This window comes from Prevotella melaninogenica ATCC 25845 (assembly GCF_000144405.1).
Taxonomy (GTDB): Bacteria; Bacteroidota; Bacteroidia; order Bacteroidales; family Bacteroidaceae; genus Prevotella; species Prevotella melaninogenica.
Window position 1 is genome coordinate 1,020,172 of the sequence record NC_014371.1, and the last position, 230,686, is coordinate 1,250,857.

General features: G+C 41.2%; 162 protein-coding genes, 3 tRNA genes and 2 pseudogenes (1 of these 167 cut by a window edge). 86 read left to right on the forward strand and 81 right to left on the reverse strand.

The window, feature by feature from the left end:
• A protein-coding gene (locus HMPREF0659_RS10955) for a zinc ribbon domain-containing protein (RefSeq protein ID WP_013265255.1) crosses the window boundary here: on the forward strand, nucleotides 1-108 show its 3' portion. The gene continues 1,278 nt to the left of window position 1, outside the view; only the last 108 of its 1,386 coding nucleotides appear in the window; its start codon lies off the left edge, out of view; the stop codon is at nucleotides 106-108.
• A 398-nt stretch (nucleotides 109-506) separates the two neighbouring features.
• On the opposite strand, the gene HMPREF0659_RS10960 is transcribed toward HMPREF0659_RS10955, so the two are convergent.
• The 5 genes from HMPREF0659_RS10960 to HMPREF0659_RS10980 form a co-directional block, all read right to left on the reverse strand.
• The gene (locus HMPREF0659_RS10960; RefSeq protein ID WP_004359358.1) at nucleotides 507-890 is read right to left on the reverse strand and encodes a hypothetical protein; all 384 of its coding nucleotides are present in this window, start codon (nucleotides 888-890) and stop codon (nucleotides 507-509) included.
• A gap of 41 nt (nucleotides 891-931) precedes the next feature.
• A complete protein-coding gene (locus HMPREF0659_RS10965; RefSeq protein ID WP_013265208.1) occupies nucleotides 932-1,414 on the reverse strand; it encodes a hypothetical protein in 483 nt (160 codons plus the stop codon).
• A gap of 390 nt (nucleotides 1,415-1,804) precedes the next feature.
• Nucleotides 1,805-2,320: a MarR family winged helix-turn-helix transcriptional regulator gene (locus HMPREF0659_RS10970; protein WP_013265445.1), complete on the reverse strand. Its 516-nt coding sequence runs from the start codon at nucleotides 2,318-2,320 to the stop codon at nucleotides 1,805-1,807.
• A 252-nt stretch (nucleotides 2,321-2,572) separates the two neighbouring features.
• The gene (locus HMPREF0659_RS10975) at nucleotides 2,573-3,037 is read right to left on the reverse strand and encodes a MaoC family dehydratase (RefSeq protein WP_004359353.1); all 465 of its coding nucleotides are present in this window, start codon (nucleotides 3,035-3,037) and stop codon (nucleotides 2,573-2,575) included.
• Between the two features lie 166 nt (nucleotides 3,038-3,203).
• On the reverse strand, nucleotides 3,204-4,553 hold the full coding sequence (locus HMPREF0659_RS10980; RefSeq protein WP_013265204.1) for a hypothetical protein: 1,350 nt from the start codon (nucleotides 4,551-4,553) through the stop codon (nucleotides 3,204-3,206).
• Nucleotides 4,554-4,887: 334 nt separating this feature from the next.
• Here HMPREF0659_RS10980 and HMPREF0659_RS10985 point away from each other — a divergent pair, with 334 nt between their 5' ends.
• The 3 genes from HMPREF0659_RS10985 to HMPREF0659_RS10995 all read left to right on the forward strand — a co-directional run bounded on the left by HMPREF0659_RS10985 (nucleotide 4,888) and on the right by HMPREF0659_RS10995 (nucleotide 10,862).
• Nucleotides 4,888-5,448 carry a TFIIB-type zinc ribbon-containing protein gene (locus tag HMPREF0659_RS10985; RefSeq protein ID WP_013265505.1) on the forward strand — a complete coding sequence of 187 codons (561 nt, stop codon included), beginning with the start codon at nucleotides 4,888-4,890 and terminating at the stop codon, nucleotides 5,446-5,448.
• A 613-nt stretch (nucleotides 5,449-6,061) separates the two neighbouring features.
• Entirely contained in the window at nucleotides 6,062-9,091 is a 3,030-nt protein-coding gene (locus tag HMPREF0659_RS10990; RefSeq protein WP_013265389.1) for a SusC/RagA family TonB-linked outer membrane protein, read from the forward strand.
• Between the two features lie 16 nt (nucleotides 9,092-9,107).
• Nucleotides 9,108-10,862 carry a RagB/SusD family nutrient uptake outer membrane protein gene (locus HMPREF0659_RS10995; protein ID WP_013265361.1) on the forward strand — a complete coding sequence of 585 codons (1,755 nt, stop codon included), beginning with the start codon at nucleotides 9,108-9,110 and terminating at the stop codon, nucleotides 10,860-10,862.
• A gap of 812 nt (nucleotides 10,863-11,674) precedes the next feature.
• Here the strand turns inward: HMPREF0659_RS10995 and HMPREF0659_RS11000 are convergent.
• A complete protein-coding gene (locus HMPREF0659_RS11000; protein ID WP_004359338.1) occupies nucleotides 11,675-12,043 on the reverse strand; it encodes a winged helix-turn-helix transcriptional regulator in 369 nt (122 codons plus the stop codon).
• A 229-nt stretch (nucleotides 12,044-12,272) separates the two neighbouring features.
• On the opposite strand from HMPREF0659_RS11000, the gene HMPREF0659_RS11005 reads away from it, so the two are divergent.
• Together HMPREF0659_RS11005 and HMPREF0659_RS12545 are read left to right on the forward strand one after the other, a co-directional pair.
• Nucleotides 12,273-12,725, forward strand: a complete 453-nt coding sequence (locus tag HMPREF0659_RS11005; RefSeq protein ID WP_013265230.1) for a cupin domain-containing protein — start codon at nucleotides 12,273-12,275, stop codon at nucleotides 12,723-12,725.
• On the forward strand, nucleotides 12,719-13,024 hold the full coding sequence (locus HMPREF0659_RS12545) for a winged helix-turn-helix transcriptional regulator (protein WP_081439558.1): 306 nt from the start codon (nucleotides 12,719-12,721) through the stop codon (nucleotides 13,022-13,024). Before HMPREF0659_RS11005 ends, HMPREF0659_RS12545 begins: the two co-directional genes overlap by 7 nt.
• Before the next feature lie 43 nt (nucleotides 13,025-13,067).
• Here HMPREF0659_RS12545 and HMPREF0659_RS12985 read toward each other — a convergent pair whose 3' ends face one another.
• From HMPREF0659_RS12985 to HMPREF0659_RS11035, 7 genes and pseudogenes are all read right to left on the reverse strand, one after another.
• Nucleotides 13,068-13,193, reverse strand: coding sequence for a hypothetical protein (locus tag HMPREF0659_RS12985; RefSeq protein ID WP_257885589.1), 126 nt, complete (start codon nucleotides 13,191-13,193; stop codon nucleotides 13,068-13,070).
• 294 nt (nucleotides 13,194-13,487) lie between these two features.
• A complete protein-coding gene (locus HMPREF0659_RS11010; protein ID WP_013265658.1) occupies nucleotides 13,488-17,519 on the reverse strand; it encodes a glycoside hydrolase family 2 TIM barrel-domain containing protein in 4,032 nt (1,343 codons plus the stop codon).
• A gap of 716 nt (nucleotides 17,520-18,235) precedes the next feature.
• Nucleotides 18,236-18,781, reverse strand: a complete 546-nt coding sequence (locus tag HMPREF0659_RS11015; protein ID WP_013265569.1) for a YiiX/YebB-like N1pC/P60 family cysteine hydrolase — start codon at nucleotides 18,779-18,781, stop codon at nucleotides 18,236-18,238.
• 481 nt (nucleotides 18,782-19,262) lie between these two features.
• Nucleotides 19,263-19,688 (reverse strand): CHAP domain-containing protein, encoded by a 426-nt coding sequence (locus HMPREF0659_RS11020; protein WP_013265316.1) that lies wholly within the window; start codon nucleotides 19,686-19,688, stop codon nucleotides 19,263-19,265.
• A 258-nt stretch (nucleotides 19,689-19,946) separates the two neighbouring features.
• Complete coding sequence (gene nrdG, locus HMPREF0659_RS11025; RefSeq protein WP_044046113.1) at nucleotides 19,947-20,432, reverse strand: anaerobic ribonucleoside-triphosphate reductase activating protein; 486 nt, start codon at nucleotides 20,430-20,432, stop codon at nucleotides 19,947-19,949.
• Nucleotides 20,433-21,479: 1,047 nt separating this feature from the next.
• A complete protein-coding gene (locus HMPREF0659_RS11030) occupies nucleotides 21,480-22,811 on the reverse strand; it encodes a DNA recombination protein RmuC (protein WP_013265076.1) in 1,332 nt (443 codons plus the stop codon).
• A gap of 265 nt (nucleotides 22,812-23,076) precedes the next feature.
• A pseudogene (locus HMPREF0659_RS11035) lies at nucleotides 23,077-23,313 on the reverse strand (hypothetical protein); the annotation flags it as partial.
• An 833-nt stretch (nucleotides 23,314-24,146) separates the two neighbouring features.
• Here HMPREF0659_RS11035 and HMPREF0659_RS11045 point away from each other — a divergent pair.
• From HMPREF0659_RS11045 to HMPREF0659_RS11095, 11 genes are all read left to right on the forward strand, one after another.
• A complete protein-coding gene (locus HMPREF0659_RS11045) occupies nucleotides 24,147-25,211 on the forward strand; it encodes a LacI family DNA-binding transcriptional regulator (protein ID WP_013265225.1) in 1,065 nt (354 codons plus the stop codon).
• A 478-nt stretch (nucleotides 25,212-25,689) separates the two neighbouring features.
• Complete coding sequence (locus tag HMPREF0659_RS11050; RefSeq protein ID WP_013265309.1) at nucleotides 25,690-26,973, forward strand: Na+/H+ antiporter NhaC family protein; 1,284 nt, start codon at nucleotides 25,690-25,692, stop codon at nucleotides 26,971-26,973.
• Between the two features lie 126 nt (nucleotides 26,974-27,099).
• Nucleotides 27,100-27,915 carry a hypothetical protein gene (locus HMPREF0659_RS11055; RefSeq protein WP_044046209.1) on the forward strand — a complete coding sequence of 272 codons (816 nt, stop codon included), beginning with the start codon at nucleotides 27,100-27,102 and terminating at the stop codon, nucleotides 27,913-27,915.
• A gap of 472 nt (nucleotides 27,916-28,387) precedes the next feature.
• Nucleotides 28,388-31,003 carry a hypothetical protein gene (locus tag HMPREF0659_RS11060; RefSeq protein WP_013265719.1) on the forward strand — a complete coding sequence of 872 codons (2,616 nt, stop codon included), beginning with the start codon at nucleotides 28,388-28,390 and terminating at the stop codon, nucleotides 31,001-31,003.
• 22 nt (nucleotides 31,004-31,025) lie between these two features.
• A complete protein-coding gene (locus HMPREF0659_RS11065) occupies nucleotides 31,026-33,233 on the forward strand; it encodes an amidohydrolase family protein (protein ID WP_044046115.1) in 2,208 nt (735 codons plus the stop codon).
• Between the two features lie 477 nt (nucleotides 33,234-33,710).
• Nucleotides 33,711-35,321 carry a beta-N-acetylhexosaminidase gene (locus HMPREF0659_RS11070; RefSeq protein WP_013265747.1) on the forward strand — a complete coding sequence of 537 codons (1,611 nt, stop codon included), beginning with the start codon at nucleotides 33,711-33,713 and terminating at the stop codon, nucleotides 35,319-35,321.
• A gap of 301 nt (nucleotides 35,322-35,622) precedes the next feature.
• On the forward strand, nucleotides 35,623-36,759 hold the full coding sequence (locus tag HMPREF0659_RS11075) for an IS66 family transposase (protein WP_013265780.1): 1,137 nt from the start codon (nucleotides 35,623-35,625) through the stop codon (nucleotides 36,757-36,759).
• Between the two features lie 449 nt (nucleotides 36,760-37,208).
• Complete coding sequence (locus HMPREF0659_RS11080) at nucleotides 37,209-38,150, forward strand: HAD-IA family hydrolase (RefSeq protein WP_013265486.1); 942 nt, start codon at nucleotides 37,209-37,211, stop codon at nucleotides 38,148-38,150.
• Nucleotides 38,151-38,252: 102 nt separating this feature from the next.
• Nucleotides 38,253-38,325: transfer RNA gene (locus HMPREF0659_RS11085), tRNA-Met, on the forward strand.
• Nucleotides 38,326-38,703: 378 nt separating this feature from the next.
• Nucleotides 38,704-39,048 (forward strand): ISAon1 family transposase N-terminal region protein, encoded by a 345-nt coding sequence (locus HMPREF0659_RS11090; protein ID WP_013265111.1) that lies wholly within the window; start codon nucleotides 38,704-38,706, stop codon nucleotides 39,046-39,048.
• A 1-nt stretch (nucleotide 39,049) separates the two neighbouring features.
• Nucleotides 39,050-40,033 (forward strand): ISAon1 family transposase, encoded by a 984-nt coding sequence (locus tag HMPREF0659_RS11095; protein ID WP_458692618.1) that lies wholly within the window; start codon nucleotides 39,050-39,052, stop codon nucleotides 40,031-40,033.
• Nucleotides 40,034-40,518: 485 nt separating this feature from the next.
• Here HMPREF0659_RS11095 and HMPREF0659_RS11100 read toward each other — a convergent pair whose 3' ends face one another.
• Complete coding sequence (locus HMPREF0659_RS11100; RefSeq protein ID WP_013265515.1) at nucleotides 40,519-42,249, reverse strand: GH25 family lysozyme; 1,731 nt, start codon at nucleotides 42,247-42,249, stop codon at nucleotides 40,519-40,521.
• A gap of 62 nt (nucleotides 42,250-42,311) precedes the next feature.
• On the opposite strand from HMPREF0659_RS11100, the gene HMPREF0659_RS11105 reads away from it, so the two are divergent.
• From HMPREF0659_RS11105 to HMPREF0659_RS11115, 3 genes are all read left to right on the forward strand, one after another.
• Nucleotides 42,312-42,692 (forward strand): hypothetical protein, encoded by a 381-nt coding sequence (locus HMPREF0659_RS11105; RefSeq protein ID WP_044046116.1) that lies wholly within the window; start codon nucleotides 42,312-42,314, stop codon nucleotides 42,690-42,692.
• 158 nt (nucleotides 42,693-42,850) lie between these two features.
• Nucleotides 42,851-44,899, forward strand: a complete 2,049-nt coding sequence (locus HMPREF0659_RS11110; RefSeq protein ID WP_013265726.1) for a TonB-dependent receptor plug domain-containing protein — start codon at nucleotides 42,851-42,853, stop codon at nucleotides 44,897-44,899.
• Between the two features lie 94 nt (nucleotides 44,900-44,993).
• Nucleotides 44,994-45,323: a heavy-metal-associated domain-containing protein gene (locus HMPREF0659_RS11115; RefSeq protein WP_004359287.1), complete on the forward strand. Its 330-nt coding sequence runs from the start codon at nucleotides 44,994-44,996 to the stop codon at nucleotides 45,321-45,323.
• A gap of 629 nt (nucleotides 45,324-45,952) precedes the next feature.
• On the opposite strand, the gene HMPREF0659_RS11120 is transcribed toward HMPREF0659_RS11115, so the two are convergent.
• The 5 genes from HMPREF0659_RS11120 to HMPREF0659_RS11140 form a co-directional block, all read right to left on the reverse strand.
• A complete protein-coding gene (locus HMPREF0659_RS11120) occupies nucleotides 45,953-46,954 on the reverse strand; it encodes an NADP-dependent oxidoreductase (protein ID WP_013265509.1) in 1,002 nt (333 codons plus the stop codon).
• Nucleotides 46,955-46,963: 9 nt separating this feature from the next.
• Nucleotides 46,964-47,797: an alpha/beta fold hydrolase gene (locus HMPREF0659_RS11125; RefSeq protein WP_013265617.1), complete on the reverse strand. Its 834-nt coding sequence runs from the start codon at nucleotides 47,795-47,797 to the stop codon at nucleotides 46,964-46,966.
• 6 nt (nucleotides 47,798-47,803) lie between these two features.
• Entirely contained in the window at nucleotides 47,804-48,160 is a 357-nt protein-coding gene (locus HMPREF0659_RS11130; protein ID WP_044046210.1) for a winged helix-turn-helix transcriptional regulator, read from the reverse strand.
• A 259-nt stretch (nucleotides 48,161-48,419) separates the two neighbouring features.
• Nucleotides 48,420-49,247, reverse strand: coding sequence for a CPBP family intramembrane glutamic endopeptidase (locus HMPREF0659_RS11135; RefSeq protein WP_013265293.1), 828 nt, complete (start codon nucleotides 49,245-49,247; stop codon nucleotides 48,420-48,422).
• 11 nt (nucleotides 49,248-49,258) lie between these two features.
• Nucleotides 49,259-50,230 carry a bifunctional riboflavin kinase/FAD synthetase gene (locus tag HMPREF0659_RS11140; RefSeq protein WP_013265403.1) on the reverse strand — a complete coding sequence of 324 codons (972 nt, stop codon included), beginning with the start codon at nucleotides 50,228-50,230 and terminating at the stop codon, nucleotides 49,259-49,261.
• A gap of 251 nt (nucleotides 50,231-50,481) precedes the next feature.
• Here HMPREF0659_RS11140 and HMPREF0659_RS11145 point away from each other — a divergent pair.
• The 21 genes from HMPREF0659_RS11145 to HMPREF0659_RS11245 all read left to right on the forward strand — a co-directional run bounded on the left by HMPREF0659_RS11145 (nucleotide 50,482) and on the right by HMPREF0659_RS11245 (nucleotide 70,137).
• Nucleotides 50,482-50,555, forward strand: a tRNA-Ile gene (locus HMPREF0659_RS11145).
• Nucleotides 50,556-50,795: 240 nt separating this feature from the next.
• Nucleotides 50,796-52,064 (forward strand): phage integrase SAM-like domain-containing protein, encoded by a 1,269-nt coding sequence (locus tag HMPREF0659_RS11150; protein ID WP_013265058.1) that lies wholly within the window; start codon nucleotides 50,796-50,798, stop codon nucleotides 52,062-52,064.
• A 130-nt stretch (nucleotides 52,065-52,194) separates the two neighbouring features.
• The gene (locus HMPREF0659_RS11155) at nucleotides 52,195-53,070 is read left to right on the forward strand and encodes a hypothetical protein (RefSeq protein WP_013265168.1); all 876 of its coding nucleotides are present in this window, start codon (nucleotides 52,195-52,197) and stop codon (nucleotides 53,068-53,070) included.
• Nucleotides 53,071-53,267: 197 nt separating this feature from the next.
• The gene (locus HMPREF0659_RS11160) at nucleotides 53,268-53,831 is read left to right on the forward strand and encodes a hypothetical protein (RefSeq protein ID WP_013265116.1); all 564 of its coding nucleotides are present in this window, start codon (nucleotides 53,268-53,270) and stop codon (nucleotides 53,829-53,831) included.
• Nucleotides 53,832-53,881: 50 nt separating this feature from the next.
• Nucleotides 53,882-55,690 carry a hypothetical protein gene (locus HMPREF0659_RS11165; protein ID WP_013265592.1) on the forward strand — a complete coding sequence of 603 codons (1,809 nt, stop codon included), beginning with the start codon at nucleotides 53,882-53,884 and terminating at the stop codon, nucleotides 55,688-55,690.
• 762 nt (nucleotides 55,691-56,452) lie between these two features.
• Nucleotides 56,453-57,475, forward strand: coding sequence for a DUF3871 family protein (locus HMPREF0659_RS11170; protein WP_044046117.1), 1,023 nt, complete (start codon nucleotides 56,453-56,455; stop codon nucleotides 57,473-57,475).
• Between the two features lie 80 nt (nucleotides 57,476-57,555).
• Entirely contained in the window at nucleotides 57,556-57,828 is a 273-nt protein-coding gene (locus tag HMPREF0659_RS11175; protein WP_044046118.1) for a hypothetical protein, read from the forward strand.
• 26 nt (nucleotides 57,829-57,854) lie between these two features.
• On the forward strand, nucleotides 57,855-58,304 hold the full coding sequence (locus HMPREF0659_RS11180) for a JAB domain-containing protein (protein WP_013265835.1): 450 nt from the start codon (nucleotides 57,855-57,857) through the stop codon (nucleotides 58,302-58,304).
• Complete coding sequence (locus tag HMPREF0659_RS11185) at nucleotides 58,304-58,507, forward strand: hypothetical protein (protein WP_013265489.1); 204 nt, start codon at nucleotides 58,304-58,306, stop codon at nucleotides 58,505-58,507. The genes HMPREF0659_RS11180 and HMPREF0659_RS11185 overlap by 1 nt, the downstream gene beginning before the upstream one ends.
• Nucleotides 58,508-58,620: 113 nt before the next feature.
• Nucleotides 58,621-59,208, forward strand: coding sequence for a tyrosine-type recombinase/integrase (locus tag HMPREF0659_RS11190; RefSeq protein WP_013265900.1), 588 nt, complete (start codon nucleotides 58,621-58,623; stop codon nucleotides 59,206-59,208).
• Between the two features lie 482 nt (nucleotides 59,209-59,690).
• Nucleotides 59,691-59,897 (forward strand): hypothetical protein, encoded by a 207-nt coding sequence (locus HMPREF0659_RS11195; RefSeq protein ID WP_013265808.1) that lies wholly within the window; start codon nucleotides 59,691-59,693, stop codon nucleotides 59,895-59,897.
• Between the two features lie 22 nt (nucleotides 59,898-59,919).
• Nucleotides 59,920-60,939, forward strand: coding sequence for a penicillin-binding transpeptidase domain-containing protein (locus tag HMPREF0659_RS11200; RefSeq protein ID WP_044046212.1), 1,020 nt, complete (start codon nucleotides 59,920-59,922; stop codon nucleotides 60,937-60,939).
• Nucleotides 60,940-60,943: 4 nt separating this feature from the next.
• Nucleotides 60,944-61,819 (forward strand): hypothetical protein, encoded by an 876-nt coding sequence (locus HMPREF0659_RS11205; protein ID WP_044046119.1) that lies wholly within the window; start codon nucleotides 60,944-60,946, stop codon nucleotides 61,817-61,819.
• Nucleotides 61,820-61,836: 17 nt separating this feature from the next.
• Complete coding sequence (locus HMPREF0659_RS11210; RefSeq protein ID WP_013265304.1) at nucleotides 61,837-62,652, forward strand: WG repeat-containing protein; 816 nt, start codon at nucleotides 61,837-61,839, stop codon at nucleotides 62,650-62,652.
• 414 nt (nucleotides 62,653-63,066) lie between these two features.
• Entirely contained in the window at nucleotides 63,067-65,136 is a 2,070-nt protein-coding gene (locus tag HMPREF0659_RS11215; RefSeq protein WP_013265158.1) for an ATP-binding protein, read from the forward strand.
• 474 nt (nucleotides 65,137-65,610) lie between these two features.
• Nucleotides 65,611-65,796: a hypothetical protein gene (locus HMPREF0659_RS12670; protein WP_044081105.1), complete on the forward strand. Its 186-nt coding sequence runs from the start codon at nucleotides 65,611-65,613 to the stop codon at nucleotides 65,794-65,796.
• A complete protein-coding gene (locus tag HMPREF0659_RS11220) occupies nucleotides 65,753-66,373 on the forward strand; it encodes a hypothetical protein (protein WP_044046120.1) in 621 nt (206 codons plus the stop codon). Before HMPREF0659_RS12670 ends, HMPREF0659_RS11220 begins: the two co-directional genes overlap by 44 nt.
• 280 nt (nucleotides 66,374-66,653) lie before the next feature.
• A complete protein-coding gene (locus tag HMPREF0659_RS12825; protein WP_013265791.1) occupies nucleotides 66,654-67,304 on the forward strand; it encodes an HNH endonuclease in 651 nt (216 codons plus the stop codon).
• A gap of 550 nt (nucleotides 67,305-67,854) precedes the next feature.
• Nucleotides 67,855-69,078, forward strand: coding sequence for a site-specific integrase (locus HMPREF0659_RS11235; protein ID WP_013265599.1), 1,224 nt, complete (start codon nucleotides 67,855-67,857; stop codon nucleotides 69,076-69,078).
• Between the two features lie 35 nt (nucleotides 69,079-69,113).
• Complete coding sequence (locus HMPREF0659_RS11240) at nucleotides 69,114-69,578, forward strand: DUF1896 domain-containing protein (protein ID WP_013265565.1); 465 nt, start codon at nucleotides 69,114-69,116, stop codon at nucleotides 69,576-69,578.
• A 139-nt stretch (nucleotides 69,579-69,717) separates the two neighbouring features.
• Complete coding sequence (locus tag HMPREF0659_RS11245) at nucleotides 69,718-70,137, forward strand: hypothetical protein (RefSeq protein ID WP_226893213.1); 420 nt, start codon at nucleotides 69,718-69,720, stop codon at nucleotides 70,135-70,137.
• 65 nt (nucleotides 70,138-70,202) lie between these two features.
• On the opposite strand, the gene HMPREF0659_RS11250 is transcribed toward HMPREF0659_RS11245, so the two are convergent.
• Nucleotides 70,203-72,266: a hypothetical protein gene (locus HMPREF0659_RS11250; RefSeq protein WP_013265194.1), complete on the reverse strand. Its 2,064-nt coding sequence runs from the start codon at nucleotides 72,264-72,266 to the stop codon at nucleotides 70,203-70,205.
• A 517-nt stretch (nucleotides 72,267-72,783) separates the two neighbouring features.
• Here HMPREF0659_RS11250 and HMPREF0659_RS11255 point away from each other — a divergent pair.
• The 5 genes from HMPREF0659_RS11255 to HMPREF0659_RS11275 are packed head-to-tail and all read left to right on the forward strand — an operon-like array spanning nucleotide 72,784 to nucleotide 75,439.
• A complete protein-coding gene (locus HMPREF0659_RS11255) occupies nucleotides 72,784-73,215 on the forward strand; it encodes a hypothetical protein (RefSeq protein WP_013265057.1) in 432 nt (143 codons plus the stop codon).
• A 5-nt stretch (nucleotides 73,216-73,220) separates the two neighbouring features.
• Nucleotides 73,221-73,640 carry a PcfK-like family protein gene (locus HMPREF0659_RS11260; protein WP_006256421.1) on the forward strand — a complete coding sequence of 140 codons (420 nt, stop codon included), beginning with the start codon at nucleotides 73,221-73,223 and terminating at the stop codon, nucleotides 73,638-73,640.
• Between the two features lie 4 nt (nucleotides 73,641-73,644).
• The gene (locus HMPREF0659_RS11265) at nucleotides 73,645-74,919 is read left to right on the forward strand and encodes a PcfJ domain-containing protein (protein WP_044046215.1); all 1,275 of its coding nucleotides are present in this window, start codon (nucleotides 73,645-73,647) and stop codon (nucleotides 74,917-74,919) included.
• A 27-nt stretch (nucleotides 74,920-74,946) separates the two neighbouring features.
• Nucleotides 74,947-75,201 (forward strand): hypothetical protein, encoded by a 255-nt coding sequence (locus HMPREF0659_RS11270; RefSeq protein ID WP_013265154.1) that lies wholly within the window; start codon nucleotides 74,947-74,949, stop codon nucleotides 75,199-75,201.
• A gap of 4 nt (nucleotides 75,202-75,205) precedes the next feature.
• Nucleotides 75,206-75,439, forward strand: coding sequence for a hypothetical protein (locus HMPREF0659_RS11275; protein ID WP_044046122.1), 234 nt, complete (start codon nucleotides 75,206-75,208; stop codon nucleotides 75,437-75,439).
• Between the two features lie 443 nt (nucleotides 75,440-75,882).
• Here HMPREF0659_RS11275 and HMPREF0659_RS11280 read toward each other — a convergent pair whose 3' ends face one another.
• From HMPREF0659_RS11280 to HMPREF0659_RS11295, 4 genes are all read right to left on the reverse strand, one after another.
• Nucleotides 75,883-77,412 (reverse strand): hypothetical protein, encoded by a 1,530-nt coding sequence (locus HMPREF0659_RS11280; protein ID WP_226893214.1) that lies wholly within the window; start codon nucleotides 77,410-77,412, stop codon nucleotides 75,883-75,885.
• 306 nt (nucleotides 77,413-77,718) lie between these two features.
• Nucleotides 77,719-78,225: a glycoside hydrolase family protein gene (locus HMPREF0659_RS11285; RefSeq protein WP_013265764.1), complete on the reverse strand. Its 507-nt coding sequence runs from the start codon at nucleotides 78,223-78,225 to the stop codon at nucleotides 77,719-77,721.
• Nucleotides 78,226-78,236: 11 nt separating this feature from the next.
• On the reverse strand, nucleotides 78,237-78,695 hold the full coding sequence (locus HMPREF0659_RS11290; protein WP_013265100.1) for a DUF3872 domain-containing protein: 459 nt from the start codon (nucleotides 78,693-78,695) through the stop codon (nucleotides 78,237-78,239).
• Nucleotides 78,696-78,707: 12 nt separating this feature from the next.
• Nucleotides 78,708-79,298: a conjugal transfer protein TraO gene (locus HMPREF0659_RS11295; RefSeq protein WP_013265219.1), complete on the reverse strand. Its 591-nt coding sequence runs from the start codon at nucleotides 79,296-79,298 to the stop codon at nucleotides 78,708-78,710.
• Nucleotides 79,299-79,452: 154 nt separating this feature from the next.
• Between HMPREF0659_RS11295 and HMPREF0659_RS11300 the strand changes: the two genes are divergently transcribed.
• Nucleotides 79,453-79,713, forward strand: coding sequence for a DUF4372 domain-containing protein (locus HMPREF0659_RS11300; protein ID WP_013265306.1), 261 nt, complete (start codon nucleotides 79,453-79,455; stop codon nucleotides 79,711-79,713).
• A gap of 346 nt (nucleotides 79,714-80,059) precedes the next feature.
• Here HMPREF0659_RS11300 and HMPREF0659_RS11305 read toward each other — a convergent pair whose 3' ends face one another.
• The 4 genes from HMPREF0659_RS11305 to HMPREF0659_RS11320 all read right to left on the reverse strand — a co-directional run bounded on the left by HMPREF0659_RS11305 (nucleotide 80,060) and on the right by HMPREF0659_RS11320 (nucleotide 88,480).
• The gene (locus tag HMPREF0659_RS11305; RefSeq protein WP_013265451.1) at nucleotides 80,060-82,954 is read right to left on the reverse strand and encodes a TOTE conflict system archaeo-eukaryotic primase domain-containing protein; all 2,895 of its coding nucleotides are present in this window, start codon (nucleotides 82,952-82,954) and stop codon (nucleotides 80,060-80,062) included.
• A gap of 600 nt (nucleotides 82,955-83,554) precedes the next feature.
• On the reverse strand, nucleotides 83,555-84,199 hold the full coding sequence (locus HMPREF0659_RS11310) for a hypothetical protein (RefSeq protein ID WP_013265861.1): 645 nt from the start codon (nucleotides 84,197-84,199) through the stop codon (nucleotides 83,555-83,557).
• Complete coding sequence (locus tag HMPREF0659_RS11315; RefSeq protein WP_004360606.1) at nucleotides 84,189-84,914, reverse strand: DUF5932 domain-containing protein; 726 nt, start codon at nucleotides 84,912-84,914, stop codon at nucleotides 84,189-84,191. The genes HMPREF0659_RS11310 and HMPREF0659_RS11315 overlap by 11 nt, the downstream gene beginning before the upstream one ends.
• A gap of 26 nt (nucleotides 84,915-84,940) precedes the next feature.
• Nucleotides 84,941-88,480 carry a sensor histidine kinase gene (locus tag HMPREF0659_RS11320; protein ID WP_044046123.1) on the reverse strand — a complete coding sequence of 1,180 codons (3,540 nt, stop codon included), beginning with the start codon at nucleotides 88,478-88,480 and terminating at the stop codon, nucleotides 84,941-84,943.
• A gap of 843 nt (nucleotides 88,481-89,323) precedes the next feature.
• On the opposite strand from HMPREF0659_RS11320, the gene HMPREF0659_RS11325 reads away from it, so the two are divergent.
• From HMPREF0659_RS11325 to HMPREF0659_RS11345, 5 genes are all read left to right on the forward strand, one after another.
• Nucleotides 89,324-91,747: a TonB-dependent receptor gene (locus HMPREF0659_RS11325; RefSeq protein ID WP_174254488.1), complete on the forward strand. Its 2,424-nt coding sequence runs from the start codon at nucleotides 89,324-89,326 to the stop codon at nucleotides 91,745-91,747.
• 16 nt (nucleotides 91,748-91,763) lie between these two features.
• Nucleotides 91,764-93,221 carry a hypothetical protein gene (locus tag HMPREF0659_RS11330; RefSeq protein WP_013265562.1) on the forward strand — a complete coding sequence of 486 codons (1,458 nt, stop codon included), beginning with the start codon at nucleotides 91,764-91,766 and terminating at the stop codon, nucleotides 93,219-93,221.
• A 15-nt stretch (nucleotides 93,222-93,236) separates the two neighbouring features.
• Nucleotides 93,237-94,643 carry a hypothetical protein gene (locus tag HMPREF0659_RS11335; RefSeq protein WP_013265107.1) on the forward strand — a complete coding sequence of 469 codons (1,407 nt, stop codon included), beginning with the start codon at nucleotides 93,237-93,239 and terminating at the stop codon, nucleotides 94,641-94,643.
• Between the two features lie 132 nt (nucleotides 94,644-94,775).
• Entirely contained in the window at nucleotides 94,776-95,855 is a 1,080-nt protein-coding gene (locus HMPREF0659_RS11340) for a DUF4876 domain-containing protein (RefSeq protein ID WP_044046125.1), read from the forward strand.
• A gap of 840 nt (nucleotides 95,856-96,695) precedes the next feature.
• Entirely contained in the window at nucleotides 96,696-97,292 is a 597-nt protein-coding gene (locus HMPREF0659_RS11345) for a hypothetical protein (RefSeq protein WP_013265105.1), read from the forward strand.
• A 140-nt stretch (nucleotides 97,293-97,432) separates the two neighbouring features.
• Here the strand turns inward: HMPREF0659_RS11345 and HMPREF0659_RS11350 are convergent, their stop codons facing one another.
• The 10 genes from HMPREF0659_RS11350 to HMPREF0659_RS11390 all read right to left on the reverse strand — a co-directional run bounded on the left by HMPREF0659_RS11350 (nucleotide 97,433) and on the right by HMPREF0659_RS11390 (nucleotide 109,156).
• Nucleotides 97,433-98,677 (reverse strand): hypothetical protein, encoded by a 1,245-nt coding sequence (locus tag HMPREF0659_RS11350; RefSeq protein WP_226893215.1) that lies wholly within the window; start codon nucleotides 98,675-98,677, stop codon nucleotides 97,433-97,435.
• 98 nt (nucleotides 98,678-98,775) lie between these two features.
• Nucleotides 98,776-98,916: a hypothetical protein gene (locus HMPREF0659_RS12675; protein WP_155812158.1), complete on the reverse strand. Its 141-nt coding sequence runs from the start codon at nucleotides 98,914-98,916 to the stop codon at nucleotides 98,776-98,778.
• A 339-nt stretch (nucleotides 98,917-99,255) separates the two neighbouring features.
• Entirely contained in the window at nucleotides 99,256-100,524 is a 1,269-nt protein-coding gene (locus tag HMPREF0659_RS11355; RefSeq protein ID WP_013265240.1) for a leucine-rich repeat domain-containing protein, read from the reverse strand.
• 290 nt (nucleotides 100,525-100,814) lie between these two features.
• Complete coding sequence (locus HMPREF0659_RS11360; protein ID WP_013265353.1) at nucleotides 100,815-101,945, reverse strand: leucine-rich repeat domain-containing protein; 1,131 nt, start codon at nucleotides 101,943-101,945, stop codon at nucleotides 100,815-100,817.
• A 216-nt stretch (nucleotides 101,946-102,161) separates the two neighbouring features.
• Nucleotides 102,162-103,217, reverse strand: a complete 1,056-nt coding sequence (locus HMPREF0659_RS11365) for a nucleotidyl transferase AbiEii/AbiGii toxin family protein (protein ID WP_013265512.1) — start codon at nucleotides 103,215-103,217, stop codon at nucleotides 102,162-102,164.
• Nucleotides 103,198-103,809 carry a DUF6088 family protein gene (locus HMPREF0659_RS11370; RefSeq protein ID WP_013265232.1) on the reverse strand — a complete coding sequence of 204 codons (612 nt, stop codon included), beginning with the start codon at nucleotides 103,807-103,809 and terminating at the stop codon, nucleotides 103,198-103,200. Before HMPREF0659_RS11370 ends, HMPREF0659_RS11365 begins: the two co-directional genes overlap by 20 nt.
• 376 nt (nucleotides 103,810-104,185) lie before the next feature.
• A complete protein-coding gene (locus HMPREF0659_RS11375) occupies nucleotides 104,186-105,478 on the reverse strand; it encodes a bifunctional folylpolyglutamate synthase/dihydrofolate synthase (RefSeq protein WP_013265178.1) in 1,293 nt (430 codons plus the stop codon).
• 242 nt (nucleotides 105,479-105,720) lie between these two features.
• A complete protein-coding gene (dnaJ, locus tag HMPREF0659_RS11380; protein WP_013265883.1) occupies nucleotides 105,721-106,884 on the reverse strand; it encodes a molecular chaperone DnaJ in 1,164 nt (387 codons plus the stop codon).
• A 14-nt stretch (nucleotides 106,885-106,898) separates the two neighbouring features.
• Nucleotides 106,899-107,477: a nucleotide exchange factor GrpE gene (locus HMPREF0659_RS11385; RefSeq protein WP_013265787.1), complete on the reverse strand. Its 579-nt coding sequence runs from the start codon at nucleotides 107,475-107,477 to the stop codon at nucleotides 106,899-106,901.
• Between the two features lie 62 nt (nucleotides 107,478-107,539).
• Complete coding sequence (locus tag HMPREF0659_RS11390) at nucleotides 107,540-109,156, reverse strand: ABC-F family ATP-binding cassette domain-containing protein (RefSeq protein ID WP_013265699.1); 1,617 nt, start codon at nucleotides 109,154-109,156, stop codon at nucleotides 107,540-107,542.
• Between the two features lie 1,066 nt (nucleotides 109,157-110,222).
• Between HMPREF0659_RS11390 and HMPREF0659_RS11395 the strand changes: the two genes are divergently transcribed.
• The 4 genes from HMPREF0659_RS11395 (at nucleotide 110,223) to HMPREF0659_RS11410 (ending at nucleotide 115,121) form a co-directional block, all read left to right on the forward strand.
• A complete protein-coding gene (locus HMPREF0659_RS11395; protein WP_052299148.1) occupies nucleotides 110,223-110,447 on the forward strand; it encodes a hypothetical protein in 225 nt (74 codons plus the stop codon).
• A gap of 53 nt (nucleotides 110,448-110,500) precedes the next feature.
• Nucleotides 110,501-112,045, forward strand: a complete 1,545-nt coding sequence (locus HMPREF0659_RS11400; protein ID WP_013265809.1) for a hypothetical protein — start codon at nucleotides 110,501-110,503, stop codon at nucleotides 112,043-112,045.
• 1,008 nt (nucleotides 112,046-113,053) lie between these two features.
• Nucleotides 113,054-113,302 (forward strand): hypothetical protein, encoded by a 249-nt coding sequence (locus HMPREF0659_RS12820; protein WP_174254489.1) that lies wholly within the window; start codon nucleotides 113,054-113,056, stop codon nucleotides 113,300-113,302.
• Between the two features lie 37 nt (nucleotides 113,303-113,339).
• Nucleotides 113,340-115,121: a fimbrillin family protein gene (locus tag HMPREF0659_RS11410; protein WP_013265130.1), complete on the forward strand. Its 1,782-nt coding sequence runs from the start codon at nucleotides 113,340-113,342 to the stop codon at nucleotides 115,119-115,121.
• Nucleotides 115,122-116,600: 1,479 nt separating this feature from the next.
• On the opposite strand, the gene HMPREF0659_RS11415 is transcribed toward HMPREF0659_RS11410, so the two are convergent.
• From HMPREF0659_RS11415 to HMPREF0659_RS11425, 3 genes are all read right to left on the reverse strand, one after another.
• Entirely contained in the window at nucleotides 116,601-117,821 is a 1,221-nt protein-coding gene (locus tag HMPREF0659_RS11415) for an MFS transporter (RefSeq protein WP_013265297.1), read from the reverse strand.
• 351 nt (nucleotides 117,822-118,172) lie between these two features.
• Complete coding sequence (locus HMPREF0659_RS11420; protein WP_081439560.1) at nucleotides 118,173-121,991, reverse strand: glycoside hydrolase family 2 TIM barrel-domain containing protein; 3,819 nt, start codon at nucleotides 121,989-121,991, stop codon at nucleotides 118,173-118,175.
• Between the two features lie 82 nt (nucleotides 121,992-122,073).
• Entirely contained in the window at nucleotides 122,074-125,565 is a 3,492-nt protein-coding gene (locus HMPREF0659_RS11425; protein ID WP_013265712.1) for a glycosyl hydrolase family 95 catalytic domain-containing protein, read from the reverse strand.
• An 861-nt stretch (nucleotides 125,566-126,426) separates the two neighbouring features.
• Here HMPREF0659_RS11425 and HMPREF0659_RS11430 point away from each other — a divergent pair.
• Nucleotides 126,427-126,825, forward strand: coding sequence for a hypothetical protein (locus HMPREF0659_RS11430; protein WP_013265677.1), 399 nt, complete (start codon nucleotides 126,427-126,429; stop codon nucleotides 126,823-126,825).
• A gap of 418 nt (nucleotides 126,826-127,243) precedes the next feature.
• Here the strand turns inward: HMPREF0659_RS11430 and HMPREF0659_RS11435 are convergent, their stop codons facing one another.
• From HMPREF0659_RS11435 to HMPREF0659_RS11445, 3 genes are all read right to left on the reverse strand, one after another.
• A complete protein-coding gene (locus tag HMPREF0659_RS11435) occupies nucleotides 127,244-128,944 on the reverse strand; it encodes a glycoside hydrolase family 10 protein (RefSeq protein WP_013265534.1) in 1,701 nt (566 codons plus the stop codon).
• A gap of 942 nt (nucleotides 128,945-129,886) precedes the next feature.
• Nucleotides 129,887-130,318, reverse strand: coding sequence for an NUDIX domain-containing protein (locus tag HMPREF0659_RS11440; RefSeq protein WP_013265399.1), 432 nt, complete (start codon nucleotides 130,316-130,318; stop codon nucleotides 129,887-129,889).
• Nucleotides 130,319-130,334: 16 nt separating this feature from the next.
• Nucleotides 130,335-130,547 carry a DUF3791 domain-containing protein gene (locus tag HMPREF0659_RS11445; RefSeq protein WP_036924016.1) on the reverse strand — a complete coding sequence of 71 codons (213 nt, stop codon included), beginning with the start codon at nucleotides 130,545-130,547 and terminating at the stop codon, nucleotides 130,335-130,337.
• Between the two features lie 179 nt (nucleotides 130,548-130,726).
• Here HMPREF0659_RS11445 and HMPREF0659_RS11450 point away from each other — a divergent pair, with 179 nt between their 5' ends.
• The 5 genes from HMPREF0659_RS11450 to HMPREF0659_RS11470 all read left to right on the forward strand — a co-directional run bounded on the left by HMPREF0659_RS11450 (nucleotide 130,727) and on the right by HMPREF0659_RS11470 (nucleotide 138,611).
• Nucleotides 130,727-131,539 (forward strand): GSCFA domain-containing protein, encoded by an 813-nt coding sequence (locus tag HMPREF0659_RS11450; RefSeq protein WP_044046127.1) that lies wholly within the window; start codon nucleotides 130,727-130,729, stop codon nucleotides 131,537-131,539.
• Nucleotides 131,540-131,550: 11 nt separating this feature from the next.
• The gene (locus tag HMPREF0659_RS11455; protein WP_013265396.1) at nucleotides 131,551-131,982 is read left to right on the forward strand and encodes a Fur family transcriptional regulator; all 432 of its coding nucleotides are present in this window, start codon (nucleotides 131,551-131,553) and stop codon (nucleotides 131,980-131,982) included.
• 83 nt (nucleotides 131,983-132,065) lie between these two features.
• Nucleotides 132,066-134,546, forward strand: a complete 2,481-nt coding sequence (locus tag HMPREF0659_RS11460; RefSeq protein WP_013265819.1) for a bifunctional UDP-N-acetylmuramoyl-tripeptide:D-alanyl-D-alanine ligase/alanine racemase — start codon at nucleotides 132,066-132,068, stop codon at nucleotides 134,544-134,546.
• 988 nt (nucleotides 134,547-135,534) lie between these two features.
• Nucleotides 135,535-135,720: a hypothetical protein gene (locus HMPREF0659_RS11465; RefSeq protein WP_044046128.1), complete on the forward strand. Its 186-nt coding sequence runs from the start codon at nucleotides 135,535-135,537 to the stop codon at nucleotides 135,718-135,720.
• Nucleotides 135,721-135,749: 29 nt separating this feature from the next.
• Nucleotides 135,750-138,611 (forward strand): hypothetical protein, encoded by a 2,862-nt coding sequence (locus HMPREF0659_RS11470; protein WP_013265870.1) that lies wholly within the window; start codon nucleotides 135,750-135,752, stop codon nucleotides 138,609-138,611.
• A 688-nt stretch (nucleotides 138,612-139,299) separates the two neighbouring features.
• Here HMPREF0659_RS11470 and HMPREF0659_RS11475 read toward each other — a convergent pair.
• Nucleotides 139,300-140,283, reverse strand: coding sequence for a glycosyltransferase family 2 protein (locus HMPREF0659_RS11475; RefSeq protein ID WP_013265315.1), 984 nt, complete (start codon nucleotides 140,281-140,283; stop codon nucleotides 139,300-139,302).
• The gene (locus HMPREF0659_RS11480; protein WP_013265609.1) at nucleotides 140,270-141,775 is read right to left on the reverse strand and encodes an oligosaccharide flippase family protein; all 1,506 of its coding nucleotides are present in this window, start codon (nucleotides 141,773-141,775) and stop codon (nucleotides 140,270-140,272) included. The genes HMPREF0659_RS11475 and HMPREF0659_RS11480 overlap by 14 nt, the downstream gene beginning before the upstream one ends.
• A gap of 57 nt (nucleotides 141,776-141,832) precedes the next feature.
• On the opposite strand from HMPREF0659_RS11480, the gene HMPREF0659_RS11485 reads away from it, so the two are divergent.
• From HMPREF0659_RS11485 to HMPREF0659_RS11495, 3 genes are all read left to right on the forward strand, one after another.
• Nucleotides 141,833-142,729, forward strand: a complete 897-nt coding sequence (locus HMPREF0659_RS11485) for a glycosyltransferase family 2 protein (RefSeq protein ID WP_044046129.1) — start codon at nucleotides 141,833-141,835, stop codon at nucleotides 142,727-142,729.
• Nucleotides 142,678-143,661, forward strand: a complete 984-nt coding sequence (locus HMPREF0659_RS11490; protein ID WP_081439561.1) for a glycosyltransferase family 2 protein — start codon at nucleotides 142,678-142,680, stop codon at nucleotides 143,659-143,661. Before HMPREF0659_RS11485 ends, HMPREF0659_RS11490 begins: the two co-directional genes overlap by 52 nt.
• Before the next feature lie 253 nt (nucleotides 143,662-143,914).
• On the forward strand, nucleotides 143,915-145,027 hold the full coding sequence (locus HMPREF0659_RS11495; RefSeq protein WP_013265630.1) for a glycosyltransferase family protein: 1,113 nt from the start codon (nucleotides 143,915-143,917) through the stop codon (nucleotides 145,025-145,027).
• 221 nt (nucleotides 145,028-145,248) lie between these two features.
• Here HMPREF0659_RS11495 and HMPREF0659_RS11500 read toward each other — a convergent pair whose 3' ends face one another.
• From HMPREF0659_RS11500 to HMPREF0659_RS11580, 17 genes are all read right to left on the reverse strand, one after another.
• Entirely contained in the window at nucleotides 145,249-146,769 is a 1,521-nt protein-coding gene (locus tag HMPREF0659_RS11500; RefSeq protein WP_013265093.1) for a glycoside hydrolase family 10 protein, read from the reverse strand.
• A 314-nt stretch (nucleotides 146,770-147,083) separates the two neighbouring features.
• Nucleotides 147,084-147,506, reverse strand: a complete 423-nt coding sequence (locus tag HMPREF0659_RS11505) for a hypothetical protein (RefSeq protein ID WP_044046130.1) — start codon at nucleotides 147,504-147,506, stop codon at nucleotides 147,084-147,086.
• A 19-nt stretch (nucleotides 147,507-147,525) separates the two neighbouring features.
• On the reverse strand, nucleotides 147,526-147,918 hold the full coding sequence (locus tag HMPREF0659_RS11510; RefSeq protein ID WP_044046131.1) for a hypothetical protein: 393 nt from the start codon (nucleotides 147,916-147,918) through the stop codon (nucleotides 147,526-147,528).
• A gap of 67 nt (nucleotides 147,919-147,985) precedes the next feature.
• A complete protein-coding gene (locus HMPREF0659_RS11515) occupies nucleotides 147,986-148,534 on the reverse strand; it encodes an RNA polymerase sigma factor (protein WP_013265884.1) in 549 nt (182 codons plus the stop codon).
• 45 nt (nucleotides 148,535-148,579) lie between these two features.
• On the reverse strand, nucleotides 148,580-148,891 hold the full coding sequence (locus HMPREF0659_RS11520) for a T9SS type A sorting domain-containing protein (RefSeq protein ID WP_004360559.1): 312 nt from the start codon (nucleotides 148,889-148,891) through the stop codon (nucleotides 148,580-148,582).
• Between the two features lie 618 nt (nucleotides 148,892-149,509).
• Nucleotides 149,510-150,025, reverse strand: a complete 516-nt coding sequence (locus HMPREF0659_RS11525; protein WP_013265785.1) for a HutD family protein — start codon at nucleotides 150,023-150,025, stop codon at nucleotides 149,510-149,512.
• 269 nt (nucleotides 150,026-150,294) lie between these two features.
• The gene (locus HMPREF0659_RS11530; RefSeq protein ID WP_013265813.1) at nucleotides 150,295-154,068 is read right to left on the reverse strand and encodes an endo-beta-N-acetylglucosaminidase; all 3,774 of its coding nucleotides are present in this window, start codon (nucleotides 154,066-154,068) and stop codon (nucleotides 150,295-150,297) included.
• Nucleotides 154,069-154,268: 200 nt separating this feature from the next.
• Nucleotides 154,269-158,006 carry an endo-beta-N-acetylglucosaminidase gene (locus tag HMPREF0659_RS11535; protein ID WP_013265651.1) on the reverse strand — a complete coding sequence of 1,246 codons (3,738 nt, stop codon included), beginning with the start codon at nucleotides 158,004-158,006 and terminating at the stop codon, nucleotides 154,269-154,271.
• 427 nt (nucleotides 158,007-158,433) lie between these two features.
• A complete protein-coding gene (locus HMPREF0659_RS11540; RefSeq protein WP_013265496.1) occupies nucleotides 158,434-161,463 on the reverse strand; it encodes a GEVED domain-containing protein in 3,030 nt (1,009 codons plus the stop codon).
• A gap of 99 nt (nucleotides 161,464-161,562) precedes the next feature.
• The gene (locus HMPREF0659_RS11545; RefSeq protein ID WP_013265363.1) at nucleotides 161,563-163,395 is read right to left on the reverse strand and encodes a SusD/RagB family nutrient-binding outer membrane lipoprotein; all 1,833 of its coding nucleotides are present in this window, start codon (nucleotides 163,393-163,395) and stop codon (nucleotides 161,563-161,565) included.
• Nucleotides 163,396-163,551: 156 nt separating this feature from the next.
• Nucleotides 163,552-166,929 carry a SusC/RagA family TonB-linked outer membrane protein gene (locus tag HMPREF0659_RS11550; RefSeq protein ID WP_013265220.1) on the reverse strand — a complete coding sequence of 1,126 codons (3,378 nt, stop codon included), beginning with the start codon at nucleotides 166,927-166,929 and terminating at the stop codon, nucleotides 163,552-163,554.
• 1,024 nt (nucleotides 166,930-167,953) lie between these two features.
• Nucleotides 167,954-168,820, reverse strand: coding sequence for a Fic family protein (locus HMPREF0659_RS11555; RefSeq protein WP_226893216.1), 867 nt, complete (start codon nucleotides 168,818-168,820; stop codon nucleotides 167,954-167,956).
• 874 nt (nucleotides 168,821-169,694) lie between these two features.
• Complete coding sequence (locus tag HMPREF0659_RS11560) at nucleotides 169,695-170,702, reverse strand: discoidin domain-containing protein (RefSeq protein WP_044046218.1); 1,008 nt, start codon at nucleotides 170,700-170,702, stop codon at nucleotides 169,695-169,697.
• A 19-nt stretch (nucleotides 170,703-170,721) separates the two neighbouring features.
• Nucleotides 170,722-171,882: a BT_3987 domain-containing protein gene (locus HMPREF0659_RS11565; protein WP_013265067.1), complete on the reverse strand. Its 1,161-nt coding sequence runs from the start codon at nucleotides 171,880-171,882 to the stop codon at nucleotides 170,722-170,724.
• A gap of 16 nt (nucleotides 171,883-171,898) precedes the next feature.
• The gene (locus tag HMPREF0659_RS11570) at nucleotides 171,899-172,990 is read right to left on the reverse strand and encodes a glycoside hydrolase family 18 (protein ID WP_013265696.1); all 1,092 of its coding nucleotides are present in this window, start codon (nucleotides 172,988-172,990) and stop codon (nucleotides 171,899-171,901) included.
• Nucleotides 172,991-173,025: 35 nt separating this feature from the next.
• A complete protein-coding gene (locus HMPREF0659_RS11575) occupies nucleotides 173,026-174,576 on the reverse strand; it encodes a RagB/SusD family nutrient uptake outer membrane protein (RefSeq protein ID WP_013265852.1) in 1,551 nt (516 codons plus the stop codon).
• Nucleotides 174,577-174,607: 31 nt separating this feature from the next.
• Complete coding sequence (locus HMPREF0659_RS11580) at nucleotides 174,608-177,709, reverse strand: SusC/RagA family TonB-linked outer membrane protein (protein WP_013265755.1); 3,102 nt, start codon at nucleotides 177,707-177,709, stop codon at nucleotides 174,608-174,610.
• A gap of 666 nt (nucleotides 177,710-178,375) precedes the next feature.
• Between HMPREF0659_RS11580 and HMPREF0659_RS11585 the strand changes: the two genes are divergently transcribed.
• From HMPREF0659_RS11585 to HMPREF0659_RS11615, 5 genes are all read left to right on the forward strand, one after another.
• On the forward strand, nucleotides 178,376-178,576 hold the full coding sequence (locus tag HMPREF0659_RS11585; RefSeq protein ID WP_044046132.1) for a hypothetical protein: 201 nt from the start codon (nucleotides 178,376-178,378) through the stop codon (nucleotides 178,574-178,576).
• 106 nt (nucleotides 178,577-178,682) lie between these two features.
• Nucleotides 178,683-180,587: a hypothetical protein gene (locus tag HMPREF0659_RS11590; RefSeq protein WP_013265122.1), complete on the forward strand. Its 1,905-nt coding sequence runs from the start codon at nucleotides 178,683-178,685 to the stop codon at nucleotides 180,585-180,587.
• A gap of 641 nt (nucleotides 180,588-181,228) precedes the next feature.
• Nucleotides 181,229-181,423 (forward strand): hypothetical protein, encoded by a 195-nt coding sequence (locus HMPREF0659_RS11600; RefSeq protein WP_044046134.1) that lies wholly within the window; start codon nucleotides 181,229-181,231, stop codon nucleotides 181,421-181,423.
• A 123-nt stretch (nucleotides 181,424-181,546) separates the two neighbouring features.
• Nucleotides 181,547-183,376, forward strand: a complete 1,830-nt coding sequence (locus HMPREF0659_RS11605; protein ID WP_044046135.1) for a hypothetical protein — start codon at nucleotides 181,547-181,549, stop codon at nucleotides 183,374-183,376.
• 772 nt (nucleotides 183,377-184,148) lie between these two features.
• The gene (locus HMPREF0659_RS11615; RefSeq protein ID WP_044046136.1) at nucleotides 184,149-184,622 is read left to right on the forward strand and encodes a hypothetical protein; all 474 of its coding nucleotides are present in this window, start codon (nucleotides 184,149-184,151) and stop codon (nucleotides 184,620-184,622) included.
• A 73-nt stretch (nucleotides 184,623-184,695) separates the two neighbouring features.
• On the opposite strand, the gene HMPREF0659_RS11620 is transcribed toward HMPREF0659_RS11615, so the two are convergent.
• A complete protein-coding gene (locus HMPREF0659_RS11620; protein WP_013265846.1) occupies nucleotides 184,696-188,094 on the reverse strand; it encodes a glycosyltransferase in 3,399 nt (1,132 codons plus the stop codon).
• A gap of 2,395 nt (nucleotides 188,095-190,489) precedes the next feature.
• Between HMPREF0659_RS11620 and HMPREF0659_RS11625 the strand changes: the two genes are divergently transcribed.
• Both HMPREF0659_RS11625 and HMPREF0659_RS11630 read left to right on the forward strand, forming a co-directional pair.
• Nucleotides 190,490-191,758, forward strand: a complete 1,269-nt coding sequence (locus HMPREF0659_RS11625) for an AAA family ATPase (RefSeq protein ID WP_013265121.1) — start codon at nucleotides 190,490-190,492, stop codon at nucleotides 191,756-191,758.
• Nucleotides 191,759-191,913: 155 nt separating this feature from the next.
• Nucleotides 191,914-192,438, forward strand: a complete 525-nt coding sequence (locus tag HMPREF0659_RS11630; RefSeq protein ID WP_226893217.1) for a hypothetical protein — start codon at nucleotides 191,914-191,916, stop codon at nucleotides 192,436-192,438.
• 391 nt (nucleotides 192,439-192,829) lie between these two features.
• Here HMPREF0659_RS11630 and HMPREF0659_RS11635 read toward each other — a convergent pair.
• The 4 genes from HMPREF0659_RS11635 to HMPREF0659_RS11650 all read right to left on the reverse strand — a co-directional run bounded on the left by HMPREF0659_RS11635 (nucleotide 192,830) and on the right by HMPREF0659_RS11650 (nucleotide 196,356).
• Nucleotides 192,830-192,903 (reverse strand) — tRNA-Arg (locus HMPREF0659_RS11635).
• An 89-nt stretch (nucleotides 192,904-192,992) separates the two neighbouring features.
• The gene (locus HMPREF0659_RS11640) at nucleotides 192,993-193,652 is read right to left on the reverse strand and encodes a trimeric intracellular cation channel family protein (RefSeq protein WP_013265862.1); all 660 of its coding nucleotides are present in this window, start codon (nucleotides 193,650-193,652) and stop codon (nucleotides 192,993-192,995) included.
• Between the two features lie 388 nt (nucleotides 193,653-194,040).
• Complete coding sequence (locus HMPREF0659_RS11645) at nucleotides 194,041-194,991, reverse strand: D-2-hydroxyacid dehydrogenase (RefSeq protein WP_013265525.1); 951 nt, start codon at nucleotides 194,989-194,991, stop codon at nucleotides 194,041-194,043.
• Between the two features lie 147 nt (nucleotides 194,992-195,138).
• On the reverse strand, nucleotides 195,139-196,356 hold the full coding sequence (locus HMPREF0659_RS11650; RefSeq protein WP_013265354.1) for a replication-associated recombination protein A: 1,218 nt from the start codon (nucleotides 196,354-196,356) through the stop codon (nucleotides 195,139-195,141).
• 351 nt (nucleotides 196,357-196,707) lie between these two features.
• On the opposite strand from HMPREF0659_RS11650, the gene HMPREF0659_RS11655 reads away from it, so the two are divergent.
• Nucleotides 196,708-197,451: a hypothetical protein gene (locus tag HMPREF0659_RS11655; protein ID WP_013265374.1), complete on the forward strand. Its 744-nt coding sequence runs from the start codon at nucleotides 196,708-196,710 to the stop codon at nucleotides 197,449-197,451.
• Nucleotides 197,452-197,503: 52 nt separating this feature from the next.
• Nucleotides 197,504-198,193 carry a hypothetical protein gene (locus HMPREF0659_RS11660; protein WP_013265038.1) on the forward strand — a complete coding sequence of 230 codons (690 nt, stop codon included), beginning with the start codon at nucleotides 197,504-197,506 and terminating at the stop codon, nucleotides 198,191-198,193.
• A 448-nt stretch (nucleotides 198,194-198,641) separates the two neighbouring features.
• Here HMPREF0659_RS11660 and HMPREF0659_RS11665 read toward each other — a convergent pair whose 3' ends face one another.
• From HMPREF0659_RS11665 to HMPREF0659_RS11675, 3 genes are read right to left on the reverse strand one after another with little or no spacing between them, the layout of a single operon-like run.
• Complete coding sequence (locus HMPREF0659_RS11665; RefSeq protein WP_013265707.1) at nucleotides 198,642-200,186, reverse strand: sulfatase family protein; 1,545 nt, start codon at nucleotides 200,184-200,186, stop codon at nucleotides 198,642-198,644.
• A gap of 24 nt (nucleotides 200,187-200,210) precedes the next feature.
• On the reverse strand, nucleotides 200,211-202,019 hold the full coding sequence (locus tag HMPREF0659_RS11670) for a RagB/SusD family nutrient uptake outer membrane protein (RefSeq protein ID WP_013265547.1): 1,809 nt from the start codon (nucleotides 202,017-202,019) through the stop codon (nucleotides 200,211-200,213).
• A 20-nt stretch (nucleotides 202,020-202,039) separates the two neighbouring features.
• On the reverse strand, nucleotides 202,040-205,336 hold the full coding sequence (locus HMPREF0659_RS11675; protein ID WP_044046138.1) for a SusC/RagA family TonB-linked outer membrane protein: 3,297 nt from the start codon (nucleotides 205,334-205,336) through the stop codon (nucleotides 202,040-202,042).
• A gap of 894 nt (nucleotides 205,337-206,230) precedes the next feature.
• Between HMPREF0659_RS11675 and HMPREF0659_RS11680 the strand changes: the two genes are divergently transcribed.
• Genes HMPREF0659_RS11680 through HMPREF0659_RS11690 form a run of 3 tightly spaced genes read left to right on the forward strand, consistent with a single transcriptional unit; the run spans nucleotide 206,231 to nucleotide 207,741 of the window.
• The gene (locus HMPREF0659_RS11680; RefSeq protein WP_013265815.1) at nucleotides 206,231-206,440 is read left to right on the forward strand and encodes a helix-turn-helix transcriptional regulator; all 210 of its coding nucleotides are present in this window, start codon (nucleotides 206,231-206,233) and stop codon (nucleotides 206,438-206,440) included.
• A 21-nt stretch (nucleotides 206,441-206,461) separates the two neighbouring features.
• Complete coding sequence (locus HMPREF0659_RS11685) at nucleotides 206,462-206,797, forward strand: HipA N-terminal domain-containing protein (protein ID WP_013265247.1); 336 nt, start codon at nucleotides 206,462-206,464, stop codon at nucleotides 206,795-206,797.
• Nucleotides 206,794-207,741 (forward strand): HipA domain-containing protein, encoded by a 948-nt coding sequence (locus tag HMPREF0659_RS11690; RefSeq protein WP_013265195.1) that lies wholly within the window; start codon nucleotides 206,794-206,796, stop codon nucleotides 207,739-207,741. The genes HMPREF0659_RS11685 and HMPREF0659_RS11690 overlap by 4 nt, the downstream gene beginning before the upstream one ends.
• Before the next feature lie 171 nt (nucleotides 207,742-207,912).
• Here the strand turns inward: HMPREF0659_RS11690 and HMPREF0659_RS11695 are convergent, their stop codons facing one another.
• The 5 genes from HMPREF0659_RS11695 to HMPREF0659_RS11720 form a co-directional block, all read right to left on the reverse strand.
• Nucleotides 207,913-208,581: a hypothetical protein gene (locus HMPREF0659_RS11695; RefSeq protein ID WP_146160288.1), complete on the reverse strand. Its 669-nt coding sequence runs from the start codon at nucleotides 208,579-208,581 to the stop codon at nucleotides 207,913-207,915.
• Nucleotides 208,582-208,848: 267 nt separating this feature from the next.
• Complete coding sequence (locus tag HMPREF0659_RS11700) at nucleotides 208,849-209,478, reverse strand: hypothetical protein (RefSeq protein ID WP_013265492.1); 630 nt, start codon at nucleotides 209,476-209,478, stop codon at nucleotides 208,849-208,851.
• A 275-nt stretch (nucleotides 209,479-209,753) separates the two neighbouring features.
• The gene (locus HMPREF0659_RS11705; RefSeq protein ID WP_004359131.1) at nucleotides 209,754-210,416 is read right to left on the reverse strand and encodes a ParA family protein; all 663 of its coding nucleotides are present in this window, start codon (nucleotides 210,414-210,416) and stop codon (nucleotides 209,754-209,756) included.
• Between the two features lie 578 nt (nucleotides 210,417-210,994).
• The gene (locus HMPREF0659_RS11710) at nucleotides 210,995-211,684 is read right to left on the reverse strand and encodes a hypothetical protein (RefSeq protein WP_044046140.1); all 690 of its coding nucleotides are present in this window, start codon (nucleotides 211,682-211,684) and stop codon (nucleotides 210,995-210,997) included.
• 1,981 nt (nucleotides 211,685-213,665) lie between these two features.
• Nucleotides 213,666-213,875 (reverse strand): hypothetical protein, encoded by a 210-nt coding sequence (locus tag HMPREF0659_RS11720; protein WP_044046219.1) that lies wholly within the window; start codon nucleotides 213,873-213,875, stop codon nucleotides 213,666-213,668.
• A 147-nt stretch (nucleotides 213,876-214,022) separates the two neighbouring features.
• Here HMPREF0659_RS11720 and HMPREF0659_RS11725 point away from each other — a divergent pair, with 147 nt between their 5' ends.
• On the forward strand, nucleotides 214,023-215,306 hold the full coding sequence (locus HMPREF0659_RS11725; RefSeq protein ID WP_013265675.1) for a hypothetical protein: 1,284 nt from the start codon (nucleotides 214,023-214,025) through the stop codon (nucleotides 215,304-215,306).
• On the opposite strand, the pseudogene HMPREF0659_RS12955 reads toward HMPREF0659_RS11725, so the two are convergent.
• The 4 genes and pseudogenes from HMPREF0659_RS12955 to HMPREF0659_RS11740 form a co-directional block, all read right to left on the reverse strand.
• A pseudogene (locus HMPREF0659_RS12955) lies at nucleotides 215,248-215,475 on the reverse strand (hypothetical protein). The gene HMPREF0659_RS11725 and the pseudogene HMPREF0659_RS12955 overlap by 59 nt on opposite strands.
• A 75-nt stretch (nucleotides 215,476-215,550) precedes the next feature.
• A complete protein-coding gene (locus HMPREF0659_RS11730) occupies nucleotides 215,551-216,054 on the reverse strand; it encodes a hypothetical protein (RefSeq protein WP_226893218.1) in 504 nt (167 codons plus the stop codon).
• Nucleotides 216,055-216,094: 40 nt separating this feature from the next.
• Nucleotides 216,095-217,210 (reverse strand): HigA family addiction module antitoxin, encoded by a 1,116-nt coding sequence (locus HMPREF0659_RS11735; RefSeq protein ID WP_013265401.1) that lies wholly within the window; start codon nucleotides 217,208-217,210, stop codon nucleotides 216,095-216,097.
• The gene (locus HMPREF0659_RS11740) at nucleotides 217,203-217,523 is read right to left on the reverse strand and encodes a type II toxin-antitoxin system RelE/ParE family toxin (protein WP_013265102.1); all 321 of its coding nucleotides are present in this window, start codon (nucleotides 217,521-217,523) and stop codon (nucleotides 217,203-217,205) included. The genes HMPREF0659_RS11735 and HMPREF0659_RS11740 overlap by 8 nt, the downstream gene beginning before the upstream one ends.
• Nucleotides 217,524-218,186: 663 nt before the next feature.
• Between HMPREF0659_RS11740 and HMPREF0659_RS11745 the strand changes: the two genes are divergently transcribed.
• The 7 genes from HMPREF0659_RS11745 (at nucleotide 218,187) to HMPREF0659_RS11775 (ending at nucleotide 228,457) form a co-directional block, all read left to right on the forward strand.
• Nucleotides 218,187-218,405 (forward strand): helix-turn-helix domain-containing protein, encoded by a 219-nt coding sequence (locus HMPREF0659_RS11745; protein WP_044046142.1) that lies wholly within the window; start codon nucleotides 218,187-218,189, stop codon nucleotides 218,403-218,405.
• A gap of 40 nt (nucleotides 218,406-218,445) precedes the next feature.
• Nucleotides 218,446-221,289, forward strand: coding sequence for a type I restriction endonuclease subunit R, EcoR124 family (locus HMPREF0659_RS11750; RefSeq protein WP_013265245.1), 2,844 nt, complete (start codon nucleotides 218,446-218,448; stop codon nucleotides 221,287-221,289).
• Between the two features lie 11 nt (nucleotides 221,290-221,300).
• Nucleotides 221,301-221,951 carry a hypothetical protein gene (locus HMPREF0659_RS11755; RefSeq protein WP_013265294.1) on the forward strand — a complete coding sequence of 217 codons (651 nt, stop codon included), beginning with the start codon at nucleotides 221,301-221,303 and terminating at the stop codon, nucleotides 221,949-221,951.
• 1 nt (nucleotide 221,952) lies between these two features.
• Nucleotides 221,953-223,509, forward strand: a complete 1,557-nt coding sequence (locus HMPREF0659_RS11760) for a type I restriction-modification system subunit M (protein WP_013265710.1) — start codon at nucleotides 221,953-221,955, stop codon at nucleotides 223,507-223,509.
• An 18-nt stretch (nucleotides 223,510-223,527) separates the two neighbouring features.
• Nucleotides 223,528-225,636 (forward strand): DUF262 domain-containing protein, encoded by a 2,109-nt coding sequence (locus HMPREF0659_RS11765; protein WP_013265383.1) that lies wholly within the window; start codon nucleotides 223,528-223,530, stop codon nucleotides 225,634-225,636.
• Between the two features lie 6 nt (nucleotides 225,637-225,642).
• Nucleotides 225,643-227,088, forward strand: coding sequence for an RNA-binding domain-containing protein (locus HMPREF0659_RS11770; RefSeq protein ID WP_009012795.1), 1,446 nt, complete (start codon nucleotides 225,643-225,645; stop codon nucleotides 227,086-227,088).
• 145 nt (nucleotides 227,089-227,233) lie between these two features.
• Nucleotides 227,234-228,457, forward strand: a complete 1,224-nt coding sequence (locus HMPREF0659_RS11775; RefSeq protein ID WP_013265227.1) for a restriction endonuclease subunit S — start codon at nucleotides 227,234-227,236, stop codon at nucleotides 228,455-228,457.
• Here HMPREF0659_RS11775 and HMPREF0659_RS11780 read toward each other — a convergent pair.
• Complete coding sequence (locus HMPREF0659_RS11780; RefSeq protein WP_052299150.1) at nucleotides 228,450-229,490, reverse strand: restriction endonuclease subunit S; 1,041 nt, start codon at nucleotides 229,488-229,490, stop codon at nucleotides 228,450-228,452. The two genes, HMPREF0659_RS11775 and HMPREF0659_RS11780, sit on opposite strands and share 8 nt — an antisense overlap.
• 224 nt (nucleotides 229,491-229,714) lie before the next feature.
• On the opposite strand from HMPREF0659_RS11780, the gene HMPREF0659_RS11785 reads away from it, so the two are divergent.
• Complete coding sequence (locus HMPREF0659_RS11785; protein ID WP_013265327.1) at nucleotides 229,715-230,641, forward strand: tyrosine-type recombinase/integrase; 927 nt, start codon at nucleotides 229,715-229,717, stop codon at nucleotides 230,639-230,641.
• Nucleotides 230,642-230,686: the final 45 nt, after the last annotated feature.

The window sequence follows — 230,686 nt, forward strand, 5'->3', positions numbered from 1 at the left end:
AAGATACCAGCTACTTTGGATATCGATCGCAAGGGTGGTAAGTCTAAACGTAGTTATGTTATCTCTGCGACAATCAAGAACGGCAGAATAACCCATATTAATTGGTAATAGGTTTACCCTTTTAAGGTAAATAAGATTAGCACTTAAACAAGTTTTGTTTTATTGTCGAACGAACTAATTGTCTTTATATTAGCGTTGTAGCGAATTACTTCAAGACAGAAAGACTGACAAAATACCGACAATAAAACAAGACTATTCAAAAACAATATACTTCATATTGGGGCTAATAGTTGGTAAAATAAAACTTGCTGTCACTCCTGTCAGCCATTTTAGGCTCATAAGTACCAACATTTCATTCATTTACGCGAAATGTTAAAAGTGACAGCAACTTATTTTTAAAAATACCAAGTATATATAACTTGATATTCTATGTAAGATGTTATATATGTCAGCTGCCCTTTTCACAAACCATCAACACCCAACATTTAACACCCAACACCCCCACATTAATTCTCAATCTGATCAATCGTAGGCTTTTTAATCTCAGGCACAGGAGCCTTTACAACTGGTTCAGTCTGACCTTCTGGAACATTAGGAACGATGACAGGGTTCTCTGGATCTGCTGTCTCTTCCGACTCAGAAGATTCTTTCTTTGGAGCTTCTGTCTTCTTCTCCTCCTTCACCTCTTCATCTTTCTCCTCTTCCTTTGTCAATACAGGAATCTTCGGACCATTATCAATACCGATAACTTCACCCGACATATCCACTTCGTACTTACGAGGAGGAGCCATCTCACGTGTTTCCATGAGAACAGCAAGTACTATAGCACCCACCACAAGCACAATAGCACAGATGGATACGGGTACCTTATAGGTTGGTTTCTTCTTCATTATCTTCGTTTTCTATCCTTTTATCTTATTGTCTTTTTCGCTTACTCGGTAATCTGCACACAGTAAGGAAGTGGCTGCTGGAGGGTCAGAAAGCTAATTGTTGGCTGATTATCCTTCGTACAAATCAGCGTAGTCTTGTCTCCCTTCACAGCATTACCCATGTCATATCCCATCGCTTTCACCTGTGCCTGCAAGCCCGCAAAGGCAGTACGGTTAAAGACATAGACATAAACCGTCTTACCATTTTGTGCCAAGAGTACCATACTGGAGTTACCACGTCCCATGGCAGTTGGCAGGAAGTCGCTGGTTAGGTTCATATTCTTCACCCAGTTATAGTCCTTTCCAAACTCGTCCGATGAGACTCCTTTATAGCTGTAGCCTTGCTTCTCAAGCACTTGTTTACCCACTTGTAGTGTCTTTGCTTGAAAGATTTTAATCGCATCAGCCATCGAAACAATATCTTTTTGCGCACGTGCTCCCATTGCAAAGAGTAGCACAGTCAATAATAGTAGTATTTTCTTCATTCTTCTTCTTTCATTTATTTCGTGTCATCATCTGCCTTTATCATTTTAAAACAATGATATTATGACACGTTACAAAATTATGAAAAATATGGAGAATGAGCAAGAAAAGGAGAAAATTTACTTTAAACTATTTTATCCTTTGACCATTGAACTTTGAATTTTTTGATATGTACAAACCTCTATTTCACTTTTACCGACTACGAATTTCGCGAATGTTTTTCATCCTTTGAACTATTAACTTTGATATTTGAGATTTAAACTTTGAGCGTTATTAAGTAATCATAATTATGAATTCTGAATTATGCATTATGAATTAACAAAGGTGTACCCTAATAGTCATCCTATTATTGATACACCTTCATTATTTTATGTGATAAAGTTTATATGCAATTACTTTCTTTTTCTTTTAGAAGCTAAGCGCTCTTCACGCATCTTAGCCATTGCCTCCTCCTTCTCCTTAGAGCGTTGTCCTGAGAGACGAGCAATAAGACGATCAAGATCAGCAGCTATTTCCTTGAACTGAACAATCTCTTCTTCGCTCTCAAACAACTTTCCTACCATGCACGATGGGATATCCTTCGCCTTCTCTTGCAATTGCATTCCATGCTCAGTAAGCGAAACATAGGTTTCTCTTCCATCCTTTTCACCCTTGACACGGTTAACCAATCCAAGTTGAGCCATACGCTGAACAAGTGGAGTCATTGTGTTTGAGTCAAGATAAAGTCGGTGTGCAAGTTCCATCACCTTTTGATTGTCTTCTTCCCAAAGAGCCATTAGTACAAGATATTGAGGATAGGTAATACCTAAATCCTCAAGTAATGGATAATAAGTTTGAGTAACAAGGCGGCTTGCTGTGTACAATCTGAAGCAGAGTTGGTTCTGCAGTTTTAGTTGGTCGTATACCATTCTTTTTTCCTTAAATGTTTTGATAACTTCAAACTCCTGAAGTAAACTTTAATATATATTGTTACCTGAAATAATCTATTCGCACTGCAAAGGTACAACAATTTATATTTATCGTTAATGATATAAGCCGATTTTTAACATTAATTGTATAGCTAAAGTCGTACTTTGATAACATAAAACAACAATAAGCGGACATAAACAATACAAATCGTTTATGCCCGCTTATGCGTATTTATAAGAGTTTATCTCTACTTATTCAAAGTAATAAAGGAAGGTTGCAACACCCTCAAGTGCTGGCTTGCGCTCGCCCTCAATCTCAATCTGGAACTTGATACCAGCCTTGCAGATACCACGGATATTCTCAATACTATCGAGTGTGGCAACAAGACGAATGCGTGAGTTCACGAGGACTGGACGACCAAAGCGCATCTTATCCATACCGTAGTTGACCATCATCTTAAGGTTGTTCACCTCAATAATCTCCTGCCACATGTGTGGGAGCAGTGAAAGTGTAAGATAGCCATGTGCGATAGTACTCTTGAACTGGCTTTCTACAGCTGCACGCTCTGTGTCAACATGAATCCACTGATGGTCGAGGGTAGCATCAGCAAAGAGGTTAATTCTCTCTTGGTCAACGAGTAACCACTCGCTCTCACCAAGCTTCTCACCCAGTCGGGCAGCAAGCTCATCGTAATTGTTTACTGTTAATTTTGCCATAGTTTTTGTTTCATGTAATTTCTACATTACTGCGCATGATAGTCTTTCTTTATCCTCCCTACCCTCCTTATATATTATAAGGTGTGAAAGGATATACTACCTTTTGTCGTACAAAAATACAAAAAACATTTCAATTGCCCAAATCGACTTATGCTGCTGACCCTCTTTATGGTGCCAATAGATGCACATGCAAGGTTTTTTCCTTACCCGCTACAGACACCTCATTGACATAAACAAGCTTATACTTGATATCAAGGAAGTTGCCAGTTTTCTGCGCACTTATCACCTCGATACGTGGATCTAAGAGATAGATATCCAAATATTTCGCTAAGCCACTACCAGGAATCCATGCGGTAAGGTTAGAATTTCCATTATCACCTTGCACCTCATTTGCATACAAGTCAATGTTCTCGCCATCCCGCATTAATGACATCTGAACTTTCTTAAACCATACTCGTGGGTCAAATGCCTTCACTGCTGCAGAATAGTCACCATCAGCCTTGCTTCTAAAATACTTACCAAAGAACTTTCCTACGTCTGTACTGTTGGTAATAAGAAGTTCTTTATCAAGCGCAGAAAGTGGTTTAAAACCTGTAAGTTCCATATTGAAATTAGCCAACTCTGTGTCGTGACCATCCTTAGCAACAAGTTGGATAGAGAGAGTCATCGAGTTTGAACCATCGTTCTTCTGCTTACCTGTAGGGTAAGTCACAAACTTATCTCTATCATAATTAAGTAAAGAGGTATGAAGTAAATCTGTATGCTCATACACGCCACGCATATATAACTTGCTAACCTCCTCTGTATTGACGCTAATTTGGTTGCGATAATACTCGTTCTTATTCATCTCAACACCGAGCGAACTGTTCTTTCTATCCTTATAAGTAATCGTAAACGCTACCTGACCAGACGTACTGCTACCAACGAAACGCACATCGCTAACCGTTGTATTTGCCCAGTCAGCTGGTGTAAAGGTGTAATGCTTGCTGCCACCAACGCCTGAAGAAGACAGATTAATAAACTTCTGTAAATACGCTGCAGTGAACTTACTATTATCCTTCAGACGATAAAGTGTATCGAAATCAAAGTCTTTCAGATAGTTAACGTCTGTTTTCCATGCAGCAACAGCACGTGACACCATCTCATAATCATTCGGTTTCTGTGCAAAACCAACATATTCAACGTCCTTAGTAAAGGTTTTACCACCGCTATTACCTATTACCCTCAACGTAAATGTACCCTTCTCTTCATCGCTATTCAGCACATCTATAGCCGTAACATTCAACGCCTTACCATTGACAGTTCTATTTCCTAAACTTGCCTTTGCCGTTTCCAATGCTTGATAAACATTCTGTTGCTTATCAAGATTGAGGAACTTCACAATATCGTCATTCGTTACTTCTGCCGCATTTTGCTCAGTAGATGGGTTTGGTTGTACTGGATCCGACGAACTTCCTTCACCTCCACAAGCAGCACAGAGTAATACTATAGATACCGCAAGAATTATTTTTCTCATTGTTTTTATCCTGTTTTTTAATAATCATTGCACTTCACACCCTCACTTCTTACCATTCTAACAAAGCAGTGTAAAGCTATTGAATCTTTGCAACTCACAATGATTCAGATGCAAAGATACTTAAAAAACTCAAAAAATCAGTATCGGCATAAGACTTTATCATTAATCCATAGACAAAACATCTCACACATGATGCCAATGAAAATATCGGACGAATAATCTGAATTATAACACTCTGACAAGCCCCCCATTCGAACAATTGTAAATGATAAAATCTGAATTAACATAGTTTTCTGCTCACATTTCAACATTTTTTTATAATTTTGCCACCATCATGAGATATACTGTCAAATGCAATAACTGCGGTCGCGACTTTGTAGCTGAGACTGAGCAATATGGGACAATGAAATATCGTTGCCCTTATTGTGGTAATGTGTTGAACTGTAGGTTTGATGCCCCTAAGTCTTTCCGCACACGTGCTCGTTCCGTTATTCCATTGGCTGACGCCTCACCTATTGAGGTAAAGAAAGCCAAGGATCTTCCTACAGTCTCAACCCATCTCGTTAGTTCGCCTTCAAAAGAGAAGCTTGCTGAGATGAGAAGTAAGCTGATGGAGGCTTCTCAGCGTGCCCTTCACGTATCTAAGCAAGCCGGTGAGACCTTGAAGAATGCGACAGAAAGTACCAGTGAGTTTGTAAACAAATCGTCTTCTTGGCTTCGTCGTTTTCAAGAGAAATACACAGATGGCGACCTTTGGATATTCTTTGGCTTCAGTTTTATCTTCCTCCTTTCGGTCTTTGTAGGACTTTTCGTTTGTGCAGAGGTAGTGAAACTCTTATCAGAGGGACACTCATGGCTGTTTAAAAACTATATTGAAATAAGAAATTCTATCTAATATTTGCATTTCTTACATCCTCTTATCTTCTGTTTTTGAGTAACAGGTGTTTAGAAATATCCTTACATTTCGAGGGTGCTTTTAGTCCTTATCTTAGCTAAAAAAGGGCTTAAAAGAAGACTGCTATAAGCAACAGATAATCAAATAGTTATAAAGTCGTATCCTAAAAGGTGCTTTCTAAGGGTTCAAAAGGGCGTTAGTTAGCGTCTTAAAGGGCATCTTTAGCAAGCCTAAAGGGCGTCTTTTCAAAGCCAATTAAGCATCTATTGATTTTTGATTAGTGACTTTTTTATTACAACTAATCAAATACTATCATTCTTTCCCTTACTTTCTTGCCTACTTATCAATGTGTTTTTTCGCGTGTGTTTTCGAAAGCAACCTACCCTTTCCGTACTGCTTTTTATATAAGGTAAACACTGCAAAACATGCACTAATATGTGTCCAAGATACAAGTTGGAAATAAAAACGCACGTAATATTATGTTAAAGAAGATAAAACATGCTTGAATTAAAAAAAATACTATAATTTTGCACATATCTAAGCAATCGACAACCTAAGTGCCATATCTAATGTCACAAGACCTAAACAAAATATAAATAAAAACCTTTTAAGCATGAAAGCTATGAGAAAATCTAACCTTGGAAGGTCGCTGCTACTGGTAGTGCCCCTTGTGTGTTGTCCTTATACTGCACATAAGGCATACGCCACCCAGACAGTAACCATACAGGCGCAGGCCTCTGTTATCAAAGGAAAAGTTATCGATTCACGTACAGGCGAACCGGTCATAAGTGCCAGTGTCACCGTAAGTGGTACGAAGAAAATCGCTCTTACCAACATTGATGGTGAGTTCTCTATCGACGCAAAGGCTGGTGAGGAGCTGGTGATTACGTCCTTAGGCTATGAGAAAACGACGGTGCGAGCTGAAAACAACATGACCGTAAGCATGGTTTCTTCATCTACGATGCTTAGCGAAACAGTGGTTGTGGGCTATAGCACGCAGAAACGAAACAGTCTGACAGGTTCGTTGCAGAGTATTGATAGTAAAGAACTTACTAACATTACGACGGCTAATGTCACCAATATGTTGACAGGTAAGGTGCCTGGAATGAACGTTATGCCGGGTTCTGGTAAGCCGGGTTCGTTCGGTGCCATCATCGTTCGTGGTAAGTCTACTATCAACGGTAGTACTGCTCCACTGTGGGTTATCGATGGAGTAATCGTCGGGAAAGACCCAGGTGACATCAATCCTAACGACATCGAGACACTCACCGTACTCAAAGATGCAGCCTCAACAGCTATCTATGGTTCGCAGGGTGCCAATGGTGTTATCGTTGTAACAACTAAGGGAGCAAAGTCTGGTAAGACTTCTATTACCTTCTCTGCCAAGATGGGCGTTTCAACTCTGAACAATGGTAAAGTGAAGATGATGGATGGAGCCGAGCTATACGACTATTATAAGTCGTTTACTAATGCTGCTGAGATTGCTTTCCCACGCTGGAATGATAAGCTCCGTGATAGTAATTTCGACTGGTGGAAGTTGGCTACACACACTGGAAACGTTCAGAATTACGACCTTACTATTAACAGTGGTGGTGAGAAGTTGAGTGCTGTCTTCACTGGTGGTGTCTATAAAGAGGATGGTGCTGTGCGTGGATACGACTTCACTCGATACAATACGATGATGAAGCTGAACTTCAAACCTTATTCTTGGATTGCTATCCGTCCATCCTTTAATGGTAGCAAGGGGGTGATTGACGACCGTCAACGCTCTACCTATTCTATGTATTCTATGCTACCATGGGATAGCCCTTACGATGAAACCGGCAAGATTGTTGGCAATAGATCATCATCATGGGTGAATAGCAACTCTACCAATTACCTTTACGAATTGCAGTATAATTGGAGCAAGTACGATTCTTATGCCTTTAATGGCAACTTCGACTTTGACATCTATCTCACTGATTGGCTGACGTTCTCTTCTGTGAATAGCTATCGTTGGAGTACCCACCTTGATAAGAGTTACGCTGATCCTCGTACATCAGGTGCAGAGGGTAAGGGTCGTGTGAGTGAAAGCACGAGCACGAACACACGTCGTTATACGAACCAACTGCTGAAAGCAACACGTAGTTTCGGTGATTATCATGGCTTCTTAATGCTTGGTTATGAGTTTAATGATGGTGAATATCGCTATCATAGTAGTGACGGAACTGGCTTAGTTCCGGGCTTTGCTCAACTTGATATTACCTCAACTCCTGAGGCTGTGGGAGGTAATAAATTCGAGTGGGCAGTGCAGTCTTTCTTCGCAAACCTCAATGCTGATTATGCCAATAAGTACTTGCTTCAACTCTCACTGAGAACTGACGGTGCAAGTAACTTTGGTTCTGATGCTGCTTATGGTACGTTCTTCTCAGTCAGTGGTGGCTGGGTTGCTACGGCTGAGAAGTGGTTTAAGGTACCTTGTATTGACTATTTGAAGGTGCGTGCATCGTTTGGTTCAGTAGGAAGTCGCCCTAACAGCCTCTATCCTCAATACGGACTTTACAGCTTACGTGCAAGCTATAACGAGGTTCCTGGTGCTGTAATCGCTCAGCTTGCCAATAAGAAACTGACTTGGGAGAAGAGCTATACCACTGGCGTAGGTATCGACTTGAATATGTTTAAACGTCTGCGTATGACCTTCGACTTCTATAGCAAGCGTACAAGCAACCTACTATTTGCAGTGCCTATATCTGGTGTTATCGGTGTGACAAGCATCTGGCAGAACATTGGTGAGCTTACCAACACAGGCTTTGAGACTACTATTTCGGCTGATATCATCAAGAGTAAGGACCTCACTTGGACAGTTGATGCCAACCTTTCTACCAACTCAAACAAGATTAAGAAGTTGTATAGCGGTAGAGACCAGATTATTGAAGGTGATGGTATTGCTGGTTCAACCAACACGTTGTTACGTCCGGGTCTGAGCGCAGATACTTATTATTTGCGTGAATGGGCAGGTGTTGACCCAGAGAACGGTGCACCACAATGGTACACAACGGATGCGAATGGCAATCGTGTTATTACCCATAGCTATGCCAAGGCAGACCAAGTAGCCCTCGACAAGCGTGCCACTCCAAGTGTATTCGGTAGCTTCTCTACCACACTTACCTATAAGAACTTTGACTTCAACGCTGTCTTCGGTTACTCAATGGGTGCTTACATCTATAACTACTCACGACAGGAGTATGACTCAGATGGTGCTTATACCGATCGTAACCAGTTCAGTTTGCAGAAAGGTTGGAAGAGATGGGCACAGAAGGGAGACGTGGCAACACACCCAGTTGCTGCCTATAACAACCCTTCAAACTCTAACAAGGCGTCAACTCGCTACTTAGAGAGCTCTGACTTCTTGAAGCTTCGCTCAATTACTTTGGGTTACAACTTCAGCCTTAAGAGTGATATCGTGAAGGCATTGCGCGTTTATATCAGTGGTGAAAACCTCTTCTGCATCACCAATTATTCTGGTGTAGACCCAGAATTGCCTGCTGCTGATGGTGGTCGCAATGCTTCTGGCGAACGCTCAACAGCCCTTTCAATCTCAACAGGCGCTGGTGTTTATCCTTCTGTTCGTAAGTTTATGCTCGGCGTTAACGTCACATTCTAAATAAAGAATCTGCCCTATGAAAAAAGTATATGTGCTGCTCTTAGCAGCTATTGCAATGGTATCGTGTAGCGTAGAGCGTCATCCTGAATACATGATGGATGATGATACCATGACTAAAAACATTGATGAGAGTTTTCCATCGCTACTGAATGGATGCTATGGATTCCTAAAAACGTGGTCGGACCCTATGTATCGCTGTGGCGAATACGCAGGAGATAACATCATGATTCGTGGTACTTCCACCGATGCTTTCTATGAGTTTATCTCTTATTCGCGCACTCCTAATAACTACCGATTGCAGAATTTCTGGGATTATAGCTATAAAGTGGTTGCGCAGGCATCTAATATTATCAAGGATATTCCTGAAGGTAAGAGTACGGTTACCGATACACAGTTGGGAGAATGCTACTATCTGCGTGGCATGATTTACTTCTATCTCTGTCGTGCATACGGTAGACCATACGCGCAAAACCCTGATACAAACCTCGGTATGCCTATCGTTAACGGTACACCTGACGACCCAGTACACGCTGTATTGCCAAATCGCTCTACTGTGAAAGAGACCTACGAACAGGCAATTAAGGACTTGGAGAAGGCGGCTTCACTGATGACAGAAGACCTGCACAGCGAAGAACGTTGTATCTTTGCTTCTAAAGAGGCTGCTTGGGCTATGTTGAGTAGAATCTATCTCTATATGAGTGGAACTTACGAAACACCTAACACTGCCTACGCTCAGAAGAGCGTTGAGTACGCAACAAAGGTGATTGACTCTGGTAAGTTTAGTCTGTTGAGCCGTAAGGACTATGGCGTTAGCAACACCCTTGAACCAGAAAACAATCCAGAAAACATCTTCGTGGTGAAAAGAGTAGACTCTGAGTTCCCTGGTTGGGATTATTATTACACCATCGGCGGTATGTATTCAAATATCGGTGGTATGGGTTGGGGCGAAATGTATGCGTCTGGTAAATACCTTGACTTGCTGAACGAGACTGGACAGAACGACTGGTTTAATAAGAAGTACACCGATATCCGTGCACAATTCATTGAACCACAGTATGTAAAAGACAAGACAGACAAGTATGTTCCTGTCTTCCGTTTCATCAAGAATGTCTATGATGCCAAGGGTAATCAGGTGAATTTCAACTACGTACAGTTGCGTTATACTCGTCAGCCAGACAATAGTTTGACTTGCGATACCACTGGAACGGGACACACTACCCCACTTGTTCTCACCCCAATCGACCCTGCACAGCGTCTTTACTCGATTAATTATCAGGGACATACCTATCGTGGTGTACTTGACTATCAGATGAAGCTCAACCGCGTTTATCCTATGTTCTATGTTGTGAAGTGCTCTCGTCAGGGTGGCAAGGAGAATCAGTTGTATTCGCCTATCATCTCTCGTCTCGACGAAATGTATCTCAATCGTGCTGAAGCAAATGTGAAGTTGGGTAATATCGCCAGTGCAATGGCTGACGTGAACACAATCCGTGAGCGTGCTATCGTAGGTGGAAGCTATACGAGTGCCCAGTTTACTGCTGCCACAGCAAAGACGTTGGTGGATAAAGAACGTCAGTTAGAGTTGGCGTTTGAGGCAGAGCGCAGCTACGATGTGTTCCGCAATGGCGACACCCTTACACGTCGTTTCCCTGGTCCTCATCAGCCAATGGTTGACATTCCAGCAACCGACTACCGTGTGATTTACTTCATTCCACAGTCGGCTATCAATGCCTATAAGGGCAATCTGGAACAAAATCCAAGTAGTAACTAACACACTTTAGAGACTGACAACTGATGTGTAGCGTGGCTGAAAAGTGTTTTCTCAGCCCATACACATCCTGTTGTCCTCTCTTTTCATCAGCCTAATAATAGGGAGGGCTATATCGTTAGCCTTCAACAAAACTCTTGTAACGTTATATTTAAAACTCCAATCGGTTATTAGAGCCTAAACATATTTTATTTTATTATCGAGTAGATTGTTTGGCTTTGGAACGCAGGCGTAGTGGACTACGTCAAGTTACAAAGACAAACAAGATGCTGATAAGAAAATGAAAGATGTTAGGAAACAATACCATAATATGAAACAACCATATTGTGGTCTAATGATTGATTGGGGTTTAAGGCTTGGTTAGCATGCTAACTAAGCCTTATTCATTTTTCTTTTTGAGTCCTATTCTATACCTTCTTATCGGTTTATTAGTTACTTTCAGGTACTACAAATGGTTACTACATGAATTCTATAGCTACGGTAAACTTTATTAATTCATATCCTATAAGAAACCCATAGTTCTGAATTTTATTTACATTTACCATTGATTTATTTACCAAAAACAGCCGAAAAAACGCTTTCCTTACAGCCTTTGTAACTCATTCGTTATAAAAGAGTTACAAAACTGCTTTTCAAAAGGTGCTTAATTGGACTTCAAAAGGGCGTTAGTAAGGGGCTTAAAGAGCACCTTTTGCAAGCCAAAAAGGCGTTAATTCGAATAAAATTAAGCCTTAATAAAAATCGAGTAGACGAAAAATACTTACAAAAAGGGTTGCTAACAGTCGAACTATTAACCTCCAAGACCTCTAAAAAGCCTACTTTAAAAGATACTGTTTTCTCGACTCTATAATATCTTCCATGTTCTCACTCGCCCATGAAAGGAGGTTGTCGATAAGCGGTAGTAGACTTTTCCCTTTCTCCGTAAGCGAATATTCAACGCGGGGAGGTATCTCTGGAAAGACTTCCCGATGAATAAGTCCATCACCCTCCAACATCTTCAGCGTTGCAGTCAGCATCTTTTGAGAAATATCGGGTATATTACGTTGCAGTTCCTTAAAGCGTTGGCAATCGTTGTTCTCCAACGTGAAAAGCACCAACATCGACCACTTGTCCCCTACTCTTGACAGTACATTTCTTATAGGACAGTTAGGATAGAGGGCATCTCTGACTTCGTTTCTATTCATACTTCTAAACTCTTTAAGTCATATTACTGCACAAAAGTAACTATTATAAGCTAAGGCTCGCATCTTTTAGTGTTAAACTATGTAAAACAAATACCCTTTAAATGCTTTATTATCAGCATTACTTACCTCAAGGTAACTGGCTGACATTTGCGTGCCTACTTGCAGAATAGACTAAAAGTCAATACCTTTGCATCATCAAAACAAACAAAACAATAAAACAAAAAGAATTATGAAAACAGTTGAAACGATCAAGAATGGTAAGAACTTCACAGCAGTAAACGTAGGTAAGCTCAGCAATATCAAGGACTATGTGCTCCCACTTGGAGAGATAGAGATTCCGGGTAAGGTATTCGCTGGTCAGGCATTGCAAGCAACAGGTAGCGAAATTTCATTCCAGACTCTTGTACCTGGTCAGGACAGTGGTTTCCTTCATACACACAAGACACACGAGGAACTTTACTTTATCCTCAAAGGTGAAGGTGAGTATCAGGTTGATGGCGAGGTCTTCCCTGTTACTGAAGGTAGTATTATTCGCGTTGCTCCAGAAGGTAAGCGTGCGCTGAAGAATACTGGTAATGACGAGATGTTAATGCTCTGCATCCAGTATAAGGCAAACAGCTTTGCTGAGAATGATACACCTGCTGGCGATGGTGTGATACTGAATGAAGAACTGAAATGGTAATTGACCCACTATTCCCTACGTGTCCGATACGTAATATCCTCTCACGGATATGCGTAGCGGACACGCTTTGCCTTATCCAAACGCTCGGTAAGAAAGGCAGAGCAACTTACGAAGAGTTAAGGCATGACCTGCCCGACTCTCCCCTATCCACCTCGCTAAATATACTAAAAGAAGATCGGATTATTGTTGAAAGCGACAAACAATACGTCCTTTCAAACATGGGGAAAGAACTCTTTCCACTCGTCTCAACGCTCATCGCTTGGTGTGAGAGGAATGTTTCCCCATCTCTAAGGCAATAGTTCAAAGAAGGTGTAACATTGTATTTAGTCACATTTCAGACTTCTACAAAACGAAAAGGAGTGAAAGAAAATATCGTTTCTTCCACTCCTTTCCTGTTATGACCTTAATCATTCCATTATATCTCAAATCCATCAATCGTTTGAGCAATGCATCACGTCTTATCTCCATTCTATTCTATATTTTTGCACCTATCCGCATTTTTATCGACTACAAATGTAATCAATTATTGAGATAAAAGCAAATCTATTTTAAGATAATTCTAACGTATGAAAGGTAGAATCTGCTTTGTGTTACATACATAAATAAAAGACTTCATGCACTATATAGCTGAAATAGAACGACGAGTGGATGCAAATATGATTCGAACGGATTATAGACAGTTAGCAAGAACGCAAAAAAGATAGGGAACGACAAATTGTGATTCCCTATCTTTTTATTTATCAAATGACTATTATAAGCCCTTTACTTCTCTAACACTTTAAACTCAGCACCTGTTGCGAAGTCCTGACCAGACTGCTCACTGAGGGCTGTCAGACGGACGAAGCGAGCCTTAACTGGTGTAGTGAGGAGGATAGTCTTTTCCTTTCTGTTGTTCTCAAACTCACCTTCAGCAACAGCCTTACCCCATGTCTTGCCGTCGTTGCTTACCTGAATGCTGTACTTCTTGATGTTACCATTGTTACTGTCCTGACGTGGGAGGTAGGTGAAACCCTTGATAGTCTTCATACCACCACAATCGAAGTCAACCCAGTGTGGGTAGTTAGCCACAGTAACAGAGTACATTGTGTGCCAGTAGCTGCTTGGATTTCCATCAGTAAGGTGGCTTGCGTCACCCTCACCACTCTCCTGACTTGAAGCGAAGACTACTGACAATGGGATGCTCTCAATGCGTGAGAAGGTCTGAGAAGCTACAAGCCAATCATTCTCCTTTGTCCAAGCTGAAATCGTACCACCATTGCGCAAGCTAATAGGACCAGTGTACTTCACTGCCTTCTTGCTGTCGTTAACACGATAGTAGATATCGCCCTTCGCACCATTTGCATTGATCGTCACATTGCCCTCACCGTCACGTACGATGGTAAGTGGTGTAGCACCATTCAGACTTACATTCGCATTGCTAACGAGGTCGTTGGTCTTAACAGAGTTCATAGGACGAATCATGTAACCGAAGGTGTGTGGCGTTGCCATGACACGATCGCGCAGTAACGGACCACCCTGTCCACAGCTGTTACCACCAAGGCCAGTGATAGCCATGTCAAGATGCAAATAAGTATATTCGCTCTGAGGTAATTCGTGTGGATGGTTAGCCATTGCAATGGTGTTATCCGACCAAGGAAGTGCTGAGAAACTCATCTTATCCTTAGCCACGAAGATAGCACCATAGAGGGCATCGCCGCCATCATTGCCTGTAAGAGAGAGCCAACGAGTATCCTGATGGTTACCGGTATCCTGTGGTTTAGGGAAGGCAACGAACTCATCCTCAACATTCTGCTGCTCATAGATACCAATCATCTGACCCGTCTTACGGTCTGGATAGTTGTCAACTGTACCACGACCATAGTAATTCAACAAGCTGAGTGCCTTTGGAACACGTACGGTATAACCCAACTTTGCGAGTGTCAGATTAGGCTTATTGCTTGTAATTGCGCTCTCGCTCTCGATGCTACCGTCAGGGAAGATAGTGTAAACCACCTGTGTATTAAAGCGGAAGTCGTCCTTACCGAATGGCTTTTCCTTGTATTCGATGAGCTTCTTCCAGTTGGCATTACCACCCTCAAGGCGATAACCATAAGGTGCCTGTGACTCAACATTGAACACAACAGAAACAGAACCGTCAGCATTTGCGTGGGTTGTATAGTTAGTACACTTATGCTGCAGGTTGTTCAAACCATTTGCATACCATCCTTCGTAAGCCCAGTTGTCATTGTTAACCCATGCACGGAAAGCGTTCAACTCTGGTCCACAACCGTCTGCAATGATAGTCTTACCATCGTACTGAAGGTTATAAATCGTACCCTTTGCGAGGTCGAATGTCGTTGTGAAGGTTTTGCCAGAGAAGACAATCTTATTGTCCTTTACGGCTGACATATTCACCTTACCTGCTGCAGCGATAGCTGGACGAGCCGCTGCTACCTGTACAGGCAACTGCTCTTCAGCCTGAACATATCCTGCCTTTGCCCATGGCATGTCATGCTTGAGGCGATAGGTAATGTGGAGGAGGTACTCCTTATTTGGGTCAAGACCCTCGTTGAGTCCTGCGATTGTAATGCTCTTATGACTTCTTGCTGGTACACTACCAAGCTCAAGGTCGCCCTTCTTAACGGTTACACCATCAGCGGTCAGGCTATAAGACATTGCATAACCACTAAGATCATCAGAGTAGTAGTTCTTATTGAATACATCCAAAGTAGCTGTCTTAGCGTCCTTCCAGCTTGTTCCAATATACTGATACACCTTCTTCACCTCATAATACTGTGGCTTTGGTGTCTCATCACCGAAGATAATACCATTCATAACAAACTGTCCATCGTTAGGCGTATCACCGAAGTCACCACCATAAGCGAGGTAACGCTTGCCCTCCTTTGTGTAGTTGTACATACTCTGGTCAATCCAATCCCAGATAGCACCACCCATAAAGAAGTTCGTAGACTCCATTGCCTCCCAATAGTCAACGAGGTTACCTACAGCGTTACCCATTGAATGGGCATACTCTGAGATATGGAAAGGATACTTGATACCCATCTTACCCTTCACCGCATCGCGGGTCCAAGCAATACTTGGATACTGGTTAGAACCCATGTCCACGATGTCGTTGTTGCGCTCATACTGCACTGGTCTTGAAGCATCGTAAGCCTTCAGAGAGTCGTAGGCTACAACGAAGTTATGACCAGGTCCTGCCTCATTACCCAAACTCCAGATAACGATTGAAGGCTGATTAACAAGCTGGTGAGTCATTGCCATTACACGATCAACGTGTGCTGCTTGGAACTCTGGCACATGTGAAAGCGATGCCTTGCCATAGAAGTACTCATGGCTCTCAATGTTTGCCTCGCTCTCTAAGTAGATACCATATTTATTGCAGAGATAATAGAAGTAAGGGTCGTTAGGATAATGAGAGGTACGTATGTGGTTGATATTCGCACGCTTCATCAGTATAATCTCATGTTCCATCTGCTCACGAGAGATAACCTTACCCGTCAATGGGTTGGTATCGTGGCGGTTCACACCCTTGAGTTTCACTGGTTTACCATTGATATAGTAATATCTTCCAGCCAAACCGAACTCGTCCTGACTTGCTGGTGTATCCTTAATCTCAACAGTACGGAAACCAGTTTGGAAACTTATCGTTTCAACAACTTTCTTTCCCTGCATCAACTCACCAACGAGAACATAGACATTAGGCTCTTCTGCTGTCCATGCTACCGCATTGTTCACGGTAAGTGTCTGACGAACGTCAGCCTGTCCCTTACTGTTACAAACGGTCTTTGCCTTTGCATCCTCGAAGGTTGCCACCAACTCGTTATCATCAGCAAAGAGTCTATTCTTATAGATGCTCCAACGCAGATGTAAGTCTTTCGCATTCTTTGTAGTGAGGTTCTGCAGTGTTGTGTTAAGGTTTACAGTCCCCTTGCCGTCTGTATAGGAAGGGATAGCCTTCACATCAGCAATATGTACCTTCGGAGTAGCTGTTACGCTGACATTACGGAAGATACCTGGCAAGCGGAACATATCCTGTGCCTCGAGGAAACTACCGTCAGACGAACGATAAACCTCTACTGCCACCTCATTCTTTCCCTTAGTGATATAAGGGGTAATATCGAATTGTGCCGTATTGCGTGAGTTCTTTGAGAAGCCTACATAACGACCGTTGATCCACAAATAGAAGAATGAGTCTACACCATCAAAGTTGAGATAGACTTCCTTACCGTCCCAAGTAGTTGGAATATCAAAGCTTCTTCTGAACGAACCTACCTCATTACGATATTCGTAAGTGGTGTAGTTCTTTGGCGGTTCACGCATAACACCCTTCTTCCAGTCGCCTGGTTCGATGTTATATTTGAAGATAACCCACTGATTTACATAGATAGGCACACCATACTTCAGTGTTCCATCTTTCTGAATACCTGCCATATTCCAGCTTACTGGCACCTGCAGACGGTCCCACTTGCTGTCATCATAACCCTTTGCGAAGAAGTCTTTTGGACGTTCATCGGGGTTCTTTGAGAAGTGGAAACTCCATTCTCCGTTGAGAGAAAGGTAATCCTTAGCAAACTCTGGCAATACTTTTCTTGCCTCGTCAACCGAAGAGAAAGAAGAGAATAGCGCACGAGCTGGCAGTTTGTTATAACCCAGTGCACCGGGTGACTGCCATTCATTGCCAGTTGGTGCTGTAGCCTGACCGAAGAGATAGCCTCCAGTAGGATAGTCATCAGCCTGTATAGGCGCAGCTGTTAATAACGATAATAATAAACCGATTAAAAATTGTTTATGCATAATAGTTAGGTGTTATATTCTGTCTTATCTGTCTCTGACTGCCTCTTTCAAGGTTTCTCCAAAGACGCTATGAGGTTGTTACTCAGCATGCAGACCTCACTTCTTTTATCAATGTAGGCAAAGTTAATAAAAAAAAACAAATAAGCAATGAGAAAGGGAGGATATTACGTAAATAATACACTCTTGGGGGAAGTGGACAAGTGAACGGGTAGACGAGTAAACGAGTTGATTGTAAAGAAAGACAGGGTAACAAGGGGACAAGTGGACAAGTGAACGAGTGGACAGGTGAACAAGTTAATTGTGGAGGAAGACAAAGTAACAAGGGAACAGGTGGACAAGTTAGACGAGTAGACAAGGGAAAAAGATGATAGTGGAGGAATACAAAGTAACAGGGGAACAGGGGTAAGTACTTATAATATATGGGGTGAGAAGGGCTTGAAAAAAGCAAGAGACTAATACACTTCTTACAAGAAGAGTTTAGTTTTTATTTGCTGTCACTTTTAACACTTCAAGTAATCACACTGTAAACTAACAAGTTAGACGAGTTTTTCGAGTGATAGGAGTGACAGCAAAGTTTGTTTTATAGAAATGTATTAAGAAAACAAAGCGACATGAGGGGTAACAAGTTAGACGAGTGAACGAGCCGACAAGTTAACAGGTTGCTTGTGGAGAGTACAAGGCAACATGAGAACTCGGTTTCCGTTATGCAGCTAAATCTATAACAAGTCACAAGGAGCAACGACTTTCTGATTTGGGTCCATACCACGTCTTTTCATTAGTTTACCAAGTCCGAAGATATGATAAGACTTGATAGGCTTGGGCGTAGCAAGTTGAATACCAAACTGATCCTTATAGATATCATATATAAGTTCTGAACAATAATACTTATCATTATTAAACTTAAAGGCTAAATCATAACGCTTACCAAGGTATTTAGCGTACTTAATTTTGACAGGTTTGTTCAGTACTCGTCTTCTCTTATACCTTCCCATCTTACCCCTATCAATCCATTTTTTTAGTGGAGTGAGCTTGACAACATTAGAAGCTTCAAGCACATAGGGTTTTCCTTCCTTCTCTACAATCACACCACAATGTGACCACGGAGAATTAGTTGCTAATTGAATAAAAGGCGACTGACGACTTTGCGATACTTGAAAGATTAAGTCTCCCTCCTTAAAATCATTCGTCAATCTTGGAGTTCGCTGCGCATACAATGCAATAGCAACCAATAGTAACATGATTATTGTCTTAAACTTTTTCATTATTATTCTGTTATTCCTTGACTTACAAGGACTCTAAAAATACATTTCCCGTTACTTAGGAGTAGCCGTAAAGCGATTGCAAAGGTAATGATTCTAATGCAGAATGTCAAGCGGAGCAGACTTTTTTGTTGCCAACAACTCATTCTCAAGACATCTCTACCCTAACCACCAAGAACTCTACTCCCAAAGGACTATGAGTACTAATGGAAAGCAACTACCTAAATCCACATCGCTATGAACAACGAGGAAAACGATGTATCTTAATCCTTGTTTTAATGTAAAAAGTTCTAAGAGTTACTACTTTTGAGCACGATACAATCATCAATCAGTCCTTATCCTTATTCTAATGGAGGATACGCTCGGAGCTCATGATTGAGTTCTTATAAATTTAATTTATTCTGGAGTACTCATATTTACTGCATATATAATAATATACCATATTGCATAATATAGTAATATAAAAAATAACCATTTAAGATATTTACAAGCTTTTCTCATATCTAAATATTTTATATTTCGTAAATCTATAACCAGACGCAGGAAACATTGATTTCTGTTTGAAATCAGAAACCCATTGTTCACCATTCCATATTGCTATATGCCCAAAGATATGGTTTTTAATAGCAGGAAATACTATTATATCACCTTTCTTATAATTTTTAGTATCTATTACTTTAAAACCATATTTCGGTAATACTTTAGAATAATAGTAAGCTGGATAAATTCCTATTGGACATCCTCCTGCTTGCATAGCCCGCATAACAAACCATGCACAACAAGTATGTGATTTACTTAATGCATTATTTGTGACATATACAGCTGTCTTTTCTGGATTATAACTAAAATTTCTACTCCAAATAACAAGAACGGATATCAGAATTATTACTATTGATAAAATCTTTTTCATTATTTAATTGAATCTAATTTACCGACTCTGGAAACATCTCAATCTCTTCGTCTTAATCCTTGTTTTAATGGAAGATACACTCAGAGAAAGCAAGACATACGAATCCTTTGTATAAGCAGGATTGGTATTTATAAGACCAATAACACCTTCTCTTGTTAACCGAAATTAACTGCTTTCTAAGCGAGTGCAAAGGTAGTATTTTTTAAGCAAGATGTCAAGGAACGCAGGCTTAAATCTTATTAGCCAAAGGTAACTTTTTTATAGGTTATTGCCTGTCTGATGTTTCCAAAAGCGAGAAGTGATATCCTCAAAACTTCCATCTGTACAGCGGCGGTACATTCGTTGATTGGTACGTGGGGAATCAAGTCCACCCAAATGGCGGAGGTAGGGTCCCACTTTGATATAGTCGAAATGCTGTTGATCGATAAGCGGAGAGATTGCTGTGCGCCCAGTGTACCAACCAACCTTCAAACCGTGGTGACATTCTTGGACATATTTCGCAAGCAGGTCAACAGCCGCTGGGTCGCCATCGCCCCCCATAAACCCCACACAGGTAATGGTGTCTTTCGCACCATGAATCAGCGCAGACAGTGCTTCAGCCGTCAATTCATCTCCCCTATTTACCCACAAGAACTGACTATGACAGCCCGGACAGCGACACGGACATCCCGAAATATTAATGGCAAGCGTCACCTCATCGGGAAACTCCTGAAAGACGATATCTGTATTGATATAACGAAGCATTACTATCTGATTCTTTTTGCTAAACATGCTTATGTTCAAGTGATTATCTTCACCCACGCAACACCGTGTCACCTCCTTTAATGTGAACGATTTTCTACTCTACAAAGATATAAAGAAAGTATTAAACAAAGCAGACTTTATGTGGAATTATTGATAAAATTTATAAGCTTTGTCGCTGTCATTCTTTATACCATCGCACTTTTGTAATATTACTTTTAGTTCCGTCCGCTCTATCTCTGTGTACCCATCTATTCTTAGCAGAATACATATTCTACACAAATAAAAGATAAATATGCTCTTTGAATAGTATAGATTTTACCAATTTCTATTCCAAACAATCCAAAATAACTATCTATTTTGTAATAAAAAACTCAACACTTGAAAATCAACACATGCTCTTTTAGGTTCGTAAAGACGCCCTTTTGGCTTGCAAAAGGTGCCCTTTAAGACCCTTACTAACGCCCTTTTGGAATCCAATTAAGCACCTTTTGAAACACTGTTTCGTAACTTCTTTATAGCGAGAGGGTTACAAAAGTAGAAAAGAAGACCTTTCTTTAGCCTTTTTTCGGTATAAAAGCACAAGATAATGTAAAGGAAATTCAGAAACGACAAAACGTCCTCAGCAATCTGAAAGCAGATTGTTGAGGACGTTTTATATGATTTTAGGAAACTATTTATAGCTCGGTTTCTACTTATTACAGATTCATCCAAAATATGGAGTGATAAACTAAAGACCTTACATAATAAGGCACACAGAGCTAAAGAGCGGACGGAGTTAAACACAATATCATGGAGGTGCCAGCGGCACAAAGAGCAACGGAGGTGTAGCGTACAGATTCTTGATTGCTTTTGGGGCTAATGAGTTGTGAATAAAATCTATAATAAAACTGGCAAATAACCTCCTTAGCTCCATGCACCGACGGTGCCTCTGTGGCTTCTATCGTTTTTTAATAATCCTCCGTTTTCTCCTTTTCTCTGTGTGACATTACGTCAATACTCTAAGCTTATGAGATAAACCTTATCACTCCAAATTATCGAAGGCTCTTATTACAGGCTCTCTGGAATCTGTTTCTTCGGACTGATACCTAATGTTTTTAATCCTTCTAATCGGCGAACGATGTTACCCTTACCCTCGTTTAGTTGACCCTTCGCCCTGTTGAAGTCTTGCTGTAGGCGGTCGATGTCGACACCTAACTTCACGAAAGTCTCTGCAAAGGTGACGAACTTATCGAAGAGTTCGTTTGATTGGTGGAGGATTTCCTCTACATTCTTTGTCATACGGAAGTTCTGCCACATCGTATGTGTCAACTGCAAAGCCATGAGAAGATTGCTTGGACTCAGTATGATAATATGCTTACGATAAGCGTATTGCAAGATAGATGGGTCGGTCTTCAAAGCAGCAGAATAGCCACTTTCGTAAGGAACGAACATCAGTACAAAGCCAATACAGCCCGGTACAAGTTTCTCGTAATTCTTAGCCGACAATTCGTCGACATGCTTCTTGATAGAGGAAACATGTTCCTTCAAATAGCGTTCACGCTCCGTTGCATCTTCTTCTCTGATTGCTGCCTGATAAGCCGTCAGTGAAACCTTAGCATCTATCACGGCACGTTCTTCGTTCGGGAAGACTATCACGGCATCTGGTCGGAAGTTATTACCGTCCTTGTCTTTGTAGTTCTCTTGCAGAAAATACTGTTGCCCCTGAATAAGACCGCAGTCTTCCAACGTCTTATCGAGAATCATCTCACCCCAATCGCCCTGCATCTTAGAGTCGCCTTTAAGGGCTTGTGTAAGCGAAGCAGCATCATTACCAATACGTTCCGTCTGTTCACGCAGTTCCTTCACCGCCCGTTCTTGATCCTCACGCATCGCCTTGATGGTCAGTTCCTGCTCCGCATGAAGACGTTTCATCGCCTCCTCGAAGGTCGTTTTAATCTCTGTTTTGTTGGCTGTATTCTCCTTACTGTTGTTTGTAACAGTCTGATTAAAAGCCTCTAAACGCTCTTTTAGTGGTGAGAGGAGAGCGTCCAAACGTTCTTTATCAGCCGTATTCATCTTCTCCCGACTCTCATCCAACATTTGAGCAGCCATATTGCGCACCTCCTCCTGCAGGAGTCGGTTCTTCGCTTCAGCCTGCTTCTGGAGTTCGTCGCGTAGCTGTTCGCCATGCTTTCGCTCTGCCTCAAGCTGCTGCAAAGCATTCTCTTTCACCACCGCAATACGTTCGTCAACATTCTTTCGTTCTGTTTCAAGTTGACTACGGAGGACAGCTAATTGCTCACCAGCATTCTTCTGTTCCTGTGTTGATTTGTTCTTCATCCAGAGGAGCATGATGCTTGCACCGATGATGATGCCGAGAAGTAGATAAATTATTGCCATACTTGTTCTTTTTCATTTGTTTTCTCCTCATATAAAGCCATGAATGAATCGACTTTATAGAGCCTCAGTAGCGCCTCAACAGACATGAATAGCACAGGCTTCTATCATGAGGACTTTGCCACATCGTAAAAGTCACCTTATTTATTATTGGATAAAAGCGTCCGAAACGATACGATTAGCATGACAAAAATACAAATAAAATCAGAGAAAATCGCCCCTTTTAAAAGAATATTTTTTCAGTACACTCAGACTAAATATTGCAAGGAACAGGGTGGTTCAGCTCATCATACTCATACGTATGCGAACTCCTTCCTCCTAACTTCGCCTTGTTGAGTTTCGTAAGCGACGTTGGGTTGGCAGCATTCGTAATACCGAGGATATTATCCACAGCATCATAACGATACCTATTTCCCATCACAGTCTGACCATCCGCTGTAAGGTTCATCACCTGCAGACGTTCACGCTGCTTGTCGTAGGTATAGGTAGTCTCCGTGCCATTACCGTACGGACAGTCTTTGTCACCTCACCCTGCCTACCATAGTAATACACTTCCCCACCCGAAGTAATTCACCTTTTCATGGTCTTATAATGCAACCATTTTCGTCATAAGCTATACTCCTACTATGTTGCATATCCTTCTGGTTGGACTTTATAGAATCTAAGAAACCTGTCTTTTTGTTAAAGTAAAAGACTTTCCTCTTTAGAGATAACTTTTGATTTCTAAACGAACTTCGTGTACAAACTTGCTGCAGACTATTGTCTGGCATAAAATATTAGAATCAACTCTAATCACAATCTGGTCAGTATTTCTATAGTACTCAAATTGATGGATGCTATCAGCATATACACACTTAAAATCGGGTCTTCAGCAATTTGGAGTGATACCTTTTGAGATTAGAAATTTAAAGATAGGTCACACAGAGCAAAGGAGAACACAGAGGTTTTATATAGTTGCAATCGTTAGGCACAGAGGCACAGTTGGTGCGTGGAGGAACAGAGGATATCTGTGAGTTTTATTAATGCTTTGGTCTACTTCATTACAAAGCAGTGGTTTGCAAGATTAGTTAAAACGTTTATTACCAAAGCTATCAGCAACACGTACACTACGGCTCTGTCGCTCTTTGTGCCTTCGGCACCTCCGTGAGATTGTCTGCTTTCACCTCCGTGTTCTCCCCCTTTCTGTGTGCCTTTTATAAGCAGTAGGCTTACTTTATCACTCCATATTTCGGAAGAACCAGAACTTTTACTTAAAAATTCTAACGTTGTGCTTTCGCACATTCCAACAATTATTAGTAAATTTGCAGCGCAAAAATATTATATTCACTTCCCATATTTATGGCAGAAAAGATAAGAATCAAAGACATTGCAGAACGTGCAGGTGTAAGTGTTGGAACAGTTGATAGAGTATTGCATAAACGCCCGAATGTATCGGAATCCGCACTGAAACGAGTGGAAAAGGTGCTGAAGGAGATGAATTATCAGCCGAATGTCTACGCAAGTGCATTGGCTTATAACAAGAGTTACACGTTCTATTGTTTGATTCCAAAGCACAGCAGTGAGGCTTACTGGGAAGAGATTGAGATTGGTGCCATGAAGGCGGTAGAGGCACGTAGAGACTTTTATATCGACTTGGAAATCATGTATTACAGTCGATTGGACCCTCACTCTTTTATCGAGACCTACCAGAAATGCCTTAGGCAGAATCCGGATGGCGTTATCCTTGTCCCTACGACATTAGAGGTGACACGCCAGTTCACTGATGAACTGCACGATCGCAACATCCCTTTCATTCTGCTCGACTCTTATATGCCATCGCTGCAACCGCTGTCATTCTACGGACAGGACTCTATCCAGAGTGGTCGTTTTGCTGCTCGAATGCTGATGCTCATTGCTCAAAAGGAGGAAAGCATCATGCTTATGAAGCAGACGAAGGACGGAAAGATGGCAAGTCGTCAGCAAGAGAATCGCGAGGTGGGCTTCCGTCATTATATGGAAGAGAACTTCCCTAATATTAAGATCTTGGAGGTAAACCTCCCATTAGACGAGGAGCGAAAGCGTTATGATCATATCTTAGAAAAGTTCTTCAGCGAGCATCCAGAAGTACACCATTGTATTACACTGAACTCAAAGGCGCATATCGTGGGTAAATTCCTGCTGAAGACGCATCGCCATAACGTTCAGATTATGGGCTATGACGTGGTGCATAAGAATGCTGACTGCCTGCGAGAGGGTAGCATATCGTTCCTCATCGCACAGCATGCCTACCAACAAGGCTACTTCAGTGTTGACTCCCTCTTCCGTGCTATCGTGCTGAAAAAGAAGGTTGAACCAGTCAACTACATGCCTATCGACTTGCTTATGCGAGAGAATATAGACTTCTATCATAGGTCGTGGGGGTAAAATAAAAAGCCCCACCCCGACCCTCCCCGAAGGGGGAGGGAGACAAATTTGCTAAGGGTTAGGTGGTGAAGGAGCCCAGCTCAGTCCTCTTTCGAAGGGGTAGGGAGGCAAGAATGCTATAAACAAGATGAAAGAAAGGTAGTAAAAGGGGGATGAAATTAAATAAAAGAAGGCATTGATAAAAAGGGTGATGATGCTTAACACATGACGTGCGGAGGGCTAACACATAATGTGCGAAGGCTTAGCACAAGATGTGCGGAGGGTTAAAATAAGATATGGTAAGGGTGAAAAGGGGATGAATCATAGGTTAATAGAAATCATCAACACCTAACATTCAACAGCTAACAATTAACACCCAACATTCATCATTTATCATTCAACATCTGCACAATTCATCAACACCTAACATTTAACACCCACCACCCATCCTCCCTCACAAATCATCACCACCCATCACACAACACCAAACACCCAACAAATGACAGAAAACAAAAAAGGACTCCTCGCGTTGAGTCCGTTACTTGTGTTCATCGTACTATATCTGGTCACTTCAATCATATCGGGTGACTTCTATAAGGTACCGATTACCGTGGCTTTCATGGCTTCGAGTATCTTTGCTATTGCCATATCAGGAGGCTATCCACTCGCAAAACGAATTGAGATATACAGCAAGGGAGCCAGCACAGACAACATGATGATGATGCTGTGGATATTCGTACTTGCTGGAGCATTCGCCAACTCGGCTAAGGACATGGGCAGTATTGACGCTACGGTCAACCTAACCCTCTCTGTCCTACCAGATAACATGCTGCTGCCAGGACTCTTCCTCGCTGCTTGCTTCATCTCTATGAGTATCGGAACGAGCGTTGGAACTATCGTTGCACTCACCCCTATCGCAGCAGGTATTGCCACTTCTACGGGGAGTTCGCTTCCTTTTGTCGTTGCAATCGTCGTCGGTGGTTCGTTCTTTGGCGACAATCTTTCGTTCATTAGCGATACAACTGTTGTGGCAACAAGAACACAGGAGTGTAAGATGGCAGATAAGTTTAGAGTAAACTTCTTCATCGTTGCCCCTGCAGCAGTCTTGATTCTGCTTGTTTATATCTTCTTGGGAAGAGACATACATACGACAGGACAAGTCGCTAACGTTGACATCTACAGGGTCATACCTTACATGGCAGTACTGGTTTGTGCACTCTTTGGTATGAATGTGATGGCCGTATTGACCATTGGAATTGTCCTCACAGGTGCTATCGGTATCATTGATGGCAGCTACGACGTCTATGGTTGGTTTGGAAGTATGGGCGCAGGAATCAAAGGAATGGGCGAACTGATTATCATCACGATGATGGCAGGTGGTATGTTAGAGATTATCCGTGAGAATGGTGGTATCGACTATCTCATCAAGATGATCACCCGACACGTCAACAGTAAGCGCGGAGCAGAGCTAACAATAGCTTTCCTCGTAAGTTTGGTGGATATCTGTACAGCCAATAATACGGTAGCAATCCTTACCGTGGGCGGTATTGCGAAGCAGATAGGCGACCGCTATGGCGTAGATAAACGTAAGGCAGCCAGCATCCTCGACACCTTCTCATGCTGTGCGCAGGGTTTGATTCCTTACGGTGCACAGATATTAATGGCAGCAGGTTTGGCAAAGATAAACCCTGTGAGCATTGTCCCATTCTTGTATTATCCAATGTTATTGGGCATCACAGCCTTCCTTTCTATTCTCTTCCATTATCCCCGTCGTTATTCATAACATATCATCATCACCCAACATTCAACACCCATCACTCACCATTCACCACTCCATTAAACATATCATCAACACCCAACACTCATCACCTAACACCCAATCACCATGCAACCAATAGAATCATCTGGAATGGACATCATTCAACGCAACTTCTTTCGAATCCTTTGTTCGGGCGCATTCGGCACACAGTCGAACCTCGAACCGATGTCGCCTTTCAAATGGCGAAGACTCATACAGATGGTTGAAGCACAACAAGTGATGCCTATCTTTATCAATGGTATCGCAAGACATGCTATGGATGAAGGACTCAACCTGCCAGAGAGTATCATCACTGACATCAAAGCAAAGCAGGAAGAACGCAAGACTTTAACTGCAAGAATACCCAAGACGGTCAGACTTAGCAATGCGTTACTGAACCGAAGACTCAAGAATCTTATCTATAACGAACTGCATAGTATCGACACTTCGATTGAGGCGATTGATATGTTAAAGTTGATTGTCAACAACTCTGAGACAATGTTTACACGTGGTATGAACTTAGGTGGTATCATTACGATGGGCGAATACCTAAGAACTCGGGGTAATAAGGTAGACTTCGTGAAACTCGAGAACTGGCTGAACACCCTGCAGTTGAGTGCTATGGCAGAGCTACAGGGTAATGTTCTCATCTCCGTCTTTGGCTTTGAAGAAGACGAAATCCCCTTTGTTAGCAAGAGTGATCCTAATGCTTACCGCCTCACATTACGCAGTATTTCAGACTTAGCGAAGGACACTGCGCACGAATGGCACTTCAAACAAAACGCCGTAGGATTTGTACAAAACAACAGTTCCGTACTTCGTCGCAACGTCCGTCGCAGTCTCCGCTACGTCAGGTATGCACCCATTGAGACAACCAGCAACTTCTTTAGCAACTTCGTCAGAAGCCTTTCTGAGATTGAAGAGTAAGCTTACGTCTTTACATTGTTAGCCTTAATTCTAAGCTCTCTTGTACCCTCGTATAGCTGTAAAACTTATTACAAAAAAGAATTGATGTATTTACAGAGTTTATGCTTATAATATAACAAATGAAGGGTTGCCTGAATTGTCTAATAAGCTACAGTTTAGTAACTTCTTTTTTACTGCGTTATGCAATAAAAAAGGGACTGATTCTTTTGGAAAGAGAGTACCATTTTGTGAAAAAATAATTTTCTTTTATAATATTTTGATATAACAAGTTATTTTTATACATTTGCAAAATATTAAACATTGATAAAGAGAATTATTTCTCTTATCATACATTTGAAGGAAAGCATCATAAACTCTGTGATAATAATCTATGAGGTTAAAGATTTACTTTCCTATAAACTTAAGTTTACTGAGTATCTAACACTTTCACGTTAAATCTAAGTTTGAAATATAATTTTAATCTAAATAATTCATGTGTAATAATCAAAATCCAAAGGAAAGCCAAATAACTATTTGCCTTGAAGATAGCAAGTATGCTCATGGCTTAAAGCAAGAAGAGAGTATTCATTCTCACAACTTCAATCGTGTTATACAGTTAATAAAGAATCAAGTAAAGAAGTTAAATACTGAAAAATCTCCTTATAATGTTGAACATCAATACAATACTATCTCCATCTTTGGAGGAAGAGGTACTGGTAAAACAACTTTTATTCTTAGTCTTTTACAAAGCATAGAAGAAGAATACAAAAACGATGCTGAAATTCTAAAGATTATTGATCCTACTCAAATGGAAGAGAAGGAACATGTATTCTTAGTTATTTTGTCATTGATTGATACGGAAGTACGAAGAAAAATTGAAAGTCATAGAAAAGACAATAATGCAAGTTGTTGCTGCTTTGAAAAGGAATGGAGAAATAAGTTAAGTTCTTTAGCTAAAGGTTTGCCTACACTTGAGGGACTAAATAAGAAGCAATACGAAAATTGGGACGATGATTTGTACATTGTCGAGCGTGGATTAAATAATGTAAAGTCCGCATACGATTTGGAAAGTAATTTTCATGAATTGGTAGACATTGCTTTAGATATTCTTGGTAAAAAGTTTTTTGTTTTAGCTTTTGATGATATTGATGTCAACATGTCAAAAGGATGGTCTGTTCTTGAAACGATACGTAAATATCTTACTACACCTAAGTTTGTTATTTTTCTTAGTGGAAATCTTACGCTCTATTCATATAATGTCCGTTTACACCAATGGAATCAACTTAAAGAATTAAAAACATTTGAGGAACATGACTACAAAAGCCAAGTAAATCAGTTAGAAGGACAGTACCTTTTAAAGGTGCTTAAACCAGAGAATAGAATCCAATTGAGAACATTACTCGACTACAAGCACATATATCAAACATCATATATGATAAAGGAGGAAGCCAAAGAAATAGTAGAAGTATATTCTACTATCCTAAATAACTTTGGTATTCATAAGAACTCAACTCAACAGTTATTTATCGATTATTTATTAGGTCTATCTATTCGTAGTCAGATAAGCATACTTTCAGATTATAATGAGCCTGATATTATGAGTCAGATTAATGCATATGTCTCACGTATGATGGTAGCTGATATTGATGTAGACCTTGCTATTAAAAATCCTATTTTTACAATCATATCGATTGTAGAATATTTGAAAAAATCAAATGGTTTTCCACATTCCTATTTGCTTATTCCTAACACTATCAATCATGATATGAATGGGGTCCTTATGGGGTTGACTACTATATTTGCTAACCAAGTTAAACAAAGTCCATGGATTATATTCGATTATATGCTTAGAGTAGGCTACACCAGAAATCTCAACTTGCAATTAAGTCCAACAGCCTTTGATCAAATATTATCCTATACTGGTATCACGCAAGATATGTCAATAAAGAATATAGTGCTTTTAATGACTGCAGTAGGAAAGGCAAACAATCTAAAGTTACCAGAATTGATACTATTAGAAGGACTTGCCCTAAAGGCGAAAAAAAACAAAAAGGAAAAAAAGAATGCAATTGATATCATTCTCAAAGGTGATAATATTAGTATGACACCAAAGGTATTAGCTTTGTTACCATTATTTTCTTTGGGAAAAGGACAACATCAAAAAACAGAATTGTATTATTCCGTACTTCCATTGTTGTCGACAATATGTATGATTATTCGTTTGGGAAAAGATGCATCATCTATCAAGGGCCTGCTTAGTGATTTAAGTTTGCATCGTACTTATCCTATGCCATCAGAGGGACAAATTATATCTGATACTGCTGAAGAGAATATTTCTTCAAATGAAGAGTTATCAGAAAAACTTGATATAAATATTGAGGACGAATCTGTAAAGAGATTGGTAAAAGCATTAATTGCTTGGAGGGAATCCTTTATCCATGATAATGAAAATAGTCCAATTCCTCCTTATCTGTTAGGTCGTATTATGACTCGTTTTACTTCTGCTTTGATAAATGTACCTAATAAGGAGAATTTAGCAGAACTATTCCAACAGCATTTGATTGTTTTCTTAAACTCTGTTTTGATAGAGGAAGCTAAAGAAATATTTGGTAACAATTTAAATATCAACAATAATAATCCAGTAGGCTCTCCACAGTTATTCTATGATAACTTAGGAAAAGTAACAAGTAAAAACGAAGATGGGAAATCCTATTTTGATTCACTTAGTCTTGTACGTTGCTTATTATCTTGCCCTCTAATTAGTTTTTTCTTTAGTACAAAAGTTTCTTTAGAAATTAATAAACATGTCAACGACATTATTATTAACGACATGAATTTATTCAACACCTTGAGTAAGGCTAATTTTGAAACAAAAGAGAATGACGTAAATGGTAAAATTGATATCACAAAAAAAAATATAAAAGAATCCCTGAAACGTATTATAGATGAAAAAGGAGTGGAATTCTTTAGAACAAATATTTATGACATAGAAGATAATAGAAAAGCTTATAAGGTGTTAAAGAATTTACCTTTCGTGAACAGTATTGCTCAAGACTGTGCAAGGAGATTAAATAACCGATTTAAAAGAAAGTACATAGACAAACAATAAGGTGATTATATCCATCTGAAACATGAAAAGTAACTCACACATATCATACTTATTAACCGATCATATTTCCCGATCCTCTTACCAGGAAGGGGAAGATGTTACATTGGACGATATTGAACGCAGGCTTATGATAATAGCGCGGGAACACAACTATGTAATCCCGCACCATTATCTAAGACTTGTATCTGAAAGTTCGTTTAGAGGAATAACAAAAGTAAGTCAAGTTTTTACGCAAGGATTAATCCAACTTGCAAATGATTTCTTAGAAAGGAGAAACAATCGTATATATGTTAGAATAGAGAAGTTTAATGCTTGGCAAGAACAAATAGCATATATTCCTCCTATGCTATTGATATCTGCTTACATTTTCAATAATGTCATTTCTTCCATTACTGACATTACGTCGGACTCTTTTTATAATCAGTATATTGCACCCAACTTGGGAAACACGAGTTTGATACCTCCATACATATCTCAATTAGAAGAATTGAAGAAAGAAAATAATGGATTTAATGACCTTCATATTCATCTAAATGGTACGATGGAGACTGATTCTGTTTGGCTTGATATTTTGCACTACCCAGAAAGAGTCATTCACAATATGGAAGAAAGTGCAAAAGGTAATAAACTTGCAAAAGAACAATATGAGCAGTTTGATAATTGGACAAGACCTGATAAACTGAAACGTTTAATAATGCAAGCTATCAAACTTAGAGATTTTCTTTTCTCTGAGATCTGTAAAGTTGTACCTGTTATTGAATCATTTACAAGACAGGCTGAGAGTAGTCTTTATATCTCAGTACTACATTATCTGTCTATGTACCCTGACAATAAAGAAGTAGCCAGTTCTTTTCACCATTATTTACTCATACTTGGTCTTGTAAATCAAATGTTGGTGCAGCAACCCCAATGCTTTGGATTTGAGCAGTTCCAACAATACACATCAAATGGATTAAGAGAGTATAGCGAACAAGAGTATGAACAGCGTTTCCTTCAATTGGCTGGAAATCAGCTTGACAATATTAGAATTATTGAGGGACGATTCTCACCTAAGGATATACAAGACAAAAATGATCAATTAATTGATAAAATTCGAAGAGGCTGGTTACTTCTAAATAATAGGCAAGATTGCAATAAGTCAGATATAAAGCTCATTGCACATTTTATAAAGAGGGCAGATAAACAAAAAAAAGATATTCGATTTAAAGAACTAAGACTTAAGAATAAAAAGATATGTGAGGCACTAATCTCATTGCGTAATAGTGGCAGTAAAAATGGGAAGGCGATAGTCGGAATAGATGCAGCTGCAAGCGAGTTTGATACACCCCCAGAAGTGTTTGCTCCAGTTTTCAAGAAGTTACGCAAAAAAGGATTCCAGCATTTTACATATCATGCGGGTGAAGATTTTTATCATCTGCTTGGTGGATTAAGAGCTATATATGAGGCTATAATCTTTTTAGATTTGCAAAGAGGTGATCGAATAGGACATGCGACAGCAGCTGGCGTTGCCCCAGAGACATGGGCACACAATGTAGGGTGTGAAGTTGTTGTTCCAATAGGTGCATATATGGATGATCTTCTTTTTGTGTATAATTTAATTAGCAATAATGAATGTAAGGCTTTAGATTCATTAATGCCACGGTTATATATGCGTATAACGGAACTATCAAGAGAAATCTATCCTAATGATGATTTTCAAGTTTATGATCTTATATATGCGTGGAAGAGAAGGCAAGAAGATATATTAGAATTGGTAGATAGTGGGGAACTAAATAATATTAAGGCCTTGAAGAGATATCATCAAAAAGAGTATGTTGAGAAATACAAAAAGGAGATAAAGGTAAAGATCTTCGAGATTCTTGATGAGAAAGCTCTGAGAGAAGTACAATTAGCTGTCTTGAAGATAATGCACCATAAAGAAATAGCCATTGAAACTCTCCCGACGAGTAATATCTTCATAGGTTATCATAATAGCTTTAACTCTTATCATCTTGTAAATTGGATTAGATGGGAGAAGGAAGGGAAACCAATTCCTCCAATAGTTTTAGGTACAGATGATGCTGGGATATTTGCTACAAACATTTATAATGAATATTGCCACATATATACCCTGTTAGTCTACGAGTATGATTTCTGTATAAATGAAGCTTTTGAGATAATAAGGAAGATAAATCGAGATGCGAATTATTATATTTTCAATAATGATAGTCTGAATGCTGCGAATAAATAAGAATACCGAATATAGTATGGATTCTGAAAAAAGGTGATGTTATTTAAAACATGGTCCTTTCGAAATTTAGATGGATAAAGGCTCTCTAACAAGTGAGAAAATACAGCAAATCTTACATAAATAGTTTTGTTTTGATTTGCTGTCACTTTTAACATTTCATGTAAACTCTTTGTAAACCAATGAGTTAAATTTGTTGTTTAGATGACAGGAATGACAGTAAAATTATTTTCAAAGGTTGTCTTGTTCGGAAGTATAGATTGTAGGAGCGTTCTATTACTTGAGAGAAACTCTTTATGATTTTACTTTTATAAATTAATTTTGAAAGGAAGATAAACGAACTGTATAAATGAGGATAAGTAGTTTTTCTACACTTTTCACCCTCATTAAGCATTTAATCAGATATTTTTTGTATCTTTGTCCATGGATAGTTGAAATCCAGAATATAAAAACCTAAATACAAAAATCATATTAATCGAGATGAAGAAAATCTTACTTTCAGTGGCATTGATGATGGCTACATTCTCACTTCATGCCACAGATGCGAACTATCAAGTAGTTCCTCTCCCACAGAGTATTACTGCTGAGAAGGGTACACCATTCGTTTTGGATGCTAACACCGTTATTAATGTTGCAAGCAACGATGAGGCTATGCGCCGTAATGGTGAATTCTTGAAGCAATATATCCAAGAGGCAACTGGTATTGCGCTCAATGGTATGAACAAGAAAGGAAGTACTATTACCTTGAAACTCAATGCAAAGGTTGAGAATGAGGAGGGTTATGTTATCACCGTAAAGGGTAAGAATATTATCGTTGAGGGTAAGACTCCACGTGGTGTATTCTATGGTGTACAGACCCTTCGCAAGTCATTACCATTGGAGAAGGCAGAGAACGTAACCTTCCCAGCAGCTCGTATCGTTGACTATCCACGCTTCGGCTATCGTGGTACGATGCTCGATTGCGCTCGTCACTATTTCAAGATGAGTTTCATCAAGGAGTTTATCGATATGTTGGCACTTCACAATGTCAACACCTTCCACTGGCATCTCACTGAGGATCAGGGCTGGCGTGCACAGATTGACCGCTATCCAAAGCTCACTGAGGTTGGTTCAAAGCGTGCGCAGACAGTTATTGGTCGTATGACAGGACTCTTTGATGAGACCCCATACGGTGGTTATTATACAAAGGATGAGATGCGTGAAGTTGTGAAGTATGCAGCTGATCGTTATATCACTGTTATTCCAGAGATTGATATGCCAGGCCACATGCTCGGCGCATTGGCAGCTTACCCAGAGCTTGGTTGTACTGGTGGTCCTTACAAAGTGGCTGAGCAATGGGGCGTATTCCCAGACATTCTCTGTGCTGGTAACCCTAAGACCTACGAGTTTGTGAACAATGTTCTCGATGAGATTGTTGATATCTTCCCATCAAAATATATCCACATCGGTGGTGATGAGGCTCCACGTGATCGTTGGAAGACCTGTCCACGCTGTCAGGCTGAAATCAAACGTCTCGGCTTGAAGGGCTCTAACGGCTTCCCTGCAGAGGCTCAGTTGCAGGCTTACTTCATGAATCAGGCTGCTAAGCACTTGGCTGAAAAAGGTCGTAACATCATCGGTTGGGACGAGATTCTTGAGGGTGATGTAGACAAGGGTACAACTGTCATGAGCTGGCGTGGTGTGAATGGTGGTATCGAGGCGGCTAAGCGTGGCCTGGATGCCATCATGACTCCAGTAAACTATTACTATCTCGACTACTATCAGAGAAAGGATAACACGATGACCCTCATCGGTGGTTTCCTCCCAGTTGAGACAACTTACGGCTACAACCCAGTGCCAGACGACGCTGCACCTGAGTTGAAGAAACACGTTAAGGGTGTACAGGCAAACCTCTGGACTGAGTATGTTATCGGTCGCGACCTCGCTTTCTTCCAGCTCCTCCCACGTGTTGCTGCTATGGCAGAGACTGGTTGGACAGAGAACGATAAGAAGGACTTCGCTTCTTTCAAGGCACGTGAAACCCGCCTGAACGAGCTTTACAAGCACTTCGGTTGGAAGACTTGCCAGGACCTCTACAAGGAGAAGAAGTAACATCAAAGCGTATTAGCACCGTCTAATACAAGCTAAAATATATTCGGCTGATAAGGTGTGAGGGTTATCCTCGCAGCTTATCAGCTGTTTTTTTATCAGTAGAAGGACTTATAGAGAAATAAAAGTAAGAGAAAAAAGGCTTGTAACTATTCAGCGGTATCGATCAGTCTGTATTCTCTCCTCTAAAATCTTCGTATAAAGGCCATAAAGATGCTTATTTTTCTTGCGTATTTCAGATTTTCTTTGTACCTTTATACTTATGAAAGAGTGAGTTACGGACATATCAAAAGTATTACAAGGCATGACGGAAGAGATGCGATTATTGCGTAGAACTGTCAATCAGCAGTATGCCGAGATTATCAAATTGAACCGTAACATAAATGCTCTGAACCTTGAAATTCGCAAGAAAGATACGGAACTTATAAACTTACGGGAACGCTTGGCTAAGTATGAAAATCCTGACAAAAATTCTAATAACAGTAGCACTCCGCCAAGCAAGGAGCGTATAAAGGATGAGGTTATCAGAAGAACAAGAAGCCTCCGTAAGCCAAGTGGTAAGAATCTGGAAGGACAAAAGGGGCATGATGGGCATAAGTTGTCTTGCTCTTCCATACCTGACGAGATAATCGATGAGGCACCCAACTATTGCACTCGTTGCGGAGAATCTTTATCAGATGCAGGACGTGTGATTGATTATGTGACGCAGGTTATTTCCATTCCAGAATTGAAGCCCGTAATAAAGGAAATCCGACACTATGTGATGGTATGCAAGAACTGTGGTGAACGTATTCGGGCGGCACCACGACGGCGGTCAAACAACGTGGTATATGATTCAAGCGTAAAGACCTTAGTGGTTTATCTGAGTGTCGTGCAATTTCTTCCTTACGGTCGCATAGCAAGTTTTTTGCGTGAGGTATTTGGACTCACTCCAAGCGAAGGCTCACTGGTGAACTGGGCAAATGAAGCAAATGAGGCAAAGAAAAATGCGCAACCTGTGATTGATAAGATTAAAGAATATATTAAGGCATCAGCTGTTGTTGGTTTCGATGAGAGCGGCTTGTACTGTAACAAAAGACTCGACTGGGAATGGATTGCACAGACTGTTTATTACACATTGCTTTTCCGTACTGGTGGAAGAGGATCGAAGGTGTTAACAGACAAATTTGGCGATAGCTTGGAACAAATGACTGTCGTTACCGACCGCCATAGCGCATACTTTGTACTCCATTTTCTCAATCATCAGGTATGCCTTGCTCACTTACTCCGCGAACTGCAATATCTCTCAGAGTTGAACACTGAGCAAGAGTGGTCTGGAAAAGTAACCAATCTGTTCCGTGAAGCCATTCACGAGCGGAACACTAATCCGAACGACGTTATAGACAAGGTGACCCCGACGTTTAGACAATCTGCGCAAACAGAATATAGAGAGGCTTGGTAAAAAGTTTATGGTTCTTTTGAAATATGGAGTGATAAACTAAAAGTCTTATATAATAGGCACACGGAGTCACGGAGGGGACGGAGGTAAACGCAATGTCACGGAGGTGCCGACGGTACAAAGAGCGACGGAGGTGTAGGGTATAGTAGGGTGATAACTCTTTTGGGGTAAACACTTTGTATATAAATAGCTAATAGAATTGGCAAACAAGCTCTGCCGCTCCATGCACCAATGGTGCCTCCGTGACTTTTATTGCTTGGGCTTAATAATCCCCCGTCCTCTTCTTTTCTCCGTGTAACATTTCGTCAGAAACCTAACCTTAAGTGGCAAACCTTATCACTCCAAAATACTGAAGAACCAAAGTTCTTTTTATTATTTAATTGTGTACAGAATGACGGATAATAGGAAGTTTTTAACTAAATTTGCGTTCTGAAATAAGGCTACGTGCAGTTATGTCTATTAAAAGTTATCTCCAAAAATTGTCTTTTCGCACAGGTGTTATCGTACTCCTGATGTGTATTCCCTTTTATATTCTTTCATTCGTTCAAGTGTTTTTCCCAGTATCAACGGCAACGAAAGGCATACTGTTTACTGTCTTTTTCGGACTGGCAAAGAGCTTTCAATATGGCGGCATCGCTATCCTTGGAAAGGAAGGCTACAAACGCGTGAAGGGCTATCTTAAGCGAAAGAAACAGCTGAAAGATGAGACTATGAAGAGTGATAGCAACAGAACGCCTCGCTACTGCCCTGACCTTTTCTCCAATCCAGAGATACTTTCTGGTATTCGTCTCATCATCTTCGACTTCGATGGAACGCTTGGCGATTCTCAAAAGCTCATTACCGACACGATGCTTGCAACGATAGAACGTCTGAATTTACCGATGAGAAGTCGTGAAGAATGCGCCCGAACGATTGGTTTACCATTGAAGGAATATTTCTCATCAATCATCCCAATGACGGATGAACAGGCTGAGGAGTGTGCCGAAGTGTATAGCGAAATATTCAATGTGAAGAACGTTCCCGGTGTTGTAAAAGCCTTTCCGGGTGTTGTTGAAACGTTGGAAAGACTTTCTTCGCAAGGCATTCTGATGTCTATTGCAAGTAGTCGTAGCCATAGAACGCTTGCAAAACTGATGGACGAATTAGACCTCTCGAAGTATATCACTTATCTGATTGCTGCCGACGATGTTGTCGAGAAGAAACCAGCAGCTGAATCAGTACTTAAGACTTTGCGTCATTTCAACATCGAAGCACACGAAACCCTCGTCGTTGGTGATACCGAATTCGACATTCTCATGGGCAGAAATGCAGGTACACACACCTGCGGAGTTACCTACGGTAATGGTAGCAAAGAGAGTTTAGAAGCCGCAAAAGCAGAGTGGATAGTTTGTTAAATAATGTATAATTCCTTGGTAGTTTCGTAATAAACCACTACCTTTGCACTCGCAATTCAGGAATGCACCTCGGTTCATAGATGAATTGTTCTTAATTAATATCGCGGGTTGGAGCAGTTGGTAGCTCGCCAGGCTCATAACCTGGAGGTCGCATGTTCGAGTCCTGCACCCGCAACTTCAAAGCTTAGAAATACTTAGTAATAAGTTTTCTAAGCTTTTTTCATGTCCACCAAAAACTAATATTAATTCACAATTCAGAATTCACAATTCATAATTATGATTACCATTATAATTCAAAATTCATAATCCATAATTCATAATTATGATTACTACTATCATTCAAAATTCAAAATTCAGAATTCAAAATTCAGAATTATGATTACCATTGTAGGAAAAATATTCAACTGGAAAAATCAAGGGTTAAAGCACAAATCAAAAAGTTCAATGTTCAAATCTCAAAGTTCAAAGGATAAAAAGGGGTCAGTCCTAAAACCCAGTTGCAAGCCTATACTCTTAAGCACATAATTTCATAAGTATTTATTACCTTTGCATCATGAAGAATCACCAATTATTACGTTGCATCTTTCCAGATGTACTTGCTGACTACTTTGATGTTGTCGATATTCAAGAGAGTGTTTCGCAGATTGACTTTTGGCTTGACGAGCGTAACTTTATGGAAAAGTCAGATCATAAGTTAGGCACTGTAAGCAGTTATGGTTTTACCAGCGAGCGTGTTATTCAGGACTTCCCCCTTCGTGGCAAAGCAGTTTACCGCCATGTTCGTCGTCGCAAGTGGCGTGACAGTTCCAACGGAGAGATATTTACTTATTCATATGATGATTTGACGGCTGAGGGTAGTAGACTATCTCCCGAGTTCGTTTCTTTTTTAAAAGAATAGAATTGAGTCCACTGCAGAGAGCATCGCAAGCATTGGTTCGCACTATGGCGTAAATGGCAAGCTGTTATCCACACAGTACAAGGAACATTTCAGTGATTACCGTAGCTGGGATCAGTTGGATCATGCTCAAGACTGGCTATTGTTTGAAGATAACATAGGAGAGAGTCTAAGTATTGATGAGACCTGTCTAAGCTGTGGCGAGGTTTATACTTTTCTGACCAACAAGGCAGGAAAGGGCAGAGAAGGGACTTTGGTAGCTGTGGTTAAAGGGACCAAGGCAGAGGACGTCATCCAGATTCTCAAGAAGATAAACCTTTCTAAACGAAAGACTGTCAAGGAGATAACACTCGACTTATCATCTTCTATGATGCGCATAGCCCGTGCTGTTTTTCCCAAAGCACTTATTACCAATGATAGATTTCATGTGCAGAAACTATATTATGATGCTCTGGATGACATGCGTATCGCTTACCGATGGATGGCAAGAGATAAAGAGAATGAGGAGATAAAAGAAGCTAAATGTAAGGGTAAGGAATATATACCATTTAGATACAGCAATGGTGACACGCGTAAGCAGTTGCTTGCCAGAGCAAAGTTCATATTGACCAAGCACAAGACCAAGTGGACTGAAACACAGAAAGGTAGGGCAGAAATCATCTTTGAACATTATCCGACACTGAAAAAGGCATATGATTTGGCTATGAAACTTACCGATATTTATAACATCAAGAGCATCAAGGATGCTGCAAGGCTGAAGTTGGCAAAATGGTTTAATGAAGTTGAAGAGTTGGGAGTGGACAATTTCTACACAGTGATTGACACGTTTGAAAATCATTATCAAACCATACTCAATTTCTTTGTAAACAGAGCTACGAATGCAAATGCCGAGTCATTCAATGCTAAGGTTAAGGCATTCAGGGCGCAGTTCAGAGGAGTCACAGATATTCCTTTCTTTTTATATAGGCTTATGAAATTGTGTGCTTAAGAGTATAGGCTTGCAACTGGGTTTTAGGACTGACCCATAAAAAGTTCAAAGTATTCAACGCTCCTTGGTGGTGTGTGAGATTTAAATAACGCACATTCAATTAGTAAACACGAATGCTCTCGGTTAGAAATATATTTACAAAACACATATGAAAAGGGCTGGGGACTGAGCTGAAAACAAGAAAATTTACCACATTTGTAAGTCTTTTGTAATCAATTAGTTGCGGAAGTGTCTTCCAAAAGGTACCTAATAAGACTTCAAAAGGGCGTTAGTAAGGGGCTTAAAGGGCATCTTTTGCAAGCTAAAAGGGCGTTAATTGGAAGCCAATTAAGCCTTAATAAAAATCGAAGGAGGGAAAAATATTGACAAAACGAGGAGTAAACGGGTGGGGGAATACTCACCTTAAAGCCCTCTATCAATCCATAGGGACAGTTTTTCATTACCTCATGTTTTATCTTGTGTGTTCAGTCTTCAACTCTCCAATATTAGAAGCAATGGCGTTTAAGGAACTCCTCATACTGGTTGCGATAGCCATTGAAAACATTGATATCAACATCGCCATGGATGCCACGCACCTTACCATCAGGACTTAACTGCCAGTAAGCTAACTTGAAGTTGGGCTTATATTCGCCATAACGGGCTATCCATATGTGATAGTTATCGCCCAAATCGGGTGCCAATGGCATGTAACGGTTAGCAAACGACTGACTGATATAGAGTATCGGGCGATGACCCGTATGTTTAAATACCATAGACATCCATATCCTCACTTGTTTGAACAGCACTTCAGCACCTCCCATAGCATGAATTTGCGCATCAGTAGGCTCTACGTCGAGCACGGGGGGTAGGTCGCCTTTCCGGAATCGAGCTTTCTTTAAGAAGAAGTTAGCCTGCATATAGCCCGAAGACAAGGTTGAGAAGAAATGATAAGAGCCCACTCTAATCCCCTGCTGACGGGCTGCCAAGTAATCAGAATAGTAATAGCTGTTGAGTAAAGTTCGCCCTTCAGTTGCCTTAACATAGGCGAATGAGACTGGATAGTCAACTATGCCTTTCACCTTCTTATTGCTTAATGTACCAAGATGAGTGATTCTTAACTTGCTCCAAGCTATGCTGTAACGCTGCTCCCCCTTCTCATGTTGATGTTTAGAAAGGTCTATGCCATAGATACGATCAGCGTTGTAAGTGAGGCGTTCGCCCTTAAATACGTTGTTCTTCCACTCCCCTACCTTCAGAAAGTCATGTGGCGCAACATTGATACCAAAGCCATTTCGCTTGCCATCCTGCCAATGCCCATCATAAAAACTACCATCATTACCATAATACTGACCATATCCCTCAGCCTTTCCTCCTCGTTGCTCGCCAACGTAATAACCCGCAGAATCAATCAAAGCTCCTGCTGGAAAGCCAAGAACAGGATGCGAGTAAGCCTTGAAGTGACGCAAACTCTCTTGCATTCCTCGCTCTCTGCCGAAGCGTGAAGAGATCCTCCAAGGAGTCATACAATCAGATGTCTGCAAGCAAAGAGCCCATCGGTTTGATTCATCATTCAAGCGATTACAAACCATTATCTCGCCGGGCTTATACCATACACGTGCTGTGTATTGACTCAATTGACGGATTCGAAGACGTGCAGTAGGTTTTATATCTTGCAAAACGTGTATAATCCTTTGCAATGAATCTATCTGATGAACCACCGCTGTATGATAATCGGCAATCTTGTTATAACCATAGTCTTGCACACTATGAACACGCAAATAATAGGCAGTTTCATTGCGCTTGGACTGTAAACCCACTAACTTTATATCCATCTTCATCAATGCGTACATCAATACCTGACGCAACTTCTGATCCTTCAGATTGATAATTGTGGAAGGATAATGACGCCTTATCACAGCTATACGCCCAAAGCAAGAAGGCAAAATGGGGAGTTTATTCACCCAATAGCCCTCTGTTACGGACATACGTGAGCGTATAGAGTCACCTGGCAGACTACCATCTACAAAGGTGGAGTCGGTATAATTGGAGAAATAAGCTGCTGGTTTACCATCAACGTCCAACTGATAATAAGACTTTTCAGTAACATCTACGGCACATCTTTGTATATGTCTTCTTGTCAACGAGAGGTTACGCCTGGCAATAGATGACAATAAGAGGGCTACGAGAATAATACTTACACTCTCGTAAAAACTCCTGTTAAAGAACGAACGAAACATCTAAATAACCTTTAAAATATTTGCAAAGTTACAAATAATTATCTAACTTTGCGGCCAAGTTTATGAGAAAAACGACAGACATATTACTATCCCTTCTATTGTCAACGATGATAGTATGGATTGGTTCGGGCATCATGACAGTGGTGTGCGCACATACTGGCAATGTGTCTGTTGCTAAGATGGAGGATAAAGGTCATTGCAATGATAACGGTGTAAAAAATTGCATGAAGATTGAGGTAAAAAGCTTGTCGCCCACAGACATGGCGCACAATGACTTTTACCAGATTCAACCAATACAGCTTTCTCTTCTCCCACAATTCGTAAGTGATTGTCAATTATTGCCTTTGCCTGTTTTGACAAAGGCCCCAGAGAGGATATTGTCGTTGCTCTGGCATAGTCCGCCACGCCAATATCTCCGATTACTTACGACACTTATCATTTGATTTTTGGTTGTTTTCTGTTCCTCATGAAATGGGCAACAGAAGGTTTATCGTACCTGTTACACAAGTGTGTTCGGGTAAAAAAGCGTATCAGTATGTTTCCCATTCTGATACCAACACAGGCTTTATAAATTTTAAATAACAACTGGATATCAAACGAAATGAATAAAATTATATATTTAGCAGGACTGACCTTGCTGTCTGTCCTACCTGCTACCGCACAGGAAGCTGCTGTCGACACGACCGCAACCATGAAAGATCAGACATTGGATAACGTGACCGTTACAACGCGAAGAGCCTCTGTGCACTCATTAGCTGGAGCCATCAACGGTAAAGACATCCTACGTGACGAACTCTTCAAGGCAGCTTGCTGTAACCTTGGTGAGAGCTTTGTCAACAATGCTTCAGTAGATGTAAACTACTCGGATGCGACAACAGGAGCCAAACAAATCAAACTCCTTGGTCTTAGTGGTACGTATGTTCAGATGCTGACCGAGAACCTTCCAAACTTTCGTGGTGCTGCCCTCCCTTACGGTTTGGGCTATGTTCCAGGCAGTTGGATGAAGAGTATGCAGGTGAGTAAGGGTAATACATCTGTCAAGAATGGCTACGAAGCGATGACAGGTCAGATTAATGTAGAATACGTTAAACCTGAAGATCCAACAGGTATGAGCGTCAACCTCTATGGCAATACGGTGGGAAGATTCGAGGCAAATGCGGATGGTAACATTCATATCAATGGTAACAAGAACCTCAGTACGGAAATCCTTGCCCACTATGAGAACAACTGGCTACATCATGATGGCAACGGAGACGGATTCCAAGATGCCCCAAAGGTGAGACAATATAACCTGCAGAACCGTTGGTTTTGGAAGAAGGGCGATTATATCTTACATGCTGGTTTGTCGCTGTTGAAGGAAGATCGCGTGAGTGGTCAGACTCCTCATGCTGCTGCAACGAATCCTTATCGCATTGATATCGGCACCGACCGCTACGAGGCTTATATGAAACATGCCTTTGTTCTCAATAAGGAACACGCCACAAACATCGCTTTGATGGGTAATGTTTCTATGCACAAGCAGCAGGCGCAATATGGTATTAAGCAGTATGATGTCAACGAAAAGAATGCTTATGCATCACTTATGTTTGAGACAAACTTCACCGATGAGCACAATCTCTCTGCTGGTTTGAGTCTCAACCATGATTACTTGCATCAGACGCTGACACTCCCAGCAACGGCTGTACCTTCTGATTACGGTAATATCTACCCGCTCACACGTGGTATTGAGAGCGAAACAACACCGGGCGCATACGTTCAGTACACCTATAACTTGCATAGTCGCTTCATCGCTATGGCAGGATTGCGCGTCGACCATAGCAATGTTTACGGTACGTTCTTCACTCCTCGCTTCCACTTGAAATGGGTGCCAGCTGACTTCCTGACCCTTCGCCTCTCTGCAGGTAAGGGCTATCGCAGTCCGCACGCTTTGGCAGAGAACAATTACCTCATGGCTTCGGGTCGCCGACTCATCATCGATAAGCTTGATCAAGAGGCTGCATGGAACTATGGTGCGAGTCTTAATTTCAACATTCCAATAGGAAATAAGATGCTGAAAATCAATACTGATTACTATTACACGCACTTCCTTTCACAGATGTTGATTGACTATGACAGTAATCCACAGGAGCTACATATCACCAATCTCAATGGAAAGAGCTTCTCGCACACCTTCCAAATCGATGCTTCCTACCCTCTTTTCAAGGGCTTTGAACTGACGGCAGCCTACCGATACAACCTCGTGAAGGCGACGTATGGAGGAAAACTGATGTGGAAACCACTACAGAGTCGTTACAAAGGACTCTTAACGCTCAGCTATAAAACACCTTTAGGAGTTTGGCAGTTTGATGCTACTGCAGCCTTGAACGGAGGTGGTAGAATGCCAGAATCTTACACCTTAGCATCGGGCGAACGCTCATGGGCGGGCAGCTATAAAGCCTATGGACAGCTTAGCGGGCAGGTGACACGCTACTTCCGCCACTTCTCGCTTTACATAGGTGGGGAAAACCTTACCAATTATAAGCAGAAGAACCCAATCATTGGTTATCAAAATCCATGGGCTAACAGCTTCGAACCAACAATGGTCTATGGTCCTGTAGAGGGTGCAATGGCATATGTTGGTATCCGTCTGAACCTCGGTAAACGACAGTAAACATACATTTTTCACAATAGAATAACATAAACGACAACACAGAGAGACGTCTTGAAACACGCTTTCGGACGTCTCCCTCAAACAAAGAACAATTATGAAAAAAGCTATTTTCACAATGCTGATGCTCATGGTAGCCATGATTGCAACAGCCAAAGACATTAAGACAGTTATCTTCACAACTACTCCACAGATGCACTGTGCTAACTGTGAGGCGAAAGTAAAGAACAATCTCCGCTTTGCAAAGGGTGTGAAGGAGATTAAGACAAGTGTAGAAGAACAGAAAGTTTATGTAACCTACGATGCCCAGAAGACCAATGAGGAGAAGCTTCAGAAGGCTTTTGAGAAGTTCGGTTATAAGGCAGAAAAGACGACAAAGGAGGCTAAAATCCCTGTTCATGAGAACGAGGAGTGCGAGAATATGTAAGGGGCTGAACATGCAAATACTAAATTGTGATTCTCTGAACCCTATTATATAAATAGGAGAAAGGGGCAAACTTCAGCTGAGTAGTCTATCGCTACAGCATTCGAAGTTTGCCCCTTCGCTATTAATTTCTATCTGAAGAAATAATGACTGCTTCGTACTTTTGTAATAATAAAATCACAACTGTTTTTTATTCTACCCTCTTTTGCCTCTGAATTAACGCCCAATTAACGTGCAAAAGATGCCCTTTAAGCCTCTCACTAACGCCCTTTTGAACCCTTACTAAGCACCTTTTCAAATCGACCTTCACAACTACCTGACAGCAAACTACTTACAACAACACTTAAAACGTATATATTTTGCCCTTTTTCTCGCCTTATCGCCGAGAAGATTGTAATAATATTTCAAAGCTCAAAGTTCGATTTTTCAAACTTAAAGTTGCTGCACATTCTCTCATAGAGTTCACTGATAAACAGAAAAAAACAGCCCCGATTTGCTTGTATTGGAGACAAGGTAACATAAGAATGTGGTTTAGAGTAGAGCACAAGTTCCCAAGTTACTTGAAGCAATAAACCACACACCACGATAGTAATCATGATTCTGACCTACTGATGAGAACTCTGTTCGAATAATTATGAATTACAGATAATAACCTTCCCTTGTGAGCGATGATTAGCAACATCGCTCAGAGCCTCTTCTGCTTGTTCTAACGTATAGACATTACCTATCTCTGGGCGTATCTGACGAGCTTCAAGAATAGCTGTTGCGTTGCGTAACTGTGCGCCATCAGCGGTCACGAAGATGAAATGATAATGCTGATTTCGTTTGCTTGCCAACTTCTCATTCTTCATACCAACCAACTTAAACAGCCATTGCTTCCAGAGCGGCAAACCGAACGACTTAGCGAAACTGCCATTAGGCATACCTTTCAAAGAGACAAGCGTTGCACCTTCTCGAAGAACTGAGAAAAGTCTCGGTAGCTCTTTATCACCAAGCGAATCGATTGCACCATCAATATCCTTCAACTCTTTGGTGTAATCTTCTGTTTTGTAATCAAAATATTGGCTCACACCAAGTTCCATCGTGCGCTCTTTGGCTTTTGCACCACCACTGGTAATAACCTTCAATCCACGTGCTGCTGCCAAAGGGATAGCCATAGCACCGAAGCTACCAGAGCCACCAGAAATAAACAAACTATTCCCTGACTTTAACTTGAGAATGTCAAGCGCCTGCTCAGCTGTCAGTGCGGTCAATGGTACAGCAGCAGCCTCTATATCTGAAAGGTAATCTGGTGTTTTGGCAACTGCCGCAGCATCTACTGCAACATACTCAGCAAAGGCACCGATACGATTGATAGGAAGTCTACCGAACACACGATCGCCAACCTGAAAGTCCTTTACCGACGCTCCAACCTGCTCTACCACACCAGACATCTCATTTCCAATGGTCAATGGGAAGTGGTAAGGTACAACCATCTTCACATCTCCATGTGCAATGAGCAACTCTAATGGGTTGACAGCAGCAGCCTTTACCTTTACTAACAAGTCGTTATCGCCCACCTTTGGCATTTCTATATCACGTAAGGCAACCTTAACATCACCTTTCTTATATCCGTCTATCTGTATTGCTTTCATATCTTTATACTATTTAAAAAACTCTATTGCTTCTGGAACAAACACCTCATGGTATTGGAAAACACCTCCATGACCTGCATCTGGATAAATCGTCAGATGAGCATTGGGCAGTCTTTCTGCTAAGTCATACGAATTAGGCGTAGGGACCATTCTGTCATTATCACCATTGACAACCCATACAGGAATCTTGATTTTCGACAAATCGTCTTTCTCTCGGCTGCCCCATACGTCAATGGCTCTTAGCTGTCTTTGGAAAGAAGAAAGCTTTATCTTGTCATCTTTGTCCTCTGTACGTGCAATGCGCTTCAGAAAGTTATTCGCTGCTTTCTTGCCTTGCTCAATCATAGGGAAGAAGAGATAATACTTAGGGTCACGACCAGTGAGGAAAGCCCTGAACATATCCCAATACGTAATCTTCGCTACATTCTTTATGCCTACACCACCAGCGCCGCCTGTTCCTGCAAGAATAGCCTTCGTGGTTAAGGCTGGCGCACGAAGCAAAACCTGCTGTGCAACAAACCCACCCAATGAAAATCCAAGAAGACGAATGTCTTTAAGACCATAAGCCTCAGCAAAATCAATCACGTCGTCTGCCATTTCCTCAATCGTAAGACGTGACTTGCCAGTAGACTTACCAACGCCGACATAATCAATTCCAATGACATTGAAATGTTCTGCCAACCCATCCATTATTGCTGGGTCGAAATTATCTAATGTTGCTGCAAGGTGATTGAGACAAAGAAGTGGAGGATTTTTCACATCACCTAACTGTCTGTAGGCTACTTGCTCTGTCTTTACTTTTAATATTTGAGTCGTAGTGTTTGAATAACTTGTATTTACCATACCTATTTAATCTTTTACCATTTTATCCATATTCTTAGTTCCCCAGTCAAATAAAGCATCAAGCGGACCAAGAAACGAACGTCCTAATTCGGTTAGACCATACTCTACTCTCGGTGGAACTTCTGGATACACCTTGCGGTTTACCAGTTTGTTCTTCTCCAGATTCTTCAATGTTTGAGAGAGCATCTTCTGTGAACAGTCGAGCATATACGAATGAATCTCTGAATAACGCATCTTTTCCTTACCCGCTTTACCGAGTATATAGAGGGCTAACATTGACCATTTATCACCAATGCGAGTAATCACTTGACGAATTGGACAAGCCGAATATCGTGAATCAATCTCTTTACTAATCGTCTTCATACCTGTAAAGTTACACATTTCCAACGAATAGTTGCATACTTACCATTAGAAAGTTACTTAAAAACATTTAACCCTTATCGCTCATTAGAGCCTAAACAGATTTTTGTTTTATTATCGAACAGATTGACTGCCTTTGTAACGCAAGCGTAGCGGGCTACGTTAACTTACAAAGAAAGAAAAGATGACAACAAGAAAATAAAAGATGTTAGGAAGCAACATATAAATAAGAATTATGTTGTTTCCTAACAGATTATGTGTGTTAATTATTTCCTTTCTCTATTCTTACCCACAACTGGAACAGTGCTGGAACAAAGATACAGAGTGAGAAGAACAGACCTCCGTACATCATGCGGTCGTTGCCATGGAAGAAGTCGATGAGTTTTCCATCGTTCATCTGTGGCATGAGGTTGAACATTAGATAAGCCACCGTATTGTTCACCCAATGAAATACGAAACCTGGCAGAATACTCCCCGTTTTTGAATAGAGCCAACCCAATAGCAAACCAATCAAGAAAGCGTGTAAGCCCTGTGCTAAATTGAAATGAATAATACCGAAGATGAGGGCTGAAACGACAATGGCTATCCATCGTTTGCGTTCGCCTAACACGTTTTGCAGTACGCGCTGAATTGCACCTCGGAAGACTATCTCTTCGGCTATTGGCACCATTAAGCCCAAGGCAACATAGCCCCAAGACACCTTCATGATACTTTCAAACATCTCTTCTGTGCCCGCTGGCATCGTTAGATTAATCTTCTCGGCAAGGAATTGCAGCGGGAGTATCGAACCTAAAGCTATGAGAGCCGACCACATGAGGACAGCCCAAGGACGCGTCTTCAAATAGTTACCTGATACAGGTGCCCACTTTGTAGCGATGAAAAGAATTAAAGTTGCAAGACTACTGATGACTGCCGTTATGGCAAGAGTCTCACCATTTTTAGTCAGATAATCCCCATCAGCAGCCTCTGTCCCTCCAAGTAGGCTTACAAGCTCCTTACCTCCTTTGAAAGAAAGACTTTGTATCAAGATGAAAAGTGAAACAAATAAGATGACATAGAGCGTTGCGCTCAAAACGTTTTTATTGTTCATTTCTGCGAATCTTAGGGTGTATTAATAATATTCTCTTGTATGTGATAAGTCTCATCAAACAATCGATTGATTTGCTCTTTGTCTTGCTTCAGCTGTTGTGCCAAGGCTTCTAAAGAGTCAAACTTATGCTCGTCTCTTATCTTACTAATGAAACTTACAAGGAGTTCCTGTCCATAGAGATTTCCTGTGAAATTAAAGAGATTGACCTCTATCGAGGTGGTTGTGCCATTGAAAGTAGGCCGATGCCCAATGTTCATCATCCCTCGCTTCCATTCGACAGAATCCTTCAAGCGCACCATGACCGCATAGACACCACTTGCAGGGAGCAGCTGTTGGCAACCATTCACATCGAGATTGGCTGTAGGGAAACCCATCTTGCGCCCATTCTGATAGCCACTCACGATGCGACTCTCTATCGTATAAGGATAGCCTAAAAGGCGGTTGGCTGCCTCAATATTACCCGCGCGGAGGTCGTTTCTGATGACAGAAGAACTCACTTTCTCATCATTTGGCAGGAAGGCATCTGCACGAATGACCTCAATACCCATCTCCTTACCATACTGAACATAGTCTTCAAAAGTTTCAGAGCGGTTATGTCCGAATCGGTTGTCGTAGCCAATGATGAGTTTCTTTACATTCAGCTGTTTGCACAACACCTCTTGCATGAAGTCATGAGCTGAGAGCGCAGCCAACGAAGCATCGAAATGCAGTACGAAACTATTGTCAATATGTGTCTTTGAGAGCAGTAATAGCTTCTCATCGAGTGTTGACAGCAGTTCTGGTTGGTAGTCAGCCTGCAGCACCTGACGCGGATGTCGGTCGAAGGTGATGACTGCCGATGCCATTCCAGACCGTTCAGCCTCGTCAATGACACGACTAATCAGGAACTGATGTCCACGATGCACCCCATCAAAGAACCCTATGGTTGCAACCTGTTCTACTAATTCATGCGCCTCATCTCGCTTAATATATATTGTATTCAATCCTCTTGTCTTATAGTTCGTTTACTTCCTTGTAAAGGTATTTTTATTTCCCTGCAAGCGGTGTTAAGCTCTCTGCAAAGATAGTCTCACCTTGTTACGAAGCCATTTTTACTTTCTTGCAAAGGTACTCCAAATCACCCATAAACCCATGTTTGGGTAAACAAAATGTGTTAAAACATTAAATTTCCTTATCGTCCTTTCTCCTTTTTCCATTTATTTCATTATCTTTGCAGCCGAATTCACGAAATTCAGGACTTGTAGCTCAGTTGGTTAGAGCAACAGACTCATAATCTGGAGGTCCCTGGTTCAAGCCCAGGCTGGTCCACAAAGGGAAAAGAAGAGCTTTACACTATGCTGTAAGGCTCTTTTTTGTTGGTAATCAAGTAGTTTCATCAGTAGGTTATGATGGCTATAACGGTTCATTTGTTGTAAAATCCCTCTATCTTCTCCTTAGTTTAGAACGTACATATCACGCTATTTTGAGCAAAATTTCAGCTAATTTATCCACTTGTTGACCTCCTGTTGACCCGAGGTTGACCCGAGGTTGACCTCAAAACGAGAGATTATGCTGACAATTAAAGCAGAAATTCAGAGAGACAAGTTAAGGCAAGATGGTAGTTACAATGTCCGCATCAGATTTACGAAAGATCGTAAGGTAAAACGTATTTCCACAAGTCTGTTTGCAACAAAAGCCGATTTAACTGACAGGTTTACTATCAAGGAAGATTCTCTTATCAAACAGGAAGCGGACATACTTATCCTGCATTACCGTAAGATGTTTAACGAAATGCACTTGGAGACAGAGGCGCTTGATGTAAACGAGATTGTAGCCCGACTGACCAGCAGGGAGGAAAGCGATAAGCCTGTAGATTTTATCCAGTTCGCTAAGGGATGGATTGCCAATTCCACGTTAAAGGGAGCAGTCAACTACACCTCCGCACTTAACAGCCTCATCCGTTTCAACAAAAGTGATAAGCTGTACACACATCAAATTACAAGTGAATTCCTGCAAGAGTTTATGGCATTCTTACTCAATGAAAGCAAAGAACGAGCGGAACAATTGAAGAAGAAAGGCAAGCGTGTTCCCTCCACTCGCAGTACCTCCCTTTACTTAATGAGCATTCGTAGATTGTTTAAGGAGGCTGTAAAGCAATACAACAAGCCAGACCAAGGGCTAATCCGTATCAGGAACACCCCATTTGTTTATTTCCAAATCCCCAAACAGGAAGCAACACGAAAAAGAGCTATCACAGCAGAATTAATCCGTAAGATAGAGCAGTTACCGTATCAGACAGTTTATAAAGGCATACATCACACCAACCGCTTCAATCTCGCAAAGGATTGTTTTATCCTCTCATTTTGCATGATAGGAATAAATTCTGTGGATTTATTTAACGCAACCGAATATGATGGCAATACGATTACTTACTATCGTACTAAGACGAGAGACAGGAGAATGGATAAAGCTAAGATGATAGTAACAGTTCCTAAGATGTTGCATCCTTTGTTTGAGAAGTACAAGGATACAACAGGCAAACGGATATTCAATTTCTACCAGAATTATGTCAATGAGAAAGCCTTTAACAAAGCCATCAACAAGGGATTGAAAGAGATTGGTAGTATTCTTAAAATTGAGGATTTAGAATATTATGCTGCACGCCATTCTTGGGCTACCATTGCCCTTAACAAGGTCGGAGTAAGCAAATACGTGGTACACGAAGCCCTCAATCATATTGACGAATCTATGCGAGTAACCGACATTTATATTGAACGTGACTTCTCGAATGAGAATAAGGCAAATGCAAAAGTCGTAAAATATGTGTTTGGGAAATAATGTGACAGAATATAACGAAAAAAAGTTTTATACCCCTTGTTTAGAAAATGTCACCCAAAGAAAACTCCATCGGCTCTAATGCAGGTGGAGTCTTTTTATTACCTTTGCAGGGTATCAAAAGATAAAGGATATGACATTTGAGATTAATAAAACAGAATATATTGCTGTTATAGCTGGAATGGACTGTTTACCACGTATCAATGAGGACGAAATTATAGATCCCTCATATATCGAACTGGCTCAAAAGGCAGCGACAGATCATTTTGCTAATAGATTTTCCAAGTTATTCAAGGATAATCAAGAAAAGTACGAATTATTCCTTGGAAATAATCATATTCAAAAGCAACTATCGAAATGGCAACTTGACCCTATCAAATTCTGGTATCTACATTTGTTTATCATCGATTATGCAACAGATGCCTTTAGAAGTGTCACCATATTTGAGGAACTAAGCACAAAGCAGTATATTGAAAAACTTATCAAATCCTTAGAAAAAACAGATATAGAGAATTTCTGTCTCGATATAAGGATTAATAAAGAGAAGTTGTCAACTCGAAATCCTTGGGTAGGTGAAGCCTTACTTTCTGCTCTAAAACAAGATTTCCCATTTGACTGGGTAAATAATAATACGTTTGTTTCTAAAGATATCAAAGAGGATATAGAACGCTACACAACTGCAAGAATGAAATTTTCCACAGAATTATACAGCCACTTCTTTGATCAATATCTTCACAAATCACAACGAGGTAGAAAGTCCTTTATAGGTAAATTCCTTTACTTGGCTGATTTGACAAGGGATGAACGTTATTGGTATGGATGTAAACCAACATTAGAGAAAGTCTGTAAGAAATACGAAATTGCCCAATATCAAAAGATTATGGTTGAGGGAGTAGAACATATTGCCATACCATTTGATGTGGGAAAGGATTTATCAGACCACATAAAGAAATGTACCATGATTCCCCAAGTACGCCATTCTTTCTACTTTTCTCCAGTTGACGAGTAAGTAACTATCATCCATTATTTTAGGTTTTAGGGAATTTTCCATTGTAAAAAGTTCCCTAAAACCCTCAAGCCTTTTTTACTTTCTTTCTCCTTAATTTCCCCTTACCTTTGCATCGCAATCACGAGACAAGCGCGCTGTCTAAGTGATTGTGAGGTAACAGGTTCACCTCTGATGTAAGAACCTTAAAGACAAAGAAGATGAATAACAAAACTTTAGACCTAAGAATAGATAACGCAGAGACATCTGCAAGTACAGGAACTCAAAACAACAAAAGCATGAATAAAGGAACATTCACATTACCGACTTTACAGAAAGCACAAAACCAGTATGACAACATTGGAGCTTACAACCAACTGCAAGCAATGATGAAAGCAGGACAGAAATTATCTGTCAAGTTCTATACAGGGAAGGGCAACAAGCCATGTGCTTGGATTGAGAGTAAGCAAGTGACAGGATTTAGGTACGAAGTCAAAGACACAAGTTTTAAAGGTTTGATGAACTACCTCATATCAGGTGAGGTTGCTGATTTTGACACTTCACCTATGGAAGCTCAACCTTTGAAAGAGGAAACCAATTATGCCCTCTTAGTGCTGAAGTTGATGCTGGAAGAACACTGGGGTATCCAGTTCACACCTCTTTTTAGAGAAAGATCTAATTATATAACTGCCCAAAAGGTGTTGAGGAAAGGAACAATATACTTCCAAATCCCAAGAACTGATGAGAATGTAGAGCTACTAAGAGATTACGATGTAACTATCTAAATAATAACAGGAAGAGGGGGGAAGCTCCCTCCTCCATAAAACAAGAAATTATGAAAAAAGAAATTACTATTTCAATGAGCTATGGCAAGGTACAACATCTTTCAGAAGTCCTGCCACTGATTCCAACTAACACAATCCTTTGCAAGACACTTACTGGCATAGGAGCAACTTACGGAGAAATTCGGTCTGCCCGAAACTCTATCATCATAGAGCCGAACAGACCTGTTATATATGGGAAGTGTCGTGCCCCAAAACATAAAAATGACAATCTGTTTGGAGTTTACGAGGGCATCTATACCCAAGACATTGTTAACTACATCATCAAATCCCAAGACAGGAACAAGAAGATAAAGATACTGACCACTCCCGAGAGCTTCTACAAAGTGAGAACAGCATTTGAACAGATGGGGATAGATATTCGGACAGACGGTTATTTCCTATTGTTCGATGAGTGCCAGAAGATTGTTAGAGACTGTGGCTATCGTAAAAACATATCACTGCCAATGGATTTCTTCTTTGAGTGTCAAGACAAAGCTATGGTTTCTGCTACACCTCCATCAGAGTTTGCAGACTCACGGTTTGAGAATTTTGATATTCTCATCATCCATCCCGACTTCAACTACAAAAAAACGATAACGGTTTGTACCACCAACAATGTACTGGAGAGAACACGGCAGTTGTTACTACAACTGGACGAGCGACCAGTTTTCTTTTTCGTAAACTCCACAGACATTATCCTTGCTATGATGGAACAACTTGGATTAAGGGATCAATCAGCGGTGTTCTGTTCTGCCGACAGTGTGGATAAACTGAAATCACAGAAGTTTAGCAACGCACACGAAAACTGGGAGAAGAAATACATGGCAAAATACAACTGGATGACAAGCCGTTTTTACAATGCTATGGATATAGAGTTGAATGAAAATCCAAATGTTGTGATGATTACCGATTGTTACACCGCTGATTACACAATGATAGACCCTTATATGGATGCAGTGCAGATAACAGGGAGATTTCGTAATGGAACTAACGCCATCTACCATATCAGTAATTTCGATAAAAGAATCCCAATAAAAGACAAGAAGAGCATTATCATACGGTATCAATGCGATAAGGAAATATATGAGAACTTTAGAACATTCAAGAACTGTGAAACAGATATCAACCGAAGGGCGGCTTTCAATGATGCTATGAATGTGTTGCCTTACAACAGATTCCTTAACGATTACAGCAAAGAGGATGCTTTCAAGATAGACAACTATATCCACGAAGAATTGGTAAGGGTGATGTACCATGATTATACACGTCTCTATCAAGGATATAATGAATGTGGATATTTTGAAGTAACCACCTCAAACATAACTTATAGATACGGTGATTATGATCGATTGAAAATTACAAATAATACTTTACCTATCAAAGATATACGGAAACGAATTGTAGACCAGTTGGAAGCTCTAAAAGAAGACGAGACAGAAATGGCAATGCAATACCGAGATGAACTTCGTCACATAGATTCTTTCATTGTAAAAGCATGGGAGGTGTTAGGGAAACAGACGATTGAGGAACTTAATTATAATTCTAAATCAATTAGGGAGAAGATAATACTTACCTTACATGAGAAAAAGGCTAAATCTTCAGATGTAATTAGAATGATCTATAATTCGTTTATTTCAAGGCATTGGTATGCTTCTTCTTTTATAAAGCAAGAGCTAAAGCGAATTCACAATTTATTAGGAGTTCCCAAGAGTAAAGCTATCACTGCAAAAGATATTTGTCAATACTTCGAAGTTACAGAGAAACGGAAAGCAAAAGAAAGAGGTTATTACCTCATCAGTCCAAAATTTACTACAGAATGAAAACTATTAGATTAAGATTACTCTTTATAAAGAAACTATCATCCAAATACAATGTGCTCCCTCACATTGAGGATGGATAGAATCACATTGTGCAAGAAGAGATTATGACGAAGATTATGGTAGAGCCTATTATAGGTTTTGAAACATCTGAATTTACTGAATTTGTCAGAGAATACAACTCAAAAGGTTAACATAGAAAATAGGTGATAAAATGTCTAAAAGTGTACAAAGAGATTAGTAAAGTCAAGATAAGGAGAAATACACAGAGATAGTTCAAAAAGGCATAAGTAGCCAACAAGTGAACAGATATGGACCAGAGTCAAAAAGGACTTTTATGATATTGCAAACCATGTTCGTTACTAAATCTATATATAGCTGCCAAACGAGAACACCCCTCCTCCTCTTCTAAAATGTAGATGCTGTAATAAAGGGGATATCCCACTATATACGTCATCCTAAAATATGCCCCTCTTTTGCTATGTCCTCCCTTTATCATCAGAACATAGGTGCTTTATCATCCAAGCATCAGTTATGCAAAACTCACACACAAAGGCATACCCACTTTGTCTCCCCCTCCACACAAAACAAAGGGAAAAGAAAAATAGCAGAGGTTTCTACAGTGAAAAATAGGCTATGAATAAACCTCTATATAATCTTAGGGGATTTATGATGTGTAACAGGCTGGAAGTTGGAGTAATCCGCTTTCGGTCTGTTCTCATTTATGCCTATTTTCAATCAATATTCACTTAATCATTTACAGTTATGAACAACGTAACATTAATGCCTGCTGTTGTGGCACAAAACAACAGAAACTTTGATTTCAGCGATGCAGAGGAAGCCGTTATCATAGAGGACACCCCAACGGAGGGTAGCAGTGTTTCTTTCCTCGAAGCCAACACCAACGCAATCTCACTTGATGAACTTGCCAGTACGTGTGTCGTCCCAACTTGGGGTAATCAAGAACTGACCATTGCACATCAAGACTTTATTAACTGTGTACATGATGCTGCCAAAGACTTCTATCATGGCGAGCAGATAAATACTCCTGCTATCCGTGTTTCTCATATAGTAAGAGGTAGAACACCTAACGCATTAGGCAAGAAAGCGTCAGAACTCTTGGAGTGTGAAAAGACACAGTTCTATCAGCGTATGGCGTTTGCTTTTACTATCCCAACGATTTATGAAACCTTGAATGGTCAGAAGCTTGAACTTTGTGTGGGTGGAGTGCGTAATTACAACGACCTCAACCTTTATAGGGCAAGTAAAGGTGTAGAGAAGTTCTCTATTTTTGTAGGCTGGAGAGTAAACGTGTGCAGTAACCAAGTGCTAACAGGTGATGGTGTCAAACTATCTATCGAGGTAATGAGCATTCGTGACTTATATAAGAGTGTGATGGAGTTACTCTACCACTTTAATCCAGCTAAGGATATACACCTAATGCAGACTCTCTCAAATACTTCTCTCACAGAAACACAGTTTGCACAGATAATAGGCAGAATGAGAATGTACCAAGCCTTACCGCAAGGATATACCAAACAGATACCACGCTTGCTGATTACGGACAGCCAAGTGAACAGCGTATGTCGTGGCTATTACAGCAATCCTGATTTTGGTGCCAACGACGACAGTCTGTCTATGTGGGACTTCCACAATCTGCTTACGGAATCCAACAAGGGAAGTTATATTGACACCTACTTGCAGAGAGCGGTAAATACCACGGAGGTAGCGGTTGGCATCAACAATGCCCTACATGGTGATGAGAAATATAAATGGTTCATTGGATAAGTGAACTGTTGATTGAGAGCGGGGAGACATTCTGCAATGGGTGTCTCCCTTTTTAATTGGTAAACTATACACACAACACGATGAATAAAGAGATAGACAAGGCTCTACACCTTATATATACTTTACAGGAGCAGTTATGCAATATGCCACACAGAGAGGGCTGTCTTAAAATGCTATACCAGATAAGAAGCCTTATGGAGGATTTCGACAGTATGCTGACACCAGACCAACGCAAATACGGTATATACAGCAATGCTTATAAGGAGATATTCGCTAATGGCACAGGTCTTTCGCAATACGACAAGGTTTGTGCAACCATCTGCGAGGAAGAATATGCAGAACTGCCATTTTAACAACAACTTATTCATACATTACAACTATGGACATGGATTTCAAGGTAGCAGAGGTAACGCTACAATACAAACCGACCTGCAAGAAACAAAGCAAGGTTTTTGGTTCAGAGGAAGCATATAATATCTTACTTCCTACATTCAAAGAGGGAACAATAGAGTACAGGGAATATGCTAAGGTGTTATATCTCAACCAAGCAAATGAAGTTATTGCTTATAACACGATTTCAGAGGGAGGACTGACAGAAACTGCCGTTGACGTGAGGATAATACTACAAGGGGCATTACTGACCAATGCCACGCAGATAATATTTGCTCACAATCACCCAACTGGTAACTTAAAGCCCAGCCCACAAGATGATATGCTTACAAGAGAACTACAGAAAGCTTGTCAGATTATGAGGATACGGTTTACTGACCATATAATCATGTCAGTAGATAGCTATTACAGTTATCGTGAAGAAGGGAGGATATTGTGATGGAAACTAATTATGTCGTAATTCTTGATTTCAGTACAGCAACTGTAATTAAGATACATCTATCGAAAGAGCAGATTGAAGAATCCTACAGATATAATGATTTTGAAGAATTCCTCTTTACACTTGAACCCAAATACGGCTTTCAAGTAAAAGACTGCTGTTGGATGATGTGTGAGACATTGAAAGAGGAAAACTACCTCTGATTATATTCACTAATAGAGAAAGTGAACGTTATTCTGATAATCAATCACTTAACAAAGGGGCTGTCAGAATTATGTTCACTTTCCTTATAAACCCAACATAAAAGAATATTATTATGAGTTTGAAATATAGCAACACAACGGCAGACTATCTTGAATGGTCAGAAGCCATGAACTTAATACGTAGACTGACAAAAGACAAGAACTATAAGATTTCGCTTCTTATAGCGATTGGTTGTTTTACAGGATTAAGAATATCTGATATTCTAACCTTACGATGGAAGCAGATACTTGGTGTTTCAGAGTTTACTATAACCGAACGTAAGACAGCTAAGCAGCGAACTATACGCCTTAACAAAGAACTGCAATTGCATATTAAAGACTGTTACGAGCATATCAATCCTCTTGGCATTGCAGCTCCTGTCCTTGTTAGTCAGAAAGGTACAGTTTTCACCGTGCAACGCATCAACGTAATACTCAAAGAACTCAAACAGAGGTACAGACTGAAAATAAAACATTTCAGCTGCCATAGTTTGAGAAAAACATTTGGAAGACAAGTTTATAACATGAATAGTGACAATGCAGAACTGGCACTGATCAAGCTAATGGAGCTTTTCAACCATTCATCTGTAGCTATTACCAAACGGTATCTTGGATTACGTAAGGAAGAAATCTTGGAAACCTACGACTGTCTTACATTCTAAGCAATGACTTTTTTCAGAGAATAATTCTTTTATACACCCCATACTAAAAATGTCATCATATGCTGAATAACAAACAAAAAACACCCTTAAAATAGAAAAATCACTCTGTTATACAAACTTTTTGCAAGAAAGAAACATTTAATAAGAAAATTTATCTATCTTTGCAGTGAACTTCCAGTACGTCTGTGTGTAGATGTGCGTTATAAAGAGTTCAACTTTTAAAAGAGCGTTTTGATATTATCCTGTTGAGAAATCTGGACAATTTCTGTAACTGGGGATAGTGGCAATAACGCTCACGCATGGGATTATTGTACCCTTAACTAAGGGAATAATATACCTCAATGCGTGGGCTATTGTTTATTATTCAGTTACAGGCAGTCCAGAGCCTCTCGACAATAATAACAATAGTTCCCACGCTTTTTCCATTTACCTAAATATTAACCGCTTACTTCTGGGAAACAGTGAGCACAAGATACAAAATTATGAAGTGGTTGACTACCATTATTGTTGTAGCTATCATTGCTGGAATCTTAGGTGCACTAAACTCCAAGGATGGAGAAAAAGGAGAAGGATTCTTTTCTGGTGCTCTTGCTGGAGGAATGGGCTGTGGTTATGTTATCTTCGAAATATTTTTAGTCGTAGGTGGATTGATACTTTTATTTAAACTCTTCGGCTTTTTATTTGGATAAACAAATACAACAATTTCCTGCTATGAAAAAAGGGATATTTAACTTACTATCTATGAGTATATTATTCTTTGCCAACCAAGGGTATGCTCAACAGATTAATTCACATTTACAAGCTAAATCCACCTTACAAAATCATGTCAGTTCCATTTTAAAAGAGAATATCAAAAAGATAGATGCTATTAATGGACAGATAATAATAATGGATTGTAAGTCTGGAGAGATTAAGGCAATGGTAAACTTGATGAATACTAAATCAGGAATCAAGCCAGCAATAAGACAATTGTCAGAACCAACTGCCTTAATGCGTACAGTTTCATTATTAGCAGTATTGGAACAAGGTAAGGTAAACCTGAATGACAGTATTGATACTAAAGCAGGAATGCTTGATATAAACGGCTATCTGCTAAAAGATTACAACTGGCTTAGAGGAGGAAATGGAAAGACAAGCGTACAGCAAGGCTTTTTGTTATCATCAAACATCGCTACATACTTAACAGTTAAGCAAGCATTTGGCAAGGAGTATGACAGGTTCTATAAAGCCATTACCAATATGGGCTATGGTTTACCACAAAATAGCTTCAAAGCAATCTTACCAAATCCCTACAATGATATTTCTCTTGCCAAGTTTGTAAATGGAAAGAATCAGCAGATATCACCTTTACAGATACTTACATTTTATAATGCCATAGCCAATAATGGTAAGATGGTAAAGCCCACTTTTCATAAGAAGGATACTACCATTATAAAAGAACAAATAGCAAGCAAGGAGAATATTGCCACTATCCAGCAATTACTTATACAAAAAAGACTTACTACCAAAGTCTTCTCTGATAAAATCCCCATTGTGGGAGAACAAGGAGTTGCCATTGTAAAGGAAGATGGAGATAACACAGTTTACTGCTTACAGTTCTGTGGCTACTATCCATCAGACAATCCACAATACAGCATCATCGTTTCTTTGAATAAGAAAGGATTATCAGCAAGTGGTGGAATGGCAGGAGAAATAACAAAACAAATAGTAGAAACAAACAACTTTTTTTGATAGTATGAATATCTATTTAATAAACCCTAAGTGGATTGATTCCACTAAATTTCATAGTTTTCTTGAGATATTAAAGGTAAAAACAATAATCAGTTTTATAAACGAGGAAGATTACACTAAAAATTTACTGCCCAAATATACAGCAATAAAAGTTCTTGATTTCGCTAAGACTCCATTAAGGATGTATGGTAATAACTTTGAGTATAACAAAAAAATAGTTGATAAGTTCTTACAACAGGCTGTATATGAGTTTATTAGCCCATTCTCCCAATTAGCGAAAGATACTAAAGGGAAGATTTCAATATGCAAAGTAAACGATGCATATAAGCAAAGCACATTTAATAACCCTATCTACAATATTGAAAAACTTAATGATCCTAATATGTTGATTCTTTATAATAGTTATAAAAATGAGCATCCTTTGTATCGTGCTGTAGCAAGATTCAAAAGATATGCTTTTAGCATACTTGACAAATATTGTCCACAATTTGATTATAAACATAGAATCGCATTCGTCAGTTTTGATGAGTTCTTATTTTCTAATAGTGTATTCTCTAATAGTGTAGGAAATTCAGATTATTTCTTCAGGACAAAGTATTATTCTATATATTCAGCAAATAAAATAGATGATTTATTCTGTCCAATGCTTGTTTATCTAAATCTGAAGGCAAATCAAACCCACTATAAAGAACAAACACTACAAGAACTTTTCTTGCGGGATGGTGCGAAACGAGCTATGGAGAAATTTGTTATTGAAAGCCGTGATGCAGAATTACTAAGCAAAAGTTGTAGTTATGATTGCGATGATTCTAACGATTGGGGACAAGAGGGTGAGTTAGAATATATATATGAGAATGGCGGAGATTGGATATTAGATTAACAAATAATATAAAATATATGAAAAAGATAGAAACGCAAGAAGGTGTTTACATCATTCAAGAGAGGGAACACTATGGCATCATCAACGAAAATAATACCATAATAATTCCTTGCATATATGAGTCTATAGAATATATTCCTACTGACAACATATATCTTATAAGATTAAATAAAAAGTATGGTGTTCTGAATACCAATTTTAAGACTATAGTTCCACCTGTTTACTCTGGATTATACCTATGGGGGAAAAAGTTTATTGCAATCATTGCTGGTGGACTTTCTGAAAACTTCAACTGGCTTTGGATTTATCAAAAAAGAAAAAGTCACAACGCTTTTTATAATCCTAAATATTCACTGTTAGATAAAGATGGACAAGAAATCTTCCATCCACGCTATGACACAATTACACCTGTTGACGAATCATTTGCTACAGTAACACTTGGAGATTATATTGGCTTGATAAATAGTTGTGGAATAGAAATTATCCCTCCTATATATGATATGGAGAAAGATTCTATGATAGAAAAAATAGCAAATGGAATCGAAGAACTAAAGGGTCGAATTCATAATAAAAGCAATAGATATTATCGCTGGGAACTTACCGATGGAAAAATAAGAGAAAAGAGAATATTTTGTTTTTCCCAAGGGAATACTTTATACGTCATGGATGAAGAAGGCACTGTTTTTGGTAGTCAACAATACTTAATCATCCCAAGGTTTGATAAGACTGATAGTATTTGTAATAAAGACATCATAAATTTGTTAAGTAACAATGATACAGAAAAAATACGCAAACAGGATTTTGATTTTAGCAACATAGAACTATTCCGATAAGGATCTCCCAATTAAGAGGGTTATTTGCACCATTTGAGCAATCATTTGGTGCTTTTTATTTTATTCTCTTGCAACTCTCAAAAGAAAAGATTATATTTGCAATATAAACGAAAAAAAGGAGGACTAGTAATGAGTACAAATAACACCACAACAAGCACATCCTCTTTGGAAATCTCAAAGTGGTATCTTGCTTTAACTCACTCATGAAGAGCTCATAACCTACAAATATGTACTTGAAGCCAATAAGCAACAGCGTGTCAAAAATATGATAATGTTGATAAATTATTTGCTTCCTTATAATGGAATATAGGTTTAACACAATTCTAGTTTTGCCAACCTATTATTTCAACATAAAAGGAAATAAGGTAACACAAATATTGTTGGGAATGTTTTAATATAAACCTTTAGAGAAAAATGTCTAAGCAAAGAGTTTCAATTACAGATAATAGTATCAAAAATGGAGTGACGAATGATGCTAAAAAAGCTATATGTGAATTTATATGGAATGGTTTTGATGCAAAAGCTATTCATATTAATATTGAATACCAATCCACCGAATTAGGTGCAATAACTCATCTCTATATAATAGATGATGGCGAAGGAATAAATCGCAGTCAACTGAATGAGACATTTGGAAAATATCAAGACTCAATTAAAAAGCGTTCTTTCCAATGGAGTTCACAAGTAAAAGGACATAAAGGAAAGGGAAGATATGCTTTCAACTGTTTTGCAACTCGTGCTGATTGGACAAGTATTTATAGTGATGGTAAGAATTTGATTAAACACACAATATCAATCAATGCTGGAGACAATCATCATTTTAATGATCATAGCGACTCAGATAAAAATTATATTGTTCATAATGAAAAAACAGGAACCATTGTTTCATTTGCAAATGTTTCATTAAACCAATCCTTTTTTGAGTCAAAAGAATTTGTTGATTATCTAAAAAAAGAATATGCCGTTTTCCTAAAATTGAATGGAAACAAAGGTAAATCTATCATCATAAACGGTAAAGAATTAGATTATAATACAATTATTGCAGATACGGATAATAAGGAAATACAAATTAAGGATGAAACAAATAATAAAAACTATCATTTTGAATTAACTTTTATACGTTGGAAAGAAAAAATAAAAGAGAATTATAGTTATTATTTTCTAGATAATGGGCAGATTGAGCGCTTCGAAAAAACAACATCCCTTAATAGAAAAGATGTTGGTTTTCATCATAGTGTCTATATAATTTCATCGTATTTTGATGAATTTCATCCAACTTCGAGAAAAAGCCAAGATATAGATGAGGAATACTCACAACAGGAAATTACCTTTGATGAAACAAAATTTTCTAAGTCAGAAAAAGATAAAGTTTTTAAGCAGTTAATTAAAATAGCTGGTGTTTGGCTAAATGAAAAACAGAAAGAATATATTTCGTTAGTAGCAGGTGAGGAACTATGGCATAGATTTGAAAAGAAAGGGATTGTTGCTTATCCAAAAAATGAATATGAGCTTCCTCTCTATTTAGAATTAAAGAATACGGTAACAGGAATTTACTCTGTCCAACCAAAAATATTCGAAAATATTAGAGAGAAGCCAGCTAAAACACTGGTAGGCTGTTTAAAACTATTGTTACAGACAGATAAACGCGAAGATTTGATTTCTATAATAGATAGTGTTGTTAAAATGTCCGATGATGAGCGACATAAGTTAGCAGGTATTCTCAAAGTAACAGAGTTGTCGCATATTACTAGTACAATTGGACTCTTAGAAGATCGATTAAAAACAGTGTCTGCATTAAAAGCTATGCTTTTTGACAAAAGACTAAAGGCTTATGAAGTTAAAGATATTCAAAAGATAGTTTCGAGTGCCTTCTGGTTATTCGGTGAACAATACAATATAGTTACGGAAGCAGAGCCAGATTTTCAGCAGGCTTTAGAGGCATATTTAAATGCATTACACAATACTACAGCTGGCGTTGGAAAAAGTAAAGTTAGTGTGGATAAAATGCGTAGTCCAGATGTAAATAAAGAAATGGATATATTTGCTTTCCGCCAAACAAGAAACAGTAATACGGTAGAAAATATCATTATAGAATTGAAGAGACCATCAGTAAAACTAGGGGAGCTTGAATTGAGCCAAATAAAAACTTATATGAGGACTATATATCAAGAGCCACAGTTTTGTTCTGCAAGTGCAAAATGGACGTTCATTCTCGTAGGAAATGAATTAGATAATAGCGGAAGCATTGAAACAGAATACGATTCTAACAAGACATGGGGGAAGAGGGATTTAGTTTTACATGTTGATAAAAACTCTCAAAGATATGAGATTTTCGTTAAAACATGGAGCACTATTTTCGATGACTTTGAAATAAGACATGATTTTCTATTAAGGAGGTTAAATTTTCGACGTCAGGAACTGTCTGCACAATACTCTAATAAAGAAGATTTGCACAACATCGTAGATTCTGCCAAGGAGAAATAAAAAGACAACATCCTATGAATAAAATCATTTAGTGCTTTTTCGTTGATGACATTTTTACTCTGAAAATTATTATATATACCCAAATGTAAAAATGTCACTCCAAACGAGAAATTCTGATTTTAAGTACACTTTTACTCGATTTTTCAGAAAAGTGCGAAGCAGTTTGGATTTACAGAATAAGATACCTATATTTGTTTTAGATATTCAGGTAATCCCAACGATATAAAGGAAATATGGAGGTGCAACAATGTACCTCTTTATTTATTGCTTGAAGTGTCGATTTTTTATTTATAAGCCACTACAGATAAAATTGAAGTACAGATATACCTAATGAAAGAAAAACACATTACCAATGAGAGCCGTATGGGAATTGCCAATGAGAGCAATAGATACTACTAATAAAAAACTATTACTCATACAGCTCAAATCTTTCAGATTTTCGCTTATCTAAACTTATTGATTTAACAATGGAACATGATTATAAAAGTAACAACAGGAGAACAATTTGAAACCCGAAAAGAAGCCAAAGAACGTGTTGGAGGCAAATGGGCATTTGAGAGATTAGTAAAAAACGGAGAGATAAGATTTATAAAGGATGGTAATAACATAGCAAGCGATGGATTACACTACCCTAAGCAAGGAAATCGGAGCTTGTCTTAATCCACTGCAAGCATACATATACTTGGGATTATGCCTACATACAGATTTTAAGAATGATATTTCAAATATTAACCAAGATACGTTGGCAAAGTTCCTACAATGTGATGTTGGTGCTATACAAAGAGCCTTACGAGTGTTTCAAGAGAACAACTTGCTTACCATTCATCAAGACAAATATGGCTGGAGAGAGAAGAACAGATATAAGCTAATTAGAACTAACTGGTTTGGCGTTAAAAGAAAGATACTGGAAGAAAACATAACAAGAGAACAGATAGGCTTTCTCTTATTGTTGAAAAGTCTTTGCTACAACCACTGTAATTATACTGATTACTATGGCAAGGGCTTACAGGAAATAATGGCTCTTAAACGGAGCATGATTGACAATTATTTGAGGGTATTGGAAGCCAAACTATATATCAAGAGAGATAAGAAGAAGAAACGGATAACAATACTCCGAGATGATTTATTCCTAACAACAAAAGAATCAGAGAAAGAGAAAATTATGAAACTATGCCCAGAGTTAATGGGCGATGATGATTATATTGATGAACATGGACACTACCATTTTGTAGACTAAAATCAGCTATGCCCTACATCAAGTTTATAAAACTGGAAACAGGGTTACGAATAAAGAACTGAAAACCACCTTGCAAAAGATTTACACAGGATTTGGCTGTAAGAGAAAGGCAAAAGGAACATAGATTACAGAATATGGCTTCGCCACGCAAAGATGTAAAATCCCTACAGATAAGGGGAGAAAAGATGGAATGATATTATTCACAACATAACTACAGGCAATGATAACAAAAGAACACTTATAGGCACTCGTCAACGAGGCTAAAAGTCTTGTTGACATATTGAAGATACTGAATAAGAGGCAGAGTAAAACTAACATAGAAGAGCTTACTACTTTATTAGATAAATACGGTATAGATTATCATACTCTTCCCATTAGACTGATACAAGAGAAAATCCCCTTAAAAGATATACTTGTAGAAAACAGTACTTATCAATCTTCCAAACTAAAGAAGAGGCTGATTGAAGAGGGTATCAAAAAGGAACATTGCGAAATATGCGGACAAGGTAACACCTGGAATGACAAACTGCTTGTCTTGCAATTAGACCATATCAATGGTATACACACAGATAACCGATTGGAGAACCTGCGCATTGTCTGCCCAAACTGTCACACACAAACAGATACGTTCTGTACTCGAAAACTTAAACAACACAACTACTGTAAAGACTGTGGAAAAGAGATTACTCCTAAGTCTACTTGGTGTCCCAAATGTGCATTGAAACATAACCGTGTACACAAGGTTTCACCCTCTGATAAGCCCTCCAAGGAAGAGCTACTGCAGCTAATAAAAGAGAAACCATTTACCGAAATCGGTAGAATATACGGAGTAACTGACAATGCTATCCGTAAATGGTGTAAAAAGATGGGACTACCCTCCACGAAAAGAGAGTTAAACGCATTATATAAGAAAAACACAGATAGAGGATAAACAGCCATACCTCCTATTTCAAAGTGTGAGATTATTTTCACACAACTGACCTAAATATGTTAGTTTAGTACAGTATTATTCAAGATATTTTTGTAACTTTGTGATACGATAGAGCGTTGACCTATAGTTGACCTCTTATTCGCACAGAGTTCATTAACAAGCTGATAAATAAGCTCATATATAGTTTGTGTGGCGAGACTCATAATCTGGAGGTCCCTGGTTCAAGCCCAGGCTGGTCCACAAAGGGGTTTCAAAAGGATGTCAAACAACACGTCATTTTAGCCTTCAAAACAAGGATAATCGCTGTAAAATCAAGGTTTTACAGCGATTTTTTGTTTTTTATCCATATCCGTTTGACTGCCAAACTATACCTTTTGATAGTCATCATTCGGTCATTTTCTGCTACAGAAATTGCTACACAAAAGCAGGCTCTCAAAAAAATGTAGCAATGAATGGAAAATGACTATCAAATTGACGGCATGCAAAACTTTCGTTTTCAAGAACTTATGTCGAACTTTGTAGCCAAAAAGCTACACTAAAATGATGTGTTATGAAAACGACTTTCAAGGTATCCTACTACCTACGTTCCAACTATGAGAACAAAGAAGGAAAATCACCTGTAATGCTCCGAATATATCTCGGTGGCGAAAAGGCAAATCTTGGATCCACTAAAATTTTTGTGGATAAATCCAAGTGGAGTAACAAAACCAGCAGAATGATTGGCAGAACAGCAGAAGCACTCTCCATTAATGCTTCTATAGATGCACTGACAACAACACTAATGCAGATTTACAGGAAATATGAAACATCAGAGGAACTTTCCATAGACCTTATCAGGTCAGTATTCCTTGGTACAGACAAAGAATATACAACTTTTCTGCCAGTCTTTGACAAGTACATAGACTCCATCACACAACAAGTTGGTAAGACATTAACAAAGGGTACTTTTTATAAGTATAAGGTGGTGAGGCAGAACTTTCAGGATTTCCTACAAGCAAAGTATCATCGCAAGGATATTGGACAGACAGAACTGACAAGTGCCGTTGTTCAGGACTTCGAATTATACCTTACATCTGTTGTAGGTGGTGTGCATAACACAACCACCAAGAAATTGAGAAACCTGAAAACGGTCGTGAACTATGCGAGGAATAGAGGACTTATCATGCATGATCCATTTGCGAATCACAAGCTGCGCTATGAATTAGTAGATCGTGGCTACCTCACAGAAGAAGAGGTACTCCGTATTATGAAGAAGCACTTTGACATAGAACGGCTGGAGTTAGTAAAGAATATTTTTATTTTTTCCTGCTTCACAGGATTAGCCTACATTGACGTATATAATCTTACCTACGATAAAATTGTTACCGTAGAAGACAGACAATGGCTTATCACCAAGAGATACAAGACAAGCGTAGATGAAAACGTCATGTTACTTGACATTCCACTTGCCATTATAAGAAAGTACTACGACATCAATAGAAAAGGGGGGAAAGTCTTTCCTATGATGAGCAACCAGCGTATCAACTCATATTTGAAAGAAATTGCCGACCTTTGTGGCATAAAAAAGAATCTGACCTTCCACATGGCAAGGCATACTTTCGCCACTATGTCTATATCCAAAGGGGTACCAATGGAGTCTGTATCAAAGATGCTTGGACATACAAATATCAGAATAACTCAGATTTATGCACGAATAACAAACAAGAAAGTTGAACGTGACATGGAAGAACTGGCTGGAAAGCTCAGTAAGTTCAATACAGCCATGGGCATATAATATATTAATGTATAACCCTAAAATAATAGACGATTATGGAAACAAAGAAAGAACTATCTTACTTCCGTTTGAAATTAGAGAATTATCTCAGTGAGCATTTCCCCGAAATGTTGGGTGATAAACCATTCATAACGGCAAGAGCCGACGAAGCCCTTACCACCTACTGCGATGCTATAGCACAAGGCTTTTCTCATCCAGAGGCAGAGGTAATGGCAAGCGAAGTATTATATCAAGGTTTGCACTTTTCCAAGTACGACACGCTTGTATCTGTCTTAGAAAATGAGTTCGAGAAAGAACTCCCTTCTCCTCTTCCTGAAAGACTAACACCAATGCTTTTGAAGAATAAGGCTGTGCAAAGTGTTTTCGACAAGTATGAGCTGACAGACGATTTTGGCGCAAGTCCAGAGTATGAGAAACTCTACACCGAACTGACAGGGACAATAGTTTTGCTCATTGAGGTCAATAGCCTACCAACAGTCAATAGTGAGAACATGACTTGATGTAACCCCATCGGGAGCTTTTGTAGTGTCAAGAGCCAAGATAAACGCTCCCCTCCACACGCCAAGAGTTTGTACAAACACTTGTCTTTGTGTAGCCCGAGCATCTTGTTATTGCTCTTGAACTATAAAAAGCTCCGATATGAATACAATCATCATGAATCAAGACGTTCTTAAAAATGCGATTTCTCGCCGAGACAATAGAAGCGAGCTTCCATTGTCCTCACGGCTTAACGAAGTCGTTCACACACCTGCCTTCATCAAGGCAGACGCATCGAACAAAACCGATAATATCAAGCAGCAATCGACTTCGCCCAAGCAAGTCCGCCGCTTCTTTTGGACACGCTTCATCGAACTCGTTATCCTGCTTTCCATCGTTATCGGTGTCATTTGGCTTATCTCGAAGATAGTAACACCGCAAGTCGTAACCACCGTTTCGGTTATCCTCGGTTTCCTGATACTACGTTTCATTGTCAGAATGATATTGCAAGTAACCTTTACTATCCTGCGTTATCTATTATGGACAGCAATCCTAATAATAATTTTATTATACTTACTTTAAGGTAAGCCATCTGTAAAGGCTTGCCTTTATCTACTTACAAATAATTTCAAATCAAATTTTTATTATTAAATTTTAGATGTAAATAAATGATCAAAGAAAGGATTGTTTCTGTCCCTGGCATTACGGAGCAAATCTTGAAACATAATAGCCTCTATATGCAAATTTTGGTCTGCATTAATTTTGTAATATGAATGATATGGAGTTGTGCGCCACCCTTTCCCCTTATTAAATTCAATAAGTTGTTCAGGCATTTCGTCCATAATTATGTAGCCAAATTTAGGGGTATCATTGTTTACTTTTACAACATTTCCTCTATAATTTTTCTTTTCCTTCTCTTTTCCATAAATAAAATCATCAAAATACTTCTCTACTAATTCTGAAAATTCCCATCTATAATTAGACTTCTTTTTTTGATGAGCGGTATCTCCTGGTCGTTTAAATTCAAAAATAACCATTGTACCAATCTCGCCAGAATCTTTGTCACCGAAGGAAATTCTGTTATCAACCAAATCCTTTTCATTATTGATTAAAAGGAGATCAGGTTCTTGTGAACTTTTAATTTGACTAAAGGATGTAATTGACTTATCTGATGCAATATATTTAAAAGATGAGAGACGATCATCCAGCAACCATAAGTTATGGTATTGATAAGTTATTTGGCGATTAGTTAATCCCATCGGAAAAATAAGATTATGTATCATACTTTCAAGCTCATATTTTCCATCTTCATGTGCATCAAGCATTTTCTCAAAAAGGTCTATGATAGCTTTCCGTCTAAACACATAGTCAGCTAATGAATCAGAATCATAAGCCATTTTTTTCTTCACAGTGGTAATAATCTCGCTAATCTTTTCTTCATTAACATCTTGTAATTTTATAAATTCCTCTATTTTCTTAGAAATCTTGCTATTTTCTTTATATGCAATATTATGTAGATATTCGTCTTTCTTCTCATCTGTCAAATTTGGTGGCATAGCCTCTAATATGTCTTGCCGATATAAAAAGCTGCGATATTGTGGAGCTGAATTATTTATATAATTCTTCACTTCTTGAATATTTTTTTCTTTGGTGTTTTTTGCATAAGTAGAATAGAGTGAAGATATTTCTTTAGTTATTGCTGTCATAATATCTTCAACAGAAATCAAATGCTCTTGTTCTTTAAAATCAAGTTGGTTTTCGTTCTTTTCAGGAATTCTAAATGCTGTTCGTGAATTGTTTATTTTGTCATCAAGATAATCAGAAACGACAAACACGTCCAAAAACCATGGCTCTCCATTTTCCACGATAGGATACGTATAAAGAGAATCGTATACTGCCAAATTTATCTTAGCGCCAACAGATCTAGAGTTGGCGCAAAGGGTTACATAATTATATTTTCGGCAAGTAGTCTTATCTGCTTTAATTATATAAAGATGGAATTTTTTATCATAAACAGTAATGTCTTTCTCTTTGTCTTTTGCCTCTTTTGCAAAATAATTCTGTACACTTAAAGACTTATCATTCTGTCTATCCTTGGATATCTCTACAATGTTAATTTCTGGCAAATTATTGCAGAGGTAATAGATAAAGCAATGTTCCATAATACCTTTAGCTATTTCATCAGCATTTTTTGCTGTAGCAGCTATTAGTTCCTCATTGCAACAATTACTTAAACAAACTTTTGTTTGAGGCCCACAAACTCCCTCTATAGGAGTATTTTTGGTCTCATGAATTTCGTTTTCTTTATCAAAAAGAAATTCACGTTTCCAATATTTCCCATCTTCTTGATAAATACTTGTAACAGATACATTTTCAAACATTGCAAGAATAGTGAAACGACCAATTCCTTTACAACCATATTTTTTATTAATAGGACTAAATGGCATTCCAAATGATTTGTAATTGGCAGTTGTAAACCCTTCTCCATTATCTACTATGGTGACATTTTGGATCACAGAAGTATTCTTCCCGAAAAGATCAGGAGTTGCCTCAAGTTCTTTGCGCTCAATAAAAATATCAATTTTCTTATTGTTACGTTTCACCTTGCTAAGGCTTATAATCGAATTGACAATTGATTCATATATCGGAAGCATAACTTCCGATTTGCTTAAATCTATTGACTCTACCAAATCCTTAACTCTTAGCTCCATAGGATAAATATTAAAGTAAAAAAGTAATTCACAATGGTTTTACTATCATCAAGCACTTACGTTGTTTACAAGATGTAATTTATCTGCAAATATAATAATATTTTAGAAAATATCATATTAGAAATCCTAATATAAAAGATTAATTGACATATCCGCCTTATTTTTGTTTGAATAGTTGAATGTTTCTTAGTCATATTGGTCATTAATGTATATATATCACACAATGTGAATAGAAGAACATCATTTCCTTTAATGCCGTTGCACTTTTGCTTCCTTTCCAATGCTCCACGATATGCGATGACAAGGAGACGGATGCTGTTCCCTTTTTATCCGCAAAGGTAGTACGGGGCTTGTGGCTTTCAAAAGGTCTGTGCCGCTTGGTTTGTCTGGAAAATCTCCACACCTACGGGTTGTATTTTCCGCCAAAACCTTGTGCAAGCCCGCCCCGCTACCTCTATTTTGCTACAAAAAGGAATCAGCATACTCCGATCTTTGGACGCATAAAAAAAATGTCGCTATGGATAAGCAAAAAGTAAATACAACATCTTCGATGAACAGAAAAGGATATAGCTCCTCCTCTCATTACCGCATTAACCCTGTGGCTGAAAAAAGTGAGCAAGTGTTGGCAATTAAGTTTGTACAATGGGACGTTCCCCCGTTGGAGAGCCTTTGTAATAGCAAAGTATATCTCCTGCGTGTGAAACTCAATCGTGGCGAGTGTATGAGCCGTGAGGAAAAGAATTGGCTATGTGAAGCAGTGAACTCTAACACCTATTTCCGTACAGCCGTTCCCCTACAAGGCTATCGCTTTGACTTCTTTGACGTGCTGAAGAAATATCTTGTCAATCAGTACGGACAATGGACAGAGTATTACGCACCCGACAGAACAAGCCTAAGAGCCTACCTGTATGGACGCATCAATCAAATAGTAGAAATCCCAAAATACTAAGCAATATGAAAGGAACAGAACATTTCACACGGACAATAGCCGAGTATCTCAATCAGCGTGCTATGACAGACCCCTTGTTTGCCCCTAACTTGATGAAACCGAACAAGAATATCGAGGAGTGCATCACCTACATTCTTAATGAAGTGCAGAAAAGCGGTTGCAACGGCTTTGATGATGATGAAATCTTCTCTATGGCTGTTCACTACTACGATGAGGACGATATAGAGGTCGGCAAGGCTATTTCTTGCCAAGTTGCCGTCAATCACATTGTAGAACTCACAGAGGAAGAAAAAGCCGAAGCAAGGCAGGAAGCCATTAAGCAATATCAGCGTGAGGAACTTGCCAAGTTACAGAGCCGTAACGCACGAGTGAAAAAGACCGAGAACATAGCAACCCAAGTACAACCATCATTATTTGATTTTTAAGCCTATGAAACCGAGAAACAAATTTGAAAAGGCAGTTTTGGAACAGAGCAAGCATCTTCGCCCAATAACCAAGACACAAGACAAGTGGGCATTTCGTGAGTGCATAGACCACTTTGCCTACCGCTTGCCAAAAGGTCGCACCACTTGTATGGATTGTGGGCATAGTTGGGTAATGGACAAACATAGAGAAACTTGCACTTGCCCTCATTGCAGGGCAAAGTTGCAGGTCAAGAAAACCTACGAACGTAAGTTGCAGCAGAAGCAGTATTTCACCATACTTACCACTTGTGGAGAGTTTCAAGTATTACGTATGTTCCTACTTGTTGTGGGTATGGAGAAAGGTTACAAAGCACAGACTTCTATAATTGAGATTGGGCAATATTGGTGGAATATGCAGGGACGAAAAACTGTGGTTGCCATACAGAGGGTATTGGGACACTATGTTGATACCTTTTCCTATTATAGTCCTATGGCAATCCGTAACGATAATGAAGCCTATCAACATATTGCCTACTCACCGATATATCCGAAGTTCAAGGTCACAGACATACTTCGCAGAAATGGTTTTAAGGATAATTTCTATGGCATCGTGCCTACCCAGTTTATTCCTGCATTGCTTACAGACAGCCGTGTGGAAACATTGCTAAAGGCAGGTCGTACAGACCACTTACGTTACTTTCTTTGCAACAGGAGGACTTTTGAGGAACTATGGCAGTCCTACAAGATTGCAGTTCGTAATGGCTATGAGATAGCAGACATTTCTCTTTGGAGTGATTATGTAGATACACTTAAAAGATTAGGTAAGGATATTCATAATCCAAAATATTTATGCCCCACAGACCTTAAAGCCGAACACGACCGCAGACACGAGGAACTTCTCAGGCAGCGTGAAAAGGAGGAGATAGAACAGAAGCAGCAGAAGGCAATGGAAGATGAAAAACGTTTCAAGGAACTCAAATCCAAGTTTTTCGGTATCTGTTTTACAGATGGCACTATTCAAGTACACGTATTGGAGAGCGTGCAGGAGCATTTAGAAGAAGGTGTATCAATGCACCATTGCGTATTCTCTAATGCATACTACCTCAAGGAGGACTCCCTTATCCTTTCAGCTACCATTGAAGGCAAGCGAATAGAAACCATTGAAGTATCATTAAGAACATTGGAGGTGGTACAAAGTCGTGGGGTATGCAACAAAAACACGGAATACCACGAGCAGATAGTAAACCTTGTCAACGCTAATCGAGGACTTATAAGCCGAAGGATGAAAGCAACAGCATAAAGTATGAACCATTAAATTATCAGAGATATGAAGACAGAGATTGAAAATATCATCTACAACTATGCAGACGAGATACCGCATATTCTCATTAGGGTTATCAACGCAATAACCCTATCCGACAGCAAAGAGGAGTTAAGGTCGGCTATCAATAAAATAGCTGAAGAAACAGAACTTGACAAGTTCTTTGCATACGGTTATGGTGCGCATCATTTTTGGCTTAAACACCGCAAATTATCTAATGGAGAGCCAAAGGAATACAGATTATTAAAGGTTGAATTTTAAGATTATGAAGAAGAAAGTTTACAGAGTTCGGACACAATACGTCTTTGAAGGAGTGTTCGATGTGGTTGCGGAGAGCAAGGAATACGCACGGCAAAAAGTCCTGCAAAATTGTGGATTGGTTATGGGTGGAAGCGTTCACAGCACTTTGCCCGATGAAGAGATAAATTGGGCATTTGACATACACCCCAATAAACGAATAGACAGAATAACGAAAGTGCAAAAATATCCTTCTGAATAATAGTAAAAGCCACGCAAGCCGAAATTTGCGTGGCTTCTTTTCTTTATCTTTGAACGAGCAGGCGACCAAAGAAAAGAAGCAAAAGAATGTCGCAAGAAATAAGAATTCTAACAATCATGATTACCTGTTAATACATCTTCCAAAAGTTATCTTAAATTTAGGCATACACTTTGTTTATTAATATGTTTAATTTTTAAGACCCCAGCCCAAGGACTGGTATATTTTATTATGGGAATAAAAACTGGACCAAAAAGAATTGCAAAATCAACAGGACAACCTGACAGGAGACAAAGAGACAATAAGTCTACTCCTGGTAACACACCTTCTTTGAAACCCCATATTCATAAGAAAGGGGACTAAACCAATTCTAAATTTTCTTACACAAAAGAATAAGGATGTGTCAAAATGACATATCCTTATTTAACATTGTCATGATAGATGTGTCATTCTATTATTGAGATCAGCCATTTTAATCTTTCATTAAGACGATTCAACAGATTGAACAATACTACTTTATCAGAATTCTGAAGTATTCCAAAGAAGTTAAACAATTCTTCTGTCCTTGTATCCAACTTAGTACTCTTTCTATGGGCTACTGTAGAAGATCGTAAATCCTGAACTTTGCGTAGGAGTTTAACAACATTACTATCTAGTAACCCTTCTGAAATCAAGAAGCATTCAAATTTTGTTATTCCCCCTTGAATGTATGAAGGTTTAAGCTCTTTTATATTTCTCTCTGACAAGAATCTTAAGACATCAGGCTTAGTAGAATCAATAGCTTTTACTAATTGCTTTTCATTCAACGAGTCTATGAGCAGTTTCGTAATTGATTGAATTAGTCCATCAAATTCTTTTTGGTCATTTTCTTGTCCCATCAGATGCAAGGTTTCGAAATGGTATTGGTCATCAGCTGCTAATTCTTTGAACAATGACCAACCATATTTAGTTCTCCATTTATCATTTACTTGTATATAAAGTTGCTTAAATACCAAGTCAGGAGCCACAGAGCAATTAGTTGGGATTGCATCAAACCATCGACTGAAAGTGGTTATACTATAAAACCCATTTCTTGGGGGCAAAACATTGAAACTTCTCCAATGAAGTTGTTCTCTATGTGGCATTCTACCTAAATCAACAAGAGCCGCTACCACATAATCGTCAGAGCGATCATTATCAATTAGTATTCCCCATGATGGTCCTGAAAGGTAACCATCGTGAACCGAGTATTTGTCTACAGCTTGAAAATATTTTGACAAAACATCTCTTTTAAAGAAAACAGGAGAAAGTGAATAGGGCTCGTCACCTTGCCTTGTAAACAGATTTGGCATCCGATTTTCATCACAAGAAATAAAGACTTCTTTTCCATCTTCATCTGACCCAACTATAAAACTTTCGTATCCTGAATCTCGCAGTTTCCAAAGATGTTGTATATCCTTATCATTGTATCTCATCATACATTTACCTCGAAATACAGCACAGGATTTATATCCCAAGCCGTATCCAGCAGATTCCTGTAAAGCATAGCTGAATATAAAATCGCTATCTTTAATTGTTGTCCATGGAATTTTATTGCCTCCCAATTCATCTATACTCTTTGTGTCATTTATAACCTCATCGGTAAATACTAAGAGATTAAGTTTCTTAACAGCAATATATTCTTTCACATATTTCAGCTTAACTTCTAAATTTATTCCCGCAACTCTAGCGACCTCCACATCATCTCCACACTCATCCACCTGATAATATACATACTCATTTTTTCCTTTTGCTTCCTTATGTAACTTGAAGTACATAACAAATTCCTCTGCAAGAAATGCTTCTTCATCCCATCTTCCCTCTTTCTCCAAATACATAACGATTGGTTCCACCTCATCGTTGCTATAACGAGAATAGCTGATAAAAGTCCCGTCCAACTGCTCGTTAATAAGAGGACCTGCTTTGGAGTGTGAGATATCCCAAGTATCGTATGTCATGCTCTTTGTAGCAAGATTGTCATTTACTAAGCATGAGAAGATTCTTGTGTCACAAAGCGTAATCCACCCATTATCACTAAATTTTCGAAACAACCTATCTATAAGTTGATCGCACAAAGGATATTGTTTTAAGTCAATCATAATTGTTCTTACTTAAGCGAGTTCAACCTTAATCTGTATTCTATCTTTATAATAGTTAATAAAGCACATTGTAATTATTTTAGATTAATATGCAAAGAATGTGCCGAAACAAGTTCATACCGAACGTATAATATGTCTGACAAAACGACATCCTCTTTAAGTCATCTACTTAATATAAAAAAGCAGAAACTCTACTTGCCTCCGTTTGACTAATCCATTCAACACCTTGCCCTTGTATCGGCAGAAAGAAACATACTCCCGATAAAAGTTTCTATCTCCAGCTTCTATTTTTCGTAGCAGCCGACTCTTAGGGTACTTGCCATATCCAAGCAGTCGCCCCACGCCCACATTATAGGCAAGCAAGGTCAGTAGCAGGGCATCCTTACCATAGCACTTGAAGTGCTCAAAGCATTTCCAAAGGTCGGCACGGAGCAGGGAGTCCGCCTGCCGTTCCGTCATATCCGCAGTGAAATGCTCTCCTAATTGCAGCTGATGCCCATAGCCAACATACGGATAATTCTTCCAGCCGTGCATACCCTCAAAGTATTTCACTACAACAACTGCACGCTCAAAAGGTGGCAAGTCTGCCAGCCGCACCCTGCGTTGGGCAAGGGTCGGCTGACAGAACAGGCAGAATACACAAAGTAAAATGAAAGAATTTATCGTTCGCATCCATTATGTTCTTAGCGGCGAGAAGATGCAGGCTTGTCCTTGCCCTCTTCTCGCTCGTTGTTAAAACTAAAGGTCAGCTGCTGAACCTTACCGAAACTATCCTCCACATTTACATCAATCGTCTGGCGGTCAGATGACAGCGAGGTGTAGTATAAGCGAAACACGTCCTTTGTCAGCGGATAGCGGTCGTTGGGCTTGAAAACTGTGCCGTTATCATTTCTTAGCAAGCCTTTGCCGTCAGACTGGAAATAACGTATCGTATAGCGAGTGTCAGCAAACTCACCGCCCCGCTTTAATGTGCAGCGTATCTCAGCTGTCTGCCCCCTTACGATGTCCTTCTGAACCGGCATTGTCTCCACCGTAAACGGATAAGACTGCTGAACATCCAAATCCCTATCACAAGCAGATAGGCAAAACACGGCAAGGGTCAGCACACCCATTACCCAAATCGTATTCAATATTTTCTTCATCTTTTCTTCTACTTAAAAGTTAAACCTTAGTCCTGTTGAAACAGTCGGACGGAAGCGATGCACGTCCGTTCCAAAGAGGAAACGTCCCTGCACCTTTACAAGAAAGAGAACTCTGTCTGTTAGAAACACTTCCACCGAACCATGTACGGAACCGCCATAGACAAAGCGGGAGCGGTCGATCAACGTCGCCCCATCGGGTAGCAGCTTCTTGTCCTCATTCAGTTGCTCATAGCCACCCAAGGCGGATATGCCACTATAGAGAAACACGTTCTTACCTCTGTCGGAGAGAACAGGGTGCATATAACCCAAGTGCAAAAGTGCATCCTTGAGTTTTACGTTATAACTTCTGTACGGCATATTCTGCTGTTCATACTCTGCCATAACAAAAGTATAGTTCTCACGACCCAGATAGCGGGTGAGTGATGTTCCTATACCGAAATTGTCAGCAGCAAGAAACTTTTCACCCTTGATAAGTGGAACACTCCCTACGACCTCTATTCCCCTTTGCTTGGGTATCAGTCGCTGTGCCTGCGATGGCAGACTGAAAGTCATAGCCACCGCAACACATACTGTCAGAATGATATTGTTCTTCTTCATTACCATTTCAGTTTGAGGTTATCAATTATTGGTGTCCAATAAAACTTTTTTGCGTTCCTATCTTTTTAATTCAGAATAATAAAAAAAACGGGCTGATTGTTTTGCACATTCAGCCCTTCTTATTTCCTTTGTAGCTGTCATAATAAAACAATGAAATAAGATGAACAAAAGTACACATTTTATCGGACAATCGCTATATATTCAACTGTTAAACTATTTTAATTGTGATAAAATTCTCTCTCTGAGTCAAGCTCAGGGAGGTGAACACTATATAAAGAAATTTGATGCATGGCATCATCTCGTTGTCATGCTTTATGCCGTAATGATGCGTTTAGACTCTCTGCGTGAGATAAAGGCCTCTCTCTTTGCTAATGTTAATCGCTTTAATCATCTTGGTTTAACCCAAATTCATATCCTATAAAACAAGTCACCGCTCTAAATTATATTTACATTTATCGTTGCTTTATTCACCAAAAACAGTCGAAAAAACGCTTTTCCCACCACCTTTGTAACTCGTTCGTTATGAAGAAGTTACAAAATCGTTTTTCAGAAGGTACTTAATAGGACTTCAAAAGGGCGTTAGTAAGGGGCTTAAAGGGCATCTTTTACAAGCCAAAAGGGCGTTGATTCGAATGCTAAAGAGCATCTTTTAAAAAGGAAGATGTGAAAAATAATTACATTCGTAGTTTGATTTGGCTTTGAAAAGGATAAAAGATACAGACATTTATTTATACTAAACTTATCCTAATTTGCATATATCATGTTACTTAACTATGTTTATGTATCATCTTTATCAATTCATTAGCAAGATAAATATCAGTCACCTTTATCATGTTATCATCCTTTGAAGCATAACCAAGCGTGTTTATTGAACCATACCAAACAACTTCTTTATCAATGATGGTAGTATATAATGATAGCTTTGGTTTCACTTTTACAGATAGCCCCTTTGATTGGATGAATGCTGTTTGTTCGTTCTCTGCAACTGTTGTAATAAGAATTTCAATTCCCTGCTGAGCAAGTTCTTTCAACAAAGTGACTAAGGGATTTTGCTCCGTTCTATACAGTTTTGGTGAAGATATCACAATGGAACGCTTAGCCTTTGTCAAATCTGAAGTATAGGGGCGGTAGAAAGTTGAACCATTAAATATCTGATTCTCAGCTATGGAGGACGATATGTCGTTTATATGATCAAACAATGTTGGTTGGGCTGTATTGATTGTTTTGTATCCTATTGCAGCATAGCCTTTGAGTCGTTTTCTATACATACTATCGCAAATTGGCTCATGGATATCGATATAGTCATAGATACGTACATCTTTCTTTCCCTCATATTCCCGATGAAGCCGACCTGCATACTGAGTTAAAAGACCTTTCCATGAGATTGGAAGTGCAAGGAATAGGGTGTCAAGACGCGGATAATCAAAGCCTTCGCCAATATACTTTCCCGTTGCGACAATAACTAATTGTTCGCTGTCAGGAATAGTTTGTAGCCGTTGCATTGCCTCTCGCTTTTCTCTTGTCGTACCTGCCCCTGTCAATGAGATAACATTTTTGATGGTAGCTTTCAACTTCTCTGCTAATACAGACACATGGGCAGTTCTATTAGTCAGAATGATCGGTGTTCTTCCTGTATTAACTGCTTTGCAAATATCTTCTACAATGAGATTGTTGCGTATCTCATCTTCGGATAGATATTTATATAAGGTTGCAATTGATAGTCTGTCCTCTAAAATAGAGTTATATGATGTAAATCTTGGAATAAGAAACCTATCGAAGGATTGCTTAGCTATCTGACTTTTAACATCAGTAGAAAATCGTATTGGACCACATTGCATGAAGATGATTGGCTGATGACCGTCTTTACGAATGGGGGTAGCTGTTAACCCATATATGGTGTGAGCTTTTATAGACATCAATACTTGTTCAAAGGTTATAGAAGACACATGATGACATTCGTCAACAATTACCATTCCGTAGTCCTGTACAAATGGTTTTACACCATCTTCATCCAAACATGACTGTATAAGAGCTATGTCAATAATACCGTGAAGTGTATTCCCTGATGAATCAAAGCAACCTAAAGGAGAAAACACCTTACGTCTACCACGTTTATTCTTTTCTTCATGTTTTGGATAGTCTATATTAAGAAACTCTGTTAAGCGGTCATGCCATTGTTTAAGTAATGCTTTCGAATGAACAAGGATGAGTGTATTTACTTTTTTACGAGCGATGATAGCCGCTGCAGTAACGGTTTTCCCAAAAGCGGTAGTGGCATGTAGGATGCCATTCGTATATGGTAAAAGAGCATTGATGGCTTCCAACTGTTCCTCTCTTTCTTCCCCTTGAAAAGAAACTGAAATCTTATTGCCATGATTTGTTTTATCAGTAATAGTGTATGTTACAGCATTGTCGTTAAGGAATGATCGAGTAGCATCCTCACAACCACGTGGCATAGCAAGGTATTCGTTAGTAATATCAAAACATGAGATTATGCGTGGAATGGCATATGTAGAAAGGCGGAGTGCTTGCTTACTGTAAAATTCAGGGTTCTTGAAGGCTGCAATTCTTTTCAGATGGTTTAGTACCTTTGCAGAAACAGCCTTCAATGGGATGTATAGTTTGTCTGCTTTGATTATCTCAACCTTAGCATGGAAGTCTTCTTGTGTAATATTTTGCGGCAAAGGAGTAACCCATGGCTTGCTTTCGCTCGACATAGACAGTTTTCCAAGTTCTTCTTGATAATGTAGGCGTAGTAGTTGGTCGATAGTAGATTCTTGTATTTTCTTGAGATTATATAGAAATGCCCATTGATCCTTATATACAAGGAAATCATTGTCAACAAACACACTGTTCTCTTTCCTGCGTGCCTGACCTTGTAGTGGGAGTGCAACGAGGTTGCCAAAGCCTCCTTCTGGTAAATAATCTTGATTGGGAAAGAAACGGTCATAGGAGTTGAACGACATCTGTCCATTACGCGTCATAGCTTCTGTTAGTATAGCATTTCCTAATCTCCTCGCCTTAGATGCTGGTAGAGGCGCTTCAAAGAAAATCCACACGTGGGCACCATTCCCCGATCTCGAGCGCTCTATGGCATAGGGAATCAGCCATTCTCTGCACACACCCACATAGGCAAGTACATCTTCTTTATAACCATACTTACAGTTCTTGTCATCAAAATCGGCACAAAGGAAAGCACAGTTATTATCTTGCATGATAGCATAGAGTCCCACAACATCACAGCAATACTCATCTTTCCCTTCTAAATGGCGATACATATCTTGAGACGTTAGTGGTGCAAAGTTTCTATTTGGACATATTGCACACCTATACCTCTTCTTATCACAGATACCTTGTTTCCACTCATTAATACAAACAGGTTGATATCCAGATTTACCAGTTGTCTTACTAAACCATCTCCGTGCAAAGACATCTTCCCTCCCTTTAAATAAGGATTGGAAAAGTCTTATGCGCTCATCAATCGAAAGAGTAATAGTTGGAACTGAAACCAAAGAATATATAGGCTTATTCATATCTTCTTTCATCCTTGTTTCATATTCAATACCATGGATTTTTAGAAGTGATATCAGAACCTCATTCTCTTTGTGCAAAACCTCATATTGCCTAAGAAGTTTATTATATCTTGTCAGTAAATCATCCATATCATCAGCTGTTTTGACTACTTATCTTTGGTTCTTCCGTTAAATGCATAGACTGGAAATAGAATAAAGGTTTACATGCTTGTGTGGTATGGAAATCCCGAATAAGATAGTTATACAAAGGGAAATAAACTAAAAGATAAAATGTAAATAATACTATACCTATCCGTATTCCACCAACAACTTATTTCCAAATTATAGGAATTTGTAAACTATTTTTATGTATCTCAAAACCAATACATGCTCTTTTGGATTCCAATTAACGCCCTTTTGGCTTGCAAAAGGTGCCCTTTAAGACCCTTACTAACGCCCTTTTGAAGTCCAATTAAGCACCTTTCGAAAACCACCTTCGCAACTACTTGATAACAAAATACTTACGGAGGTAATAGGTTTACTTGTTTTTAGCTCAATTCCCAGCTTCCTCCTTGCATGTTTTGTAAATATATTTCTAACCTTTGTTACTTAATTTAAATCTCACACAGAGCCACGGAGCTAAGGGAGTTTATATTTAAAAATATGTTGACCATAGAGGTACCGTTGGTGCAGGGAACTCTAAGTATGGGTGAGAAGCTGTTTACAAACCTATATTAATATACGTTGAGACTATAGGATAAACACATACCTTATCGACATATACAATTGTATGCCGATAAGATAGGTGGGAACGAGTCTTGAGCCGACCTCTAAACCGCCTACAAGAATCTTGTGCATCTTTGCAACACTGTTAATCGTACCACTTGCCACACCGTAGGTTAGTGACATAATCGTGATGATTAGCGATAGGGAAGGGATAAAACTGGATGAGAAGGAACTGGGGAATAGCTGTCCTGTCACACTCAGGAGAATTGCGTGCGGAACAGCTGTGAGAAGAATCATGATAATCACATAGGCGATAAACTCGACTAATGCCACGCGAAGACCAGCCTTCTCACGGTAATGGAATCTGTAACGATTGTTAGATGAGTTTGTTAGGCTGCTTCTCACGTTTGATAGCATCGCACGTAATGCAGTATAAAGGCGACTGCGAATGCACGCACCTGCTGCCATCACTGCCATAATAAAGTAGATGAGCAGTGGTGAAAGTTGGTTGCTGACAAATGAGCCAAAGAACCAACGGATGCCCTCACTGCTCAGCATAGACCGCATCGGAAGCTCGGGAAAAGCTGCCGTAAGAAGCCATGAGAGCAGTATCAGTGCTAACTGGGCTATGAGAAGCACTAAGACTATATAACCTAACTTATTCCTCATCAGCGTGGAGGTTGTCGATGTCGATAATACGTAGTTCTAATGCACGTACAACAAGACGCGTTGCATTGACGCTCATACCATTGTTACCATCAGGGAAGAACTTTTGTACGAGTTCGTTCTGTCGTTTCTCTAAGCTCTTTACACCGAATGGCATACCACGTAGGTTGGTAATCTGTTCCTTGGTATAACCGAGTGCAAGGTGGCGTAGGAAGCGCTCATCATACTCGTCAATCTCGTAGCTAACCATTGCTTCTTGGTGCATCAGCTGACCGCTCACGCTCATCTTGAATCTGCCTACAATCTTTTCGAGGATAGGCTGATTGAATACCATTCGTTTGCCCGACATAACACTTGCCACGTCGCCACGTGTCAATAGTTCGCCACTCTTAAGGCAGATACCATCAGCACCAGCATCGAGGACGTCGACCCATAGTTTTTCATTCAATATCTCACCCGTAAAGATCAGCACCTTTACATGTGGGTAAGTCTGCTTTGTTTGGCGGCAGATTTCTACTCCCACCGTTGTTGAACCACCCAACCCAAGGTCGAGAAGCACGAGGTCGGGCAGGTTTTGTTTAATGAGTTTCCAGTAGGCAACTTCGCTTTCTGCTGTTCCAATAATCTCGGCTTCAGGTATTTCGTTTCGGAAGATACCCTCCGTTCCTTTTAACTCCAAGGGTACGTCTTCAACGATGATGACTCTAAAATTCTCCATAGGTATATTTTGTTTTGTTATGTTTCTTAATTTGCTTTTGCCAAAACCACATCTATTCTCACGCCATTTGGTGTCGCATTCGCTGAGATACCGCAGCCACGCTTATTAGTCGATTCACCATTGTCGCGGGCTATCTGTCGGCAGATAAAGAACATCAAACGGTCGGCAGAAGGCTGGAAAAGGTCGCGACAAACGTCATCAGAGAGTGTCAGTGTCGACATGATAACGTGTAGGGTGACGTAACCAGGTTGATGCTCTTCGGCTGTGACCGTCAGTGGTTGGTTGTTATTGATAAGATATAGTATATCAAATAAATAAGCAAGGAAGACAGGGTCGCCACTGATGAGTGGTGACTCGAAGGTTGTTGTCAGCTTCGATGGACTCACCAATGTCGTAATATCCACTGGGCGCGACACGAGTTTCACGGATTCTACTTGGCTCATTGCCTGCTGACTAAGAATCTGATAGAGTTCTTTATAGTAGATTGCCAACTCGTCAATCGCCTCAAGTTGACCATCAGGTTCGTCTACAAGCTGGCGAATACGTGAAGGATAGTACATCGTTTCATGCTTGAGTGTTGAGAGACAGTTATCAAGAATGCTGTTACTAATGTGCAAACGCTCGTTCTCGTATTCCACACAACGCACCTCATCTTCGAGCATTTCTATGTCTGATTGGCTCTTTTGATTCTCCTCCACAGAGGCAATTAGTGCCTCCTTAATCTGGTTGACGATAGCAAGTAATCGTTCTGGGAATCTGTCGCTTACACCTTTCTCAACCTCTCTAAGCTTGTTTTCTTCGCTCACATCACTGAGAAGGATCGTGTTTATCTGCTTCACACGCTCCAAACAGAACTGATAAGAGAGACGATGACGATAATACATCACGTAATAAACAGGGAAGATTGAAAGCAGGAAAAGTACAAGAAGGGCAACAGCCACATTCTTATTCGTCTCCGACTTCATCATCATGCGACAGTATTCGCCCAATGAGTTGTCGGCATAACGCTCCTTAAAGAGGTGGGTATAAACAGAGTTATTGTATTTATAAACCTCCCATTCGTGCAGTGCCAATGCTGCCACAGCACTCTCATTACGTATGTCGAGGATGATACCATAGTTCATCGGCAGGCTATCATGATACCACTTAATCTCTGCAGGAACGATAGAAAGGCTTCCAAGTCGCTTCATCAACTCCTTTCCTTTAGGGCGAAGTTGGAGATAATGGAGATTCAGATAGTAACGACATGTGTCTGCATAAGCCAATGTCTTACTATAGGAACCATTGATATTTGAGAAGTAAGCCGAGTCTGCATAGATGCCAGCAAGGGTGTTATAGTCCTTCTTTGCAAGGGCAGTAGCCTTGTCGCTGGCTCTTGTAGGACGTGCCTGAGCCGTCAGGAGGGAGGCTGTAGCGAGGACAAATGCCAACAAGACACGGCTGATACCCTTTGGCAAGCGGAAGAAGAAACGACTTCCCTTGTCCTTCTCGCTCTCTACACCCATCTCACAAACAGAGAATATTTGACTAATCTTCTTGTATTTATTGATGATACCATTACAATTCATCAATCCAAAACCATGCGAAGCACTGTCTTTCTGGTCATGGATTGGCTTGTGATCGAAGATGTGTTGTTGTTCTTCTTCAGTGAGTCCGCAGCCCGTATCGGCAACAGATATCTCAACATAGTCAGGCTCTTCAATGGATGAAATGGTCACCTTTCCGCCTTTTTCAGTAAACTTACGAGCATTATCAGCCAATGTATTCACCATGAAAAGCGTCAGAACGCGGTCAGCTTTGACGACAGCTTTCGTGTCTTCTACACGTAGGTCGATACCCTTCATATGGAAGCCCATGCGTCCTTTCTTCACAATATCGAACACCTGTTGTATAGGGAAACTCTCAATATGCAGCGACAGTTTACCTTGTCTAAGCTGAATCCACTCCGTGAGAACAGCGTTTAGTTCGTTAATCTTATCGGTCAACTCACGGATATAAGTATAACGTTCTGCCTGCACAGCATCGCTTTCGCCACCCTTCTTGAGCTTCTCAATCTCATGTAACATACGGTCGATGAGTGGGATAACACCATTGACAAGCGAAATCTTAGCCCGTTGTTCAAGGTGTTTACGCTTATTATCCGTAAGATGTAACTTATTGATAACAAGTTGTTCAGACACCTCTTCATACTTATCAGCCAGTTCTGCCATGTGCTTTTCATTGTTATGACGCCACTGTTCAAGCGGAAGAAGGAGGTCGTCTAACGAACCCTGTGTGTCTTTTCTTCGACGAAGATAATGGAAGAGGACCAGTGAAGCCAACACGAAGAAGATAGAGAGTGCCACAGCAATGATAATAAGATTCAGCTGTTTTGAGGTACGCTCTAATTGTTCAGCACGTGATGTAAGGTATCTGTCTTGTCGGGTTTCGTCCTGAAGATCAAGGTAGATGTTACGGTTATAATCACTCTGTTGCTTATTATTTATAGCCGAATACGTAACACTCAACTGTTCGCGGATAGACGCAACGAGGTCGGGTGCCTGCTTGATAGCTGGGTTATCGTGCAAAGCCTTGTTCAGACAGATGATAGCTGAGCGGTAATCCTTTATCTTCCAATAGCATGAAGCCAAGGTTCGATAGCAACCTGCCGTCTGATAAACATCTCCATAACGTTGGAAGATATGCAGTGATCGCTGTGCTAAGTTGCCTGCAAGGAGTTGCTCAGGCATGTTATCAAGGTTGATATATTGGAACGAAGGTAGGTTATCATGCATCAGTGTTGCTCGACTCTTATCGTTCAGAATCAACTCACTGATCGCCTGCAAGGAGTTTGCCTCCCAATAAGGGAAGTTGTGCTGGCGTGCAAGCATATAACAACGTATGAGATACTCAAACTCTTTCTGCTCTATGGCTTTCTGCGAATTGGTATTGATAATACCACCCGACCCGATGTTATAGTAATAAGCCAAGAGCTGAGCCATGTCGGTTTGTATCTCTCCATCGGGATTAATCTGGCTGATTGCCTTGATAGAAGGCTGCTCCAAACCTACGTAATAGTAGTATGTCGAAGTGACAATGGCAAACTCTGAGCGCGCATAAACCATGCGACGACGTTGCCGAGGAGAGAGTAGTTTCTCATCTTCTTCAATACGATGAATTCGTTTCTGTGCTTTTTCATAGTAGTCGTAGAACTCCTTATTGAGCGACTCTCGTTGACATAGACGCATAAACTGAATGTCAGCCACCAAGAGTTCCACTTGGTTATCAGTGATTTTGAGGACAGAATCGAGTTTAGCATAGGCTTCTGTAAAGCGCATCTTCATCAAGTCAACGAAAGCAAGATTGTTTAATGCCTCCGCCTTTCCTGCGTCATAGCTTCCTGCCAGACCGTAGGCTTTATCCGCATAGATTCTCACGGAGTCGAGATTACGATAGTGCAAGGCATATGCCTTGTCGTTTAACTCGTCAACTTCTTGTACGTGTGGAACATTACAGGCAGCAAGCATCAGAAGGAGTAGACAAGCTACCCACCCCGTAATTATGCTGTATGTCTTTGTCCTTTTCATCTGTTTTATGTAGACTTAACTACGACTCCTCTATAAATCAAAGGCAAATATACAAAACTTTTTTTAATAATTCCATAATTCATAATTCATAATTCATAATTATGATTACTACTATAATTTATAATTCATAATTCAAAATTCAGAATTCATAATTATGATTACCATTGTTGGAAAAATGTTCAACTGGAAAAATGAAGGGTTAAAGCACAAATCAAAAAGTTCAATGTTCAATGTTCAAAGTTCAAAGGATAAAAAGTTCAAAGGATAAAAAGTTCAATGTTCAAAGTTCAAAGTTCAAAGGATAAAAATTCGTAGTCGGTGTTTGAATTTTCTTTACATTATTGTTAAAGAAATGGTAGGGAAAAGGGTTAAGAACGAGTGATTTTAGTGCCTCTATAAGTCTTTTGTTTTCAAGCAGTTGCAAAGGCGAGTTTCGAAAGGTGCCTAATTGGACTTCAAAAGGGCGTTAGTAAGGGGCTTAAAGGGCACCTTTTGCAAGTCAAAAGGGCGTTAATTCGAAGGGTAAAGAGCATGTATAAAAAACGAGGCGTGACTTTATTCTTACAAAATGGATTGTTAGGACGAAAGAGGAGAACGTGTTTCACCTACCAAGAAATGGGTATTATGCAAATTCACTAAAAGTAAGTATTGTGCGATGTATATATTTTTTCTACTTTTGCAGTCGTAAATCGTAACAAATGAAAATACAAGGCTGACTTCATTTGCAGACACCTGCGACTTGATCTGAAGCCTGAGTAAACCCTTATAGATTCGTTTCCTCCGCTGTGAAGGTTGGGGGGAATTGTGTCTTTTAATTAAAAACCATTTGTAATCTAAGTATATATGAACAAATTAAAAATGAACTATGAAAGGCGTGTCAGATACTACCTGTCCGCCACTCTCTTAAGTTCTTTGTTCTTATTCCCACCCACCTACGTCCATGCTACGGCTGTACATGGGCAGGAGACAGTGGAGGATGAGGATAAAGATGTCAAAACATCTGTAACCGTTCGGGTTATTTCCGAACTGTCACAAGAGCCGCTCATCGGTGCTGTCGTACGTTGCGAAGGTGTTTCAAATCCCTCGGTGACAGACATCGACGGTAGGTGTACGATTAAACTCAAGCGTGCTGCCGACCGCTTGAAACTGACGGTTACCTACGTAGGTTATAAGACCGTGACACGTGTTGTTAGCGTTCCCGACAGCCACATGATAACCTTACAGCTGAAAGATGATTCTAAGCAATTAGATAATGTCACTGTCACGGCACAGAAACGACACACGACCGTCTTACAGCAATCCTCCGCTATCAGTCAGGAAGCATTGGAAAAAGGTGGTGCTACATCCTTGGCAAAACTCCTTGAAACCATCCCTGGCGTTAGTTCTATCAGTACTGGAAACACAATTGCAAAGCCTGTTATTCAAGGTATGCACAGTAGTCGTATTCTCTTGATGAACAATGGAGTACGATTAGAAAGCCAGAGTTGGGGTGCCGACCACGCACCAGAACTCGACTATACAGGTTCGAGCATGGTAGAAGTGGTGAAAGGTGCCGAGTGTATTCGCTATGGCTTCGGTGCAATGGGTGGTGTGGTACTCTTGAATGATGCGCCCCTACCCTACGAAAACAAGAAGATTAAGGTGAATGGAAACGTCAACATGGGTTACGATACCAATGCACGTGGCTTCAGTGGATCGGGTACTATCGAGACGGGTTATAAGCAGTTTGGTCTGCGCCTACACGGAATGTACACCAAAGGAGGCGACTATCATACAGCCGACTACGTACTGAACAATACGGGATATAACACCATCAGCTTTTCAGCCTTAGCCGGTTGGCAAGGAAAGAAGCTCACGGCAACCCTCTTCTCAAGTATCTACTATCAGCGAAGCGGAATCTATTACGCCAGTAAGATATCCGACCTATCACAGTTGATCAAGCGATTTGAATACGGACGTCCTGATCCAGAGACCGTTAAACCCTTCTCATACGAAATCAAACCGCCGTTCCAGCAGTCGCAACACGTGACGTTGAAGGGTGAACTGAAATGGGAACTTAATCCCAACCATCACCTCAATTTTACGCTATCCTTCCAAGAGAATCTCCGTCAAGAGTTCGAAAACCGAAAGAAGACACAATGGAGTTGGATTCCAGTGCAGGACTTGATGCTGAAAACCTATAAGTTCGACGTACTTTGGCAAGCGAAATGGAAACTATGGAAGATGACAACTGACGCTGGTCTTTCAAACACTTACCAAACGAACTTCAACTATCCGGGTACGAAACAGCCAGCTTTCGTTCCTAACTTTGCAGCCCTTTCGATGGGTGGTTATTTCCTTCATAAGGCAGAGTTTGGCAGGTTGCAGTGCGCACTCGGTATGCGTTACGACTTCCGTGTGTTGTCGGTTAATGGCTATAGCAGCCTCAGCAACTATACCTACTACGACGACTTCAAACTCTATAGTAACTTCACCATGAGTCTTGCCACCCACTATCAGTTCAGTGACAAGTGGGATGCACGTGCGAATATCGGTTGGTCATGGCGTCCACCAGATATCAACGAGCTCTATGCCATTGGCTTGCAAGACGGTTCCTATTGGGTAGTAGGCAACAAGAATCTTGCCAGCGAACGTGGTTATAAACTCGTGTTAGGTACGAAGTATAGGAACACATGGTTCTCTGTAGAGCCAAGTGTCTTCTTCCAGCGTATCAATAGCTATATCTACGACCACATCGGAACAGGTAAGGACCGCTTCCACAACCATCCAAGTGGTAAGTATCCGAAGTTTATCTACGACCAAGACGACGTGAAACTCTATGGTGGTGATATCGAAGCAACCGTGAAGCCACTGCAAGGACTGACCTTTGTCGGAAAGGGAGAATGGATGTTTGCACGCAACCTGACCCATAACGACTGGCTACCTTTCATGCCATCAGACCGTTACGGACTATCAGCTACCTACGACCTACCACTGACGAAGAATCATAAGTATCGTTCGTCGCTGTCGCTCTCAGGTATCTACGTGACCAAGCAGACCCGCTTTGATCCCGATAAAGACCTCGTACCCGACTCGCCTCCAGCCTATTTCCTACTGAATGGTACGGCTGAGTTCCGCATCGCGTTACCACAGAATAGAGAGTTGAAGTTTATGATTGTCGGTGATAACATCCTCAACGCACTCTATAAGGAGTACACCGACCGCTTCAGATACTACGCCCATGAGCGCGGATCAAACTTCTCTTTACGCACATTGTTTAAGTTCTAATTAGCTGAAAAAGAATATGAAACTATATAAAGACATACGCCTCATACTTGCCACGGCAGCAGTGGGACTTCTCTTCGGAAGTTGCTCTAACGACCAAGTTGACGATTTCTTCAAGAAGATTATACAAGCTCCTCCTTCCTCTATTGAGCGAGATGTGAAGGGACATGAGCAGATTTATGCGGTTCATGCCATCTTGAGAATGGGCTATAAGGGAGGAATGATAGGTGTTGGACCAGACGGAAACGACTCTATTCAAGCCTATAACACCTATCATCTCGTCAGTGGCTCGACCTCTATCCCAGTCATGCAGGAGATTGATATTGCCAAAGATGACGACGGACAGATGACGATTACGACAGAGCGCGACTGCTTTGACGTGATTGCTTCAGACGATATCTACTATGGATTGGAGCTGAAGTACTACGATCAAAACGGTATGCTCATCAACCATCAGTTCTCTGGTTATCCCTTCATGAAGGATAAAGACGGTTATAACGTTCCTGATGAAGACAACGCAACACTCCTTGTTCACCAGCACTTCTTCGGTATTGGTAACGCATCTTTGAATAAAGCAGTGGCAGATAGTAGCTCTGCAGGGCACGGACAGGAGGTGCGTGGATTGCAAATGGCATACCCACGTTCGTTGGCTTCACTACCTACTTATTATGACCGATACACCTTCAAGGAGAAAGGTGGAGCAATGGAAGCTGCCACAAAGTTCTCAACTTCTAACATCTATGTCCCTGATGGCTACACGTTGGGACAGAATTTAGTGCCGTTCGATAGTGAGTTGGCATGGAAGTCGATTGAGGTATCGGGAAAGCCAGAGGCTTTGCAGCCTTATAACTTCGGTGGAAAGACCTATCATCTCTACAAAACTATTGATCCAATGGAACTAAATAAGATTACTCCAGAGGTCTTTACCTACGAGTATCGTGACACGGATCCAGTGGAAGAAGAACTCGGAAAACTTTTTACAGAAGCCTATAACGATGACTTCACCGACCCAGACACAGAGGCACCACGCCAGCGTTATGGTCATACTGTGGGCTTACTGCATCAGAAACGCAGCTTAGACGTCGGCTCAGACATGGACCGATTGGGCTTTAAGGGTATCATGCAGTTCCACAAATCAGACATTGCTTTCCAGCTACAGGTGCGCATCTGCCACATTCTTAACAAAGGACAGCAGCACGTGGGAGAGTCGGAAAAGCCTGCGAAGTACTGCAATACGAACAATAGCGAGCATAGCTTCCTATGGGATTTCAACCAGTTACAACCGGGTTGGGATAGCTTTGATATCGACTATCCGCTGTCTGTTCGTGTGATAGCCAATACCAAGGACGGTGAAGACAAGTGTTTTGAGGATGTTAAGCGATTCTATCCTGCTGCCAACAAGGCACAGCTCTGGCGTATGCTGACACAGCCACAAGACTTCTTCACACAGTACAGACATAACGTAGTATTGATGTAAAAACGAATTGGGAAGATGAATAAGATATTCAAGAACATTCTTTTATTATCATGTGTTGCCGCAGTTTTCACTTCATGTGACAACTTTGTGTTTGGCAATGTACATGTAGATTATAATGAAAACCCCTTAGAAAGCAAGGGATTGGCACGTAGCGGTGCAGACCGTTATGTAGATAGTCTGTCGAAGGTTAAGGTCTCTGAGCAGGTGAATAACCCAGACCCAGACGGAGCTTTCAATGGTTGGGCAACCTGCTTGGCTATGTTTAAGGAGGGACACTCCCACGGTGACGGTATGATGCACGGTAACTTCGTCTATCATAACGCCCCTTGGAAGCAGGAGGAGTTTGTCATTATTCGCAACAATACGGCAAAATGGCCTACGGTTGAGGTGCAACGCCAGAGTACGGTGACGTATCTTGAACAGAGCGATGGTAAGACTGGACCCGATTACATCCGTATCATCGGTGGAAAACTGAAGCGTTGGGGACTCTGCCTCTACTTCTTCGATAAGGAAGGTAAGCTGATGAACGATGATATTCTCGACCACTCTGATGAATATCAGATATTCTTCACGGTGAGCGAGGTCGACGATAAGGGTAATCCTTACGAGGTGATGGACTGCCGTGGTACGTGGAAACCAAAGAAGAACAAGTTTGGTGACTGGAAGAAGGGCGGTACTGTCGACACGACACCGGTGCCTTCTCCACTCTTTGCGAATAAGACGACGTGGAAGGAACGTGCCGAACTGACTCCGAAGATATTTGAATATACCTATCGTGATACGTGGATTCATAACGCTATGGCTGACGGAGCACGTGAGTTGTTCAACCAACGTCTGCTCCCTCCGTTGACCCGTGAGGATGCTGACTGGGCAGTTGCACCCTACGATCAAGACCGTGTAGGACTGAAGGGGCATTTCAATTTCGACATTGATGCCGATGAAAACGATGCGTTACATCAAGAGTGGCCATTAGAGATTACACGCCGTACAGACCCTGCAACGGGTGAGGCAGGTCGTTATACACGTCCGTCTTACCTCTTGCCAAAGTTCTATCTCTCTGTAAGAGTGATGAAATGTCCGAAAGGAAAGAAGGCATTGATACCGAAGGATGAGTATCTTAATCGCCATTCAACCTATGTCTTCCGTAGTCCGTTCATCTGTTCGGAGGCTTACAACCCAGACGAACCAAAGGAGTATGGGGCAGATTCAGAATGGAAGGAGCTTTTCCGCTTTAATATCCCTATCAAAGTGTTCTGCAGTAGCTTTGATACTGACCCTACAACCATCGACCCGAACGACCCACTTTATTTCTACTTAGGTCACGAAATAGGCTTGTCATCATTAGATGCGTTGGAAGCTTCGCAGAATGTACAGACCCACGGCATTGGTGGTGGCTCTGGTTTCGGTAACTGGTTCTTGTAACATGGACAGAGGGAGAGGACAGTGTCGTCGCTAAGGAAGTATCTATACGTCTGTAACTCACAATCTATTCCTCTCGTGGCAATAGTCCCTCCCACTGCTCACAATGATATAAACATAAATAGAAGAAAACAAATGATGAAAAAGAAGATAACTGCGTACCTGCTTTTTAGCCTTATGCTTTTAGGGCTGAACAGCTGTACGCGTAATGAAATGCCTGTGAAGCAATCCACTTCTAAGACAAAGTTAGACCACTTGATTATCAAGGAAGTGTTCTATGTTGGGCATTATTGGTATCGTGATGTACGTGCGTGGGGTATGAAGAATTTGAACCAAATGTACAATGACGATCAGTATATCACCATCTTTAACCCTACGGATGAGGTGAAATATCTTGACGGATTAGCGTTGTGTGTCAATGCCATTGAACCGAGCAAAGCCATCCAGTTCGCACCGAAAGACGATTTCGTCAATCGTTATTATGGTGCATCGGGTATCTCTTACTTCCCCGGTAAGGGCAATGACTACCCTGTTAAGCCGGGTCAGACTATCATTGTTGCAAAGTATGCCATCGACCACAAGGCTAAATTTGAGGCTGAGTTAGAGGGCGAGGACCTGAGTATGTATGGCGGATTGAATGCCTTTTTAGACTTGAGCAAAGCCGATTTCGAATGGACAAACAGCAACTACGACCCCGGACAGAAGAACAATCCGAACGTTCCAGACATGAATGCAATCCTCACATCTACCGATGCCAGTGGCAATATTGGTCCTGCTTACGAATTCTCTCACATCTCTGAGAGCAACGGTATAGCCTTGATAAAACTGCCATGGACACCAGAGGAATTCAAGAAGAACTATGCCGAAACAAAGGATAGCAAGGGTTACCTGCATTATATCACCGTCACCAGTAGTGCCTTCGGCGACTTCTATGCCATCGAAATACCCTTCGAGTGTGTCATCGACTGCATCACCATCTGTCCTCGTCGTATGTTCCAGATGCGTCCAAGCAAGTTAGACAGAGGCTACAATGCCGTTACCGACGTCTCTTTCTCCAGCCTAAAACAAAGCGATTACCCCATCTCTTCTGGCCTTGCGCTGGTAAGAAAGTGGGATGGTAAGAAATACGTGGATGACAACAACACAACCGCAGACTTTGAAGTAAAAGTCGCTTCACTATCAAGACGAGATGAGAAGGGCAACGCTATAAAGTAAAGATTAAGAAATGGTTGCAAGGTATTAGAAGCGACTAAAGGTAAAAAGGTGAAAGGATAATAAGGCTGTGTCAAAGTAAGAGCAATCTATTTTGATGCAGCCTTTTGCATTGAGTATAAGAAGCAATGTCAATATCCAAACCACAAAGTTTAAGGTTCAACATCCAAAGCCTTTCTTCTTTGTAAAGATTATTCAAACATACGAAACGAAAAGGGCGTTAATTGGCTTTCTATTAACGCCCTTTTGGCTTGCAAAAGGTGCCCTTTAAGACCCTTACTAACGCCCTTCTGAAGTACAACTAAGCACCTTTCACCTTACTATTTTATAACAGTCTGATTAACTGTTAGTTACTAATCCGCTTTTTACACGTGCTTTCATCCTTTATTTTAAACCTTTTGTTCGAAAATTTGTAAGGAATTTTGATGTTGAATAACTTTGATTTTTGAGGTTTGAACATTAATCTTTGGCATTAATCATAATTGTGTTCATCTTCTCACAGAAGTTGTGGAAGTATGGCAGCTATAGATCTTTTTCTATGAGTATATGTGCGATGTGTACTGTAAGAATTTAGAGAGGCGGAATATTATCGACTAACGTAGGTGCCTTTAGTGTATAAAGGAGTATCACTTTCAGCATTCTTTCTCAGAACTTCAAGAAAACTAATAATTAAGAATAATTAATGCACAAAAATATGTTGTATAAGGTGGAAAAACTATCTTTACGCTTAATTTATTCACAGATGGATAAAGGCGGGAAAGTTATATATAGAGATTGAGGCAGTTCCAAAGCCAACTATTACTCTAATGTCAAATCAGTTTAGGTTTAAAATATAACAGTAGCATGAAGAGATTAGCATTATATTTCGTAGGTCTGGTTTGCATACTTTGTAATTGTACTGCGCAGACAGTATCATCGGCGGCAAAAGATAATACACAACAAAATAAGAATAAACAATTACAACAAAACGTCAAAGGACAGAAGTCTACACCAACTTACAGCATTATATCTGTAGAAAACACTTATAAACTTCGATGGACAGGTAAGGCTTTTACTGGTTTACACAAAGACAAAGCAAATACATGGCTTATCAAAGCAGTGGTGAAAAGCTTGGATGCCAAGTGGCTTAAGCATCCTTTTTCGATTACAACAAAAGATGTATGGCTGCTTAAAGACAGTCTACAGAAAGAAGTAGTGGCAATCGTTGCCTTGGAGTCTGCAGAGGCGGGGTGGAGTTTTCCTGTCATCAACAAGGAGTATTTCATGATAGAAGAATGTGCGGCTCCCTTGTATGCTGTTCCATATTTTATAAACGGCAGAGTCTACATTATTTGTCTTACACCTTCATTTCAAATCAAAGGAGATGAGATGTACCCCACTATTGATAGAAAAGAGCTGCAAGAAAAGGTATTGATGCCACTGATTCAGGCTTTCAAATAGCATATTTGTAGTGCATGTCAAAGATAAAATATTTCTGTAATTTTGTCCTCGACATTCATAGCGATCTTTGTTTGTAACTATTTGTATATTAAATTGCTAATCACCAAATTAATAGACATTTATAACTCGTCAGACTCACGTTAGTTAGGACCTCTTCCAAAGGTCTGCCCATTTAAAGATATCTGTCCACTCAAAACCATTTTTTTTACATCCCGTCCAGTTATCTGGCGTACAAGGACATCACTAATACATTCATATGGAGTATAAAAGCCTTTAACCAAAACCTTACGACCATTTCGTAGAAAATAGCAGACATCTTCATCAAAACCTATGGCGCCTTTCTTCTCTTTATAGAACTGAGACGAAAACTCGTAATGTCTTCCATCTACTCCTTTCACTCTAAAATGATCGCCAGCGCCTTGTACCTGTAATCCGCTACGTAAGCAGAATGCATGCAATTGTGGATAAGTGAAGAAGAGATTGTAAGCCCCAGAACCCTCTTCCTTTTCCGATAAGGTTACAAGCATATAAGGTTTCATTCCTGTATCGATAAATATACTGCCTGTATAGTCATCCCGAACTCCTAACAATTTAAGAAGTGAATCACGTTTTTCCTCAGATGGGAGATCTAACAACGGCTTAACGAGTCTCAGTTGGTTCTCAGCCCATGCCTGATATGTCCCTTTATTAACACCATTACCATAGCTGTCCATTAACTGATGAAACCTCATCACATCATTGTAAAACTGCTGACATAACTCCTGTCGATTAACGCCAAAACAGAATCGACGCTCAATATAGCAACCCTTCTTCTTACCAGATTTATCAATGACTATATCATCCGAAGGCGCTACACTCCCACCATGATTCAGATCATAACACGGTCCTTGCATATACATGCGAAGATAATATTGAACCTCCTCAGTCAGTCTCTCATCACCAAGGAACTGGTCGAAAGCATCTATCAGATGCTTTGCACGCCAGATATCATCAACCGTTCTCAGCTCTAACTTAGCTGGTTTTAGAGAGAAATCTAACTCGGAAAAGTGGGCCCAGAGACGTCGCGTGAGTGCATCGAATTTCTTCATAGGCCCGTGTTCAAACTCTTTTGCCCGACGCAGGATAACTACTTTCTCAAAGTCATCTTCGATCCCATGTTGGTTTTTCATCATCGGAAACGGATAACTGCTGATATAACTTGCCACATGAAAGGTATCTTTAGGATAGTCTGACAACGTGAATGTCCAAATTCTTATATCCTTTGACAAGCCACGATTTGTTTCATACTTATCAGAAAGTACAATACGCTGCCCTGGATAATTTTTCTCAAGATAAGCCATGACTTCCCCAGAAGAATTAAAGCTGGGGAAGCAGCTATCCAACATAAATAGCACTAAACCCACCAACACATACAAGGGAATTCTGTGTAAAACCGTCTTTGTTTTCATAATCAAATTTAATGTTATTCAATATCTGCCACTACTTATTCTGTTCTTGTCCCGATACGGAATTTACCTCCCCAATTACCGATACCAGAAGAAACATAATATTGCGTATTACCTTTCTTTAATGGTCCGAAAGCATCTTCATAAATGAAAAGAATCAAGGCAAATATTATTATCATTGCTACATTCATATTCCTACTTTATACTTTAACTTAACCATTATCTATACTCTAATCTAAATCATAATTGTACTTTACTTAAACTCCTCTTATGCTTTAACTCACGTTATATTACTCTCCCTTTCTTTTGCAAATATAACTCTTTGCATTGATATTTGCAAGAAAGTAAATGAAAAAGCAGCAAATGATTGCTCACTTGCTGCTCTATAGTAATAAGGCTTTCTGTATAACCCATCACAGTTTTCCTTGTAAGTTTCTGTTCCTATTCTTATTTCTTTGTCAGATGAACATACAACAAGTAAAAATATATGGTGTGGCTTAGGAAAACCGATGTGTCTGTTATTTAATGATTATCTTTTTGCCATTGACAATATAAACACCCTTAGGCAAAGCATTAATTTCGTCAGTGCTTGCTTTACTTAGCCGTTTTGCTCCATCTATTGTATAGACATCGACAAGTCCTGCTTTATTATTAACAGTGTTTGTAATACCAGTAGTACTACCCTCTATTAAGGAAAAATCTTCCCATTGGTATGCTTGTTTATATGCGTCAAGACTATTCTTAGGAACAATAAGTTTACATTTAGATGTATTTACGTAGAAAAAAACACCTGATTCACAGGTTGGAGGTACGACTGCCTCACTTGAAATCTGTGTTATATTGGTACATTTGTTAAATGCGAATTCTCCTATAGTCTTAACACTATTTCCGATATTTACTTTTTGCAGGTTGGTGCAATCGCTAAAAGCTTCGCTACCTATTCTCGTAACACTATTGGGAATGGTTACAGAAGTTAGAGAACTGCAACCCATGAAAGCATTGTCGCCAATTGTAGTAACACTATTTGGAATGGTTACAGAGGGTAGAGAGCTACAAATGCTGAAAGCCCAACCTCCTATTGTCGTAACACTATTGGGAATGGTTACAGAAGTTAGAGAGCCACAACCGCTGAAAGCCCAACCTCCTATTGTCGTAACACTATTGGGAATGGTTACAGAAGTTAGAGAGCCACAACCGCTGAAAGCCCAACCTCCTATTGTCGTAACACTATTGGGAATGGTTACAGAAGTTAGAGAGCTACAATTGTCGAAAGTATACTCTCTAATTGTCGTAACACTATTTGGAATGGTTACAGAAGTTATAGAGCTACAATCGCTGAAAGCCCAACCTCCTATTGTCGTAACACTATTGGGAATGTTTACAGAAGTTAGAGAGCTACAACCGTTGAAAGCATTGTCGCCAATTGTTGTAACACTATTGGGAATGGTTACAGAAGTTAGAGAACTACAATTGCTGAAAGCATATTCCTTAATTGTCGTAACACTATTGGGAATGGTTATAGAGGTTAGAGAACTGCAATCGCTAAAAGCATACTCTCCAATTCTCGTAACACTATCACCTACTATAATTCGTTTAACACCAAAGTATCTCCATGGTGCACTATTGTATGGAACTGAATAATCATACATTTTCCCTTTTCCTGTAATGGTCAAAACTCCATCATTAGTAAGGTGCCATTTTAGATTAGGTCCACAAGTACCAGACTCTTCTGCATTAGCTGATAAGCCCATGAGTAGGGCTATTAACAAGATGTAAATTTGTTTCATATTAGTACTTTTATATAAATAATACTTTTTTGATTTACGGAAAATCAAATACAAAGATAAACAAAAATTTTAGTTTATCACTCCATATTTCGGAAGAACCTGATATTTGTTAGAAAGTAAATGAAAAAGCAGCAAATGATTGCTCACTTGCTGCTCTATAGTAATAAGGTTTTCTGTATAAGCCATCACAGTTTTCCTTGTAAGTTTCTGTTCCTATTCTTATTTCTTTGTCAGACGAACATACAACAAGTAAAAATATATAGTGTGGCTTAGGAAAACCATTGTGTTCATTATTTGATGATTATCTTTTTACCATTGACAATATAAACACCCTTAGGCAAAGCATTAATTTCGTCAGTGCTTGCTTTGCTTAGCCGTTTTGTTCCATCTATTGTATAGACATCAGCAAGTCCTGAGTTATTATAAACAGTGTTTGTAATGCCAGTAGTACTCTCCTCAATTAATAAGAAATCTTTCCATTGAGGTGCTTGTTTATATGCGTCAAGACTATTCTTAGGAACAATAAGTTTACATTCAGATTTATAAATGCGGAAAAAAGCATTTGATTCACAGGTTGGTGGTACAACTGCCTCACTCGAAATCTGTGTTATATTGGTACAGTTCTCAAATGCTGATACTCCTATAGTCTTAACACTATTTCCGATATTTACTTTTTGTAGGTTGTAGCAATTTTTGAAAGTCTCCTCTTCAATTTCTGTAACACTATTTGGAATGGTTACAGAGGTTAGAGATCTACAATCTTCGAAAGCACTTGTGCCAATTTCTGTAACACTATTTGGAATGGTTACAGAAGTTAGATGGCTACATTCGTAGAAAGTATACTCACCAATTTTTGTAACACTATTTGGAATGGTTACAGAGGTTAGCGCGAGACAATAGGTGAAAGCATAGTCGCCAATTTCTGTAACACTATTTGGAATGGTTATAGAAGTTAGATTGCTACAATAGTCGAAAGTATACTTACCAATTTTTGTAACACTATTTGGAATGGTTATAGAGGTTAGAGGGATACAATGTGAGAAAGCATAATCGCCAATTGTTGTAACACTATTTGGAATGGTTACAGAGGCAAGAGATGTACAATTGTAGAAAGCATAGTCGCCAATTTTTGTAACACCATTTGGAATGGTTACAGAAGTTGGCATTCCACAATCGTAGAAAGCATAGTCGCCAATTGTTGTAACACCATCACCTATTTTAATTCTTTTAACTTTCCCATAACCCTCCCATGGTGCTCTGTTGTTGTTTGAATAATCATACATTTTCCCTTTTCCTGAAATGGTCAAAACACCTTTACCAGTAAGGGTCCATATTAGATTAGGTCCACAACTGCCAGACGTCTCGGCATTAGCTGATAAGCCCATGAGTAGGGCTATTAATAAGATGTAAATTTGTTTCATATTAGTACTTTTATATAAGTAATATTTTTGATTTATGGAAGTTCAAATGCAAAGATAAACAAAATTTGTTATAAAATGTTTTTCTATAAAAAGTTTATGCAGCATTTTGCTTCTTTTTTCAAGATAGTTATTGTTGAGAGATGGCATCTCATAAGTACCACCAGGTAGCCTCCACCTAATTCCACCTTCATTGAACCAAATAATCTTGTTTCGGTACTATGTGTTTTCTCGAAATTTATCCTCTAACAATAGAATTCTTTCCCGCAGTTGGTCAAAAGTCAATGGATTCTCGTTATAAATGAATGATTCTATCATTGCTTTGTAATCATCTCGGAACAAATTTTCTATCTCTCCAGTAGGCCAGATCTTAATATTCTCTCGCTTATCAGAGTCATAATCCACAGAACTGATATGATAGAATTTCTTGCGATGCTCTATGATACTTTTATAAAGTTCTGAGTCGTTGATAGCTGTTTCTGAATAGGTGTCCATCAATCTCTCCAAGTCATAAAGGTGACGGCTCATTCTTTCGCTTCTGGGCGACTTCTTCTGATATTCCTCATTAAGCAATAATGCCTTTTCCAAAAAAGTCCGGATAGGAAGTACCGTAGGAACAAAGCATTGGGTAGCATTATCCACTTCGTTAAAAGTATCATAAATCAGTGAAGTTAATGCTCGGTTTTCAAAAGGTTCATCCATAGACATACAGCTGATTTCGATTTTGACCTTTGGCTGAATGTATTCATTTGTTTCATCTAAGATGCTGGGATAGACAACATTCAGCACTACTGGGTCACGGTCTGTATCAATAGGAATCTCAACACCGTCTTGTATGATACTCTTTACATTCTCGACGTAGAAATCTTTAGCTCCCAATTTTGCAAGTTGCTCATTTAACTCAGGAGAAAGTCGCTCGAAAATAACCTCCCTCGATGCCTTCCGCAAGCTTTTCAGTTGATTATTATTCTCGCACTTGGCAAAAGGATATAGCTTCTGTTTTTCTTCCGTTTCAGTAAACCAACTTCTGCTAAGAGATATGTCTATATCCTCACTGAACCTTCTTAAATCAATGTTCTCCCATTTACCTTTAGAAAGACTTGTTCCGCCTTTGAAAAGCAGGAACTCCGAAAATGACGTAGAGAAAAGTGCTTTGAGGGTAATCGTTACCCACCAGTCCTTCTCTATAGCCAAGTCCTCTATATTTGTTCTCAATGCTGTATTCTGTACGATTGCGATACGCTCTTCGATTGTCTTATCTTGCCAAATGCTCATACTTTTCTATTATTGGTTTTATATACTTGCGAACCCAGACTGGCGCTGTTGCCAAATCCGTTTTTATCTGTTGCTTTTCGGTTGAGTCAGAGATTAACTTCTCAATTCTATTTGTATCAGCAGAAGTTATGTTTGATTGCCCCTTTGCCTTGAGTGCTAAAACAAGTAATGGCATTAACTTGCTGTGATACGAATATGTGCTGGGAGTTCTGTGCTTCAGTCTTATTTTCTTGTTCCCTATAGTTATAGTCCTCGGCGATCCTGTTGTTAGATAGATTGCCTTCATCGGAACCTGTGTTGACAAACCAAGGGCGTTCAAAGCATATTCTCCTGTTGGTAGAATCTCCGCATTTTCATGTTCTGCGATCAGTTTTACAATCTTCTCTGCCGAAGGATATACATTGCCATAGTTAGTTACTATCGGCTTATAGTATATGCCTTTTGCGAGGCGTTCAAGAACACCAAAACCTTTCATCGTCGATAATAACTTACTGACATATTCATTATCAAACTCAGCAAAGTCATTGACAAAGAAAACCGTTCCTGGTTCAGCTTCGTCTATCCGTTGTTTTATCTGTTCTTGAATGGTCATATTAACATATTTTAGTCGGTAACTTTTGCAAAGTTATGGAAATTATCTGTCTTTTGCAACAATACCCCCTACTTTTTTGACTGTTTGGAGGTAAATTAAATGTTGTGCGTTAACATATTTTAGTCGGTAACTTTTGCAAAGTTATGGAAAGCAATTCGCAATGAAAGAGGAATTAAAATTTCACAAGACATAGTACTGCCAACATCTAATGAGAGGTCGTGATATTATGAAAATCAACTTTGCTGTCACTTCTGTCACTTCTTGTATACTTATAATGCGTTGATTATAAGCATCTAAGGTAAAGTGTTAAAAGTGACAGGAAACGAAAATTAAACTTTATGTAGTGATAGGGGGGGTAATGGAGAAGGGACTTTTGCTACTTCTTTTGTAGGCTTGTCAGTAAGTCGGCAACCACGTAGCTGGAGCCACCAACGAAGATGAAGTCGGATTGGGCGGCATCATGAAGGGCGGCTTGGTAGGCATCAAGGACGGTTGGGAAGACCATTCCGTGTAGGTCGTATTCGTCGGCTGTTGCGGCAACCTTCTCTGCAGGGAAGGCACGATGTGTACTTGGTTGTGTCCAATAGTAAATGGCATCATCAGGGAGCATGGACATGACAGCGTGAAGGTCTTTATCATCCACCATACCAAAGACAATGCGCTTCTGCTTACATTGTTGACGTTTGATTTGTTGGGAGAGGTAAGTCCATCCACCAACGTTGTGTCCTGTATCGCAAATGACCAACGGATTAGCCTGTAGTTTCTGCCATCTACCCATTAAACCCGTCAGTTCGCAAACATTGGCAAAGCCTTTAGCAATACTCTCTGCGTTCTTGATGACACCTTTATTATACAGTTGCATGACGGCTGTTAAGACCGTGTTGGCATTCTTCTCTTGATAGCTACCACCTAATTCGCCCACAATATCGCCAAAAAAACGAGTCTGATAAGCGATACCACCATCGGGGTTAGGGCGAGAAGAAAGTATTGCAGGGATGTCTTCAGCAAAGACAATGAGTGCATCCTCTTTCTGTGCTTTTGCCTTGAAAACAATCTGCGTTTCAGGGACAGACTCACCAATAACGACGGGTACACGATGTTTGATAATACCAGCCTTCTCTGCTGCGATAGCTCCGAGCGTATTGCCGAGGAACTGGGTGTGATCGAGTGATATATTGGTGATAATCGATAAGATAGGAGTGATGATATTTGTGCAATCGAGTCTACCACCTAAGCCCACTTCAATGATAGCAATATCAACCTTCTGCTCAGCAAAGTGCTTGAAAGCTAAGGCTGTTGTGAGTTCAAAGAAAGAAGGGTGGAGTGGCTCAAAGAAGTTGCGTTCCTGTTCAACAAAGTCGATAACCTCCTGTTCAGATATCATTTTTCCATTGACTCTGATACGTTCGCGGAAGTCAACGAGGTGAGGACTGGTATAGAGTCCGACCTTATATCCTTCAGCTTGGAGGATAGCTGCCAACGTGTGGGAGCATGAACCTTTTCCGTTGGTTCCTGCAACATGAATGGAAAGGAAGTGGGTGTGTGGATGACCAAAGTGCTCGTCCAAAGCCTTTGTTGTCTCAAGTCCTTCTTTATAAGCAGATGCCCCGACGTGTTCGAAGACGGGTGTGCTGTTGAATAGATATTCTACGGTTTCTTGGTAGGTCATGGGGGGGTAGGTGTTAGGTGGTGGGGGTTGGGTGTTGATGAAATGTAAGGAAACGATTTAGCCCCATTAGCCAAAGAAGTCTAATGGGGCATATAATCATTATCTCAATTTTGTTTGTAAACTCATTGCTTAATAAAAACTTGTTCACTTGTCAACTCGTTAAACTTGTTCACTTGTCAACTCGTTCACTTGTCAACTCATATAACTTGTTTACTCGTAAACTTGTTCACTCGTCAACTTGCTCAACTAAACAGTTTCTTAAAGTTCTCGAAGATAGAGCGTTTAGTGCTGTTATCACCACGGAAGTTTTCGCTTTGGCGTAAGTCTTCGATGATTTTCTTCTCCTCTTTATTCAACTCCTTTGGAACGTAAATACTGATGTGAACCACTAAATCGCCAGTACCGCTGCCATAACCTTGTACGGCTGGAAGACCCTTACCACGTAGGCGGAGCGTCTTACCTGGCTGTGTTCCTGGTTCAATCTTAATCTTTACATTGCTGCCATCAATGGTTGGGATATCCACCTGACCTCCTAAGGCAGCTGTTGGGAAATCGAGCAAGAGATTATAGATGACGTTCTGTCCGTCACGAATGAAGGTGTCGTTAGGTTCCTCCTCGATATATACTTGGATATTACCAGCCACACCATTGTGTCTACCAGCATTACCCTTACCCGGAACATTGACCACCATACCTTCAGCAACACCCGCTGGTATGTTGATTTCAACGACTTCCTCGCCCTTTACAACGCCTTCACCATGACAGTGAGTACACTTGTTCTTAATGATAGTTCCCTCACCATTACATACGTGACAGGTTGTCTGGGTCTGCATCATACCAAAGATACTCTGCTGTGTACGGATTTCAACACCCGAACCATGACAGTTCTGGCAAGTCTCTGTTCCGCTACCCTCCTCAGCACCAGTGCCGTGGCAGTGTTCGCAAGGAATGTCTTTACGCACCTTAAACTTCTTGGTAACGCCCGTAGCAACCTCTTGTAACGACAGACGAACCTTTAAACGAAGGTCAGAGCCACGGTACTTAGGGGCTTGATGACCGCCACCTCCGAAGCCGCCAAATCCTCCGCCATGTCCGCCGAACACATCGCCAAACATAGAGAAGATATCGTCCATAGAGAAACCACCGCCTCCACCGAAGGGACCACCACCACCAAAGCCACCGCCAGGAGCATCGAAACCAAACTGGTCATACTGTTGGCGTTTCTGTGGATCGTGCAGTACATCATAAGCCTCAGCAGCCTCTTTAAACTTTGCTTCAGCCTCAGGGTCATCCGGATTACGGTCAGGATGATACTTAATCGCAAGTTTTCTGTATGCTTTCTTTATTTCGTCTTCAGAGGCATTCTTGCTGACACCTAACACCTCATAGTAATCTCTTTTTGCCATTCTTCCTTATGAAATTATTGTCCGACAGCAACCTTTGCGTGACGGATAACCTTGTCATTGAGCGTATAACCAGTCTGTACACAATCGATAACCTTGCCCTTCTTGTCATCGCCCATACCAGGAACCATAGCGATAGCCTCATGGTAATCGACATCGAAGTCAGCATTATCGGTCTCAATCTTGTTAACACCGAGTGTCTCCAAGGCCTTCAAAAACTTCTTATAGATAAGTTCATAACCTTCTTTAATTGCCTGTGGGTCCTCTGTCTTATCGGCAGTAGCACGCTCAAAGTCGTCAAGGATAGGCAGAATAGCAGCTACAGTCTTCTCACTTCCGTTGAGAATCAGTTCTGACTTCTCCTTCAGTGTACGTTTCTTGTAGTTCTCAAATTCGGCAACCAAACGGATATACTTGTCTTTCCACTGCTCAGCATCGTTCTGTGCAGCTACCAATGGGTCAAGTTCTTCCTCTGCAGGAGTCTCCTCTCCGTTAGCATCTTCCGCCTGTGCTTCAGCGTAGTTCTGGGTTGTTTCTTCGTTATTCAACTCCAGCTCTTCGCCTTCAATCTTTATATTTTTCTCTTTCTTACTCATAATTTTATTGCACTATTTGTCATGGCATACCCTTGCAAATAGTATGCCATGTTTTGACAATCTTAGTACATTCCTGCTTTTTGCTCCTTAATCTGCTCGTCGTGGATATAGTCATCGTAGCTCATCAGCTTGTCGATGGTACCCTTTGGAGTCAACTCAATGATACGATCAGCAACGGTGTTAATAAACTCATGGTCGTGTGAACTGAAGAGGATATTACCCTTGAAGCCAATCAGGTTGTTATTAAACGCCTGAATACTCTCCAAGTCAAGGTGGTTAGTTGGCGTATCAAGAATCAAGCAGTTGGCATTCTGAAGCTGCATACGTGCAATCATACAACGCATCTTCTCACCTCCAGAGAGTACGTTCACCTTCTTCTCAACCTCTTCCTGCTTGAACAACATACGACCCAAGAAGCCCTTCATAGCCACTTCGTTACCTGGACCGAACTGTGACAACCAGTCAACGAGGTTCAAATCGCAATCGAAGAACTCGGTATTATCCAATGGGAGATAAGCCGTAGTGATTGTCACACCCCAATTATATGTACCAGCATCAGGCTCTCGATTACCATTGATAATCTCGAAGAGCGCAGTCATAGCCTTTGAGTTGCGAGAGAGAAAGACTACCTTCTGTCCCTTCTCAATATTGAAGTTCACATTATCGAAGAGTACTGTTCCGTCCTCATCAACAGCCTTCAAGTTCTCAACCTCAAGAATCTGGTTACCTGGTTCGCGCTCCATAGAGAAGATAATACCCGGATATTTACGGCTTGATGGACGAATCTCCTCTACGTTCAGACGCTCCAACATCTTCTTACGTGATGTTGTCTGCTTACTCTTAGCAACATTGGCAGAGAATCGGCGGATGAATTCCTCCAACTGCTTCTTCTTCTCCTCAGCCTTCATCTTCTGGTTCTGAGCCTGACGTAAAGCCAACTGTGAACTCTCATACCAGAACGAGTAGTTACCAGCAAAGACGGTTACCTTACCGAAGTCGATATCGATTGTCTGTGTGCTGACAGAATCGAGGAAGTGACGGTCGTGCGATACAACCAATACAGTCTGATGTTCATCAATCTCACCGAGATAATCCTCTAACCATTCAACGGTCTCAAGGTCGAGGTCGTTGGTAGGCTCATCGAGCAACAAGTTCTCTGGCTTACCAAAGAGAGCCTTAGCCAACATCACACGTACCTTCTCAGTATTTGAGAGTTGTGACATCTGCTTCTCATGCAATTCCTCCTTAACGCCAAGGTTCTGGAGCAACTGTGCAGCATTGCTTTCAGCCTCCCATCCATTCATCTCAGCAAACTTCAACTCTAAGTCGGCAGCACGATTACCATCCTCCTCAGTCATCTCTGGCTTAGCATAAAGTTCCTCACGCTCTTTCATGTTCTGCCAAAGTGCATCATGTCCCATGAGGACTGTGTCCATTACCTTATACTCATCATATTTGAAGTGGTCCTGTTCCAATACCGACAGACGCTCACCTGGTCCTAACTCTACTGTTCCCTTGTTTGGCTCTAAGTCGCCAGAAATGGCACGAAGCAAGGTTGATTTACCAGCACCATTGGCACCAATGACTCCGTAAATATTACCTGGTGTAAACTTTAAGTTAACGTCCTTGTATAGAACTCTCTTGCCAAATTGGATAGCAAGGTTTGAAAGTGTAATCATCTTTTTCTAATACCTTATTATATAATAATTTGGCTGCAAAGTTACGATTTTTATTTCAAACGACAAAGAAACAAGTAGAACTTAACTTTGAACTTTGAACATTGAACATTGAACTTTATGATATGTACCTTTACTAACTACGAATTTCGCTAATTACGCTAATGCTTATTACGATATAATTCGTGTCATTCGCGTAATTCGTAGTCGGTAAAAATTCGCGTAGATAACGATTGAAAAATCATTACATAATCTCGAATAAAACAGCTATAGATAAGGATAAAAACACAGATAAAAAGCAAGTCTGCAATCAACAGAAAATCAGTCAGTTATAAGTTTGCAACATAAAAGGTGCTTAATTGGACTTCAAAAGGGCGTTAGTAAGGGTCTTAAAGGGCATCTTTTGCAAGTCAATTAGGCGTCTTTAAGAAGCTTAAAGAGCATGTATTGGTTTTGAGTTGCACAAAAATAGTTTACAAATATCAATGAGCATAAGAATCATTTGCTTGTAGAAAAAGGATAGACATAGTATATATTTGCTTTTAACTTGTAGTTTATCCCGCATTGTAAGGTCGCCTCATTAAGGATACTCATACCCTACAAGTGTATAAGTCTTTATTCTATTTCTAATCAATGCCCTTAACTTCAGACCCTTTTTAGCCTCATAACTTCGTATTCTCACTACTTATAAGAGCTTGTTAGTCATAAAGAAAGCAAGTGAAAAAATAAAAAAAGTGAGGGCTGTTTTAATTAAAATCTTGCGAGATTGAAATTATTTCAGTAATTTTGCAACCAATAAAATTAAAATTGATTACTAAAAGGATGTAAGTTTGGGGATAAATATAATTAAGAACGAACAAAGCCTTGATATTAGATAATAAGGTAAAAAGAGCAGTGTGAAACTGCATAAAGTTCTTCAATTAGGATAACAGAATAAGGATTAAAAACCAGTTCAATATCACCCATATACTCCCACTTTTAAAGAGTGAGTGTAAACATTTTTACGTCCTACAAATTAAGAATAAGGATAATAAAATAAGTAAATAAATAGCATTTTATACCATAAGTTATGAAACAGAATAAGATTAAGATAGGTTATCAAGCACCCTATACAGAAGTAATTGTTATCAATAACGAAACTTTACTTGCAGAGAATTCATTTCCTGGTCAGCATAGACCGGGTAATCACAAGAAAGGTCCTAATGCTAATAATGCAAAACAAGCACTTGAGTGGCTTGAGGTTGGTGATGAGGCTTCGTCAAGTAATGAACATACTTCATTGTGGGAAGATTAATCAAAAGAGAGTTTTAATTAAATAAGTAATAAGCAAAAAAGACTATATTAATAATGAGAAAACAGACTTTTAAGGTGCGCCTGCTATCATTAATAGCATTGTGTGGCATTGTAATGGTGTTTGCGTCTTGCTCTAATGAAGATGTAGCACAAAGCACTGTAGAAACAAACACTGAAAAGAATAGCAACCTTACTTCATTCGTGACAGGTGCTGCTGCAACACGTACATCACTCAACTATGACAACGGTGCTTTCTTCTGGGAGGCTGGTGATCATATCTATGTAAAGGACGACAATGGAACATGGCAGAAGAGTCGCAATGCTCCAACAGAGAAGACTGCCAGCTTTAAGTTTATGGTTCCTGGTAAATACACTAACAGCACAACTTATAAGGTATATTACCCTGGTAAGAATGGTCTTAACAACAACGTAACAATCTCTGGCACACAGAGTCAGGCACAGCCTAATAGCACCACACATATTGGTGAGGCAGGTGATTGTGGAACTGCAGATGCAACACGTAATGGCGGTGTGTTTAATTTCCGTCTCGATCACCAGGCTGCTATCCTCGTATTCCAGCCTTTTACAAACAACACAGCTGTAAAGAACTGTTACCTTACAAAGATAGAAGTAGAATCAGATAATGATATCACAGATACCTACACGCTTGATACCACAACGGGCGAATTGACGGGTACTGGTAGCGGTAAGACTATTACAATGACAACAAAGGGTAGCGGCTCTTATGCAAATGGTTTCTCTTTGAATACCAGCACAGCAGATGTAAAAACCAATGGTGCCTATGTTGTTATTCGTCCAGGTACACACGCCTTGACTGTTCGTTATTGGATCAAGGACTATGTAACAAACGTTGAGGGTGCGATTACTAAGACGTATGATTCGTTCAAATATGAGAAGAACGACTACTATGATATGACTGCCGATATCAATGTAACGGATTATGACGGTAGTAAGTATTACATGTGGGATGCACAGAAGAATTACTGGAATGGCCATGAGTGGAACTCAGCTAACCCTTGGCAGCCTGTGCTTGCAAACAAAAGCAATCCAAATTACCCAGTTTCTGGTAGTAGCTACTTTCATAGGACTGGAGGATTCGGCCGTGAGGATGCTATGAACTCTTCTTGTAAGAATTTGCCTAATGCTAATGAGCTGGGATGGTATGTAAAGAATGGTGATCCACGTTGGGATGATGATAAACTGTGGACAGCAATGGGACACTTATATAAGGGTGGTATATGGCTCCGCAATAAAGCATATATCAACTTGATAACATCGTTCAATTCTGATCAAGGTCCAAGCTATCTGGATATGCGCGATAATTATGCAAGATTTGAAGTGACTCCTATTCAAGGTGCTCCTGTAGGTTATTTTGCAAGTAGATACTTCTTTTTACCTGCTTTGGGTAAATATAGTGACGGTTATTTGTCAAAAATTGGAGAGAGAGGATTTTATTGGTCATCAAGTGCTTCTCCAGTTGACGAAACCTGGGCATACTCGTTGGAATTTAGCAAGAGTCAGGTCATTGTAAGCCCTACATCAAGTAATGATGGATATTACATAGGTACTTTTGAGTAACTTGCATTCTCATTCCTCTCTTTAAGAAACTTTCCTTCTTAAAGTTGCAGGTTAAGTAGATATAATCTTGCCAACGCTCGTACAGCGTTGAGCTGTCTTCGGACAACTCAGTGAAGTGCGATTCGTTGGCAAGTTTTTGTTTTATATCGTCTCATATAGCTCCGTAATATGTATATATGTGCGGCGTGGTCGTATTTATAAACACTGATATACGGATAAGAACTCCGTTCGATTAATTGGGGAATCTGATTCTTAAGTTGTGAAATATGCATAAGTTTGCATATTAAGATATAAAGAAGTTTTTAAGCTTTCGTATAAAAAAGCTTGCAAGTTATATGCTTTTTAACATGGTTTCGTAGCTACTCACCCACCCTTTTACTGATTAAGTCAATTCTGATATTGACATTTTAAGATAAAAGAATTTAAGTTAATCCCATCCTCATAACCTGCATATTTATTACATAGGAAAGTCGTAGCACTTTACTACTATCTTGATGAGAGAAAAGGTAAGCCTTTTATATCTCTTTTTAAACCAGCTTCTTACCCTAAGTAGCACCCGAAAAGTATATTTTTTACACTTTACAAACCAACTTCTTATGCTTAAAGGGGTTAAGCCTTGTTTCCTCGCTTAACTTATGTTGTATTTTGGTTGTGTTTTTTAGTTAGAATTTTTGCTTTTAAAAGTCTATTTAACACCGAATTTTACGTAATTTAAGAATGTCAGATTCGTAAATCTTTATTAGTTATTTTTATCAATAGAAATCTAATTGTGTATACGTTTTTTGTATATCTTTGCTTCGTCAAACTTTATGTTACACTTAAAAAAATGCGTTTAGTATATCTGGATTTTGCGTATAATACCTCTTATATATAAGGAGAGATTTTCGTAAGTTAACTTGCTATATCTTGTTACATCTTCAGATAGAACTTGACTCGAAAAAATGTATATATATAAAACCTATTATTCATAAAAATTAAAATTGAAATAACCAAAAAACAAAAATGTATATGAAGAATTATTTGAAACCGTACACAGCGTGTACAAAAGTTGAGAGTGAAGGTTACTTGTTAGCAGGAACCGGTAGTGCAGGAAATGGTGGTTTCACTTCTGGTGGCGGTAATCAAGGTGGTGGTAATCAAGGTGGTGAAAACAAAGGAGGTGGCGGATGTAATGATTGTGATAACACAAAAAATCATACTAAGTCTGCTCCAAGTTCAGTAACAAATGGATTCTTTTTCAGTTCTGGCGGCGAATAAAAAGCATTTGTTGATTAATTACTAAAAACTTAAAAACATGATTACTAAAAGTCTTTACTCTATATTGCTTAGTGTAGCATTTCTTGGTCTCGCATCTTGTTCGTCTGAAAATAATGACGAGCATTCTGAACTTGTAGGTACATCAACTCGTTCGTTTGTTGTGAAACAGGAGACTGCTCCTTTGACACGTACAAACGTATCACTAACGAATGGAATTACATGGAATGCTGGCGACCGTCTCTTTGCCTATAATGTAACAAAACCTCAAGGATATGATCAGTTAACCGCTATCAGTGATGGTGAGAGATCTGATCTTAAGGGTGACATCCATTGGAAAGAAGGAGATGAATTAGCCCTTTTCTATCCATTTAGACATGTTTATAGAGAGAACATGGGCAAAGTTGATTTGGGCTTATCAGAGAATACGCTCTATCATAAGGGCGAACTTGTTGTACGTAGACAGAACGGAACAGTTGAGAATTTCAGATATTTCGATTATGCTTGGGGCAAGTTGAAGAATATCAAGGAAGCTGGTAAGGATATATGGGCTGACTTCAAGTTGGAACGCCAGTATTCTGTTTTATGCCTTAAGGTACTTTATGAAGGTCAGCCGGTGACAGATATGAAGCAACTTACAATCAAGAATGTCTACAATGAGGCTACTTTCGACCTTGCTATAGGTAAGATGACTTATGAGCAGCCTAAAGGTGAGCTGAAGATAACTGCTGACACTCCATTAGAGACTTTCTATGTTGCTCTTTTCCCAGATGCCAACTTCACTCCGTCTTACATTATCGAAACTGTTAATGGAAAGAAGTTCTATGCAACAGTTACCGAACCACTAAATTATCAGCCTGCAAAATACTATGAGTATACTGTTCATGTTACGACAACTCCATGTCCAAGTCCAAGTCCATGCATTGACATTGACGGAACAAAGTGGGGAAAATACAACTTGCAGTATGAGCCTTGCACGAATTTAGAGGGTTGGGTTCCTGGTTACAGACTTGCTAAGCAGGCTTGGGATTACTTCTATACCAATTCTGATCCATTCAATCTCTATCCAGACTTCCTCCCACGTGCCTTCAACACCTCTGCTTTCGACCATTTCCGTTGGGGTAGCATTGCAGCAGCAAACAACTACAGCTACAGCTACTCACGTTATTATTCATATCATATGGGTAATCTTCAGGCTGTAATTCAGAACAGATGCTATGGCGACCTTGCTTACTATGCTTCTAATGGTAAGTTCATGATGCCTACAAAGGCTGACTTCGATAACCTGATGGCAAAGACGGGTGAGTATGTTGGTTATTATCAAGACGGCTGTAACATCATCGTCGGTGTGCTCTTCGACCCAACCGTTCCTGCTTGCAAGAAGGGTAAGGTACTCGATAAGAACGGCCATATCATTGGTAACACAAACCGTCCAAATGGTATCTATGTGGGTAAATACTACGAGCATAACACACGTATGAAGAAGTTCTCTAAGGAGGATATCGATAAGGGTGTGTTCTTCCCATTCGCTGGTGCTTACACCGAGTATAACGACGGTGCGCCACGTCTTCAGCGTCCAGGTGGTCAGGCTTACTACTGGACTTCTGACGCTAACCGCTGCAACTACGCACAGGCAACAGCTTTCTCAGCTTACTACATGAACAATGGCTGGCTCTATCCAGGTACTGTTAACGGCAGCGGAAGTGGTAACAACCCTAAGTACAACATGTATAACATCCGTCCTCTATGCGTTAGCAGTGATTCAAAGACAAAGCAAAATAATCAGACTAAGCAAAGCTACCAAACCAAGAAGGGATGGTAGGAGATATGAAAGTTGACGAGTAAACGAGTAAACAAGTTAACGAGTTGACGAGTAAACAAGTTAAATGATAACGAGGGTATGCAAGTTAACAAGTTGACAAGTTAACGAGTTGACGAGTAAACAAGTTATATGATAGCAAGTTGATGAGTTGTAATAAACTTATCAACTTGCTTTTTTTAATTCTTCAAAAACTATTACTCAAAGCACAAAATTAACTACGAATTAAGCGAATGTCACGAATTACATCGCAATAATATTAGCATAATTAGAGAAATTCGTAGTCATTCATAGTTCTAAGCATAAAGCTAACTACGAATTACACGAATGTCACGAATTACATCGCAATAATATTAGCATAATTAGAGAAATTCGTAGTCATTCATAGTTCTAAGCATAAAGCTAACTACGAATTACACGAATGTCACGAATTACATCGCAATAATATTAGCGTAATTAGAGAAATTCGTAGTCATTCATAGTTCTAAGTATAAAGTTAACTACGAATTACACGAATGTCACGAATAAGTAAGCTATAATGATTCGTGTCATTAGAGAAATTCGTAGTCATTAAACGTACAAATCATAAAGTTCAATGCTCAAACCTCAAAGTTCAAAGTTAATTGTTCAAAGTTCAAAAATGATTAGAGAAATTCGTAGTCTATAAGTTTATTTTTTGTTTGCTGTCACTTTTAACATTTGAGCGAACCAACTCTCCTTCAGCATATTACAATCATCTGAAGCCTGACAGCAGTGACAGCAACTTCAAAAGTCAGTTGGTTAGAGTCTATTCCTATAAGAATTAATTGAGCTTAAAACACCTCGTCCAAGAACTCCTCCATTATACTATCCATAATCCAAAAGATATTCTTTCGAGTAGCATGACCCATTAGCAGTACGTCAAGAAGCCAGCTTTGTCTTGTGCCAATCAGTCTTCAAGAATGTCTATAAGTTCTGATATGCTTGGTAAAGAATTGTTCTTTGCAAATATAAAATATTCTTGTGAGTTACGCAAGAGGAAACTCTTATCCTTTGAACATTGAACTCTGAACTTTATGATTTGTGTTTAACCTTTGAGCAATATCGGTAATCATAATTATGAATTGTGAATTATGAATTGTGAATTAATTTTGAAAAGGTGGTTAATTGGACTTCAAAAGGGCATTAATAAGGGTTCAAAAGGGCACCTTTTAGAAGCAAAAAGAGCATGAATTGAAAGCCAATTCATGCTCTTTTTATTTTTAAGACTTGATTTTTATTTACAATATGGAGGTAGTGAAAGGGGAAAAGCAGAATATTATATTAGGCAAAGAAGTAAGTGTAAACGGTGTTGTCTTAACTCCTTTAACTCCATTTAATTCCTTAACTCCACATCCTTTCCTCCTTAACTCCACATCAATCCTATGAGTCAGCGGTGTTGTCTTAACTCCTTTAACTCCATTTAACTCCTTAACTCCACATCAAATCCTCCTTAACTCCTCATCACTCCTTCTTCGTCCGAATCTTGTAGCCTGCGAGTCCGTAGTAAAGGATGAAGAGGAAACAAGGGACGCTGACCCAGTAAGAGGTTTGGAAAGAGGTGCAATCCTGCACGACACCACGCAACCAAGGCATCACAGCACCACCGGCAATCGCCATGGTCAGCAGTGAAGCACCAGACTTAGTGAACTTGCCAAGGTCTGCCATTGCCAAAGGCCACAATGCTGGCCACATCAAAGAACAGCCTAACGCCATCAAGAAGATGCAATAAACGGAGATAACGGGGTCTGGCACAACGGCAACAGCCACACTACCAACGAGGGCAATGATAGCGCAGATGCGCATTGCAGCAGCCTGAGAGAGGTAACGTGGGATGAAGATTACACCACAGATATAACCCACAATCATACCCACTGAAGGGATAAATCCGTAGTTATCACCCTCCAAACCTAATGACTGTGCATAACCTGTTGCCGTAGCGAGCGAGATGGTCTCTACACCAACATAGAGGAAGAGTGCCAAACAGCCCAACAACAAGTGTGGGAACTGCAGAATACTTGTCTTACCGTCAGCATATGAACTGACTGCTGCCTCGTCGCCACACTCACTCTCATCCTCACCTGCAGCCTTCACGTCTGGCAGTGGAGCCATCAATGCGATAACACCCAAGAGCAAAAAGATACCGATAATGATGGTGAATGGCATGTAAAGATCGGTGAGTTGCGTATCGCCAATACCCTTACCAATCACCAAAGTAATGAAGAGTGTCGTCACTGGCCAAGCCAACTTATTACTGATACCCATGCAAGAGATACGACGTGCTGCCGAATCCATCGGACCAAGAATCGTTACATATGGATTGACAGATGCCTGTAAAACGGCATTGGCTGCACCACTGACGAAACTCGCAATGAGGAACCATGTCAGTGAGTTCTGCTTCGCTGCGAGGATAAAAAGTCCAAAGGCTGCTGCGAAGATAGCGAACGACAAAGCCATCGTACGCTTATAACCGATTGCCTTAATGCAATGGGTTGCAGGAATACCGAACAAGAGGAACGGTATGAAAGTCGCTGCAAGCAACAAACTTGAAGCCGCACCAGAGATGTGCATAGACTTCTCTAATACTGGCATCAGATAAGAGTTGATACCCAAGGCAAAGCCAATAGAGAAGAAGAATAAGCCGATAATGGCTAAAGGAAATAGGTAGTTAGTTTTTTGTTTCATAATAAAGATATTTTTTATTTACTACTTCATAACAAGGTTTTTATGCTTTCACTCCTCCTTCAGAGAGGACTTCTGTGAGCTTACTAAGGCTCCGCACCAATGGTGTTTACCATCAACACGCCATGTGCTAAGCCTCCGCACACTCTTTGAAAACGGAAAGAAGTGTGCTTTATTATAGCTTTGGCTTACTTTATTATCGCTCCATACATGGGGGAAGGATATTTTTAGTCAACCATTATAATTGCCATTTTGAAATATAAAGGCGCACGAGGCACCCATTCCTTAGAATGAAGAATACCACGTGCGCCCCTACCCTACAGTCAAATCATAGGCACTGAAGACTGCAAGGCGTTAGTTAGCATGAACCTTTCCACTCTGAATATAGAATCCTTTGGCAGGAGGTTCAGGAAGTCTACGACCAGAGAGGTCGTAGACTTGTGCCATTGTTGTCGCTGAGTTTACTACGGCAGAGATTCCGTTTGCGGTATCATCTGCCGTTTCCGAAAAAGGGATGAAACGCACGATGTTTGAGTAGGTTTTACCTTTCTGTATCTCATACTTTGATAATGGACCAGGACCGCAAGACTTGTTACCAAGACCCTGCTGAATAGCATCAAAGTGTGCTACGACACGATTAGATGTTGGCAACTCCCATTCGTGGCGTGCTGTGCGCAATTCTGCCTCTGTCCAAGGGGTCAGAGAGAAGGCAACATCGCCCGATGTCTCTACCTTCACACCATTGCCCTCGTTGTTTGTGAGGGTGAGCCAACGTAGTCCAATGCGGTTGCCGTTGCTCTGTGGGTGTGCGAAAGGCTCATACATATCCTTGACTGTCGTCTCATAGATACCGAAGTCTTCGCCATCGAGGCGGTCGATATAGCTTGCGCGAGGACCACGTGCATAGTAGCTTACCTTTGACATATCGCTTGGGAAGTTCAGACTAAAGCCTAAACGTCTTGCGCCATTGCCCTGTGCCTCAAAGGAGCTGGCGAGGTCTATCGTACCGTTTGCATTGATCGTGTACTTATAAGTAGCCTTACCATAGTTGCCGTTCTGCGTAACATTCACGGTTGCCGTCTTACCATCGTCAGAGAGTTGGAAGGTAGCTGTCTGCGACTTCACGCCATTATCGGTAGGATCATTACCATAAGCCTCCATCGGGTTATCGTTTTCTATCCAACGATAGCGGTCGAAACGTGGACCCTCATTCTGTACAAAGAGGTCTTTACCCTCGTATGCCCAAAGGGTAATATTGCCCTGTCCGTCGAATGTTACTTTCTGCTTACCGTTCGCATAGGTATAACCACCATCGCTATTCTTCGTTGCGTGAAGAGCATCAGCCTTTGTGTTATCAACCTTATCGAGGACCTCTGTGCGCTGTGCCAACTGCTGTTGGAACTCAGCAACAGGATAGTCACGGTCGCACCAGTTCGTTGCCTCCTTCGTATAAAGTCCGATATTGAGGAAGAGTTCCTTACCTGCAAAGGCTGTAGGGTTATACTTCAAGTCAACGGTTTCAGTACCACCAGCAGCGCAATTCAGCTTCTTAACGATACCATCCTGTACAGGCTTACCGTCAGCAAGGAGGGTCCACTTAAGATAGAACTGGTTGAGATTGCGGTCAAGATACTTATTCGTCAACTTCACCTGATGGGTGTCTTTATTCAGATTGAAGCCCACCCACTGGTAAACACGCTTCACCTCGTCAAGCTCAGCACTCCATGCACGATCGGCATTGACAAGTCCGTTGTTAACGAAGTTATACTGATGAGGACCCGGACAGTCATATCCTGTGATATAAGCAGGGAATCCATTCTTTGTCAATTGGTTGTTTTTAATCGCATCATAAGAGTAGATACTCTGATCAACCCAGTCCCAGATACATCCACCAACACCCATCAGAGAGCCTTCCATAGCCTCCCAGTACTCACGCAGGTTGCCCACAGCATTACCCATAGCATGGGCATACTCGCACATGAAGTAAGGTTTACCCGTACTTGGATGGTTAGCATCTGAGGTAACAGGACCTGTCGTCCCACCACGTGAATGGTCAACTGCAGGATACATAACAGAATGGAGATCAGTGCCCTCAGCATTATCACGCGTTGATCCCTCATAGTGGATATAACGGTTATCAAGTTCTTTCACAGCGTTGTAAGCTGCCATGATGTTCAGACCAGAGCCACTCTCGTTACCCAAACTCCAGAAGACAACACTCGGATGGTTGCGGTCGCGGAGCGTATTACGTACGTTACGGTCAACGATAGCACCTGTCCAATCCGTGTTATTGATGATTGTCTTTACACCATCCCAGTTCTTGTGAAGCTCCATATCAGCCTCATCAACAACGAAGAGACCATAGTAATCGAACATTGCCATCATCTTTGCATGACGTGGATAGTGGCTGGTACGAACCGTATTCATGTTAGACTGCTTCATCATTGCTATGTCTTTTAACATAAGGTCAGTGCTGATACTGCGACCATGCAATGGGTCAGTGTCCTGTGTGTTAGCACCCTTGAGGTAAGTACGACGGCCGTTCACCTCAAGATAACCCTTACTAAGGTCAATCTTTCTGAAGCCATATTTAGTAGAGAAAGCCTCCTCTTCCTTGCCGTCTTGCGACTGGCTGAAGGTGAAGGTGTAGAGGGTTGGGGTCTCAGCAGACCATAGTTTCACGTTAGAGAGTGTTCCGAAGTCAACTGTCTGTGTCTTCAAGCTATCGCCAGCAGCAAAGACAAAGTCAGACTTCAGCTTCTTCACTTCCTTACCCGATGGGTCGAAGAGCGTTACGGTTACGGTCTTCTTCGCTGCAGTCTTATCGCGATTGCATACGGTAAGGTCTACAGATGTAGCCGCACTACCCGTAGCAACGGTAGTAGAACCCGGTGTAACAGTAGCCTTAATATAATGATCTGCCAAGTAAGTCTTTGGTGTAGCCACAAGGTAAACATCACGATGAATACCACTCATGTGCCACATATCCTGACCCTCAAGATAAGAGCCATCGCTCCAACGAATCACCTGTACGGCAACATTATTCTTACCAGTGCGGAGGTATTTAGTAATGTCAAACTCGCTGACATTGTTTGCTCCTTCTGTATAACCCACTTCATTGCCATTCACATAAACGTAAGCAGCAGAGTAGATACCATCAAAATGGAGGAAGACACGCTTATTCTCCCAGCCTGCAGGCAGAGTGAAATCACGACGATAAGAACCCACAGAGTTCTTCAAACCAGCCTTCATACGAACGTAAGGCTGCTGATCTTCAAACGGATAGTCTACATTCACATACATTGGCAGACCATAACCATTCATCTCTAAACAAGAAGGAACAGTGATATCGTTCCACGCAGAGCCTTCAGTACTTACGCCATCGCCCCAGAAGTCGTCCTTACCGAGCAAGACAGGCTTAGCTCCCTCACTCCAACGCAACTTCCATGTACCGTTCAGACTAAGATAGTTTGCACCTGTTGGGTCCAACCAAGGCTTGTCATAACGCTGACCATCAGCCTTCATAGCCTTCGTTGATGGATAAGGCATATAGGTGGCATGCGCACGCTCCTTGTTACGCTCATAGACCTTCGCATTCTCCCAGTCGGCACCCTCAGGAATAACCACTGCAGGCACTTCCTTGAACTGTAGCGTAGCAGCTGATGCCTCACTGTTCTCATAACCACAGTAATATCCGTCGACAGAAGAGATAGAACCAAAGGTTACATAATAAGTCTGACCATTCCTTGCAGACACTGCACTCAACTTATAACCACTGCCTTTCTTAGTGATATAAATCTGTTGATTAGGATTGGCGATGCTCTGTGTCCACATACAAGGGTAGCCAGAGACTTTCTTTGTGTCGTTGAGTGCCATGTCGAAAGCCAACTCGCCGTCGCCATTTACCAACTGATAGCAGTCCTGCTTACCGCTCACAGCAACGAGTTTCCACTTCTGTGCATCGTTGCCTTCAGCATAAGCAAGGAACGCAAGACCCGTGTCCCTTAACCATGAATACTTGTAGGGAGTAAGTACATTCTTGGTGTCTTGCCCTACTGAGATTAAATAGGTCTTACCGTGTTCAGGCTTCGCACCCCATGTGCCAGCCCTTAGCACGGATGGTGCTAACGCCAGTAAGGATACGAGAAGACCAATGTTTCTGATTGATTTCATATGAATGAAAGATAATAGATGTTTTTACTTGAACCCACACCTCAGCCTAAGCCGAAGTGTGGGTAAGATGTATAACCTGTGATTAGTTGATTACTTTCGTTGTGCTTGTTGTACCGTTGCTATACTTCATTTGCTTGATATACACGCCACGGCTCTGTGACTGACTTGTCTTTGTACCGTTAAGGCTGTAGTAGTCTACAGAAGCAATGTTACCGTCCTGCGCCTTTTGTATGGCTGCGATAGCGTCTGCAGTCTTAGAAACAATGACATACACACCGCCCTTCACTGTAGGGAAGCTGATTTCGTCATCATTGATTCGCTTTGCCTTAACCGTCTTTCCGTCAGCAGTCGTCACCTTATAATCCTTTGCTACGTTAGTATATTTCACAATACAGGTTGTACCCATGTTTGAAACAATCTGTACCTTCGTAGCCTTCGCAGCAGCCCAATCAATGTCAACGGTGAAGTTGCCCACTGCCTTCAAGCCCTTCACTGAACCCTTTTGCCAGAATGTTGTTGGCAAGGCAGGGAGAATCACGAGCTTATCATTATGACTCTGCAGGAGCATCTCGGCTACACCGGCTGTATAACCGAAGTTACCATCAATCTGATAAGGTGCATGAGCATCCCAGAGATTCTCATAGATACCACCTGCAGCCTCGTTTGTTCCGGTGTCCCAAGTCTGCTGTAAAGCACGCTTGATAAGGTTATGACAGTGCTGACCTTCGTAGGCACGGGCATTAAGGTTTATCTTATGACCGAGTGACCAACCAGTTCCATGACCATCACCACGAGCTATCAGCGACTGACGAGCAGCCTCAAAGACGGTCTTATCGGCATCTTCACTAATCTGCGTACAAGGATAAAGCCCCATCAAATGAGAGATATGGCGGTGTGCCTTATACTCGTTTACACCGATTTTGCTTGGGTTATTAAACTGTGAAGAGTACTTCCATTCACGAAGATAAGTCTGTCCATCAGCAGGATTTACCTCTGTATGGCAACCGTCATCGAGCTTAGCAAAGTAGGTTGCAAGCGAATCACGGAACGCCTTTGACACTACATCATCACCGAGAACCTTAATCGCCTTGCGTGTGTTATTGAAGAGGTCCCAAACCAACTGCTGGCTGTGTGCGGTAGCATTCTCCGTTGGTCCGTGTTCTGGCGACCACTCATTAGGACATTCATAGGTGCCGTCAGCAGCCTTCACAAGTTTCTTAAACCAATAGTCGACAGCCGACTTCATCGCAGGGAATGCCTTTGCGCGGAGGAAATCCTTATCCATTGTGTAGGTATAATGCTGCCAGAGGTGCTGGCAATACCATGCATTAGCAACGGTATAGGTGTTGGCAAAGGTAGTACCAGAGCCATAGATGTTATTCTCTGTTGGTAAAGTCCAACCTGTATTTACGTGACCCATGTCCTGTGCAAAGCGACGCCATGTAGGTTTCACACATGCCTCACGATAGATATAATCGAGGAATGGGCGGTGAAGTTCAGAGAGGTTGGTTGGCTCAGCAGGCCAGTAGTTCATCTGTACGTTGATATTCGCATGGATATCAGAGTGCCATGCTGGTGTGTTGTTGTCGTTCCAAATACCCTGTAAGTTAGCTGGGAGCGATACGCCACGGCTTGAACTGATGAGGAGGTAACGACCATAATTGAAGTAGAGTTCCTCTAAGAAGAGGTTGTCATGCTGGTTGTCACGATAGCTGCTGATGAGCTGTGGGGTTGGAATATTGTTCTTAACATCACTGAGGGTCAGCTGACAACGATCGAAGAGCGACTTATAATCGGCCTTATGTGCTGCTAACAAAGCATCGTAACCCTTGTTCTGTGCATCATTCACTGTCGCTGCTGCACGACCTGCAAGGAGGTTAGCTCCAGACACATATGTCGGTGCGTCGGGGTCGAAGTCCGTCAAACCACGGAGATAAACAGTCATACTATTGGCACCATTTACCTCAATAATGCCCTTTGCATTCTTAGTAATCGTACCGCCATCTGTCACAATGCGCGCTGCACAATAATAGCTCTCTGGTGTTGTTGCGCCATGATCATCTTGGCGAGCGACCTGACCATCAAAGGTAATCGTTGCCTGATTGTTATTGTCAACGGTATAACTTACGTTACGTCCGTTCTGATTCTTCAGTGTAAGGGTTGTATTGATTTTACCGTTCTGTGAGGCTGTATAGCGAACTACCACACAGCTATCAGGATTGCTTGCGAAGTAAGTACGACTGTATGCCACGCCATCCATCGTATATTTCACACCTGCTACGGCATCGTTGATATCAAGGTAACGCACGTAGTCTGTTACCTTTGACATTCCACGACTGCGGATATAAAGGTTACCAAAGTTAAGATAATAACCATAAGCAGCCGTACTCGTCAGCCCACCGAGCTTACCGCTCCAAAGGGTCTTATCGTTAAACTGTACGTCGTCAATGGCAACATCGCCCATCAAAGTTGCACCAAACTGACCATTTCCGATAGGAAGACAAGAGGTCATCCAGTTCGTTGCGGGTTTTGTATACCAAAGCGTATATTTGTTGGCAGGATTAAAAGTAGTAATACCTGACACTGGGACCAATGCTTCTGCTGGTACGAAGCGCACTACATTACCACCATCGCCTAAGTCCCAGAAGCTGATTAACCTACCTTCACCAGCACCTTGGAACATATTAAAGAAGTTACGTCCTGTGGTTGACTTACCAATCTCGAAGCCACCCAATGAGTTATTTGACTCCACCATCGTAAAGAGCGTATCCTTCACATTGTGGGCCTTTGCTGCGTTGACGTATGAATCGCTGATATAAAGAATCTTTCCACTCTTGCTAACAAAAGAGTATTTGCCGTCTTTCTCTGATACACGCCATAGCATGTCATCAAGATTACCATTATGCAATGAGGCTGTTTGGCAGGTTGCCTTATCCCCCTTGGCACTCAAAAGCCAGTTACCAGTCTGGAACTGGATGTAATAATAAACAGGATTTGCAGCTGTTGAGATGACTGGCATATAGTATGGGAACTCCATGTCATCCTTGCTAACAAAGGTCAACACGTTGTTGATGTCGCCCTTATCCCACAGTCCAATCTCTTGTCCAGCCCTAATCTCTCCCACTTGGTTCATCGCATGACTGTTAGTAGAGTCTGGTGCCAACTCGAATGCACCTGTTCCAAAGCTGGTATTCATACTCTGGAAGATGTGGAATGAGGTGATATCTGTAGCCTTAGTAGCCGCCATAAAACGCGAACTATAAGGATTTGTGCCATTGACATAAAGGGTACGACCGCTCTTACTTACCAACTGGTACTTCTTATTACGACCAAAGTTCTCTGCTGCTACCACCTTCCATAACTGGCGACCTCCATTCATAACCTGTGGAACGGCAGTAAGGCACTTTTGCTTTTCGCCCTTGTCTTCCAACACGTTGTTAGAACGAAGATACTTAACGTAATACCAATGCTCATTGCCTTTGGTACTGATGCGAGGATAACCTTGTGCAAAAACTTGTCCGACACATACGACAGACAAGAGAAAAGCAGCACAAAGACGCTTACAGATGTTCATAAAAAGAAATTGTGATAATTATTTAATTATTAATGTTGAACAATAAGACGAAAAGGAGGCCGTGTTAGTATCGTTAACTCTCCACTTACCCATGAAGTGATGCCATGCTGCGTTCTCTCACATATTGAGGATATTATTTGTATTTCTGTCGCTGCTAATAGATGTTAGTTCCTACTTGTTAGGCTTTACTTTTGGCTTTTTCAAAGGAAGGCTTCTTGTCTTTAAGTTTATGGCAAATATAAACATATTCTTTTAATTATTCATTGTTATAAATACAATGTTTTATATTTTTAACCATTATAATCCGATAAAAATTAAATGATTTATGTCCTTATGCATAGTCATCTTTAAGTTTCCTATTACTATTAAAGCCTAAACTGGTTGTTTTATTATCGAGTATCTTGCCTATCATTACAACAAAGGCATAGCGAATTACGTCAAGTTACAAAGATAAGTAAAATATTGATGAGAAAATAAAATAACCATTTGCAGAGCATTCAGCGCCCCGCACCATATGTGCGAAGCATCCGCACACGATGTGCTAAGCACCGTCACCACAGCATTAAGCCCATACTTCACCTTTCAGAATTGATACTTTATACTTATGATCACCCATGTTGGAAACGCTGAAGAAGACTGAAGATATTTTACAAAGCTATATATAAGGTATATACCGAGTGGAACACCCTCCGTATTTGCACCCTTTAATATCATAATCAGCCATTCCGTAGTAAGATTCACTTATACTTTCTCATTATAAAATATAACGAAATAGTTACTTTTTTATTTGGAAGTTTATAACTTTATTGTTACCTTTGTAGCGTCATTCAGACAAACAGTGAGCATACAACAAACAGAGCAATGAAAAAGGTTACAATTATCGTTGAACAGGCTTCTGATGGAAGTTACTGGTGCAGAACAGCTGAGGATATTGCAGGAATAGGTCTCAATTCATGCGGTGATACTGTGGAACAAGCCAAGCAGGACTTGATAGACTGCTATCAAGAAGCTAAGGAAGACTTGGAAGAGCAAGGTAAGACTATGCCTGTCGTAGAATTTGTTTATAAATATGATTTACAGTCATTCTTCAACTATTTCAGTTTTCTCAACGTTACCGAAATAGCCAAAAGAGCTGGTATCAATCCGTCTTTGATGCGCCAGTATAATAGTGGTATCAAAAATGCTGGTGAGAAAACCTACGAACGATTAGCAGCATGTTTGGACGGAATAAAGGCGGAACTACAAGCGGCATCTTTCTAAGAACCGCAGGTTTTCATTATATAAAAGACTCTCTAAGCCTCTGGTGCGTGAAGCATCAGGGGCTTTTTTGACGGAATAACGAGTGGACAAGTGAACCAGTTGATTGTAGACAGGGTAAATGAAGACAAAGCAACAGGGTAAGTTGACGAGTTAACGAGTAGACGAGTTGACAAGTTGCTTGCAAAGAGAGACAAAGTAACAAAGGAACAAAGGGGGTCAAGTAACAAGTTTACGAGTGGACAAGTGAACAAGTTACTTGTTATAAAGAACAATTTGTTCTTATGTTACTTTGTCTCTCTTTGCAAGCAACTCGCTAACTTGTCTACTCGTTAACTTGTCAACTTAACAACGCAATCAACTCGTTAACTTGTCTACTCGTTTACTCGTCCACCCGTTGACTTGTCCACTCGTCTACCTGTTAACTACCCCTCCTAACCATAAATGCCCCTAAGGTGAAGGACTTCTTCTTGTGGTTATAGACCTTGAGAGAATACATACCGTCGGACAGGGAACCGATATATAACTGGTTGTTTCTTACCGATTTAGCGTTGACAATGCGGAGGATGACACCCTGCAAAGAGAGGATTACATAACGATCGGCATCCGTTAGCTTTGCTGCAGCAGGGAGGGTGAGCGTGTTACCATCATTAGCGAGCAGTGTAGCAGGAGACTTCGAAAGCGATGTAGACTTCATATTCTCCTGTAAAGCAGGCGTTTCAAGTCCGTAACGGTCCATACCTCTGACCGCAAAATAGAGGTTAGGATTCACGTTCTTCAACTGCAGCGTCTGCCCAGTATAACGTGCAAAGAGCAGGTTTCGCGCATCCTCAGTATCAACAGGATAGGTGTAGCTGGCGTATATATTATAATAAGGAGTGACCGCCTTCCACCTCAGAATCACCGACTTATCCTCTCGACGTTCTACCAATGAAGAGTTGACAGCATATGGCATGGCAGCCGTTGACACAACACCCTGCATCTTATGAGGGAGAGAAAGCGTAGCATTAAACTGCTTCTCAAAGTCGTAGACACCCTGCTTATTAGCCGTGAGGAAGTAAGAACGGAAGTGAGCATGTCCCACTCCGAGGTCACGACTGACGTACATCTGGCGGGTGAGGTCGCCCAAAGTCCAATTACCCTCACGTGGATCGAGGAAGTAAGTACCCAAACCTGTCACTATCTCACGCTTATAAGCATTCTCAACCCAGTCTGCAACAAAAGGATAATAGTTGTCGCCACGGAAGTATTGCATCGGATAGAGCTGGTCCATCAACCCTAATCTCATCCACTCCTGCGCCTCTTGTGAAACACGGTCGTGGGCATTGAAATTCTTTGAACTATAACGACTGAGGTCGGCATGCTTACCGATTGGCGAGCACGACATCTTCACCCATGGTTTGATAGCCTTCACCTCATCATGAATAGCACGTACAATGGCTGTAATATTGCTGCGACGCTGGTCGGGCGTATCGCCATCACGGTAAGAAGGACGTGGCCATCCGTCAGGGTAGCGGATATAGTCGAGGTTGATACCGTCCACATCATACTTTCTTACAATCTCTCCACAGACAGAGGCAAGGTAAGGGGCAACACTCGGATCGGCAGGGTCGAGATAAGAACCCGTTGAGAAGTTTCTAATTCGAAAGCCCTTCTTCATCAGCGTTCTACAGCCCAATGAGTTTTTTGCACCCACCGGAATCGTCGCTATCCATGCGTGAATTTCCATGCCACGTTTGTGACATTCCTCTACGGCAAAGCTGAGTGGGTCGTAGCCATAGCCCGGTGCCCTACCCTCAACGCCAGTGATACACTGGTCCCATGGCTCAATATCCGACGGATAAATCGTAGCTGCACGCACACGTGCCTGCAAGAGTACAGTATTGATATTCGCCTTCTGGTATTTATCGAGAATGTCAATAAGTTCCTGCTTTTGCAGTTTGATGCTCTCTTCCGACCGTGCGTAATTCTTCGGCCAATCAAGACTGGCAAGTGTCGTAAGCCACACGGCACGCGTCTCCCGCTTCGGCATTCGCTTCGTAAGATAGTCGGAGAGATTCGTCTGTGCTTGTGTTGTCATCGTTATTACGCAAAGGAGCGTAAATAAAAAAAGCTTCTTCATATATGAAATGATAATATACGTGAATTTGAGCGACTAATTAACCTGAGTTCAATGGGGTATAAGTATCTGTAAATTCAGTGATTAATGAAATTCTACCCCCTTATCCTGTGCGCTCTAAAGAACTACAAACAGAAACCACAATAGCCACCGAGGGCAAAATTACTAAATTATTTCGTATGGCAGATGACTTCTATTCGTTTTTTAATATATTGTGACGAAATACACGTTAAATCCACGCTAAAAAGCGGTTTATGCGGAAGGAGGAGTGATAAAGTCTGTTTGCTTCAGTCATTTAGAACGATAAGGCTACTACCTAAGTTTAGGACATCTGACGAAATGTCACACAGAGAAACGGAGTGTACGGAGGTTTTATTTAAACATACACAACCTACAGAGGCACCGATGGTGCAGAGAGCAAAGGAATATAAAAGCAATATTTAATCCCTTATCAGTTGAGAATTGTAAACTATTTTCATGCAGTTCAAAACCGACACATGCTCTTTTGGCTTCTTAAAGACGCCTAATTGGCTTGCAAAAGATGCCCTTTAAGAGTCTTACTAACGCCCTTTGGGAGCCTTAATAAGCACCTTTTGAAATCCCTTTTTGCAAATACTTGATAACAAGCAACTTACAGTGACACTAAAACAGTTCACTTTTAAGCTATTCTCCTACCTTTTCTTCGAATATTTTGTCAATATATTTCTTCGCCTTACTACGCTAAAATTCACTCGGAGGAACGGAGGTTATGGAGGTTTTATTTAAGGGTATGTTGCTGACAGAGGCACCAATGGTGTAGGGAGTGAAGGAGTATAACAGCAATGTTTATTGGGGAAAACAAATGACAAAGATATTAGAAGAAAATCATTTGCTATCTAAAATTAGGCTAATTAGACTAATTAGGACTAATTAAACTTATTGTTCTCATTGACCACCCAACACCCATCAGCCATCACCTAACACCCTTTCTGCCTCTTGGAGGATTTCCTTATGGTCAAACGCTAAGTCGGGAAGTTCGGTCAAGGAGAACCACTTTGCTTGTGCAGCATCATCCAAACCGCTGACTTCTGCAGGTTTGTCAAGAATCGTGTAATAAGCCACGGTGATGATACGCTCACGTGGATCACGGTCGACAGCATCAAAGATACCAACACGATGCAGCTCGCCAACCACTAAACCAGTCTCTTCTTTCAACTCACGACGAGCAGCATCAATCGTTGTCTCGTCAATATCCATGAAGCCACCGGGGAATGCCCATTTCCCCTTACAAGGTTCGTTTTTCCGCTGTATCAACAGCAGTTTCATCCCCTCATCAGTTCGGGTAAAAACAAGACAGTCAGCCGTTACGGCTGGGTGTGGGTAATTGTATGTGTACATTAGGTGTATTCTTGATTTATAAAACTCCTTTCTCTTTCATGTATTCCGTCAAATCTTCCATCAGATAACGAGAGCCGAATGTATGCAAGACATCGTAAGAAGGCACAATATATTCATCCAGTATACCAGAGGTTTTCAACCTACGATACACTTCTTGCTGTGGTAGTTTCAGCATTACTGACAACTTGCCAATGCAATAAGTAACAAACTCTAATGTCTTTTGATCCATATCATTACTCAACTTAAAAACAATAAGCTTATAAGTAGGGCAAATATACAAATAATATATGAGATTGAACATTATCTTACAGAATAATTCTCTGATATGAATATTTAAGCAATAAAAAGTATGAAAAATATTCTTTCCGTTTGAGTATTCTATCCATTTTTTTCTTACCTTTGCGCTCAATGGAATTTAGAACAATTGTCAACATCCCCCGTCCAACATTTGAGTTGGAACCTTGTGAGCGGATTCTTTTTGTAGGGTCGTGCTTTGCCGACAATATTGGTAAGCGATTCGAAGAAGAGAAGTTTCGTGCCATGGTAAACCCCTTCGGTGTGATGTATAACCCTGTTTCAGTACTACATACGGTGAAGAAGGTGGCAAACCATACGTTTGACACAGCCGTATTCACATTGGGAACAAACCATGTCTATGTGGAGCGAGCTACAGGCGAGATTGTTGACAACTGCCAGAAACGTCCACAACGAGAGTTTGAAGAGCGCGAACTTACGGTTGAGGAGTGTGCCGACGCACTGCGCGAGGCTATCACCCTACTACGCCAAGCGAATCCAAAGGTCAATGTCATCATCACGGTCAGCCCTATCCGTTATGCCAAATATGGCTATCACGGAAGTCAATTGTCAAAGGCTGTGCTGCTGTTGGCTACCGACAAGGTGATTAAGGAAGAAGGAGAAAGGATCTATTACTTCCCAGCCTATGAGATTGTCAACGACGAACTGCGCGACTATCGTTTCTACAAAGCAGATATGCTGCACCCCAACGAGCAGGCTGTAGAATACATCTGGGAACAGCTTGTGGCAACCTGTTTCTCTGCAGAAGCCAAACAGTTTCTGGAGGAATGGCGACCTATCAAAGAGGCATTGGCGCACCGCCCATTTCATCCAGAGGCTGCGGCTTATCAGGATTTCATAAAGAAAACAAAGGAAAAAGCCAAGATGTTGGAACTAAAATATCCCAATATAGAATTGAATTTATAACTATGGAAGAAATGAATGACAAGCAGATCGAAGCACTGCTGAAAGCACATGGTATTAGACTGACCGCAAATCGCATTCTCATAGCACGAACACTGTCAGGATTGGACAACCCAGCCTCTATAAAAGAGTTGGAAGCAAAGATTCAAACGATTGACAAGTCAAATATTTTCCGTACACTATCATTGTTCAAACAGCAACATTTAGTACATCAGATGGAAGACGGAAATGATATAGTGCGCTACGAATTATGTCTCAGCGATGACGATGAAGAAGATGAAGACATGCACGTACACTTCTATTGTGAGCGTTGCCATCGCACCTATTGCCTCAATGACATACACATTCCACAGGTCGAGTTGCCTGCAGGATACGAACAATCATCCATCAATTATATGATAAAAGGAGTGTGTCCTAAGTGCGCTCACCGATATTATATTAAATGATAAGACGAAAAAACAGCAAGGATAATACGCTGTATTAAGACTTTTCACTATCTTTGCATAAGAATAAAACAATTTAGATAGTAATGAATTATACTATTGAGAAAGTAACGACGCTCATTGGCGCACGCCGTTATGGTGATAAGGATGCAAATATAAGCTTTGTACTTACCGACAGCCGCTCTCTGTGTTTCCCTGAAGAAACATTGTTTTTTGCGCTCAAAACTGAGCGTAACGACGGACAGAATTACATCCCAGAACTCTATGCAAGGGGTGTGAGAAACTTTGTCGTGGAGGTAGTGCCTGAGGATTGGGCAACTCGTTATCCTGATTCTAACTTCTTGAAGGTGGTTGGTTCGCTGGAAGCTTTGCAGCGACTGGCTGAACGTCATCGCGATGAATACTTGATTCCGATAGTCGGCATCACGGGTTCAAATGGTAAGACGATGGTCAAGGAGTGGCTTTATCAGTTGCTTTCTCCGCAGATGGTGGTCACACGTTCACCTCGTAGCTATAATTCACAGATAGGTGTTCCACTGTCAGTACTGCTCTTAAACGAGAATACACAGGTCGGAGTGTTTGAAGCGGGTATCAGTCAACCAGGCGAGATGATGGCTTTGCGCGACATTATCCAACCTACTATCGGCGTCTTCACCACATTAGGTACTGCCCATCAAGAGAACTTCCCTTCCTTAGAAGCTAAGTGCCACGAGAAGATAAAGCTCTTCCACGACACCGAGGCAATCGTCTATTCTGCCGACAATGAGGTGATGGCACAGTGTTTAAGCCAGTATGATTATAAGGGTCAGAAGCTCGATTGGTCTGTAAAGAATACGGAGGCTGCCTTCTATATCAAAGCTATCGAGAAGAAAGACATTGAGACAACCGTTTCATACGTATGGAAAGGACAGACGGAAGGACAATATAAACTACCTTTCATTGACGATGCCAGCGTTGAGAATTCTATCACCTGCGCAGTCGTTTCACTCCATTTAGGACTCACCCCTGCTACTATCAGCGAGCGAATGGCACAGTTAGAGCCAGTCGCTATGCGCTTGGAGGTGAAGGAGGGACAGCATGGCTGTACGCTTATCAACGATTCTTATAACTCTGATTTCAACTCACTCGATATTGCACTCGACTTCATGAATCGTCGTCCTGACCATAAGGGACGTCGTCGCACATTGATTCTGAGCGATATCCTGCAGAGTGGTGACACAGATAAAGACCTATATAATAAGGTGGCTTTCCTCTGCGAGAAGCGTGGTGTTGAGAAGTTTATCGGTATTGGTGAAGGACTCTTGGCACAGCGTTCTGCCTTTAAGCATTTGGGCGAAAAACATTTCTTTGCTACCGTCAACTCCTTTATCCACAGCGATGTCTTCGCTAATTTGCACGATGAAGTAATCTTATTGAAGGGCGCACGACAGTTTGGATTCGACCGACTGACAGAACTCTTGGTGAAGAAGGTGCATGAAACGGTGTTGGAGGTAAACCTCAATGCTGTTGTTGACAACCTCAATTGGTATCGCTCTTTCCTCAAACCTACGACGAAATTGGTTTGTATGATTAAGGCTGATGCCTATGGAGCTGGTGCCGTAGAGATAGCAAAGACTTTACAGGATCATCGTGTTGACTACCTCGCTGTGGCTGTTGCCGACGAGGGTGTGACGCTCCGTAAGAACGGTATCACAAGCAATATCATGATTATGAACCCAGAGATGACTTCCTTCAAGACGCTCTTCGACTACGACCTTGAGCCAGAGGTGTATAGCTTCCGACTCATGGATGCACTCGTGAAGGCTGCACAGAAGGAGGGTATCACGGGCTTCCCTGTTCATATTAAGCTCGATACGGGCATGCATCGATTAGGCTTTGACCCACAGAAGGATATGGACGAACTGATTAAGCGACTGAAACAACAGAACGCTATCATCCCTCGTTCGGTCTTCTCTCACTTCGTTGGCTCTGATGCTGACAACTTCGACGAGTTCTCTGCTCATCAGTTTGCACTCTTCGATGAGGGTAGCAAGAAGCTTCAAGCTGCTTTCAGCCATAAGATTATCCGCCACATGGACAACTCTTCGGGCATCGAACACTTCCCTGAACGTCAGATGGATATGTGCAGATTGGGCTTAGGCTTGTATGGTATCAACCCACGAACAAACAAGACAATCAATAATATCTCTACGTTGAAGACTACCATCCTGCAGCTGCGTAACGTACCAGCTGGTGACACGGTAGGCTATTCTCGCAAGGGAACCATTGACCGTGACAGTGTGATTGCAGCAATTCCAATCGGCTATGCTGACGGCTTAAACCGCCATTTGGGCAACCGCCACTGCTACTGTTTGGTGAATGGTCAGAAGGCAGAGTACGTCGGCAACATCTGTATGGACGTAGCGATGATTGACGTTACTGGCATCGATTGTAAGGAAGGTGACAGTGTTGAAATCTTCGGCGACCACCTCCCTGTCACTGTTCTCAGCGATACGCTTGACACGATTCCATATGAGGTGCTGACGACTATCAGCAATCGCGTGAAGAGAGTTTACTTCCAGGATTAAGATAGAATTAGCTCGCTAAGCCCTCTTTTCTGGTTCTTCCGTTAAATGTGTGTATACTTTTCGTACTGATTTAACGGAAGAACTAAGGTTACTCATTAAACAAAAACATAGCTAAAACGGTTAACTATCTATCCTATTATTAGCCTCTGACACAGAATACCTTTTCACTTTAAGACCTCGAAAATCCATAGACAAGGATTTGAAAAATCATTACATAATTCCGTATAAGTCATCTATAAATGACTGTAAAAACACATATAAGGAGCAGACTTGTAACCATAAGGAAGTCAATCAGTTATAAAGTAGTAAAATGAAAGGTGCTTCATTGGACTTCAAAAGGGCGTTAGTTAGCGTCTTAAAGGGCATCTATTACAAGTCAATTGGGCGTCTTTTTGAAGCCAAAAGAGCGTATGTTGGTTTTGAACTGCACGAAAATAGTTTACAAAAAAAAATAATAGTACGAGAATAAGTTGTTTGTAGAAAACGGATATCCATCTCACCTAATTACGTTCCCCTAATAGTTTATTCCCTCTTGTAAAACCATCTCATTGGGGATAATCATACCATGTATGTGGATTAATCTTATTCTATTAACAATCTACGCATTTGACGGAAGCCCCTCTATTAGTGCTTAGTAGGCTAATTAGGTTTATACCGCTCGCCAAGTGAAAACTCATGATTGAGTTGGGAATAATACTTTTCTTCAACTAATTAACTATTATTCTTGATTTAAATCAAGTCCTGTCATCTTATTTAAAAAATAGAAAAAAAAGTAAACCAAGAATGGTGTTATTTGTATTATTATTTATAATTTTGCAATAATTATTGAATTGAATGATGAGACAATGATTAAATCGTATAGGGTAATAAGGTGCTAATTCATGGGTTTGTAGTATGTGGACAGGTCCTTAGGTACACAATTCCTCTTATTATTTATACTTAATTTATAGTTCAATGTTATATAGGTGTGAAACTTATTTATGAAAAAATGAAAACAATAGAAACAAAAAAACTAAATTATCTTAGGCCGACTATTTCGGTATGTAACATTTTGGAGGAAAGCTTTATCTTAGCTGCAAGCCCTGTTGTCCAACCTGGTGGCGGTGGCGGTGGCGAAAATAAAGTAATAGACTTGCAGCCTGGAGGTGACGAAGAAGTCGTTTCAGAAGATTAAAAGAGTAAAAACAAAGAATAAAGATAATAATGAATAAGACATTTTTCTATCATGCACTCTCAGCCTTGTTTATAGGTGGTATGGCATTCTCTGCTGTATCTTGTGCAGATGATGATTTGGGAGAAAACGCTAATAATGGCAATAATGGAGCTGTTGTACGCTTTAATGTAAGTGATGTACAGGAAGATGCACTGGCTCGTGGAGGTGCACTGACACGTGGATCTATCACTCCGGGACTGACTAATAAGGAGCTTGAGGGGCAGAAGTTATTGGCAGAGGGTGACGGAAATCTTGATGCTTGCTTGATTGAAACAGTTATGGAGGGTGTTAACCCTGTGAAGGTTGAGCCAAGCACACGTGCTAATATTGTCACCAGTAGCACTCTTGGCAATTTCTCATCAACAGGTATTCGTGGTACTGTCGCCAATTCAATTGGTACAAATTGGTTTGACAATAAGTCTACCACACCTCAGGGTAATATTAACCCTTCAATCCTTTGGTCATGGGGTCAGCGTTATGCCCGCTTTTACGCAGTTTACCCAGAAACTACGGATAACAACAATAATATAGTGGTTAAATCTCAACCAACAGCCACATCTGCGCCAACGATTGAGTTTACAGTCAATAAAGACGTTACTAAGCAGGTAGACCTTATGACTGCTTGTTCTGGTTTAGTAACATACACAACTCACAATCAGGCACCAGAAACCAACCTTTGGTTCCGTCATGCGTTGACAGCAATTCGTTTTGCTGTTGGTCAAGACCTCTCATACAACAAGACGATAAAGGAGATTTCTATTGATAATGTCTTGTTGAAGAGTAAGTACAGACTTCCTAACGACCGCATTAATCCTGTGGGTGCAGGATGGGATAACAATGGATATAGCCAACGTGGAAAAGTAACGCTTTCGGGATTAAGCTATAAGACAACTGAGAAGCCTAATAGCATTATTAGAAACCAGACCAGGTTTAGTAATCCAGATGTAACAGACCTTAAACAGTTGACTGATGGTTACACCTTCTATATGATTCCACAGACACTTGATGGTAACAGTGTCAAGGCTGAGATTGTCTTTAGTGATGGTACAAAAATTCATGTGCCTCTCAAAGGTACATGGAGAGAAGGTACAACACACGTCTATAAACTAAGCGAGAAGAATTCTAATTGGGAATATGAACTTATAGGGGGAGATCCTGATGTTGCGGGCTTCACAGATACACAGGCGTCACGTGGTTTTACCATACAGAGTTATCGTCATGTTGGAACAGAAATAGTTCCTGTACCATGGGAAGTTGTAGGGTATAGTGAAGATGGAAAGAATTATAGTAACAATAAGCCAGCATGGTTGAAGAGCTTGAGTGCAGAGAGAGGTGATGGTGGCAAAGATCCAGTGCAGTTAACAGCAACACTTATTCCTGCTAAGACTGTAGATCTGCTTGCAGCACGTAATAACGAACTAAAGAAAAATCCTTTGGGTTCGGAGTCTGTACCTTATAACCTCTCAAACAAGACTGGTGCGGCAGCTGTAGAGAACACTGCAAACTGCTATGTTATTTCTGCACCAGGATATTATATGATTCCGTTGGTGTATGGTAACGCTATTAAGGGTGGTGCTACTAACAGTAGTGCATATAAGATGACCGTTCCAGGTAATGGTAATACCCTAACAGATCTAAGAGACCAAAACGGTAATCCTATTACTGACCCTTGGATTGAAAAGACAAATAACGGAGCGAATAGAAATATTGATAAGGCTTGGGTTTTATGGTCAGACGAGAGTAATCTTGTCAAAATAAAGGATAATGGAGTTTATCGTGCTCCTGATGGCAACCTCTACATAAAGTTTCAAGTGCCAGAGGATGGTATCAAGAGTGGTAATGCAGTTATAGCTGTCAGAAGAACTTACCAGACACAAGAGCGAGTACTACGAGGAAGACGATGGGTTACCGAAACTAAGATACATTATCAAACCCTGTGGTCTTGGCATCTGTGGTTTGCACCAAAGGATGCACTTAAGGAGATTCCTGTTACCAACAAGCAAGGAACTATTTATGGATTTGCTAATGAAGCACTGGGATGGAAGCCTACATCATGGCAAGGTACTCCTTACCAAAGCCCTCGTTCTGTAAATGTAAAGATAAGGCAGACCATTGGTAAGAAGAAAGAAACAATCATCACGATTACACAGTTGCCTGGTACAGCATCAAGGACAGGTTATACAACGCAGTATCAGTGGGGTCGTAAGGATGCTTTCCCGGGTAAGGGTGGGAAGCCTGCTGAAGGTGGAATTAACTGGAATGCGGGAAGCGACATGTACATACAGACTATCCTTCAGAATCCACAAAACTATTATACAGCAGGATATAAAGGCGACGGTTCACTGAATGGAGAGACAGCCTTTGCAAAATTTTATACCTCTTATAACTTGTGGTCAATGAATAATAAGGATGCGTATGCAGAAAATACAGCAAACAGCCAGCCCGTTGTCAAGACTATTTACGACCCATGCCCTGTTGGATTTAGCGTACCAGCTAATGATGCATTTACAGGTTTCACTAAGACAGGAAAGGCTGCTGCCAATACCCCAACAGTCCAGAATATTAATGTGAGTGGTACTGATTCACAAGCAGAATATAATAACAACTTCGGTCACAACTTCTGGACAAATGATAGTAGGAAAGAAACTATTTTCTTCCCTGCAGTTGGATACCGAGGGGCGACAGATGGTGGAATTATTGGTTTCTACAAACAATATGGTGATTATTGGACAGCAACTCCTAGGGACGAGCATAATGGCTGTGTTATGGGCTTCGATGTCAAATCAGTTTATCCGCTTAACTTCAACACTCGTTCGTTCGGTTTCTCTGTTCGTCCAGTTGCAGAGAAATAAACAAAGGCTATAAAGCAGGCAGCGTAACGCTGCGTTTAATATAGTTAGCTTAAATAGGCTGTATCAAAAAAGGTTCAATCCTCTTTTGATGCAGCCTTTTTCGGTTATTCTATTTATCTCTTCGCATCTCTTCAAGCGCACGTAGCTCTGAGGAAAGAAAATGACAAAAAGTTAATAAGAATGGCTATAAAAAAGATAAAAATAAGTCTTTTTATTGCTGTTGTAAGTTATTCGTTATCAAGTTGTTGTGAAGGTGCATTTCAAAAGGTGCTTAGTAAGGGTTCAAAAGGGCGTTAGTAAGGGTCTTAAAGGGCACCTTTTGCAAGTCAATTAGGCATCTTTTTGAAGCCAAAAGAGCGTATGTTGGTTTTGAACTGCACGAAAATAGTTTACAAAATTCAACTAATAAGGAAATAAGTTGTTTGTAGAAAGCGGGTATCCATCGCACCTAATTATGTTTTCATGTAGTTTATCCCTTTTCGTAAAGAATAATACTAAGAGTTGTCCGTCTCAATATACAATAAGATTCGTAATACAACTTTCAAGTGTATAAAAGTCAAAGGTTAAAGTTCAAAGTCCCTCAGAGGTTATCTTGCATTTCACTCCCTTTCCTATGAGGAGGGGTTGGGGGTGGGGGCAGTTGTAGGTTTGCTGGCTGCTTTGTTGGTTACTTTGCTTGCTCCTTTTTTTACTCCCTATTCCGCCCCACAAGCCCTCTCAAACAAAAATACAACTCTTCCTGCAAACGGAAAAGGGACCACGAACAGCGGAGGGGCAGATAACCGAACTTCCTTTTGATTGAAGGACTTACTTGCCGAAGATTGATGGTTTGCCAAACATGGTGCATGACAGACAAACCATGCTGGCGGTCGGCTGCGGAGAGTTCATGGCGATGAAGGAAATAGAACATGTAAAGACCCACTAAATTGAGCCATCTCACCGTCTCGAAACAACGAAGAGTCTCCTCAGATGCACCCAAGGAAAGGAGCTGACGACGCATACTCTCGTTCGCTAAGAGAAAGTCGAAACGGCGAACACTGATGTTATGTGTTGTGGAAACTGGTTGCTGACGATAATAATAAACTCCCTCACAATAAGCCACCTTACGCGAATAATAATAATGAATACGTGTGGTGTTATCATCGCTGTATGCCCGCTGCGACTCATCGTATGGGTGCGCCATGTGAATACTATTACGTACAACATAGCAACCATGAATCTGCCAAGTAAGACTCGCCCGAAAAGCCTCATCGCCTGTCATCGTCGTGAATGGCGACATTTCATAGTCCCTCATACGTCCGTCGGGATAAGCATAAAGAACACGAAACAGAACACTATCGACATCATCTCGGAAAGATTCGCACACCTTCTCCAAAGCTTCTCGACTAAGCCAGTCGTCACTATCCACAAAACCAATGTAATCGCCTGTGGCATGAGACAGTCCAACGTTGCGGGCATGGGCTTGTCCTCTATTCTCTTTTAGCGCAAAAACCTTCACACGCTCGTCCTTTTCAGCATACTGATGGAGAATATCCAATGACTTATCCGTTGACGCATCATCGACACAAAGAACCTCAATGTCCTTTAAAGTCTGCGACAACAGCGAGTCAAGGCATTGCGGTAGGTAAGCTGCGGTGTTATAAACGGCTACAAGTATACTAATCTTTGGCATGGCGAACAAACTTATTCTTCACTTTAGAGATTAAAGCATTCCATAGTCCCGACTTCGCTTTCATCACACGGAGAGAAACTATCGTACTGACAACGCATAACAAACTGGCTACGCCCCACCGCATCCACTCGTCATCAGAACGCACACAAAAAAGCACAAGGAGTCCGATTGAAAAATGAAGTGCGGCATAGCGCATCACTGATGAGGACAGACGATAACCATAACGAGCGTAAGCATAGCCATAGACACAGACAAGATTGAGCAGACCTGTTACTGCTATGCCTAATCCTGCACCAAAGAGTCCCCACTTCCAAAAGCCAAGAAGTACGAGTGAAACAAGGAAGATGTCATATGAACCCTCTAAGAGTAGATAGGATTTTGAGTCGCCTTTTGCCAAAGGAATATACTCTACAGGGAGGCGGATAGCACGTACATACATCGCCAACACCAACACCTGCGCCATGCTGAGGGCTGGAAGGAACTTATCGGAATAAAGGAAAAGAATCAGCTGGGGCAGGAATAAGAGGAAGAAAGTAAGCAAAGGAGAGATGAGCAGGAGTGTCACTTCTATCTGTCGGTTGACAATCTGATTAAAAGTAAACTTCAAGTTGTTTGCCCCAGAAAGGCGCGGAAAGTAGTCAGTTTCCATTGCTGAGAAGATCATACCAGCATAAACCATCGTCATCATGAAGGCTGAATTATAGAAACCCACGGTTGCTATATCCGAAACATTATTGAGATAGCTGCGGATAATCAGGTCGGCACCAGAGCCCAAGATACCTGCAAAGACAAAGGCTGTACCCAAACGAATCATGCCCCAACCCTTGTCTAAGAACGTTTTTTGGAAGGAAACACGGAAAGGATAGAGCCGACAAGAAACCATTATTGTCAATAAGAGTTGCACCAATGCCATCAATACCAACGAAGGAACAATGGCTGCATCACCAAAGAAATAATAAAGTGGAACGGTTAATACTAAGGCACCTAACACGTTATACACCGATATAGCGGCTAAGGCACGCAGCTTACGGACTCCCTTGAGGATAGCAAGCTCGCCTCCAGCTAAGGCAGTCAATGCTACACAAGGAGAAAGAAGAATGAAATGAAGCGTATGTCCGTCCCATGCAAAGGTGTAACGGCTAAGCAACGGACTCAGGAAGATACAGATAAAGAATCCCAACAAGGCAGCAAGCAGGCTCCATGAACGCACAAGAGCAATGTCTTCCGTCAGCTTCTCCTCATCGTTCTGGTCGTAATCTTCTGATATATTGCGCACAGCACTCATAGATATTCCAAAGTTCGTAGAGTCGCTGATGAGCTTGGTTGTGGAATTAAAAAGCGAGATAAGTCCTACTCCCTGCGGTCCGAGCAACATGGCAACAAACTTGTTGCGAACGATACCAATCAGCACATTCAGCACCTGTACACCACCAAAGAGGCTGATGTACTTCAAGATATGCAAATAGCTGTCAGTATTAGAGGCTTTTTTCATCACATTAACTAACGGATTTAAAAGTTTTTTATTATTTTTGCATCAAACAATTATTACATGAGATTATCTATCATCATCCCCATCTATAACGTTGAAGACACACTCCAGAGATGTTTGGAGAGTGTGTTAACACAGATGGATGAGAGGATAGAGGTCATTCTCATTGATGATGGGTCGACGGATTCCTCTGGGAAGATAGCCGAAGAGATGACAGCTAACAAGGGAAATTGTAGGCTTATCCACCAAAAGAACAAGGGTCTTTCGGCAGCAAGAAACGCAGGAATAGAAGTGGCAACAGGGGATTATCTCACCTTTGTCGACTCTGATGACTTCGTTGCTGAAGGTACATACGATGCGTTGTTGGCTGTCTTGGCAGCACATCCAGACTATGATATCCTTGAATATCCTGCTATATTGTATTACGGAAGTGCGACGAGGCAACGGCTGCTGACCTTTACGGACACAACAATCGGTTCTATTCGTGACTATTGGTTGGGCGGGGCTCACCTCCACACCTATGCTTGCAATAAGCTTTTTCGTCGTGAACTCTTTGCACAGACGCGCTTTCCAGAGGGCAGAGTGTTTGAAGATGTCTACACTTATCCTTACTTATTGCAGCAGGCAAAGGTAGTAGCAACTACTGCCGTAGGCTTGTATTACTATTGTCAGAACGACAAAGGCATCACCGCTCAAGCAGGAGGAAAGGAATTGAACGACCTCTTAGAAGCGCATCTTAAGCACCTCAAGCTATGGGGCGAACTGACACCTGCTTACTATCAGGCATTGGTTAATATTCAGTTGGATGTCTACGAGGCTACTCATGCTACCCCTATCCTACCCGTTCTGCCCTATAAAGGAACCTTGAAACTCTTTATTCTCCACTTAATCGGATTAAAACGCTTATGTCAACTCAACCAGTTTATTCACAAAATAAGGAAGATAAGCCACTCGTAAGCTTCATCGTGACTTACTATAGCGAGCCTGTTGATATGCTAAAAGAGTGTATCAGCAGTATCTTGGCATTGAGTCTGAACGAGACAGAACGCCAGATTATCGTCGTGGATGACGGTGCAGACTATTCGCCTATCAACGAATTGCTTGCGCTTTCATCGAAGATTGTCTACGTTAGGCAGCCTAACCGAGGATTGGGACAAGCACGGAACACTGGAATTGAACTGGCTGAAGGAAGTTTTATTCAGTTTGTTGATGGTGACGATTTGTTGCTGACAAGTGCCTATGAGCAGTGTTTAGATATCATCAGATACCGCGAAACAGATATGGTTTTATTCCAGTCAACTGACAAGAAAACCTCAAAACCGCTTGCTGATGCTGAGGGTCCGATAAGTGGAACGGAGTATATGACACACAATAACCTGCGTGGTTCTGTGTGGACCTTCCTCTTCCGCAAGGAGATTTTGCACGATCTTCGCTTCCCTAAAGGCATACTTCACGAGGATGAAGAGTTTACGCCACAACTCATGTTACGTGCTGAGAACCTTTATTTTACCAATAACAAGGCGTATTACTATCGTAAACGTGAGGGGTCTATCATGCACAAACGTGACAAGCGTTGGCATATCCGCCGCCTATCTGATGCTGAACAGGTACTTTATCGTTTGAAAGAGCGGGTCGACTATCTCCCTGTTAAAGAGCGTATCGCAATGGAACGACGCATCGCCCAACTGACAATGGACCACATTTACAACGTGATAAGGCTGACACATAATGAGACTCATCTCAACCATGTACTACAACGTCTGTCCCGACGTGGGCTTTTCCCGCTGCCCGACAAGGACTATACGAGTAAGTATAAGTGGTTCAGAAGAATGACCAACAGCAGTTTCGGGCGCAAGACATTGATAATGCTGTTAAGGCTAAAGGGTTAATTCAGAATTCATAATTCATAATTATTCGAACGAAGTTCTCATCAGTACGTCATAATCATGATTACCGCAATAGCTGGCAATATGCAACCCCTAACTTAGAGTTCTCAAAGGATAATTATGATAACTTTCAGAGATAAATGAGTAATTCATATTTATGATTACCCAGCCTATCATACAATAATAGCAAACTCGGTAATCATAATTATGAATTGTGAATTATGAATTATGAATTGTACGAAGTGAATTATGAATTATGAAAGTCCTACTATTAGGTGAATATAGCAACGTACATAACACGCTGGCACGAGGCTTGCGTGAACTTGGACATACCGTAACAGTGGTGTCGAATGGGGATTTTTGGAAGAATTACCCACGTGATATTGATGTTTCCAGACGGTCGGGAAGGTTAGGTGGCATGCTTTTAATGGCTAAAATCTATGCTCTATTGCCCCGTCTGCGAGGCTATGACATCGTACAGTTCATCAATCCTGTGTTCTTTGAACTGAAGGCGGAACGGCTCTTTCCGCTCTTTCATTATCTGAAAAAGCATAACAAAAAGGTTGTTCTCTGTGGCTTTGGGATGGATTATTATTGGGTAAACACTTGCTCAACGACGATGCCACTGCGTTACAGCGACTTCAATATCGGTAAGGAACTGCGCCAAAATAAGGAGGCGATAGTCGAGAGAGAGGATTGGATTGATACGGAAAAAGGGCGTCTGAACCAGCTGATGGCTGAACAATGCGACGCTATCGTGACAGGACTCTACGAGTATTGGTGCTGTTATGAGCCGTATTTCCCTAAGAAAACAACCTTCATCCCCTTCCCTATCGTTGTCGGTGAACCGCCTATCATAGCCGATGAAACACCCGAGAAGTTGAATCTTTTTATTGGAATCAGTAAGAGTCGGTCGGTATATAAAGGGACTGATATCATGCTGAGAGCCGCAGAAACGGTGAAGAAACAATATCCCGACCGCCTCAACCTCACTGTTGTTAATGGTCTACCCTTTGACGAATACGTGCGAACAATGCTCGGTTCGGATGCTATCATGGACCAACTCTACAGCTATACGCCCTCGATGAATCCCCTTGAAGCGATGGCACATGGTATTATCTGTATCGGTGGCGGTGAGCCAGAGAACTATGAAATCATCCATGAGCCCACTCTCCGACCTATCATCAACGTCCTCCCGACTTATGAAAGTTGTGTTAGAGAGCTTACTCGCCTCGTCAATAACCTCTCTCTCATTCCACAATTGCGCCGCGATAGCTATGAATATGTGCGCAAGCATCATGAGTATATCAAGGTTGCCCGCCAGTATGAGGAGCTTTATCGGGGGGTGTTAAGGGAGAAGGAATATTAGCCTTATTAGGCTAATAAGGCTAATTGGGCTAATAACGATCAGGCTAACAAGCCCTATTGGGCTAATAACAATTGGGCTAATTAGCCCAATAAGGCTAAAAACAATCAGGCTGACAAGCCCTATTGGGCTAATAACAATTGGGCTAATTAGCCTAATAAGGCTAATAACAATCAGGCTAACAAGCCCTATTAGTCCAATAACCTCAATAAAAAAAGTGAAGCCTAAAGCTTCACTTTTTTCTTTTTACCATGACTCTCGTTACTCATTCGGTCAAGAGCAGTAACAACATAGACGTATTTTGTACTGCCGTCTTTATAATTAAGACGTAGCTTATTGCCGTAAGGCATCCCCACAATCTTTGAAGGATCATCGAGATTAATGGGCTCACCGGCATAGAAACGATAAACGATATAACGATAAGGAGCATCCTTCCAGCCCTCTCCCTTTGGAGCCTTCCATGTGAGATAATAGTAGCCATCACTCTCCTGTCTTGCCTTCACCTTCTTTGGTTTCGATGGAGCCTCATCGTCAATGAATGGCATCAAAGGCTGCAAAGCTGGATAACGCCAGTAGTTTGTGCGAAGGAGTGTACCATAGTTGCCTGGGTTATCAACAACCGACTTAGCATACCATAACACCGTTCCATTAACGTTCTGACACTGCTGATGCAGACGACGTTTCGCTGGAAGCTGATTTGAGTTAGGGTTCTGTGGATCAGCATACTTCACCGTACGAAGTACATCCTCACCAATATACAACGGACGATTGCCTGCATAGCGGTTCCACCATCCGATGAGTTCCTTATAATCAGCTGCACGATTGCCAATTTCCCAGTAAATCTGTGGCACACAATAGTCTATCCACCCATTGTTCACCCACTTCAATACGTCGGCATAGAGGTCGTCATAGTTCTGCAAACCGTTTGTACGACTACCATTCTTTGGGTCGTTCTTCTGATTTCGATAGATACCAAAAGGAGACACGCCAAACTTCACCCAAGGCTTACGACGATGGATAGACTCACCCAACTGCTTGATGAAAAGGTCTACATTATTACGTCTCCAATCATTGATATTGGTGAAACCACGTCTGTCACGCTGGAAGTAAGCTTGGTCTGGAATGGTCTGTCCTGCAGCAGGATATGGATAGAAATAGTCATCAATATGTAAGCCATCAATATCATATCGGCTCACGATATCGTCAACGACTGCACAGATATAATTGCGATTCTCTGGCAGTGCAGGATTGAGAATGTAAAGTCCATCGTATGAGAAAACACGATTTGGGTTGGTTACTGCTACATGATTCGTTGCCAACTGTGTGGTATTCTTTGTCTTAGCACGATAAGGATTAATCCACGCATGAAGTTCCATACCACGATCGTGACACTCCGTAATCATCCATTGCAATGGGTCCCAATAAGGCGAAGGAGGTGTACCCTGACGCCCTGTAAGGAACTTACTCCATGGCTCATACTTACTTGGATAGAGCGCATCACACTCTGCACGCACCTGAAAGATGATAGCATTCACACCATCTCGCTGCAGTTCGTCTAACTGATAACGCAACGTACGCTGCATCTCCTCTGTACCAATTCCTTGGAACTGTCCGTTCACACACTGAATCCACGCACCGCGGAACTCTCGTTTCTTAGCTGGCACTTGTCCATACACGGCATTTGCCACCCCAATGAAAAGCACTGCGGCAATCAATAATCTCAATAGAGAATGAAGTTGTCTCATTATTATAATTTAGTTATATGCGAAAAAGGAACAAGAAGAACAGCACAACTGGCACAACTGGCCCCTCCCCCTTACCCCTCCCCCAAAGGGAGGGGAGTAGTATGCGTGATACCCCTTGTAGTTATTGGAAATAACTGTTAGGCTTTCCCAAGTTAATTAATCAGAATCAGGCTTTTCATCATTTTCCAAATTAATTAATTAGGATTAGGCCTTTCATCACTCCCAAGCAAACCGTTTCCAGCACTCCAGCACTCCCCCTCTCCCTTCGGAGAGGGGGTTGGGGGGTGAGGCTTTGTGTTGGGGGGGGTGAGGTTTTATCTCCTCCCTGCCATCTTCCTAAACGTCTGGCGGTGGAAGCGGCGTTCAGCCTCTAACACGCGCAGCAACTTTGTGGCAGGAAGTACCTTTAGCATTTCCTTATGATAACGCTGTTCTATCTGTTTTAATTGTATTTCATAGGCGTCAGCCTGTTCAATCGTCTTACTTGCCTCACGTTCTGACGACGGCTTTGCACTAAATATAGCACGTAACTTATCGAAATAGACACGCTGCTTACCTCTCATCTCATCATAGACAGGGAACAGTCGTGCTGCCTCTTGCCCACTCAGTCCTGCCTCTTTAGTAATGAAGTTATGCGACTCTGCCTTGATTCTGTTAAAATCAAACTTCCCCTGTGCATGCAGTAAAGACACACTGAAGAAGATGCAGAACAATAAGATTATCCGTTTGTGTTTCATTCTTCTTACCCCCACATTATTATTCACTTGCTAAATAAGCATACATATCCGACTCGTCTATCATGAAGTAATCGGCTGCCTTATCAAACTCATCTTCCGATGATGCCGATGTCTCATGCGCTCCCTGCGCCAAATGACCCTCTGCCAAAGCATGTTTCCCTTGCTCACCATCAAACTCATGATAAGCAAGGAAGCCTACCAACACAACCCCGATTGTCATCGCTGCTGCTGCCAATGGGCGGAGATAATGCACCATCGTACGATGTGGCTTTACCGCAACCACCGCCTCTTTCTGCTCTTCAGCTGGTATCTGAGCCATCACACGGGAAGACAATTCAGAGAAGTAATTCTCTGGAACTGTGAAAGGCCGCTGCGTGCCGTATTCCTTTTGTAAGTGATTCGTTGATTCCATAAAGTTTTTTCTTTGATATAACTTAGACTGCAGAAAGGCTGAATGGTTTAATTATCAAGGTGAAATATTATTCATACCGCTTCACGTAGTCAGTAATCTTCTGTACAGCAATGTGATAAGAGGCTTTCAGCGAACCCTCGCTGGTCCCTAATATCTCGCTAATATCGGAGTATTTCATTTCGTCATAATAACGAAGTGTGAACACCGTGCGCTGCACATCGGGCAAGGTTGCAATGGCTTCCTGCAACAATGCCTGACTCTTATCGCCATCGAAGTAGTCATCTGCTAATAAGCGATTGGCTACTGAGAGGTCGGCATCAGCACTGGAGAGCGTAGCCGCCTTTTGACGACGAAGAAAATCGAGTGACTCGTTAATAGCTATGCGATAGAGCCAAGTGGACAATTTAGCTTTTCCTTGAAAGGTCGGAAGACTCTTCCATGCTTTGAGAAACGTGTTTTGCAACACGTCATCAGCATCCTCATGCGTAAGGACTATACTACGAATCTTCCAGTACAACGATTGGCTGTACTGGTCAACAATCACGGGGAAAACCTTCTGTCTTCCTTCGAAACTCGCCAACAGGCGAATCACTTCAGCTTCATCGAGGGGAGTCACTACTCTTCAAGAAAAGGTTTTGATTGTCAAGTGCTTAACAGCCCCTTAACGAATTGATACCTTGCGAACTACATTACCCACCTTGACGATGTAGCATCCCTTCGGGAGGTTGAGCGTATAGTGCTTATCGTCACCGTCAACCTTCACGCTCATCACGCGTACACCCGTCACATTATAGATTGCCAACTGTTCGTTCTCAGCACCAACCACATGCAACACGTTACCAACAACCGAGATTGAAATAGTCTGAACGTCTAAGTCAATCAAATCAATCGCTGCACGCGCTTGCACCGGTGCGGTGAAGCCTACAGAGAGCAGTAATGTGAAAAGAAAAGGAGTAAATATATTTTTTATCATAGACTATGCTTTTATGTTAGCTACAAAGATAACAAATTTAGGAATACATCTACTTATTTTATTGCATTAGTCTATTAAGATTTAATATAAATTAATACTATAATTCAGAATTCACAATTCACAATTCATAATTATGATTACTACTATAATTCAAAATTCACAATTCAGAATTCAGAATTATGATTACTACTGTCTGCTATATTTATTGCTGCAAGCAACTTGTTTACTCGTAAACCTGTCAACTCGTAAACTACTAACAAAGAACTACGAATTTCTCTAATTGTACGAATTTTTATTGCAAAACAATTCGTGTCATTCGCGTAATTCGTAGTCCGTGTTTGAATTTCTTTTACTTTTTGGTTTAGTAGAGCGTGGGAAATAGGGTTAAAATATCATGGTTTCAGTACCTTCGTAAGTTTTTTGTTATCAGACAGTTGCAAAAGTGGTTTCCAAAAGGTGCTTAATTGGACTCCAAAAGGGCGTTAGTAAGGGGCTTAAAGGGCACCTTTTGCAAGCTAAAAGGGCGTTAATTCAATCGCTATTAGGCGTCTTTAATTTTTGAAGTGTGAGTTTATATTTACAAAACGGATGATCAGAAACGAGCGTTCTGACCATCCGTTATTCCATAAATCGTGCAATGACGGCTTTCCCTTTTAGGCTGAAAGGCTCATCAAGGAGTGCCGTATCGTGTTTGCGAACAGTCTTTCCTTCGATGCAACAATCTTCGAGGGCAAAGACAATCGTCCGACGACTATCCGTGAACGCTGCATCTTCCACTATCCCCACCTCGACACTTATGCCGTGTCGAACGATGATATTAAAGTCTACAGCCCCCTGCGTATTCTCCGAACTTACTTTCTCGTCACCTTCAAACTCATACAAATCATTGTGGGACAAAACGATACGTCGCCCTTCTTTGATCAGCGTTATCTCTCCTTCCAAAGGTAGGATATAACGTGTGAAGCCCGAAAAATCAGAAAAAACGCTCTGTACATCATCGATAATAGCCGACGAGATACGCACATCGAATTGCCGTGCTGACAAGTCGCCATCAGCAGGTGAGATAAATATCTGACGTGTGACACCACCTTTCCATGTGGTAGTCTTGTAGGATGATTGTGGGAGTGTGGTCATAATAATAAAAAGAAAAAAAACCTCACCCCCCAACCCCCTCTCCGAAAGGAGAGGGGGAGTGCTGGATACAATTTGCTTGGGAATTATAAAATACTTGCCCTCAACAAATTTGTTTAGGAGTGAGGAAATTACTTATATTTACTTGGATATGTCAAGAATTTACCCCTACTATATTTTTTAGGAGTGAGGAAAGCCTTTCCCTAACCAATAGGGGTATCTTGGTAATTACGCCCCTCTCCTTTCGGAGAGGGGACGGGGGTGAGGCTGTTTTACCTCTTAATCACCTTCACAGTCTTGTAAACCTTACCATTCTTAAGCACCTGAACGAGGTACATACCCTTTGTGCCAGTGATAGCTACGTTAACGACCTGACCCTGTGCAGCCTCAAAGCTATTGCTCTGGAGGAGTGCGCCAGTAGTACCGAGTACGTTGATTGTGTAGCGACCATTTTCAGCAAAGCGCATGTTTACGCTCTCAACGAATGGGTTAGGATAAACAGAGAAGCCAAGTTGAGCATCGACTGCATCGATTGCGTTAGCCTCAGAGGTAATCTCAACGATTTCCTCTACGGTCTTCTCAGCCTCGCCCCAACCGTTCTTCAGCTTCAGGGTTACATTCTTCTTACCAGGAGCAGCATAGGTAACGACAGCTGTCTTATCAGCAGATGAAGAAATCTGACCATCGCCTAAAGCCCAAGTAGGAACAGTCTTAATCTCGTATGTACCTACAACACCTGGGAAGCCCAATACATTGTTGTTAGGCTGCTGGTCAACGTAGGCGGCACTTGATGTGTTCTCGCCACCGCTACCAGATACAACAACAACAGAACCATCATAGGTTCTACCTGCAGAACCGATGTTCTTAAACTTCATACCGTCAACATCTTCGAAAGTGAAGTAAGCCTTCAAATCAGCAGGAACCTCTCCTTCCTTATAACCCTTCATAGCGCGCAGTACTTCGTCGTCAGAGAGTGGCTTGCTCCATACCTGAACCTCATCAATGATACCATTGAAGCCGCTCTTGTAAACACCACCACCACCGATGAAGATGTCGGCTACCTTGCTCGCATTGATACGACGGTCGCCATAATCCTCACGACGTGAAGAAGCAGCGAAACTGTGGCTTGCTACCTGACGACCATTGAAGTAAATCTTCTGGATATTACCATCGGTGTGTGTTACCACGATATGGTTCCATACACCAGGAGTTACGCTGTAGCCAGTTGTCATCACGTCCTCGTAAGGATTGTCGTGAGCTGTCCAACCCATTGTATTGAATGAAATCTCATTAGCAGCATGTAAAGCACGTGAGCCCTGCCACTCTGGACGAATAGTTACCCAAAGGTCACCCCAGTTGTTATGAGGCCAGCTGTCGTAGATAGAGTTCTTATTGATAAGGTTTGTACCCTGCTTGTCATGGTTGAACTTGTCAGCCTTGAACCAGAGTGCGTATGAATAAGACTTACCCTGCTGCACATCACCAGGGATGCGGAACATCTTAGGGTCGGTAATCTCAAGACCACGTGACGCCTTACCCTCTCCGAGACGACCCTCGTAAGTATAGGTTACGTTCTGACCTACCTTCTCTGTTGTCTTGTCAGCAGTGATATCAGTAATCTGTGGAACAGCACCCGTTGCTTCTGGAGTAATCTTCACCTTACCACGTACGACACTTTCCTTGCCGTTATTATCGACAACAACAAGGTCGTATGTACCTTCTTTTGCAACAGTAAACTTAGCACTTGTACCGCTTTCGCCCTGTGCAACAACCTGTCCTGTAACAGCGTCTTGAAGTTTCCATGCTTGTGCAGCAGGAACCATTTCATCAAGATATTTGAGTGTGAATTCCTCGTTTGGCTTAATCACAGGACGGTCAGCAACGACATCGCTCAATGGCTGGTCGTAAGCCACAGTCTGATAGTCTGACCAAACAATCTCAGAACCCTTCTTACCATCAGGAGAAACGGCACGTACACCGAAACGGCAGTCGCGCTTGTCAGCACCTGATACCATTGGCGCATCAACAACATAGGCAGCCCATGAAGTAGTAGCGGTAAGCAACTGCTGTGGCTGATCCTTCTGTTGGAAGTAGATTTCATAATACCATGTACCTACCTCGTCGTTATAAGTCTTCTCCCAACCTGATTCTTCCTTAGAAGCATACTGCATCTTGAAGTCACAAGCGTTGTAACGACCACGGAGAATCTCAACCTTCTTGATTGTTGGAGTGGCTGTAGCGAAGTCCTTTGCATTGTCGCGGAGTGCCATCTCACCAACACGCAACTCATAGTTAGCAGGAGTGTTCTCAACAACAAGACCCATCATAGCTACCTTATCACCAGCAGCCAAACCGAGTTCAGAAGCCTTTACTGTAAAGGTATTCCACTTGCCTTCAGCCTCAACGGCTGGCAATGCTACCTCTTTATACTCGGTAACATGGTCTTTCAAAGCAACAAAGAACTTAGCATGTGTGTCCTTGCCTGCGATAGTCTTATAGGTAACAGAGAACTCATAGTCTGGCTGTACCTCAAGCATTGTCTTAAAGAGTTTCACACGTGAGAAGTCTGTCTGACCAGAGATAGACAAACATGAACCACCCCAGTAAGCATCATCGAAGGTAAGTTCTGCCTTTGCAAGACTATTGATATTCCCTGTGTTTACCTGATCAGCACCATCAGTTATCCACCAACGCCATGTTGGCATGTAATCCTGCGTATTGAGGTTATACCACTTGTGGTTGAAGGTAACCTTACCATCCTTGCGGAAGCTCAAACCATTACCAAGGTTAAAGCGTGATACGAATGGAACCTGCTGGATAGTAGACTTCGCAGAAAGGAAGGTAGCAAGACCGTGGAAGTTCTTTAAGCTTGCATTTGCCAAATTACAATCCGTATTGATGGCTGGTAACAGACCTGGATTGTTATATCCACCACTAAACATAAGCTCCTGCTTCTTCAGATAAGTCTTCTGGATAGCAATATCAGATGTTCCATTGTCTGTTGCACTCTGGTGGATAAGACTCTGTGAGTGAGCACCCCAGAAGCCGATAGAGATATCGTTATTCAACAGTGCGCTCCAACTTGGCTGTCTCAAGCCACGACCTTGAATATCAAAGCCTGCATAATAGTCGAAGCTGCTACGGCCTAAACGCTGTGCTGTACTTACAGAACCTCTCAGATGACTTGGTCCCCAGTTGTAGTTAGCAAAGAGCATATCGGTCGCAATGTGGTCCTTATCACCAAAGATATTTTGGTTATGACTACCCAAACCACCATCAAAGTGAATACTACCGTCATCACCAGTACCATCATACCAATGTACTTCAAACTTCCAGTTGATTTTCTCTGCTTCCTTATGGCAAGCTACGAAGAAGTCTGTCAGCGTTGCCATTACATCAGAAGAAGTACGGAACTCAGAGTTAAAGCCGATACCATTCACACCATAATACTTCATCATGCGAACCAATGGAGCAGCATAAACGAACTTTCCACCCTCCTTCTTTGTTAGTTTATAAAGGGTCTTACTATAGGTATCTGGTCTCCATTGATTAAGATAAATATATGCACCATAGCCGATAGACATCACACAGCCTACGCTAACACCGTTCTTATGAGCAACGTCAGTCAGACCCGCAGTAGAACGAATCCAAGGTGAAGTCCAGTTTCCGTGGATGTCAATATATGACCACAGACTGAAGTTATCGCCCTCAAAGCAATAACGAGGAAGGGCTTTCCACTGAGCGGTAGGGTCGTCAAGCGGTGTCCACAGACACATCTTACGATCGCGCTTCACGCCTTGGCGCACCTGATAATCACCATCCTTGATACGCTCGAGTGGACGAACACGTGAGATAAAGAACTGGTCGTCAATCTCGCTGACGCCCTGTGGCTGCTTCATCTCGCCTTTCAACCACGCTTCAAGGTAGTTAGGCAGGTTCTCAAACTTAGCATCCTGGATGTCCAATGGATGTGTTGGCGTACGCTGTGCACTCACAGTGAGGCAGCTTGCCAATGCCAAGGATGCAAATAAAGTAATCCTTTTCATGAATAATAAATGTTTAGTTTATAAATAATTTTAGGTTTATACAGCTATAAGCATATAACTATATAAGGTTTGTCTCTGTTTAGCAATTATGCTATTTAACTATGCTTTCGGGTTTAAAGATTAAATGTTCTTAATAGATAAAAGGATAAAACAAAAAGTGCCAGAAGGAGATTAGCTCCTTCCAGCACTTAAAGAATTATTTACTTACAGATAAACTTAACTGTACGGAGGGTCTTACCGTCCTTCTTGACATTCACAACGTAAACGCCCTGAGCACCAAGATGGAGACGTACAGACTCTGCACCATTGACAGAAACAGCCTTGCTTGCTACCATCTGACCATTGGTAGAGAATACCTGAACGAGGTAGTTACCCGGTGTCTCAACGTCGAAGAGGACATCACGATCGATAGCGTAAACCTTCATGTCAGCAGTCTCAGTGCCGTTGATACCTGTTGGATCAGCCTTCACCTTGATTACCTGGAAGGTACGAGTGTCAGAACCATGTGCGTTCTTCAATGTCAATGTAACTTCATAGTCACCTGCCTTAGCATACTTCAACTTCGCTGTACCAGCCATATCAGTACCATCCTGTGAAACGATAGTAGCCTTCTTAGCTGTCCACTCTGCAGTAGTCTTCACCTGGAAAGTACCAGAAACGAATGCACTACCAGCATCGTAAGTTGGAGCATCTGGTACAAGTGTTGTAACACCTTCGCCTTCACCAGCCTTCAATTCACCGTGAGCCAACTTAGCATTGCCCACCTTGCTTGTGAAGTAGTGACTTGCATCAGCGTCAGCCTCGAAGTCCCAGTAAGCCTTCAAACCAGCCTCATTAGCATCGGTAGACATCATTGTGTGAGCAGCCTCTGCTGCTGTGAGCGCCTTGTTGAAGAACTTAACATCGTCAACAGTACCATTAATAGCAGCTGCTCCGGCACGACCAAGACTGATACCGAGGACATTATTATCCCACCAAGCATTGTTAGCAAAGCCATCTGGATTAATACCATCGCCCTTATGACCATCGTACTCCCAGTTATGAGCCTTAGCAGCCTTACCATTGATATAAACCATCGGTTTGGTTGTAGTACCATTACCCTCCATAGCTAATACAAAGTGTGTCCAAGCACCTGGAACGAAGTCAACCTCCCAACGCTGCTTGTACTCCTTAGCACCACCAGCATTCTTCTCACGGAGTGTCACTTCATAAACACCAGTGTTAGGATCGTATGTAGTCCACATTGTACCCCAGTTGTTCTGTGGCCAGCCTGTACCTGGGTCACGCATGTCGATAATCTGAGTATTACCTGTAAAGCCATTGAACTTAACCCAGAATGCGAGTGTCCATGCCTGGTTGTTGCTTGTCAAGCCAAGCTCAGAAACTTTAACGCCTACTGGCTTCTCGAGTGTCTTGATACCTCTTGAACCAGAACCGTCAGCCTTCTTGCCTTCGTACTTCATTGTTACTTCGCTGTTAGCAACAACCTCGATAGAAGTCTCGCTGTTGTTAGCTGTGAGCTTGTTGATATGAGGAACAGCACCTACTGCATCAGAAGTAATCTGAATGTAGTTAGCATATCTTACTTCCTTATTAACGCGTGCACCATTTTCATTAACTGCACCTGTAAGAACGAGATCGTAGAAACCTGTCTGGCTCAAACCATTCTCAACCTTGATTTCATTAGCATTGTTGCTGCTTGCAACAGTTGCACCATTCTGCTCAATCTTCCAGTTACCTGCCTCGTGACGTGGGTCAACATAAGCGATAGTGAAAGCCTCGTTTGGCTTGATAACAGACTTGTCTGCCTTGATTTCGTCGCTATATTCGTAGCTATTGAAGATTTCGTGATCCTCGCCCCAAGCGATAGCACTCTCCTTCTTCATATCGAGAGATACTGCAGATACACCAAACTTCACCTTGCCCTGACCCTTTAGGTCTACAGGAACAGAATAGAACATACCTGCCCATGAGGTGGTTACACCCATGAGGATTGGGTCCTTACCCTCCTGCTTAGCCCAGAGCTTGAAGAGAGAAGTCTTCACGTCTGTGTTGTAGCAAGGCTCGCCCTGACCCTTAGTGTTAGGCATGTTGAAGATAATCTTAGCGTCAACGCCATTCTTTGCAGCGTGCAACAAGGTTGTCTTTACATCGATTGGCTGTGCTGGAGCATCAAAGCTACCACGAACGATTGAGAACTCACCGAGGTAGAGATTCAAGTCGGCAGCATTCTCCATCTTGAGCGCAACGAGTGCAAGTGTCTTACCGTTCAAAGTTCCATCAACAGTGATAGTCTTCTCAACCCACTTATCCTCATCAGCCTCATCAGCAGTTGTCAATACTGGATAAGCCTTCTCTGCGTTTACATTATCTTCTGTAGCGAATACCAAAGAAGCATCAGCCTTACCACCCTTAACCTTATAACGGAAGGTGATAACGTCGCCTGTCTTCAAAGCATACTTTGTCTTGAAGAGGTGGAGATACTCCTTAGGAGTAGAACCATGTACACGAACAGTAGAACCACCCATGTAAGCATCGTCCCATACGAACTCTGCATCAAGACCAGTTGCAGGAACATCAACTGCGGTACGACCGAGCAACTTGCTTGCAAACCACCAACGCCATGTTGGCAAGTAATCCTGTACACCTACGTTAGCCCATGGACGATCGTTCTTACGTACACCACCATAGTTGAAGAACTTACCGTTACCGAGGTTGAAGTAAGTAATCAATGGCTCCTGTGTCAAGTCCCAAGACATAGAACTACGTGCGGTCATCATCGCTGACATACCAGCGAAGTCTGTGTTATCAGCATTGTAGTTCAAGCTGTTATTGATTTGGAGAGAGTTAACTGGGTTACGTGAACCGCTTGAGAACCAACGCTCAGTACGCAACATATAAGTGCGCTGCTGTGTCTCTGGGTCACTACCCTTCTCACCACGACTCTCAAAGAACATGTTCTGTGAGTGTGCACCCCAAAGACCGATAGAGATTGGATAATTCTTCAACAAAGTCCAACGTGAACCTGTACGTGGCTCACCACCCTGCATGTTGATACCAGCATAGATGTCTAATGGGTTACGCTCAATCTCTTCAGCCATCTCAACTGTATTCTGCAACAATGTTGATGAGTTCCAGTTATAGTTGAAGAAGAGGTTGGCAGCCTCGCTGCCTTTTGCACCAAATATGCTCTTGTTATATTCATTCAAACCATGGTCAAAAGAGATACGTCCCTTATCATTGGTACCATCATACCATATATTCTCATAGATTGGGTTGGTTGGTCTGATTGCTTTGTTAAGATCCACATGAAAATCTCTTAGTTTTCTTGTTATACGACCACCACCAAAATACTCTGAATACTCAGAGTTGTAGCCAAGACCATCATAACCAAAGTAATTCATGTAAGCAGCTGCCTTCTGCACATCTGTTGTAGCAAGTTGTTCTAAAGCACTACTCCACGCACCAGACAATCCACCATATGGAATACCAGCAACAGAAGATACAGGCACACCATTCTTATGTGCTGCGTCCAACAATGCTGCAGGAATACGACCTAAGCCACAGTTCCAGTCACCCCAGTGTGTAACATATGGCCACATTGAGAACACCTCAGAGTCGAAGACGCCATCAGGGAGAGCGTTCTTACTTGGCACGTTCCATGGCAACCAAGCAAGGAGCTTCTTGTCGTTTGTCTCTGTAAGGTCCGTACGAACCTGTGTTCCTTCGTAACGGAAGCGAGCCTTTGGTTTTACACGAGAGATGAAGAAGTTATCATCATCATTGATTTTAGGGTTCGACTTTGACCAGCTCTGCAGTTTGCCTGGGAACTGCTGAGACTCAAAGCCCCACTGAATGTAGTTGCTCTTAAGTTCCTGTGCCATCAAGGTTGATGGAATTAGGCAGCAACCAAAAAGAAGTAAATTAATTCTTCTCATAATTGATTTGGGTTTTAATGTTATTGAATAATTATAAATCTTATTACTGTTTAAATCTGCCTCCACTCGTTAGGAGAACAGACGTTGCCCGAGAATAGTATCCTTCGTTGGTATCGCTTAGTAGACTTTACCTGTCATTTGATAGCTTTATAGGTGTCAACTGTGCCTCACGTCTCTCATTTCCAATCGTCGTATTCATGCTTAGCACATCGTGTGCGAAGGCTTAACACCACTTGTGCGGATGCTCCGCACCATTAAAAAAGATGCTGAAGGAACATTCCACTGTTCATAAGACGAGGGTTGCCCTACCCTAACAAAAGCCACGTTTTATCGGACATACTTATTATCAGAAAGCTTACCTACCAAACAAAACAAGACTACCCGACTCGATAGAATCAAGTCAGATAACCTCATTTTATATCACCTATTACTTAATCGTAATCTTTTGTGTACGGATAACATTGTTGTTCTGCATCTTAACGAGGTAAACACCTGCTGGCAACTCATTTGTATTGAAAGACTTTGGATTAACCAAGCTCTTTACGGTCTGACCGTCAGTAGAGAATACCCATGCACGTTCAACATTCTCGAATACCACCTTACCGCCAACAACTGTGAGCTGTGAAGCACCACCTACGTTAGCAGATATGATGTTAGTAGAACCACCCTCGAGCAACTCTGGTTCGTCAGCAACACCCTTATCATGGGTGTCAGCCTTCGCACCACGAGCAGCGTTAGAACCAGTGATAGTCACCTTAAAGTCGATAGCAAAGCCCTTATTGAACTTACCAGTTGGTGTCAAACCGCCCTGGAACCATGCGTCACAGAAGACAAGGCGGAGACGGCTCTGACCAGGCTTAGCATCTTCAGGAACCTTGAAGGTGTACTCATTCAACTGCTGTACCTGTGCAGGAACGCCCTTGCGCACCTGACCAAAGAATACTACGCACTCACCCTCGTTAGGATTCTCAGAGAGATTCTCTGGGTTGAACTGCTTGTCGCCATTGAAATCCATCCAAGCCTTACCCATACAATAGCGGAGGTCGTCATTGCTCTGGTCCTTCATCTGAGTTGCCTCATAGCCCTTAATCTTCACTTTCACTGTCGCACCCTGTGCTACTTCGAGCTCTTGACTCGTAGCATCAACATAGTTGGTCTCGTTTCCTGCAGGACCGTTAGCAGTATAGTCGATATTCTTAGAACCACCCTCTGTCTGGAACTTCTGAACATAACGAATCTTTCGAGCTGTTTCTGCACCAGCAGCAGCATTGTCGAGTTCAACTGTTCCGTAGCCCTCTTCCTGTGCCTCTGGGAGTTCAGACTGCTGAGCACGTGGCACAGCAATCCACTTTGTCTTTGAGTAGGTCTTAAGGTCAGTACTTACTGAGCGAACACCGATGAAAGGTTTGTCGTCAACACTTGTGAACTGAATGTTAGGAACGAGTGTAGCCCACTGTGATGTACGTCCTACCTCAGACACCTTACCATTCTCACCGTTCTTATAGAGAATCTCGAAGTGGTCGATATTTGCCTCATCGTTATAAACGGTTGGATTCTGTCCAGGGTCCTTATCAATTCCCCATACCGCCTTAACAGAAAGAGAATTCTTTGTTTCCTCCTTCACCTGAACGGTCAAATCCTTCACGTTAGCTGGTGTTGCTGTCACGTCGTCGTTGAGTTCGAGTTTACCAACAAGTACATTATAGTCAGCATCTGAATCCTTCACACGCAAACCGATACGCTCAATCTTCTGACCAGCAGTAATATCATTCAACTCAACCTTCTTCTCTGTCCAGTTTGCGTTCTCGGTGTTACCCAAAGCATAAGCCTTCCAAGCACCATTCACACGTACGATGAGAGAAAGTTTAGAGTCGTTATTGCCCTCTTTACCAGTCTTGATAGCCACCTTAGCAACTACCTTACCCTTAGAAGGAGTGAGGTTAGTCTTGAAGAGAACAACGTCTGTAGCAGTCGCATTGTTGACACCCTTCAAGCGAAGTGCTGCACCACCTGTGTAAGCATCCTCATTGGTGAATGAAGGCTGTACGTCTGTGCTGGCTACTTCAGTCTCTGGCTTAACAACCATCCAACGATAGGTAGGTACGACATCTTGGCTACTCATGTTATACCATGAGCCTGCAGTCTTCTTACCCTTATAGTTATAGCGTTCACCATTACCTGTGTTGAAGTGGGTAGCGAAAGGAAGGTTGCCTGAGATAGCTGTGCGCTCTGGAATCCAAGAAGCAAGACCAGCAAAACGTGCCAAAGGAGGTGTGGTGCCCTGTGCCTCAACATTATTACCCCTATTGCTAACCTCTGGACGATACAAAGGATTACGGTTGCCACCAGAGAAAGCACGCTCAAGATACTCCTGATAGTTAGACATACGAGACATAGCGTCACCACCAGTGTTATAACTCCAGAAACGACTCTCTGCATGCTCACCCCACAGACAAATACCACAACGCTTTGCATCTTGGTTGTTAAGACTATTCCATCGTCTGTCCATGCTAACAATCCATACACCAGCGTATAAACCATCGGCTGAGCCCATTGTGCGTTCTGCCTCTCTTACAGACTCTCCCATACTCCAACTAAAGTCGCTGTTGTCGTAATTCAACATTACTTCACAGATACGATTATCCTTGTCTTGACCCCACATATAGCTCGAGTTATAAGAGGTAAGTCTTGAGCTCGTTGTGTAATACATAATCTTGAAGTCGTTGAAACCTTCAGACTTCGCAATCTTATAGAGTTCCTTATGGAAGGCTATGTTATCTGCATCTTGATACTTGTTGGTGCTTTCCCAGTTATAGTTGATACCATCGAAACCGAGGAAACGCATGCAGTTGATGATAGGGTGTGTATAACGGAAACTACCATCTGTATTGCGTTTCATGATGAAGCTTGCCCAACTGTTAGCAGCTCCACCCGTTGTATGATCGAAGAACTTAATACCAGCGAAGATGCTTGTACCATTGCGGTGAGCAGCATCAGCCCATGAACCTGGTGCTTGGAAAAGTCCGTAGTTCCAGGCACCAAACAGGTTGGTATAGTTCCACATTGAGAAGTTATCGTTAGCAAATGTCTTTGAAGGATAGCCACCGAGGTTCTTTCCAGCACCACCAGGGATATTCATAAAGAGGTTACGATTCTCGTAAGTATCTTGGAGAAGACGGTCAGCACGTGACTCAATAGCACGCTTTCTGACGTGTGAGCGGATAAACTCTACCTCGTCTTTGATGCCCCATGCAGTAAGGTCGGCATCAGTAGGATATTTCTTGCCGTTATCAAGAAGTTCTGCAAAATGCTCAAGAAGGGTCTGATCGCCCAACTTTGACAGGTCGAACACCTGTGTTGAAGCTGTTGAAGAATATGTTTGTGCTGTCACACCAGCAGGAGCCATAGCCATCATAGCTGCGATGATCCATGCACTAAGAGTAGATTTTTTATTCATATGATTTAGGTTTTGTAATTAGTACTTGATAGATTTATATCCCAGTAGAGTGACGTCTATACCACCCTACTGGGCTATTGTTTCAATTCAGAGTTTCATTTAGAAGTTTGAAGTGGTCTTATCCCAGAAGAGACGAGTTGCCATCTTGTCTGGACCGCCCAATGCTGGGATACCAGTGTTGTCAACATCCTGCTTTGTTGCGATGTCGCTTGTGCCAGGGAATGGCAGACGACGCATGATATCACCAGGAACTAAACTACCATCAGCCTCATCGATGTTCAATACTGGCAACATACGTGGGAAGCCTGTACGACGGAGGTCAACCCATGCCTCGAAGCCATTAGGATAAGTAGCGAGGTACTTCTGAGTGATAATCTTCTCGAGTTTTGTCTCTTGTGAGTCGCTGTCGTTCCACTTTACACCAACATGAATTGGTGAAGCAGCGTCTGGTGTGTCACCTGTTGGATCCTTATAAACATAAGCTACTGGGTTCTCCTGTGCCATGTAGGTGTCAATCCAAGAGTCATACCAGTTTACATTCTGCTGTCCATTAGGACTCTCACCGTCCATAGACTTCATCTCAGGATCCTCACAGTTTCCATGACGAATACCCTCCTCATAGAAGTGCTGAGCCGAACCGCCCATGTTCCAACCACGGAGTGCACCCTCTGCACGGAGGAAGCAAACCTCAGCATACTTCATCAAATAAAGTGGTGCAGAGTTAAAGTACTGCTCGTTCAGCTTACTGAATGCGATGTACTGGTTCTCATCATATCCCTGACCTTCACCTGGATGTGTACCGGTACGGATACCACAGATACGGCTGTCAGCAGGTGTTGTCTCGCCTGTCTTATTGTTCTTAATAACGTTGTCGTTCTTCTTAAAGAGATATTTCAACCAAGGGTGATTGAAGGTCTTCAATGTGATTTCCATTGTTGCACTCATACGAGCATCGCCCCAACTCTCAACGCCTGGCAATGGATGACTAAAGCCCATCACACCTGGACGGATTGAAACGCTCTGTGCCTCGTTCTCAATAACGCCATCAGCAACAGCCTCTTCAGCCAATTTCTGTGCACGAACAGGGTCGCTCTTTACCATGTGCATAGCGATACGCAACTTCAATGAGTTGGCATAACGTGCCCATGCCTTCAACGTTCCGTCAGCAGCACCACCATCGGTCATGACTACGAAACGATCAACAAACGCACTCTTAATCTTCTGCTTGTAGGCAGCTGGCTTCTGATCGAAGTAGTGGAAACAAGCAATGGCAGTGTCGAGGTTGGCAACAGCATCGTTGTAGACATCCTCAACCTTGTTATAAGTATAAGGACCTACCTGCAAGTTAGTCTTCAACTCACGGTAAGGCATTGGACCATAAACGTCAGCTACCTCAACAGCCTGCTGGTTGAAGAGGGTCAAATAAGCTGCCTTCAACTCTGGAACAGCATTTACCTTCTCATTATTCAAGATAGGTACAAGTGAGGTTTTCATCTCTGTGAATGAGCCCCATGCACCACCATAGCACTTCTGGTCGATAGCATATGACGATGCCAAACGAATCTTTGAATACTGGAAGAAAGTATGAGGAATAACCGTGTACTCAGCATAGTTGTCAACACCGAGAGAATACTGATACTGATAAGCATGTGGACCTGGGTTCTCACCATTCTTACCACCACGCATAGAGAACTGTCCACCAACACCAGCATCGAGCAAGTCTTGCATTGCATTGAGTGCCTCATCTGCTGCTGCAGCATCTGTAGCCTGACGGAAAGGAATCTTATCCACGTCACCACGGCTTGTCACCTTCTCAACATTCTTGGTTGTTGAGTTGAACTCATCACCAGGGTTGTCATAGTCAAGGCATGACTGTAGACCCAGTGTTGGCAATGCCATCGCCATGAGTACGATTATATGTTTACTTTTCATTGTTGTTTATCTTTTGAATATTATTGTATTGTTTAAGCTTATTCGGAGCTAAAGATGTGTAGTAACGGTTTTGTTACGTGGGGAGCAAGACGTCAAACATTATATTTGTTTCTCACTCCCTTTCACGCTCTTCACTCCTTTCTCACTCCTTTTCTCTTAGAAGTTAGCCTTCAAAGAGAAACCGAATGAACGTGAAGATGGCATATTGAAGCTCTCAAATGCGCCGAGACCATTCTGTGTAGACAGAGATACGTCTGGGTCTGTTGGTGCATCCTTATAGATGAAGAACAGGTTACGAGCGATGAATGAGAGGGTCAAGTTACGATTCATACCAAAGAGGTCACGGAAGGTGTAACCCAATGAAAGCTCACGAAGACGGAAGTTTGTTCCGTTGTAGAGATAGGTTGATGGGTTGCTTGATGCGCCCAATGCCTGATAATATGACTGGATAGGAACGATGCGACCGCTACCATCATTGAGTTCCATACCTGGTACGTTACCATAGTTGGTTGCAACGATGTTGTTACGCTCTGCGCTGAGACGAGCTGCCTCTGTACGCTCTGAAGCACCGATATAGTCAAGATAAGACTCTGTCAATGAGAGAACTTTACCACCGATACGACCGTTGATGAGGAATGAAAGCTGGAACTCCTTATAGTTAAAGGTATTGGTCCAACCCATCTGCCACTTAGAGTTCATGTTACCGAGGAAGCGGTCGTTTGAACCTGTCTTGTCGAATGTTGGCTCACCCTTAGCTGTCAATACGATATGACCATTTGCATCGCGCATGAAGTCGCCTGCATAGATGTCACCAATAGCACCACCCTTCTGGTAGATTACCTTTGCCTCACCTACAGTCTGCTGATACTTACGTGATGTTCCGTCCTTATCATAACCTGTCTCAAGAATCTTGTTGTCGTTGTATGAGAGGTTATAAGAGGTACGCCAACGGAGGTCCTTACCGAACTTGAAGTCGTAGCCAACAGTTGTCTCGAAACCTGTGTTACGTACCTTTGCAGAGTTCAGCAACTCGGTGTTACCACCCAATGAGCCAAGCTCCATATAGAGGTGACGAACGATGGTGTTATAGAAGGTGAAGTCAAAACTTAAACGATTGTTCAAGAACAATGACTCGATACCTGTCTCGAATGAACCTGTCTCCTCTGGTACTGGTGAGAAGTCGAGCAACTTGTTACCTGACAATGCACCTGTCTGGAGGTTACGGCTCATCGCACCGTATGCCTTATTAGGGATAGAGTTACCTACTGATGAGTAAGAAACACGATATTTCAAGAAGTTAAACCAGTCTGGCAACTTCACCAACTGACTTACGATAGCATTGGCACCAACACCGAAGTAACCGTAGTTATCGGTATCAATCTTACCCAACTCCTTGAAGTAACGGAATGGACGATACCAGTCGCGACGATAAGAAGCATCGAAGTAAACGGTTTCTTTCCAACCTAACTGTGCTGTGAAGAGGTATGAGCGGTCCCAGTTTGAACTCTTTGAAGTGCTTGTTACGCCATAGCCACCTGCGCTGGTCTCGAAGTAGTTAACCATTGTTGGGAGCTTACGCATAAGACGGTCGTAGTAAGTTGCAACGGCGTCTGTTCCCTTTGACTCGCCCTTGATAGTATGACCTACATAACCTGCTGTTGCTGATACTGAGTAGTCACCAAAGGTCTTGTTATATGACAAGAGGTAGTCGGTATAGAACTCTGTTGTCTTCTCGTCTGAATCCCAAAGACGACCGTAGTCTTCCATAGATGCAGGGAGGAAGGTAGTAGCAAAGCGAGTTGCATGATTCTTGAAACGAATCTGGCTATAGTTGACACGTGCTTGGAAAGTCAAACCATCATAGATGTCAACATTTGCTTGCAAGGTACCAAAGAGGCGGCTCTCCTTCTGCTGACTGTTACCCGAATTGATCAACCAATATGGGTTGTTGTTAGGATGAGAGAGGTATGCCCACTCCTGCTGTGGACCAGTCAGAGTTGTGCGCTGACCAGCTGCCCAAGCGAAGTTTGATCCATTGAGCTTGTAATATGAACCTGGATTTGACAACCACTTACCCTCAGCATTCATGTAATGGTCACGATAGTAATCCATATCAATGTTCTGAGGTGCGGTATAGAGATGGTAGAGAGGGTTACCCACCGTACCACCACCAGGACGATTCTTTGTCTTTGACTCAGTATAGTTCATCGATGCATCAATATGCAAACGCTTGAAGAAGTTATAAGTCTGACGGAAGCTAATAGAGTTACGGTTGTATGAGTTGTTACGCATCATACCTGTTGCATGGCTGTTTGCCACTGACACATAGGTACGTGCTATATCTGTACCACCAGAAAGTGAGATTGAGTTATTTGTTGTAACACCCGTACGGAAGAAGTTGTCTACATCGTTACCTGCACGATTGCGGAGATAAACATTATGACGACGTGCCATGATTGGATTGCCACTTGCGTCTGTACCAATCTGCTCCTCTGGATAACCTACCCAACGCTCGTCTAATGGAGTGCGTACCACGAGGTCGTTGTCTGCACGGTCTGCGAGCTTACCGCCCCAGTTGTTCAATGACAATGCACCTGTTGTCTTGTCATAAGCTGCACCATAAGTCTTCTGAATCTTTGGTGTCAACAATGGTGAGTCGAAGGTGATGTTTGAGGTTACGTTGATATCAACCTTACCCTCACGACCACGCTTGGTGGTAATCATCACAACACCATTGGCAGCACGTGAACCGTAAAGCGCAGCAGCGTTAGCACCCTTGAGGACATTGATTGACTCGATATCGTCTGGGTTGATCAATGACAATGGGTCAGATCCCTCGGAAGTTCCAGTTGAGCCGAAACCCTCTGCGCCCATACCCTGCTGACCACGAATACCATTACTCATTGGTACACCGTCAACAACGATGAGTGGAGAACTGTTACCGAGGATAGAACGGTTACCACGAAGAACAATCTTTGAAGCACCACCAGCACCACCAGCACTTGGCGTAATAGTGATACCAGCTACCTTACCTTCGAGTGAGTTAGCAGCGTTAGGATCCTGCACCTTCATGAGGTCCTCTGCCTTCACCTGCTGCGTTGCATAGGTGAGAGACTTTTCCTTACGCATAATACCCATGGCGGTAACAACAACCTCGTTCATGGTGTTTGCCTCTTCCTTCAATGTCACGTCGATCGTACCCTTACCACCAACAGGGATGGTCTGTGCAGCATAACCGATGTAAGAGAAGACGAGCTTCGCGTTTGCAGTGGTATTGAGGGTATAGTTACCATCAATATCCGTTACTGTGCCATTAGTGGTACCCTCAACAAGGATAGTAGCACCAATGAGCGGTTCGCCGGTTGAGTCAACGACACGACCGGTCACTTTGTGATTACCATTCTGCTGTACTGCCTGTACTGCAGTGCTGGTGTTTGTACCCGCGTAGACACCTGTTGGTGCCAATGCTAATGATAGAGCAAAGGCAGCCGAGAAGTACAGATGCTTCTGCTTTGATTCTTTAAAGATTTTCATCAGGTTTAGGTTTTAAACTTTTATTTATTTATTTTCCTAATTTTGTTTCAATTGATTTTAGGTATTGTCAATATTCCATCTTGTTACACCTTATTATATAGTAAGGCATAGGTTATTTGGGACTTCTTGTTCGCTTTACTTAGGTTTTTAGGCTATAACTGTCTTGCAGTAGTCGAAGGCTTCACATTCCCTTTCCCACAACTCGTTAACAAACAGTCATTTACACCTTTCTTCGTATTCCTTCTTTAAGATTGGTCTAATGACACCTATACTCCAAACAACTCAAATGCTAATAATACTTATGTTAACTTTAATATTTAACATTTATAAACAGTTAGTAGACAAGTGAACGAGTAGACGAGTTGACAAGTTGCTTGTGAAAAAGACAGAGTAACAAGGTAAGTTGACGAGTTGACAAGTGAACGAGTAAACAAGTTGCTTGCAAAAAAAGACAGAGTAACATAGTAAGTGGACGAGTGAACGAGTAGACGGGTGAACGAGTTGATTGTATCAAAGACAAAGTAACATAATAAGTGGACAAGTGAACGAGTAGACAAGTAAACAAGTTGCTTGCGAAAAAGACAGAGTAACAAGGTAAGTGGAGGAGTTAGACAAGTTACTTGTAATAAAGAAGAAATTTGTTCTCATGTTACCATGTCTACTTCACAAGCAACTTGTTCACTTGTCTACTTGTCTACTTGTCAACTTGTCAACTTGTCAACCATATTACCATGTCTACTTCACAAGCAACTTGTTTACTTGTCTACTTGTCTACTTGTCAACCATATTACCATGTCTACTTCACAAGCAACTTGTTCACTTGTCTACTTGTCTACTTGTCAACTTGTCAACCATATTACCATGTCTACTTCACAAGCAACTCGTTCACTTGTCTACCTGAAAAGAAATTCGAAAACAGTATTTACATTTTGACTCTCACTAAGGGGGGCAGATTAAGCTAAGTGGGCTTTCTAAGATCTCAGCTGACTTAGTCATTTTTTCCATCAGTGACTAAGTTAAGTGACTAAGATAATACACTTATATACTTCTGATTCCTACTATTGGGTTTATCAGGTATTGTCATCTCAAGAAATCCACCTTTTATCAATGGGTCAATATAGCGACTTTTAGCATTGTTACGATGTTTTAGTCCCAAATGGGTTATAATTTCAGTAAGACTTTTAGGCTGTTGGCATAAGGCAATAACCTCATTCATTACCTCTGCCGACTTAGTCACAGACTTAGTCACTTTTTCTCCATCAGTGACTAAGTTAAGTGACAAAGATGGCTGTATTGTCACCTCGAAAGCAGTTACTTTACCGACATTGAAGATGGGGTCTGGATTTCCATTCTCCCTTAGCATATTTTTAACACGCTGAATACCACGGTTAAACATATTAACATACTTCATACCACGCATAGCCTCTGCAATAATAGGATTACGATAATCATTTACCGTAGGGAAGTTTTCTGGACGAGCCTCCCCATATAAGCCTCCAGCATTGAGAATCTCTATACGATTGCTAAATTGATAAATTCTTATAGGCATATTTGATTGATAATCACGATGCATACAAGCATTCATCAGTAGCTCTCTAAGTGCGAGTTCTGGGTAGTTAAACACAATCTGTTCTCGTAGCATACTCACAGGCATTGGACGTGAAGTGACAATAGCATCTTTTACAAAACTCTCCAACTTAGGTAGTATCGAACATAGACTTCCCCGCATCTGCCTTTCGTTAAGAATTTCGCTTCCTGTATCTTCTCCTGCGAAATGCACATACTGAACATAACAGCCATGAAGAAAGAAAGAGGCATTTATCCCAAAAAGCACAATGGCTGCATTCGTAGGACAGTCATGAACTATGTCATAAAGATGGATTGCTGCCAATTGCTCTTGCAAAGAGCGTTTATCCGTCTTAAGAATATCAGCATCTATTACCTGTGGAAGATATTCATATTTTATAAACTGAGTGTCAGAAAGACAGAATATTCATTTGATCAATCGAAGAAGACAGAATAATCAAGTTTTAAACAGAATAAACACATTTAGATTGAAAGAACTACAAATGACACGAATTGCAAGTTAAAGAACAGACACACTAAGACAAAATGTACACAATAAACAAATGTTTTTACAGGGGGCTCGGTGATTACTTCCCGCCTTATGGAAGGCTCACCTTTTTGTCTAATTTTTTCACAATCAGTTTTTGTAAAGGGCACAAATTACGTTCGAATTAACGCCCACTTGGCTTGCAAAAGATGCCCTTTAAGGTCCTAACTAACGCCCTTTTGAAACCTTACTAAGCACCTTTAAAAACACATCATCACAACTAATTGAGAATAAAATACTTACAAAGACTCCGAAATAACACATTTTTATTCCTTTCCCCTACCCTTTCATTAACTAAAATGTAAAAGAAATTCGAATACATACTGCGAATTTTTCTAATCATTATTGCAAAGTAATACCAACTACGAATTTCACTAATTACGCTAAACTTATTGCTATATAATTCGTGTCATTCGCGTAATTCGCAGTCAACTTTTTGATTAGAACTACGAATTTCGCTAATTACGCTAATGTTTATTGTAATGTAATTCATGTCATTCGCGAGATTAGAAATATGTATATTTTTAATTATTACGGTATTGTTTCCGAATCGGGTTTAACGGAAAAACCACAAAAAAGCCTCCGAAGTAATGAATACTTCGGAGGCTAAATCTGTATGCGCTACTATGAGCGGATAGAAGTTAACGCTTACTTATAAGTTCCAATCAAGATACTCGTAAGCACCAATCTCACCAATCAAGAAACGTGGGTTCTCACTTTCGTCAAAGCTCTGGAGGATTGTCAGCTTAACAAACTTACATGTTACTGGAGTATTAAATACAATTGGGAATGGAGTATCATCATCATAGGTTGAGGCTGCAGTGGCAGTACCCATGTTTGTCCATGTCTTACCGTCTAAGCTGGTAGCTACAGCCACCTTCTTCACACCATATCCGTAGCTTGTGTAGTTGCAAAGGATACCAACACCAATCAGTTCCTTTGTGCTATTGAATGCCATTGTAAACTCTGGTTCATAATAGGTATATGAATACACATAGGTGTTGTTATCGCCATCATTCAACTTTGCTGCATTAGAACTGCTGAGTGTAGTTGACATCTGATATTCGTTCAAGGCAATCTGCTTGTCTGCATTGAGCGTACCAGATGCATTGATGTTATTGAAGGTGAAGTTAGTTGTAACCAATACCTTCGTGTTTGTCTTTGCTGTTTCAGCTCCATCAACACTCTTGATAACAACAGATGTAACGCCGTTCTTCAACATAGCCAAGTTCTTGAGGGCATCACCATTCACCAACTTAACGACGATTGGTTCAGAAACCTGCTGGCCCTTAGCGAAGGTTACAGATGTCTTGCTAAGGCTGATAGCGTCAGTGCTCATCACCTCTTCGCTACTATTTGCCTCAACACCATCAGATGTAGCAGCCAATGTTACTGTTACATCCTTCTCTGCTGGAGAAGAGAGACGAACATAGAACTTTGCACTATCATTCGCCAAGGTAACAGTTGATGCAGACTTCTCACCAGCGAGCAACAACTTGTTGCCGTCACTGGTACCAGTATAGAGGTAAGCCTTTGCAGAGTAGTTCTCTTCTGCAGTTGGGTAGAGCGTGCTACCAACTTCTGGCTCGCTCTGACAAGATGCCAGTGTGGCAGCAACCAAAGAGGCTGCCAGCACTGACTTGAATACTTTTATTTTCATATTTGAGTTTCCTTTTGACTTATTTACCATCGATTCTTACGTTCTGCTCCCAGGTTGGAACAGCTACACACTTACCGGTGTTGCCGTGGTCTGTTGCATCCTTGAAGGTATCGCCCTGACCCTCGTTGAGCTTCCAGTATGCCTCCAAGCCAGTGCTCTTAGCATCGCAAGCGTACATATTGTTAGCAATCTGAGCCTGTGTACGAGCCACTGTCCAGAAGCGTAACTCGCTCACCTTCACGTTTGCCTTCAGATAATCAGTGTTACCGAAGTTGATTCGGTTGCTGAGGTTAGTTGCCTTACCAGGGAGGTCCATAGAGTTATCAAGTGCACCATTAACATAGAGGTAGAGCTTTGTACCTGTACAAACGAATGCGAGGTGATACCACTGGTTCTCGTTAAAGAGCTGCTTACTGTTCATCTGCGTACCCTGAGTCTTAATCTGCAGACGGTTACCCTCGATAGGAGCATCACCGAAACGAGTATAAATCTCGCCACCATCATTACCCCATGCACCGAAGAGTGTCTGGTTGTTAAGTTCGCCAAGACCCTTACCGAGCTTGCTGATGTTCACGTTCATCTCGACAGTCCACTGTGAAAGGTCATAGGTCTGACGCATTGCGAAGTGGATGTTATGTGTAGCGTTAATGATTGGCACAGCCTGATAAACAACCTGATCGAGGATGTAAACCATTGAACTACCAGAGTTCAGGACGTCATACTTGCCATCTTTACTCTTCAGACGAAGGGCAACAGCATACTTCTGACCGCTGTCCTTCAGTGCCTGTGTCAATGGGTTGATCGTCAGTGTCACATCAGAAGAAACCGACTTACCCTTCTCAATCTTCACCTCGTTAGAAGAGAGTGAGTAAAGACTTGCAGGCAGTGGCTTGTAAGAAGTCTCGTTACGCTGGTTGTATTCAGCGAGTGCCGTTGTATCACTTACCACCTCGAAGGTGTAGTCCTGTGTCGCGAGGTCAGAGAGACGCACGTTCACAGAAGAAGTGACAGCCGACGTACCGATAGTAATATTCTGACTTGAGTTACCATTAGTATTGGTCTGTGCGATATACGCCTGATTAGAAAGAGGCGAATATTCAGCATTCTCACAAGAAGCCAGCAGTGTCAGAGAAGCCATAGCTACGGCTCCGATGAAAAGCTTAGAAATATTGTATTTCATAATTTGAATGTCTTGATTATTGGATTGATGGATTCATAATCTGAATAGCCTTGCGCAAGAAAGGATAGTTGCCTGTCTGTCCAGATACTGTATACTCGTACTCCATGTGATAGGTTCCTACACCACCCTTACGATAGGTTACGCCATTGTAAACAGGGTTCCAGTAAGCCATACCTAAGAGAGAAGGAAGGGTTGTACCATTGTCTAAGCGGAAGCTTACACCACCCTTACCAGCATAGTTCTCAAAGTTCTCGCAGACGATGAGCTTATTAGCCACCTGCTCTGGTGTGAGATACTGCTGGAAGTGAGTAGCCTGAGCAGTAAAGCGACTGTTCAGATCACTGTTACCAGAAGAGCTATAAGCCTGAAGGATGAAGTAATTGAAGTATTCGCCATACTGAGCAGCCATAGCGTCAGGCTCACCATCGATAACGAACATCTTATCAGTACCAGACTTAGGACCGATGCGCTTGCCCATTGTCTTTACGAAAGCCTCCATCACCTTAGCGTTCTGCCAAAGCTCCTTATCGGTCTGGAAAGGCTGAGCATATGAAGGTTCAGCATCGAGGTCGAAACCATCATAACCATACTTAGCGATAGTGTCGCAGATAGCATTTGCATACTTCTCAGTCGCTGCAATCTGTGAAGCCTCATCGTTGCCCCATCCCCAGAACTTATGACGCCACTCTTTCCATGTAAGGGTAGAGTCAGTATTGGTTGGAGTAATCTGGTCACCAATGTCAAATACGAGACAGCTGATGAGCACCTTTGTACCCTTTGTCTTCTGAACAAAGCGGAGATCCTTCAGCATAGCCTCTGTTGGATTCTTCCAGTTTCCCCAAAGAGAAACGAAGTCTGTACTGTCAGGAAGACCTGCCAAAGAGTTCTCATGTGTAACACCAGTACCCGTCCAGTTACCGAACCAACCGAAAGCTACAGAGTGGTCAGTCTTCTTATAGTCGCGAAGTTGAGCATAGTAAGCCTCAGACTTATTTGTGTGAGTAAGGTCAGCTCCGTCCTTTGCCTCTGTCTCAGTCCAGTCGCTGCAGGCTGTGAAAGCCGTTGCAGCGCAGGCTGAAAGCAAGAATATCTTTATTAAATTCTTCATTTTTTATCGAATGTTTATTGTATGATAGATATCGTTTAACGCTGCCACCACATCTTGGTTGCATAGTCGTCATTACCCTTTAACAGCTGTACAGCCTTAATATAGTTTGCCTTGTTATTGGTAGCCTCATCAATATCAAATGGGATACGGTTAGCAACCTGGATGCTATAGTCTGTTGACTGTGCCAGAGGGAACACCTTTGGATAGCCTGTACGACGAATTTCGCTCCAGCCTTCCTGTCCGTTAGGGAACATTGCAATCCACTTCTGAGTAATCAGACGCTCCATCTTCTGCTCGTCAGTAGCTGAGTCGTCCCACTTGATAGTGATATTGCTGACAGCACTAACATCTCCACCGTACTCGCTGATTGGGTCAACATAATTCTTCTCGGTTGATGTGTTATCAGCCAAGTAGGCTGTTGCAGAACCTGCACCCCACTGCTCGAAGGAGAGTTTCACACCTTCTTCATAGAGGTCCTTAGCGCTTCCGCCCATATTACTCCAGCCTGCCAAAGCTCCTTCTGCACGACAGAAAGCCATTTCAGAAGCTGTGAGCCATACGCCCTTGCTGTCTATCTTGATGTTTGCAGCTGAGTAAGCCTTACCTGCTGTGGTCTTATTACCAATCTTCGCAGCGGCACGACAACCGATTACTGAACGAATACCGCCCTCTACTGGGGTAAAGAACTTCGTCAGACGTGGGTCGTTGTAACCTGTGAGGAAGCTCTCAAGGTCAGCACAAGCACGGCTATCACCCCACTCTACAGATGTCTTATACTGTCCGTTTGGTGTATAAGCAATAGCGCAGTTGTCATCATTGCTTGTGATGACACCGTCCTGTACTGCCTGTTCGCCCAACTGCTTTGCCAATGTTGGCTCAACATAACGGATGCGGATAGCAATACGGAGCTTCAAAGAGTTCGCATACTTCAACCATTTAGCCATCTTACCCTGATAAACCTTGTCTAACTCTTCAGCAATAGTAACATTAGGATTAGAAGCAACCAATGGTTTGATGACGTCTGTAGCCTTGTTGAGGTCAGCGATAATGCTCTTATAAACATCCTCTTGAGAAGAGTAAGCATTACCGTCAGTAGCATCAGCACCGATAGGAAGTGGTCCGTACATATCTGTAAGACGCATGAACGACTGTGCACGGAGAATCAATGCCCAAGCATAAACTGGTCCTTCGCCCTTTGTCACATTGTCAATTGCCTTGAAAGCAGATACCGTCTTTGTCATAGAATCCTTGAACGGATAGCGTACCCAACCATTAGGAGCATTGAGACGAGCAAAGTTCTTCTCAGCGAAACCATTGTTAGCATAGGTCATGTAACGACCCAAGTAGTTACCGATAAGGTCTTCGTTCATCTGGTAAGCATTCTCCTGCTCAGGGAAAGCCTCGTTCTCCATCTGTACGAGGAAAGAAGAGGTTTGATAGTTGTCGCGCGACAAGTCTTCGAGAGAAGCACCCGTTCCTGGACGGTTTGCCTCTTGGAATCCATCTGTACAAGACGACATTGAGCATAGCAGCACACTTGCGAATGTACAAGCTGTGACCGCCTTATATATATTAATCTTTTTCATTTATATTTCGATTAAATGAGTGGTTAAATGTTTAGAATTTCAGCTTCACGTTGAAACCAAGTGTGCGAAGGCTTGGCTGCATGAGATAGTCGAAGCCCTGATAGTAGGTACCTGTTGATGCTGTTGCCTCTGGATCGAATGGTGCCTTGTTGTAAAGCATGAGGAGGTTGTTAGCAGTCAAACCGAGTGTCAGCTCCATACCGCCCAACATTCGACGTGGGAAGGTGTAAGCGAGGTGTGCCTCCTGGATACGTGCGTTGGTGGCACTGTAGATATACTCTGACCAGATTGGGTTCTCACCACCTACTACGGCATAGTAGTTTTCAGCTGATACCAATCCATTGTTTACTGCGATACCGCCCTTGTCGCGTGCATCAGCAGATGCCTTTGATACACCGTAAGCATCCATCAACGCCTGTGTCTGTGACATTACGATACCACCGAAACGTGCGGTAACAACGAATCCGAAGTTAAAGCCCTTCCAAGAGAAGTCGTTAGAGAAACCGATGTTACCCTTTGGAAGTACTGAACCACGATAAGATGGGTTGGTAAGGTTCACCTGTGATACGTTACCATCCTTGATAGCGACATTGCCTTCTGCGTCGCGCTTGAAGTCACTGGTCATATAGAGGTCGCCCATCGTACCGCCCTTCTTAAGGATGATGTTAGCACCATTCAAACCACCTTGGTTGATAACCTCGTTAGGATCGTCGAGCAACTCAACAATCTTGTTGCGGTTAGCACTGTAAGTGAAGTTAGTGTTCCATGCGAAGTCGCCCCATGTATGGCCGTAACCCAATGAAAGCTCAATACCACGGTTTCTTACGTTACCGGTCTGTACATACTCAGAAGAGAATCCCTGACTACCTGTGATAGGACGAAGGAAGGTCTGGTTGCGAGTGTTAGACTGATAAACTGTAACATCCAAAGTAAGTGCATTATTGAAGAAACGTGATGTCAAACCTGCCTCCCAAGAGTTCGTACGCTCTGGACGGAAGTTTGATGGGAACTTATAAGTTACGGTGCTATAAGTACCTGACGCTGGGTTATACTGATAACGCCATGGTGAGGTGATGTTTGGAGAAATAGCTGAACCTACTGATGCCCATGAACCACGCACCTTCATGTAGCTAATCCATGATGGAAGTGTTGCCATCTGAGAGATAACTGCTGACATACCCACTGATGGATAGAAGAAGGATACATTGTCGGTACCGTCCAAAGCTGAATCCCAATCGTTACGACCTGTTACAGTCATAAACAGCATACTGCGCCAGCCCAACTCTACGTTAGCGAAGAGTGAGTTAATCTTGTGTGCATGGTCTGTGAAGATTGGACGGTTGTCAGCGGTTGCTGAACCGTAATCGATTGCGTTTGGAGTGAACAAGTTAGATGGTGCCTTCAAACCACCTTGGAAACCTGTTACGTTATACTTGTTACGTGTGAACGAACCACCGAGGTTGGCTGATACTGAGAAGTCGTTCAATGTCTTGTTGATATTGAACATCAAGTCGCCATAGAGTGAACGGTCATTCACCTTGTCATAACCATAGAAACCATACTTTGAGTGAGCAAAGAGGTTGGTTGTTGAAGCGTAACGCTTGTCTTCCTGCTTTGTACCTGCATCGTCCCAACGCAAACGACCCACAACGTCCATCCAGTCGAAAATCTTATACTTAAGACTTGCACTGATCATGTAACGGCTACGGTTGTTTGAACGAACCATGCGGTTGGCTACCCAATATGGGTTCTGCATACTCAATGCATCACCGAAGTTCCAGTTCTGAACATTGATACCTCTTGTCACATCGTAAAGTTCGTATGTACGAACAGCGTCGAAGCTCTCACCACGTGGGAAGAGATAAACAGCGGTCAATGGGTTGAAGTACTGACCCTGAGCTGTCAAGTTCTTATCATGCTCCTTGATGTAATTGAAGTTGAAGTCGAAGGTCATCTTGTCGTGCAAGAACGTTGTTGTATTGCGGAATGCAAAGTTATAACGGTCGTAGCTGTTATTAGGAATGATACCCTTTGCATTCGTCGTACCTACTGAGATATAGGTCTGGTTCTTGTCCGTACCTGCAGTCAGAGCTACGTTGTTCTGAACGTTCGTACCTGTATTGAAGAAGTCCTTTGGCTCATAGTCACCATAGACTGATGGAGTCTTTGCACCCCATGACTTCACGTCGCCAGCACGGTTTACGTAAGAGTTCTGGAACTCTGGCATGACGAATGGGTTAGCAAACTGTGTACTGTTACTTACAGTCACACTTACCTTGCCCTCCTTACCCTTCTTCGTGGTAATCATGATGACACCCTGCGCAGCAGCTGAACCGTAGAGGGCAGCAGCAGCAGGACCACTGAGGACGCTGATTGACTCGATATCCTCTGGGTTGATATCGGCAATACCTTCTGAACCCGGCTGTGAACTGAACGCACCACCTGAAATCTCACCCTGACTGGTGTTGTTGATTGGCACACCGTCGATTACATACAAAGCCTGATTGCTACGGGTAATTGACTTAGGACCACGCATCACAACGCGGGCTGCACCACCCATACCAGCAGAAGAAGCATTGATGTTCACACCGGCTACCTTACCAGAGAGTGAATTCATGAAGTTAGGGTTCTTAACCGTTGTAAGGTTCTCACCGCCTACCTTCTGAACGTTATAGCTCAACGCCTTCTCAGAACGCTTGATACCCAAAGCGGTTACCACAACTTCCTCAATCTGATGAGCCTCAGCCTTCAAAGTGATGTTCAATGGGGCATCACCGCTAACCTTCACCTCCTCAGTGTTCATACCGATATAGCTGACAATAAGCGTAGCACCCTTATGGGTCATAATCTCAAACTTACCATCGAGGTCGGTGGTCGTACCATGCTGCGAATCCTTCACGCGGATAGTAGCACCGATAACTGGGTCGCCAGCATTGTCTACGATAGTTCCGGTAACCTTCACGTCACCACTTGATTGCTGTGTTCCCAATACCTTTGCGGTATTTGCCTTAGTTGCAGCAACGACTACGTTCTTGCCAAAGTTGTCAGCCGAAGTGACATGACTGCTGGCAAAAGCGGTCAAAGAGCAGCAAGATAGGAAAACACTTACTGGTAGAATCTTTCCTTTTCTCATTAGTTATTTTATATTTGATAATAATCTTATTCTGACTTAGGTCTGCCCAATAACAGATGTGGGGCAGCCTTATATATATAATAGGTGTGTCCTATATGAAATGTAGGTCTCTATATTAAAAATGTAGGTCCCTATATCAAATAGATGTTCAAAAGTTATCCATGCTTTCTCACATTCCCATCCGTTTTTTTGTAGGTTCTTAATACAAAGATAACATATTACACGCAAACAATACTTATCATATATCAAGTATTTAACAAAAATAAACGCAAATAATATACTTTTTACAAACGATCGTATCTATTAAGAGTGGATTCTCTTCATTTGCACTTAATTCTATCATTCTATAGCCTATAACGTTCATATGTATATGATATTGCTTTTGTACTTCACTTTTTTTCGTGTAATGAAGTCATACATTAAGATTCCAAAGGGCTAAACCAAGAATGAAAAAGCTAACTATTTGTTTGTCAGTTTTCTAAATTATAGATAGATATTTTTTGATTTACATCAATTAAAATAATTACAAAAAAGCGGACAATGTCTAAAAAAAATAACTAATTTTGCATAGTATTATATAATTCCAGATGGTTTTTTGTGCACTAATCCCGTACTAAATTAACATCTCGAATAAAATACTTAGAGTTATTTAAAATTTAAATTATAATGAAGAAAATTTATTTAGAACCAGAAACAAAAGTTTATGAACAGAAGGTAGAAGGTCATCTACTTGCAGGAACAGGGGTTGAAGGAAGTACTACAGACCCAAAACAGGGTGGCGACCCAACGAGTACATCTACCACCACCATCCCTAATCCTTTTAATTCGGAAGCAAAGGAGAAATCAAAGTGGTACACTAAAGAGTAAACTTTAGTAGCTGAAAGAAAAAAATGAAACAATGATAATTGATCCAAACATTTGAATCAGTTACCAAGAAACACACACAATTTAACGAATAATTAACCGGATATTTATGGAAAAATTAAGTAAGTTTGCTATTGTCCTTTGTGGAACAATGGCAATCTCCTTAGCAGCCTGCCAGACAGATGAACTTTCTGACAACACTGCAGGTGAGAACACACCAAAAGTTTATCACGTCACTGTATCAGCAGATGCAGCTCAAGGCACAGGTGCTTCAACGCGTGCACTCGCTGTTGACCCTGCCAATGGCAAAAGACTGATCTCAGAGTGGCTTGTAAACGACGAGTTAGCTGCTTTCGTCAATGGTGATGAAGGCAAACAAAATAACTATTTTGTATTGACAACAGACAGAGGCGGTAAGTCTGCCAAGTTTATTGGTGACATCGCTGCTGCTGGTCGCTCTATGTCAACAAATGATAACATTAGCTTCCTCTACCCTGCTGTAGCTTTAAAGGGTGCTAACAAGACTATCACTCCTGTTGAAAGAAGAGAGGAGAGCGTAGCAGTTGGTACTGTATCAAAGATTATATCTTACGTTCCAAGTGCTAAAGCTCAAAAATACGTTAGTCTCAACCTTAGTCGCCAAGATGGTACAGCAGCTTCACTCGGTAGCCGTTTCGACTATCAGTGCAAGAGTTCACACCCTCAAAAGGTAGAATCTGACAAGTTAGATATCAAGATTGGAAAGTTACAGCGTCTTGTGTCTTTCTGGGGCTTGCGCTTCACAGATGAGAACAACAACAAACTTTCTAATATTGACTCTATCTATGTCTCAAATATTAAGGCGTCTGGCATTCTTAACATAACAGACAACACCTTTGCTTCTGACGATAAATATGAGGCAAACAAGAGTATTGCTGTGATTCCTGCAAAGGGTACAAAGTTTACATCTGCTAACAACCAGTACACTTACATTGCTTTGTTACCAGGCAACTATACCAATGTACACATTATGGTTTATTCAAAGGGTAAGATGTATGAGCAGGAGTATGCTAACATTAATTTCACTGCTGATAATGTTTACCATACTGACATCCTTCACATGACACCAGTAGGTCCAAAACCATGGGTTGAGGTACAAGGTGTGAAATGGGCTACAGGTAACTTTATCCATTACGGTCCAGCAAATGGTGGATATTGGGGTATCGCTCCAGCACAGTGGTGGATATCACAGCGCGCTGTGACTTTAAATAACAGGAGAAAGGTTACTAACGATAAAGCTGGTAACACTACGTCACAGTTTGCTGACTTCCCAACTCAGAAGGTAGAAGATGTCGACCTCTTCCGCTATGGTCATATCAAAGAGGCATTGGACCTGAGGAGTAGTCTGCTATTTAGAAATAGTGTTGCTGGTAAGAAGCTTTATTATCCTGCAAGTGCTGGTACCTATACCGATTGGGATATAAATGGAACTGGCGCAACACGCGGTGACATTGCTTGGTATTATACAAAGGACAAGCACCAGCATTATCGTATGCCAACTGGTGACGAAATGAAGAAACTCTACACTGAAGCACGTGCCATCCCTGCTTATTGTTACACAGATAAGGGTACTAAGGTTTATGGTGCTTACTTCACAACCAGCACCAGCGGCGGTTATCATGAGTTCCCTGCAAAACGCTTTGTGAAGTCTATTGATAGCTACACCAATGTGACAGCCCTCATTCAAGCAAACAAAGGATTGTTCTTGCCATATACCGGATTGCGTGATCCTGGTGCTGTTGGTATGAAGATGAGAGACCTATCAGGCGATGGTAACGCATACGGTCAATATATGACAACTGACGATAGCAAATGGAATGACCGCTCAGCTGACTTCTTCTTTGGTGCAGCTGAATGGAACTGGGCAGAACATCCTAAGACACAAGCTAAGGCTATCCGCCCTGTTTGGGATTCTGGTGATAACACATTAGATTCTGATTATCTCAACTTACGCAATTCATTAGGTATCAAGTAAAGGTACCCGAGGATTCCGTTTTTTTCAAATAAACCTTTATAATAATGGGTTCGGCATGATTGCCGAACTCATTTTCTTTTTCACAATCTCCATACTTAAACCCAAACCACCGCCCTCCTTTGTCCGCTTTTTTTTCACATACCAATTTTATAAATACCACCAAACGACTTGCAACTAACGCCCTTTTGACCTGCAAAAGATGCCCTTTAAGCCCCTTATTAACGCCCTTTTGAACCCTTAACAAGCACCTTTTAAAACCGACCTCCACAACTACTTGAAAACAAGCGGCTTACGGCAGCAATTTTATTTGTTCTTTTTTGCTTAGTTATACAAATCTTATTCGGTTATTTCGTAATATAATTTCACATCACTGAGATGTAAAATTAAACCGTTATTTATTGCTTACAAAGATATAGAGATATACAAACATATAAAATTATTTAAATAGATTAACTGGCTGTTTCTATAAAATTCATATACCTCTAAATTGTTAAATGCCTTAGTTTACTTGCTATTTATAGAAAAAAGAGTTATCTTTGCACAAAATATAACGGCAGAATCAGAAACTAAATACAAGCCCATTGGTGTGTAAAGCACCATATTTATTGTATTCAATATAAAAACTTTACAAGATAAAAAAGATGAGAAAAAGTGAATTAATGGCATTAGAAACTATTGCCACTGGTATGAAAGTAGCCTATCAAAAACCATTGTGCGCGATTCTTTCTGTAGAAGCAGAGTCTGTAATTTGCAGCGGTAGTGTGACAGGTGAAACCGAAAATAAAAATGTTAGCGAGGACCCAAGTGACGCTTGGTACACGGGACAAGACAGTTAAAAATGTCTATCACCACTAAACTTACCTTATAAAAACATTTTAATCCAACTACGAGTTGATTATTTTACATGAAGTAAGAGTGATTTAACTCAAGATTTTAATACGTAATTAAAGGAATAAAGAATGAAAAAAAGAATTCTTTTGCCAGCACTTTGCATGGCAATATCAATCTTTACTGCTTCTTGTTCTTCTGATGACATCGAGTCTCCAGAAGCAAAAGAGCAAATGGTAACCCTTACTGTGTCTGCAGGTACAGAGGATGATGCTGCAGCGACACGTGCTGTATTGAGCGAAGCTGATGCTGCTAAGAGTCCATGGAAGTGGGAACAGGGTGACAAAATCCTGCTTGTGTCAGGTAATGGAAGTCAGAAGACTGTTAGCACACTTTCATTGAAGTCAATGAAGCGTGGTGGTCTCGGTGCTGACTTTGAGGGTCAGGTACCAGCAAGCAGTGTAACCAATGGTAGTACCTACCGTTTCTTCTATGTTGGTAAGACTTCTGATGGTCGTTCTGACAGATCAGTTGATGCATCTACGGGAAGTATCAACATCGACCTTACTCAGCAGACAGGTAATCTCGCTGACTTGAAGCGCAACTGTGTATTGACAGGTGAAGGTAAGGTTGTTGTTTCTGGCAATAAGGCTACCACTGAAGGAAGTATTAAGTTGGCAAATGTGTTTGCTGTGGCTCACTTTGCTGTGACAGCAAATAACAACACAGCACTGACAAAGATTGGTCTTCGTGGTAAGGGTGTTTACGCTTCAGCTAATGTAGACTTGAGCACTGGTGCAGTAACAGGTATTTCTGAAATTGGTACAGAGGTAGACCCAGAGGAGAATATCTTCTTCCCAGATGGTAAAACCGATTTCTATGTAACCTTCGTTCCTGGTACCGTAGCTCCAGCTTTCGATGGTTATTATGCAGGCTCACATTCGAATACTGAAGCCATTACTTCTACACCAGAGGCACGTAACTATGCTGCCGACAAATCATTCGTTTATCTTAATGGGCAGAAGGCAAAGTTCTCTGTAAGTGCGACACAGAAGGTAGCTATTACAAATGGTAATATGCAGTATGTAATGCCTATCGCTACCTACACATCAGCAATGAATACTAAGACTCTTAGCGCTAACACACTTATCAGATGGAAGAACTCAGTACCTCTGAAGCTTAAGGGATCACTCACCATACACAAAGGCTATTACCGATTAGCACCAGAGCAGTGGGAGATGGCTATGCCTAAGAATAAAAGAACAGGTGGTAGTTACAGTTACAGTACAATAAAGATTAATGGGAAAGAATATGTTTCTCCAGAGACCTACGGCTACTTCGACCTTCCATCATGGGGAACAATTGATAACCCTACGGTAATTAATAATACCTTCAGTATCCGTGGTACAGGCACAGAAACTCAGTATGACTTCGGTAATAAATTATACGTAGGTTCAAAAAAGACTCGTGTAATGACTTCTGACGAGTGGGCTTATCTGATGCCTCAAAACACCAATAATTCAAATAACCGTATTTGGATAGAAAATGGTAAGAAGTATGCTAAGTGGGCAAGATGCTTTATTGATGAAAATGGAGATGGCAAGCGAGGAACTAATCCTGCTGAGTTGCGTGGTTATCTTATCTTCCCAGATGATATGACTATTGATGAGGCAAGAAACGCATTTACAAAAACTCCAACATTTGGAGGTGGAAATGCAATAAATAACCCTACAACATACGAGAAGATTAAGAGTAGTGGCGCTGTCTTCATCCCATTATCTGCCTACAGATCTCGCAACAACCGTACCTTGAGTGTATGGGGAGAACATGGTAACTATTCTACTTCTTCTTATGTAAATGGTTCAATGGTACATATTAGAATAACTGCCACTTCGTCTATATTTAACGACAGATCTGACCCTAATCAGGGTTGTATGAGCCGTTTGGTACAGAATCTTTGATGAATACTATCATCCGATATCTTCGGATTATATAAATAAGAATCGGTCATTATGATTTCTTGCTGTCTTAGGGCAGTAAGAGGTTGTAATGACCGATTTGAATTATAATAAACTTCTTCTATCCCATAAGGAAGACAACTAATACTAATTAAAACATTTGTTCATTGTGTCATTCTATCTTACGACATTCTCTTTGTATTCGTGAAATTCGGAGTTCCTTTGAACTTTGAGGTTTGAACATTGAACTTTATGATATGGGGAGTTGACAAGTTGATAAGTAAACAAGTAGACAAGTTGATAAGTAAACAAGTAGACAAGTTAATTGTAGCAATTATAATGTCATTTGTGAAATTTGTAGTCGTTAATGGTCATATCATAAAGGTCAATGTTCAAACCTCAAAGTTCAAAGGTAAAAAGGTACATATCATAAAGTTCAATGTTCAAACCTCAATGTTCAAAGATAAAAGTTTTTATAGATGAACCCTTAACTTTTAATGCGCCTCGCCTGTCTTATTCCTCCGAATCAGATTAGTGGTCATTTCGTTAGTTTTATTTAATGAAAAAATTTTTGGTATTGAACATATACTGCACTTTAGGGTTTTACCTTTGCAGCAACCTCACGAAACAGTCTTCTCCCCAGTAGGCTGTTTCCATAGGGGGACGATGCGAATGCCACCCGACGACTTCTCCTACTGACCTACACTGCGTCACGAATAAAGAAGGTGGTAGATGATTAAAACCATTATTCTATAACAAAAAAACACTAAGAACAATGATGAAGAAAGTTAATATAGTAATGAAGGCTGCCCACCTCTGGACTCAAGAGGAGGAAGACCGACTGACGACAAGGATTGTTGATAACTTCTGTGACCTAATCAATAGAAGCGAGGAGGAAGGATTGTATTGGACTGGCTTGAAGTGTGACCTCATCGACTTGGCTCACATGGTTTGGGAGACAGGACGACTGATGGACAAATGCGGTAGGCCAATGGACTTCCAAACCATCGTACATCATATCTGTAGGGTGCTTCATGTGCGCGAACCCTGTAACCCCTCATCGGTCATCTCATCAGTCCGCGCCCGAAAGAATATAAGGGTCGGTCCGCTCCGCGAACGCTACTTGCAGCTGATCAGTAAGGCAAATATACAGGACCCGATGAGGTTGGAGATAAGGAAACCTCACCCCCCAACCCCCTCTCCGAGAGAGAGGGGGAGTGCTGGTAACAATTTGCTAAAGAATGGCTAAAAGTTCTCCCTAACCAATAGGGGTATCTCGCATTCTACTCCCCTCCCTATGGGGGAGGGGCAAGGGGGTGGGGCTATTGTACATGCCCTGTCCTCTTCAGCACGCCCCATGTCTGCAGCTCACCCTTTATCGCCTTGAGATAACTCTTAAAGAGGACATAATACATTATCCAGCGATAGAAGAATCGTTGAGGGATAACCCATAGAAGAACCCACAGACGCTCGCCCTCGAAGATATAAGCCATGATAGACACACTGGCATCAATCATAAGGAAGATGAGGTAATAGAAGAATATCTGAAGGGCATTACCCGTAAAGAGTCCGATGAGCATCAGTACATCAGCCAATGGTGAGAAGGTTGGGATGATATACTGGAAGATAAGCATATTAGGCATAGCCCATAGACCAAAACCTTTCTTTGAAGGTGCAAAGAGTGAAGAACGATGCTTCCAGAAGGCTTGCATCACACCAAAGCACCAACGGATACGTTGCTTCACAAACTGACGGAGTGTCTCTGGCGCTTCGGTCAATGCCACAGCATAGTTCTCGTTCTCGATGATGTATCCATGCTCGTTGATACTCATCGTCAGGTCGCAGTCTTCTGCTAAGGTATCAGTTGTAAAGCCTCCCACGGCTTCAATCACTTCCTTTCGGAAAGCGCCGATAGCTCCAGGCACAACAGTGACAGCATTGATATTAGAGTAAGCCATACGGTCGAAGTTCTGACTACTCGTATATTCAATCGCCTGCCAGTAGGTAAGCATATTCCGTTGATTACCCACCTTCACATTACCAGCCACCGCACCGACACGCTTCTCTGTGTCAGCGATGAAGTGTTTCATCAATCTACTTACCGCATCATTCTTCAACTGGGTGTCGGCATCAATACAAACGACATACTCTGAACAGCAGGCAGCAATACCATAGTTGAGGGCTGAAGCCTTTCCACCATTCTTCTTAGCAAGTACCGTAACCGTATCATCATTGTCGAATGCCTCATGTACACGTTCGAGTGTATGGTCCTTACTACCATCATCAACGAAGTAGATATGCAGGTTAGGATAGTCTTGTTGCTTAAGCGTAGTGATGGTACGGACGATGTTTACTTCCTCGTTATAACCCGGTACGATGATAGAAACTGTTGGTGCTGTGGCAGCATCAATAGGAGCATAATTGCGTCGGTTCTCTGCCCGCTTCTCTCTTATCATCAGTACATACATAAATATCAGGCGCATCATTCCCAAGGCAAGGAAGACAAGGAAAAGAGCTGTGAGGAAGTCTGAGACATGATAGATCATCTCTGCTAACCAGAGGTTGGTTTGCATCGCATAGTATGCCTTACCTTTATTAATCTCAGGCATCAGTGTTTGCTTGTTCATACCTAAGTATTGTTCGAGGGAGATAAACTGATAACCCTCATGCTGCAAGGTCTCTATGATACGTGGGAGCGCATCAAGGGTAGGCTTTCGAGAACTACCACCCGCATCGTGCAACAAGATGATATGTCCGTCTTCATGGTGTACACCATCAATGACACGCTGATAGATCTGGTCGGCTGTAACGTTAGACTGCCAGTCATTAGGGTCGATAGACTCTCCCACAAAGAGGTAATTCCTACGACTTGCCACAATCATTGGCCATATCTCTTCATGTTCCGTTGGGTCGGCATCGGCATTATAAGGCGCACGGAAGAGGATAGTACTATGTCCTGTCACACTCTCTATCAACATTCTTGTCAACTTCAACTCTGCATAAGAGCGGCGGTCGGAGTTCTCAATCATGTTATGATGGGTGAAGGTGTGGTTACCAATGGTGTGGCCATCCTCATATACTTGCTTTACCAATGGCAGATTCTTCTCCATCTGCAGTCCGACCATGAAGAACGCTGCAGGGACATTATATTTCTTCAGCGTACTTAATACGGTAGGAGTCCAACGGCTATCAGGTCCGTCATCGAAGGTAATAACAAGCTGCTTATCCTTACATTCACCTAATCGTTGGATGGTATAAGTAGAAGGTAGGGCGCGATAATATTCTTCTGAGATAAGGCGATTGTCCTTATCTATCCTTATCGAGATGTCTCCAGGGTGAGGTTCTGTTGTCACTTGGAGCACTTCACCAGAGCCAACAAAGTTGACATCATCGGTGCCGTTGAGTTGCATCAGCTTCGCAACAGACATCCTTGCCACACTCTCCCATGACATATCTTTGCCATAGAAACGCCATATACGATTGTCTTCAGTTCCCAAACGCCATAAGCCATAGCCTGCAAGATGATATTCTGCACCAAAACGCATGATGTTAAACGTGGTGGCAGCATCGGTGAAGAACACGTGATGAACCTTTTTATCATCGGTATTCTGATAAGAGAAGTTCACGTTATAGGTGTCATCATCGAACTTTACCTTTGCATCTGCATCTTGAGCAATAGCCATTGTCTGGTCGAATGACACGGTCGTACCGCCTTCTCCGTTTGCCCAATCATATCCATAGGTAGCCATACCGAGGACAATCTTATCATTCGGAACATTCTTTGCAGCCCAGTCGGTAGCCTTTTCTACCCATCGCTGCGAACTAACCGCTCCCGGCTGACTCTCAATGTTATGTTCATCATAAGCCATGAGGAAGAGATAGTCGTTATACTTCGCCAGTTCCTGCATGTTATAATCCTCATTAAAAGGGGCTACGGCTTGTGTTACATAAAGCCCATTCGCATGGAAAACACGTGAGAAGTCTTTGAGCAATTCGACAAGAAGGTCGTTATCTTGAATATTAAGTTCCTCTAAGTCGAGGTTGATTCCTGCAAATCCATAGCGCCGACACGTCCCAACCATCTCGTTGATGAGCGCCATACGCTTCTTCTCGTCACGCATGATACGCCCTATCGCCTCTGGATGGAAGTCGGAGTTGTAGTTATTGGTGAGCATAGGAAGAACCGGAATACCTGTTCGACGCATCAACCGCAGTGCTTGCTTATCAATCCGATACTCCACCTTGTCGGTCTTAGGATTGATAAAAAACCACTCTGGCAAAACCATATTCAAATGCTTGATATTGTTCTTCAGAGAGATATAAGCATGCTTATCCCAGTTTACATACCATGCCGAACGCACACCTATTCGTGGATCATCCCACTCTCGAAAGTATTTCTGTGTCAGACTATCTGCCTTTCCAATAAATCGTTGTTTCTTAATCGTAGCCTTCGCATAGTTATTGTGCATCTTCTTCTCCTTGAAGAAGTCGCGGAACGACTTATAAAGCTTTGCCGTCTTGTTATCCTTGGTATAAGGTGATGATGCTGTTACTGCATTCCGATAGTCGTGACGGAAAGGCATCTGAGGACTTCCTTCCAAGGCAAACATTGCCAAGAAAACGATTCCTAACAATGAGAGAATCGTAAGAATGACGCGTAAGGTCCACTTAAAATAACTCCAGCGCTGACGGGAGTCTGTCTGAAAAACTTGCTTGCTCATTGTTTCTTTTCTATTAAATGAAAGCAATTATTATTATCTATAGACATCCTTCTATAGATGATTTCTGTATCTCTAATTCTTTTTTCGGGCTTTTGTCCCACTATCTTATTCCTTAGATATAAACGTGGGAAGTGGGTTGTTACTTCCTATCATAATAAGCGGATGACTTCTTTCACCTATAAGAATATAAAGGTTCTACGCATAAAGTGACAATCCGTCGATTGTATCTAAGAGCAAAAAATGTTATCCTTCTCGATCTTACTTCCTGTGTTTTAAGCTGTTTTTGTTTCCTACATAGAATATTCTTTTGCGCAAAGGAACGCACTGTAGTACTGCTCTTCAAAACGATTATGCTCCGCTTCACAGCCTGCAAGTACTCTCCAATCTGTCATAACAAAGTCCTAATACCTTTCAGGAAGATGGAAAGGGCAAAAGGATTTGCCTATTACAAGTGCAAAAGTACAATATTTCTTATAAAGACAAACACATTTATATGAAAATAATAACCCACTTCCGAAATATGGAGTGTGCAACTAAAAGTCTTATATATTAGGCACACAGAGTTACGGAGGGGACGGAGATAAACGCAATATTACGGAGGTGCTGACGGCACAAAGAGCGACGGAGGTGTAGCGTACGGATTCTTGATAACTATTTTGGGGTAAACGCTTTGTGTATAAATTATTAATAGAATTGGCAAACAAGCTCCCTCACTCTATGCCCCACCGGTGCCTCCGTGACATCCATTGCTTTGTTTTAATAATCCTCCGTCCTCTCCGTGTCTCCGTGTGACATTGCTTCAAACCCTAAACACAAGTGGCAAACCTTATCACTCCAAAAACCTGAAGACCCAAAATAATAAGCCACTTCCGAAATATGAAGTGTGCAACTAAACGTCTTATATAATCCTCCGTAACTCCGTGTGACATTTCGTTAAAGCCCTAAACTTAGGCGTTTCCTTATCATTTCAAAAGTCTGAAGAACCAATAATCAGCTTCCACTAACAAAGCCTCCTCGCATTTGCTTGCCTATCACTCCGCCCGACTCTATCCACGAAAACAATAGGATTCTTGCGGTATTCAAGCACATTCCGTTAAGAAAACATACCCTCAAAAGGTCAACTTTACACTAATCATCGCCTTTGATATATATCAAGAAACAACCGATAGAATGATATTTTTCATCGTTTAATTTTGATAATCTGAATATTATTCATACCTTTGCATTGTAATTCAAGAGAAACATATCTGATTACAAGGTTTTAGACTTTACAGGTATTGAAGATTGCTCAGGATTATTTTTGAAAAAGAAGATTTGTTTAGGTTAGTAATAGATTTAGGTTTTTAGTTATATTTTAGGTAAAGATTGTAGAAATATTATCGTCGTGAGACGGTGGTTATTCGGAGATAACGGAAGAGCAATTGCTCTGCCGTTTCTTTTTTTATATACCCCAAGTATAATTCAGAATCCTCTGTTAATTCATAATTCAAAATTCACAATTCATAATTATGATTACTATTTTAATTCAAAATTCATAATTCAAAATTCATAATTATGATTACTACTGTTAACTGAAGTTTATCGCTACAAGCAACTTGTAAACTCGTAAACTTGTCAACTCGTCAACTACCCATATCATAAAGTTCAAAGTTCAAAGTTCAAATATCAAAGTTCAAAGTTTTTCAAAGCTAATACATGCCTTTTTAGCCTCTAAAAGACGCCTAATTGACTTGCAATAGATGCCCTTTTGGCGTCTTATTAACGCCCTTTTGAAACACAATTAAGCACCTATTCCTGCACTACATCATAATGAATTGATTTACTGCCGTTTACAAACAGGGACTTTACACGTGTTTTTCCCTTTGTTTATAGGTCTTTTACCCGATTTTATGTCATATTTTTTCAAACCATTATCCACGCAAACTTTAACCGACTACGAATTCCCCTAATTATGTAAATGCTTATTGCAAAACTCTTCATTTCATACGTAATCGGGAGAAATCATAAAGTTCAAAGCTCAATGCTCAAAGTTCAAAGATAATTGTTCAAAGATACAAATCATAAAGTTCAAAGGTAATTTTACACCTCAAAAGGGCACCTTTTACCACGTAAAAGGGCATCTTTTGCAATGCAAAAGACCCTCTATTAAAAAGCAATTGGGAAATTACTTTACAACAAGGAGGGATAATACACTCTCCTTTTTATCTATTCCTCTATTCTACAAGACTATACAACGGAAGGGCTATCCTTCCCTTTCAACTGTCTTCTAACCAATAATTTCTCATATATTTTTCACTTAATACATTATTTTTCGTATCTTTGTGCCATAATATATGGTTTCTAACCACTCCGCCAAACCCGTGATGTAGAACCCATTTTACCAATATTGAATCATATGAAAAAGATAATTATAGACATTCATAAGTTCGGACCTTTACTGGAAGTATCATTCCAGGTAGCACCATTCATGGTGTTTACGGGTATGTCAAAGCTGGGAAAGAGTTACGCGAACTATCTTGTTTATTATCTTTTCACGAGTTTATTAAACTACAAAGATGCAGCAAGATTAGGTGAACATTTGGTAGGTGAGAACTCTTCTGGCTCTTTTACGCTTTCGGGTGATTTCCTTTCAACATATCTTCATGATAATGTAACAGCATTTATGCGCGCATTATTAGGAGATCCGACCATAGAATGTGACGTAGATTTTCTCTTTCCAGAGTTTGGAGAGCCGCTTCGTGTTGAATATCAAGAGGTAGCAGCAACAGAAGAAGATATAGAAAAGAGATTAGGTTATACTGTAAGCATCTCAATTAATGGTAAAAAAGTGAGCAGGAATAGCATTATAAATACTGCATTTACAGTAGGCGAATACTGTCAGATGGTGCTTTCCCACAAATTACTTGAAAACTTTTACTATCACGCCTTAATCTTTCCACCTGCAAACGGAGCGTTGATCAATGCCGATTATTCCCTTACCAACTCCATAAATCGCAACGGAATGTATGGCAGATTCTTACTTGACAACGACTATTGCACCTCAACAAAAGTTACTGATGAGCAGTCTACCTATCTTAACCAGATTAAGAAGATAACTGATGGGGATATTGTTAAGAAAGAAGGTAAGGAATTTCTGGTACTTGATGAAGGTAAACACGTAAACATGTCTGCCGCAGCTTCCTCTATAAAAGAGATTAGTCCGCTTTTGTTTCTATTAAAGAATCACTCTGGTACAGAGGTAGCAATATGTCTGGAAGAGCCTGAAGCACACCTGCATCCATCCATGCAGATTCAGGTGGCAGACCTTATTGCAGAATGCATCAATAATGGTTTCTTGTTCCATATCACGACACACAGCGATTATTTTATGGATAGATTGAACCAGCTTATCAAGTTAGGTAATATCCGTAAGAAGAATGAAGCAACCTTTAAAGGGTATTGTACCGTAAATGGTTTATCAGAAAAAACGTTCCTTGATGGTAATAATGTGAAGGCATATTTCTTCCATAGAGATGACGAGACAGGTAAGGTTGTGATAGAAAAACTGCCTGTGGAAGAAGGTGGAATACCAATGAAGACCTTCTATGAGACGGTAGAAAAGATGCGTAAACAGGATGAACAGATTGATGAAATGTTGTACTCCCTTAATGCTTCTGACCAATGATAGACTTCTCTGTCCTACGCAATTGCCTTTTACAAGCCTGCTTTTTTAAACAACATGACGGTAAAGTAACCAAATATGAGCAACAAAAAAAAGCCAATAAGCTTGAGCAAGTTACCTACAAACATGCTGGAGAAATAATTGAAATAGAGAACCATTTGCTAAAGAAATGTAAGGACTCTTTTAACAGTAAGGTCCCAGACTGCAGCTATCAGTGCGACTGTGATGGTATCTTCTTACTACAAGTGGGAGATAAGGACTATATCGTCTATTCTGAAATGAAGTCTAATTTTGATGAAAAAGCCATCTGGCAGATTAGTAGTTCGGTCGTAAGAACCAAGTTATTACTTAGCTCTATAAAGGATTTTGGCTTAGAAAATTATCAGGAATTGGGGATAATTATCAGTTATCCTATGCAGGTTGAGACAAAGATAGACGATAATGAATCCTTTAAAATCAACAAGAGGAAAATGATAACCACTTATCATAAGGCTATATATAGATGTAAAGCGGAACTTAAAAAAGGAAAGATGACCAAGGTAAATGGCTCAGATTTCTCTATGTCCGATGCTCACATTGCAGAACAATACCAACCTAACGATATGATTATCAAGCATGTAGCAGTACCTGCAGGGGACACCTCTTGCTCTGTAAATATAGATAACCTCATCGCATCATTATAACGTTATCAAGACGGAAGGGCATGTTCTGGACTCCCCTTCCATCCATTTACTTAAACTTATCAAGGACGATTACACTATTAATACACACTAAAGGGACGTTGCTTAGCAGTCTTTTGCGCCACAGACATACCACTCTCGCATGCTAACACCTTACTATTTCACTCCTATTCATACCGCAGTAAAGGCTTATTTTCCGTTTTCCCTTTAATTAATCTCCGCATAAAATCATCTCACAAATAGTAAAAACTGATTATTAGAAGTCTGAGAAGGATATGTGTCAAAGGGTGAACGAATAAAAAGTTCAAAGGTATTACTAAATAATTTGTGTCATTCGAGAAATTCGTAGTTCGGAGAACAAAAAAAAGGAACACTCTCTCGAGTATTCCTTTTGTGATTCCGACAGGATTCAAACCTGTAACCTCTTGATCCGTAGTCAAGTGCTCTATTCAGTTGAGCTACGGAACCATTATTATGGTCGCAACAGATAATGATTTAGTTATCATTTCTGAATTGCGAGTGCAAAGGTATTGCTTTTTATCCGTTCCACCAAATGTTTAGCAATCTTTTTTATTATTTTTTTCGTCTTCATCGTGTAAAGTGGGGAGCGAGATGTGATAACCCACTGCAATAAAACGAATTAAACAGATTGCAAGGAATGTCACAATAACTGTTATCGGAAGTGGTAGTCCGAGCGAGAAGAGTGCCCAATAGATGAGTCCGCCACCCACACTTGCCACGGCGTAGATCTCTTTGTGGAAGATTACGGGGATATTGTTCAGCAATACGTCACGGATAACACCACCTGCCACACCAGTGATACAACCCATGATGACAGCTACCCAGAAGGGGTGTCCTAATGCGATTGTCTTCTGAATACCCGCAATAGTAAAGAGTGCCAAGCCGAGTGTGTCGAAGACGAACCACGCATTGCTAAGGCGTTGAATCCACCTACGCGACAAGATGACGAGGAAGAGCGCCAGACCTGTACAAAGAACATACATGATGTTTGCCATCCAGAACGGGCGCACTCCTAACATAGTGTCACGAATCGTACCGCCACCAATAGCGACGGCAAAGCCACATACATAACCTCCGAACCAGTCGAAGCGTTTCTGTGCGGCATGGCGGATGCCCGATATGGCAAACGCAAACGTTCCGAGAAACTCCAGTATCACCTGAAGTGTACGGACAAGATGTGGATCAGTGTAGATCATATTTGAATAAATAAAAGCCCCACCCCGACCCTCCCCGAAGGGGGAGGGAGAAAGCCTCCCCCAACCCCTCCGAAAGGAGGGGAGTGCAGATAGCTAAATGTCGCCCCAGTCCCTCCGAACAAACGGTCACTGACCGAAGGGAAGTAATGGGAGGGGAGTGCATATAGCTATGGGTGGTACTCTAAGTTGATGCAGCTAACAAGCATAGCTTACATGGAGGGATAAGTAATTATAATATGTAAATCAAATTTCTTTATTACTCCACAATGAGAAGATAGTCTTATTAGACCATGATAAGAAGATAGTCTTATTACTTTACCAAGAACATACAGCGAACCTTTTCCTATTTGTCTCCCTCCCCCTTCGGGGAGGGTCGGGGTGGGGCTTCTTACACCACGTTCTGTGGTTCCCCTGCTATAAACTTCTTAATATTCTCAACGCAGATAGCCATTAGGCGCTCACGTGCCTCACGTGTTGCCCACGCAATATGTGGAGTGATGAAGGCATTAGGCTGACGGAAGAGCGGATTGTCTGCACGAGGTGGCTCCTCAGTCATTACGTCGGCACAATAAGCACCGAGCTGACCACTCTCAAGGGCATCGGCAACAGCCTGATCGTCGACGAGTCCGCCACGTCCGGTATTGATAAGGATGGCACCACGACGTACGCCCTTCAGTGTCTCTGCATTGATCATACGCGTGTTCTCCGCCGTCAAAGGACAGTGCAAGGTGATAACGTCAGACGTACTGAGCAAGCCTTCAAGGGTTGTCTTACGAATACACTCTGGTAGGTCGCTACTGTTCTTACTGGTGCAAGCTGAGATGTCCATACCCAGAGCATGTGCTATCATTGCCACCTTCTGACCAATATTGCCCAAGCCAACAATACCGAGTGTCTTACCAGCGAGTTCCATGAGTGGTGTGTCCCAGTAGCAGAAGTCCTGCTGCTTGCTCCATTCGCCACGGCGCACAGCCTCAGCATAATGGTCGACATGTGTGGTTGCGTTCAAGAGGAGGGCGAAGACATGCTGTGCAACACTATCCGTACTATATGCAGGGATGTTGCATACGACGATACCACGCTCGCGTGCAGCCTCAACATCGATATTGTTATATCCTGTTGCTAACTCACCGATATACTTCAATTGTGGCAATTGGTCGAGTACCTCACGGGTGATATTTATCTTATTGATAAGAATACCGTCCGCATCCTTAGCTCGCTCAATAACTTGTTCCTGACTTGTGCGCTCATAGATAACGCACTCTGCTATTTCCTTTATTGGTTCCCATGAAAGGTCACCAGGGTTGACTGCATGGCAGTCGAGAATTGCTATTTTCATGTTTGTTGGGTGTTGGGTGTTAAATGTTGGGTGGTGATGATGTGAGATATTGGCTGATGGGTGGTAGGTATTGATGAATAGTATTTCTAAGTATTCCCCATTATTTCCCTTGGGTCAGTGACCGCTGGTTCGGGGAGGAGCTTTATCCTATTTGCCTCCCTCCCCCTTCGGGGAGGGTCGGGGTGGGGCTAACTCATCCGGCATATACTGTTGCTCGACATAATGTCCCGGATAATCGTGTGGATACTTATATCCATCGCTATAACCGAGGTCCTTCATTAGTTTTGTCGGTGCATTGCGAAGGTGGAGGGGAACAGGGAGGTTGCCTGTCTGGCGCACTAACTCTATCGCTTTATTGATGCCTACGTATGCAGAATTATCTTTCTTCGACCGAGCTAAATAAACTACCGCCTCAGCCAATGGGATTCTACCTTCGGGCCAACCAATCTTCGTCACAGCGTCAAAGGCTGCATTCGCTAACAATAGGGCGTTAGGATTGGCGAGTCCGATATCTTCTGCCGCACTGATAACGACACGTCGCGCAATAAACTTTGGGTCTTCGCCACCTTCTATCATGCGTGCCATCCAGTAGAGTGCTGCATCTGGATCGGAGCCACGAATCGACTTGATGAATGCCGAGATAATATCATAGTGCATCTCGCCATCCTTGTCATACGCCAATGGATTCTCTTGCAGTCGTTCCTCCACCATCTTATCGGTAATCACGACATCGTTGCCAGATTCGGCTGAGATAATCAAGTCGAGGATATTCAGTAGCTTACGCGCATCACCCCCACTGTAACGCAGGAGCGCCCCCGTCTCATGCAGTTCGATATGACGCTTCTTCAGTTCCACATCCTCCGTAATGGCTCGATGCAACAGCTTCAGCAAATCGTCTTTCTCCAGCGACTTCAGCGTATAGAGTTGACAACGAGAGAGCAACGGACGAATCACTTCGAACGATGGGTTCTCTGTTGTTGCACCAATAAGCGTCACCGTTCCCTTCTCTACCGCACCCAAGAGCGAATCTTGCTGCGACTTTGAGAAACGATGGATTTCGTCGATAAAGAGAATCGGTGAAGCGGAATTGAAGAAACGACCGCTCTGTGCCCTTTCGATAACATCGCGCACATCCTTCACACCACTCGTCACGGCAGAAAGCGTATAGAACGGTGTCTCTAAGCGATTAGCGATAATCTGTGCTAACGTAGTCTTGCCCACGCCCGGTGGTCCCCAAAGGATAAACGACGCAATGCGCCCCGAGTCGATCATACGTCGGAGCACAGCCCCCTCACCAACGAGGTGTTCCTGTCCGATATAATCGTCGAGCGTGCGTGGTCGCAATCGTTCTGCCAATGGTTCCATATCTCTTCGTCTTTTATTATTGTTACAAAAGTACTGAATTTATCTCATAATAACAAAGAATGAAAGAAAGTTCTTCTGAAATATGGAGCGATAAAATAAGCCTACTACATGATAATTAACATTACAAAAATACAAGCCATAAGTTTGTATTTTGATAACACTACTGCTTTAATGTCTTTCTTAAACCCAAATCTCTAAGTTTGCAAGCTGAATTACAAACTTAGAGATTTGGGTTTAACTTTAATAGATAAATTTAATAAAGAGCAAAGCAGGTTAACAAATCTGCAATTCTTAGTAGAGAAGGAAAGGTTTCTGTACCTTTGTACACATAAAACCAAATGACTTTTTACAATGAAACTTCCCAAATCAAAGTTACTTATTGCTGTCGTATGTTTAGTCCTTCCACTTTTGTTTGCTTCATGTTCAAAAGATGAAGAAAGCGCAAACGACCACATGCCCTTTGTTCCTATCGAACAAAATGATTTCACAGCTGATATCCTGCAACCTAATATTAACTATTCAATTCCTATCCAAGGAGACGACGCTAACCAATATTTCTTTAATGCTGTGGGTACCTACGAGGGTACGCTAACCGTTTATGACCCTAAGACCAAACAGGTGATTCCTTCTAATTTTGATAATCATGTAAGTGCCAAGTTCGAATTATACTTACATCAGTTTTACTTGACTCCAGATCCTCTTCCTTTTACATTATATGCCTTAAAGAAGGATCAATATGCTTATGACATACTATATAAAATAATCAAAATATGGACCGTGATGAGAAATCGTAAGATACATGATTATCGTACAATACTCATCGGAAGAAACAAGAAGAATCCTTCAGAAGTGGCATTCCAATTGTATGACCCATATAACTTCTACCCATATCTGGAAACTCCCCACCAGAATCGTTATGACTTGACTGAAATGTATTATAATATCTGTGGAACTATCAACAATACAACGAAAGAATTGACGGTTTACATAAAGCCTATGGGTGCCTTGTTTTATGACAGCATGGTTCAAAGCAATAAAATAAAAGCCGAATTCAACGACGTTTATTTTATATGCAAATTAAAGAAGACGGCATAGGAAACTGACTTCCCATATAACAAAAGAATAAACGATGAATAAAGAATAGATTATGAATAAAAAGAACAAATACAACCTGCTCGTCGCTCTTTTCCTACTGTTGGTAGGCAGCTTTTCTGTTTCATGTTCGAAAGACGATGATGCAACAACAGACAACACCTCTACTTTCGCACCTATCGGTGGTGAAGAAGCAACTAAAGTGCAGAAATCTTTACTTAGCAAGTATAGAGGTAATGTGTATGTTTACGACCCTACAACCAAGAAGAATTATTATTTTAATTCAAGGCTTGACCTCGATACTCTTACCATCTACGGTGCAAGAAAATCCTACTATGGCAATTTAACCTTGTCACGCGACACATATGTGAAGCTACACAATATCGAAAAAACTGCGATAAACGATACACTATCAGAAATATTTACTCAGCGACACGAAAAGTCACATTTACTTCTTAATGGTATTCGTTTCACCAGCCGCAACCAACAAGACAGTTGCGTATATCGTTTTGAGGTATCACGAGGGATAGTTGAATTTGTAGACTCCAGTCCTAAAATAGGAAGCACAAGGTATCTTAGAACTTATTTTAACGGCTACGGATATTATAACGTAAAAACAAGTAAGTTTAAGTTTTATCTTCGTCCTTTCAATGCCTACACAATGCTATATCATGAAACCTTGGAATACGGAAGAATTCCACTCACAGGACGTTATCTGGTTTATGAACTCACAAAGGTTCAATAAGGTGTACTGACACATCTTCTTTTGTTGGATAATTTCATAACCTAAAAATCAAAAGGGCGTTAATTCCATTCGAATTAACGCCCTTTTGGCTTGCTAAAGATGCCCTTTAAGAACCTTAATAACGCCCTTCTCAGACCTTAGTAAGCACCTTCAAAACCGCGACTTTACAAATAACTGATAACAAGATACTTACAAAGGTAACAAAAAAGCTGATTCTCGACTCTATTCCTCACCTTTTCCGGACCAGAAATGTAAAATAAATTCGGACTTTGAACTTTGAACTTTGAACTTTGAACTTTGAACTTTATGATATGAACTACGAATTTCTCTAATTGCACGAATCCTTATTGCTAAAGAATTCGTGTCATTCGCGAAATTCGTAGTCTTAGAGGTTAAAGTTCAAAGTTTTATGGTCAAATCATAAAGTTCAATGTTCAATGTTCAAAGCTCAATGTTTTAAGCGTATTGGATCATCATACTGCACCTGCAGTTGGAGGAGTTGTTTCTTAAGGTTCTTTGTGAGCTTCTCCGTACCTGGTTTACCATAGATATTATGCATCTGATCAGGGTCTTTCTTTAGGTCGTAAAGTTCCCAAGCATTGATATCATTGTAGAAGTGCATGAGCGAATAACGCTTCGTACGAATACCATAGTGACGGCAAACAGAGTGCTCGGCAGGGTATTCATAGTAGTGATAGTAAAGCGACTGACGCCAGTTGGCTGGCTTCTTACCCTCAAGGAGTGGGAGGAAAGACTGGCCCTGAATGTCAGAAGGCACCTTTGCACCAGCTACATCGAGGAAGGTTGGGGCATAGTCGATGTTCTGTACCATCTCTTTGACAACCCCATGCTTACCGCCCGGATAGTAAACCAACAATGGTGTGCGGAATGACTCTTCATACATGAAACGCTTGTCGAACCATCCATGTTCGCCCATGTAGAAACCTTGATCAGAGGTATAGACAATCATTGTGTTGTCAAGAAGACCATGCTGGCGCAGATACTCGATGACACGACCGACGTTGCGATCGACAGAGTGAATCACACGCATATAGTCGTGCATATAACGTTGATACTTCCATTCAGCGAGTGCCTTACCAGAGAGTTTGTCTTCCTTAAACTTCTTGATGATTGGGTCATAGTAGCTATCCCACTGCGCACGCTGCGAAGGTGTCATACGTTTGTAGTTGCCACGTCCCCACTGCTCAAGTCCTGTAGTGGTGTGAATCTCGTTCTCCTTATCCGCCATCTTATTGTCGTAGACGAGGTCCATGTCCTTTATGATACTCATCTCCTGCTTCTGTGCAGCCAAACGACCAGCATAGTCATCATAGAAAGTCTTTGGCAACGGATAGGTCACATCGTCATAGAGGCGGAGGTCGCAGGTATCAGGATTCCACACACGGTGAGGCGCCTTGTTGTGCATCAACAGACAGAAAGGCTTGTTCTTGTCGCGTTTGTTCTCCATCCAGTCAATCGCCATGTCGGCAATGATGTTCGTCACATAGCCCGGACGGCGTATCTTCTTACCATTGCTGAGGAAGTCAGGGTTATAGTAGTCGCCCTGTCCGATAAGGATATCCCAGTAGTTGAAGCCTGTTGGCAGTGAGGTGAGATGCCACTTACCAATCATTGCCGTCTGATAGCCCTGCTTCTGGAGCAACTTAGGGAAGGTCTGCTGACCACCGTCAAAGGTCTTAGAGTTGTCCGTGAAGCCATTAGCATGACTGTGCTTACCCGTCAGCATACACGCACGTGATGGACCGCTGAGGGAGTTGGCAACAAAGCTCTCTTGGAACTTCACACCATTGTCAGCTAACCAGTCGATGTTAGGTGTACTGATAAAACGCTTGTCGTAAGCGCTGATTGTCTGATACGAATGGTCATCGCTCATGATGAAGACGATGTTCATCGGTTTCTTCTGCGCTTGGGCAGGAACGAATGCACCCATTGCAATCGCTCCTGTCAAGCCGTATAAAACTTTATTTTGCATATATAATAAATTGGTTTATCGCAATTATTTATCCCATCCGGGGTTCTGCTTCCACAGATTGTTGGTCAGTGTGAGCATACGCGTTTCGAACGGAAGGAGGTAATCACGCTTTGGATTAAACTTCCAACCGGTCTCATAGCCTGATGGATTCACTGGCAATACGTAACGTTGTGCGTCGCCAGGCTTGCCAGAGAGGTAGAGATTATTGCCTTTGGGCTTGTCATAAACGAGGCTTGTGCCATACTTTGCATGATGTTCGAGGTTGCTACCAATGAACAATGCACCGTGTGCACGCTTGCCAACGATCAGCTCATCGGCTGCTGCCCAACGGAAGATATCATCCAATCGACGACCCTCACAAGCCTGCTCAATACGACGTTCACGGCGAACTGCCTGCAAATACTTGTTGAGATTGTGGAAAGGATAGTCTGCCTCGGTGTTATACTCTCTGTCGAAGTCGACTGCTGGCATACCAACTCGGTCGCGCAAAGGCTTCAGAATGGCAATAATCTGACTCTCGTTAGCCGCACCATCGAGCTCTGCCAAAGCCTCAGCATAGTTTAAGAGGATGTCAGCATAGCGATACTGAATGGCTGGTGTGCTGCCTTTACCTTCCTGATCAAGGCTTCCCTTATAGTCAATCTGTACGTGCTTGAGCATTGAATAGCCTGTTTCATTCTTGTTATAGCCCGACCCATTGAGTGGTGGAACAACGTAACCGCCTTGGTCTGGACGCAGAATCTGACCCGGCATACACACTGTCTGGCACAGACGTGGGTCGCGAACAGTTGGCTTTAGCTCGTCGCCAAAGGTTGCCTTTGCAGTCAACACGGCTGGTCCGACAAAGGGTTTACCGTCGATGGTGAGGTAGTCGTCAACCAATGATGCTGTAACACCGCTACTACCACCACCCTGATTGAGGTAGCGGTCAACGCTGTTACCAACATTCACGCCGTCATAACGCTTAAACCATAACACCTCAGGGTTGGCGCTAAGGTCCTCTGTCTGGAAGATAACGCGGTAGTCGTTCAATGGATTACCCGTCGTATAGATTCTCCAGACACCTCTGTCAACAACGTCCTTACAAGCCTCAACACACTGATCTAAGTAAGACTTAATCTTCGCATCGGTAACAGTTGGGTCGAAGAAAGCATCGTTCTTTGCCTTATGATACCTCTCCCATGTAGCCTCATAGAGTGCCACCTCGCTCTTGAAAGCACGTGCCACATCCTTATGAACACGCATCGAAGCACTGCTGTTCTGGGTATTAAGGTTGGCAATAGCCTTATCGAGGTCGGCAAGAATACTATCAGCAATCACGGTTCGTTCCTGTTGAGGCTGGTTCATCTCCTCCTCTTGTGGTTCGAGAGGGCGATTCACCCAAGCAATCTTACCATAGTTCTTGAACAACTGGAAGTAGAACCATGCACGGAAATAATATGCCTCGCCCACGCATTGCTTGTAGGCAGCGGAGTTCTTATCCTTGAAATTGAGGTTATTCAAGAAGAAGTTGACGTTGCGAATATTATAGTAATGACCGAGTTTGCCCGCATTAGCGAGAGTCAAACCACCATTGAGGCGGGTGTTAACAGAGCCACTTGCCATGTTATCGCTGTTCATATCGATACCAGCAATACCACCGCTACCCCATGAGTTAAAGTCTTGTCCCTTCACACCAGTCTGATAGAACTGGTCGAGATAACTGTTCATCTCACCCAAGGAGGTGAAAGGGTTGACCGTTGAAAGCACTCCTTCAGGAGACTTGTCCAAGTCGAAGCAACTTGTAAGTGTTGTTGCACTCAAGAGTGCTAAACATATATATTTAAGTTTCATAGTTATATTCTTTTAAAGGATTAGAGATTAACCATAAGTCCAAATGAGATGACCTTATTCATTGGATAGTTCTTACCGCCTTCGCCTGTGTAGCCATTGGCAGTGAAGATAACCTCTGGGTCGAGCATCTTCTTTAGTTTTGTGAAGGTAAGGAGGTTCTCACCAGAGAAGAACACTTTCACCTGCTGGAGTTTCATCTTCTGTGTCCAAGCCTGTGGGAGGGTGTAACTCAAGGTCAAGTTCTTCAAACGACAGTAAGCCGCACTCTGCAAGTATTGATCAGTAGGCTGGCTCTTTGTCTTCGCTGCATATGGACGAACGCCACCTGCTGAATTGATATAAGGCTTTGGATAGTAGGCGTTAGGATTGCTCTCTGACCAGTAGTCAAGATGGTCTTTGAAGAGCGTTACCTGTGCGTAAGGACCTGTTCCCCAGAAGTAAACACTATTGGTTGGGTCCCAATCACGCTTGCCTACGCCTTGGAACATAAAGCTCAAGCTCAGTCCCTTCCAGCTAACCATACCGTTGATAGTATACTGATAACGAGGAGAGGTATTACCGATGATGGTCATATCGCCCATATCATCGAGTTTATTCTTACCATTGTTCACATATTTGTCGTTGTTAAGATCGCGATAAGCAACGTCACCCGGTGTCCACTTCAAGGTTGAGAAGAAGGTGTTGTTATGGCTTGCATTGTAAGCATCAGCCTGCTCCTGTGTCTGCAACAAGCCGTCTGTACGATAGCCCCATATCTCTCCAACGCGTCTGCCTCTATACCAGTTGCTTGCTGGTGCCGTACCTGTTGGGTTAGCATAGTCTGTCACAATAGAGGTATAGTCAGCCAAAGAACCACCGATACTATAGTCGATGTCCTTACCAATCTTACCACGATAATTCAGCGTTAGCTCCCATCCACGATCGCGCAAAGAGGCGTTATTGGTTTGTGGGGCATTAGCACCGAAGAAGTCGGGGAAGTCTACACCAGGTCCCAACATATCCTTCGTCTTACGCTCGTAGACGTCAAGACTACCCGTAAGGGCATTGTTCATGAAGCCGAAGTCTAAACCGATATTCTTGCTGCTTACCTTCTCCCATGTTGTTGCTGGATTGACAACGCCTGGCGCAAGGAGGTAAGCATGACGACCATCAGCAAAGATATAGCTTCCTAATCCACCACTGAGATTCATGGTTGAAGCGAAGGTGTAGAGGGCTGCACCTGCCTGATTACCGAGCTTACCGTATGACATTCGCAACTTCAACTGCGATACTTTCTGGCTGAGCGGCTCCATAAACTTCTCACGACTGATGTTCCAACCGAGGGATACAGATGGGAAGAAGCCCCAACGATGATCGCGTGCAAAGCGTGAAGAACCGTCATAACGGCCGTTTACTTCGAGCAAGTAACGACCCTGATAGTCGTAGTTGATACGTCCGAAGAAGCCACGTGTTGCCCATCCGTTGCGGATATCGTCTGGCTGCTTGTCGCCTGTTCCCATTGCTGTATTAGGATTGTGCATTGAGTAAAGACCAGAGATAGCGTTCTTCAAGTAGTCTACCTTATTGTTTTCTTCCTGATAACCAGCCATCAAGACGATGTTATGATCCTCTGCAAGGGTCAACGAGTAGTTACCATAGAGGCTGATATTCTGATAGTGGATGTTATAGTTTGAACGCTGATACTTGCCATCAGGACTTGCATCCAACTCACCTCGCACTCCCTTTGAAGTGGTTACGCCATCGGCTGCATAGATGTCTGGGGCAACGTTCAAAGCCTCGTATGAGGTCGAGATAAACTTATTGGTGTAATCGGCATTGATAATCAATCCCTTTACTGGATTAAGCTCGAAGCCTAATGTGATGTCGTAATGATTGCGCTTTGTACGGGTGAAGGTACCACTCTGTAGGTAAGGTATCATTGACAACTCCGTGAAATGACCATGAGGATCAACCACTGAAATCGTCGGACGGAAACGTGCTAAGGAGTGATAGAAGCCTTCGCTCAAGCCGCCTGCACCAAAAGGAGTGTTATCAACAGAGTGAACATACTTCAAGTTAAGTTTCATCTTCATCCATGAGGTGAGACGAGAAGTGAGGTTGGAAGCGAGGTTCATACGCTCAAAGTTCATCTTCGCATAACGCAGAATACCGTCTTCCTTGAAGTAACCTCCTGATACATAATACTGTGCCTGCTTTCCACCACCGCTCAAACTAACGTTGTGCTGCTGCTTAAAGGCATAGTCTTTATAATGTAACTTGAAGTAATCAACGTTTCCAATACCCTTCTCTGTGTTCTCAAAGGCTGGGTTCATCAAGGAGTTGGCAGGGAGTTCTTGCCATGGATTTACACTTGATGGGTCGTTCATATACTGCTCTAAGAGCTTAATCTTTTCATCGCTGTAAAGACGAGAGGAGTTGGCATTCGTAACACCAGCATTCCACATCTTGGCAAACTCTACGGCATTTGCCATCTCAGGCAGTACGGTAGGACGGTTCCAACCCATACTTCCCTGATAGTTTACGTGCATCTTGCCTTCCTCGCCACGTTTCGTTGTGACCAAGATAACACCGTAGGCAGCACGTGCACCATAGATAGAACAAGCGGATGCATCTTTCAATACGGAGATTGACTCGATATCATTTGGATTGACATCGGCAAGACTCATCTCGATTCCATCTACTAAAACATAAGGATGACCGGTGCCGGAGAGGTTGCCTTGACCACGCAATGACAAGGCTGCCGTGGCTCCCGGACGACCAGAGCTGCCATTAGATACCATCAAACCCGGTACCAATCCCTGAAGACTCTGCGACGCATCGGTCACTGGGCGCATCTCAAGTGCATCGCCCTTAACAGATGAAACAGAACCGGTGAGGTTTACCTTCTTTTGTACTCCATAGCCTACGACAACCACTTCGTTCAATGCTTGGTTGTCATCCTGCAGACTAACGGTATAATTGGTCATACCTGCCTTGACGGTTACAGACTGAGGCTTAAAGCCCACATAACTTACTTGTAGCACAGCACCGGGTGCAGCTGAAAGCGAGAAGTTGCCATCAACATCCGTAACAGCCATGGCAACTCCATTAACCATCACAGAGGCACCGATAACGGGTTCACCATGGGTATCTTTCACAACACCCTTGATAGCCTGCTTTTGCTGCTGTGTACTCTCAAACGTTTTTACATTCGCACTCGTAGAACTAAGTGCTGGGGTAGCGACGAATAAACTCAGACACAAAGAGAGTGCCACCCCTCCCATTGCGAATGGGGGATGCTTCCTTATACCCAGGAAGACAGTAGTAGATTTAGACATAATTACATTGATTTAGGTTTACAGGTGCAAATATAACACTTTTTTTATTAATTCAGAATTCATAATTCAAAATTCATAATCCTCTGTTAATTCATAATTCAAAATTCACAATTCATAATTATGATTACTACTGTTAACTGTGATTTATCGCTACAATTAACTCGTTTACTTGTTTACTTGTCAACTCGTCTACTCGTCAACTACCAATGTGCGAGATTTAACGCAGCAGAGTAAAGAAATATATTAACAAAACAATCAAAGAAAAGACAGCAAATCGGACTCAAAACGTATATTTTCAAAACTCTTGTAAGTCTTTTGTTATCAATCAGTTGCAGAAGTGGTTTTCAAAAGGTGCTTAGTAAGGCTTCAAAAGGGCGTTAATAAGACCTCAAAAGGGCATCTTTTGCAAGCTAAAAGGGCGTTAATTCGAATGGAATTAACGCCCTCTTATTTTTCAAGGTTTGAATTTCCTTTACAATACAGAGGAACAAAAGAAGACAGAAGAATAAAAAACAAAGATTATCTGTTTTATTGCCACAAGCAACTTGTTAACTTGTCTACTCGTAAACCTGTCTACTCGCCAACTTGTTAACTCGTCTACTCGTTCTTATGTTACTATGTCTTCCTCACAAGCAACTTGTTAACTTGTCTACTCGTCAACTACCCATATCATAAAGTTCAATGTTCAAAGTTAATAGTTCAAAGGAAAAAGCATCCCTCAGCAAACTGTTTCCAGCACTCCCCCTCTCTCTCGGAGAGGGGGTTGGGGGGTGAGGTCCCTCCCCGATAGGGTATATTTACGTTAAATAAACCAAACTTTATACCCTTTAGGGATTATCTGTTTTGTTTTTCATAGATATTTCGTACATTTGTACCCGTAAAGGTATAATCAGCATGGAGAAGAATCAACTATCAATCACATTAAAGCAACTGCGGAAGGAATATCATCTAACGCAGGAGGATATGGCTTTCAAAGCAGGTGTAGGACTCCGCTTTGTCCGTGAGATGGAACAAGGAAAAGCTACACTACGCATGGACAAAGTCAACCAAGTACTCGAGCTGTTCAACCTACAGTTAGGACCAGTACCCATTCCAAAGGACTAAGTGACAAAAAAAATCAACATCATGAGACAAGGAAAAGTATATGTAAAAGATAAGCCGGCAGGCATTATCACAGAAGACGAGAGGGGATATAGCTTCGCTTATCTTCAAGAGTATTTGGATAGTAGTAAGCCAACCCCCGTAAGTCTGACTTTGCCATTACGTGCAGAACATTATCATAATAATGTACTTTTTTCTTTCTTCGATGGTCTTATTCCAGAAGGTTGGATGCTGAATATTGCTGAACGAAACTGGAAAATCAACCGTAGAGACCGCATGGGATTACTCCTCTCGTGCTGCCGTGACTGTATAGGAGATATTAGCATCGTACCCATAGAAAAGGAGGAGGAAAGAAGATGAAACGTTGCCTGTGTTGTTATAAGCCGTTAAAGGCTGGGGAAGTTGACTATCACTCACATTGTGCAAAGAAAATGTTTGGAGCCGCAATAGCCCCTATCCTTCCCTACACACGAAAGGATATTAACCGTTTGGCACAGATTGTCGTTGAAAAACGAACAACAGTGACAGGTGTGCAATCAAAACTATCAATTGACCTTGAGCATGACGCAGCAGGAAATCCACAACGTCTAACGATAGTAGGCGTTATGGGACGATATATCCTTAAACCCCAAACAGAGCAGTTTGAATGCCTCCCAGAGATAGAGGATTTATCCATGCATCTGGCTGAGATTGCGAAGATTCCAACAGTTCCGCATTCTCTTATCCGTTTTGCTGATGGTGAACTAAACTATATCACAAAAAGAATTGATAGAACCGACGATGGACGAAAGCTTCCTATGGAGGATATGTGTCAACTAAGTGGTAAACTGACGGAACAGAAATATCAAGGAAGTTATGAAATGATAGCCCGTTTCCTCGACCAATATTCCAGTGTCTCTATGTTAGACAAAGTGAACTATTGGCAGCAGGTTGTTTTCTCGTGGATTATAGGCAATGCGGATATGCACCTTAAAAACTTCTCTTTGTATAGCATACGAGAAGGACACTATGTACTCTGTCCAACCTACGATCAGGTTTCCACAAAGATTGTTATGCCAGAAGACACAGAGGATATGGCATTGTCGCTCAACGGATTCAAGAAATCACTTCTTGTCTATGACTTCCGAGAAGCTATGTTTTCGACAGGACTCTCCGAAGTGGTTGCTAACAGAATATTATCTGGTTTTGCTAAGTTTAGGGACAAATGGATAGTGTGTATTGATAACTCTTTTATCTCTGATAATCAGAAAGAACAATACAAGAAACTTATTGACCACAGATTGGAAACCTTAGCAAAAGAATAAGACTGATTTAATTCAGAAGCCTCTGTTAATTCAGAATTCATAATCCTTTATTAATTCATAATTCATAATTCACAATTCATAATTATGATTACTACTGTTAACTATGCTTTATCACTACAATTAACTTGTTAACTCGTCAACTCGTCAACTACCACTCAGCAATACTATAAGTTAGAAATAACCACCAACTCTTAAGAAGAAGGTATTATTCAACTTCTTTTTAGGATAGAAATCGTCAAATGCCTTCCCTTGGACTGATATCTTCCGATAGGATGAGTAAACATCAAAATCAGAAAGTCCATAACCAAGAGCAACGAAAATATTATTACTTTCGACCCTAACAGTAGGGCGTATATCCCAAAAGCACCACTGCATATCGTTTGTGTGTATGCTTTTTTGCTGTGAGGCTTGTGTTGTTGTATTAATATACTTTACATTAACAAGGGTATACGGAAGCTGGAACATTACACCAAAGTCTACTCCGAGTTTGAAAGTCCAGTTTCCCACTTGAGCTATAGTAGGGCTATTTAGTGATAACGTAGGCTCTAAATAGATATTCTGTGGTTTACAATCCTTTTCTGATAACTTCCAATAGTCCCATTCCCCATGATGGAGTTCTGACTGCGGGATATGATTAGCGTGCCATTGCTTATAATATCCGAAAGAAGCACCCACACCAATACTTTTGTTCAAGTAATATAGATAGGTTAGTCGAGTATCATAAGCTTGATTTGTCATAATACCTGCACTCATGGATATTTCATGACAAGCATTCTCCCCTTGCGCCATAGCACACAATGGTAAAAAAGAAATTAAATAAATGATATTTCTGAATTTCATTTCGTTCAAAAATTCCTTATCTGTTATGAATCATGATTACCTCTATTGACCATGTTTCCCTAAACGCATAGTAAACACGTAAACTACCACTCATAAGTACCGATGTTAACTGTGGTTTATCGCTACAAATAACTTGTCTACTCGTAAACCTGTCTACTCGTCAACTCACACAAGGGGTATCTCGCATTTCACGCCCCTCCCTATGGGGGAGGGGTCGGGGGAGGGGCCAGTTGTTTTGTTGTTTTGTTGTTTTGTTATTTTTCCTTTTTACAGCAAGCTCTCTCCAAATATCGCGTTCTTAATATCCTTCTCGTGTTCGAATACGAAGCGAGCAACGATAGCACTCAATAGGGCTGTTGAAGGAAGTTTCACACTCGTAGCAGACTTCAGACGGTCGAGGACACCCTTGAGGTCTGAGTCGATGTAAACGGTAGCCAAACGAGAGTCGCGTGCCTTATAGTCGCGTGCCAAGTCGAGAAAAATCTGCCAGCTATCCTCACCGCTATCCTTTGCAAGAGAATATTCGCGTGCTAACTGTCTGCCCTCCGCCTTTGGGAGCTTCTTTGCTGCTGGTGCAGTACGGTCCTTACGATCAGTGCCCTCTTGTTTTGGCTCTACACGACCAAACGGACTTGCAGGAGTCGTTGGTGCTGCTGGCTCGTCAACATCTCCAATAGCTTCAGCATACTCCTCTGGCTGCTGTTCCTCAACCTGAGTACGCACCTCCTGCTCAACATTGTTCGTATCATACTGTGCAGGCTCGTTAGCTTCCTGCTCATCCGTCGTCGTCTCCTCTGAATTAGTAGTAGGATTTGGTCTTGCACTCTTCTGTACGCTATGTGCCAAGTCGGTCATTGCACCAGGCATCATAACCATTGTTTTCTTCTTCTTAGCCATTGTATCTTAATTTCTTTGTTTTTACTTTATTATATATAAACGTGGGACCTTATCATTTCCTTTCACTTGGTGTGTCCCCTCGTCATCGTCTCTCCCCTATTGCGCCCTCACGAAGTCTTCCCGGTTAGCATCGTCTAACATCGTTTGTCTAACCAATTTTATTAGATTTTATTTATCTAATCAGTTTTATCAGACCCTATTTATCTAACCAGTTTTATCCAACTTCATCCCGTTAGGCACTCCCCCTCTTTCGGAGGGGGCTGGGGGGAGGTTTTTTACTTCATCCTCCTCAGCATATAATCAAACGCCTTCTTCACCGCATCACGCTGTGTACCGAGCAATTCGAAAGTGTTTGTACGCTTTAGTGTCGCACGGCTGTTGACAACTGGTGTGACACGTCCGAAGTTTCCAAACACCTCATCGGTTCTGCGCCACATCTCCTGCTCCTCAGCCGTACCGATACGTGGGTCGATGCGGTTTGGAACGAAGAAGAGTTGTGCGGTCATCTGTGGGTTATGCTCGCGAAGTACGTTAAGCACCTGAACGAAGACGCCCGTTGAGTCCAACGCCTTATCCTCATATTCGTAAGGACAAACGATGTAGTCTGCACCCACGAAGAGCGGAGCCAAACCGTCCTCACTGATATTACCAGGAGAGTCAAACAATACGAATCCTTCTACCTGTGAAGCTGAGTCAACTAATGTCTGCATTGTCTCGACATCAGTCACGTCAAAGTCCTGAACGTTATAAGGTTCTTCCTCACCCTCATAGATCAGCTTATCCTTTCGACGCTGCATCAGAATCGTCTTCTGCAAGTCGGTATCAATGATACATACGTCCTTACCCTTTGCAGCGAGATAGTTGGCAAAGAGGATGCACAGCGTACTCTTCCCTACTCCACCTTTCTGATTTGCAAAAACAATCTTCTTATTCTTCATTGTTTATATATTTATATTTTTAATTTCTTATCTTTTTCTTTATTTACGTATTTGCGTGTTCGAATATTTATATTTTCATTCGTTCACTTGTTTACGTATTAATCGCCTTTGCCGTTTCCTCATTCGGAGTCTTGCAAGTTGACTGCCTCTCCCCCGCTCTGCTCTTTGTGTCGATTCTCTCTTTCTTTGAGCGAGGAAAGGACTTTTCAATGGTTTTCTCCTTTCAATTTATCTTTTTGCGCCTTTTAAACGCTATTTCCTTCTCTTTCATCAACAAGTTTGATAGTGTTAAAAATATCTTTTTGATACTTATACCTATCTTTTCTCCCACCTTTTCATCAGAGCAGTTTACATTTTTCCACATTGACATAGCGTAACGCTTTCTTTCTGTAAATTCTCCTCCACTTCATCAGGGCTCATTTCTGCAATATTTTTTATTCTTCGTCCCTCTACCCACAAATTCTGAAGTTATAAATTACTTATTTCTTCCCTCTCGTCTGAGAAACTCAACTTTCTGGTGTCAAGGGTTCAGACGAGCAAGAGCATCAATTAGTGAGTAACTTCTTAATTCTGCTTTTTTAGTCATCAACTACCATAGTCGTCTTCAACACGCAGAATGGAATCAAAGCAAGAACGAAGTTTAACAGAGAGGTAATAGTAAAAATGTTCGTAATCTCTGTCATCGTCGCACCACTAACCCATGTATATACAACAAAGTATGCGAAATCTATCAACCACGTCAAAACTTGACAGCCAAACAAAGATGCACCAAACAAACGAATCTTACCAGCATAAGTACGCACTAATTGCACACACAGAACTAACTTCGTAATAAAAAACACAAGGAAAGCTACTTTCGTGAAATAAGCAAAATATGATGGTAATCCACCATGAAGAATTGCCATCATTTCCTCCTCTTGAGTAAAAAGCAACTGTGGCAAAGCACCTGCAAGAGCTAAGCAAAATATAAGCACCATCATAATTGTGACAGTCAACTGTACAGCCTTATCACCATTCTTATTTAAGCATCTACGAAATACCTCCAGCATCGCTAACTTTGTCGCAGCAATGACAAAATACTCAATAGCACGAATAAAGCTATACGACTGCGCTGTCGCAAAAGCATTCGTAAGAACTCCCTGCCCAGCATTGGGCACTGATGTCCATCCATCGATCAGATTGAAAACACTAAAAACAACGAACAAGCCTAAGCTCCAATTTAAAACCTGGCCCTCTTTAGGTGTAATAGAAAAAGCCTTTAATTTCATATATATTTATATAAAGGTTGAATTAAATAAATACGCACATATTGATGTGGTTATATTTTTATACTTGCAAATATACATCTATTTATCGAAACAAGCAAATACATCTAAACATTTTTAATGAGAAAAATAAAAAGATAAGAAAGCAAAAATGCAATAAAATATTTATCCTTTTGCTTTTTAATCTTTATATATATTTATGTAGATACATACTAATAAAACAAATAAACAAAATAAAGAAAAAACATCAATTAGAAAAGAAAAACACAAAGAGTAAAATAAAATATAATCTATATTTATATATTTATATGCTTAATAAGATATAAAGCAAAATAAATCTGATATGTATTTACATTATTATATATCTTTGTAATTAACGATTTGAACATTTAAATAATAACACAAACAAATAAAGAGCAAGACAAAAGAAAAAAGTGAGCGTAAAAGGAAACAAACGTATAGGATCAGAAAACTACATTTGAAAAGAAAAAGGAAAGCATTTGTCAACGATAACAGAGAAAAGCTAAAAGCCAAAACACGATGAATTCGAACAAAAACGCATAAACATATTTAATCAAATATATAAAAACATAGAATCCTAATAATCAATAGGAAAAGCAAACAACAAAGCACAAAGAAACCCTATCATATAGAATCAATAAATAGATAAACATAAGAAAAACAACGATTTCATCGAGAGGAAAACAACAAAACGACTTTAGACAAACAAGAAAAGAATATCCATTGAAACGAAAGAGAAAAAGCAAAAGAAATAGAAAGATAAAAACATAAATATGCGTTTAAGTAAATATATATAATATTGATATTCTGACATTTATAACACATTAGAAAAAAATAATGCAAAACAAAAATATAAAGACCGATTTATACAAAAACATAAATAAGAAAACACACAGAAAAAAGAAAACGCTTGGCAAAAAGAAATTGAAAGCGACAAAATAAACAAACAAAGAAGGAACCACAAAGAAGAATCTTAATAGCAAAGTGAGAAAACTAATAAAATAAACAAAAGTAAGAGAAGCTACTAAATAATACAGAGAGAATAAAATAAAAGACACCAAGAAGAACTAAATACATTTATATATTTACGTATTTAAGAGCTAATCAAAACGCAACATTGAATCTTTTATTTATTTCAATATTTAATTAATCATGTAATTACATATGCTAAAACATATTTATATATTTATCAAACATAAACACACAAAAATAATATTATATGGTTATATAAATATAGAATTATATTATAACACATTAAATTAAAAAGTCAATTACATAAATAATAAACGAAAATAAAAACAAAGTAGATAAACAAACAAAGAAATAAAACGATAAAAGTATTTTTATATACTTAAATATTCAAGCAAAAATATCAAAAAATAAACAGATGAAAGGGTAAAAATGAAGCCAAAATGAGAGGGAAAAAAGGGGAAAGGAAGTGCGACAAAAAGATGAAAAGAGACAGAAAGACAAAGAAGAGACAGAATGACATAAAGACAAAATAAGAGGAAAGACAGAATGACATAAAGACAAAGTGATAAAAAAGACAGAGTAACAGGAAAGACAGAATACATAAAAAAATACGATCCTGAAATAAGAAAAGTAAGGTTAAAAAAAAACAGGCTATAAACAGAGATGGGTAACAAACAAATTAAAAAGAATAGATAACTAACAAGAAGAGTTTTGATTTAAATTGCTGTCACTTTTAACAAATAGGACAAAACAACTATAAACCAAAGGGTTCCAGAATAAAATTGAGTGAGAGGAGTGACAGTAAAACGAAAAATACTTCAAAACAATGAAAGGAAAGACAATAATCTTCTGAAGTATAGAGGAATAAAACAAAACTCTTATATCCTTAATTCCGCAGTATTTTTTCTTGTGAGAAAATTTTATATGTTGAGACGTCTTTTTGGGGCTCTATATGTTGATATGAGGTGCTTCGGTGTTTCTTGGCTCTTTTCTAAGCATAAAATCCCCCACCCAAACCAATGGGGAAGTATGAAAAACCACAAAAAATACTTCCATAACAGAATGCTTTGCCGCTACTTCCACGTTTACCCAATACAGATTCGGTAAGTTTTTCAAAGCCCAACTTTGAGAAAACATCCATAATGTGATAAATTCCACCGAAAGAAGTGATATTCACGTTTTTAATTGCTACCTTTGCCATGTCAGATTTTTGCTTACTTGTTATGTTTGCAGCATCAAGATAGGTGAAATTTCTGACATATCCAAGTGTTTTGAGAACCTTGTTTCTCAGACACATGGAGTTCTTACAAGAGTTTATGCTGCGGAATTAAGGTAAGGTAAACCATATATGAACCATCATTTTATCAACTCTATACTTCAATGGCTGCTCATTGCTATTGTCTTGACAGCAATCGGAGCATTGGTCTTAGGGGTCGTTGCCGATGGCGGTAAGGGGCCGACAGTGATAGGTCTGCTCATCGGCGGGGCGCTCATCTGGGCAGAGCATTACACCAAGAAGCGGGCCGAGAAGCGTGACGTGCTGGAGATGGAGACGTCGGCAGATAAGGCGGAGGACGGCACGGATGCATTGCCAGCGAGCGAGGAAGCACCGACCGAGAGCTATCGCATCGAACGGGAAGACAATTTTTCCACAGCCATAGAGGCACTGACGCATCAGGAGATTGCCGCAGGGCAGAATAGAGTGCTTGCATTTGAAGACTCGATGGTGTACACCTATGAGCTGACGGAGGTAGGATTGCTCACGGGAAGCGGAGAGCAGATGCGCTTCTCGGTGGTGATTCCGCTGCGTCGCAGCAACTGGCAGACAGAGCAGGAAGAGATAGAGAGAAGGCTCGCAGAGGTATGGAGGTGTCTGTGGCAAGACTATGGTTTTGAGACGGCGCATGCGTTGTCAGAGAGCAGCCTGATGCTCAAGATAGAGGCTTGCGGGCCGGTAGCCCACGCCGTGAAAGCGTTGAAGCCCACGCAAGATATACTTCACGAGATTATCATACGTCGGGATCTGCATCTGTTAGACTCGTATTTGCTCATTCACGGCTATGATTGGCCAGAATATGCCTATCTTAGAGGTGGACAGGTGGTGCACGATTTCAGAGAAGAAGAGGGTGTGGCAAGAAGTGTGTACCATGAAGATGAGGCGATGGCTGTGGCACGACTGTACGACTTCCAAGACTGCCAACGCATCAGCGAGGCGGAGTATTTAGAGGCACTTTCCTCTTACGCCCACCTGCCTTTTGCGTATCATGGTTCTTACATGGCGTATAAAAACAATAAGTTCAAAGGCGTAGTCTTCACCCTGATTGCGGGCAAATTCCACTTGTTTTGCGGTATTGACGAGGCCTACTTTACGACGGATCTGAGCATGTTTGACCTTTGGGAGGAGACACGTCAGTATAACTGTCGAGTGATGGAGGTACGCTTCAGATACGACCATCTGCCCATGATGCGCCTGCTGACAGGAGAGATATTATATATCGATGTGGTGCCGGACAAGTGTGGGCCATTATATTATCTTGTTTCAAGCTCGTATGGCAGCAGAGATTATGCTCACATCAAGGCCGATTATGATGCCGCGAAGGTGGCAGAGATAGGGGTGAAGATAAAACTTTAATATAGTATAGCCTCAAATCCGCAACTAAGCCTTTCAACGTCCTTCTTGCGTGTACACATCCTCTCATTACTGAATTTGCAGATAATTTGAACTTGAAGCACCCACTTTTGCCTACAATATCCCCTTACCCCACAATGTGACTTGAGGCAATACGCAATATCATTCCCATAAGTTGGGCTCTTCAGCAATAGGGAGTGATAATCTGAATCTATTACACAATAAGCCAGACTGAGTTTCAAAAGAACTATTTCCTCTTTACCTTCCTCAATACCATTCTCAACGAATCAGTGACTACCCTTTTCTCATTACACATAATGAAATCTGAGGGCAAAACAAATAAGGCTAATGTATCTTCGTCGCCTTCACCTTGGCGTTCATAACGTAATTTAACTGAAATGATTTTATTCTTTACGTGCGTATTATTATTCTTATATGTATTGGTTCCAGAGAACGGAAAAGACTTCCCCACCTTTATATTCTTATCACAAAAGTCCAACCGTAAGGAATCGGGATTCAATACATAGTCTCCTTTTAAATTAAAGAGAAGGTAATACCAGCCACCGAAGTACATACTACTGACCTTCACCATACGATTCTCTGATAAAGGAATATCGTGGCTAAACTTATTGTTATCTAACGGAAGAACAAATCCAGTATCACATGATAGAAGTGATAACAAGAAGAAAATACAAAGCCCAAGCCATTTAATGCGCCAACAGCTAACTATCATTTTCGATAAAATCTTCATAACGCAACTTGTATAAACCCATACTAATCAAATTGATAATCTATAAAATCTTGTTCTCAAAACAATTCTTTATTTTGTACATGCCAATCTCATACTTATATCTACCAAAAAGTATTTGTGGGTTTACACCATACTTTTCAGCTTCAGCCTTTATATAAGGAGCAATCTTATAAGGTACGACGTCGCGAGTTCTTGCCAAGAATTTCTTCCAATCAGAGGCTGGCATAACTGCATTCAAGGCAAATTCGTCAGCCTCCGTTTCCTCCGAAGTTTTCTTATCGTCAGGGATATTTATCATTGTCTGTCCATCCTTTTCAAGATGATTGTAAACATGACCAACCTCATGTAAAATTGTAAAAGCAAAATTATCAATAGAGGGTATACGCTCGGTAACAACGATGGTAGGATTATCGCCCGTCCAAAACGACATACCATCCACTGGGACCTGACCAATTTTCGCGACATGTAAGAATCGAATACCAAATTTATTCAGAAGCGTTGCTGTCTTTTTGATAGTATCCTTGTTCTCTTTAAACACTACATTCAGCCCTTTTGTTAATTGACCTGCAGCATTCTTGTCGAAATTGCCCAAAGAAGACTTATCATGTTGCGAAAGATATCGACAGTAGTATTTCCAAGAAAAAATATCTATAGGATTTGTTGTCACTTTTTCTGACTTACGATAATAGTAAGAAAATTCTTTTTCCTTTGCTTTAAGTTCCAAGAAACTATCTAAACAGTCGACAGAAAAAACATCAAAGATTCTTTTGACATCGTCGATGACATTGCCATTTATAATACCAACCTTCTTAAAAAATAGTGTGTTTATTTGTTCTTTGAGAACATTCCATACATCTAACATTTTTGTCTGCAACACAACTCTTTCGCTCAGTTTTGCACTGTCTAATTCGTATTGTGCCTGAACCTGCATGAGAAATGTTGCAGAAATATTGAGCACTTTTTCCAATAATAATGCCATTTCAGGCGTTAGAGAACGCTTGCCTTTTATGACATCATTCAGAATTGGTCTCTGTATGCCAGTGAGTCCAGACAATTCACTCTGCTTCATGTCGCGAGCAGAGAGCTCGTCCTTAATCACTTCTCCCACATGAGTTGCCTCAAAGGGAACAGCCTGATTAAAGCTAAACTTAGTCATAATGATGTGAAATTTCTAATAGTTCAATGTTTGTAATAATGACGCTTTCATCAATGAGAGAACGTCTGAATATCAACCGCCAAGCTCCATTGCAACGTACTGACTCTTGCCCTCTTCTTTTACCTTTCAGGGCTTCGTAGTTAAGTCCTTTCAAAGGGAAGAGGTCTTCTATTCGCCGAGCAGCTTTCATATAATCTACGGCTTTCTTAAACCCCTTTGTCACTTGGGGCGGCAAACTCCTATATCTTTTATCTGATGTCTTGCCATTTGTATATAATTCGATGAGAGCTTCGTCTTCTGAGGTTATGTTCATAAGCTTCAGGTATATGTAGATGATGCAAAGATAACAACTTTGTTTTAATTATCAAAATAGATAATTAATTATCTTCATTAAAATAACTATTTTTATATAATTAAACTGTTTTATAGACAATATATCCACACTTTATTACGTAAAAGTTAATTTATTTGATAATCGAGTATATAAATATAAGCATAGAAAAACAACATCTTTTTGAGGGTCATAGATTCTGTCCACTTCTATTCAACAGGAAATCAAAAATATTCAGAATGAGTATACCATCATCATTGCAGAAAGTGGGCTACATACCTCCTACAATAACAACTTTCAAAAAACGGTCTTTAATCTGTTTGAGTTATCGTAGTTATTTATGCGTAAAGACGCAATCTTTGCCCGCAAAAGACTCAAGAATATTGTATCTGTCAGATAATCAACAAAATAAAAATGGATAAAGAGTAAATGGGGCACAAGATGGAAACGAGCAAGTTTCTTTCCCGTTCTTTATTCTGCATTGTCTCAAAGAACACTTAATCTTATAATTCAAAGACTATCATTTTCCGATGAAATACAATTCTAAAACAAGAATTTTATACGGAAAAAACAATTACTTTTAAATATGTTTGGAGAAACAACCTTAAGAGTGTATCTTTGTACTTACGCATTCTGCAATATACAATGATAAATCAACAGAAAAAGGCGATATATAGGATTAAAGCTGTTTTGGCAGAAAAACAATTGTCTGGCAAATGGCTGGCGAATGAAATAGGTCGTACAGAGAATACCGTTTCACGGTGGTGTTCCAATAAAGTGCAGCCGTTCCTTGAGAACCTTCTTGAAATCGCCAAGGCACTAAAGGTTGATGTAAGAGATTTACTTAGGTCAACCGAAGAATAACCTTATATGCTAAACAAATAATAACTAAAGAATAATAAATATGCCAGTACAAAGTGAAGCGGCCCTTGAGAACGGACTTATTGCTACTCTTCAGCAAATGAACTATGAATATGTACAGATTGAAGAAGAGAAAAATCTACGGACAAATTTCAAAAGTCAACTTGAGAAACATAACAGGAAGAGACTGGAAGAGATTGGGCGTACGGAGTTTACTGAAGCCGAATTTGAGAAAATCTTGATTTATCTTGAGGGTGGCACACGTTTTGAAAAGGCAAAGAAACTCCGTGACCTCTTTCCACTTGAACTGGATAATGGAGAACGCCTGTGGGTGGAATTCCTGAACCGCACCCACTGGTGTCAGAACGAGTTTCAGGTTTCCCATCAGATTACTGTTGAAGGAAGAAAGAAGTGTCGTTATGACGTGACGATACTAATAAATGGTTTACCTTTGGTTCAGATAGAGCTAAAGCGCAGAGGGGTAGAGCTGAAACAGGCTTACAACCAGATACAACGTTATCATAAGACCTCGTTCCATGGACTGTTTGACTATGTGCAGCTGTTTGTTATCTCCAACGGAGTGAACACGCGTTATTTTGCCAACAATCCGAATAGTGGCTACAAATTCACATTCAATTGGACAGACGCTGCTAATGTACCTTTCAATGAATTGGAAAAGTTCGCCACCAGCTTCTTTGATAAATGCACGTTAGGCAAGATAATAGGCAAGTATATCGTACTGCACGAAGGAGATAAATGCCTAATGGTGTTGCGTCCTTACCAGTTCTATGCCGTCGAGAAGATACTTGACCGTGTGAAAAATTCCAATAACAATGGCTATATATGGCATACAACTGGTGCGGGAAAAACGCTGACTTCATTTAAGGCTGCCCAGCTTGTAGCCGAATTAGACGATGTGGACAAGGTTATGTTTGTTGTTGACAGGCACGACCTTGACACACAGACGCAGTCCGAATATGAGGCATTTGAGCCAGGTGCTGTTGACAGTACCGATAACACAGATGAACTTGTGAAGCGCCTTCATGGTAATTCCAAAATTATCATCACCACCATCCAGAAGCTCAATGCTGCTGTAAGTAAGCAGTGGTATAGCAGGCGGATTGAAGAAATCCGTCATGCTCGTATCGTGATGATTTTTGATGAGTGTCATCGCAGTCATTTCGGAGATTGCCATAAGAATATCGTCAGGTTTTTCGACAATACACAGATATTCGGATTTACAGGTACACCTATCTTCGTTGAGAATGCTGTGGATGGTCATACAACAAAGGAAATCTTCGGCAATTGCCTCCACAAGTATCTGATAAAGGATGCCATTGCTGATGAAAATGTACTTGGTTTCCTCGTAGAATATTATCATGGCAATGCCGATGTAGATAATGCTAACCAAAACCGTATGACGGAAATTGCCAAATTTATCCTTAATAATTTCAATAAATCAACATTTGATGGCGAATTTGATGCTTTGTTTGCCGTGCAGTCTGTATCAACACTTATTCGATATTATAAAATATTCAAGAGTCTTAATCCCAAAATAAGAATAGGAGCCGTGTTTACATACGCATCTAACAGCAGCCAGGACGACGCCCTTACAGGTATGAATACTGGTAGCTATGTGAGTGAAAGTACGGGCGAAGCAGATGAGTTACAGGCTATTATGGATGATTATAATGATATGTTCGGTACAAGTTTCACTACAGAAAACTTCCGTGCATATTATGACGACATCAATCTTCGTATGAAGAAAAAGAAAACAGACATGAAGCCACTTGACCTCTGTCTGGTAGTCGGCATGTTCCTAACGGGCTTTGACAGCAAGAAACTCAATACACTCTATGTGGATAAGAATATGGACTATCATGGATTATTACAAGCATTCAGTCGTACAAACCGTGTTTTGAATGAAAAGAAACGTTTTGGCAAGATTGTTTGCTTCCGTGATTTGAAAAGCAATGTGGATGCTTCTATCAAGCTTTTCAGTAACAGCAATAATCTTGAAGATATTGTCCGTCCGCCTTTTAATGAAGTCAAGAAGAATTATCAGGAACTTACGACAAACTTCTTAGAACAATACCCAACTCCCAGCAGCATAGATTTGTTGCAGAGCGAGAAAGATAAAAAGCAGTTTATCCTTGCATTCCGTGATGTCATTAAGAAACATGCAGAGATTCAGGTTTACGATGAATTTGAAGAAGATGCTGCAGATCTTGGTATGACAGAGCAGCAATTTATGGACTTCCGAAGCAAATACCTTGATATTTACGATACATTTGCCGGTGGCTGTAAGCCTTCAGAAGAAAATCAAACGCCTGACGAAGATACAGAGTCCACGGAAACCTCAACAGAGTCAGGTATTGATGATATTGATTTCTGTTTAGAATTGTTGCATAGTGATATTATCAATGTAACTTACATACTTGAACTGATCGCTGATCTTAATCCTTACAGCGCAGATTATAAGGAAAAACGTACGTATATTATTGATACGATGATTAAAGATGCTGAGTTACGTAACAAGGCAAAACTGATTGATGGCTTTATACAGCAGAACGTCGATGATGACCGAGATAACTTTATGGCACGCAAACAGAAGTTTGACGGTACAAGCGACCTTGAAGAACGATTGAACAATTACATCACGACTGAGCGGAACAACGCAGTAGATAAACTTGCAAAAGAAGAGGGTTTGGATGTAACGGTTCTCAATCATTACTTGTCTGAATATGACTACTTGCAAAAGGAACAACCAGAAATTATACAAGAGGCGTTGAAAGAAAAGCATTTAGGATTAATAAAAAAACGCAAAACATTGACAAGGATTCTCGACCGCTTGAAGTCTATCATACGAACATTCAGTTGGGAATAATATATTCAACAATGATAAAGATAATAAGAGGTTTAGATATAACAGCTTTGGGAGTCTGTGTGTATAACCGTAAGTGGCAATCTGTCCATCTACAACAAGGAGATATGGATGGAGCTTGCGCCGTTTATTCAATGATGATGAATCTTATAGTACTAAAGGTCTTCACTCGTAATCAAGTTACAAACTTAAATACATCGTTTAAAGGCAACACTGCCAAGGGAAGGCTTTTCAAGGAGTTTTTTGTAAAGGAAGGGTTGTGTCGTGATGGCTTCTATTTCTCAGAAATCAAAGAAAAGTTGTCTCATTCTTTTGCAAAAGAGGTTATGTCGTCAGCTCGGCAATATATGATTTCTCAATCAGCCCAAGCTTCGTATGTAGAGGAACTTAAAAAAGGAATAGACGACAACTTACCTTTGGTTACTGCAATTACATTTAAAGGTGGTGCTCATGCAATACTTGCCATTGGTTATGAAGAGGAAGAAGGTGTTATTAGGAAAATATTTTGTTTAGACCCTGGGCATGCAATAAGTCAAACCGCCTTATGGAATAGCGTTATAATTCTAAATGAGGGGAAAGGTATGTATTGCCATCAGTATATAACAGATAAAGACGATGAAAACGTCTTTGTTAGTGAAACGTTGAAAATAGAAAGGAAAAAATAATATGAGCGAAGAATTACAACAGAAACTCCGTGACCAACTTTGGGAAGTTGCTAACAAACTGCGTGGCAATATGTCGGCAAGTGACTTCATGTATTTCACCCTTGGCTTTATCTTCTACAAGTATTTGTCGGAGAAGATAGAGAAACACGCCAATGATGCATTGGTGGATGATGAGGTCACCTTCAAGGAATTATGGTCAATGGAAAAAGATACCGATATCGAAGAGCTACAAGAGAGCGTAAAGACCGAATGTATCGAAAATATTGGCTATTTCATAGAACCTAACTTCTTGTTCTCATCCGTTATTGAGAGTATTAAAAAGAAAGAAAATATCCTGCCGATACTTGAGCGTTCTTTGAAGCGTATTGAAGATAGTACTCTGGGGCAAGATAGCGAAGAGGACTTTGGCGGTTTGTTCTCAGACATAGACCTCGCCTCGCCTAAATTGGGAAAGACAGCCGATGATAAAAATACATTGGTCAGTAATGTACTTCTTGCCCTCGATGACATAGATTTTGGCGTAGAGGCTTCACAAGAGATTGATATTCTTGGCGATGCTTATGAGTATATGATTAGCCAGTTTGCCGCCGGTGCAGGAAAGAAAGCCGGTGAGTTTTACACTCCGCAGGAAGTTAGCCGTATCTTGGCTGAAATTGTAACCCTCGGCCATGCACGCCTTCGCAATGTTTATGATCCAACCTGCGGTAGCGGCTCGTTACTGCTCCGTGCAGCAAGTATAGGACATGCTAATGAGATATTCGGACAGGAGAAGAATCCCACAACCTACAATCTTGCTCGCATGAATATGCTCCTTCATGGCATCAAATTCAGCAACTTCCGTATAGAGAATGGCGACACACTCGAAGCCGATGCTTTTGGTGACACTCAGTTTGATGCAGTTGTTGCCAACCCTCCGTTCTCTGCTGAGTGGAGTGCTGCTGATAAGTTCAACAATGATGACCGTTTCAGCAAGGCAGGACGGCTTGCTCCACGCAAGACAGCTGATTATGCGTTCATCCTCCACATGCTTTATCACTTAAACGAGGGTGGAACTATGGCTTGCGTTGCTCCTCATGGTGTTCTCTTCCGTGGAAATGCTGAGGGGGTAATCCGCCGCTTCCTCATTGAGAAGAAAAACTATGTGGATGCTATCATCGGTCTACCTGCCAACATTTTCTATGGCACAAGCATCCCTACCTGTATTCTGGTGTTTAAGAAATGCCGTAAGGAAGACGACAGTATTCTCTTCATTGATGCCAGCAAGGATTTTGAGAAGATAAAGACACAGAACAAGCTCCGCCCACAGCATATACAGAAGATTGTTGACACCTACCGTGATCGCAAGGAGATTGAGAAATACAGCCACCTTGCCACCTTGGAGGAGATAGCCGAAAACGATTACAACCTCAACATTCCTCGTTACGTTGATACTTTCGAGGAGGAAGAACCTATTGACATCCATGCCGTAATGAAGGAAATCAAGGATCTGGAAGCCAAGCGTGCCGACCTTGACAAAGAAATTGAAGGTTATTTGAAAGAATTGGGATTGGTTGAATAAAAACGAAAGGAACTAAGTATGAAAGGTTATGCAAAACCATTATATGAATTTATAGAAGGCAATAAAATCCAATTTGTAATTCCTGTCTATCAGCGTAATTACGATTGGTTGATAGATAATTGCGATCAGCTGCTTAGCGACTTGGTAAAACTAAGTCGCTTAAACAGATATTCTCATTTCTTTGGTTCTATCGTCACATCGTCTGCCGATAATAATAGCTACAATAGGTTGGTAATAGATGGACAGCAACGTTTGACCACCATTTCACTTCTTCTTTTGGCTGGAATAAAGGCAGTAAAAGATGATGCTATAGAAATAAGTGATAAGAAGAGAGTTGAAGAAGCTTATGAGGTTTTCTTGAATGCTAAGTTCTGTAACGCCGAACGTAAAATTAAATTAGTACCTATTGAGAATGACCGAATTGCCTACGACAAGATTTTTAATGGTGAGGGTTCCTTTAATGAAGAGTCTAAGATTACTCGCAATTATCACCATTTCTATGAGAAGTTGACGAGAAGACCACAATTATTGTCATTTGACCAATTGCTTGATGCCATCGAACGCTTGCAAATCATTTCAATAGAATTGGACAAAGATGATGATGCACAGCTCATTTTTGAAAGTCTTAACTCTACTGGATTGGCTCTTACAGAGGCAGACAAGATACGCAATTATCTTCTGATGTCCTTGACACCAGAAGAGCAACTGGAGTGTTTCAAGAACTATTGGCAAAAGATAGAACTTGCAACAGAAAGCCAACCAACAAGATTTTTGCGCGATTATCTCACCATCAAGCAACAGCTGCAACGCCCTGTTCGTTTGTCTAATATTTATTACGAATGGAAGAAGTACATGGAAGGGCATGACCGTAAAGAAGAATTGATTGAAATGTTGGACTATGCACATTACTATCAGCAAGTGGTGGAGGCAAAACTCTTCACCGCCAAACTTTCTGAGAAAATGCGTCATATCTGCAATATCGAAACAGACGTGGCCAATGTATTCTTCATTCAATTTTTGAAGTATGCCTCTACTAATGAACTTTCAGAAGCAGAAATGTACAAAGTGATTGACTTGGTGGAAAACTATTTGGCAAGACGTATTGTATGCAACATGCCTGGCAATGCACTTACACAGGTGTTCTGTGCTTTGCATAAGGATGTACTGAAAAGTCTTGAAGAATATGCCTCTGCTAATATTGAACTTGATTATTCTTATTCAGATATATTGACTTTTCACATTATGCGTCGTGATGGCAACTATCAGTTGCCAAGAGATGTACAGTTTGTGGAATCAATAAAGACCCGAGATGCCTATCACATGCTTAAGCCGTTCCAAATTTTCCTCTTTGAAAGGTTGGAGAATTCTGTGCATGGTGAATACAATGACGTAGCTATTGATATGAAAAAGAAGGATGCCACTATTGAACATATTATGCCGCAAACACTCAGTGGAGAGTGGAAAGCAATGCTTGGTGATAATTTTGAAGAGATACAAGAGAAATACCTTCACACATTTGCCAACCTGACATTGACAGGCATCAATAGCGAACTTAGCAACAAGCCTTTTGCTATAAAGCGTGATGGCAAGGCAATCGGAAATGAAATATATCCAGGTTACAGAAATTCCAAGTATCGCTTGACTAAAAATGTCACTTTGTGCGAGAAGTGGACTGAAACTGAATTGCAAAATCGCAGCAATGAAATTGTGACAATATTTTTGCGTCTCTATCCATTGCCACAAACCACATTCAAGCCATTGCCTAAGCCTGTTGATGAAGTGTCTCTGGAAGAGGAATCTTTCACTCCGACAAACAGGCAGCTAAAAGGCTTCCGTCTTTTTGGCAACGAATATACCGAGACAACATGGAAGGAAATGTTATTACGAGTGGTTAAGATGGTTGAACAACAATATACAGACATTGTAGATACACTCTATGATGCTGAAGGCTTCTTTTGGTCAGCCCAACAAGCTGATACAAGATATTGCACACAGATTGCTCCACAAAAATACTTGTGGACATCTATGGACAACAGAAGCAAGCTCCGCTGTTTACGATTCCTTTTTGAAAAGTGTGACATTGCCGAGTCTGAATTAGTAATGTTGCTTGAACCTATAAGAGAATAAAGTCATATGGAATATATAGATTTCAAGAAATTGATTGATGCTCTGACAGCCAAGCCAAAAGAAACAGAGTGGTTAGAGTTTAAGCACAATTTTCATTCTAAAGAAGAGATAGGGGAAAGAATCTCAGCCTTGTCGAATAGTTCCTATTTGTGTAATATGCCATTTGGCTATATTGTATTCGGTGTTGATGATAAAAGCCATGATGTTGTTGGCACCGACTTGTACGGCAAACAAATAATGGTTGGCAACGAAGAACTTGAATCTTGGCTATCAACTCGCTTGAATCCTCGTATAGACTTCGAGATTATTGACGATTTCAATTATGAGGATAAAGGTCATGTCTGTATCTTCAAAATTCCAGCAACAATCAATCGCCCTGTAAGTTTCCTACATGAAGCATACGTTAGAGTCGGCACAATAACACGCAAGTTGAAGGACTTTCCTGCAAAGGAGGCTAAGATTTGGAAAGGCGATCGTAAATCTTTGGAAAAGATTGTCTTGAAAAAAGGATTATCTGGTCAAGACGTTTTCTCCTACCTTAGTGCAGAAACTTATTTTGACATGATGCACTTACCTCTTCCACAAGATACAAATGGTATTTTGGATAGGTTTTTAGCTGAAAATTTGATAACGAAAGATGAGATTGGCTACAGTATTACTGAACTTGGGGCCATTCTGTTTGCCAAGCACCTATCTGATTTCGATGGTCTGAAGCGAAAAATGGTTAGAGTCATCGTCTATAAAGGCAAAAATAAGATTGAGACCATTCGTGAACAGACTTTCGATAAAGGCTATGCCATAGGCTTTGAAGAAATGGTTGCATGGATAAACAGCCAGCTGCCTGCCAATGAGGAGATAGGCATGGCTTTAAGAAAGGATGCCCGTATGTACCCGGAAATATCCATTCGAGAATTGGCGGCAAACATGATTATTCATCAAGATTTTGCTGTACAGGGCTTTCCGATGATTGAAATCTATTCTGATCGTATTGAATTTTCCAACCCAGGGCAACCCCTTATCAGTGTGGAGCGTTTCATAGATGAATATCAGTCAAGAAACGATACTCTTGCAGACATCATGCGCAGAATGGGCATTTGTGAGGAAAAAGGTAGTGGTATGGATAAGACCATATTCTATGTGGAACTGTATCAGTTACCACCAGTACGTTTCCAGCTCTATGAAAGCCGAACCACTGCAACGGTATTCTCTTATCGGAAATTTGCAGATTTGGATAAGTCCGAGAGAGTGAGGGCTTGTTATCAACACGCCTGTCTCAAATATGTCTCCAATGAAAAGATGAACAATCAATCTCTTCGCACACGCCTGGGAATAGAGGATAAGAATTATCCAATGGCATCAAGGATAATCAAGGATGCTTTGGAAGCGAAACTGATAAAAGAGGAAAATGCAGAGGGAGGTAATAGGCATAACTATATCCCATATTGGGCATAGGCCATGTAACTACCATGTAACTGAAGGTTCAAATAAGTGCCAAACTTAGCCCCAAACCCTCATATAATGGGGTATGGAGCATATACCGACCATGTAACTGGCATGTAACTGAGATATGATTGGCAACTAAAATTAAGGATTCAAAATGACAACAACGATAGATAACGAACAAAAGACACTCAATGTCCCAAATCTAAGATTTCCGGAGTTTGAGGGAGAGTGGCAGGAGGAGCGTTTGTCCGATATTGCAGACATTTCTAAAGGTATAGGCATATCCAAAGACCAACTATCTGCTGACGGTGAACCATGTATTTTGTATGGTGAACTTTACACAAAGTACAAATCAGAGACAATAAAAGAAGTTATTAGCAAAACCAATATAGATAATACAAAATTGGTAAAGAGTAAGGCTAATGACGTTATAATTCCATGCTCTGGAGAGACAGCAGAGGAGATTGCAACTGCTCGTTGTGTCCTAAAAGATGATGTTCTTTTGGGTGGGGACTTGAACATTATACGCTTGCATGGATATGATGGCTCGTTTATGAGCTATCAGTTGAATGGTAAACGTAAGTATGACATAGCCAAAGTTGCGCAAGGGGTATCTGTTGTGCACCTTTATGGTGAACATCTGAAAAATATCAAGACAATCAATCCAAGTTTGAATGAACAGAAGAAAATTGCAAATCTTTTGTCCCTTCTTGACGAGCGTATTTCTACCCAAAACAAAATCATTGACAAGTTAGAATCTTTAATTAAAGGAATTATGGTTGAACTGCAAAAGCAAGGACAAAATAAAGGCAATTGGAGAAATGTACTTCTTAGTAAAGTTCTCAAGGAAAGGGATGAACGTAACACTAACTTATATCAAGTTTTTTCTGTTTCTGTTAGTCAAGGTGTTATTAATCAAGTAGATTATCTTGGACGTTCATATGCAGCAAGAGACACATCAAAATATAATGTAGTACATTATGGTGACTTAGTTTATACAAAAAGTCCTACGGGAGCATATCCTTATGGTATAGTTAAACAAAACTTTAACCAAGAAAATGTTGCAGTTTCACCACTATATGGTGTTTATATACCCAATAGTCTTTCTGTTGGAAGATATCTCCATGAATATTTTAGGAGTGAAATAAATACGCACAACTATTTGCATCCGCTGATTCAAAAAGGAGCAAAGAACACCATTAACATTACAAATCAACGATTCTTAGAAAATAGTGTCCCGATTCCTGTATGTGCTAATGAACTATTGCTGATCTCAAAATTGTTACTTTCTTTTAATGACAAAATTAAATATCAGCAAAGCATACTACAACAATATCAGAAACAAAAACAATACTTGCTCCGCCAGATGTTTATATAAACATTTGACGGAGAAGGTAATGGCGTAATTTTTTATATAGATTTAAATGCTCAAGTTCGTTTTGTGAACAATTTTTTAGTCTTTGAATTTTCTGATAGAAAAAAGTTTGTTCTGATAATGATGGTATTCTTATTTTATATGACAAGAAATCTTCAGGCGAAACAGACATTCTTTCATATACTGTGCCTTGCTCAAACTTTCGTATTTTTTCTATAAAATTACGATTGGTAAGATATAGCTCAATAAATCCAATATTGACTTTTTTTGAAATCTCAAAAGTTACATATATTGGTGAAAATATTAAATCACCATATATATTTCTACAAATAACCCCGAACTTTAAGTTGGCTGGATTATAACAAATATCATCAAGATGAGTAATTTTATATTTCTTATTTTCTTCTTTTACAAGGAAATCTCTATTCCAACGTTCTGTTTTTGGGAAAAGTCCATCTTTTGAAAGTGTTCCATGAACAAACGTTCCATCTTTGCAACAATATTCATTTCTTTCTTTGAGGATATCTCTTAATCTTATACTTTTCATTTCCTGACTATGCGATAACTTCAAAAAATAGTTGTTACATATTCCTTTAATTAAAGATTCTAACTTGTCAATGATTTTGTTTTGAGTAGAGATGCGTTCGTCTATTAACCGAAGCAACGTGGCAATTTTCTTCTGTTCTCCTTTTGAAGGAATACCAATATAACATTCTGAAAAGTTCTTGCTGTTAATTGAATATATCTTTGTGCCCTGTGCAATTCTTCTAATCTGTTGATGAAATGCCGTAGAAGAAAAGGCATACCCTTTATATCCAACAATGGTTTTATGCTGGTTGTCTCTTCCATGAATAGTATGCAATCCACAAATCACATCCTTGCCGTTAAGATTATAGAACTCAACAGCTTTAGCAACTTCGTTCGTATCTTCCGAAGCATCAGCAAAAGCAATATCCCCTTCTTGACAAAGCTCATAGTTTTTGGGAGTGTTGCCACTCACAATATTAGGCAATTTGTCATTATCAAGGTCAACCATTGTTGGCAATCCTACATGTATCAAACCATAATGTAAATTCTGAATAGCATTCGTGCCATATTCTAATTTATCCCAACTAAGTGAGTTTGTTGAATAGAAGTCCAACAACTCCGAAACCTTACAGTTCTTCCACTCCCCCTCAAACTCCGGGAATCTTAGATTTGGGACATTAGTTAATACGTTTCTCTAATTATTATGTACCTTTTCTATATTAAGGATTAAATATGAAAACAAAAACTATTAGAGAAATTTCGTTGGCTTGGAAAAGAGACAAGCAACGCTACGTCAAGCAGTCTACATACGCTGCTTATGTGTTAGTTTTGGAAAATCACATACTTTCATCGTTTGGTGATTGTGACAGTCTTAGTGAAAAACTTGTACAAGAATTTGTGCTACAAAAACTTAATGCTGGTCTCAGCATTAAAACGGTGAAGGACATTCTCATTGTGTTGAAAATGGTGATGAAGTTCGGAGTAAAGAACGGTTGGATGAACTATTGCGAATGGGACATCAAGTATCCAACTACAGTAATCAATAAAGAAATGGAGGTGCTGACAGTGACACACCACAAAAAGATTCTCGATTTCATCAAGCAGAACTTTACATTTCGCAACCTTGGCATCTACATTAGTCTAACCACAGGCTTGCGGATTGGTGAGGTATGCGGCTTGAAATGGTCGGACATCAATACAGACAGCGGTATAATCACCGTAAACCGTACCATTGAGCGTATCTACATCGTAGAAGGTGAGCGCAGGCACACAGAATTAGTCATCAACAGCCCAAAGACCAAGAACTCTTGCCGTGAGATACCAATGAACAAAGAACTCTTGGCTATGGTGAAACCACTGAAAAAGGTAGTAAATATTAATTTCTATGTGCTGACCAACGAAGAAAAACCTACTGAGCCACGAACCTATCGAAACTATTATCATCGGTTAATGAAGCATTTGGACATTCCTCGGCTGAAATATCACGGGCTGCGCCACAGTTTCGCCACACGCTGCATCGAAAGTAACTGTGAATATAAGACGGTTAGCGTGTTGCTCGGGCATGCGAACATCACTACAACTCTCAACCTCTATGTTCATCCCAATATGGAACAGAAGAAGCGGTGTATTACGCAGATGCTTAAATACCTCAGGAAGTAATTCTATTCTACATTTTTTGCGATAGTCAATTGTCAAACTCACCGT

Coding starts and splice junctions, on each gene's coding strand:
- HMPREF0659_RS10960 (WP_004359358.1), bottom strand. CDS start 890: ATGAAGAAGAAACCAACCTATAAGGTACCCGTATCCATCTGTGCTATT.
- HMPREF0659_RS10965 (WP_013265208.1), bottom strand. CDS start 1,414: ATGAAGAAAATACTACTATTATTGACTGTGCTACTCTTTGCAATGGGA.
- HMPREF0659_RS10970 (WP_013265445.1), bottom strand. CDS start 2,320: ATGGTATACGACCAACTAAAACTGCAGAACCAACTCTGCTTCAGATTG.
- HMPREF0659_RS10975 (WP_004359353.1), bottom strand. CDS start 3,037: ATGGCAAAATTAACAGTAAACAATTACGATGAGCTTGCTGCCCGACTG.
- HMPREF0659_RS10980 (WP_013265204.1), bottom strand. CDS start 4,553: ATGAGAAAAATAATTCTTGCGGTATCTATAGTATTACTCTGTGCTGCT.
- HMPREF0659_RS10985 (WP_013265505.1), top strand. CDS start 4,888: ATGAGATATACTGTCAAATGCAATAACTGCGGTCGCGACTTTGTAGCT.
- HMPREF0659_RS10990 (WP_013265389.1), top strand. CDS start 6,062: ATGAAAGCTATGAGAAAATCTAACCTTGGAAGGTCGCTGCTACTGGTA.
- HMPREF0659_RS10995 (WP_013265361.1), top strand. CDS start 9,108: ATGAAAAAAGTATATGTGCTGCTCTTAGCAGCTATTGCAATGGTATCG.
- HMPREF0659_RS11000 (WP_004359338.1), bottom strand. CDS start 12,043: ATGAATAGAAACGAAGTCAGAGATGCCCTCTATCCTAACTGTCCTATA.
- HMPREF0659_RS11005 (WP_013265230.1), top strand. CDS start 12,273: ATGAAAACAGTTGAAACGATCAAGAATGGTAAGAACTTCACAGCAGTA.
- HMPREF0659_RS12545 (WP_081439558.1), top strand. CDS start 12,719: ATGGTAATTGACCCACTATTCCCTACGTGTCCGATACGTAATATCCTC.
- HMPREF0659_RS12985 (WP_257885589.1), bottom strand. CDS start 13,193: ATGGAGATAAGACGTGATGCATTGCTCAAACGATTGATGGATTTGAGA.
- HMPREF0659_RS11010 (WP_013265658.1), bottom strand. CDS start 17,519: ATGCATAAACAATTTTTAATCGGTTTATTATTATCGTTATTAACAGCT.
- HMPREF0659_RS11015 (WP_013265569.1), bottom strand. CDS start 18,781: ATGAAAAAGTTTAAGACAATAATCATGTTACTATTGGTTGCTATTGCA.
- HMPREF0659_RS11020 (WP_013265316.1), bottom strand. CDS start 19,688: ATGAAAAAGATTTTATCAATAGTAATAATTCTGATATCCGTTCTTGTT.
- nrdG (WP_044046113.1), bottom strand. CDS start 20,432: ATGCTTCGTTATATCAATACAGATATCGTCTTTCAGGAGTTTCCCGAT.
- HMPREF0659_RS11030 (WP_013265076.1), bottom strand. CDS start 22,811: ATGGCAATAATTTATCTACTTCTCGGCATCATCATCGGTGCAAGCATC.
- HMPREF0659_RS11045 (WP_013265225.1), top strand. CDS start 24,147: ATGGCAGAAAAGATAAGAATCAAAGACATTGCAGAACGTGCAGGTGTA.
- HMPREF0659_RS11050 (WP_013265309.1), top strand. CDS start 25,690: ATGACAGAAAACAAAAAAGGACTCCTCGCGTTGAGTCCGTTACTTGTG.
- HMPREF0659_RS11055 (WP_044046209.1), top strand. CDS start 27,100: ATGGACATCATTCAACGCAACTTCTTTCGAATCCTTTGTTCGGGCGCA.
- HMPREF0659_RS11060 (WP_013265719.1), top strand. CDS start 28,388: ATGTGTAATAATCAAAATCCAAAGGAAAGCCAAATAACTATTTGCCTT.
- HMPREF0659_RS11065 (WP_044046115.1), top strand. CDS start 31,026: ATGAAAAGTAACTCACACATATCATACTTATTAACCGATCATATTTCC.
- HMPREF0659_RS11070 (WP_013265747.1), top strand. CDS start 33,711: ATGAAGAAAATCTTACTTTCAGTGGCATTGATGATGGCTACATTCTCA.
- HMPREF0659_RS11075 (WP_013265780.1), top strand. CDS start 35,623: ATGACGGAAGAGATGCGATTATTGCGTAGAACTGTCAATCAGCAGTAT.
- HMPREF0659_RS11080 (WP_013265486.1), top strand. CDS start 37,209: ATGTCTATTAAAAGTTATCTCCAAAAATTGTCTTTTCGCACAGGTGTT.
- HMPREF0659_RS11090 (WP_013265111.1), top strand. CDS start 38,704: ATGAAGAATCACCAATTATTACGTTGCATCTTTCCAGATGTACTTGCT.
- HMPREF0659_RS11100 (WP_013265515.1), bottom strand. CDS start 42,249: ATGTTTCGTTCGTTCTTTAACAGGAGTTTTTACGAGAGTGTAAGTATT.
- HMPREF0659_RS11105 (WP_044046116.1), top strand. CDS start 42,312: ATGAGAAAAACGACAGACATATTACTATCCCTTCTATTGTCAACGATG.
- HMPREF0659_RS11110 (WP_013265726.1), top strand. CDS start 42,851: ATGAATAAAATTATATATTTAGCAGGACTGACCTTGCTGTCTGTCCTA.
- HMPREF0659_RS11115 (WP_004359287.1), top strand. CDS start 44,994: ATGAAAAAAGCTATTTTCACAATGCTGATGCTCATGGTAGCCATGATT.
- HMPREF0659_RS11120 (WP_013265509.1), bottom strand. CDS start 46,954: ATGAAAGCAATACAGATAGACGGATATAAGAAAGGTGATGTTAAGGTT.
- HMPREF0659_RS11125 (WP_013265617.1), bottom strand. CDS start 47,797: ATGGTAAATACAAGTTATTCAAACACTACGACTCAAATATTAAAAGTA.
- HMPREF0659_RS11130 (WP_044046210.1), bottom strand. CDS start 48,160: ATGAAGACGATTAGTAAAGAGATTGATTCACGATATTCGGCTTGTCCA.
- HMPREF0659_RS11135 (WP_013265293.1), bottom strand. CDS start 49,247: ATGAACAATAAAAACGTTTTGAGCGCAACGCTCTATGTCATCTTATTT.
- HMPREF0659_RS11150 (WP_013265058.1), top strand. CDS start 50,796: ATGCTGACAATTAAAGCAGAAATTCAGAGAGACAAGTTAAGGCAAGAT.
- HMPREF0659_RS11155 (WP_013265168.1), top strand. CDS start 52,195: ATGACATTTGAGATTAATAAAACAGAATATATTGCTGTTATAGCTGGA.
- HMPREF0659_RS11160 (WP_013265116.1), top strand. CDS start 53,268: ATGAATAACAAAACTTTAGACCTAAGAATAGATAACGCAGAGACATCT.
- HMPREF0659_RS11165 (WP_013265592.1), top strand. CDS start 53,882: ATGAAAAAAGAAATTACTATTTCAATGAGCTATGGCAAGGTACAACAT.
- HMPREF0659_RS11170 (WP_044046117.1), top strand. CDS start 56,453: ATGAACAACGTAACATTAATGCCTGCTGTTGTGGCACAAAACAACAGA.
- HMPREF0659_RS11175 (WP_044046118.1), top strand. CDS start 57,556: ATGAATAAAGAGATAGACAAGGCTCTACACCTTATATATACTTTACAG.
- HMPREF0659_RS11180 (WP_013265835.1), top strand. CDS start 57,855: ATGGACATGGATTTCAAGGTAGCAGAGGTAACGCTACAATACAAACCG.
- HMPREF0659_RS11185 (WP_013265489.1), top strand. CDS start 58,304: ATGGAAACTAATTATGTCGTAATTCTTGATTTCAGTACAGCAACTGTA.
- HMPREF0659_RS11190 (WP_013265900.1), top strand. CDS start 58,621: ATGAGTTTGAAATATAGCAACACAACGGCAGACTATCTTGAATGGTCA.
- HMPREF0659_RS11195 (WP_013265808.1), top strand. CDS start 59,691: ATGAAGTGGTTGACTACCATTATTGTTGTAGCTATCATTGCTGGAATC.
- HMPREF0659_RS11200 (WP_044046212.1), top strand. CDS start 59,920: ATGAAAAAAGGGATATTTAACTTACTATCTATGAGTATATTATTCTTT.
- HMPREF0659_RS11205 (WP_044046119.1), top strand. CDS start 60,944: ATGAATATCTATTTAATAAACCCTAAGTGGATTGATTCCACTAAATTT.
- HMPREF0659_RS11210 (WP_013265304.1), top strand. CDS start 61,837: ATGAAAAAGATAGAAACGCAAGAAGGTGTTTACATCATTCAAGAGAGG.
- HMPREF0659_RS11215 (WP_013265158.1), top strand. CDS start 63,067: ATGTCTAAGCAAAGAGTTTCAATTACAGATAATAGTATCAAAAATGGA.
- HMPREF0659_RS12670 (WP_044081105.1), top strand. CDS start 65,611: ATGATTATAAAAGTAACAACAGGAGAACAATTTGAAACCCGAAAAGAA.
- HMPREF0659_RS11220 (WP_044046120.1), top strand. CDS start 65,753: ATGGATTACACTACCCTAAGCAAGGAAATCGGAGCTTGTCTTAATCCA.
- HMPREF0659_RS11235 (WP_013265599.1), top strand. CDS start 67,855: ATGAAAACGACTTTCAAGGTATCCTACTACCTACGTTCCAACTATGAG.
- HMPREF0659_RS11240 (WP_013265565.1), top strand. CDS start 69,114: ATGGAAACAAAGAAAGAACTATCTTACTTCCGTTTGAAATTAGAGAAT.
- HMPREF0659_RS11245 (WP_226893213.1), top strand. CDS start 69,718: ATGAATACAATCATCATGAATCAAGACGTTCTTAAAAATGCGATTTCT.
- HMPREF0659_RS11250 (WP_013265194.1), bottom strand. CDS start 72,266: ATGGAGCTAAGAGTTAAGGATTTGGTAGAGTCAATAGATTTAAGCAAA.
- HMPREF0659_RS11255 (WP_013265057.1), top strand. CDS start 72,784: ATGGATAAGCAAAAAGTAAATACAACATCTTCGATGAACAGAAAAGGA.
- HMPREF0659_RS11260 (WP_006256421.1), top strand. CDS start 73,221: ATGAAAGGAACAGAACATTTCACACGGACAATAGCCGAGTATCTCAAT.
- HMPREF0659_RS11265 (WP_044046215.1), top strand. CDS start 73,645: ATGAAACCGAGAAACAAATTTGAAAAGGCAGTTTTGGAACAGAGCAAG.
- HMPREF0659_RS11270 (WP_013265154.1), top strand. CDS start 74,947: ATGAAGACAGAGATTGAAAATATCATCTACAACTATGCAGACGAGATA.
- HMPREF0659_RS11275 (WP_044046122.1), top strand. CDS start 75,206: ATGAAGAAGAAAGTTTACAGAGTTCGGACACAATACGTCTTTGAAGGA.
- HMPREF0659_RS11280 (WP_226893214.1), bottom strand. CDS start 77,412: ATGACATACGATACTTGGGATATCTCACACTCCAAAGCAGGTCCTCTT.
- HMPREF0659_RS11285 (WP_013265764.1), bottom strand. CDS start 78,225: ATGCGAACGATAAATTCTTTCATTTTACTTTGTGTATTCTGCCTGTTC.
- HMPREF0659_RS11290 (WP_013265100.1), bottom strand. CDS start 78,695: ATGAAGAAAATATTGAATACGATTTGGGTAATGGGTGTGCTGACCCTT.
- HMPREF0659_RS11295 (WP_013265219.1), bottom strand. CDS start 79,298: ATGGTAATGAAGAAGAACAATATCATTCTGACAGTATGTGTTGCGGTG.
- HMPREF0659_RS11300 (WP_013265306.1), top strand. CDS start 79,453: ATGAACAAAAGTACACATTTTATCGGACAATCGCTATATATTCAACTG.
- HMPREF0659_RS11305 (WP_013265451.1), bottom strand. CDS start 82,954: ATGGATGATTTACTGACAAGATATAATAAACTTCTTAGGCAATATGAG.
- HMPREF0659_RS11310 (WP_013265861.1), bottom strand. CDS start 84,199: ATGAGGAATAAGTTAGGTTATATAGTCTTAGTGCTTCTCATAGCCCAG.
- HMPREF0659_RS11315 (WP_004360606.1), bottom strand. CDS start 84,914: ATGGAGAATTTTAGAGTCATCATCGTTGAAGACGTACCCTTGGAGTTA.
- HMPREF0659_RS11320 (WP_044046123.1), bottom strand. CDS start 88,480: ATGAAAAGGACAAAGACATACAGCATAATTACGGGGTGGGTAGCTTGT.
- HMPREF0659_RS11325 (WP_174254488.1), top strand. CDS start 89,324: ATGAACAAATTAAAAATGAACTATGAAAGGCGTGTCAGATACTACCTG.
- HMPREF0659_RS11330 (WP_013265562.1), top strand. CDS start 91,764: ATGAAACTATATAAAGACATACGCCTCATACTTGCCACGGCAGCAGTG.
- HMPREF0659_RS11335 (WP_013265107.1), top strand. CDS start 93,237: ATGAATAAGATATTCAAGAACATTCTTTTATTATCATGTGTTGCCGCA.
- HMPREF0659_RS11340 (WP_044046125.1), top strand. CDS start 94,776: ATGATGAAAAAGAAGATAACTGCGTACCTGCTTTTTAGCCTTATGCTT.
- HMPREF0659_RS11345 (WP_013265105.1), top strand. CDS start 96,696: ATGAAGAGATTAGCATTATATTTCGTAGGTCTGGTTTGCATACTTTGT.
- HMPREF0659_RS11350 (WP_226893215.1), bottom strand. CDS start 98,677: ATGTTGGATAGCTGCTTCCCCAGCTTTAATTCTTCTGGGGAAGTCATG.
- HMPREF0659_RS12675 (WP_155812158.1), bottom strand. CDS start 98,916: ATGATAATAATATTTGCCTTGATTCTTTTCATTTATGAAGATGCTTTC.
- HMPREF0659_RS11355 (WP_013265240.1), bottom strand. CDS start 100,524: ATGAAACAAATTTACATCTTGTTAATAGCCCTACTCATGGGCTTATCA.
- HMPREF0659_RS11360 (WP_013265353.1), bottom strand. CDS start 101,945: ATGAAACAAATTTACATCTTATTAATAGCCCTACTCATGGGCTTATCA.
- HMPREF0659_RS11365 (WP_013265512.1), bottom strand. CDS start 103,217: ATGAGCATTTGGCAAGATAAGACAATCGAAGAGCGTATCGCAATCGTA.
- HMPREF0659_RS11370 (WP_013265232.1), bottom strand. CDS start 103,809: ATGACCATTCAAGAACAGATAAAACAACGGATAGACGAAGCTGAACCA.
- HMPREF0659_RS11375 (WP_013265178.1), bottom strand. CDS start 105,478: ATGACCTACCAAGAAACCGTAGAATATCTATTCAACAGCACACCCGTC.
- dnaJ (WP_013265883.1), bottom strand. CDS start 106,884: ATGGCAAAAAGAGATTACTATGAGGTGTTAGGTGTCAGCAAGAATGCC.
- HMPREF0659_RS11385 (WP_013265787.1), bottom strand. CDS start 107,477: ATGAGTAAGAAAGAGAAAAATATAAAGATTGAAGGCGAAGAGCTGGAG.
- HMPREF0659_RS11390 (WP_013265699.1), bottom strand. CDS start 109,156: ATGATTACACTTTCAAACCTTGCTATCCAATTTGGCAAGAGAGTTCTA.
- HMPREF0659_RS11395 (WP_052299148.1), top strand. CDS start 110,223: ATGAAACAGAATAAGATTAAGATAGGTTATCAAGCACCCTATACAGAA.
- HMPREF0659_RS11400 (WP_013265809.1), top strand. CDS start 110,501: ATGAGAAAACAGACTTTTAAGGTGCGCCTGCTATCATTAATAGCATTG.
- HMPREF0659_RS12820 (WP_174254489.1), top strand. CDS start 113,054: ATGAAGAATTATTTGAAACCGTACACAGCGTGTACAAAAGTTGAGAGT.
- HMPREF0659_RS11410 (WP_013265130.1), top strand. CDS start 113,340: ATGATTACTAAAAGTCTTTACTCTATATTGCTTAGTGTAGCATTTCTT.
- HMPREF0659_RS11415 (WP_013265297.1), bottom strand. CDS start 117,821: ATGAAACAAAAAACTAACTACCTATTTCCTTTAGCCATTATCGGCTTA.
- HMPREF0659_RS11420 (WP_081439560.1), bottom strand. CDS start 121,991: ATGAAATCAATCAGAAACATTGGTCTTCTCGTATCCTTACTGGCGTTA.
- HMPREF0659_RS11425 (WP_013265712.1), bottom strand. CDS start 125,565: ATGAACATCTGTAAGCGTCTTTGTGCTGCTTTTCTCTTGTCTGTCGTA.
- HMPREF0659_RS11430 (WP_013265677.1), top strand. CDS start 126,427: ATGAAAAAGGTTACAATTATCGTTGAACAGGCTTCTGATGGAAGTTAC.
- HMPREF0659_RS11435 (WP_013265534.1), bottom strand. CDS start 128,944: ATGAAGAAGCTTTTTTTATTTACGCTCCTTTGCGTAATAACGATGACA.
- HMPREF0659_RS11440 (WP_013265399.1), bottom strand. CDS start 130,318: ATGTACACATACAATTACCCACACCCAGCCGTAACGGCTGACTGTCTT.
- HMPREF0659_RS11445 (WP_036924016.1), bottom strand. CDS start 130,547: ATGGATCAAAAGACATTAGAGTTTGTTACTTATTGCATTGGCAAGTTG.
- HMPREF0659_RS11450 (WP_044046127.1), top strand. CDS start 130,727: ATGGAATTTAGAACAATTGTCAACATCCCCCGTCCAACATTTGAGTTG.
- HMPREF0659_RS11455 (WP_013265396.1), top strand. CDS start 131,551: ATGAATGACAAGCAGATCGAAGCACTGCTGAAAGCACATGGTATTAGA.
- HMPREF0659_RS11460 (WP_013265819.1), top strand. CDS start 132,066: ATGAATTATACTATTGAGAAAGTAACGACGCTCATTGGCGCACGCCGT.
- HMPREF0659_RS11465 (WP_044046128.1), top strand. CDS start 135,535: ATGAAAACAATAGAAACAAAAAAACTAAATTATCTTAGGCCGACTATT.
- HMPREF0659_RS11470 (WP_013265870.1), top strand. CDS start 135,750: ATGAATAAGACATTTTTCTATCATGCACTCTCAGCCTTGTTTATAGGT.
- HMPREF0659_RS11475 (WP_013265315.1), bottom strand. CDS start 140,283: ATGCCAAAGATTAGTATACTTGTAGCCGTTTATAACACCGCAGCTTAC.
- HMPREF0659_RS11480 (WP_013265609.1), bottom strand. CDS start 141,775: ATGAAAAAAGCCTCTAATACTGACAGCTATTTGCATATCTTGAAGTAC.
- HMPREF0659_RS11485 (WP_044046129.1), top strand. CDS start 141,833: ATGAGATTATCTATCATCATCCCCATCTATAACGTTGAAGACACACTC.
- HMPREF0659_RS11490 (WP_081439561.1), top strand. CDS start 142,678: ATGTCAACTCAACCAGTTTATTCACAAAATAAGGAAGATAAGCCACTC.
- HMPREF0659_RS11495 (WP_013265630.1), top strand. CDS start 143,915: ATGAAAGTCCTACTATTAGGTGAATATAGCAACGTACATAACACGCTG.
- HMPREF0659_RS11500 (WP_013265093.1), bottom strand. CDS start 146,769: ATGAGACAACTTCATTCTCTATTGAGATTATTGATTGCCGCAGTGCTT.
- HMPREF0659_RS11505 (WP_044046130.1), bottom strand. CDS start 147,506: ATGAAACACAAACGGATAATCTTATTGTTCTGCATCTTCTTCAGTGTG.
- HMPREF0659_RS11510 (WP_044046131.1), bottom strand. CDS start 147,918: ATGGAATCAACGAATCACTTACAAAAGGAATACGGCACGCAGCGGCCT.
- HMPREF0659_RS11520 (WP_004360559.1), bottom strand. CDS start 148,891: ATGATAAAAAATATATTTACTCCTTTTCTTTTCACATTACTGCTCTCT.
- HMPREF0659_RS11525 (WP_013265785.1), bottom strand. CDS start 150,025: ATGACCACACTCCCACAATCATCCTACAAGACTACCACATGGAAAGGT.
- HMPREF0659_RS11530 (WP_013265813.1), bottom strand. CDS start 154,068: ATGAAAAGGATTACTTTATTTGCATCCTTGGCATTGGCAAGCTGCCTC.
- HMPREF0659_RS11535 (WP_013265651.1), bottom strand. CDS start 158,006: ATGAGAAGAATTAATTTACTTCTTTTTGGTTGCTGCCTAATTCCATCA.
- HMPREF0659_RS11540 (WP_013265496.1), bottom strand. CDS start 161,463: ATGAATAAAAAATCTACTCTTAGTGCATGGATCATCGCAGCTATGATG.
- HMPREF0659_RS11545 (WP_013265363.1), bottom strand. CDS start 163,395: ATGAAAAGTAAACATATAATCGTACTCATGGCGATGGCATTGCCAACA.
- HMPREF0659_RS11550 (WP_013265220.1), bottom strand. CDS start 166,929: ATGAAAATCTTTAAAGAATCAAAGCAGAAGCATCTGTACTTCTCGGCT.
- HMPREF0659_RS11560 (WP_044046218.1), bottom strand. CDS start 170,702: ATGAAAATAAAAGTATTCAAGTCAGTGCTGGCAGCCTCTTTGGTTGCT.
- HMPREF0659_RS11565 (WP_013265067.1), bottom strand. CDS start 171,882: ATGAAATACAATATTTCTAAGCTTTTCATCGGAGCCGTAGCTATGGCT.
- HMPREF0659_RS11570 (WP_013265696.1), bottom strand. CDS start 172,990: ATGAAGAATTTAATAAAGATATTCTTGCTTTCAGCCTGCGCTGCAACG.
- HMPREF0659_RS11575 (WP_013265852.1), bottom strand. CDS start 174,576: ATGAAAAAGATTAATATATATAAGGCGGTCACAGCTTGTACATTCGCA.
- HMPREF0659_RS11580 (WP_013265755.1), bottom strand. CDS start 177,709: ATGAGAAAAGGAAAGATTCTACCAGTAAGTGTTTTCCTATCTTGCTGC.
- HMPREF0659_RS11585 (WP_044046132.1), top strand. CDS start 178,376: ATGAAGAAAATTTATTTAGAACCAGAAACAAAAGTTTATGAACAGAAG.
- HMPREF0659_RS11590 (WP_013265122.1), top strand. CDS start 178,683: ATGGAAAAATTAAGTAAGTTTGCTATTGTCCTTTGTGGAACAATGGCA.
- HMPREF0659_RS11600 (WP_044046134.1), top strand. CDS start 181,229: ATGAGAAAAAGTGAATTAATGGCATTAGAAACTATTGCCACTGGTATG.
- HMPREF0659_RS11605 (WP_044046135.1), top strand. CDS start 181,547: ATGAAAAAAAGAATTCTTTTGCCAGCACTTTGCATGGCAATATCAATC.
- HMPREF0659_RS11615 (WP_044046136.1), top strand. CDS start 184,149: ATGATGAAGAAAGTTAATATAGTAATGAAGGCTGCCCACCTCTGGACT.
- HMPREF0659_RS11620 (WP_013265846.1), bottom strand. CDS start 188,094: ATGAGCAAGCAAGTTTTTCAGACAGACTCCCGTCAGCGCTGGAGTTAT.
- HMPREF0659_RS11625 (WP_013265121.1), top strand. CDS start 190,490: ATGAAAAAGATAATTATAGACATTCATAAGTTCGGACCTTTACTGGAA.
- HMPREF0659_RS11640 (WP_013265862.1), bottom strand. CDS start 193,652: ATGATCTACACTGATCCACATCTTGTCCGTACACTTCAGGTGATACTG.
- HMPREF0659_RS11645 (WP_013265525.1), bottom strand. CDS start 194,991: ATGAAAATAGCAATTCTCGACTGCCATGCAGTCAACCCTGGTGACCTT.
- HMPREF0659_RS11650 (WP_013265354.1), bottom strand. CDS start 196,356: ATGGAACCATTGGCAGAACGATTGCGACCACGCACGCTCGACGATTAT.
- HMPREF0659_RS11655 (WP_013265374.1), top strand. CDS start 196,708: ATGAAACTTCCCAAATCAAAGTTACTTATTGCTGTCGTATGTTTAGTC.
- HMPREF0659_RS11660 (WP_013265038.1), top strand. CDS start 197,504: ATGAATAAAAAGAACAAATACAACCTGCTCGTCGCTCTTTTCCTACTG.
- HMPREF0659_RS11665 (WP_013265707.1), bottom strand. CDS start 200,186: ATGCAAAATAAAGTTTTATACGGCTTGACAGGAGCGATTGCAATGGGT.
- HMPREF0659_RS11670 (WP_013265547.1), bottom strand. CDS start 202,019: ATGAAACTTAAATATATATGTTTAGCACTCTTGAGTGCAACAACACTT.
- HMPREF0659_RS11675 (WP_044046138.1), bottom strand. CDS start 205,336: ATGTCTAAATCTACTACTGTCTTCCTGGGTATAAGGAAGCATCCCCCA.
- HMPREF0659_RS11680 (WP_013265815.1), top strand. CDS start 206,231: ATGGAGAAGAATCAACTATCAATCACATTAAAGCAACTGCGGAAGGAA.
- HMPREF0659_RS11685 (WP_013265247.1), top strand. CDS start 206,462: ATGAGACAAGGAAAAGTATATGTAAAAGATAAGCCGGCAGGCATTATC.
- HMPREF0659_RS11690 (WP_013265195.1), top strand. CDS start 206,794: ATGAAACGTTGCCTGTGTTGTTATAAGCCGTTAAAGGCTGGGGAAGTT.
- HMPREF0659_RS11695 (WP_146160288.1), bottom strand. CDS start 208,581: ATGAAATTCAGAAATATCATTTATTTAATTTCTTTTTTACCATTGTGT.
- HMPREF0659_RS11700 (WP_013265492.1), bottom strand. CDS start 209,478: ATGGCTAAGAAGAAGAAAACAATGGTTATGATGCCTGGTGCAATGACC.
- HMPREF0659_RS11705 (WP_004359131.1), bottom strand. CDS start 210,416: ATGAAGAATAAGAAGATTGTTTTTGCAAATCAGAAAGGTGGAGTAGGG.
- HMPREF0659_RS11710 (WP_044046140.1), bottom strand. CDS start 211,684: ATGAAATTAAAGGCTTTTTCTATTACACCTAAAGAGGGCCAGGTTTTA.
- HMPREF0659_RS11720 (WP_044046219.1), bottom strand. CDS start 213,875: ATGGCAAAGGTAGCAATTAAAAACGTGAATATCACTTCTTTCGGTGGA.
- HMPREF0659_RS11725 (WP_013265675.1), top strand. CDS start 214,023: ATGAACCATCATTTTATCAACTCTATACTTCAATGGCTGCTCATTGCT.
- HMPREF0659_RS11730 (WP_226893218.1), bottom strand. CDS start 216,054: ATGAAGATTTTATCGAAAATGATAGTTAGCTGTTGGCGCATTAAATGG.
- HMPREF0659_RS11735 (WP_013265401.1), bottom strand. CDS start 217,210: ATGACTAAGTTTAGCTTTAATCAGGCTGTTCCCTTTGAGGCAACTCAT.
- HMPREF0659_RS11740 (WP_013265102.1), bottom strand. CDS start 217,523: ATGAACATAACCTCAGAAGACGAAGCTCTCATCGAATTATATACAAAT.
- HMPREF0659_RS11745 (WP_044046142.1), top strand. CDS start 218,187: ATGATAAATCAACAGAAAAAGGCGATATATAGGATTAAAGCTGTTTTG.
- HMPREF0659_RS11750 (WP_013265245.1), top strand. CDS start 218,446: ATGCCAGTACAAAGTGAAGCGGCCCTTGAGAACGGACTTATTGCTACT.
- HMPREF0659_RS11755 (WP_013265294.1), top strand. CDS start 221,301: ATGATAAAGATAATAAGAGGTTTAGATATAACAGCTTTGGGAGTCTGT.
- HMPREF0659_RS11760 (WP_013265710.1), top strand. CDS start 221,953: ATGAGCGAAGAATTACAACAGAAACTCCGTGACCAACTTTGGGAAGTT.
- HMPREF0659_RS11765 (WP_013265383.1), top strand. CDS start 223,528: ATGAAAGGTTATGCAAAACCATTATATGAATTTATAGAAGGCAATAAA.
- HMPREF0659_RS11770 (WP_009012795.1), top strand. CDS start 225,643: ATGGAATATATAGATTTCAAGAAATTGATTGATGCTCTGACAGCCAAG.
- HMPREF0659_RS11775 (WP_013265227.1), top strand. CDS start 227,234: ATGACAACAACGATAGATAACGAACAAAAGACACTCAATGTCCCAAAT.
- HMPREF0659_RS11780 (WP_052299150.1), bottom strand. CDS start 229,490: ATGGTTGACCTTGATAATGACAAATTGCCTAATATTGTGAGTGGCAAC.
- HMPREF0659_RS11785 (WP_013265327.1), top strand. CDS start 229,715: ATGAAAACAAAAACTATTAGAGAAATTTCGTTGGCTTGGAAAAGAGAC.